Origin of the sequence: Synechocystis sp. LKSZ1 (genome assembly GCF_040436315.1) — a bacterium.
Lineage (GTDB): Bacteria > Cyanobacteriota > Cyanobacteriia > Cyanobacteriales > Microcystaceae > Synechocystis.
Genome location: NZ_AP031572.1, coordinates 3,277,879 through 3,505,110 on the forward strand (window position 1 = coordinate 3,277,879; position 227,232 = coordinate 3,505,110).

At 51.4% G+C, this 227,232-nt stretch carries 216 protein-coding genes, 4 tRNA genes, 3 rRNA genes, 1 pseudogene and 1 other annotated feature (2 of these 225 cut by a window edge); of the genes and pseudogenes, 117 read left to right on the top strand and 107 right to left on the bottom strand.

Going from position 1 to position 227,232, the window contains the following annotated elements:
• Positions 1-1,586: the 5' portion of an ABC transporter ATP-binding protein gene (locus tag ABXS88_RS14805; protein ID WP_353674831.1), read on the bottom strand. 76 nt of this gene lie to the left of the window's left edge; the window shows 1,586 of its 1,662 coding nt (coding positions 1-1,586); it begins with the start codon at positions 1,584-1,586; its stop codon lies off the left edge, out of view.
• 146 nt (positions 1,587-1,732) lie between these two features.
• The gene (locus ABXS88_RS14810; protein WP_353672817.1) at positions 1,733-2,995 is read right to left on the bottom strand and encodes a lipid-A-disaccharide synthase; all 1,263 of its coding nucleotides are present in this window, start codon (positions 2,993-2,995) and stop codon (positions 1,733-1,735) included.
• Between the two features lie 66 nt (positions 2,996-3,061).
• On the opposite strand from ABXS88_RS14810, the gene ABXS88_RS14815 reads away from it, so the two are divergent.
• Complete coding sequence (locus tag ABXS88_RS14815) at positions 3,062-3,628, top strand: photosystem I assembly protein Ycf4 (RefSeq protein WP_353672818.1); 567 nt, start codon at positions 3,062-3,064, stop codon at positions 3,626-3,628.
• A gap of 44 nt (positions 3,629-3,672) precedes the next feature.
• On the top strand, positions 3,673-4,416 hold the full coding sequence (locus ABXS88_RS14820; protein ID WP_353672819.1) for a peptidylprolyl isomerase: 744 nt from the start codon (positions 3,673-3,675) through the stop codon (positions 4,414-4,416).
• Between the two features lie 63 nt (positions 4,417-4,479).
• Here ABXS88_RS14820 and rpmF read toward each other — a convergent pair whose 3' ends face one another.
• Positions 4,480-4,653 carry a 50S ribosomal protein L32 gene (gene rpmF, locus ABXS88_RS14825; RefSeq protein ID WP_353672820.1) on the bottom strand — a complete coding sequence of 58 codons (174 nt, stop codon included), beginning with the start codon at positions 4,651-4,653 and terminating at the stop codon, positions 4,480-4,482.
• A gap of 142 nt (positions 4,654-4,795) precedes the next feature.
• Between rpmF and ABXS88_RS14830 the strand changes: the two genes are divergently transcribed.
• The 7 genes from ABXS88_RS14830 (at position 4,796) to ABXS88_RS14860 (ending at position 10,123) form a co-directional block, all read left to right on the top strand.
• Positions 4,796-5,755 carry a glycosyltransferase family 2 protein gene (locus ABXS88_RS14830; protein WP_353672821.1) on the top strand — a complete coding sequence of 320 codons (960 nt, stop codon included), beginning with the start codon at positions 4,796-4,798 and terminating at the stop codon, positions 5,753-5,755.
• 16 nt (positions 5,756-5,771) lie between these two features.
• The gene (locus ABXS88_RS14835; protein WP_353672822.1) at positions 5,772-7,061 is read left to right on the top strand and encodes an MFS transporter; all 1,290 of its coding nucleotides are present in this window, start codon (positions 5,772-5,774) and stop codon (positions 7,059-7,061) included.
• 111 nt (positions 7,062-7,172) lie between these two features.
• The gene (ndhC, locus tag ABXS88_RS14840) at positions 7,173-7,535 is read left to right on the top strand and encodes a photosynthetic/respiratory NAD(P)H-quinone oxidoreductase subunit C (RefSeq protein ID WP_353672823.1); all 363 of its coding nucleotides are present in this window, start codon (positions 7,173-7,175) and stop codon (positions 7,533-7,535) included.
• 53 nt (positions 7,536-7,588) lie between these two features.
• Positions 7,589-8,341 carry a photosynthetic/respiratory NAD(P)H-quinone oxidoreductase subunit K gene (ndhK, locus tag ABXS88_RS14845; RefSeq protein ID WP_353672824.1) on the top strand — a complete coding sequence of 251 codons (753 nt, stop codon included), beginning with the start codon at positions 7,589-7,591 and terminating at the stop codon, positions 8,339-8,341.
• A complete protein-coding gene (locus ABXS88_RS14850) occupies positions 8,334-8,864 on the top strand; it encodes an NAD(P)H-quinone oxidoreductase subunit J (RefSeq protein WP_353672825.1) in 531 nt (176 codons plus the stop codon). The genes ndhK and ABXS88_RS14850 overlap by 8 nt, the downstream gene beginning before the upstream one ends.
• Before the next feature lie 140 nt (positions 8,865-9,004).
• Positions 9,005-9,733, top strand: coding sequence for a pyridoxine 5'-phosphate synthase (locus ABXS88_RS14855; RefSeq protein ID WP_353672826.1), 729 nt, complete (start codon positions 9,005-9,007; stop codon positions 9,731-9,733).
• Between the two features lie 60 nt (positions 9,734-9,793).
• Entirely contained in the window at positions 9,794-10,123 is a 330-nt protein-coding gene (locus ABXS88_RS14860) for an MgPME-cyclase complex family protein (RefSeq protein ID WP_353672827.1), read from the top strand.
• A 38-nt stretch (positions 10,124-10,161) separates the two neighbouring features.
• Here the strand turns inward: ABXS88_RS14860 and ABXS88_RS14865 are convergent, their stop codons facing one another.
• The 3 genes from ABXS88_RS14865 to ABXS88_RS14875 are packed head-to-tail and all read right to left on the bottom strand — an operon-like array spanning position 10,162 to position 12,292.
• Positions 10,162-10,401 (bottom strand): 2Fe-2S iron-sulfur cluster-binding protein, encoded by a 240-nt coding sequence (locus ABXS88_RS14865; protein WP_353672828.1) that lies wholly within the window; start codon positions 10,399-10,401, stop codon positions 10,162-10,164.
• Complete coding sequence (cobQ, locus tag ABXS88_RS14870; RefSeq protein WP_353672829.1) at positions 10,398-11,891, bottom strand: cobyric acid synthase CobQ; 1,494 nt, start codon at positions 11,889-11,891, stop codon at positions 10,398-10,400. Before cobQ ends, ABXS88_RS14865 begins: the two co-directional genes overlap by 4 nt.
• A complete protein-coding gene (locus tag ABXS88_RS14875) occupies positions 11,888-12,292 on the bottom strand; it encodes an Npun_F0494 family protein (RefSeq protein ID WP_353672830.1) in 405 nt (134 codons plus the stop codon). Before ABXS88_RS14875 ends, cobQ begins: the two co-directional genes overlap by 4 nt.
• Before the next feature lie 437 nt (positions 12,293-12,729).
• Between ABXS88_RS14875 and ABXS88_RS14880 the strand changes: the two genes are divergently transcribed.
• The 7 genes from ABXS88_RS14880 to ABXS88_RS14910 all read left to right on the top strand — a co-directional run bounded on the left by ABXS88_RS14880 (position 12,730) and on the right by ABXS88_RS14910 (position 17,465).
• A complete protein-coding gene (locus tag ABXS88_RS14880) occupies positions 12,730-13,248 on the top strand; it encodes a phycocyanin subunit beta (protein ID WP_353672831.1) in 519 nt (172 codons plus the stop codon).
• Positions 13,249-13,351: 103 nt separating this feature from the next.
• The gene (gene cpcA, locus ABXS88_RS14885; protein ID WP_353672832.1) at positions 13,352-13,840 is read left to right on the top strand and encodes a phycocyanin subunit alpha; all 489 of its coding nucleotides are present in this window, start codon (positions 13,352-13,354) and stop codon (positions 13,838-13,840) included.
• A 120-nt stretch (positions 13,841-13,960) separates the two neighbouring features.
• Positions 13,961-14,779, top strand: a complete 819-nt coding sequence (locus ABXS88_RS14890; protein WP_353672833.1) for a phycobilisome linker polypeptide — start codon at positions 13,961-13,963, stop codon at positions 14,777-14,779.
• A gap of 30 nt (positions 14,780-14,809) precedes the next feature.
• Complete coding sequence (locus ABXS88_RS14895; protein WP_353672834.1) at positions 14,810-15,685, top strand: phycobilisome linker polypeptide; 876 nt, start codon at positions 14,810-14,812, stop codon at positions 15,683-15,685.
• 128 nt (positions 15,686-15,813) lie between these two features.
• A complete protein-coding gene (locus ABXS88_RS14900; RefSeq protein ID WP_353672835.1) occupies positions 15,814-16,071 on the top strand; it encodes a phycobilisome linker polypeptide in 258 nt (85 codons plus the stop codon).
• Positions 16,072-16,217: 146 nt separating this feature from the next.
• A complete protein-coding gene (locus ABXS88_RS14905) occupies positions 16,218-16,880 on the top strand; it encodes a sigma-70 family RNA polymerase sigma factor (protein WP_353672836.1) in 663 nt (220 codons plus the stop codon).
• A gap of 105 nt (positions 16,881-16,985) precedes the next feature.
• Positions 16,986-17,465 carry a hypothetical protein gene (locus ABXS88_RS14910; protein ID WP_353672837.1) on the top strand — a complete coding sequence of 160 codons (480 nt, stop codon included), beginning with the start codon at positions 16,986-16,988 and terminating at the stop codon, positions 17,463-17,465.
• On the opposite strand, the gene ABXS88_RS14915 is transcribed toward ABXS88_RS14910, so the two are convergent.
• The 4 genes from ABXS88_RS14915 to ABXS88_RS14930 form a co-directional block, all read right to left on the bottom strand.
• A complete protein-coding gene (locus ABXS88_RS14915) occupies positions 17,413-17,856 on the bottom strand; it encodes a gamma-glutamylcyclotransferase (protein ID WP_353672838.1) in 444 nt (147 codons plus the stop codon). The genes ABXS88_RS14910 and ABXS88_RS14915 overlap by 53 nt on opposite strands.
• Positions 17,857-17,874: 18 nt before the next feature.
• Complete coding sequence (locus ABXS88_RS14920) at positions 17,875-18,696, bottom strand: TIGR03943 family protein (RefSeq protein ID WP_353672839.1); 822 nt, start codon at positions 18,694-18,696, stop codon at positions 17,875-17,877.
• A gap of 18 nt (positions 18,697-18,714) precedes the next feature.
• Positions 18,715-19,716, bottom strand: a complete 1,002-nt coding sequence (locus ABXS88_RS14925; RefSeq protein ID WP_353672840.1) for a permease — start codon at positions 19,714-19,716, stop codon at positions 18,715-18,717.
• A 66-nt stretch (positions 19,717-19,782) separates the two neighbouring features.
• The gene (locus tag ABXS88_RS14930; protein ID WP_353672841.1) at positions 19,783-20,205 is read right to left on the bottom strand and encodes a tetratricopeptide repeat protein; all 423 of its coding nucleotides are present in this window, start codon (positions 20,203-20,205) and stop codon (positions 19,783-19,785) included.
• A 1,127-nt stretch (positions 20,206-21,332) separates the two neighbouring features.
• Between ABXS88_RS14930 and ABXS88_RS14935 the strand changes: the two genes are divergently transcribed.
• The 3 genes from ABXS88_RS14935 (at position 21,333) to ABXS88_RS14945 (ending at position 26,651) form a co-directional block, all read left to right on the top strand.
• Positions 21,333-24,716 carry a GAF domain-containing protein gene (locus ABXS88_RS14935; RefSeq protein ID WP_353672842.1) on the top strand — a complete coding sequence of 1,128 codons (3,384 nt, stop codon included), beginning with the start codon at positions 21,333-21,335 and terminating at the stop codon, positions 24,714-24,716.
• A gap of 69 nt (positions 24,717-24,785) precedes the next feature.
• Positions 24,786-25,202, top strand: a complete 417-nt coding sequence (locus ABXS88_RS14940) for a response regulator (protein ID WP_353672843.1) — start codon at positions 24,786-24,788, stop codon at positions 25,200-25,202.
• 60 nt (positions 25,203-25,262) lie between these two features.
• Positions 25,263-26,651 carry a diguanylate cyclase gene (locus tag ABXS88_RS14945; RefSeq protein ID WP_353672844.1) on the top strand — a complete coding sequence of 463 codons (1,389 nt, stop codon included), beginning with the start codon at positions 25,263-25,265 and terminating at the stop codon, positions 26,649-26,651.
• Here ABXS88_RS14945 and ABXS88_RS14950 read toward each other — a convergent pair.
• A complete protein-coding gene (locus tag ABXS88_RS14950) occupies positions 26,648-26,905 on the bottom strand; it encodes a hypothetical protein (protein ID WP_353672845.1) in 258 nt (85 codons plus the stop codon). The genes ABXS88_RS14945 and ABXS88_RS14950 overlap by 4 nt on opposite strands.
• Positions 26,902-27,369: a hypothetical protein gene (locus ABXS88_RS14955; protein ID WP_353672846.1), complete on the bottom strand. Its 468-nt coding sequence runs from the start codon at positions 27,367-27,369 to the stop codon at positions 26,902-26,904. The genes ABXS88_RS14950 and ABXS88_RS14955 overlap by 4 nt, the downstream gene beginning before the upstream one ends.
• 148 nt (positions 27,370-27,517) lie before the next feature.
• Here ABXS88_RS14955 and prfB point away from each other — a divergent pair.
• Both prfB and ABXS88_RS14965 read left to right on the top strand, forming a co-directional pair.
• Positions 27,518-28,634 (top strand): annotated as a pseudogene (gene prfB, locus ABXS88_RS14960) (peptide chain release factor 2).
• A 50-nt stretch (positions 28,635-28,684) separates the two neighbouring features.
• Complete coding sequence (locus ABXS88_RS14965; RefSeq protein WP_353672847.1) at positions 28,685-28,864, top strand: PCP reductase family protein; 180 nt, start codon at positions 28,685-28,687, stop codon at positions 28,862-28,864.
• 130 nt (positions 28,865-28,994) lie between these two features.
• Here ABXS88_RS14965 and ABXS88_RS14970 read toward each other — a convergent pair whose 3' ends face one another.
• Entirely contained in the window at positions 28,995-30,332 is a 1,338-nt protein-coding gene (locus ABXS88_RS14970) for a four-carbon acid sugar kinase family protein (protein ID WP_353672848.1), read from the bottom strand.
• Between the two features lie 53 nt (positions 30,333-30,385).
• Here ABXS88_RS14970 and ABXS88_RS14975 point away from each other — a divergent pair, with 53 nt between their 5' ends.
• Complete coding sequence (locus ABXS88_RS14975) at positions 30,386-31,597, top strand: homocysteine biosynthesis protein (protein ID WP_353672849.1); 1,212 nt, start codon at positions 30,386-30,388, stop codon at positions 31,595-31,597.
• Between the two features lie 17 nt (positions 31,598-31,614).
• Here the strand turns inward: ABXS88_RS14975 and ABXS88_RS14980 are convergent, their stop codons facing one another.
• The 3 genes from ABXS88_RS14980 to ABXS88_RS14990 form a co-directional block, all read right to left on the bottom strand.
• Positions 31,615-33,369 carry a diflavin flavoprotein gene (locus tag ABXS88_RS14980; RefSeq protein WP_353672850.1) on the bottom strand — a complete coding sequence of 585 codons (1,755 nt, stop codon included), beginning with the start codon at positions 33,367-33,369 and terminating at the stop codon, positions 31,615-31,617.
• A gap of 37 nt (positions 33,370-33,406) precedes the next feature.
• Complete coding sequence (locus ABXS88_RS14985; RefSeq protein ID WP_353672851.1) at positions 33,407-33,928, bottom strand: phosphate-starvation-inducible PsiE family protein; 522 nt, start codon at positions 33,926-33,928, stop codon at positions 33,407-33,409.
• A gap of 71 nt (positions 33,929-33,999) precedes the next feature.
• Positions 34,000-35,730, bottom strand: coding sequence for a diflavin flavoprotein (locus ABXS88_RS14990; RefSeq protein WP_353672852.1), 1,731 nt, complete (start codon positions 35,728-35,730; stop codon positions 34,000-34,002).
• A 288-nt stretch (positions 35,731-36,018) separates the two neighbouring features.
• Here ABXS88_RS14990 and egtC point away from each other — a divergent pair, with 288 nt between their 5' ends.
• On the top strand, positions 36,019-36,834 hold the full coding sequence (gene egtC, locus ABXS88_RS14995) for an ergothioneine biosynthesis protein EgtC (RefSeq protein WP_353672853.1): 816 nt from the start codon (positions 36,019-36,021) through the stop codon (positions 36,832-36,834).
• Between the two features lie 28 nt (positions 36,835-36,862).
• Here the strand turns inward: egtC and ABXS88_RS15000 are convergent, their stop codons facing one another.
• Positions 36,863-37,294, bottom strand: a complete 432-nt coding sequence (locus ABXS88_RS15000; protein ID WP_353672854.1) for a hypothetical protein — start codon at positions 37,292-37,294, stop codon at positions 36,863-36,865.
• A 599-nt stretch (positions 37,295-37,893) separates the two neighbouring features.
• On the opposite strand from ABXS88_RS15000, the gene ABXS88_RS15005 reads away from it, so the two are divergent.
• Positions 37,894-41,577, top strand: coding sequence for a hydantoinase B/oxoprolinase family protein (locus ABXS88_RS15005; protein ID WP_353672855.1), 3,684 nt, complete (start codon positions 37,894-37,896; stop codon positions 41,575-41,577).
• A 194-nt stretch (positions 41,578-41,771) separates the two neighbouring features.
• Here the strand turns inward: ABXS88_RS15005 and moeB are convergent, their stop codons facing one another.
• Entirely contained in the window at positions 41,772-42,950 is a 1,179-nt protein-coding gene (gene moeB / locus ABXS88_RS15010; protein WP_353672856.1) for a molybdopterin-synthase adenylyltransferase MoeB, read from the bottom strand.
• Between the two features lie 112 nt (positions 42,951-43,062).
• Here moeB and ABXS88_RS15015 point away from each other — a divergent pair, with 112 nt between their 5' ends.
• Positions 43,063-43,446 (top strand): DUF2237 domain-containing protein, encoded by a 384-nt coding sequence (locus tag ABXS88_RS15015; protein WP_353672857.1) that lies wholly within the window; start codon positions 43,063-43,065, stop codon positions 43,444-43,446.
• 87 nt (positions 43,447-43,533) lie between these two features.
• On the opposite strand, the gene rpsJ is transcribed toward ABXS88_RS15015, so the two are convergent.
• From rpsJ to ABXS88_RS15050, 7 genes are all read right to left on the bottom strand, one after another.
• Complete coding sequence (rpsJ, locus tag ABXS88_RS15020; protein WP_353672858.1) at positions 43,534-43,851, bottom strand: 30S ribosomal protein S10; 318 nt, start codon at positions 43,849-43,851, stop codon at positions 43,534-43,536.
• A 132-nt stretch (positions 43,852-43,983) separates the two neighbouring features.
• Positions 43,984-45,213 carry an elongation factor Tu gene (tuf, locus tag ABXS88_RS15025; RefSeq protein WP_353672859.1) on the bottom strand — a complete coding sequence of 410 codons (1,230 nt, stop codon included), beginning with the start codon at positions 45,211-45,213 and terminating at the stop codon, positions 43,984-43,986.
• Positions 45,214-45,271: 58 nt separating this feature from the next.
• A complete protein-coding gene (gene fusA, locus ABXS88_RS15030; RefSeq protein ID WP_353672860.1) occupies positions 45,272-47,347 on the bottom strand; it encodes an elongation factor G in 2,076 nt (691 codons plus the stop codon).
• Positions 47,348-47,507: 160 nt separating this feature from the next.
• Entirely contained in the window at positions 47,508-47,978 is a 471-nt protein-coding gene (rpsG, locus tag ABXS88_RS15035) for a 30S ribosomal protein S7 (protein ID WP_353672861.1), read from the bottom strand.
• A 157-nt stretch (positions 47,979-48,135) separates the two neighbouring features.
• Positions 48,136-48,516, bottom strand: a complete 381-nt coding sequence (gene rpsL, locus ABXS88_RS15040) for a 30S ribosomal protein S12 (RefSeq protein WP_010872944.1) — start codon at positions 48,514-48,516, stop codon at positions 48,136-48,138.
• 90 nt (positions 48,517-48,606) lie between these two features.
• Positions 48,607-49,266, bottom strand: a complete 660-nt coding sequence (locus tag ABXS88_RS15045) for a TIGR04282 family arsenosugar biosynthesis glycosyltransferase (RefSeq protein WP_353672862.1) — start codon at positions 49,264-49,266, stop codon at positions 48,607-48,609.
• Positions 49,263-49,871, bottom strand: coding sequence for a class I SAM-dependent methyltransferase (locus tag ABXS88_RS15050; protein ID WP_353672863.1), 609 nt, complete (start codon positions 49,869-49,871; stop codon positions 49,263-49,265). Before ABXS88_RS15050 ends, ABXS88_RS15045 begins: the two co-directional genes overlap by 4 nt.
• Before the next feature lie 59 nt (positions 49,872-49,930).
• On the opposite strand from ABXS88_RS15050, the gene ABXS88_RS15055 reads away from it, so the two are divergent.
• Positions 49,931-51,118: a class I SAM-dependent methyltransferase gene (locus ABXS88_RS15055; RefSeq protein ID WP_353672864.1), complete on the top strand. Its 1,188-nt coding sequence runs from the start codon at positions 49,931-49,933 to the stop codon at positions 51,116-51,118.
• On the opposite strand, the gene ABXS88_RS15060 is transcribed toward ABXS88_RS15055, so the two are convergent.
• Positions 51,111-54,500 carry an EAL domain-containing protein gene (locus ABXS88_RS15060; RefSeq protein ID WP_353672865.1) on the bottom strand — a complete coding sequence of 1,130 codons (3,390 nt, stop codon included), beginning with the start codon at positions 54,498-54,500 and terminating at the stop codon, positions 51,111-51,113. The two genes, ABXS88_RS15055 and ABXS88_RS15060, sit on opposite strands and share 8 nt — an antisense overlap.
• Positions 54,501-54,596: 96 nt before the next feature.
• Between ABXS88_RS15060 and lipA the strand changes: the two genes are divergently transcribed.
• Entirely contained in the window at positions 54,597-55,469 is an 873-nt protein-coding gene (gene lipA, locus ABXS88_RS15065) for a lipoyl synthase (RefSeq protein ID WP_353672866.1), read from the top strand.
• A 64-nt stretch (positions 55,470-55,533) separates the two neighbouring features.
• On the opposite strand, the gene minE is transcribed toward lipA, so the two are convergent.
• The 3 genes from minE to minC are packed head-to-tail and all read right to left on the bottom strand — an operon-like array spanning position 55,534 to position 57,441.
• Positions 55,534-55,818, bottom strand: a complete 285-nt coding sequence (gene minE / locus ABXS88_RS15070; protein WP_353672867.1) for a cell division topological specificity factor MinE — start codon at positions 55,816-55,818, stop codon at positions 55,534-55,536.
• A 41-nt stretch (positions 55,819-55,859) separates the two neighbouring features.
• Positions 55,860-56,660 carry a septum site-determining protein MinD gene (minD, locus tag ABXS88_RS15075; RefSeq protein WP_353672868.1) on the bottom strand — a complete coding sequence of 267 codons (801 nt, stop codon included), beginning with the start codon at positions 56,658-56,660 and terminating at the stop codon, positions 55,860-55,862.
• A gap of 55 nt (positions 56,661-56,715) precedes the next feature.
• Positions 56,716-57,441 (bottom strand): septum site-determining protein MinC, encoded by a 726-nt coding sequence (gene minC, locus ABXS88_RS15080; RefSeq protein ID WP_353672869.1) that lies wholly within the window; start codon positions 57,439-57,441, stop codon positions 56,716-56,718.
• A gap of 207 nt (positions 57,442-57,648) precedes the next feature.
• Here minC and ABXS88_RS15085 point away from each other — a divergent pair, with 207 nt between their 5' ends.
• Positions 57,649-58,056, top strand: a complete 408-nt coding sequence (locus tag ABXS88_RS15085; RefSeq protein ID WP_353672870.1) for a metalloregulator ArsR/SmtB family transcription factor — start codon at positions 57,649-57,651, stop codon at positions 58,054-58,056.
• Between the two features lie 12 nt (positions 58,057-58,068).
• Here the strand turns inward: ABXS88_RS15085 and ilvD are convergent, their stop codons facing one another.
• The 3 genes from ilvD to ABXS88_RS15100 all read right to left on the bottom strand — a co-directional run bounded on the left by ilvD (position 58,069) and on the right by ABXS88_RS15100 (position 60,353).
• The gene (ilvD, locus tag ABXS88_RS15090) at positions 58,069-59,754 is read right to left on the bottom strand and encodes a dihydroxy-acid dehydratase (RefSeq protein ID WP_353672871.1); all 1,686 of its coding nucleotides are present in this window, start codon (positions 59,752-59,754) and stop codon (positions 58,069-58,071) included.
• A gap of 193 nt (positions 59,755-59,947) precedes the next feature.
• Positions 59,948-60,100, bottom strand: a complete 153-nt coding sequence (locus tag ABXS88_RS15095) for a type II toxin-antitoxin system HicA family toxin (RefSeq protein ID WP_353674832.1) — start codon at positions 60,098-60,100, stop codon at positions 59,948-59,950.
• Positions 60,101-60,149: 49 nt separating this feature from the next.
• Positions 60,150-60,353, bottom strand: a complete 204-nt coding sequence (locus ABXS88_RS15100) for a type II toxin-antitoxin system HicB family antitoxin (RefSeq protein WP_353672872.1) — start codon at positions 60,351-60,353, stop codon at positions 60,150-60,152.
• 365 nt (positions 60,354-60,718) lie between these two features.
• On the opposite strand from ABXS88_RS15100, the gene ispG reads away from it, so the two are divergent.
• Complete coding sequence (gene ispG / locus ABXS88_RS15105; RefSeq protein ID WP_353672873.1) at positions 60,719-61,933, top strand: (E)-4-hydroxy-3-methylbut-2-enyl-diphosphate synthase; 1,215 nt, start codon at positions 60,719-60,721, stop codon at positions 61,931-61,933.
• A gap of 27 nt (positions 61,934-61,960) precedes the next feature.
• The gene (gene coaE, locus ABXS88_RS15110) at positions 61,961-62,569 is read left to right on the top strand and encodes a dephospho-CoA kinase (RefSeq protein ID WP_353672874.1); all 609 of its coding nucleotides are present in this window, start codon (positions 61,961-61,963) and stop codon (positions 62,567-62,569) included.
• A 22-nt stretch (positions 62,570-62,591) separates the two neighbouring features.
• Here coaE and trxA (ABXS88_RS15115) read toward each other — a convergent pair whose 3' ends face one another.
• Entirely contained in the window at positions 62,592-62,909 is a 318-nt protein-coding gene (gene trxA / locus ABXS88_RS15115) for a thioredoxin (protein ID WP_353672875.1), read from the bottom strand.
• A 34-nt stretch (positions 62,910-62,943) separates the two neighbouring features.
• Positions 62,944-63,663: a M15 family metallopeptidase gene (locus ABXS88_RS15120; protein WP_353672876.1), complete on the bottom strand. Its 720-nt coding sequence runs from the start codon at positions 63,661-63,663 to the stop codon at positions 62,944-62,946.
• Positions 63,664-63,761: 98 nt separating this feature from the next.
• Between ABXS88_RS15120 and ABXS88_RS15125 the strand changes: the two genes are divergently transcribed.
• The gene (locus ABXS88_RS15125) at positions 63,762-64,559 is read left to right on the top strand and encodes an META domain-containing protein (protein WP_353672877.1); all 798 of its coding nucleotides are present in this window, start codon (positions 63,762-63,764) and stop codon (positions 64,557-64,559) included.
• A 14-nt stretch (positions 64,560-64,573) separates the two neighbouring features.
• On the opposite strand, the gene ABXS88_RS15130 is transcribed toward ABXS88_RS15125, so the two are convergent.
• The 3 genes from ABXS88_RS15130 to ABXS88_RS15140 are packed head-to-tail and all read right to left on the bottom strand — an operon-like array spanning position 64,574 to position 67,136.
• Positions 64,574-64,831, bottom strand: a complete 258-nt coding sequence (locus ABXS88_RS15130; RefSeq protein WP_353672878.1) for a chlororespiratory reduction protein 7 — start codon at positions 64,829-64,831, stop codon at positions 64,574-64,576.
• Positions 64,832-64,850: 19 nt separating this feature from the next.
• Positions 64,851-65,831, bottom strand: a complete 981-nt coding sequence (locus ABXS88_RS15135) for an ABC transporter ATP-binding protein (protein WP_353672879.1) — start codon at positions 65,829-65,831, stop codon at positions 64,851-64,853.
• 48 nt (positions 65,832-65,879) lie between these two features.
• The gene (locus ABXS88_RS15140; protein ID WP_353672880.1) at positions 65,880-67,136 is read right to left on the bottom strand and encodes an FIST N-terminal domain-containing protein; all 1,257 of its coding nucleotides are present in this window, start codon (positions 67,134-67,136) and stop codon (positions 65,880-65,882) included.
• A gap of 201 nt (positions 67,137-67,337) precedes the next feature.
• Here ABXS88_RS15140 and murD point away from each other — a divergent pair, with 201 nt between their 5' ends.
• Both murD and ABXS88_RS15150 read left to right on the top strand, forming a co-directional pair.
• Positions 67,338-68,690 (top strand): UDP-N-acetylmuramoyl-L-alanine--D-glutamate ligase, encoded by a 1,353-nt coding sequence (gene murD, locus ABXS88_RS15145; RefSeq protein WP_353672881.1) that lies wholly within the window; start codon positions 67,338-67,340, stop codon positions 68,688-68,690.
• Between the two features lie 233 nt (positions 68,691-68,923).
• Entirely contained in the window at positions 68,924-70,069 is a 1,146-nt protein-coding gene (locus ABXS88_RS15150; protein WP_353672882.1) for a hypothetical protein, read from the top strand.
• Positions 70,070-70,097: 28 nt separating this feature from the next.
• Here ABXS88_RS15150 and ABXS88_RS15155 read toward each other — a convergent pair whose 3' ends face one another.
• Both ABXS88_RS15155 and ABXS88_RS15160 read right to left on the bottom strand, forming a co-directional pair.
• Positions 70,098-71,705, bottom strand: coding sequence for a 2-isopropylmalate synthase (locus ABXS88_RS15155; RefSeq protein WP_353672883.1), 1,608 nt, complete (start codon positions 71,703-71,705; stop codon positions 70,098-70,100).
• A 619-nt stretch (positions 71,706-72,324) separates the two neighbouring features.
• Positions 72,325-72,936 (bottom strand): DUF4365 domain-containing protein, encoded by a 612-nt coding sequence (locus ABXS88_RS15160; RefSeq protein WP_353672884.1) that lies wholly within the window; start codon positions 72,934-72,936, stop codon positions 72,325-72,327.
• A 445-nt stretch (positions 72,937-73,381) separates the two neighbouring features.
• Here ABXS88_RS15160 and ABXS88_RS15165 point away from each other — a divergent pair, with 445 nt between their 5' ends.
• Positions 73,382-73,945: a RimK/LysX family protein gene (locus ABXS88_RS15165; RefSeq protein WP_353672885.1), complete on the top strand. Its 564-nt coding sequence runs from the start codon at positions 73,382-73,384 to the stop codon at positions 73,943-73,945.
• Positions 73,863-74,762 carry a 30S ribosomal protein S6--L-glutamate ligase gene (gene rimK, locus ABXS88_RS15170; RefSeq protein ID WP_353672886.1) on the top strand — a complete coding sequence of 300 codons (900 nt, stop codon included), beginning with the start codon at positions 73,863-73,865 and terminating at the stop codon, positions 74,760-74,762. The genes ABXS88_RS15165 and rimK overlap by 83 nt, the downstream gene beginning before the upstream one ends.
• Positions 74,763-74,785: 23 nt before the next feature.
• On the opposite strand, the gene ABXS88_RS15175 is transcribed toward rimK, so the two are convergent.
• A complete protein-coding gene (locus ABXS88_RS15175; protein ID WP_353672887.1) occupies positions 74,786-75,418 on the bottom strand; it encodes a class I SAM-dependent methyltransferase in 633 nt (210 codons plus the stop codon).
• Positions 75,419-75,440: 22 nt separating this feature from the next.
• Entirely contained in the window at positions 75,441-75,908 is a 468-nt protein-coding gene (locus tag ABXS88_RS15180; RefSeq protein ID WP_353672888.1) for a CYTH domain-containing protein, read from the bottom strand.
• Positions 75,909-76,049: 141 nt separating this feature from the next.
• On the opposite strand from ABXS88_RS15180, the gene gntT reads away from it, so the two are divergent.
• From gntT to ABXS88_RS15230, 10 genes are all read left to right on the top strand, one after another.
• Entirely contained in the window at positions 76,050-77,480 is a 1,431-nt protein-coding gene (gntT, locus tag ABXS88_RS15185) for a guanitoxin biosynthesis MATE family efflux transporter GntT (protein ID WP_353672889.1), read from the top strand.
• 268 nt (positions 77,481-77,748) lie between these two features.
• Entirely contained in the window at positions 77,749-79,347 is a 1,599-nt protein-coding gene (locus ABXS88_RS15190; RefSeq protein ID WP_353672890.1) for an Hsp70 family protein, read from the top strand.
• Positions 79,348-79,789: 442 nt separating this feature from the next.
• A complete protein-coding gene (locus ABXS88_RS15195) occupies positions 79,790-80,683 on the top strand; it encodes a bacteriohemerythrin (protein WP_353672891.1) in 894 nt (297 codons plus the stop codon).
• Positions 80,684-81,041: 358 nt separating this feature from the next.
• Positions 81,042-82,100 (top strand): response regulator, encoded by a 1,059-nt coding sequence (locus ABXS88_RS15200; RefSeq protein WP_353672892.1) that lies wholly within the window; start codon positions 81,042-81,044, stop codon positions 82,098-82,100.
• Between the two features lie 21 nt (positions 82,101-82,121).
• Positions 82,122-86,654 (top strand): PAS domain-containing protein, encoded by a 4,533-nt coding sequence (locus tag ABXS88_RS15205; RefSeq protein ID WP_353672893.1) that lies wholly within the window; start codon positions 82,122-82,124, stop codon positions 86,652-86,654.
• Between the two features lie 31 nt (positions 86,655-86,685).
• A complete protein-coding gene (locus tag ABXS88_RS15210; RefSeq protein ID WP_353672894.1) occupies positions 86,686-88,986 on the top strand; it encodes an ATP-binding protein in 2,301 nt (766 codons plus the stop codon).
• Complete coding sequence (locus ABXS88_RS15215; protein ID WP_353672895.1) at positions 88,983-90,668, top strand: response regulator; 1,686 nt, start codon at positions 88,983-88,985, stop codon at positions 90,666-90,668. The genes ABXS88_RS15210 and ABXS88_RS15215 overlap by 4 nt, the downstream gene beginning before the upstream one ends.
• Positions 90,669-90,718: 50 nt before the next feature.
• Positions 90,719-91,453 (top strand): response regulator, encoded by a 735-nt coding sequence (locus tag ABXS88_RS15220; RefSeq protein ID WP_353672896.1) that lies wholly within the window; start codon positions 90,719-90,721, stop codon positions 91,451-91,453.
• A gap of 65 nt (positions 91,454-91,518) precedes the next feature.
• Entirely contained in the window at positions 91,519-92,508 is a 990-nt protein-coding gene (locus tag ABXS88_RS15225; protein WP_353672897.1) for a DMT family transporter, read from the top strand.
• Positions 92,509-92,599: 91 nt separating this feature from the next.
• Positions 92,600-94,234, top strand: a complete 1,635-nt coding sequence (locus ABXS88_RS15230) for a cbb3-type cytochrome c oxidase subunit I (RefSeq protein ID WP_353672898.1) — start codon at positions 92,600-92,602, stop codon at positions 94,232-94,234.
• Positions 94,235-94,250: 16 nt separating this feature from the next.
• Here ABXS88_RS15230 and ABXS88_RS15235 read toward each other — a convergent pair whose 3' ends face one another.
• The 5 genes from ABXS88_RS15235 to ABXS88_RS15255 are packed head-to-tail and all read right to left on the bottom strand — an operon-like array spanning position 94,251 to position 97,788.
• Complete coding sequence (locus tag ABXS88_RS15235) at positions 94,251-95,021, bottom strand: energy-coupling factor ABC transporter ATP-binding protein (RefSeq protein ID WP_353672899.1); 771 nt, start codon at positions 95,019-95,021, stop codon at positions 94,251-94,253.
• Entirely contained in the window at positions 95,021-95,818 is a 798-nt protein-coding gene (gene cbiQ / locus ABXS88_RS15240; RefSeq protein WP_353672900.1) for a cobalt ECF transporter T component CbiQ, read from the bottom strand. Before cbiQ ends, ABXS88_RS15235 begins: the two co-directional genes overlap by 1 nt.
• A 2-nt stretch (positions 95,819-95,820) precedes the next feature.
• Positions 95,821-96,471 carry a cobalt transporter CbiM gene (gene cbiM / locus ABXS88_RS15245; protein WP_353672901.1) on the bottom strand — a complete coding sequence of 217 codons (651 nt, stop codon included), beginning with the start codon at positions 96,469-96,471 and terminating at the stop codon, positions 95,821-95,823.
• The gene (locus ABXS88_RS15250) at positions 96,458-96,970 is read right to left on the bottom strand and encodes a carboxypeptidase-like regulatory domain-containing protein (RefSeq protein ID WP_353672902.1); all 513 of its coding nucleotides are present in this window, start codon (positions 96,968-96,970) and stop codon (positions 96,458-96,460) included. The genes cbiM and ABXS88_RS15250 overlap by 14 nt, the downstream gene beginning before the upstream one ends.
• Complete coding sequence (locus tag ABXS88_RS15255; RefSeq protein ID WP_353672903.1) at positions 96,967-97,788, bottom strand: DUF4382 domain-containing protein; 822 nt, start codon at positions 97,786-97,788, stop codon at positions 96,967-96,969. The genes ABXS88_RS15250 and ABXS88_RS15255 overlap by 4 nt, the downstream gene beginning before the upstream one ends.
• 259 nt (positions 97,789-98,047) lie before the next feature.
• Here ABXS88_RS15255 and ABXS88_RS15260 point away from each other — a divergent pair, with 259 nt between their 5' ends.
• The 5 genes from ABXS88_RS15260 to rrf all read left to right on the top strand — a co-directional run bounded on the left by ABXS88_RS15260 (position 98,048) and on the right by rrf (position 103,869).
• The gene (locus ABXS88_RS15260; RefSeq protein WP_353672904.1) at positions 98,048-98,602 is read left to right on the top strand and encodes a cyclic nucleotide-binding domain-containing protein; all 555 of its coding nucleotides are present in this window, start codon (positions 98,048-98,050) and stop codon (positions 98,600-98,602) included.
• A 327-nt stretch (positions 98,603-98,929) separates the two neighbouring features.
• Positions 98,930-100,417 (top strand): 16S ribosomal RNA (locus tag ABXS88_RS15265).
• 149 nt (positions 100,418-100,566) lie between these two features.
• Positions 100,567-100,640, top strand: a tRNA-Ile gene (locus ABXS88_RS15270).
• 170 nt (positions 100,641-100,810) lie between these two features.
• Positions 100,811-103,689, top strand: a 23S ribosomal RNA gene (locus tag ABXS88_RS15275).
• Between the two features lie 62 nt (positions 103,690-103,751).
• Positions 103,752-103,869 (top strand): 5S ribosomal RNA (rrf, locus tag ABXS88_RS15280).
• The 16S, 23S and 5S rRNA genes sit together here with 1 tRNA gene alongside, the layout of an rRNA operon.
• A 409-nt stretch (positions 103,870-104,278) precedes the next feature.
• Here the strand turns inward: rrf and ABXS88_RS15285 are convergent.
• Together ABXS88_RS15285 and ABXS88_RS15290 are read right to left on the bottom strand one after the other, a co-directional pair.
• Complete coding sequence (locus tag ABXS88_RS15285) at positions 104,279-105,178, bottom strand: cation diffusion facilitator family transporter (RefSeq protein ID WP_353672905.1); 900 nt, start codon at positions 105,176-105,178, stop codon at positions 104,279-104,281.
• A 127-nt stretch (positions 105,179-105,305) separates the two neighbouring features.
• Positions 105,306-105,377, bottom strand: a tRNA-Cys gene (locus ABXS88_RS15290).
• A 71-nt stretch (positions 105,378-105,448) separates the two neighbouring features.
• Here ABXS88_RS15290 and ABXS88_RS15295 point away from each other — a divergent pair.
• Positions 105,449-106,324 carry a CbiQ family ECF transporter T component gene (locus tag ABXS88_RS15295; RefSeq protein WP_353672906.1) on the top strand — a complete coding sequence of 292 codons (876 nt, stop codon included), beginning with the start codon at positions 105,449-105,451 and terminating at the stop codon, positions 106,322-106,324.
• The gene (locus tag ABXS88_RS15300; protein ID WP_353672907.1) at positions 106,325-107,701 is read left to right on the top strand and encodes an anthranilate synthase component I; all 1,377 of its coding nucleotides are present in this window, start codon (positions 106,325-106,327) and stop codon (positions 107,699-107,701) included.
• Here ABXS88_RS15300 and ABXS88_RS15305 read toward each other — a convergent pair.
• Positions 107,690-107,959 (bottom strand): hypothetical protein, encoded by a 270-nt coding sequence (locus ABXS88_RS15305; RefSeq protein ID WP_353672908.1) that lies wholly within the window; start codon positions 107,957-107,959, stop codon positions 107,690-107,692. The genes ABXS88_RS15300 and ABXS88_RS15305 overlap by 12 nt on opposite strands.
• A gap of 203 nt (positions 107,960-108,162) precedes the next feature.
• Here ABXS88_RS15305 and petB point away from each other — a divergent pair, with 203 nt between their 5' ends.
• Positions 108,163-108,831 carry a cytochrome b6 gene (gene petB / locus ABXS88_RS15310; protein ID WP_353672909.1) on the top strand — a complete coding sequence of 223 codons (669 nt, stop codon included), beginning with the start codon at positions 108,163-108,165 and terminating at the stop codon, positions 108,829-108,831.
• 130 nt (positions 108,832-108,961) lie between these two features.
• Positions 108,962-109,444, top strand: a complete 483-nt coding sequence (gene petD, locus ABXS88_RS15315; protein ID WP_353672910.1) for a cytochrome b6-f complex subunit IV — start codon at positions 108,962-108,964, stop codon at positions 109,442-109,444.
• A 28-nt stretch (positions 109,445-109,472) separates the two neighbouring features.
• Here petD and ABXS88_RS15320 read toward each other — a convergent pair whose 3' ends face one another.
• From ABXS88_RS15320 to ABXS88_RS15360, 9 genes are all read right to left on the bottom strand, one after another.
• Positions 109,473-110,747 (bottom strand): folylpolyglutamate synthase/dihydrofolate synthase family protein, encoded by a 1,275-nt coding sequence (locus ABXS88_RS15320; protein ID WP_353672911.1) that lies wholly within the window; start codon positions 110,745-110,747, stop codon positions 109,473-109,475.
• Between the two features lie 96 nt (positions 110,748-110,843).
• Positions 110,844-111,128, bottom strand: coding sequence for a DUF427 domain-containing protein (locus ABXS88_RS15325; protein WP_353672912.1), 285 nt, complete (start codon positions 111,126-111,128; stop codon positions 110,844-110,846).
• Positions 111,129-111,189: 61 nt separating this feature from the next.
• Positions 111,190-111,735 carry a DUF922 domain-containing Zn-dependent protease gene (locus tag ABXS88_RS15330; protein WP_353672913.1) on the bottom strand — a complete coding sequence of 182 codons (546 nt, stop codon included), beginning with the start codon at positions 111,733-111,735 and terminating at the stop codon, positions 111,190-111,192.
• On the bottom strand, positions 111,716-114,379 hold the full coding sequence (locus tag ABXS88_RS15335; RefSeq protein WP_353672914.1) for a DNA polymerase III subunit alpha: 2,664 nt from the start codon (positions 114,377-114,379) through the stop codon (positions 111,716-111,718). The genes ABXS88_RS15330 and ABXS88_RS15335 overlap by 20 nt, the downstream gene beginning before the upstream one ends.
• Positions 114,380-114,474: 95 nt before the next feature.
• Positions 114,475-114,690, bottom strand: coding sequence for a hypothetical protein (locus tag ABXS88_RS15340; protein ID WP_353672915.1), 216 nt, complete (start codon positions 114,688-114,690; stop codon positions 114,475-114,477).
• A gap of 55 nt (positions 114,691-114,745) precedes the next feature.
• Positions 114,746-115,198, bottom strand: coding sequence for a thioesterase family protein (locus ABXS88_RS15345; protein ID WP_353674833.1), 453 nt, complete (start codon positions 115,196-115,198; stop codon positions 114,746-114,748).
• 223 nt (positions 115,199-115,421) lie between these two features.
• Complete coding sequence (locus tag ABXS88_RS15350) at positions 115,422-116,669, bottom strand: mannosyltransferase family protein (RefSeq protein WP_353672916.1); 1,248 nt, start codon at positions 116,667-116,669, stop codon at positions 115,422-115,424.
• A gap of 142 nt (positions 116,670-116,811) precedes the next feature.
• Positions 116,812-117,291, bottom strand: coding sequence for a Dps family protein (locus ABXS88_RS15355; RefSeq protein WP_353672917.1), 480 nt, complete (start codon positions 117,289-117,291; stop codon positions 116,812-116,814).
• A 72-nt stretch (positions 117,292-117,363) separates the two neighbouring features.
• A complete protein-coding gene (locus ABXS88_RS15360; protein ID WP_353672918.1) occupies positions 117,364-118,737 on the bottom strand; it encodes an LCP family protein in 1,374 nt (457 codons plus the stop codon).
• Positions 118,738-118,919: 182 nt separating this feature from the next.
• Here ABXS88_RS15360 and wecB point away from each other — a divergent pair, with 182 nt between their 5' ends.
• Both wecB and ABXS88_RS15370 read left to right on the top strand, forming a co-directional pair.
• Positions 118,920-120,041: a UDP-N-acetylglucosamine 2-epimerase (non-hydrolyzing) gene (wecB, locus tag ABXS88_RS15365; RefSeq protein WP_353672919.1), complete on the top strand. Its 1,122-nt coding sequence runs from the start codon at positions 118,920-118,922 to the stop codon at positions 120,039-120,041.
• A gap of 19 nt (positions 120,042-120,060) precedes the next feature.
• Positions 120,061-121,437, top strand: coding sequence for an MlaD family protein (locus ABXS88_RS15370; RefSeq protein ID WP_353672920.1), 1,377 nt, complete (start codon positions 120,061-120,063; stop codon positions 121,435-121,437).
• On the opposite strand, the gene ABXS88_RS15375 is transcribed toward ABXS88_RS15370, so the two are convergent.
• On the bottom strand, positions 121,427-122,053 hold the full coding sequence (locus tag ABXS88_RS15375; RefSeq protein ID WP_353672921.1) for a HEAT repeat domain-containing protein: 627 nt from the start codon (positions 122,051-122,053) through the stop codon (positions 121,427-121,429). The two genes, ABXS88_RS15370 and ABXS88_RS15375, sit on opposite strands and share 11 nt — an antisense overlap.
• Before the next feature lie 259 nt (positions 122,054-122,312).
• Between ABXS88_RS15375 and ABXS88_RS15380 the strand changes: the two genes are divergently transcribed.
• Positions 122,313-123,170: a universal stress protein gene (locus ABXS88_RS15380; RefSeq protein ID WP_353672922.1), complete on the top strand. Its 858-nt coding sequence runs from the start codon at positions 122,313-122,315 to the stop codon at positions 123,168-123,170.
• Between the two features lie 79 nt (positions 123,171-123,249).
• On the opposite strand, the gene psbM is transcribed toward ABXS88_RS15380, so the two are convergent.
• Complete coding sequence (gene psbM, locus ABXS88_RS15385) at positions 123,250-123,357, bottom strand: photosystem II reaction center protein PsbM (RefSeq protein ID WP_353672923.1); 108 nt, start codon at positions 123,355-123,357, stop codon at positions 123,250-123,252.
• A 262-nt stretch (positions 123,358-123,619) separates the two neighbouring features.
• Positions 123,620-124,207: a ribosome-associated translation inhibitor RaiA gene (raiA, locus tag ABXS88_RS15390; RefSeq protein ID WP_353672924.1), complete on the bottom strand. Its 588-nt coding sequence runs from the start codon at positions 124,205-124,207 to the stop codon at positions 123,620-123,622.
• Between the two features lie 405 nt (positions 124,208-124,612).
• On the opposite strand from raiA, the gene lipB reads away from it, so the two are divergent.
• On the top strand, positions 124,613-125,329 hold the full coding sequence (gene lipB, locus ABXS88_RS15395) for a lipoyl(octanoyl) transferase LipB (RefSeq protein ID WP_353672925.1): 717 nt from the start codon (positions 124,613-124,615) through the stop codon (positions 125,327-125,329).
• Here the strand turns inward: lipB and ABXS88_RS15400 are convergent.
• The 4 genes from ABXS88_RS15400 to ABXS88_RS15415 all read right to left on the bottom strand — a co-directional run bounded on the left by ABXS88_RS15400 (position 125,280) and on the right by ABXS88_RS15415 (position 129,537).
• Positions 125,280-125,567, bottom strand: coding sequence for a hypothetical protein (locus tag ABXS88_RS15400; protein ID WP_353672926.1), 288 nt, complete (start codon positions 125,565-125,567; stop codon positions 125,280-125,282). The genes lipB and ABXS88_RS15400 overlap by 50 nt on opposite strands.
• A gap of 106 nt (positions 125,568-125,673) precedes the next feature.
• Positions 125,674-126,834, bottom strand: coding sequence for a glycosyltransferase (locus tag ABXS88_RS15405; RefSeq protein ID WP_353672927.1), 1,161 nt, complete (start codon positions 126,832-126,834; stop codon positions 125,674-125,676).
• Between the two features lie 52 nt (positions 126,835-126,886).
• A complete protein-coding gene (locus ABXS88_RS15410; RefSeq protein WP_353672928.1) occupies positions 126,887-127,633 on the bottom strand; it encodes a tetratricopeptide repeat protein in 747 nt (248 codons plus the stop codon).
• Entirely contained in the window at positions 127,630-129,537 is a 1,908-nt protein-coding gene (locus tag ABXS88_RS15415; protein WP_353672929.1) for a polysaccharide deacetylase family protein, read from the bottom strand. The genes ABXS88_RS15410 and ABXS88_RS15415 overlap by 4 nt, the downstream gene beginning before the upstream one ends.
• A 281-nt stretch (positions 129,538-129,818) precedes the next feature.
• Between ABXS88_RS15415 and trpD the strand changes: the two genes are divergently transcribed.
• The 3 genes from trpD to nblB all read left to right on the top strand — a co-directional run bounded on the left by trpD (position 129,819) and on the right by nblB (position 134,057).
• Complete coding sequence (trpD, locus tag ABXS88_RS15420; protein ID WP_353672930.1) at positions 129,819-130,853, top strand: anthranilate phosphoribosyltransferase; 1,035 nt, start codon at positions 129,819-129,821, stop codon at positions 130,851-130,853.
• A gap of 215 nt (positions 130,854-131,068) precedes the next feature.
• Positions 131,069-133,228 carry a DUF6311 domain-containing protein gene (locus ABXS88_RS15425; RefSeq protein ID WP_353672931.1) on the top strand — a complete coding sequence of 720 codons (2,160 nt, stop codon included), beginning with the start codon at positions 131,069-131,071 and terminating at the stop codon, positions 133,226-133,228.
• Between the two features lie 160 nt (positions 133,229-133,388).
• The gene (gene nblB / locus ABXS88_RS15430) at positions 133,389-134,057 is read left to right on the top strand and encodes a phycobilisome degradation protein NblB (RefSeq protein WP_353672932.1); all 669 of its coding nucleotides are present in this window, start codon (positions 133,389-133,391) and stop codon (positions 134,055-134,057) included.
• Here nblB and glmM read toward each other — a convergent pair.
• From glmM to ABXS88_RS15450, 4 genes are all read right to left on the bottom strand, one after another.
• Entirely contained in the window at positions 134,049-135,491 is a 1,443-nt protein-coding gene (gene glmM / locus ABXS88_RS15435) for a phosphoglucosamine mutase (protein WP_353672933.1), read from the bottom strand. The genes nblB and glmM overlap by 9 nt on opposite strands.
• A gap of 78 nt (positions 135,492-135,569) precedes the next feature.
• Complete coding sequence (locus ABXS88_RS15440) at positions 135,570-135,866, bottom strand: hypothetical protein (protein ID WP_353672934.1); 297 nt, start codon at positions 135,864-135,866, stop codon at positions 135,570-135,572.
• Between the two features lie 2 nt (positions 135,867-135,868).
• The gene (locus ABXS88_RS15445; RefSeq protein WP_353672935.1) at positions 135,869-136,462 is read right to left on the bottom strand and encodes a DUF3177 family protein; all 594 of its coding nucleotides are present in this window, start codon (positions 136,460-136,462) and stop codon (positions 135,869-135,871) included.
• Between the two features lie 132 nt (positions 136,463-136,594).
• Positions 136,595-136,819, bottom strand: a complete 225-nt coding sequence (locus ABXS88_RS15450) for a Calvin cycle protein CP12 (RefSeq protein WP_353672936.1) — start codon at positions 136,817-136,819, stop codon at positions 136,595-136,597.
• 185 nt (positions 136,820-137,004) lie between these two features.
• Here ABXS88_RS15450 and trpS point away from each other — a divergent pair, with 185 nt between their 5' ends.
• The 10 genes from trpS to rplL all read left to right on the top strand — a co-directional run bounded on the left by trpS (position 137,005) and on the right by rplL (position 142,958).
• Complete coding sequence (trpS, locus tag ABXS88_RS15455) at positions 137,005-138,015, top strand: tryptophan--tRNA ligase (RefSeq protein ID WP_353672937.1); 1,011 nt, start codon at positions 137,005-137,007, stop codon at positions 138,013-138,015.
• Positions 138,016-138,050: 35 nt separating this feature from the next.
• Entirely contained in the window at positions 138,051-138,971 is a 921-nt protein-coding gene (locus ABXS88_RS15460; protein WP_353672938.1) for a methylenetetrahydrofolate reductase, read from the top strand.
• A gap of 48 nt (positions 138,972-139,019) precedes the next feature.
• On the top strand, positions 139,020-139,382 hold the full coding sequence (rplS, locus tag ABXS88_RS15465) for a 50S ribosomal protein L19 (protein WP_353672939.1): 363 nt from the start codon (positions 139,020-139,022) through the stop codon (positions 139,380-139,382).
• A gap of 95 nt (positions 139,383-139,477) precedes the next feature.
• A tRNA-Trp gene (locus ABXS88_RS15470) sits at positions 139,478-139,550 on the top strand.
• Between the two features lie 100 nt (positions 139,551-139,650).
• On the top strand, positions 139,651-139,896 hold the full coding sequence (gene secE / locus ABXS88_RS15475) for a preprotein translocase subunit SecE (RefSeq protein WP_353672940.1): 246 nt from the start codon (positions 139,651-139,653) through the stop codon (positions 139,894-139,896).
• Positions 139,897-139,932: 36 nt separating this feature from the next.
• Complete coding sequence (gene nusG, locus ABXS88_RS15480; RefSeq protein ID WP_353672941.1) at positions 139,933-140,556, top strand: transcription termination/antitermination protein NusG; 624 nt, start codon at positions 139,933-139,935, stop codon at positions 140,554-140,556.
• Between the two features lie 15 nt (positions 140,557-140,571).
• Complete coding sequence (rplK, locus tag ABXS88_RS15485; RefSeq protein WP_353672942.1) at positions 140,572-140,997, top strand: 50S ribosomal protein L11; 426 nt, start codon at positions 140,572-140,574, stop codon at positions 140,995-140,997.
• A gap of 65 nt (positions 140,998-141,062) precedes the next feature.
• Positions 141,063-141,779: a 50S ribosomal protein L1 gene (gene rplA / locus ABXS88_RS15490; protein WP_353672943.1), complete on the top strand. Its 717-nt coding sequence runs from the start codon at positions 141,063-141,065 to the stop codon at positions 141,777-141,779.
• A 12-nt stretch (positions 141,780-141,791) separates the two neighbouring features.
• Positions 141,792-141,960: a sequence feature (ribosomal protein L10 leader region), on the top strand.
• Between the two features lie 38 nt (positions 141,961-141,998).
• On the top strand, positions 141,999-142,526 hold the full coding sequence (rplJ, locus tag ABXS88_RS15495; protein ID WP_353672944.1) for a 50S ribosomal protein L10: 528 nt from the start codon (positions 141,999-142,001) through the stop codon (positions 142,524-142,526).
• 42 nt (positions 142,527-142,568) lie between these two features.
• Positions 142,569-142,958 carry a 50S ribosomal protein L7/L12 gene (gene rplL / locus ABXS88_RS15500; RefSeq protein ID WP_353672945.1) on the top strand — a complete coding sequence of 130 codons (390 nt, stop codon included), beginning with the start codon at positions 142,569-142,571 and terminating at the stop codon, positions 142,956-142,958.
• Positions 142,959-142,996: 38 nt separating this feature from the next.
• On the opposite strand, the gene ABXS88_RS15505 is transcribed toward rplL, so the two are convergent.
• Positions 142,997-143,401 (bottom strand): DUF2358 domain-containing protein, encoded by a 405-nt coding sequence (locus tag ABXS88_RS15505; RefSeq protein ID WP_353672946.1) that lies wholly within the window; start codon positions 143,399-143,401, stop codon positions 142,997-142,999.
• 473 nt (positions 143,402-143,874) lie between these two features.
• Between ABXS88_RS15505 and ABXS88_RS15510 the strand changes: the two genes are divergently transcribed.
• From ABXS88_RS15510 to ABXS88_RS15540, 7 genes are all read left to right on the top strand, one after another.
• On the top strand, positions 143,875-144,222 hold the full coding sequence (locus tag ABXS88_RS15510) for an SH3-like domain-containing protein (protein WP_353672947.1): 348 nt from the start codon (positions 143,875-143,877) through the stop codon (positions 144,220-144,222).
• 3 nt (positions 144,223-144,225) lie between these two features.
• Positions 144,226-144,843: a nitrile hydratase subunit alpha gene (gene nthA, locus ABXS88_RS15515; protein ID WP_353672948.1), complete on the top strand. Its 618-nt coding sequence runs from the start codon at positions 144,226-144,228 to the stop codon at positions 144,841-144,843.
• A gap of 14 nt (positions 144,844-144,857) precedes the next feature.
• Positions 144,858-145,202 carry a hypothetical protein gene (locus ABXS88_RS15520; protein WP_353672949.1) on the top strand — a complete coding sequence of 115 codons (345 nt, stop codon included), beginning with the start codon at positions 144,858-144,860 and terminating at the stop codon, positions 145,200-145,202.
• Positions 145,203-145,268: 66 nt separating this feature from the next.
• A complete protein-coding gene (locus ABXS88_RS15525; RefSeq protein ID WP_353672950.1) occupies positions 145,269-145,598 on the top strand; it encodes a hypothetical protein in 330 nt (109 codons plus the stop codon).
• Between the two features lie 16 nt (positions 145,599-145,614).
• Positions 145,615-146,556, top strand: a complete 942-nt coding sequence (locus ABXS88_RS15530) for an FTR1 family protein (RefSeq protein ID WP_353672951.1) — start codon at positions 145,615-145,617, stop codon at positions 146,554-146,556.
• Between the two features lie 157 nt (positions 146,557-146,713).
• Complete coding sequence (locus ABXS88_RS15535; RefSeq protein ID WP_353672952.1) at positions 146,714-147,103, top strand: DUF4253 domain-containing protein; 390 nt, start codon at positions 146,714-146,716, stop codon at positions 147,101-147,103.
• A gap of 4 nt (positions 147,104-147,107) precedes the next feature.
• A complete protein-coding gene (locus tag ABXS88_RS15540) occupies positions 147,108-147,785 on the top strand; it encodes a thermonuclease family protein (protein WP_353672953.1) in 678 nt (225 codons plus the stop codon).
• Here the strand turns inward: ABXS88_RS15540 and ABXS88_RS15545 are convergent.
• The 3 genes from ABXS88_RS15545 to trxA (ABXS88_RS15555) form a co-directional block, all read right to left on the bottom strand.
• Positions 147,785-147,855 (bottom strand) — tRNA-Gly (locus ABXS88_RS15545). The genes ABXS88_RS15540 and ABXS88_RS15545 overlap by 1 nt on opposite strands.
• Positions 147,856-147,897: 42 nt before the next feature.
• The gene (gene hisIE, locus ABXS88_RS15550; RefSeq protein ID WP_353672954.1) at positions 147,898-148,530 is read right to left on the bottom strand and encodes a bifunctional phosphoribosyl-AMP cyclohydrolase/phosphoribosyl-ATP diphosphatase HisIE; all 633 of its coding nucleotides are present in this window, start codon (positions 148,528-148,530) and stop codon (positions 147,898-147,900) included.
• A gap of 151 nt (positions 148,531-148,681) precedes the next feature.
• Positions 148,682-149,005: a thioredoxin gene (trxA, locus tag ABXS88_RS15555; RefSeq protein WP_353672955.1), complete on the bottom strand. Its 324-nt coding sequence runs from the start codon at positions 149,003-149,005 to the stop codon at positions 148,682-148,684.
• Positions 149,006-149,413: 408 nt separating this feature from the next.
• Between trxA (ABXS88_RS15555) and pcrA the strand changes: the two genes are divergently transcribed.
• The 8 genes from pcrA (at position 149,414) to ABXS88_RS15595 (ending at position 156,503) form a co-directional block, all read left to right on the top strand.
• A complete protein-coding gene (gene pcrA, locus ABXS88_RS15560; RefSeq protein WP_353672956.1) occupies positions 149,414-151,756 on the top strand; it encodes a DNA helicase PcrA in 2,343 nt (780 codons plus the stop codon).
• 155 nt (positions 151,757-151,911) lie between these two features.
• A complete protein-coding gene (locus ABXS88_RS15565) occupies positions 151,912-152,676 on the top strand; it encodes a DUF1190 domain-containing protein (RefSeq protein WP_353672957.1) in 765 nt (254 codons plus the stop codon).
• Complete coding sequence (locus ABXS88_RS15570; RefSeq protein ID WP_353672958.1) at positions 152,676-154,016, top strand: glutathionylspermidine synthase family protein; 1,341 nt, start codon at positions 152,676-152,678, stop codon at positions 154,014-154,016. Before ABXS88_RS15565 ends, ABXS88_RS15570 begins: the two co-directional genes overlap by 1 nt.
• Before the next feature lie 78 nt (positions 154,017-154,094).
• Entirely contained in the window at positions 154,095-154,904 is an 810-nt protein-coding gene (locus ABXS88_RS15575; RefSeq protein WP_353672959.1) for a hypothetical protein, read from the top strand.
• Between the two features lie 9 nt (positions 154,905-154,913).
• Complete coding sequence (locus ABXS88_RS15580; protein WP_353672960.1) at positions 154,914-155,291, top strand: DUF1823 family protein; 378 nt, start codon at positions 154,914-154,916, stop codon at positions 155,289-155,291.
• Complete coding sequence (locus ABXS88_RS15585; protein WP_353672961.1) at positions 155,278-155,733, top strand: hydrogenase maturation protease; 456 nt, start codon at positions 155,278-155,280, stop codon at positions 155,731-155,733. Before ABXS88_RS15580 ends, ABXS88_RS15585 begins: the two co-directional genes overlap by 14 nt.
• A gap of 139 nt (positions 155,734-155,872) precedes the next feature.
• Positions 155,873-156,100: a hypothetical protein gene (locus ABXS88_RS15590; RefSeq protein WP_353672962.1), complete on the top strand. Its 228-nt coding sequence runs from the start codon at positions 155,873-155,875 to the stop codon at positions 156,098-156,100.
• Position 156,101: 1 nt separating this feature from the next.
• A complete protein-coding gene (locus tag ABXS88_RS15595) occupies positions 156,102-156,503 on the top strand; it encodes a putative toxin-antitoxin system toxin component, PIN family (protein WP_353672963.1) in 402 nt (133 codons plus the stop codon).
• A gap of 82 nt (positions 156,504-156,585) precedes the next feature.
• On the opposite strand, the gene ABXS88_RS15600 is transcribed toward ABXS88_RS15595, so the two are convergent.
• Both ABXS88_RS15600 and glyQ read right to left on the bottom strand, forming a co-directional pair.
• A complete protein-coding gene (locus tag ABXS88_RS15600) occupies positions 156,586-157,941 on the bottom strand; it encodes a transglutaminase domain-containing protein (RefSeq protein WP_353672964.1) in 1,356 nt (451 codons plus the stop codon).
• A gap of 135 nt (positions 157,942-158,076) precedes the next feature.
• The gene (gene glyQ / locus ABXS88_RS15605; protein ID WP_353672965.1) at positions 158,077-158,967 is read right to left on the bottom strand and encodes a glycine--tRNA ligase subunit alpha; all 891 of its coding nucleotides are present in this window, start codon (positions 158,965-158,967) and stop codon (positions 158,077-158,079) included.
• 252 nt (positions 158,968-159,219) lie between these two features.
• Here glyQ and ABXS88_RS15610 point away from each other — a divergent pair, with 252 nt between their 5' ends.
• Entirely contained in the window at positions 159,220-159,957 is a 738-nt protein-coding gene (locus ABXS88_RS15610; RefSeq protein ID WP_353672966.1) for an amino acid ABC transporter ATP-binding protein, read from the top strand.
• Here ABXS88_RS15610 and ABXS88_RS15615 read toward each other — a convergent pair.
• Entirely contained in the window at positions 159,954-160,793 is an 840-nt protein-coding gene (locus ABXS88_RS15615) for a DUF2092 domain-containing protein (protein WP_353672967.1), read from the bottom strand. The genes ABXS88_RS15610 and ABXS88_RS15615 overlap by 4 nt on opposite strands.
• Positions 160,794-160,849: 56 nt before the next feature.
• Here ABXS88_RS15615 and ABXS88_RS15620 point away from each other — a divergent pair, with 56 nt between their 5' ends.
• Both ABXS88_RS15620 and ABXS88_RS15625 read left to right on the top strand, forming a co-directional pair.
• Positions 160,850-161,194 carry a translation initiation factor gene (locus ABXS88_RS15620; protein ID WP_353672968.1) on the top strand — a complete coding sequence of 115 codons (345 nt, stop codon included), beginning with the start codon at positions 160,850-160,852 and terminating at the stop codon, positions 161,192-161,194.
• Between the two features lie 111 nt (positions 161,195-161,305).
• A complete protein-coding gene (locus ABXS88_RS15625) occupies positions 161,306-161,629 on the top strand; it encodes a hypothetical protein (protein ID WP_353672969.1) in 324 nt (107 codons plus the stop codon).
• 203 nt (positions 161,630-161,832) lie between these two features.
• On the opposite strand, the gene ABXS88_RS15630 is transcribed toward ABXS88_RS15625, so the two are convergent.
• The 3 genes from ABXS88_RS15630 to ABXS88_RS15640 form a co-directional block, all read right to left on the bottom strand.
• Positions 161,833-162,714 carry a hypothetical protein gene (locus ABXS88_RS15630; RefSeq protein ID WP_353672970.1) on the bottom strand — a complete coding sequence of 294 codons (882 nt, stop codon included), beginning with the start codon at positions 162,712-162,714 and terminating at the stop codon, positions 161,833-161,835.
• Between the two features lie 126 nt (positions 162,715-162,840).
• Complete coding sequence (locus tag ABXS88_RS15635) at positions 162,841-163,365, bottom strand: FKBP-type peptidyl-prolyl cis-trans isomerase (protein WP_353672971.1); 525 nt, start codon at positions 163,363-163,365, stop codon at positions 162,841-162,843.
• Positions 163,366-163,398: 33 nt separating this feature from the next.
• The gene (locus tag ABXS88_RS15640; RefSeq protein ID WP_353672972.1) at positions 163,399-163,722 is read right to left on the bottom strand and encodes a phasin family protein; all 324 of its coding nucleotides are present in this window, start codon (positions 163,720-163,722) and stop codon (positions 163,399-163,401) included.
• An 83-nt stretch (positions 163,723-163,805) separates the two neighbouring features.
• On the opposite strand from ABXS88_RS15640, the gene ABXS88_RS15645 reads away from it, so the two are divergent.
• Positions 163,806-164,381, top strand: a complete 576-nt coding sequence (locus ABXS88_RS15645; RefSeq protein ID WP_353672973.1) for a shikimate kinase — start codon at positions 163,806-163,808, stop codon at positions 164,379-164,381.
• On the opposite strand, the gene ABXS88_RS15650 is transcribed toward ABXS88_RS15645, so the two are convergent.
• Together ABXS88_RS15650 and ABXS88_RS15655 are read right to left on the bottom strand one after the other, a co-directional pair.
• Positions 164,370-165,065, bottom strand: coding sequence for a TIGR04283 family arsenosugar biosynthesis glycosyltransferase (locus tag ABXS88_RS15650; RefSeq protein WP_353672974.1), 696 nt, complete (start codon positions 165,063-165,065; stop codon positions 164,370-164,372). The genes ABXS88_RS15645 and ABXS88_RS15650 overlap by 12 nt on opposite strands.
• 201 nt (positions 165,066-165,266) lie before the next feature.
• Positions 165,267-166,703 carry an isochorismate synthase gene (locus tag ABXS88_RS15655; RefSeq protein WP_353672975.1) on the bottom strand — a complete coding sequence of 479 codons (1,437 nt, stop codon included), beginning with the start codon at positions 166,701-166,703 and terminating at the stop codon, positions 165,267-165,269.
• Between the two features lie 247 nt (positions 166,704-166,950).
• Between ABXS88_RS15655 and menA the strand changes: the two genes are divergently transcribed.
• The gene (menA, locus tag ABXS88_RS15660; protein ID WP_353672976.1) at positions 166,951-167,868 is read left to right on the top strand and encodes a 2-carboxy-1,4-naphthoquinone phytyltransferase; all 918 of its coding nucleotides are present in this window, start codon (positions 166,951-166,953) and stop codon (positions 167,866-167,868) included.
• 186 nt (positions 167,869-168,054) lie between these two features.
• Positions 168,055-168,801, top strand: coding sequence for a class I SAM-dependent methyltransferase (locus ABXS88_RS15665; protein ID WP_353672977.1), 747 nt, complete (start codon positions 168,055-168,057; stop codon positions 168,799-168,801).
• Here the strand turns inward: ABXS88_RS15665 and ABXS88_RS15670 are convergent.
• Complete coding sequence (locus ABXS88_RS15670; RefSeq protein WP_353672978.1) at positions 168,798-169,739, bottom strand: hypothetical protein; 942 nt, start codon at positions 169,737-169,739, stop codon at positions 168,798-168,800. The genes ABXS88_RS15665 and ABXS88_RS15670 overlap by 4 nt on opposite strands.
• Before the next feature lie 193 nt (positions 169,740-169,932).
• Between ABXS88_RS15670 and ABXS88_RS15675 the strand changes: the two genes are divergently transcribed.
• Both ABXS88_RS15675 and ABXS88_RS15680 read left to right on the top strand, forming a co-directional pair.
• Positions 169,933-171,147, top strand: a complete 1,215-nt coding sequence (locus ABXS88_RS15675) for an ATP-grasp domain-containing protein (protein ID WP_353672979.1) — start codon at positions 169,933-169,935, stop codon at positions 171,145-171,147.
• A gap of 5 nt (positions 171,148-171,152) precedes the next feature.
• Positions 171,153-172,055 carry a CoA-binding protein gene (locus ABXS88_RS15680; protein WP_353672980.1) on the top strand — a complete coding sequence of 301 codons (903 nt, stop codon included), beginning with the start codon at positions 171,153-171,155 and terminating at the stop codon, positions 172,053-172,055.
• A gap of 91 nt (positions 172,056-172,146) precedes the next feature.
• On the opposite strand, the gene ABXS88_RS15685 is transcribed toward ABXS88_RS15680, so the two are convergent.
• The 3 genes from ABXS88_RS15685 to ABXS88_RS15695 form a co-directional block, all read right to left on the bottom strand.
• Complete coding sequence (locus ABXS88_RS15685; RefSeq protein WP_353672981.1) at positions 172,147-172,710, bottom strand: response regulator; 564 nt, start codon at positions 172,708-172,710, stop codon at positions 172,147-172,149.
• A 143-nt stretch (positions 172,711-172,853) separates the two neighbouring features.
• Positions 172,854-173,669 carry a carbon dioxide-concentrating mechanism protein gene (locus tag ABXS88_RS15690; protein WP_353672982.1) on the bottom strand — a complete coding sequence of 272 codons (816 nt, stop codon included), beginning with the start codon at positions 173,667-173,669 and terminating at the stop codon, positions 172,854-172,856.
• A 67-nt stretch (positions 173,670-173,736) separates the two neighbouring features.
• Positions 173,737-175,305 carry an FAD-binding oxidoreductase gene (locus tag ABXS88_RS15695; RefSeq protein ID WP_353672983.1) on the bottom strand — a complete coding sequence of 523 codons (1,569 nt, stop codon included), beginning with the start codon at positions 175,303-175,305 and terminating at the stop codon, positions 173,737-173,739.
• An 82-nt stretch (positions 175,306-175,387) separates the two neighbouring features.
• On the opposite strand from ABXS88_RS15695, the gene pyrR reads away from it, so the two are divergent.
• Positions 175,388-175,927: a bifunctional pyr operon transcriptional regulator/uracil phosphoribosyltransferase PyrR gene (pyrR, locus tag ABXS88_RS15700; protein WP_353672984.1), complete on the top strand. Its 540-nt coding sequence runs from the start codon at positions 175,388-175,390 to the stop codon at positions 175,925-175,927.
• A gap of 42 nt (positions 175,928-175,969) precedes the next feature.
• Here the strand turns inward: pyrR and ABXS88_RS15705 are convergent, their stop codons facing one another.
• The 3 genes from ABXS88_RS15705 to ABXS88_RS15715 all read right to left on the bottom strand — a co-directional run bounded on the left by ABXS88_RS15705 (position 175,970) and on the right by ABXS88_RS15715 (position 180,123).
• Complete coding sequence (locus ABXS88_RS15705) at positions 175,970-177,934, bottom strand: penicillin-binding protein 1A (RefSeq protein WP_353672985.1); 1,965 nt, start codon at positions 177,932-177,934, stop codon at positions 175,970-175,972.
• A 184-nt stretch (positions 177,935-178,118) separates the two neighbouring features.
• Positions 178,119-179,366: an MFS transporter gene (locus tag ABXS88_RS15710; protein WP_353672986.1), complete on the bottom strand. Its 1,248-nt coding sequence runs from the start codon at positions 179,364-179,366 to the stop codon at positions 178,119-178,121.
• A gap of 64 nt (positions 179,367-179,430) precedes the next feature.
• Positions 179,431-180,123: an NUDIX domain-containing protein gene (locus tag ABXS88_RS15715; protein WP_353672987.1), complete on the bottom strand. Its 693-nt coding sequence runs from the start codon at positions 180,121-180,123 to the stop codon at positions 179,431-179,433.
• 107 nt (positions 180,124-180,230) lie between these two features.
• Here ABXS88_RS15715 and ABXS88_RS15720 point away from each other — a divergent pair, with 107 nt between their 5' ends.
• Genes ABXS88_RS15720 through ABXS88_RS15730 form a run of 3 tightly spaced genes read left to right on the top strand, consistent with a single transcriptional unit; the run spans position 180,231 to position 183,982 of the window.
• Positions 180,231-182,126 carry a hypothetical protein gene (locus ABXS88_RS15720; protein WP_353672988.1) on the top strand — a complete coding sequence of 632 codons (1,896 nt, stop codon included), beginning with the start codon at positions 180,231-180,233 and terminating at the stop codon, positions 182,124-182,126.
• A 15-nt stretch (positions 182,127-182,141) separates the two neighbouring features.
• Complete coding sequence (locus tag ABXS88_RS15725) at positions 182,142-183,161, top strand: isochorismatase (RefSeq protein WP_353672989.1); 1,020 nt, start codon at positions 182,142-182,144, stop codon at positions 183,159-183,161.
• Between the two features lie 26 nt (positions 183,162-183,187).
• Positions 183,188-183,982: a hypothetical protein gene (locus ABXS88_RS15730; protein WP_353672990.1), complete on the top strand. Its 795-nt coding sequence runs from the start codon at positions 183,188-183,190 to the stop codon at positions 183,980-183,982.
• Between the two features lie 51 nt (positions 183,983-184,033).
• Here ABXS88_RS15730 and tilS read toward each other — a convergent pair whose 3' ends face one another.
• Together tilS and ABXS88_RS15740 are read right to left on the bottom strand one after the other, a co-directional pair.
• Positions 184,034-185,005 (bottom strand): tRNA lysidine(34) synthetase TilS, encoded by a 972-nt coding sequence (tilS, locus tag ABXS88_RS15735; RefSeq protein WP_353672991.1) that lies wholly within the window; start codon positions 185,003-185,005, stop codon positions 184,034-184,036.
• Between the two features lie 5 nt (positions 185,006-185,010).
• Complete coding sequence (locus tag ABXS88_RS15740; RefSeq protein ID WP_353672992.1) at positions 185,011-185,451, bottom strand: DUF3750 domain-containing protein; 441 nt, start codon at positions 185,449-185,451, stop codon at positions 185,011-185,013.
• A gap of 165 nt (positions 185,452-185,616) precedes the next feature.
• On the opposite strand from ABXS88_RS15740, the gene ABXS88_RS15745 reads away from it, so the two are divergent.
• On the top strand, positions 185,617-185,979 hold the full coding sequence (locus ABXS88_RS15745) for a hypothetical protein (RefSeq protein ID WP_353672993.1): 363 nt from the start codon (positions 185,617-185,619) through the stop codon (positions 185,977-185,979).
• Between the two features lie 547 nt (positions 185,980-186,526).
• Here the strand turns inward: ABXS88_RS15745 and ABXS88_RS15750 are convergent.
• Positions 186,527-187,279 (bottom strand): response regulator transcription factor, encoded by a 753-nt coding sequence (locus ABXS88_RS15750; protein WP_353672994.1) that lies wholly within the window; start codon positions 187,277-187,279, stop codon positions 186,527-186,529.
• Positions 187,280-187,399: 120 nt separating this feature from the next.
• Between ABXS88_RS15750 and ABXS88_RS15755 the strand changes: the two genes are divergently transcribed.
• Entirely contained in the window at positions 187,400-188,146 is a 747-nt protein-coding gene (locus ABXS88_RS15755) for a creatininase family protein (RefSeq protein WP_353672995.1), read from the top strand.
• Positions 188,147-188,198: 52 nt separating this feature from the next.
• Here ABXS88_RS15755 and guaA read toward each other — a convergent pair whose 3' ends face one another.
• Positions 188,199-189,821 (bottom strand): glutamine-hydrolyzing GMP synthase, encoded by a 1,623-nt coding sequence (gene guaA / locus ABXS88_RS15760; RefSeq protein ID WP_353672996.1) that lies wholly within the window; start codon positions 189,819-189,821, stop codon positions 188,199-188,201.
• Positions 189,822-189,965: 144 nt separating this feature from the next.
• Between guaA and ABXS88_RS15765 the strand changes: the two genes are divergently transcribed.
• Positions 189,966-191,150 carry an NAD(P)H-quinone oxidoreductase subunit H gene (locus tag ABXS88_RS15765; RefSeq protein WP_353672997.1) on the top strand — a complete coding sequence of 395 codons (1,185 nt, stop codon included), beginning with the start codon at positions 189,966-189,968 and terminating at the stop codon, positions 191,148-191,150.
• 22 nt (positions 191,151-191,172) lie between these two features.
• Here the strand turns inward: ABXS88_RS15765 and ABXS88_RS15770 are convergent, their stop codons facing one another.
• Positions 191,173-191,670 carry a nucleoside deaminase gene (locus tag ABXS88_RS15770; RefSeq protein ID WP_353672998.1) on the bottom strand — a complete coding sequence of 166 codons (498 nt, stop codon included), beginning with the start codon at positions 191,668-191,670 and terminating at the stop codon, positions 191,173-191,175.
• Positions 191,671-192,597: an ornithine carbamoyltransferase gene (gene argF, locus ABXS88_RS15775; RefSeq protein ID WP_353672999.1), complete on the bottom strand. Its 927-nt coding sequence runs from the start codon at positions 192,595-192,597 to the stop codon at positions 191,671-191,673.
• A 290-nt stretch (positions 192,598-192,887) separates the two neighbouring features.
• On the opposite strand from argF, the gene ABXS88_RS15780 reads away from it, so the two are divergent.
• Complete coding sequence (locus ABXS88_RS15780; RefSeq protein ID WP_353673000.1) at positions 192,888-195,194, top strand: ribonucleoside-diphosphate reductase subunit alpha; 2,307 nt, start codon at positions 192,888-192,890, stop codon at positions 195,192-195,194.
• A gap of 4 nt (positions 195,195-195,198) precedes the next feature.
• Positions 195,199-195,738: a DOMON-like domain-containing protein gene (locus tag ABXS88_RS15785; RefSeq protein ID WP_353673001.1), complete on the top strand. Its 540-nt coding sequence runs from the start codon at positions 195,199-195,201 to the stop codon at positions 195,736-195,738.
• On the opposite strand, the gene ABXS88_RS15790 is transcribed toward ABXS88_RS15785, so the two are convergent.
• Entirely contained in the window at positions 195,735-196,922 is a 1,188-nt protein-coding gene (locus ABXS88_RS15790; protein WP_353673002.1) for a GNAT family N-acetyltransferase, read from the bottom strand. The genes ABXS88_RS15785 and ABXS88_RS15790 overlap by 4 nt on opposite strands.
• A 175-nt stretch (positions 196,923-197,097) precedes the next feature.
• Here ABXS88_RS15790 and ABXS88_RS15795 point away from each other — a divergent pair, with 175 nt between their 5' ends.
• The 4 genes from ABXS88_RS15795 to ABXS88_RS15810 all read left to right on the top strand — a co-directional run bounded on the left by ABXS88_RS15795 (position 197,098) and on the right by ABXS88_RS15810 (position 201,929).
• Entirely contained in the window at positions 197,098-197,613 is a 516-nt protein-coding gene (locus ABXS88_RS15795) for a hypothetical protein (protein ID WP_353673003.1), read from the top strand.
• 76 nt (positions 197,614-197,689) lie between these two features.
• Positions 197,690-198,679, top strand: coding sequence for a hypothetical protein (locus ABXS88_RS15800; RefSeq protein WP_353673004.1), 990 nt, complete (start codon positions 197,690-197,692; stop codon positions 198,677-198,679).
• A 488-nt stretch (positions 198,680-199,167) separates the two neighbouring features.
• Positions 199,168-200,832, top strand: coding sequence for a hypothetical protein (locus tag ABXS88_RS15805; protein WP_353673005.1), 1,665 nt, complete (start codon positions 199,168-199,170; stop codon positions 200,830-200,832).
• 77 nt (positions 200,833-200,909) lie between these two features.
• Complete coding sequence (locus tag ABXS88_RS15810) at positions 200,910-201,929, top strand: IS4 family transposase (RefSeq protein ID WP_353674761.1); 1,020 nt, start codon at positions 200,910-200,912, stop codon at positions 201,927-201,929.
• A 325-nt stretch (positions 201,930-202,254) separates the two neighbouring features.
• On the opposite strand, the gene ABXS88_RS15815 is transcribed toward ABXS88_RS15810, so the two are convergent.
• Positions 202,255-202,416, bottom strand: coding sequence for a hypothetical protein (locus ABXS88_RS15815; protein WP_353673006.1), 162 nt, complete (start codon positions 202,414-202,416; stop codon positions 202,255-202,257).
• A gap of 53 nt (positions 202,417-202,469) precedes the next feature.
• Here ABXS88_RS15815 and ABXS88_RS15820 point away from each other — a divergent pair, with 53 nt between their 5' ends.
• Both ABXS88_RS15820 and ABXS88_RS15825 read left to right on the top strand, forming a co-directional pair.
• On the top strand, positions 202,470-202,757 hold the full coding sequence (locus ABXS88_RS15820) for a DUF1778 domain-containing protein (protein WP_353673007.1): 288 nt from the start codon (positions 202,470-202,472) through the stop codon (positions 202,755-202,757).
• Positions 202,757-203,287 carry a GNAT family N-acetyltransferase gene (locus tag ABXS88_RS15825; RefSeq protein WP_353673008.1) on the top strand — a complete coding sequence of 177 codons (531 nt, stop codon included), beginning with the start codon at positions 202,757-202,759 and terminating at the stop codon, positions 203,285-203,287. Before ABXS88_RS15820 ends, ABXS88_RS15825 begins: the two co-directional genes overlap by 1 nt.
• 16 nt (positions 203,288-203,303) lie before the next feature.
• On the opposite strand, the gene ABXS88_RS15830 is transcribed toward ABXS88_RS15825, so the two are convergent.
• The gene (locus ABXS88_RS15830) at positions 203,304-203,462 is read right to left on the bottom strand and encodes a hypothetical protein (RefSeq protein WP_353673009.1); all 159 of its coding nucleotides are present in this window, start codon (positions 203,460-203,462) and stop codon (positions 203,304-203,306) included.
• Positions 203,463-203,477: 15 nt separating this feature from the next.
• Positions 203,478-205,778, bottom strand: coding sequence for a 1,4-alpha-glucan branching enzyme (glgB, locus tag ABXS88_RS15835; protein ID WP_353673010.1), 2,301 nt, complete (start codon positions 205,776-205,778; stop codon positions 203,478-203,480).
• A gap of 306 nt (positions 205,779-206,084) precedes the next feature.
• Between glgB and ABXS88_RS15840 the strand changes: the two genes are divergently transcribed.
• Together ABXS88_RS15840 and cobN are read left to right on the top strand one after the other, a co-directional pair.
• The gene (locus ABXS88_RS15840; RefSeq protein WP_353673011.1) at positions 206,085-206,909 is read left to right on the top strand and encodes a DUF2993 domain-containing protein; all 825 of its coding nucleotides are present in this window, start codon (positions 206,085-206,087) and stop codon (positions 206,907-206,909) included.
• 13 nt (positions 206,910-206,922) lie between these two features.
• Entirely contained in the window at positions 206,923-210,687 is a 3,765-nt protein-coding gene (cobN, locus tag ABXS88_RS15845) for a cobaltochelatase subunit CobN (protein WP_353673012.1), read from the top strand.
• Here cobN and ABXS88_RS15850 read toward each other — a convergent pair.
• The 4 genes from ABXS88_RS15850 to tatC all read right to left on the bottom strand — a co-directional run bounded on the left by ABXS88_RS15850 (position 210,684) and on the right by tatC (position 213,463).
• Positions 210,684-211,457 carry an alpha/beta hydrolase gene (locus ABXS88_RS15850; protein ID WP_353674834.1) on the bottom strand — a complete coding sequence of 258 codons (774 nt, stop codon included), beginning with the start codon at positions 211,455-211,457 and terminating at the stop codon, positions 210,684-210,686. The two genes, cobN and ABXS88_RS15850, sit on opposite strands and share 4 nt — an antisense overlap.
• On the bottom strand, positions 211,457-211,933 hold the full coding sequence (locus tag ABXS88_RS15855) for a hypothetical protein (RefSeq protein ID WP_353673013.1): 477 nt from the start codon (positions 211,931-211,933) through the stop codon (positions 211,457-211,459). Before ABXS88_RS15855 ends, ABXS88_RS15850 begins: the two co-directional genes overlap by 1 nt.
• A 64-nt stretch (positions 211,934-211,997) precedes the next feature.
• On the bottom strand, positions 211,998-212,633 hold the full coding sequence (locus tag ABXS88_RS15860) for an LON peptidase substrate-binding domain-containing protein (protein ID WP_353673014.1): 636 nt from the start codon (positions 212,631-212,633) through the stop codon (positions 211,998-212,000).
• 65 nt (positions 212,634-212,698) lie between these two features.
• On the bottom strand, positions 212,699-213,463 hold the full coding sequence (gene tatC / locus ABXS88_RS15865) for a twin-arginine translocase subunit TatC (protein ID WP_353673015.1): 765 nt from the start codon (positions 213,461-213,463) through the stop codon (positions 212,699-212,701).
• A 91-nt stretch (positions 213,464-213,554) separates the two neighbouring features.
• On the opposite strand from tatC, the gene dprA reads away from it, so the two are divergent.
• Positions 213,555-214,676, top strand: a complete 1,122-nt coding sequence (dprA, locus tag ABXS88_RS15870; protein WP_353673016.1) for a DNA-processing protein DprA — start codon at positions 213,555-213,557, stop codon at positions 214,674-214,676.
• Here the strand turns inward: dprA and cobA are convergent.
• From cobA to rsmH, 3 genes are read right to left on the bottom strand one after another with little or no spacing between them, the layout of a single operon-like run.
• Positions 214,564-216,213 (bottom strand): uroporphyrinogen-III C-methyltransferase, encoded by a 1,650-nt coding sequence (gene cobA / locus ABXS88_RS15875; RefSeq protein ID WP_353673017.1) that lies wholly within the window; start codon positions 216,211-216,213, stop codon positions 214,564-214,566. The genes dprA and cobA overlap by 113 nt on opposite strands.
• Before the next feature lie 49 nt (positions 216,214-216,262).
• Positions 216,263-221,152 carry a hypothetical protein gene (locus tag ABXS88_RS15880; RefSeq protein WP_353673018.1) on the bottom strand — a complete coding sequence of 1,630 codons (4,890 nt, stop codon included), beginning with the start codon at positions 221,150-221,152 and terminating at the stop codon, positions 216,263-216,265.
• A gap of 59 nt (positions 221,153-221,211) precedes the next feature.
• Positions 221,212-222,126, bottom strand: a complete 915-nt coding sequence (rsmH, locus tag ABXS88_RS15885; protein WP_353673019.1) for a 16S rRNA (cytosine(1402)-N(4))-methyltransferase RsmH — start codon at positions 222,124-222,126, stop codon at positions 221,212-221,214.
• 153 nt (positions 222,127-222,279) lie between these two features.
• Between rsmH and ABXS88_RS15890 the strand changes: the two genes are divergently transcribed.
• The 4 genes from ABXS88_RS15890 to ABXS88_RS15905 all read left to right on the top strand — a co-directional run bounded on the left by ABXS88_RS15890 (position 222,280) and on the right by ABXS88_RS15905 (position 225,029).
• The gene (locus tag ABXS88_RS15890; protein ID WP_353673020.1) at positions 222,280-222,762 is read left to right on the top strand and encodes a DUF4168 domain-containing protein; all 483 of its coding nucleotides are present in this window, start codon (positions 222,280-222,282) and stop codon (positions 222,760-222,762) included.
• A gap of 27 nt (positions 222,763-222,789) precedes the next feature.
• Positions 222,790-223,119 carry an urease accessory protein UreE gene (locus tag ABXS88_RS15895; RefSeq protein WP_353673021.1) on the top strand — a complete coding sequence of 110 codons (330 nt, stop codon included), beginning with the start codon at positions 222,790-222,792 and terminating at the stop codon, positions 223,117-223,119.
• A 125-nt stretch (positions 223,120-223,244) separates the two neighbouring features.
• Entirely contained in the window at positions 223,245-223,622 is a 378-nt protein-coding gene (locus ABXS88_RS15900; RefSeq protein WP_353673022.1) for a hypothetical protein, read from the top strand.
• 459 nt (positions 223,623-224,081) lie between these two features.
• Complete coding sequence (locus ABXS88_RS15905; RefSeq protein WP_353673023.1) at positions 224,082-225,029, top strand: PRC-barrel domain-containing protein; 948 nt, start codon at positions 224,082-224,084, stop codon at positions 225,027-225,029.
• Positions 225,030-225,046: 17 nt separating this feature from the next.
• On the opposite strand, the gene sfsA is transcribed toward ABXS88_RS15905, so the two are convergent.
• On the bottom strand, positions 225,047-225,766 hold the full coding sequence (sfsA, locus tag ABXS88_RS15910; RefSeq protein WP_353673024.1) for a DNA/RNA nuclease SfsA: 720 nt from the start codon (positions 225,764-225,766) through the stop codon (positions 225,047-225,049).
• Between the two features lie 5 nt (positions 225,767-225,771).
• A complete protein-coding gene (locus ABXS88_RS15915) occupies positions 225,772-226,362 on the bottom strand; it encodes a DUF1997 domain-containing protein (protein WP_353673025.1) in 591 nt (196 codons plus the stop codon).
• Between the two features lie 206 nt (positions 226,363-226,568).
• Here ABXS88_RS15915 and pheA point away from each other — a divergent pair, with 206 nt between their 5' ends.
• A protein-coding gene (gene pheA / locus ABXS88_RS15920) for a prephenate dehydratase (protein ID WP_353673026.1) crosses the window boundary here: on the top strand, positions 226,569-227,232 show its 5' portion. It continues 224 nt past the right edge of the window; only the first 664 of its 888 coding nucleotides appear in the window; the start codon lies at positions 226,569-226,571; the stop codon falls past the right edge of the window.

The window sequence follows — 227,232 nt, forward strand, 5'->3', positions numbered from 1 at the left end:
TCGATGATTTTGCCCTGCTCTAGGACAATAATGCGGTGGGCTCGGCGCACGGTGGCCAGGCGATGGGCAATCACAAAGACCGTTCGTTCCTGGGTAATGCGGTCGAGGGCCTCCTGCACCAGGGCCTCGGATTCAGAGTCTAGGGCCGAAGTCGCTTCATCCAGAATGAGAATGGCTGGATTACGGAGAATGGCCCGCGCAATGGCAATGCGTTGACGTTGGCCCCCGGAGAGGTTAACCCCCCGCTCCCCGACGTAAGTATGGTAGCCCTGGGAGAGTTCCATAATAAAGTCGTGGGCGTTGGCCACCTTCGCCGCCGCTTCAATGGCCGCAAGATCTAAGTCAGTTTGACCAAAGGCAATATTTTCCGCAATCGTCCCCGAAAAAAGAATATTTTCCTGGGGCACCATGGCAATCTGGTTCCGCAGGCTTTTGAGGGTGATAGCTTGGACATCCTGTCCATCGATCAGAACTTTGCCACTGCTGGCGTTGTAGAGACGCATCAATAAATTGACCAGGGTACTCTTGCCGGCACCGGAGGCCCCGACGAGGGCAATCATTTCCCCGGGTTGGGCCGACAGATTAATCTCCTGCAAGACGAGCCGACCCGGTAGGTATTCAAACCCCACATTGTCATAAACGACGGCCCCCCTCATTTGGGGCAGATCGACAGCTTGAGGATGGTTTTGCACCGCAGGTTCTAGGGCCAGGAGTTCAAAAATCCGGTCAATGGAAGCTTCCCCTTGCTTAAAGAGATTGTAATCACTGGTGATATGGCTAATCGGGTCAATCAGCATGGCCACGGCGGTCACGTAGCTAATAAAGCCAATGCCTGTTAAGTTCCCCAAAGAAATTTGCCAGGCCGCTAAGCAGAACAAAAAAACCACAGCCATGGCTTCAAGGAAACCCACTACAACAAACTGCAGCGCCTTGACTTGCTCCGCAGAATATTGCGCCCGACGATGCTGGATCGCTTCTTCGCTAAACCGGCCCAATTGATAGTCCTCGGCAGCAAAGGCCTTGACCAGCCGTATCCCCGCAAAACTTTCAGTCAAGAGGGACGATAGGTTAGAAATGCGATTCTGACTACGACGGCTCAACTTCAGTAACTGCTCCCCAAAAAAGCCAATCAAGACCGCCATCAAGGGGGCCACCACCAACACCGCACAGGTCAAGGCCCAATTCAGCCAAAACATATAGCCAAAGACCACCACCAACTGCAACACCGAGGGCACAAAATCGTGGAAAAGTTTATTGATCACCTCACCAATGCGGTCAATATCCTCCGTCAGACGATAGGTCAAATCCCCCGTTTTAGCCTGTTCAAAATAACTCAAACTCAGCCGTTGCACATGGCTATAGACTCGACGGCGTAGGTCAAAGGCAATGGTCAGGGCCGCCTTGGCCATCAAAGAATCCTGGCCATACTGCGCGGCCCCCCGTATCAGAAAAATAGCCGCCGCCACTCCTGCTAGGGCCAAAATTGCTTGGACATTACCCTCACCAATGGACTTGGCCATGCGGCCCACCAGCCAAGCCAGGATCGGCCAAAAGACGGTAAAAACTAAAGTACAGAGAAAGGCCAGGCCAATGGTCTGGAGATGGGGGCGTAGGTAGGGGACGAGCCGCCAGTAGTGGGAACGCTGTTTCAAGGATCTGATCGGGGTTTAGAGCCTCCCGATCCTATCAGGTTTTATCAACGGCCCAAGGCGGTTAGCCCCGTAAAACGGCTTTAACGCAAACTATCCTGTGGCGTCCAACCCATTGATTGCATTTGTTCCAGAATCAGATCGACCAGGCCCTGGGTGGCGCCGGGCTGGCCCCGCACGGCCCTTAAATCCGCTCGAATGGCCTGTAATTTTTCAGGATGGGCCAACCAATCCACGACCAACCCAGCTACCTGCTGGGGCGTTAACTGGCCCACTAATTCCGGCACAATCTCCCGTTTTGCCCAGATATTGGGCCAGGCAAACCGTCGATTTTGACGGAGAATCAGAGCATTAATTCCCCGTGCCAAGAGTGACCCCAGGCCTGGCAATCGGGCCAACAGGCCCGGTAAACCATCCCAACTGCGCATAGCATCTAATTGTTGGGTCGGCAGGAGGACAACCATAGGAATGCCCAGGGCCCCCAACTGGGCGGTATTGGCACCGACGGTTGTGATGGCACAGGTCAGCTTGCCAAGTTCAGCATCGGCCGGAAATTGGGTCACGAGTTCAATCTCAAGGCCCCCAGTAGTTGTCAGGAAGGCACCGTGAATTTGACCCCCGACTTGCCCAAAATAAGCTGCGAGGGGATTGCGTTGGAGATCGGCGTAATTGGCCAGGGCCGGTAGATCGACTGTTGGCGCGACAAACAATTGAAAATAGCTATCTGGCCAGGCCTTTTTAATCTGTTCTGCGGTGGCTAAACATAGGGGAACCCCCTGGGCCAATTTACTGGCCTTGGAACCAGGTAACAGGCCAATCCGAACGTCTGATCCAGACTCCTGGGGAGGAGATTGATCCGGCCCGACATCAGCCATGAGATCGCCAATTACCTTTAACTTGTCTCGATACTTAGCGGGAACAGACTGACGAACCGATTCATTCATCACGCCAAAGGCATCGAGCCAACGATACCACCGAGCCTCCCATTCACCGTAAACAACAGTGCGATAGTCTAAACGACGGCCCGCCAGCAGAGTGTAAAACTGATCGCCGCCCAGAAAGACGACTACGCCTTGGGAATGCCAATCCCAATGGTCTCGGGTTTTGCCCCAGAGCAAAAAATCAAAAAAATACTGACTTTCCTGAACCCGGTCAATCTCGGGGTACCGACGGGCCACCTCCGCTTCTTTACCCATGGCGTGGGGACAGGGAGACAGCATCAGGGAGATGCGAACCCACGGCCGCTCTGCTCCCAGGATTTGGTGGAGGCGCTCCACCACGGGACGAACCCAGGTCATGACTTCACCAGGGCCATTGGACAAGATCAAAATATCAACGGGCGACATGGGTAGATTCGGGTACAATGCAGAGTGTTAATATTCTTCAGCTTTGCTTAAAAAAACAGGATTTCAATGAGTGGATCGACCGCAACTCAGTCTAACCGAGTTCTCCGCCAGACGGTTTTGGGGTCTCGCCGGTTGAGTAACTATTTTTGGGCTGTCATCTCCTCCATTGGGGGAATTGGCTTTCTTTTAGCCGGGCTTTCCAGTTATTTGGGCACCAACTTGTTACTGGTCAGCGACACCTCTAGCCTGCAATTTATTCCCCAGGGGGTTGCCCTCTCCTTCTATGGTGTGGCCGGCTCCCTCGTAGCTCTCTACCTCTGGCTAACGATGGCATTGAATGTGGGCGGGGGCTTCAATGAGTTTAACCACGAAACCGGAACGGTCACTATTTTCCGCTGGGGCTTTCCGGGAAAAAATCGCCGCATTGAACTCACTAGCCCCATTACAGATGTCCAAGCCGTTAGGGCCGAGATTAAAGAAGGCGTTAATCCCAAGCGGGCCCTGTATCTAAAGGTCAAACAGAAGCGGGATATTCCCCTCACCCGTGTGGGTCAGCCGATTTCCCTCTCCCAACTGGAAAATCAAGGGGCCGAACTGGCCCGTTTTCTAGGGGTTCCCCTCGAAGGGCTATAAGACAAAACCGATAGTCTGCACTCCGATCAAGTCATAACTAAGCAATGGTCAAATTTAAGCAAGGCTGGTGGCCCCTGGGCCTAGCAGTATTTTTGATACTAAATCTTGTCCTCGGGGCCTGCGAACAACCCCAGGCTACCTCTTCTCCAAACCCTACCCCCCTAACAACGGCTTCGGCCGATACCATCAATATGGATACCTACAAGCCTCGTTTAGATGGCAATGCCACGGTGGAAATGATCGTTAACGGCACACCAATTCTGATTGCAATTGATGGCAAAAATGCCCCCGTCACCGCTGGCAATTTTGTGGATCTGGTGGAAAGGGGTTTCTACAATGGCCTTAGCTTTCACCGGGTTGTTCGCGAACCCCAACCCTTTGTCGTTCAAGGGGGAGACCCCCTCGGCAATGGGACAGGCGGCTTCACCGACCCCGCCACGAAAAAGCCCCGCAATATTCCCCTGGAAATTAAACTGATTGATAAAGACCCGGAAAAACCGACCCCGCCAGTCTATGGCCAGGGCCTGGGGCAGCAATCCGGTTACCAAAATCCGCCGGTGGCTCTTCCCCACAAGCGGGGGGCGATTGCCATGGCCCGTTCCCAATCCCCCAATTCCGCCTCTTCCCAGTTCTACTTTGCCCTCTCCGATGACATTGGCTTTTTGGATGGCGACTACGCCGTTTTTGGCTATGTCACTAAAGGCATGGAGGCCATCGACAAAATTAAGCAAGGGGATAAGATTCAATCGGCAAAAGTCATTGCCGGTGCCGAAAATCTCAAAAAATAGCCTAAAAAACGAAGCCCCAACATCACGCAGTTGGGGTTTTGACTAACGGGGCCTGGAGCCAATCTACTCCTCGTCTTCGTCTTCATCCTCAGGAAAGACAAAGCTTTTGGAACGGCCGGTGAGAATGGATTTGCCGAGGGAAAGGGCCCGCTGGGCCTGCTTAGCGGCCTGCCGTCTCCAATGGGCGCGGCGCTGGTCTCTTTTGGCTTTAGAGGTTTTCTTCTTAGGGACTGCCATGGTACTGGACAAAAAGTTGACAACCTTTCTATTCTAGAGCGTTAGCCGAAAGATTGCACAGACGAATGCCCAGAAAGGGGAAAGTTGGCCCCCAGGCCCTACACTAGGGATGTTCTTCGCCCCACCGCCCGTTTACGAATTCATGACCAGCCCTTCTGCTATTGAGCTTTCTGTGGTGATTCCCATGTATAACGAAGGGTCAAGTCTGGAAAAGCTCTTTGAGCGATTACTCAAGGTTCTCGATGGCCTGGCCCTGGCCTATGAAGTGCTGTGCGTTAACGATGGTAGTCGAGACAATACACTAATGGAGTTGGTACGATACCACCAGCAAAATCCTGCCATTAAGGTCATTAACCTTTCCCGTAACTTTGGCAAGGAAATTGCCCTCTCTGCTGGGATTGATTTTGCCCAGGGCCAGGCCGTGATTCCCATTGATGCCGACCTCCAAGACCCTCCGGAACTGATTCCCGTCTTGATCCAGAAATGGCGCGAAGGCTTTGATGTCGTCTATGCCACCCGCCGCACCCGCCAGGGAGAAACCTGGTTTAAACGCAGAACCGCAGAGGCTTTTTACCAGACTATCGGTCGAATGACCCCCATCGGTATCCCGGCTAACACGGGGGATTTTCGCCTGATGAATCGTCCCGTGGTGGAGGCCCTGAAGCAGCTCCCCGAACGCACCCGCTTCATGAAGGGCCTGTTTGCCTGGGTGGGGTATCGTCAGACTTCCGTTTTATTTGACCGGGAGCCTCGATTTACAGGAAAAAGTAAGTGGAATTATTGGAAACTTTGGAATTTTGCCCTAGACGGTATTATTTCCTTTAGTTTAGTCCCCCTCAAAGTATGGAGCTACCTTGGTCTCTTAATTTCTTTGCTATCGCTCTTCTACGCCAGCTATCTCGTGTTGAGAACCATTGTTTTGGGGATTGATGTCCCCGGTTACGCCTCCTTGATGGTGGCGATTTTATTTCTGGGAGGCGTGCAGTTAATCAGTCTGGGGGTGATTGGAGAATACCTGGGCCGAGTTTACGAAGAAGTGAAGGCCCGTCCCCTCTACCTGGTTCGGGATACCTGGGGCCTTGATACAATAACGAAATCTTAATCAGAATTTTTGTTCTATGCTAGTCCGTCTATTCAAGGTGTTTGAAAGTCCGAAAATGGCGGCCTTAATTTTTTTAGGTTTTGCGTCCGGTCTTCCCCTCTTTCTCACGAGTCAAACCCTCCAGGCCTGGATGACGACGGAAAAGGTTGATCTAGCGGCCATTGGCCTCTTTAGTTTGGTAGCAACGCCTTATTCTTTTAAGTTTTTGTGGTCTCCCTTGTTGGACCGCTATGTTCCCCCCTTCTTGGGTCGGCGGCGGGGTTGGCTCCTCATTACCCAGTTGGGACTCATCCTGGCCATTGCTGCCATGGGGTTTCAAAATCCAAGGGACTCCCTGAATCTTTTGGCGGTGACGGCACTTTTTATCGCCTTTTTTAGCGCCACCCAGGATATTGCGGCCGATGCCTACCGCACGGATATTCTTGATCCACCGGAAATGGGAGCAGGAGTAGCGGTTTTTGTGTTGGGCTACCGGATAGCTCTATTGACGACGGGTTCTCTGGCCTTAATTTTGGCGGATCGGATGCCCTGGCCCCAGGTCTATTGGCTGATGGCGGGCCTGATGGTCATCGGCATGGTGGCGGCCTGGTTGGCTCCAGATCCGGAGGAGACTTTTCAGCCACCGGAGACCCTCTTTGCGGCTATAGTGGAACCCTTCCAGGATTTCTTCCAGCGCAAGGGCCTGGTCTCTGGGGCCATGATTCTCGTTTTCATCGTGCTATACAAACTCGGCGATGCCCTGGCGAATAATATGTCCACCCCGTTTTTGTTACAAACGGGTTTTAGCCAAACAGATATCGGGGCGATCAAGGGGGGCATGGGTCTAGTGGCGACGATTGTGGGAACCCTGGCCGGCGGGGCCTTCCTCAGCCGTCTAGGCATTAACCGCTCCCTCTGGCTTTTTGGCGGTTTTCAGGCGATTAGTAACTTGGCTTATCTTGTCCTGGCGAATCTGGGCAAAAACTACCCCTGGATGGTGTTGACTATTAATATTGAAAATTTTTGTGCGGGCCTAGGGACAGCGGCCTTTCTGGCTTTTTTTATGAGCCTTTGTAATCGACAATTTTCTGCAACCCAGTACGCTTTGCTCTCTAGTCTCTATGCCTTTAGCCAAAATATTTTAATTGCACCTGCTGGATTACTTGCGAAGTTGACGGGTTGGCCTTTATTTTTTGTGATCAGTTTTCTGGCCGCCCTTCCCGGTCTGGCCCTATTACCCGTCTTCGCTCCCTGGCAGGATAGATTAGAGCCAGAGGTTATCATTGAGCCGCGTCCCGGCTCTACAGATCCGGACTGTAACCCTTAACAAAATTCACCCAATAAGTTAGCAAAACGCCCTATAATATAAGCCAAATTTCATTGCCCTTTGAGTCCAAAAGACCTAAACTCAGAGGGATTGAATCTAGGGGGCATTGCTGTGTTTGTTTTAAATGGTTACGAATATTTTTTAGGGTTTCTTTTTATCTGCGGTTTAGTCCCCGTTCTGGCCCTGACGGCTTCCAAGCTTCTCCGCCCCAGTGGGGGAGGCCCTGAGCGACAAACGACCTATGAATCCGGCATGGAACCCATTGGCGGCGCTTGGATTCAATTCAACATCCGTTACTATATGTTTGCCCTGGTTTTCGTTGTCTTTGATGTAGAAACGGTGTTCTTGTATCCCTGGGCCGTTGCCTTCAATCAACTCGGCCTGTTAGCCTTTGTGGAGGCGCTGATCTTCATGGCCATCTTGGTGGTTGCCCTGGTCTACGCCTGGCGCAAAGGGGCCTTGGAATGGTCTTAAGTTTGCGGAATTTCACCTCTATTACTCCCCTCTACTGAACCCTTGATCGTCCTATGAGTCCCAGTCCTGTCAATCTCTCTACACCCGACTCTGCCTCGGCGGCCAAAATTCTCAATCCCATTAGTCGGGCCCAGGTTACCCAAGACCTCTCGGAAAACGTCATCCTGACCACTGTTGATGACCTCTACAATTGGGCCAAACTATCTAGCCTCTGGCCCCTGCTCTACGGGACTGCCTGTTGCTTTATTGAATTTGCGGCTCTGATTGGTTCTCGCTTTGACTTTGACCGCTTTGGCCTGGTACCCCGCTCTAGCCCCCGCCAAGCGGATTTGATCATTACCGCTGGCACCATCACCATGAAAATGGCCCCGGCTCTCGTGCGTTTGTACGAAGAAATGCCAGAACCGAAATACGTCATTGCCATGGGAGCCTGTACGATCACGGGAGGGATGTTTAGTAGCGACTCCACTACCGCCGTCCGGGGGGTTGACAAGTTAATTCCCGTGGATGTCTATATCCCTGGCTGCCCTCCCCGCCCCGAGGCTATTTTTGATGCCATTATCAAACTCCGTAAGAAAGTCGCCAACGAATCGATCCAGGAGCGGGCAACGGTGACGCAACAAACCCACCGCTACTACAGTACGCCCCACTCCCTCAAGTCGGTAGAGCCTATCCTGACCGGTAAGTATTTGCAGGAGCCAACCCGGCAAGCACCACCGCTTGAATTAACCGAGGCCATGGGCCTGCCCGTTCCCCCCGCCTTAGCAACCTCATTCCCCGCAAAGGAGCAAGTCAACCGTGGCTGAAGAACAATCTCTCCCTAATTCTCCGGAGGCAACCACTACCATCGTCCAGGCCGGCCCCGTATCCACTTGGTTAAGCGAGAACGGCTTTGCCCACGATAGCCTGGCGGTGGATCATTTAGGCGTCGAAATCCTGCGGGTCGAACCGGAACTCCTGCTGCCCCTGGCAACGGCCCTCTACGCCTACGGTTTCAACTACCTCCAATGCCAAGGGGCCTACGATGAAGGGCCCGGCCAAGCACTCGTCAGCTTTTACCATCTGATCAAGGTGGGAGATGATAGTCGTCACCCCGAGGAAGTGCGCCTCAAGGTTTTCTTGCCCCGCAACAATCCCCGACTCCCCTCGGTCTACTGGATCTGGCGAGGTGCCGATTGGCAGGAACGGGAATGCTACGACATGTTCGGCATTGTCTATGAGGGCCATCCCGGTCTGAAGCGCATTCTCATGCCTGAAGATTGGATTGGCTGGCCCCTGCGGAAGGACTATATTTCCCCCGATTTTTACGAACTCCAGGATGCCTATTAGGGCTTTTCTTCGTCGGTTCAACAAAAATTAAGATCATTTTGCTCCCCTCGCCCAGTAATTGGGAGAGGGGTTGGGGGTGAGGGCCAGAAAAGTTGCTTTCTTGAATGCCCCCTGTTTGTTGTGTTTAGGAGTTTTCTGCCGTGTTAACCTTGGGCGTCAATATCGATCATGTGGCCACCCTGCGTCAGGCCCGTCGCACCGTCGAACCCGATCCGGTCACAGCGGCCCTCCTGGCAGAATTAGCCGGGGCCGATGGCATTACGGCCCATCTACGGGAAGACCGTCGCCATATTCAAGAACGGGATATTCACCTGCTCCGGCAAACCGTGCGGACTCACCTCAATCTGGAAATGGCTGCAACCCCGGAAATGTTAGCTATTGCCCTGGCGGTCAAACCAGATTATGTCACCCTCGTCCCCGAAAAACGTGAGGAAGTGACCACCGAAGGGGGCCTAGATGTTGCAGGAAATCTAGAGCGTTTGCAACGAATGGTGTATGATCTCCAGTCGGCCAAAATTCCTGTTAGTCTCTTCATTGACCCCGAACCCCAACAGATTGAAGCGGCGGCGAAAGTCGAGGCCAAGTTCATTGAACTACACACGGGGCGTTATGCCGATGCCCCCACAGCAGAAGACCAGGCCCAGGAATTGGGCGCACTTCAGCAAAGTTGTGACCAGGCCCTGAGCTTAGGACTGCGCATTAATGCCGGTCATGGCCTCACCTACTGGAATGTCTATGATGTCGCCTGTTTACCAGGGGTCGAGGAACTCAATATTGGTCATAGCATTATTAGCCGGGCTGTCTTAGTGGGCCTAGAACGAGCGGTAAGGGAAATGAAACTCGCCATGCTGGGTCAAGTCGCTCCCTGAGGCATGGTAGCCTGTATAGTTGGGGTTTCCCTGATTACAAATACTGATACTCAATGCGTTATGGCAACTTACTACTACGTCCTGGCGAGTCAACGATTTTTGCTTGAAGAAGAACCCTTTGAGGAAGTCCTGAAGGAACGGACGCGGGACTATCAAGAAAAAAATAAAGAAATTGATTTTTGGCTTGTTAAACAACCGGCTTTTCTAGCAGCTCCGGAAATGCAGGCCCTCAAGGCCCAAGTTCCCCCCCAGAACGTGGCGGTGATCTCCACCAATAAATCCTTTATTGTCTGGCTAAAATTACGCCTAGAGTATGTACTCACTGGCGAATTCCAGGCCCCTTCGGCCAGTATTCCCGACCCTCTGGCGTCCCTAGAAGCCGTTGCCTAAGGGCCTGGGTTAGAAAAAATCCCCTTACCCCGACCTGTTTACCAAACGGGGTCGCTGTAGAGCGTAATTTCCAGGGTTTTGACTCCGATAGGGACAGCGCTAAGGCAAGCACAAACAGGGGTGCCATCCCCCAACTCTACTTCACAGGCATGGCACGACCCCATTAAACAACCAGTGGGGATAAATACGCCGGCCCGTTCCGCCACGGTTAGCAGGGGTTCTCCCACTTCTGCTTCGATCTGGATGTCATCAGGTAAAAAATGAACCGTCACGGTCATGGGGTCTTCGTCTCCAAATAGCTCAAAATAGGGTCGAGGTTTAGGTACTGGGCCAGCAATTCTGCCACTTGGTCAAGAATTTTCTCCCGCTGTTGGGCATAGTTGTCTACTACCAGGGGAAGAAGGCCTAGGCCCCGCCGTTGTCGGAGTTGATTCAGCCAGGCCCGTCGCCAGGGGCCATGATCAAACAGCCCGTGGAGATAGCTTCCCCAGCAGGTCTGCTCAGCATTGACCAGGCCAAGGTCTTGATCTTGAAATAAGGGAAAGAAGTCTGGAACTGACGAATCTACTTCCGTCAGGCCTTGGTGAATTTCGTAGCCCGTAACCCTAAACCCTGGAACAGGATAGTGGGCCAGAGCCTGGCGCTGTTGGGTGAGTTTTGTCCCTTGCAGTTGGGTTCGGAGCGGCAATAGCTTTAACCCGGCAACTGCTCGTAGCTCGCCCTCCTGGCCGCTGGGGTCGGTCACGACCTCCCCTAGCATTTGGTAGCCACCGCAGAGGCCTAGAACCGTGCCGCCCTGGGCTGCATAGGCCTGAATTTCTTGGGCCATGCCGCTGTGGTGCAGGGCCTGAAGATCCGCCAGGGTGGTTTTAGAACCGGGTAGAATCACCGCATCCAGGTTGCCGAGGGATTGCTCCAGTCCAATAAACTCAGTACAGACGTTAATTTCTGAGGTGAGAGGATCAAAATCGGTAAAATTGGCGATGCGAGGTAAGCGAATAATGCCGATCCTTAGGTCATCAGGGCCCGGCCGGGAGGGCCGTTCTAATAGGGACAAGGAATCCTCCGCCGGAAAGGCAATGTCACTGTAGGGCAAGACGCCCAAAACGGGGATTCCCGTGTAGCTTTCTAGCCATTCAATCCCCGAATCCAACAAAGAGCGCTGGCCCCGAAATTTGTTGATCACAATGCCCTTAATCAAGGCCCGCTCCTCTGGCTCTAGCAGGGCCAAGGTTCCCACCACATGGGCAAAGGCTCCGCCTCGGTCAATATCCACCACCAGTAGAGTCCAGGCCTGGAGATGGCTGGCCACCCGCATATTGGTCAGGTCGCGGTGCTTGAGATTAATTTCTGCGGGACTGCCGGCCCCTTCACAGACAATGACTTCAAAGGTTTTCTGCAAAAGCGCTAGGGATTCGGTAATCGCTTGCCAACCCCGCTGAAAATATTGCTGGTAGTAGTCACTGGCCCGAGTGACGCCAACGGCTTCCCCCCGCAAAATTACTTGGGAAGTCATGTCTCCCTGGGGTTTGAGCAAAATCGGATTCATGGCTCCCAGCGGTTCGGTTTTGGCTGCCCAAGCTTGCACTGCCTGGGCATGGCCCATTTCCTTGCCTTCGGCGGTGACGTAGGCATTCAGGGCCATATTTTGGCCTTTAAAGGGAGCAACCCGGTAACCCTGCTGAGCCAAAAGACGGCAAAGAGCCGTGGTTACCAGGGATTTTCCGGCATGGGAGGTCGTTCCCACCACCATTACGGCTTTGCTCATAGCGAGAAGGAAAACCAACGACGGAGCTGGTTTTGCAGTCGTTCCCACCAAATCGGCTGGGGCCAGCTCTGGCCTTGGCCCTGCCATTGGGACTGGATTTGTTTCCCCAGCGGGGTGAGGCGAAACTGGTCGGTAATGCCTTGCCCATCTACCTCCCGGCGCAGTAGGCCCACTTGGATCAACCACATAAATTCCCGTTCAACCCGCCCCTCTCCCAAGGCCTGGGCAACATATCCCTGTTGCAGTCCCGCTTTCCCTGCAATGGCACTGAGGGGAATACTTTGGCTATCCATGGCGACTAGCAGGGGTAAACGAAACGGAGAACAACGCAGGGCCCGTTCTGCTCGTTGTCGAGCCGCTGCTGAATAGACCAAGGAAAAGTCAGCACGAGTTGAGGTCATAGGAGCCCAAAGGTGAAAGAATAGCTAACAATCCTTTATTGTAAACACTTCCCCTAGTTACAGAAATTTAAACGACTAGAGCGGGAACTGAGAGGACTGTTTTCTCAGATTGTTCGCAACATTTCGTTACAAAAAAACAGGAAAAATTTTAACAAGACGTAACAGACAGAAGTCCCACTGGCGTTGTATAAAATATTACTGAGGGAAGTCAAGGTTGCCTAAAGCTTACAAAGAGCTAGCTCCATCACCCCTTAGGGTAAATGAAATCGCTCTAGTGCTTTTTCTCAGATTTCTCGGTGATTATGCCTGAAAACTCAGAAAAGCAGTCAAGCTAGTACCGCGTTCTTCCCTAGGTTGTTTCATCAACCTGTCCCTAGGTTTTAGGGAATCGCAAATCTGAAATCCCAACTCAACTCAGTCAAGTAGGAGATTAATCAATGTTTGACGTATTCACTCGGGTTGTATCCCAAGCTGATGCTCGTGGCGAGTATCTTTCCAATTCTCAACTGGACGCCCTCACTTCTACCGTTGGTGAAGGTTTAAAACGTATTGATTGCGTTAACCGCATGACCGGTAGTGCCTCTGCCATTGTTTCCAACGCTGCTCGCGCCCTGTTTGCTGAACAGCCCCAACTCATCCAACCCGGTGGAAACGCTTACACCCATCGCCGTATGGCTGCTTGCTTACGTGACATGGACATCATCCTCCGCTATGTTACCTACGCAACCTTTACCGGTGATGCTTCCGTTCTCGAAGACCGTTGCTTAAATGGTCTCCGTGAAACCTATGTTGCTCTGGGTGTTCCCGGTGCTTCCGTTGCTGCTGGCGTTCAAAAAATGAAAGAAGCTGCCCTGGATATCGTTAACGATCCCAATGGCATTACCCGCGGTGATTGCAGTGCGCTAGTTGCTGAAATCGCTGGTTACTTCGACCGCGCCGCTGCTGCTGTTGCCTAGTCTTGGCCTTTATATCTGCCAATTAGGTTAAGAGTCTTTAACTTAAATACTCACCATTCCATATCTAGGAAACTTTTCAAATTAAACGGGAGATACCAGAACTATGAAAACCCCCTTGACCGAAGCCGTCGCTACCGCTGATTCCCAAGGCCGCTACTTGAGCGCCACCGAACTGCAAGTTGCTTTTGGTCGTCTGCGCCAAGCCAACTCCGGTATTCAAGCTGCTAAAGCGTTAAGTGCTAATGCTCAAAGCTTGGTTAACGGTGCTGCCCAAGCTGTTTACAACAAGTTCCCCTACACCACCCAAATGCAAGGTGCTAACTTTGCCGCTGACCAACGTGGCAAAGACAAATGTGCTCGTGACATCGGTTACTACCTCCGCATTATCACCTACTGCTTGGTTGCTGGTGGAACTGGCCCCCTCGATGAGTACCTCATCGCTGGTCTTGATGAAATCAACCGCACCTTCGACCTCTCTCCCAGCTGGTACGTTGAAGCTTTGAAATATATCAAAGCCAACCATGGTCTGAGCGGAGATGCTCGTGATGAAGCCAATTCCTACATTGACTATGCTATCAATGCCCTAAGCTAGTCATCTTGAGTTAACAATGACCTGGAAAGGCGGAGGGCTGTTGACAACTTGTTAGCAATCTTCCGACTCTCCAGGTCTTGCTGTATCTATGTTGATCTATAACAAAGGAGACTTAATCTAGTGGGAATTACAATTGCAGCGTCCCGACTGGGGGTCGAACCCTACGCCAATGCCAGTCCAATCGAACTCCGTCCTGATTTCAGCCAAGATGATGCCACTGCGGTAATTCGCGCAGTTTATCGTCAAGTGTTAGGCCATGATTATGTCATGGAATCTGAGCGACTCAAAGGTGCAGAATCTTTGCTCCGTAACGGCTCTATCAGTGTACGGGATTTTGTTCGTACGGTTGCGCAATCTGAACTCTACAAAGGAAAGTTTTTTTATAACAATTTCCAAACCAGAGTGATTGAACTGAATTATAAGCATCTGCTGGGTCGTCCTCCCTACGATGAGTCGGAAGTAATCTTTCATTTAGACCTTTACGAAAATGAAGGATTTGAGGCTGATATCGATTCCTATATTGATTCGGTAGAATATCAAGAAAATTTTGGGGAAAACATTGTTCCCTACTACCGTTTTAATAATCAAATTGGTGATCGTACCGTCGGTTTTACCCGTATGTTCCGCCTATATCGCGGTTATGCCAATAGCGATCGCGCCCAAAGCAATGGTGGGAAAGCCAAGTTAACACGGGAATTAGCCCAGAATAGTGTTTCTCCTGTTTATATTGGTTCGACAGGGGATTGCTTGCACGGCACTTCGGCGGGGAGCCGCAATCAGTTCTATCGCTTACGGGTGATCCAAGGTGCCGTAGCTGGTCGAACCACTCGTGTTCGCCGTAGTAGTACGGAAGTGATTGTCTCCTACGAGCAATTATCCAACCAGTTGCAGCAAATTAATCGGCAGGGTGGTACTATTGTTAGTATCACCCCGGCATAATGAAATTTAAACGGCAAGGAGAATTTATCAGTGGCTATTACAGTTGCAGCTTCCAGACTGGGAATTGAACCCTATAACAACGCGAGCCCAACCGAACTACGTCCTGATTTTACCCAGGATGATGCCAAGGCGGTAATCCGTGCGGTCTATCGCCAGGTATTGGGTAATGATTATGTGATGGAATCAGAGCGGCTTAAAGGTGCAGAATCGTTACTTTGTAATGGTTCTATTAGCGTCCGCGAGTTTGTTCGTACTGTTGCCAAGTCCGAATTGTATAAAAAGAAATTTTTCTACAACAATTTTCAGACGCGGGTTATCGAACTCAATTACAAGCATCTGTTGGGCCGAGCTCCCTACGATGAGTCGGAAGTAATCTTTCATTTAGACCTTTACGAAAATAAAGGTTTTGATGCTGAAATTGATTCCTACATTGATTCGGTAGAATATCAAGACAATTTTGGGGAAAATATCGTTCCCTACTACCGTTTCAACAATCAAGTTGGAGACCGGACGGTGGGCTTTACCCGGATCTTCCGCCTGTACCGGGGCTATGCCAATAGTGACCGGGCCCAGCTAGAGCGGAACGATACTCGTTTGGCGACGGAACTGGCCCAAAATAGTGTCTCCGCCATTGTTGGCCCCAGTGGTAGCAATGTGGGTTGGGCTTATCGTCCTTCCAAAGCGGGGGTTACTCCCGCCAAGGCTCTGGGCGGTACCGTTCCCTACGGGAATGTCCGGAAACTCTTCCGCGTGGAAATTGCGGCCATTAGCGCCCCTGGCTATCCGAAGGTTCGCCGGAGCAATAAAGCCGTTATTGTTCCCCTAGAACAATTGAATAATACTCTCCAGCAAATTCATCGTCTGGGGGGCAAGGTAGCCAGCATTACCCCGGCTAGCTTGAATTAAACGGAAGTCCAGTCTCGGAGCTTCTTCCCTAATCTCGGAAAATTAACCGAGACTAGTGGAGGAAGTCTCCTTTTCAGGGGCTTTCAGAGGTATCTGCTTTCGCTTTAGTTAGGAGACAGTTAATCAATATGTTAGGTCAATCTGCACTGGTCGGTTATTCCAATGCGGCATCCGCCAATCGCGTTTTTGTTTACGAAGTGAGTGGCCTGCGTCAAACGGAAGCCAGCGAGAATAATTCCTACGATATTCGCCGGAGTGGTAGTGTCTTTATCAAGGTTCCCTACGCTCGTATGAATGAGGAAATGCGTCGGATTACCCGTCTTGGGGGAACGATTGTAAGCATCAAACCTTATTCATCTCAAGCTGAGAATGCTGACAATAACTAGGGTTTAGGCCGCGAGAGAAGTCATGGTAAGGGTAGAGAAAGATTCTCTACCTTTTTTGCGTGAATTTTTGTGCTAACAAGCGGCCGTTTCAGGAACTTTTTGCGCTATCCTGACCTCAAATGACCTGAGTGAGGAGCTATAGTCTGATGGATAAATCAATTCGCCCTGCTGACCTCGGGGCCTTGCTTCGAGACGACAAGGGTTCTCAGTTTTCCTGTGGCCTAGACCGCCTATCCAACTACGACTTAATTCTGCGCTGTCAAGCCCAAGCTTATCCAGATAATTCCGCCTTTGATGAATTATTACGACGTTATCAATCCCACGTGGATAAGATTTTGTATCATTTAGCACCAGATTGGCAAGACCGGGCTGACCTGGCCCAGGAGGTTTGGATTCGAGTATATCGAAACATCAAACGTCTCCAGGAGCCGGTAAAGTTTAAGGGCTGGTTGAGCCGTATTGCCACCAATTTGTTCTACGACGAATTGCGTAAACGCAAGCGAGTCAGTCATCCTATTTCCTTAGATGCACCCCGGCGCGTAGAGGATGGTGAAGTAGATTGGGATATTGTCTCTGACTACCCCAGCCCAGATGACACTTTGACGACGGCAGAGTTCTACGAAAGTCTGCAAGCAGCGATTGCAGATCTGCCCACAGCCTTTCGGACAACCATTATTTTGCGAGAAATTGATGGCCTACCCTATGAGGAAATTGCAGAAATGACGGGAGTTTCCCTCGGAACTGTTAAATCACGCATTGCCCGAGCCCGAGCTAAACTCCAATCTGTTTTGCAATCCTACCTGAGTTAGGTACCGGCTGACCGATTTCCTCTGTGAGGAGTCCCCTGATCTGATATTGAGTGCCATTCACAGCCGAAATTGTTATGGTTACGGCTCAGTCTTTCATAGAGGTCAATGATGACACAACCGTTTCCCGATTTACCCGACTCCTCCAACGAGGTTTCTTCTGTTCATTTCCATCCCGCTGACCGGTTTCAATTACTCAGTGCTTATCTTGATAGAGAAGTGACGGCCCAGGAACATCGTCAGGTACAGATGTGGATTGATACAGATCCCCAGTTTAAACAGGCCTATCTCAATCTATTACGCCTGCAACAGGCCATGCCGCAACTCCCAGGGCCTCCTCCGTCTATTTCAGCGGCGGAACTATCGCAACGGGTCTTCACCCAGATTGCCCAGGAAAATCGTTATCAACAGTGCTGGCGTTGGGGAAGCATTGCCGTAGCAGTGGGTTTGGGAGTGGTAACCTCTCTCTGCTGGGGGCCAGTTAGAAGCTTCCTGCCAGGCCCTCAACAGGCCCAGAGAGAGACACCAGAGTCCCTCATGATTGCCCTGAATCAACCTTTGTTTGATGTTCCAACGGAAACTCATTAGGAGACCATTGGCCTCCCGGAAGATAGTCTCCTTGGTAAGCCTGAATACGCGCCATCTCCATTTGGTACAGCCAAACTAATCCGAGGGAATCCCCCTGCATGTCGTAGACGACTTGCCGAATGCGATTATACTCATTGTCCTGGGGGCCGCGTCGGGACTGGTAGTCCTCTAGCTGGTCGAGGGCCACCAAAATATGATCATCGGTAAAGCTAAGGCAATAGCCATAAACGCGATCATTGCCAACGGCCAAGGCGGGATAGCCTAGATTTAAGTGATACAGTCGGCCCTGAGTATAAGCCGGAATAGCCGCTGTCACATGCCCAGTGCAGTAGCGTTGATAGTTGATTTCCCCTGGCTTTAGGGTTCCGTAGACAAATACCCGGAGGCTCATCGCTTTTTACTTTTCTAATTAGTAACTATAGGGGTCGGCCGGTGTGGGAATCGGTTTAACGGCATCGGCGACTAAAACTAATTGGCGCTTTTTTTCTTGAGTAGTTTCCCCCGTTTGATGATGGAGTGGCAGGGTTTCCGTGGCCATCGTCCCCTCAATCTCTAGCCAACTATCTTGGGGATACTGCTGACGGTCTCCCGGTAATTTAACCGGCAATCCCACCGGATAAGCATCCACTGCGCAACAGGTGAGGATAAAACGACTAATGAGCAAGTAATTATTCGGTAAATCGGGAGAATAAACCACAAACCCCTGGACTTTGGCCTTTTGACCTTGATAAGCATCCGGTTCAGGATAGCTATTCAGCGTGCGAATCCAATCCACTAAGCTCCGCTCTTCTGGCTTAACTTGACTGACAAAGCTGGCCGCTTCTAGTTGAGTTGCTGGCAAGGTATTACTGATACCCCGTTGTAGGGCCATTTGACTGGTAAAAACGGTGGGAGGAATGGCCAACCCCAAAAGTGCCGTCAGCAGAAGCAGACCACTTCCAACGCCGAGGGGAAGGAGAGTCAGGTGGGTAACGCTGTCATTGGCTTCAGTACCCGGGGAACGACGTAACCCGCGCTTGAGACTGAGAGCCAGGCGACTCCCCCCCAGCAAGACCAGAATGAGACCCGTGATCGTAACCAAGCCAAAGTAGTTGGGGTGGATGAGGAGTTGTAATTCTCCACGGAAGGAGTATGTCAGTAGCAGAATACCCCAGGCCAGAATACCCAGGCCGTCCAAGCCAGAAAACCAGAGGGCACGGGGAATACGGTGAAAAAAGGAGGAAGCGGTCATTGCACACCAGGAATGCTTCTAGAACAAATAACTATAGGCCAGACTCAGCAAAAAAGTGAGTTGGGCGGCCAGCACTAAAAGATAGACTAAAATACGGCCCTGAAAGATAGACAGCATTAGACTAATACTTTTAATATCAATCATCGGCCCAAAAACCAGAAAGGCCAGCAGGGAACTGCTCGTAAACGTGGTTGCAAAGGAAAGCGCAAAAAACGAATCCACTGTTGAACAGACGGAGACAATCGCGGCCAACATCATCATGGCCAGAATCGAGGTCAGCGTACCCTGGCCGAGTAGTAAAACGTACTCCCGAGGGACAAAGCCTTGGATACCAGCGGCAATCAAACTACCAATAATTAACATACCGCCGAGTTCGCGGAGTTCCTGCACCACATTGTCACAAAATAACTGCCAGCGTTGGGGGGCCTGGGGAGGCAGAAGCAGAGATTCGTCCAAACGAAGGGGTTGGCCCGGTTGGCCTAGTAGAAAAGTACCGGACTGGAGCAAGGGCGAGGCGGCTGCAGAAGAAGCCAAAGGAGCCGACAGGGCTTGGCGAGGAACAGCAACCCGTTTAAGCAGGAGAGGATTTAGAAGCGGTTGGGGGTCTTTTTGCAGACTGAACAGGCAACTGATCACTAAGGTAATCAGTAACGAGCACACCACTCGGGCCACCACCAGACTGGGTTGGTCTCGGAAGGCAACCCAAGTTGACCAGATGACGATGGGATTGAGGGTCGGGGCGGATAATAAAAACGCAACGGCGACAGAAGTCGGCAGGCCCTGGATCAGAAAACGTCGGGCCACCGGTACATTGCCACATTCACAGACCGGAAAGAGGAAACCCATTAAGCTCCCTGCCAAGGCCCCCAGGAAAGGATGACGCGGCAGGGCCTGAATCAGTTTTTTATCATCACTGAAGACGAGCAACACACTGGAGAGAATGACCCCAAGAGTCAGAAAGGGCAAGGCCTCAACGAATAAGCTCAGGAAGATGGTAAAAGCTTGGTGCAGTTGTGTCATGGCAAAGAGGGCAATTAACCGAGACTAAAGCCAGACCTAGCGCTAAACGCAGGCCACTATAGCCTATTACTTCGGTTTTGTATTGGCTGGGGAAGCGGGAATGGTGGACGCCTTCTCTTGGAGGGCAACCTGTTGTTTGATAGCGGTTAGTAATTGTTTTAACTGGGTTTGTTCGGGGTAGAGTTTCACCAGTTTTTCCATGGGAGCAATGGCCCCTTTGAGGTCATTCATCTGGAGACGGGTCTCCACCAGGCCCTGGAGAGCGCTAGGATTGTTGGGCTCCCGAGCCAAGACTTTTTCGTAGCCTTCGGCTAACTTTTTTAGTTGCTCCGGATTGGCCTTGGATGAGGCTTGCTCACTCGTCGGCGGCGCTGCTCGGAAGAGGGGCATAAGGGGAATCACCATCATGCCCAAGAAGGCTAACCCAGAGCCAATGATAAAAATCTTTTGTAAAACCTTAAGTGTTTTTTTTGAGCTGGAATCTGCCATGGGGAAATTGAAAAACAGAGCAAGGCCTTGTTCAAATTAGGCCATCGCAAGGGCTACCCCACCATAGCATTTCCCGGTTCGGTCAGAGGGTTCCTGGAAGCAGTGCGCAAGAACTAAATAGAGCGATTGATTTAGCGAATACCTTCTCTAATTTAAATTGCCAATAATTTTATACTCTGAAGTTTTTGCAGGGATACTGCTTTAGGATGCTCACGCTGCATACAAAGACACGAGTTTGCAAAAGAGGTTAGGATAAACTAGAGGTTGCATTGAGAAAAGGAGAAAAATGCAATGTCCAGGGTATGGAAATCCAAAAATCTGTCAAAACGGCAGACGTAGTCTTAAAGACAGAACACGAGTCTACAATGATAGTTCTTATGGATGCTATCGCAATTTTATTGAAGTAGTGACGAAAATCAGGAGTTCACAAGGACGAGCCTGAAGGGAATCATTCCTAGTAGTTGATCAACAGCATTGTAGTAGCGTTTAGCTGGCTTTTAGAGAATTTGACTGGTGAATCTTGGCGGCTCATGGGAGATGTTAAGGGGTTAGCGAGTGCCCGAGCGTGTCAATCGGGTCTTTTAAGCTAGATTTCTTGTGCTTGTCGTCAACTAACCTGTTGTTTTATGAAGTACTTTTACCCCAAAAAGAGTGAGATGCTCTCATCTTTGTGAAGTTAGTTAAAGAATCCTTGTCATTTATGCTTAGAATTTGTAGATTAAATATATGGAGCAAACGGGCTCCAGTGGCAGATAAAACAGCCAATCTCCAGTAAAACCCAGTTAGTTTAAAGAAAGAGGTAAAATCGAGCTGTTTCATTTCACATCTGTCTCTCTGACCGCGAACAACACCCAATCCGAAAACTATTATTCCCCAAACTAGATGACATGGGAGAAATGCAATCTTAAGCCTTTAGGATTGATAGCTCCAAGGATGATCGAGATGACAAGGGGGAGAAAAGGAGAGTAGGTTTTGGGTGTTGTTATTGTTGGGTTATGGTATTTTCTGGAATCTTTGCGACGAAAATACCACAATGGTGGGGTTAGCGACAGCAGACCCAAAGGCATCTTTCCATCAACCATTGACCTGTGACACCTCCCAGCCCCGAGATTTCCCAAAACGCCCCAATGATCTCCCCCCCTCGGCACCAGGCCCTGTTGACGGTGGTCAGTAAGATTCGTGAATCCCTTTCCCTCGAAAAGATTTTCCAAACCACGGCCCTAGAAGTGCGTCAACTATTAGAAGCTGACCGGGTAGGCATCTATCGCTTTATCCCCGATTCCCAGGGCCGTACCGGGGAGTTTGTGGCGGAGGATGTGCGAATTCCCTTTGCGCCCCTGGGGGGTCGTCAAATTACAGACCATTGCTTCGCCAATGAATATGGTGACGCCTACCGTGCCGGCAAGCGCTGGGTGGTGACGGATCTAGAAGCCATGGAGTTACCCGTTTGCCATCAGCAACTACTGGCTAGCCTGGGTTTTCGGGCCAATGTTGTTGTGGCCCTAGTGGCTGGGGGAGAGCTCTGGGGCCTGCTGACCCTCCATCAATGCGCCCAACCCCGACAATGGCAGGCGGAGGAATTGGACTTTATCGATCAGGTGGCCCTGCATCTGGGGGTTGCTATCCAACAAGCAGAACTCTTGGCCCAACAGCAACAGCAGGCCCAGGCCTTGGCCCAAATGCTGGAACGGAGTCAGGTGACAGAAAAAATTGTGGATAAGATCCGGCGTTCTCTAGAACTTAATCCTATTTTTCAGACGGTTACCCAGGATGTGCTGTCAGTACTCCAGGCTGACCGAGTTTTGATTGTTCAGTTTACACCAGAGACATCGGGGGTCAAGGGGCGCCTGGTGGCAGAGGCCATGGCCGTTGGGGTTGAGCCCCTAGCCCTGGCTAAAATCTTGCCTAAAACCTGGCCCTATGTTTTTCCCAAAGGCAGTCGGGGCAATACTCACTATGCTTGCGAAGATAGTCAACGGGACGAGATTGATGACTATCAACGCTATCTCTTTCAGGAACTTGGCATCCGGGCCTTCTTGGCCGTGACGCTGTTTACTAATGACCAAGCCTGGGGCCTCCTCTGCATCCAGCAATGTCACCAGCCCCGGCCATGGCAGGCGGGAGACCTGGAATTTGTCACGAAAATTGCCTCCCATCTCGGCATTGCTCTCCAGCAGGTGGAGTTATTGCGTCAGGCCCGTAATCAGGCGGCTTCCCTAGAGGTGGTTCTTGTCCAGGCCCAGCAACAACGGGCGGAACAAATTAAGGCTCTCCAGCGGGAGCGAGCCGTTTCCGAGGTGATTGATAAAATTCGTCGTACCCTAGACCTCGATACGATTTTTCAAACCACAGTGACGGAGGTTGGTCAACTCCTCCAGACCGATCAAGTGCTAATTCTCCATTTGACGGATGAAGATAATCCCTGTCCCCAGGGCCAGTTCATTTCCGAGGCCCTGCATCCCAACGATTGTCACTGCCATTCAGCCCTGGGAACCTCCCCCCATCTCAGTTCCCATTGGTTCCAGCATTTTTCCCAGGGCCTGATGTTGGCCATTGATGATACTCAGGAACCCTTATCTTTTCCTCATCTGCCGGAGTTTCTGGCGGGCCTAGCCGTCAGAGCCGTCCTAGTTGTACCCCTGTGGAGGGGGAACGACCTCTGGGGCTTGCTTTGTATTAACGACTGCCATGCCCCCCGACGCTGGCAAAGTTCCGAGATTGAATTTGTCCTCAAGATTGCCTTGAATTTAGGCGTGGCCCTCCAGCAAGCTGAACTCTTAGCCGAAACCCAAAAACGCTATCTTGAGCTTCAGCAGGCCTTGGCCAAGGTACAAGTCCAGAAAGAACACCTAGCCCGAATTGCGGAAGAAGAACGAACCCTGGCTCGGGTGGTGGATCGCATCCGCCAAACCCTTGATCTCACTACTATTTTCCAAACCACCACGGAGGAAGTCCGCCACCTGCTAAGCTGTGACCGAGTTTTAGTGTATCGTTTTGAGGCCGATTGGAGTGGTCACTTCCTCTACGAATCCGTGGCCAGTTTATGGCGCCCCCTCATTACGGCAGTAGGAGCGATGCCGACTTGGCAAGATACCTATCTCCAGGAGCATCAGGGAGGACGCTACCGCCATCAAGACATTTTTGTGATTGATGACATTGAGCAGGCGAGTTTGTCCGATTGCCACCTCGCTATCCTGCGGGATTTTCAAGTGCGAGCGTTTATTATCGTCCCCGTCTTTGTTCGGGAAAAACTTTGGGGCCTGCTAGGCGTGTACCAGAACGAAGCCCCGCGCCATTGGCAGGAACGAGAAACAAGTTTACTCCGGCAGATCGCGAATCAACTGGGGGTGGCAGTCTACCAGGCCCAACTATTGCACCAAGTGCGAGAACAATCCCAGGATTTGGAGAATACCCTGATTGATTTAAACGCCATTGTGGATAACTTGGTCGATGGCCTCTTGGTTACAGATGTTGCGGGACGGGTGACGCGCTTTAACCCGGCCCTACAGGCCATGTTTAACTTAATTGGAACCGATCTCAAGGGTCTACAACTCGAGGCCTGTTTCCCGCTGGCATTGGCGGCCTTAGCTGAACCCCATAACCTTGATAGTCCTCCCGTGCGCACCGCAGAAGTGGCCCTGGGCCAGGGCCGGATTGGCCAGGCCATTGCCTCCCAACTCCTAAAACCATCGTCCAACGGCAAAGAAGAATGTTTAGGGTCGGTAATCATGATCCGGGATGTCACCCGTGAGCGGGAAGTAGACCGCATGAAAACGGATTTTTTGGCGACAGTGTCCCACGAACTCCGCACCCCCCTGACCTCGGTACTGGGTTTTGCCTCAGTTATCCAAACTAAGCTCCAGACCGTTATCTTTCCGGCCCTCGATCCCCATCACCCCAAGCTCCAGAAAACCGTCCAGAAAATTGATCAAAATTTACAGATTATCGTGGCCGAAGCGGAGCGATTAACGGATCTGATTAATGATGTCCTGGATATCGCCAAGATGGAATCAGGGAATTTGGAATGGTGCCTAGGGCCGCGTCCTCTTTTGCCTATCCTCGAGCGGGCCATGACCACCGTCGAGCCGCTCTTTAGTCAAAAATCCCTCCGACTCCAGGCAGACTTTTCCCCTGACCTCCCCCTGGTCCTAGTGGATGAAAATCGCATTTTGCAGGTCTTGCTCAATTTATTATCTAATGCCATAAAATTTACGGAACAGGGTATCGTCCGTTGTTGTGCCGAACAGCAGGGAGATGTCCTCCAGGTTACTGTTGCCGACAGTGGCCGGGGCATTCCCAAGACAGAACAAGCCAAAATTTTTGATCCCTTTTACCAAGGAGGGAATGTCCTCACCAATAAACCCCAGGGAACAGGGCTCGGCCTCCCCATTTGTCGGCAAATTATAGAACACCACGGCGGGCAGATCTGGGTGGAAAGTGAGCCGGGCCAAGGCAGTCAATTTCACTTCACCCTGCCCCTCTATTCGCCAGAATCACCTCCCGGCGTCTAGGCCAAGATCCGTTTTCCAAGATGCTATGCTAGGAATACCCGTAGGCTTCTCTTTATTATTGTTCCTTCGATGACCCAATCTGAATGCTTGGCTAGACTGCAAAGAAGCATTTTAATTGCTGATGATGAGCCAAATATTCTGATTTTAATGGAGCAGGTATTGGAGGAATTGGAGGAAGAGGGGGTAAAACTGTTTCTGGTCAACAATGGTACAGATGCCTTGTCCACCCTAGTGGCTCAGCGTCCTGCCCTTGTATTTCTAGATGTTATGATGCCCGAGCTGAGCGGCTTTGAGGTATGCCGCCTCGTCAAGGACAATCCTGACCTCCAGTCTATTTATATTGTATTATTGACCGCCAAAGGCCAGGCCTTTGATCACGAACAAGGGATGGCGGTTGGCGCAGATTGCTATATGACCAAACCCTTTCGTCCCAAGGAGATTTTAACCAAGGCACGACGGATTTTACAACGACAGGCCGGGAACTAGAGCAGTCCAAGAAAAATTGTCCCACCATTGACGGCAACATTTCAGCTTAGAGCGCGTACTATGGTTAGCCTGAAATTACGGAAAATTTTGCAAAAACCCGAGGTTCTTAACCTGCTGGAAACGTTTGAGCAGGTTTTTCAGCTACCCATTGCGGTCTACGATCTCCAAGGCGAATGCCTATGGGGAACCGAATCTACTGACTTTGACTATCGTTTCAGTATTCACACCCCTGAGGCTTGTCTCGGCCAGGTGCGAGGAGATCAACGTTTGGCGGTTTTAGCCCAGTGGTTAAGTTGTCTCTGCCGAGAAGAATGGGAAAAAAAATGCCTGGCAGTAGAAACCTTGCAGAAATACGAAGAGGTTAATTTTCTCTCGGATTTCTCCGTCAAAATCTCTAACTGTACTAGTCTGGCAGAAATGACTGCCATGATTTATCCGGAGATTCAGCAACTTTTCCAAGCGACTCAGGCCTTTATTGTCCTTTCTCACTCGTCAGATTCTAGCCTGGAGGCCCTGTCCCCCCCGGCGCCGGATCCTTTGGCTGCTTATGCCGAGCTTGACGCCATTTTTCAGCGTATTCTGGCCCGCCAGGAAACAGAAATTATTAACGACCTCTCCCGGAGTCAAGAGAATGCTAGAGGGCCTGGCTCCCTTCGTTCTTGGATGCTAGCGCCGCTGAAAACTCAAAATCAAACCATCGGCATTCTTGGCGTTGCCCACACCGAGCCCATGCAATATTCCTCGGAGGATTTGAATTTATTTATTACCCTTTCCTCCCAGGTGGCGGCGGCCATTCAAACCGCCCAGTACTATGAAAAATTAAAGGAATATTCCCAAACCCTAGAACAACGGGTAATGGAAAGAACCCAAGAACTGGAGGCCGCTAAGCAACAATTAGAAAAAGCGAACCAGGAATTAAAACGTTTGGCCATCTACGATGATTTAACCGCTATTCCTAATCGTCGTTACTTCAATCAGTACATTCAGCAGGAATGGCGGCGCTGTCTCCGCGACCAGCAAAGCCTATCCCTGATTCTTTGTGATGTGGATTATTTCAAAAACTACAACGACTACTACGGTCACCAAGCCGGGGATGAATGCCTGCGGCGCGTGGCAGAAGTCATTACCCAAAGTCTAAAGCGCTCTCCAGATCTCGTGGCCCGCTACGGTGGCGAAGAATTTGCCATTATTTTGCCCAATACGGATTCCTACGGTGCCTATTTCCTCGCCGAACGCATTCAGGCTAATTTATTTGCCCAGGCCATTCCCCATTGTCATTCCTACAGTAGTTCCTACCTGACCCTCAGCCTGGGGATTGCCACAGCGATTCCCTCTGGTAACTCTTCCCTCGAGACCCTCATTAAGCTAGCGGACCAGGCCCTCTACGATGCTAAAGAGCAAGGTCGTAATCAAATCCGGGCTAGGGTACTGTCCTTTAAGTTAGTTTAGTTGCGGTACGGCTCAATCCGGAGGGGATGGTTGGGTTTCGTCGTCAGGCCAAAATCCTGCAAGAGTTTTACTACGCCAAAGGCCAGGAGTACGCCTAAAATGAGGCCACATCCTAACAAAATCAGAAACCATTTATTGGCTTGTTGTTTCGCTCGTTGTTGTCGTGCTAAGGAAAGTCGGTTTTCTGGGGCGTCTGGAGAAGAGAAAGCCTGGCGGTTGCTATTATTGCCGTCGGAAGGTGGAGGAAAAATCATAGTTGGTTTAGGGCTGTTTGTAGTTTCTGGAAAAGGTCTGATTCCGTGACAGTAGGCGTAAAGTGATCGATAGACCGTGGACGGGGGGGAGATGACAATACCTCAACCCGAGGGAGGGCCGAACGAGGTGGGGTTGCGGCCGGGGCCTCAGGGGCCGATGGGGACAGGGCCAGCGGGCCTCGGTGGGGGAGTTTTTGAGAGACAAGACGCTCGAAATCGTGGTTAAAGTGAAAATTCGGTTGACCACGCTGGCCCCAAAAATTTAGCAAATGCTCGACAGAAACTGCTTTATAACGTCCTTGATAGAGAGCCTCTAACACCGCTAGGCGAATCCACTGGGGAGAAAATTGTTGGAGCCAGTGTTCGAGGAGGAAGCGCGGCGTCAGGCCCTTGAGGTCAAAGCCATAGCAGGTTAGAAGCGTAGCCGTTTGCAAAATCTGCAGGTCTGGAGTCCTGGGAGCCATAAAAACATCAAGGTCGAAAAATCGCTGAGTTTAAGTCAAGTTGGTTTAAATATTAACGCAGAGAGGGAACCCTAAAACAGCTAGAATAGTCACTCCTGGGCTTGGCTATAGAAGCCAAGAGTACAGTTTTTGTTTGTATTCGTGAACCATGCTAGAGATTAGTGACCTAAAACGAGACCTGGAAACCCTCCACACGCGCCTGGGGCAAACCCAGGACTATCTTTGACCTTCCTGCTCTCCAGGCCAAAATTAACGACCTAGAACAAACTGCTGCCCAACCCAACTTTTGGGACAGTACAGACCAAGCACAAGCAACCCTACAAAAACTTAACGACCTGAAATCCCAAGTCGAGCAGTACCAGGCCTGGCGACGTCAATGGGACGATAGTCAAGCGATTGTGGAATTGCTAGACCTAGAGCCAGATGACAGCCTATTCCAAGAGGCCCGAGACACCTTGAAATACCTCCGCCAGGCCCTGGATCGTTGGGAATTGCAACAACTGCTGAGGGGCCCCTACGATGCTAAGGGTGCTGTTTTAAGCATCAATGCTGGGGCAGGCGGTACCGATGCCCAGGATTGGGCAGAGATGTTGTTACGGATGTACAGTCGTTGGGGAGAGCAACAGGGCTATAAAGTCCACTTGGCAGAAATTTCCGAAGGGGATGAAGCGGGTATTAAATCGGCCACCCTAGAAATTGAAGGACGCTATGCCTACGGCTATCTGAAGGGAGAAAAGGGAACCCACCGTCTCGTTCGTATTTCTCCGTTCAACGCCAACGGTAAACGGCAAACCAGTTTTGCGGGCGTGGAGGTGATGCCGGCCCTGGGGGATGAGGCCATTAACCTAGATATTCCCGACAAGGATCTGGAAATTACCACTTCCCGGGCCGGGGGTAAAGGCGGCCAAAACGTCAACAAAGTAGAAACTGCTGTTCGCATTGTGCACCTCCCCACGGGCCTAGCCGTTCGCTGTACTCAAGAGCGTTCCCAACTCCAAAATAAGGAAAAGGCCCTATTGATCCTCAAGGCCAAACTGCTAGTAGTTCTCCAAGAGCAACGGGCCCAGGCCATTGCAGAAATTCGGGGGGACATGGTGGAGGCGGCCTGGGGCAACCAAATTCGTAACTACGTTTTTCATCCCTACCAACTGGTCAAGGATCTCCGCACCAACGTGGAGACCACCGATGTGACGGGGGTGATGAATGGAGACCTCAATGCAATGATCGAAGCCTATCTGCGCCATCTCCCTCGAGAAGAAACCTAACTCCGATTCCCCTCCCCCAATCCCTGACCCCTTACCTGAAACGTTCGACTATGGCCACTCCCATCTCTTGGACGGCGGAAGCCGAAGCCAAACTCAAGGAAATTCCCTTCTTTGTCCGTCCCTTTGCCCGCAAGAAAATCGAAGCCTATGCCCAGGAAAATAATTTGCTCCCCATTACCCTGGCAGTCTACGGGGAAGCCAAGGCCAAGTTTAACCAGAAATACAATTAGCCGTTATCTGGCCCTGGTCTGCAAGCCATCTCTAGTCCAGTCAGCATAACTTGGCATGGCTGATGGGCCGTCTGTTTTCGTCAGATCCCTCTGCGATGGTGAGACAGCGGCTCAACCACAATCTAGTGCTTTATGCTGGGAGGGCCGCTTGACTCAGGCGCTGATAAACCGTCACCAGGCCCTGGGCATCGCCGACATTGCCGGGAAATAGCACCACCGGCAGGTTGGGAAAGCGGGGATGGTCGGCATCGGTTCTGACTAGAGAACAACCGGGTAAAATCTGGCCCAGTAAACGAGCCGAGCGCAGGGCCAGGCCCGTACTGAGGACATCATTAGATGTAATGCCCCCCTTACTAATTAAAAAACTAATGTCGGTTGGCAGATGACGCACAATCTCCATCAAAAAGCGAGAGACTTCCGTGCCAAAGGCTAGGCGACTTTCCACATCGGGAAAGGTGAGTTCTTGGCGACTGGTATAAAAAACGGGCGTTTTACCCGCATTATATTGGGCTGTCATTAAACAATCGCTGAGCAGGGTATTCCAAGCGGTTTCATCCGTTAAGCAATCGTCCCTTAGATATTCCACATTGATTTCAATCCCAACGATGTCGGGGAGTTTTAAGAGTTCCGCCAACTGGGCTGAGGATTTTTTGACGTGGGAACCGACAATAATGGCACCGGTATTTTGATTGGGCCGGTACTGGGCCATTTTTTCTGCAGAAACTGGCTGGGGGCCGAGATTGGCCAGAGAGGTCAAAATACTCGCGGCACTGCGAAAGAGGAAATGCTTGCCTTCCGCCGCCACCGTTAAGAGATCCTGGGCAAAGCGGTCTAGATCGGCTTGGCTTTCGGCATCCACGACGACGCACTGATTATGGGTTAACTGCCGTAGTCGGGCCTGGGTACCCTGCCTAATATCCTCCAGTAGGAAGCGCGTCACCTGCTCGGCTGGAATCTGGTGCCGAGTTTTTTCAGCCACGTAGTCTGGCAGATAGCTGTGACGATAGCCAAAAACAGAATCCTGGGCAAATTCGGTTTCATGGACGGGGGTTGGCATGCCATCCACCATCAGGTAATGGATACTATCTTGGGTGAAGCGGCCCCCTTCAAAAAAGGCAGGAATCAGAAAATGGGCATCAAAGTCTCCTAATTCCTGGGCAATAATGTCGGTTTCGAGGGGATAGTGGCCCCGCAGGGTGGAATCCGAACGACTAACGACCAAAAAATCTTCAATGCCTTCGGCGGTTAGGGCACTCTTTAGGTTATGGCACACCTCCCGAGTGACGCGCTGAGCTTCCTGGGGACTCAGAGCCCGAGTATTGGTCAAAATGAAAAAAATGGGAACCGCATCCCTCAGGCCTAGACGGAGAGTTTCCACATCCCATTGCATCAGCAACAAGCAACTATGAACAGTCTGGGAACCCGTGGGGTCGTCATCAAGGACAATAATTTTGGTCGGAGCAGTCATGGCGAAAAAAGGGCGCTAGGCTAGAGGACGGTTCTGTTTCACATCCTATCGTCATGCGTACCATTGCTGAGATCAATGAAAAAATTCGTCGCCAACAGGCAGTGGTCTGGACAGTGGAGGAAGTGAAGGCCCGGGTGGACGAACTGGGCATTAAAAAGATTGCCCAACAGGTTGATGTGGTCTGCACCGGTACCTTTGAACCCATGGAATCCTCCGGGGCCATGATTAATCTGGGCCATACCGATCCCCCAATTAAAATCCGCCAATGTTGGCTAGATGGGGTTCCCGCCTATGCCGGTCTAGGGGCCGTTGATCTATACATTGGGGCCACAGCGATGGGAGATTACCCCACCAACCTCGACCCCCTGGAGATGGAGGGCCGGAGCGGTAATCTAGGGCTAGAACGGGGCGGGGGCCATGTGATTGAGGATTTAATCGCCGGTAAAACAGTCACCCTGCGGGCTACGGGCCAGGGAACCGACTGCTACCCCCGCACCTCTCTGGAGACGATGATTAGCAAAGCTAGTATCAACCAGTTTTATCTCTACAATCCCCGCAACCTCTACCAAAACTTTATTGTGGGCGTCAACGGTGGCGACCGGCCCCTCTACACCTATCTTGGCCCTCTGCAACCCCGCCTGGGCAATGCAGTTTATTCCAATCCAGGGGCCATGGCACCGTTATTTAACGATCCCGACCTGAATTTGATTGGCGTAGGGACACGGATTTTTCTCGGCGGCGGTATTGGTTACGTGGCCTGGGAGGGAACTCAGCATTTTCCCTTGCAAAAGCGCTTGGCCAACCATACCCCCATTGGCCCGGCTGCAACTCTGGCCCTGATCGGCGATGCTAAACAGATGGATCGTCATTGGGTGCGGGGTTGCTACTTTAAGAACTACGGGACGTCCCTGATGTTGGGGGTCGGTGTGCCTCTGCCGGTGCTAGATGAAGCCGTGATTACGGCCTGTGCGGTGCAGGACCATGAAGTAGTGGCCCCGGTGGTCGATTTTTCCATTCCCCGTCGGGTGCGGCCCACCTTTGGCCTGGTCTCCTACGCCCAACTCAAAAGTGGCCGGATGACGATCGAGGGTAAAACCGTCAGGGTGGCCCCCCTGGCTAGCATTGCCCGCTCCCGCGCCGTTGCCGAAGAACTCAAGGCCTGGATTAGCCAAGGCCAATTTGAATTGACGGAACCTGTGGCCACCATTGCCCCAGACCGGGCCTTTTTACCCCAAGACCAATTGGGGAACCGGGCCTTGGATTGACGGCCCCATCATCCCCATTAGTATTGGCTACCGGATTTGCGGTGTTGAATGGCCGTTACGCCATCCTTAGTTAGTAGGTGACCATTGTGAACTTGGGCGTAAATGAGCTGATGATCGCCCGCAGGGAATTGGTCTTGAATGGTGCATTCCAGAGCGGCGAGGGCATCGGTAAGAATCAAACAACCATTTTCAGCTTCGCGGGTTTCCAGATGAGTAAACCCCTGCTGGGTTGATTCTTGGAAGGAGAAATGGCGTCGCACTGTCCGCCCCTCTTTTAAAATGCTCAAAACCAGGGGGGTTCCCGGAGGAAGCTGGCTGAAAAATGGGTCTTCCGATGGTAGGGCCAGCATCAAGCCAGGTGGATTAAAGGTCGCCTGAGCTACCCACGAAGTCAAAATTCCGTAATGAAGATCTCCCTGACGAATCGTCGCGACACAGAGAGAGCCAATGATCCGACCCAGGGCCTGAGCTGTACGGTCAGCCTGGGCATCATTCACTGCCTGACGGGGGACTTGCTGTTTTGAGCGACGGCGGAGTTGCTGAGCAAACTGAGTACCGGCCTCTTTACAGGCCCCTAGGGTGACGCCATCGGGGCTAAAGCGCACTCGAATCGGATCAAAGCCAAATTGATAACCAGCATCCCGGAGCTTTTGTTCTAGCAAGTCAATGGCTTCGCCACTCCAACCAAAGGAGCCAAAGATACCGGCCAGTTTCGTTTTGGGAACATTCGCCAGAATGGCCCCCAGGGCCGTTTGAATTTGTACGGGAGCGTGGCCCCCTAGGGTCGGAGTACCAATAATAAATCCATCGCAGGCTGTCACGGCCTCTGCAATCGTATCCGCTGGCGTCACCTCGCAGTTGAAGGATTGCACCGTAACATCGGCTGCCATTAGGCCCCTAGCAATGGCATCGGCCACTTTGGCAGTATTGCCGTAGGCCGACGTATACAGCAAAGCGACTCGCAAACTACGCTGGGTCTGTTGCTGACACCAATAGCGGTAGTCTTGACGAAATCTACTCAAGCTAAAGCGGACTAAGGGGCCATGGCCAGGGGCAAGGCCGGTTAGGGCTAGCGACTCAAACTGGTCGAGAATCGGCTCCACTTGCTTGGCCTGGGGGGCCTGGAGACAGTCAAAATAGTAGCGGCGGTCATCTTCTAACTGCCGCCAGTTTTCATCCCAAAGGACGTCATCGCAAATATGGGCTCCAAAAAGCTTGTCACTGAAAAGAATTTGAGTGGCTGGGTCGTAGGTACAAAGTCCATCGGGCCACCGGGGTGTTGGCGCTTGAAAAAACTGTAGACAGTGCCCCTGCCCTAAATCTAAGCTGTCCCCAGGACGCACTGGAAAGAGGGTATCCTGATCGGCGATCAGGGCATTTCTCAAGGCATTGGCCGCCGGACGAGAACAGATGATAGTCGCCTGGGGGGCCTGTTGTCGGAGTTGCTCCAGGGTTGCCATGCGGTTGGAGTTGACGTGACTGGTAATGATGTAGTCGATTTCTGAGAAGGCCACCTGGCGCTGTAATTCGTCTAAATAAATCCTGGTGAAGGAGGCTCCGGGGGGGTCGATCACCACCGTTTTGTCGGCCCGGATCAGGTAGGAGTTGGCAGTGGTGCCCCGACGACGGCCGTATTCCACTTCAAACTTGAGGCGTTCCCACGTACGAGACCGTAGCACCTGGGTATTTTTCCCGATGTCTGCCACCTGGACGTCACGAGGCCGGGGAACAATGGAAAAATCAATGGAGGGAGACGTTAGGAAGGAAGTCATAGTATTACAAAGGCTGTTGTTGGCGGAATAAAAACCGTTAGAGATCTTTACCATTGGTTTCGATGAGTTCATTGGCAAAGCGCATTCTGTGGCGACGAGACACCTGTTGCTCTGGATCAATGCCATCGAAGGTGGGCGGAATCCAGACCCGAATCACCAGCAGGGCCCCTAATACTAAAAGAAAGGAGCAGGTGGCTAGTACCTGAATCCAGGGGGTTTCCAAGACTCCCCGCACAATAATTTCCCGCAACACCGATACAATCGAAACCTCCACGGCTACGCCGATGGAAATGCGATGTTCCTTCAGGTAAATGATTAGCAAACGGAACAACTCGACCAGAATTAGCAGAAACAAGATATCGGCGGTCACATGGGGAAAGTCAAGGGGCGGCAGTAGGGATAAAAACATTTCCCGGAGCTGCATCACCATGAAGCTAAACAGTCCGATGCACAGGGAAATTACAATCAGATCCTGCACGAGTTCGAGAATAGAGACAATTTGGCTACCCTTAACCTGAGTAATCCAGCGGGGAGAGGGGGAAGAGGAGAGGTGTTGCATGGGTCAATCACTTAGGGATAGGTGGATGGGAGGATAAAGTGCAGGCTGTCCTGTGGGCCTTGGGGAGAATGCTAGTAGTGACTGCCGGTTTTGCGATGGTGAACGGCGGTCAAGCTATCCGTATTGGCAACCCGTCCAGTACTGGCAGTACAGTAGACAATCCAGTGGTCGCTGGTCTCTAAGCGATGGGTCACGGTGCACTCTAGGTAAGCCAAGGCCTCGGCCAAAATAGGAGAGCCGTTCTCGGCATCATAGGTGGCAATTCCGGCGAAACGGTCGGCTCCAGGGGGAAACCGCTTGAGAAAATGCTTCATCAGTCGGTGATAGTTGCCTTCCTGGAGGACGTTAAGAACAAAACTATCACCTACCTGCAGTAGGGATTCGATGGCTCGGTCTTTGGCCACGGCCACGGCCACGCCCAAGGGCTGAAAACTCGCCTGAATCACCCAGGAGGCTAGCATGGCCCCGGTCACCTCCGCTTTGCGGGCCGTTAAGAGATAAAGGCCACTGCTAATACGGCCCAGGGCCTGGTCTAATTCAGCATCCAGATGGGCTTTTTGGGCACTACGGTCCCGATTTAACCACTGGCCGAGGTCAGTACCTGCTTCTTCGCAGAGTTTATCGGTGGCAGGGGAAGGGGCTTCTTTCACTAGAATGGGCGCAAAGGCCTCCGTCAGTCCCAATTCCTGGAAACGATTCCGCAGGGGGTAGATCGGTTCATCGTGGCCGCCCCCGGTTTCAAACAGGCCAATTGCTTGCTTACGATTAGCCGCCGCAAGAATCGTACTGAGTACTGGATGTAATCGGCTATTGTCTTCCTGGGGAGGCATGCCGACCACCAAACCCGCTGCATCGTGGACGAATTCCCGTACCTCATGGGAATCCACTGCAGCAAGATTGACCAGCTCTATGGCCGTACCGGTTTTATGGAGACCCTGGGCAATGGCGTGGGCCATGCGGTCGCTGAACCCGTAGTCTTCTAGATAAAAAACGGCCACAAAGGGTTCAGCTTGGGCCTGGGTTTCACTCCAGGTTCGGTAGCGCTCCAGCCACATTTCCTTGTGGTGTCGTAACAAGGGGCCATGGCCCGTTGCTACCAGGTTAATATCCAGAGGGTCTATCCGCTTTAGGGCCCCCAGCACCGACCGGGCATTGGGCCCCATCAGGCAGTCGTAATAGTACTGAAAGTCGGCCTCCAAAAGCCTGGGAACCTCGTCGTAGAGCGCATCATCGCAGTAGTGCATCCCAAAAACATCACAGGTATACAGCACTTCGGTTCCCCGGTCGTAGGTCAAAATAGTATCGGGCCAGTGGAGATTGGGGGCCGAAATAAACTCCAAACAATGGCCCTGGCCTAAATCCAGGCTGTCACCGCTCTTCACAGTCCAAGCATTGAAGGAACAATGTATCTGGCTCTGCAAAAACTGCATTGCGACCTTCGAGCCCACCACTGTTATCTGAGGCGCTATGGCCAATAGCTGTTGGATGAGGCCGCTGTGGTCAGGTTCGGTATGGTTAACGATCAGGTAGTCAATTTGGGCCGGGTCAATTAACTTCTGTAGAGAATCCAGGTAGAGAGCCTCAAATTTTTGATGAGACGTATCAACGAGGGCTATCTTGTCACCCCGAATTAAAAATGAATTATAGGTAGTTCCATTTTGCAGTTCAAATTCTATATCGAAGCGGTCGCGATCCCAATCGAGGCAACGAATCGCCGTAGAATCCTGGGCAATGCTGGCCGTTTGCAACGTTAAGCGACTGGATCGGTTGGCTGTGCGGATCGAATCAGTCAAGACAACCATAGAGAGTTTCTATCCTCAATGATTAATTGATTTGCTTAGCTCTATGATTTCTTTCTCGACAGGATTTGTAAAATACCAATATCAAAAGCCAAAAATAAGTAAATCTAATCCAAAAAAACTTATTGTATTTATTGATTAAATATCATTGAGGATCTCAACGATAAGGAAAGGTGCTCAGAAAACCACCATTGGACTTCTCCGGTGAAAATGGGTCAATTGCGCTAGGATGCAGTAGGCGCTGATTCATCAGGTCTGCCATGCTAGCTTTGCCAATCTTCAATTCTGTCTATGTGCCGTTTGCTCGGGTATTTGGGAGCGCCGATTTCCTTAGAAAAACTTCTCTACCAACCAAAACATTCCCTCATTGTGCAGAGCTATCAACCGAAGGAAATGACCGCCGGTCTCCTCAATGCCGATGGTTTTGGAGTGGGTTGGTACGATGACCGCCGGGCGATGGAACCCTTTCTCTACAAAAATATTCTGCCCATCTGGAGCGATATTAATCTCCCCCACCTGAGTCGTTACGTCGAATCTGGCTGCTTCTTGGGCTATGTCCGCAGCGCCACTCCTCCCCTCGCGGTGGATTTAACCAATTGCCAACCCTTTAGCCACCAACAGCTACTTTTTATCCACAACGGCTTTATTAATCACTTTCGCACAAGCCTATATCGTCCCATTCGGAATTTACTGAGTGATGAAAGCTACCAGTTTATCCATGGCACCACAGACTCAGAACATATTTTTGCGCTGTTCCTCAATTTTTTACAGCAGTCTCCCCATTTATCTCTGGCAGAAGCTTTGCAGGAGACCCTATTGACCCTCACCCATCTAGCCAAGGCCCGGCACACCTATTTCTCCGCTAACATCATCATTAGTGATGGCCAACAATTGGTGGCGAGTCGTTACGCCAACCGCAGCCCGATCCCTAGTCTCTATTGGTTAGCAGCAACGGAGGAATTGGCCCCAGGGGTGATTGTGGCCTCAGAGCCGCTATTTGACGGGCCTTGGCAGGCTTGTTTACCCCATAGCTTGCTTCAAGTGGATCCTTCTGGCCAAGTAAAAACCACAACCCTGGACTTTGGGGCCACCGTCCCTTTGCGGTGAAAATCAGACTCATGGCCCTTAATCGTAGTTAAGCCGTAACAGCCATCAGGCTGTTGTCTTGCTTAAACATATCCGAGGGCATAATTTTCTCAATAACGCAGTGGTGCATCCAGTTGATTTCGTAGGCACCAAAGTAAGAATGAACTAAAAGATGCAGCCCATTGCTATACATCCGCTTGATAATCGTTTCTCTAAACCAGTCTTCCTTGCTGGCGTAACCGTCTAACTCTACGGAAAACACAAGATTAACGTAGCGGTCACAGAGGGCCTCCCCCGTCGGCAGTTTTTCGACATAACCGAGCTTCCGAGCCACTTGAATATTGAATAGCACCGTCTCAAAGGTTTCCTGGGGGTCAGTGGTGCCACAAATATGGGTGGCCCGACTGGCGAGTAGGAGGGGAATAGCAGACTCTTGGGTTCTCTGAAAATCCTGCGTAATGCGGGCGATTAAGCTATCCATAGTCAAACCCTTCGTTAAATAAATTAATCATGAGTTTAGCGGCTTACGGCTGATAGTCTACAGAGTCTTTTCGCATGGTTTTGTAGCCAATTACTCACAAGCAGGAAAGAAATTATAAAGGAAACATAAAAAAGTAGTATTTTTCTGGTTGGCGGCTCGGTTTTTCCTGAAAAATAAGCAATGCATGGTTTAACTCTATCGTTAAATCGTCAAGCAAAGATTCTATAATTTGACCTTATGAATTTGATTAGTCGGTTTTTGTATCTGTACTCAAAAGAGGCTTATCTGATGCCACAAGGGGTCAGACTAAATCGCGGGGGCAGAAGGATCGCAATCTGAATTCATTGTCATGAACCGGTTTTCACACCCGAAGAAAAAAGACGACTCAAATCCTTGTCCAGGAGGAGTCTTCGCCCCAGATCGGTCACTAAAAGACTAGTCCCGATGGTGCTGGACTCCGATTAGCGGCGGCCTTGAGTTGACGAAAAAAGATATGGAGTTTGCCTCAAACCAGCTTGTTTAGATTGCAGTGATTGAAGAAGGAATCGATATCCCTCCCATGGCACAGTAGAAGAAGCAAAGACTGTAGCCCCTTAGCCATGACCAAATTCTACGTTGACCGAGGCGGAACCTTTACCGATATTGTCGCGATTACCCAGAACTTAGTAGTGGCTAAGCGTTGTCGAGAAGACCGTCGCTTTAGTTGCTTTCCGCTACCCCAGGGCCAGACGGTAATTCTCTATAAACTGTTGTCGGAGAACCCAGAACGGTATCCAGATGCGGTGATTCAAGGAATTCGAGATATTTTAGGCCTTTCTGCTGACGAACCGATTTCTCCGTCTCTGGTCAAAGCCGTCAAAATGGGAACGACGGTGGCCACCAATGCTCTGCTAGAACGTAAGGGAGAGCCAGTCCTGTTGGTGATAACCCAGGGCCTGGGGGATGCCCTCCAGATTGGTTATCAAGACCGTCCCGACCTCTTTGCCCTCCAGATTCACAAGCCCAGTCCGCTCTACGCCCAGGTGGTGGAAGTTGAGGAACGTCTGGATGCGGCGGGCCACGTACTGGTTCCCCTCAATCTAGCCCAGGCCGAGCAAGCCTTACGAACGGCCTATGTCCAGGGCCTACGAAGTTGTGCCATCGTCTTGATGCACGCCTATCGTTATCCGGCCCATGAGTTGGCCTTGGCAGAACTGGCCCGTCAGATCGGTTTTGAGCAAATTTCCCTCTCTTCAGAAGTAAGTCCCCTGATTAAACTGGTCTATCGGGGGGATACCACGGCGGTGGATGCCTATCTGTCGCCGATCCTGAAACGTTATGTCCAGCAAGTACAGGGCCAACTCCCTGGCGTATCTTTACAGTTTATGCAATCCCACGGGGGCCTCATTGACGCCCCCCATTTTCGCGGCAAGGATAGTATCCTGTCCGGGCCAGCTGGGGGCCTGGTGGGGGCCGTGAAAACGGCCCAGCGAGCAGGCTTTGAGAAGATGATTAGCTTTGATATGGGCGGAACTTCGACGGACGTGGCCCATTTCAGCGGCGAGTACGAACGGCTCTGGGAAACGGAAATTGCTGGGGTACGGATGCGGGTTCCGAGTTTGGCTATTCATACCGTGGCGGCAGGCGGGGGTTCCATTCTGCATTTTGACGGCCAGCGCTATCAAGTCGGCCCCGATTCCGCTGGTGCTAATCCCGGCCCGGCTAGTTATCGTCGGGGTGGGCCGTTAACGGTCACTGATGCTAATGTTCTACTGGGGCGGCTCCAGACAGATTATTTTCCTGCGCTTTTTGGCCCTCAGGCCAATTTACCGTTAGATGCCGCCATCGTGCGGACTCAGTTCGAGCAATTGGCCCAAACCATTCAACAGGCAACGGGCCTTGCCACCTCCCCAGAAAGCGTGGCGGAAGGCTTTTTGGCCATTGCCATTGAAAACATGGCCAACGCCATCAAAAAAATTAGTCTCCAGCGGGGCTATGATGTCAGCGACTACGTTCTCTGCTGTTTTGGCGGAGCCGGGGGCCAGGTCGTTTGTCGCCTAGCAGATAGTTTGGGGATGGCTCGTATTTTGATTCATCCCTACGCCGGGGTCTTGTCGGCCTATGGCATGGGCCTAGCAGAACAGCGGGTATTAACGGCCATGACCATTGAGGCGCCCCTAACGGCAACTCTGTTAACGAGCCTCCAGTCGGCCTATCAGCAACTGGAGCAGAGGACTCTTCCCGACGGCCTTCCCCCCCAGGCCAACGGGGAGCAGATGATTCAGCAAATTGAACTCAAGTACGAAGGCACCGACACCAGCCTCGGCCTGGATTTTGTCCCGGATCTGGCCCACCTCCAGCAAAAATTTAGCCAACTCCACCAGCAACGCTACGGCTTTCTCCAGGCCGATAAGGCCCTGTGGGTTGCGGCCATCACCGTCGAGCGTATTGAACGTCTCGATTGTCCCCCGGAACCCATCTGGCAAGATTTAGGAAAAAGCGCGGAACCGATTGAGCAGGTCCCGTTCTATGACCAAGGCCGATGGCAGACAGCCCCGGTTTATCAGCGCGATCAACTCCAGTCGGAACAGACTATTATCGGCCCGGCCTTGATTGTGGAGGGAACCAGTACTATCGTGATTGAAGTTGGTTGGCAGGCCCGGTTGGGATCTCCTTTAGAGAATCAGCCGCAACCCTGTTATCTGCTCCTAGAAAAATGCTCCCCCGTCCCCCCAGCGATTTCCCCAGCATCTTCAGCGACTCAGGCTGGCCACTGTGACCCAGTTCGATTGGAAATTTTTAGTAATCTCTATCAATTTATTGCTGAGCAGATGGGGATTATACTCCAACAAACAGCGGCTTCAGTGAATATCAAAGAGCGCCTCGATTTCTCCTGTGCGATTTTTGACCAAAAGGGAGATTTAGTCGCCAATGCGCCCCATATCCCGGTTCATCTTGGTTCCATGAGTGAAAGCGTTAAAGCTCTCCTTACTGACCCCAAAGTCACGCTTCAACCGGGGAATGTCTATCTTTCTAATAATCCCTACAACGGCGGAACCCATCTCCCCGATGTGACGGTGATTACCCCCATGTTCGATGCCCAAGGAGAAACGATTCTCTTTTATCTGGCTTCCCGGGGCCATCAAGCCGATATTGGCGGCATCAGTCCTGGCTCCATGCCGGCCCATAGTCAGGATATTCGCGAAGAAGGGATCCTCTTTGACAATGTTCTGCTGGTGCAACAAGGGGAATTTCAAGAAATAGCGATTCGGCAATTACTGAACACCGGGCCCTATCCGGCGCGTAATCCTGAACAAAATATCGCCGATTTTAAGGCCCAAATTGCAGCCAATAACCGGGGCCAGTTGGCCCTAAGGCAAATGGTCGAACAGTATGGACTTTCTCTCGTCCAGGCCTATATGGGCCATGGGCAAGATTATGCCGAGACCTGTGTCCGCCAGGCCCTTGGCCGACTCCGTTCTGGGGCCTTTCGCGTTGAGTTGGACAATGGCCTACAGATTCAAGTGAGGATTACGGTCGATTCCCAACGACGAGAAGCGGTGATTGATTTTACTGGCACCTCTCCCCAGGGGGCCCATAATTTCAATACTCCGCGGGCCGTTGTCCAGGCCGTGGTGCTTTACGTTATTCGGACATTGGTGGCGGAAAATATTCCCCTTAATGCCGGTTGTCTCAAGCCGTTGCATCTGATTATTCCAGAGGGTTCCCTACTAAATCCCCAGTTTCCGGCGGCCGTCGTGGCCGGTAACGTGGAAACGTCCCAAGCCCTTGCCAATGCTCTTTACGGGGCCCTGGGCCGTTTAGCGGCTAGCCAAGGCACGATGAATAATCTTAGTTTTGGCAATGAAAACTATCAATATTATGAAACTATTGCGGGAGGAAGTGGGGCAGGGCCAGATTTTGCCGGTACGGATGCCGTGCAGACCCACATGACCAATTCTCGAATTACCGACCCGGAAATTCTCGAAGCCCGCTTCCCTGTGATTTTAGAGCAGTTTGCAATTCGGCCCCAGAGTGGCGGAACCGGCCAGTATCCAGGGGGCAATGGCGTGATTCGGCAACTCCGCTTTCGAGAAGCCATGCAGGTTTCTCTATTATCCAACAATCGTCGGGTGGTCCCTTTTGGCCTAGCCGGGGGCCAGCCAGGCCAGGTTGGCCAGAATCAGGTGATACGGGCGAATGGAGAAATCCAAGCATTAGAGGGGTGTAGCCAAGTGGCCCTGCAAGCGGGGGATCGCCTCAGAATTAGCACCCCTGGCGGTGGTGGCTATGGGGCCAGGTAATACCAAATCTTCAAGTTGAAGCTACAGATTTTTACCCCTCCGCCTCCGGCACCTCCCCTTGCTAAGGGGACAGTGGGGTCATTTGTGTAGTTAGATTTCAGAGATTTGGTATAATTTCGTCTGAAGTATTTGCATTAAAAAACGCCTTCTCTGGGAAGGCGAATCCTGTCGTTGGTGGAAATCAGAGTTTAGATTTAGTACTGCGTAACACTGGAATCGACCTCTTTACTCCAGGCCGTTATGCCGCCTTTGACGTTGATCCCTTCGATGCCAGCTTCCTTGAGGAGAGTTAACGCCTTGGCCGAGCGCCCTCCCATTTTGCAATGGGCAATTAAAATTCCCTCGTGGCCATCCAGCAGTTCCTTCACCTTTTCAATGCCGTGGCCAGCCTCAATATCTGGTAGAGGAACCAAGACCGAGCCAGGAATCCGGGCAATATCATATTCATTGGGGTTGCGGACATCCAACAAAATAAAGTCTTTGTCTTGACGCTCCATCAGGGCCTTCAATTCCAGCACCGTCATCTCAGATAGTGCAGAAGATTCCGCTACTTCTGCCGCCTTAGCCTGGGGAATGCCACAGAACTGCTCGTAATCAATCAGCTTTTCAATGACAGGGCGTTCGGGATTGGGACGCAACCGCAGTTCCCGGAATTTCATCTCCCAAGCATTAAATAACAACAGACGGCCGCTGAGGGTATTCGGAGCTCCGAGGATAATTTTTAAGGCTTCTGTCGCCTGAATTGTACCGATAATCCCTGGTAAAACGCCGAGAACCCCCCCTTCGGCACAGGAGGGCACCATTCCTGGTGGGGGCGGTTCGGGGTAGAGGTCACGGTAGTTGGGGCCATCCTGATAGTTAAAGACCGTTGCCTGGCCCTCAAAGCGGAAGATAGAGCCGTAGACATTGGGCTTGTTCAAGAGCACACAGGCATCGTTGGTTAGATAACGGGTGGGAAAGTTATCCGTACCATCAATCACAATATCGTAGGGCCGAATAATATCTAGGGCATTACTGGCGGTGAGTTGAGTTTCGTAGAGGTCAACCTGACAGTAGGGATTAATTTCCAGAATGCGGTGTTTCGCCGACTCGATCTTTGGTTTCCCGACCCAGGAAGTGCCGTGGATGATCTGGCGTTGTAGGTTGGAATGATCGACAATGTCAAAATCAATAATGCCAATCCGGCCAATCCCAGCGGCGGCGAGGTAGAGAAGAAGAGGAGAGCCAAGGCCCCCTGTTCCGATACAGAGGATGCTAGCGGCCTTGATTCGTTTTTGTCCGTCTAGCCCTACTTCCGGCAAAATAATGTGGCGAGAATAACGTTGATAGTCGTCGGGAGAGAGTTCAATCTCTGCTAAGTTTGGATTAAGCATAGGCGTTACCTACGGGAATTAATCGAGCCTTACAACCGTAGGAAAATAACCATTCTACTGTTTTTTGTCTGCTCTTGACTTTTTCTGTCCTTCTACTTTTCTCAAAATTCCGATGGCTGATCCCAAAAACGTCCTAGGAAAATCTTTGCAATGTTGTTGCCAATCCCCTCGTACCGGTTTTTATCGTGATGGGTATTGCCAAACAGGGCCCGATGATTTTGGGCGGCATGTGGTGTGCGCCCAGATGACGGCAGAGTTTTTGGCCTTTACCCAGGCCCGAGGCAATGATCTGTCCACGCCGATTCCTGCCTATCAATTTCCTGGCCTGAAACCGGGAGATAAATGGTGTCTCTGTGCCAGTCGGTGGCAAGAAGCAAGGGAAGCGGGTATTGCCCCTCCCGTCGATCTCCACGCAACCCATGAAAAGGCCCTGGAGATCATTGCTCTAGAAGACTTGATTACCCATGCCTTGCCGAGCAATGGTGCAAATGCCTAGAAACTTGGCCCAGTTGGCCCTGTAACAGAAAACCCCACTAATGATTGAGTGGGGCTAGATCAAAGATATTTGATTTTCTTATAATTTTTAGAGCTTGACTTCGATGTCAACCCCAGCCGGTAAGTCGAGTTTCATCAAGGCATCAATGGTCTTGGAGGACGGTTGGTAAATATCAATAATGCGGCGGTGGGTGCGGGTTTCAAAGTGCTCCCGTGAATCCTTATCAACGTGGGGAGAACGCAGGACGCAATAAATTTTACGCTTGGTGGGCAGGGGAATTGGTCCAATCGCTGTAGCGTTGGTGCGATTAGCCGTATCGACAATCTTGTCGCAGGAGGTATCTAGAAGACGACGGTCAAAGGCCTTGAGGCGGATGCGGATTTTTTGTTGTTGGATAGTAGCCATGGGTAAATTACGATAATTTCTTAAGTTTTCAAGGTGCAGAATGACAGAACCGGAGAATAACTAGGGATCAGGAAATCAAAGAGTAGCAGTGATTTCCTGAGAACCCTAATTATCTCAAGCATGGTCTAGGGCCTACTTCAAGATTTTAGAGACAACGCCAGCACCAATAGTACGGCCACCCTCACGAATCGCGAAGCGCATCCCTTGCTCAATAGCAATGGGGCAGATCAGTTCAACGGTCATTTTGATCCGGTCGCCGGGCATGACCATTTCTACGGCACCGCCATCATCAGAGGTATAGCTCTTGATGGTTCCCGTTACGTCGGTTGTCCGCACGTAGAACTGGGGACGGTAGTTGGCAAAGAAAGGCGTGTGGCGGCCCCCTTCTTCTTTTTTGAGGACGTAAACTTCCCCTTCAAATTCGGTGTGGGGCGTAATGGACTTGGGCTTAGCCAGTACCATACCGCGCTCGATTTCTTCCTTTTGCACACCCCGGAGCAGAAGACCGACGTTATCACCCGCCATCCCTTCTTCTAGGGTTTTTTGGAACATTTCTACGCCAGTGACGGTTGTGCTCTTGGTGTCTTTGATACCCACGATCTCAACGGTTTCACCGACTTTGATTTTGCCCCGTTCAATCCGACCGGTGGCAACGGTGCCCCGACCGGTGATGGAGAACACGTCTTCGACGGCCATCAGGAAGGGCTTATCAACTTCCCGCTCGGGGGTATCAATGTAGTCGTCAACGGCATCCATCAGGTCATAGATTTTATCGACCCACTCATTTTCCCCTTTGACAATTTTGGGGTTGGCGACCATTGCATCCAAGGCTTCTTTGGCCGAGCCAGCAATAATGGGAATGTCATCACCAGGGAAATCGTAGTCGCTGAGGAGTTCACGCACCTCTAGCTCTACCAGTTCCAGCAATTCGTCGTCATCCACCATGTCTTTTTTGTTGAGGAAGACCACCAGCTTGGGCACCCCGACCTGTTTGGCGAGCAGGATGTGCTCACGGGTTTGAGGCATAGGGCCATCCGCGGCGGAAACCACCAGAATACCCCCGTCCATTTGGGCAGCTCCGGTAATCATGTTTTTAACGTAGTCAGCGTGACCAGGGCAGTCCACGTGGGCATAGTGACGGTTTTCCGTTTCGTATTCTACGTGAGCCGTGTTGATGGTAATCCCCCGCGCTTTTTCTTCGGGAGCGGCATCAATATCATCGTATTTACGAGCCTTTGCTTGACCCAGGGCCGACAGGGTCATGGTGATAGCGGCTGTTAGGGTCGTTTTACCGTGGTCAACGTGGCCAATAGTGCCGATGTTAACGTGGTCTTTCGTCCGTTCAAATTTTGCGCGTGCCATGGGTAAATGTTTCCTTTGTTAGATTCTGCGTACAGTTTGGCCTAATCCCTAGACTAAACTAGGCGTTCCCTTTGTTTTTTGCAATGATCGCTTCCGCGACATTCCGGGGGACTTCTGCATAGTGACTAAACTCCATGGAGAAAATCCCCCGACCTTGGGTTTTGGACCGGATATCGGTCGCGTAACCAAACATTTCTGCCAATGGAACTTTAGCAGAAACCTTGGCCACGCCCTGCTCCGTCTCTTGCCCCTCAATTTGCCCACGACGGGAATTGAGGTCACCGATAATGTTGCCGATGAAGTCTTCAGGAACCTCGACTTCAACCTTCATCATGGGTTCTAGGAGCACAGGAGCAGCGTTGAGGACAGCTTCTTTGATTGCCATCGAACCAGCAATCTTGAAAGCCATTTCTGAGGAATCCACGTCATGGTAAGAGCCATCCACAAGAGTGGCCCTGAGATCAATAACGGGATAGCCCGCCAGAATTCCCGAGGCACAAGCCTCCTTCATTCCCTGTTCTGAGGGAGCAATGTACTCTTTGGGTACGGTGCCGCCCACAATTTTGGAAACAAATTCAAAACCTGACCCCGGCTCCGCCGGTTCTAGGTCGATCACGACGTGACCATATTGACCCTTTCCTCCACTTTGACGGATAAATTTCCCCTCGGCCCGCACCGCCTTCCGAATGGTTTCTCGGTAGGCCACCTGGGGAGCGCCAACATTGGCCTCCACTTTAAATTCCCGTAGCATGCGATCTACTAGAATTTCTAAGTGGAGTTCTCCCATGCCAGCAATGACGGTCTGATTCGTTTCCGGATCTACTGTCACCCGAAACGTGGGGTCTTCTTCCGATAACGACTGCAAGGCCTTGGATAATTTTTCCATATCCTGCTTCGTTTTGGGTTCTACCGCCACCGAAATCACGGGTTCGGGGATGTACAGGGACTCTAGAACAATCGCCGCTCCTTCTTCACAGAGGGTATCGCCGGTGAGGGTATCCTTTAGGCCAAGGACGGCTCCAAGGTCTCCCGCCCGGAGTTCATCCACCTCAATTCGGTCATCGGCCTTGAGAACAATGAGACGAGAAATCCGCTCTTTCTTGTTTTTTGTAGAGTTGAGGACATAGCTTCCCTTCTGCAAAACCCCCGAATAAACCCGCACAAAGGTTAGACGACCATAGGGGTCTGCCATGACCTTAAAGGCAAGGGCCGAAAGCGGTGCCTCGTCATCAGCGGGACGTTGGGCTATTTCACCGTTGGGTAATTCTCCTTCGATGGCGGGAACTTCCAGGGGCGAGGGTAAATAGTCGATGACCGCATCCAGCAGTAACTGCACACCCTTATTCTTGAAGGCTGAACCACAGAGCACCGGCACAATGGAGCCATTGATCGTGCCCTGCCGCAGCCCTTGACGCAGTTCATCTGCTGTTAAGTCTTCCCCTTCCAGGTATTTTTCCATCAGGGCATCGTCGGCTTCCGCCACGGCCTCTACCAGTTGCAAACGATGGGCCTGGGCCTGCTCCTGCATGGACTCAGGAATGGGAATCTCAGCAATATCCGTACCAAGGTCGTTGGTGTAAAGATAGGCCGTCATCTTGACCAAATCAACGATGCCCTTAAAGTCTCCTTCACTGCCAATGGGTATCTGCACGGGGACGGCATTGGCCCGGAGACGGTCTCGCATCTGTTCGTACACCCGGAAGAAATTGGCCCCGGTACGATCCATTTTGTTGATGAACGCAATTCGTGGTACCCGGTAGCGGTCAGCCTGCCGCCAAACCGTTTCGGATTGGGGCTGAACGCCGCCGACGGAACAAAATACAGCGATCACTCCGTCCAGGACGCGCATGGAACGTTCCACCTCGATGGTGAAATCGACGTGGCCAGGGGTATCAATGATATTGATGCGATGGTCTTGCCAACTGGTGCTAATCGCCGCCGCCGTAATCGTAATGCCCCGTTCCCGCTCCTGGGCCATCCAGTCGGTTACAGCTGTTCCCTCGTGGACTTCTCCCAATTTGTGGACAACGCCAGAGTAGAACAGGATTCGTTCGGTTGTCGTTGTTTTACCCGCATCAATGTGGGCCGCGATGCCAATATTCCGCACTCGCTCTAGGGGGATAGACCGTCCCACTGCTACCTCCTCATCGCTGGTTTTACCAGGGTTGCAATAGTATTTCTGGGGTTGATGGTGTTGGTGAAAGTAACCGCCTTTACAATTCTATACGTTTCTTTGCCTGTCTTTAATATGGAGAGCCCAGGGAAAGGCGGCGGATTACCGCCCCTCTGATGGCTTAATAACGGTAGTGGGCAAAGGCCTTATTCGCTTCAGCCATCCGGTGGGTTTCTTCCCGTTTCTTGATAGCGGCTCCGGTTTCGTTGGCTGCATCCATAATTTCATTGGCCAGTTTGCTCGCCATGGTTCTGCCACCACGGGAGCGGGCATATTGCACCAGCCAACGCAGGGCCAGGGCTGTCCCCCGAGATGAACGGACTTCCATGGGCACTTGGTAGGTGGCACCACCGACCCGACGGGCTTTGACTTCCACAAGGGGGGTCAAGTTTTTAACCGCTTTTTCAAAGACTTCCAACGGCTCATTCCCTGTTTTCTCGCCGACGCTTTTCAGGGCATCGTAAACAATGTTCGAGGCTAAGGATTTTTTGCCGCTCCGCATGACCCGACGAATGGTCATATTAACGAGACAGCTATTATAGACGGGATCAGGGGGGACAGGGCGCTTTTTAACGTTTCCGCGACGAGACATAGTGCTTTATTTTCTGAACTGAACAAACAATTAAATAGCTTTCCGTATATCTCAAAGGAGCTCTAGGAAATAGGGCAATCCTCTCAGGGGTGGATTACACGGCGATTAAGATATAGATAAAAGGACTGGGGTGGCGTAAAGCCAATGATTTAGAAGCTTACTTCTTGGCTTTTTCTCGTTTAGTACCGTATTTAGAACGTCCTTGCTTACGGTCTTTAACCCCGGTGGCATCTAGAGTTCCGCGGACGATATGGTATCTGACCCCCGGTAGATCCTTAACCCGGCCACCCCGAATCAAAACAACGGAGTGTTCTTGTAGGTTGTGGCCAATGCCCGGAATGTAGGCGGTCACTTCAAAGCCAGAGGTCAACCGAACCCGAGCAACTTTACGCAGGGCTGAGTTGGGCTTTTTGGGTGTGGTGGTATAGACCCGAGTGCAGACCCCACGACGTTGAGGGCATTGCTTCAGGGCAGGGGATTTGGTCTTTTTCTGGACTTTCGAGCGTTCGCTACGAATTAACTGCTGAATAGTGGGCATGGGTTATGAAGGAAGAATATTAGCTAGACTCCCAGGGTTCAGATAGAATCGTTGACAAATTCCCATCTTACCGACTTAAGTAGGAGGGTGTCAACCCTGTTCAGGGCCCCCCATCATATCATGTTGCGTTCCCCAGACCCCAGGCGGTACATGAATCAGATCCTCAGGGCGGTCAATATCCACCAGACAGGGCAGAGTCGTATAGCCCCACGCCTTTTGAACTATTTTTTCGCATGTTTGCTGATACACCAGATGACTCCCCCAGGCAATATCCCGGAAAAGTTCGGGAATAAGCTGTCCCAGTCCCAGGAGGTAGTAGCCACCATCTTCCGCCGGGCCCAAAACAACATCGCAGTCGCTTAAGTATTGAAAAGCCTGTTGTAGTAACTCTGTAGTTAGCCCAGGACAATCCGTCCCAATGATGACAACGTGATGAGCCCCCGCCTCAAAGGCCGCTTGAAAAGCTTGACCCATTCGTTCCCCGAGATCACCAGGGCCTTGGGGATAGTAGGAAATGTCAGGCCCTAACCAATCTTGCATCGAGGACAGGGAAGGGCCATCAAAGTAAACATTTAGAGTAATGGGGGTCGTTTGCTGGAGGGCCTGGACTTGCCGCAGAGTATGTTCTGTCAGGAAACGATGTAGATCAGCAGCCCCTTGGGGCCCTAGGGCCGGAATCAGTCGAGTTTTTGCTTGACCAGGTGTCGGGTAACGTGTGAAAAGAATTAACTGCTGGAGCATCGTGCTCATGGGGCCTGGAAAATACTGAGTACAACCGGGCCAAGCAACGCATAATGCCCGAGACACTGTAAACCACTCTGATGGGCAAAAGCCTCACGTTGATGGGGAGAATAAAATCGGAGACCGCCGGGAGTGAACGCCAGGCTGGTGCTTCCCCACAGAGAACTGTAGTCAGCCAGATAAAAACGGCCCTGGATCTTAAGGACCCGTGCCACCTCATCAAAGACCCGTTGGGGCTCGGGGTAATGCAAAAAGCTAATGGTGTTGAAAACGGCATCAAATTGGCCCTGGGCCGCCGGTAGTGCCTCCGCATTACCAGGATAAAACAGAAGACGGGGATGGTGTTGATTTTGCCGCCGGGCCTGAAATAGCATTTCGGGCGATAGATCCAGGCCTAGGCCCTGGAGCTGAGGATACTGCTCTGCAAGGCGATGGAGTAATTTTCCGGTGCCACAACCGAGATCCAGCACTTGGGCTGAGTCCGGCAGGGTGACGTAGGACAGCAAGCGCCGATGAATGGCCTGGTAAAAAATAGTCGTCAGCAGACAGTCGTAGGCAGGGGCCCAGCGGTCAAAAAGGCGGGTTTTTTGCTCAAAAAACGAAGCATTGGCCATAGGTCGTGAACACAGACGGGTTATTTTAAGCCTAGACGAATTTTTAGGACTCTTGGGTTATGTCTTCTCCTCCAATTCCAGCCTCGGCCCATAAGGCCTTACTCCAGGCTTTAGACCAAGCCCCAGCCCAACGATTCACCTTTGCCGAGTTTATGGACTGGGTTCTGTACCATCCCGTTTATGGTTATTACAGTCGCGGCAGGGTCGCCATTGGTGTTCAGGGTGACTTTGTGACATCAGCGAGTCTCGGGCCTGATTTTGGTGAATTGCTGGCGGTTCAATTCCAAGAAATGTGGCAAATACTGGGGTGTCCCTCTTCTTTTAATCTTTTGGAAATGGGAGCCGGAACAGGCAATTTAGCCTATAGCATTCTAAATTTTATCAAAGAAAACTATCCAGCGTTTTGGTTGGCTTTAGATTATCAAATTATTGAGATTTCTCCCGGCTTAAAGATTCAGCAACGCCAGACCTTACAGGCCTTTTTAGATAACGTTCGTTGGGCTCATTGCTCTGAAATAGCCGACCAATCCCTCGTAGGATGTTGTTTTAGTAATGAATTAGTCGATGCCTTTCCTGTCCATCGTGTGATTCGTCACCAGGGCCAGTTAAAAGAAATTTATGTCACAGCCCAGGCGGGACAATTAATAGAAATCATCGATAACTTATCAACACCTCAGTTATCACTTTACTTCCAAGAATTAGGTATCGACTTAACGGCCCCGGAATATCCTGAGGATTATTGTACAGAGGTTAACCTCCAGGCCAGATCTTGGTTACAACAAGTAGCCCCAAAGCTAGACCGGGGCTATATTCTCACTATCGACTATGGTTATTCTGCCCAGAAATATTATCATCCCCAACGCTATCAAGGCACCCTCCAATGCTATTACCAACAGCGTTACCACGCCGATCCCTACCTTAATCTGGGAGAGCAAGATATTACCAGCCATGTCAATTTCACGGCCCTGGAGCAATGGGGAAAACAATGCAGTCTAGAATCATTGGGTGGGTTACCCCAGAGCTTATTTTTAATGAATTTAGGTCTCGGAGAACGATTGGCAAACTTATCAAACAGTGATTATTCCTTGCCAGAACTTTTACAGCGACGAGAACAACTTCATCAACTAATAGATCCCGTCGGTCTGGGTAAATTTTGGGTGCTTCTACAGGGTAAAAATCTAGAAGCTAGCTCATACTCAGCTTCGCTCCGAGGCTTGCAGAATTTTGATATTTTACCGACTATCTAGACCCACTAATAGGAGCAGATTTCTCGGCTAAAATGCGGTGTAAAAAATCCGTGGCTTGGTCGGGGAGCAGGGCCTTGGCAAATAAATAGCCCTGAGCAAACTCGCAACCTAGTTGATGCAATTGGGCGAGGTGGCTGGGGGTCTCAATCCCTTCAGCAATGGATTGAATACCGAGCTGATGGCTCAGGGTAATGATGGTTTCTACTATTTTGTGGCTACGGGAACTGTCCAGCATGGCCTGAATAAAAGATTGATCAATTTTGAGACTATGGACTGGAAATTGGTAGAGATAGTTCAAGGAGGAATAGCCCGTACCAAAATCATCAATACTAATCTGAATCCCCTGATGCTGGAGTTGTTGTAGGAGAATGATGGTTTTTTCCACATTTTCCACCAGCATACTTTCGGTAATTTCTAAGGTGATCGCCTGAGTCGGTAATTGCCATTGTTGTTGCAGGGCCGTAATTTCAGGTAATAAATCCCCTAGCCAGAGGTCGAGGGCCGACAGATTAATACTTATTTTTAGGGTCTGGAATTGGGGAAATTGTTGATGCCATTGGGCCAATTGGGCACAGGCAGTCTGGAGCACCCAGCGGTCAATAGGGACAATCAGACCGGTTTCTTCGGCAATGGGAATGAAGTCCTTAGGAGTTAGCAAGCCCTTTTCTGGGTGTTGCCAGCGTACCAGGGCCTCAAACCCATAAACTTGTCCACTTTCAATCGCCATAATCGGTTGGTAATAAACCTGAAATTGATGGTGCTTAAGGGCCTGACGAAGATCCTGTTCTAGGTAAAGACGCTGGAGGGCCTCACGGTGCATCTCCGCATCAAAAATTTCGTAGCGGGCCTTGCCCTTAGCCTTCGCCTGGTACATGGCAATATCCCCATCCCGCAAAATTTCAGCGGCTTCGCTATAGTGCGAAGAATTTAGGACAATCCCAATACTGCTACTCAGGAAAATATCCCGTTCCTGGATCTGAATCGGTTGGCAAAGTTTAGCTAGAATTCGCTCTGTAATCAACACCACTTCCGCCAGGCCCTTGACATCTTCTAAGAGGACGATAAACTCGTCTCCCCCTAAGCGTGCCGCTAGATCCGTTGCCCGTAAATGGTTTTGCAAACTGTGGCCCACCTCGATCAGCACCTGATCGCCCACGAGATGCCCCAGGCTATCATTAATCACCTTAAAACGATCGAGGTCAAAGAATAGCACTGCAAATTGGTACTGGGGATTCCGCTGGGCCCGGTGCAGGGCCAACTCCAGACGTTCAACCAAGAGATTCCGATTAGGCAGGCCCGTTAAGCCATCGTGCATGGCTTCGTGTTTCAATTGGTCTTGAATTCGCACTCGCTCGGAAATATCCCGAGAGGTCGTTTGGATTTGGAGGACTTGGCCCTGATCATCAAGAATCGGTTTCGCCAGGGTTTCCAGCCATACATAATGGCCGTCTTGATGACGTATGCGGTAACGAGCCGGACTGGCTAAGCCAGAGCGAATCTGAGGCAGAACCTCGGCCTCTAGCCACTCTCGATCCTCAGGATGATAGAGTGCGTAGGGATAGGTACCGACCAAGTCTTCTGGCCGATAGCCCAATAAGTTCTCACAGGAAGGGCTAACGTATACATAGCAACAATCCGGGGCGTGCAAGCAGACTAAATCATGGCTATTTTCAGCCAGTAGCTGATAGAGTTCTTTACTTTCTTGCAGGGCCATCTCCGAGTATTTTCGTTCAGTGATATCGGTGATAGTGCCGACGTAGCCCTGGAGACAACCAGCGGAATCGTACTCCGGGCTAGCCTGGCCATAAACCCAGATAATATGACCGTTGGGATGCTGGAAACGATGTTCTAGGCGAAAGGTGCTCTGGGTCTGTAGGGCCTGTTGCCAGGCCTGGGCCACTAAGGCTTTGTCTTCGTCATAGAGTACCTGACTCCACCCCATGCCCAAGGCTTCTTCGAGGGTCAGCCCGGTAATCTGACACCAGGGAGGGTTGACGTAGAGACAATTCCCCAGAGCATCCGTGCGAAAGATACCGACGGGGAGTTGACTAATCAGGGACTGATAGCTGTGCTGACTTTCCCGCAGGGCATCTTCTGCTTGCTTCCGCTCCGTAATATCGATCACCAGGGAATCCCAGATCACGTCGCCGTTGTCCTGGCCCTGGGGTTGACCGGCTCCCTGCAAACACTTCTGCTGGCCCGAAGGCGTGATGATACGCCATTGCCAAGACCAGGGCTGGAGGGTTTGGGCCGAGGTCAAGACTGACTGCCGCAGGGCCACAATGTCCTCCGGATGACTCCGTTGCCAGAGAAGATGGACATCCTGTTCCGCATCTATCGCTTCCACTCCCCATAACTGGTAGCACCCAGGACTCATATACAGTACAGCATCAGTGCCATCGGGGTGGAGAATATAGCGAAAGATTGCCCCTGGAATATTAGCTGCTAAATTTCTGAGACGAGTTTCTCGCTCCTGCAGAGCCTGTTCAATGACCTTGCGGTCACTAATATCAAAAACAACCCCTAAAACTCGGAGGATTTGATGACCGCTATAAATGCCCTGAGCCTGGGCTTGGAGCCAGCGAATTTCTCCATCCGGCAAGATCACTCGAAATTGATGCTGATAGTAAGTCTGATTGGTCAGGGCCTTGTCTAGGGCAAATTCCAAGGGCGCGACATCTTCCGGATGAACAACTTGTAAAAAGGCTGGATAACTGGGGGTCGTCTCGGGGTTAATCCCTAGCAGGGAGAAAGTTTGGGCGTTCCACTGCAGTAAATCCTGCTGGAAATCCCAATCCCAGGTGCCAACGCCGTTGAAATCTAGAATCAGGCGTTGGCGTTCCTCTGTCTCCCGTAGTTTTCGTTCTGTTTCTCGCAGGGAGGTAATATCTCGGCCAACGGATTGCAGGCCCATCAACTGGCCCTGGGCGTTGAAAATCCCTTGGTTAAGCCATTGCGTCCAACCCGTTCTATCTCCGGCACGATGGTCACGATTTTCAGCGGTGAAAGAAGGATTTTCAGGCGTGAGTTGGGTAATCTGCTGGAGAATGGATTCCAGGTCATTAGGGTCAGCAAAATCAATCCAGCGACGACCGATGATTTCCTCGAGAGGACAACCGAGGGCCTGGCAGAGAGCCGGATTGGCGTAGGTAATGGTGGTATCCGGTTGGGAATGAAGAATAAAGTCCTGTTGGCTATCCAGGAGGTAATAGGCCTGGGAGAGAGACGCAGAGCGGTGCCCCAGGGGAGTAGCCTGGAACTCCATCACCCATTGCTTGATACTGTCGGGCAACTGTTGCCAATCTTCCCTAGAAATACCCTTGGATAGGCAAAATGTATTAGGATGCTCGGCTTCCATACGAGTGTTAATGTCCCAGAGCATAAACCGCCCACGCCCTAGATTCTAGCTTACTGGAATGACCCTTGATAGAATGTAGAGATCTAAATCAATCTTGATTTTTCCAAGGAGTAAAGGGGCGTGACCGTAAAACCAGAATGGCTTAGGGTAAAAGCTCCCCAGTGGCAACGGGTCGGCAGTGTTAAGGAAATTTTGCGGGATCTATCTCTCAATACGGTGTGTGAAGAGGCTTCCTGTCCCAATATTGGTGAATGTTTCCAGGCCGGCACGGCTACTTTTCTGATTATGGGGCCGGCTTGTACTCGGGCCTGTCCCTACTGCGACATTGACTTTGAGAAAAAGCCCCAACCCCTCGATCCGACGGAACCTTTGCGGCTAGCGGAAGCCGTGCAACGCCTCAAGCTAAATCACGTAGTCATCACCTCCGTTAATCGAGACGACCTGGCCGATGGCGGTGCTTCCCAGTTTGTTCGTTGTATTGAAGCTATTCGCGGCCGTTCTCCCCAGACAACGATTGAAGTTCTCATCCCCGATCTGTGCGGTAATTGGCAGGCCTTAGAACTCATTTTGCAGGCCCAGCCGGAGGTTTTGAATCACAATACCGAAACCGTGCCCCGTCTCTACCGGCGTGTGCGGCCCCAGGGAGATTATCAACGATCCCTGACCTTGTTGCAAAAAGCTAGAGAACTCCTGCCCAAGGTCTATAGCAAATCGGGAATTATGGTCGGTCTGGGAGAAACCGATGCGGAAGTTCGTCAAGTCATGCAAGATCTGCGACAAGTGGATTGCGATATTTTGACCCTCGGCCAGTACCTACAACCAACAGCCAAACACCTAGGGGTTCAAGACTTTATCCCCCCGGTTCAATTTGAGGCTTGGCAAAACTTTGGCGAATCCTTGGGATTTTTGCAAGTGGTGGCCTCGCCCCTGACCCGCAGTTCCTACCATGCTGAACAGGTACGGGCTCTGATGGAGCAGTATCCTCGTTCTTAGGCACAATTCACTACGACCCAAATAACACTACCCGGTATTTTTTGGAGGAATATCGCCTTAGCCCCTAGGACTCGGAGGTAAGGGGGCGGGCTCGAACCCGCCGCACCGGCAAATTGGCAATCAGGGCTGTCATACGTTGGTCACTTTCTAGGGATAACTCCATATCATCCGAATCGATTTCGACGTAGCGGCCCACCACTTCCAAAATATCGCGGCGCATGGCCTCCATCATCTCTGGACTCAGGCCCGAGCGGTCGTTAGCAATCACTAATTTGAGCCGGCGTTTGGCATCTTCCCCACTCCGGTTATTACCACGGCCAAATAGACGTTCCAACATATCCATAATCATACTGCTATCGGTTAATGAGGTGATTCCAGGGGCTCAAGGGCCTAACTGCCAAATAGACGGCGACGAATGCGGGCCAACAGGCCCTCGTGGGCAGCCATGAAATCCAAGAAGGGAATATCTTGGCCATCTAGGCGGCGGGCAATGTTTTGAAAGGCCAAACCGGGAACCGATAGCTTTTCCTCTAGCACCAGGGGTTCACCTTTATTGGTGGAAATAATAATTTTTTGGTCATCGGGCACAACGCCCAGCAGGGGAATAGCCAGAAGATCCAGAATATCGTCCACACTGATCATTTGATTCAACTGAATCATTTCTGGCCGTAGACGGTTGACGATCAGGCGAATTTTGCCAATACTTTCGGCCTCCAGTAAGCCAATCACCCGGTCAGCATCCCGCACCGCCGACATTTCTGGGGTGGTCACGATCAAGGCTTCCTGGGCCGGGGCGACGGCATTGCGAAAGCCCATTTCAATTCCTGCCGGACAGTCAATCAAAATGTAGTCAAATTTCGGCAGGAGTTGGTCCACTAAGGATTGCATTTGCTCGGCATTGATGGCATCCTTTGAACGATTTTGGGCCGCTGGCAACAACACTAAGTTGGAAAGTCGTTTGTCTTTTACCAGGGCCTTATCAATACTACAATCCCCAGCCAAAACATCAATGGCCGTGTAAACAATGCGCTGCTCTAATCCCAGGAGCAAGTCCAAATTTCTCAGGCCAAAATCAGCATCCACCAGGGCCACTTTTTTGCCGAGGCGAGCCAGAGCAGCTCCTAGATTGGCGGTGGTCGTCGTTTTTCCGACACCACCTTTGCCAGACGTCACAACAATAATCCGATTCATAACAAACGACTAGGGTGAAGGGAATAGAGAAGAAGGACTGGTTGAAGATTGTAGGCTATTTCCGACGTTTAAACTGACGGACGGTTGTTAAACGAATCCCTTCCGGCGTTATATGGGCAATCTCAGGATGACCTGGGTCAGGGTTTGCCGCTGGAACCCGAGCAACTCGATCCGCAATGCGAATTTGACTTGCGCCCAAGCGTAGAATCATAATAACAGCCTCCTGATCTCCCGCCGCCCCTGCATGGGCGGTTCCCCGTAGCGTGCCCCAGATTAATATATCGCCGTCGGCAATAATTTCACTACCAGGATTAACATCCCCTAGCAAAATGACATCACCAGGATGGCGAATTTCGGTGCCGGAGCGCAGGGTCTGTTTAAGGACGAGGGGCGGTTGCTGGGCCGGTGGGGTATCACTAAAGAGTTGAGGTTTGGGAGGCGTCTGGTCTACGGAATAGCCGGCGCTGGCCGCGGCCACGGCGGTTTGACGACGCTGGGTGACTACCCATTGGAGTTCCAGGCTAAACTCCCGTAGGATATCGGCCAGGCCCTGTAACTGGCGGCCATCCAAAAGCCGGTCTTGGGCCACTAAATGAACCGGATAGCGGGGCGGCCAACGTTTCTCCTGCAAACGGAGGGTATTGCTTAAACTTTGTTCAAGTTCCAGCCAACTTTGCTGGGCATCCTTTGTTTCAGTGGGGTCAATGGCCGGCAAAATCAGGTGAAGACAATTATCGTGGGATTGTAAGCGCACTGAGGCCAAGGGCATTTCCGCGGTCATGAGCTAGCAGGGGGGAAAGAGAAACGATCGATTTTCACCATACCATTCAGCCTAAGGACACAATACTCCATATCACTATCATGAATGACTCAACATATTAAAGTCTTCTCGACAGTAGTCTTTCCTTAAAGGCTCCTCCCAAAACAGGTTTTAGGCTCCTAGAATAGATCAAAGTCTATTCAAATAGAGCCTTATATTCATATAATTATGGCAAACCGTTCTCTCCAAACCACTCTTATGGCTGTTATGGCTCCCTCCCAGAATCCGGGTCATGGCGAAAGTTTATCGCCCGCGGCCCTAGCAATGATCGCCGATTTTTTTAAAATGCTAGCAGAGGTCAGTCGTCTTGAGATTGTCTGTGCCTTGAAGCAAGGGCCCCTAACCGTCAGTCAGATTATTGAACAGACAGGCTTGGGCCAGGCCAATGTCTCGAAACACCTGAAGCTCTTGACCAATGCGGGAATTTTAAGTCGAACCCAGCAGGGAGTCAATGTGGTCTATGAAATTGCGAACCCCGTGATTTTTCCCCTCTGTGACCTGGTGTGTAATTCCCTCGTTAGTCAACTCCATCAACAAAATCAGGCCCTAGAAAGTCTGCAACTTTTTCGTTCCTAGGGCCAAACCGGATTAGAACAGATTAGAATCTGTAACGGCCCCTAGACTACTAGAGGAAACCAACTTGGCGTACTTGCCTAAAATGCCACGGGTATAGCGGGGAGTCGGAGCCTGCCAACGGGCCCGCCGCTGGGTGAGTTCTTCTTCGCTGACATTGAGCTGAAGGAGACGCGCATCGGCATCGATCGTGATACTATCTCCTTCTTCCACCAGGGCAATAGTACCGCCGACGTAGGCCTCCGGGGCCACATGACCGACAACCATACCGTAGGTGCCGCCGGAAAAACGCCCATCGGTGATTAGACCCACCGTATCGCCCAGGCCAGCTCCAATAATGGCCGAGGTGGGGGCCAGCATTTCTCGCATTCCTGGGCCACCTTTCGGGCCTTCGTAACGAACCACCACCACATCACCGGCTTGAATTTTCCCGTCCAGAATCGCCGCTAAACAGTCTTCCTCCGATTCAAAGACCCGAGCCGGGCCAGTAATTTTGGGATTTTTAACGCCACTGATCTTGGCAACTGAGCCTTCCTGGGCCAGATTTCCCTTGAGAACAGCCAAGTGCCCCTCGGCATAGACCGGATTCTGCCAGGGCCGGATCACATCCTGGCCGGCTGGGGGTTCCGCCGGAATATCCTTTAAGACTTCTGCAATGGTTTGGCCCGAAATCGTCAGGGCCTCACCGTGCAGGAGGCCGTGGACAAGTAACATCTTCATTACCTGGGGAATCCCACCGGCCTGGTGCAGGTTTGTGGTGACGTACTTGCCGGAGGGTTTAAGGTCGCAGAGGACAGGAACTTTATGGCGGATGGCTTCAAAGTCATCCAAGCTGAGGGGAACGCCAATGGTATTGGCAATGGCTAGTAGATGTAATACTGCGTTGGTAGAACCGCCGACGGCCATAATCACTGCAATGGCATTTTCAAAAGCCTGGCGAGTCAGAATTTGGCTGGGCAGGATTTGGCGACGAATGGCCTCCACTAAAACCTTGGCCGATGCTTCGGTACTATCGGCTTTTTCGGCATCCTCAGCGGCCATGGTAGAAGAATAGGGCAGGCTCATACCCATCGCTTCAAAGGCGGAGGACATGGTGTTGGCAGTAAACATCCCCCCACAGGAACCGGCCCCAGGGCAGGCATTGCGCTCAATGCCGTAGAGGGTTTTTTCGTCAATTTTGCCCGCACTGAATTGGCCCACCGCCTCAAAGGAACTGACCACCGTGAGATCTTGTCCTTCGTAGTGACCCGGCTTGATTGTGCCACCGTAAACAAAAATAGCGGGAATGTTCATCCGGGCCATGGCGATCATGGCCCCCGGCATATTTTTATCGCAACCACCAATGGCCAGCACCCCGTCCATACTCTGGCCGTTGCAGGCCGTTTCGATGGAATCAGCAATCACTTCCCGAGACACCAAGGAATACTTCATGCCCTCCGTTCCCATGGAAATGCCATCGCTGATGGTGATCGTGCCGAACATTTGGGGCATGGCTCCGGCCTGTCGGAGGCCAACTTCGGCCCGCTTCGCCAGGTCATTAATTCCCATATTGCAGGGGGTAATGGTGCTATAGCCGTTGGCAATCCCCACAATCGGTTTATTAAAGTCCTCATCCTGGAAACCCACCGCCCGCAACATGGCCCGGTTCGGACTCCGTTGGGTTCCCTGGGTAACGACGCGGCTTCTGAAATTCTCTGACATCGTATTCTCCTGTCTGGTAGCGCTTTTTGGCCTTGTTTCCATTCTCAATCTTAGACGGCTCTTTACTCAAGGCCTTGACTTTAGTTAAATAGTTCTTATAACTAGACGAACATTGCTTAGGCACAAGCTCAAATACCCTAATAAGTATAAAGCTACTGCCCTAGTGGAAGCCTGCAAAGTTCACGTTGTCCGCCTACAAATCATCTTCTGATAATTGAGCTATCTTCATTATTGACTTTAACGTTCCCAGCTTTAGGTCTTGATTTTGATGCACTGGAATAGAGATGATTTTATCCTGATCAGGATTTTCATAAATATGATGACTACCTGTAATTTTTTTGAGAATCCAGCTTTTTTTTCAACAATTTTGCACGGCCTTTTCCCTGAAATCGATTTCATACTGCTATTTCAATAACACTTGAAAAACGATCTGGTTTTTGGCTTTCATTAGCAACGTCTAGCCGCCCTTGTATAGCATCCTGAAGATTATTGATAACCTCATCCATGCTATCTCCTTCTGTGATACACCCAGGCAACGCAGGCACTTCTGCCCAGTAACCACCTTCTTCTGCAGGATGAATAATCGCTTTAATTTTCATGGCTTTGTTGATTTATTGTTTGTTGAATTTAAAATATTGACCTTTAAAAGTAGAAATCAAGACGGCAAAAATAAGTTCTATTGAAATTTGGGTGAGGCTTCGGTCTAGTCGCCAGACTAGAGATGTTAAGTTGAGCTGAGACGGCATAGGAGTTTTATTTAAAGCCTTGGCTCTCATCTGACTTAATTCCCACCATAGGTAAATAACCATGCTGCTAATGATAGTGACAACCTTGACGCGGAGGTCATCACGGGCCACGATGACTATTGATTAGGCTTTCCCTGGGGGCCAGTTCTCATAAGCTACCCTAGACAGCAAGTCCTCTTTTCAATCTTTTTGTCCTAGCGTTCCCTTCCTGAGTCACTATGCAAACGCTTACCCAACCCCCGACGACTGCCACCCCAGAATTTGATACCACGATTCATCGCCGCAAAACACGGCCGGTTCCCGTCGGTGCCGTCACCATTGGTGGGGGCCATCCCGTGGTCGTCCAATCCATGATCAATGAGGATACGCTGGACATTGATGGATCCGTGGCCGGTATTCGTCGGCTCCATGAAATTGGCTGTGAAATTGTTCGCGTCACCGTACCGAGTATGGCCCATGCCAAGGCCCTAGCGGAGATCAAGGCCAAGTTGCTGTCCACCTACCAAGCCGTACCCCTGGTGGCGGATGTGCATCATAACGGCATGAAAATTGCCCTAGAGGTGGCTAAACACGTCGATAAGGTGCGGATTAATCCCGGCCTCTACGTCTTTGAAAAGCCCAATGCCAACCGCGAGGCCTTTAGCGCCGAAGAATTTGGCGAAATTGGTGACAAAATTCGAGAAACCCTAGAACCCTTGGTGGTTTCTCTGCGAGACCAGGGTAAATCGATGCGGATTGGGGTCAATCACGGTTCCCTCTCGGAGCGGATGCTCTTTACCTATGGTGATACCCCGGAAGGCATGGTGCAGTCGGCCCTGGAATTTATCAAAATCTGTGAATCCCTTGATTTCTGTAACCTTGTCATTTCCATGAAGGCTTCGCGGGTGCCGGTGATGCTGGCGGCCTATCGTTTGATGGTGAAGCGCATGGATGAGTTGGGTATGGATTATCCCCTACACTTGGGAGTCACGGAAGCCGGGGACGGAGAATACGGCCGGATTAAATCCACCGCGGGTATTGCAACGCTTTTGGCCGATGGCATTGGCGATACGATTCGGGTTTCCCTCACGGAAGCGCCGGAGAAGGAAATTCCCGTCTGCTATAGCATTCTCCAGGCCCTGGGCTTACGGAAAACCATGGTGGAATACGTGGCTTGTCCTTCCTGCGGTCGTACTCTCTTTAATCTAGAGGACGTGCTCCACGAAGTCCGCGAAGCCACCAAACACCTCACCGGCCTGGATATTGCCGTTATGGGTTGTATTGTGAATGGGCCAGGGGAAATGGCCGATGCAGATTACGGTTACGTCGGTAAACAAGCGGGTTACATTGCCCTCTACCGGGGCCGGGAAGAAATTAAACGAGTTCCCGAAGACCAAGGAGTGGCGGAATTGATTAATCTGATTAAGGCTGATGGCCGTTGGGTTGATCCTTAACCCTTTGAAGATCCTTGAGGCCTGGCCATGGCATTAGGGCAAGGTGATTCTCCAAAGCGCTTAATTGGCTTAACCGGCGGTATCGCTACGGGCAAATCCACTGTGGCCGATTATCTCCAGCAACGTTACCAATTAACCCTTCTGGATGCGGATCACTATGCACGGGAGGCTGTGAGTCCCTTGTCACCAATTTTGCAGGCCCTGGCCCAACGCTATGGCCTAGTGATTTTATTAGCCGATGGTAATTTAGACCGGCCGAAGTTGGGGGAAATTATTTTTAACGACCCCCAGGAAAGGGCCTGGGTAGAAAGTCAAATCCATCCCTACGTGCGGGCCTGTTTCGAGCAGGCCCTGCACCAACTTTCCGACCCCACCCTCGTCTTGGTGATTCCTCTGCTCTTTGAGGCGGGCCTAACGGATTGGGTCACGGAGATCTGGGTCGTTACCTGTCGGCCAGAGCAACAATTACAGCGTCTTATCCAGCGCAATTCTTTGAGCGAAGACCAAGCCCAGCAACGTATTCTCAGTCAATTGCCCTTGGCTAAAAAGGTGGAGCGGGCTGATGTGGTTTTAGATAATTCTGGGGATCTGGCCCATCTTTATGGCCAGATTGATCAGGCCCTGGGTCGTCGGTAGAAGGACTCAGGCCGGAACTAGCTTAAAGCAGGCCGCTTAATTGTTGGATCAGTTGGGTCGCCGGTTGAACTCCTTCAATGCGATGAACAGGCTGGCCCTGTTTAAACAGAACGAGGGTAGGCAGGCCTTGGACTTGGTAGAGGGAGGCAAGCTGGGGATAGCGATCCGTATCTATCTTAACCACCTGGAGGCGTTCACCCAGAGCCCCACTGACTTGATCCAGAATCGTAGCCATCATCTGACAAGGGCCACACCAAGTTGCATAAAAATCCACCAGCACCGGACGAGGGCTACTCTGGAGCATATCTTGGAAACTCGTAAATTGCTTTTTCACGGCCATGACAACGGATCTCCCTAAAGGCTCAATACGCCGATCATAGCAATTCCGCCACGCGGCCATAGCGAGCAATAACGGAGCTTTGGGGATGACGCTGATTATAGAGCCAGGCCCAGAGTTGGTCACCCAAGGAAAAATGCCACCATTCCTCGGGATGACGCAAAAACCCTGCGGCCTCCATGGCCTGATTTAACAGGTTTCGGTGTTGCTGGTAGGCCAGGGCCTGGGGGTCAGGAGAGTTGGCATAGTAGTCCGGTAGCGAGCGGGGAGACAGTTCATCAATGTCCCCGCCCATATCAACGATCTGGCCCTGGGCATCCATCAGAGTCAGGTCGATGGCGGCCCCGGTACTGTGGGGTGGCGGCGTTGCTGAATCGGGACTGGGCATAGCCCAGACTTGATAGACCTCTTGCAAAAGTTGTTGGCGTTCCTGGGGACTCAAGGCCCGACTCCCTAATCCCTTGGCCTGTTGGAGTTGAGCCAGAGTATAGTCCACCATAAATTGCTGAACGGCCAAGGGCCGGTAGGCATCAAAAATGAGTAATTTCCAGCCTGGGGCCTGTTGGCTTAAATGGGTCTGGGCCCGAGCTAAGGCCTGGAGAACGCCTTGGCGGAGAACGTAGGGGGATTGGCCCTGATAGTCGGCTCCCAGTTGGAGGTAAGGCGGAGGGTCAGTTAGAGCAATGGTAGATAAGTCAATGGGGAGCAGGGGTTCACCACAATCCTGAATCGGCACGGTTCGATAGGGCTTGAGCATCTGGCACAGAGGGAATAATGGCCCCAAAAATTCGATGATACCATCAGAAAATAGCTGGAACAGTCCGGCCCCTTTATCTCGGTTGTTAACTTACTACCATGGTCCAACGTGCTCTCGTCGGTTTCTCTCTCGGCCTAGCTGGCCTGGGACTATTCTCCCCCTCGGTGACAGCCACTACACCAATGAAGCAATCCCCAGCGGCCCTGATGGGAAAAACCTGGCAGTTAACCCAGTGGGATGGGGAAGCGCTCCTCCCAAACACCGAAATAGTCCTAACTTTCGCAGAACAAAATCTAGTAGGCTCAGGAGGCTGTAATCGTTTTCGTGGTACCTACCAAGTCCAACCGCCAATGCTTAAAGTGAATGAGGCCATCGCTACCACCCGCAAGGCCTGTCCCCGAGGCATTATGGCCCAGGAGAATCGTTTTCTTCAAGGCTTGGCTCAGGTCAATCGGTTTAGCCTCACGCCTGAGGGCGATCTGAATTTGTACTACAATCACCAGGGCCAGACTAAACGGCTGTTCTTTCAGGCCCAGGGAAGCACTGCTTCTCTTGAAAAACAGACTTGGCAACTCACCCAACTAGGGGAACAGGCGATTAAGACGACTAAGCCACCGACCCTAACCTTCCAAGGGAAATCCTTCTCGGGTAGCGGGGGCTGTAACCGCTTGGTGGGCCAATTTGAAACTAGCGGTGAGCGACTGTTGATTAAGGAACCTATTGCTTCGACGATGATGGCCTGTGCGGAACCGTTGATGCAACAGGAACAGCAATTTATCCAGGCCCTACAGCAGGCCAAACGCTATCAGATAAACGAAAACAGAGAACTCATTATTTACTTTGGCCAGGGAAATAGCACGGCCTCGTTGGTCTTTAAGCCCGTCGGGATGCCGTAGTCGGTCGTGGAAAGCTATTTTTCTAAGCGCACGGCATACCATTGCAAATAGGCCTCAGGGCCTAGATCTAAATCACAATAATTGTCCCGTAGGTAATCTGCCTGTTGGACGGGATCTAGCTGTTTAGTCACGCCAGCGGGGAGATCCCCAGCATAGGTCTGGAGGATTCCCTGGAGTTTTTGGCTCAACTCCTCCGGGGTTAAAAATTGTTCCGCTTGGTCTGTTTCCAAGACCACAAACATGTCGGATTGATACATTAATGAATTGGACATTGCAATCTCCGCAAAAGGATCATTGGCTGAAAGTAATTCCCCGTTCCCGTAGTTGACGGATAAAGTACTCCTCCAGAGAGGCCCGGGCCAGATTCATGCTGATCAGTTGGGCCTCAAGTTTAGGGAGGGCATCGATGAAGGCTTGGGGGTTGCCGTGGAGTTGACCGTGCCATAAACCGTCCTCTAGGCGGAGTTCCTTCAGCCAAGGCTCTAGGTGTTCCTGGCTACTACCCTTGAGAATGACTTGATAAATATCAGCTCGGCCTAAAATTTCCTCCAATGACCCAATACAGAGCAGTTCCCCTCGGGCCAAGATAGCAATGCGGTCGCAGATTTGTTCCACATCTGCCAAAATATGGGAGTTAAAAAAGATGGTTTTGCCCTGGGCCTTTAGGGACAGAATAATTTCCCGGACTTGATAGCGCCCCAGAGGATCTAGGCCCGACATGGGTTCATCCAGAAAAACCACTTCCGGGTCATTGATCAAGGCCTGGGCCATGCCAACCCGTTGCAACATCCCCTTAGAGTACTGCCGCATTTGTTTTTTCTTGGCTGTCTTTTGGGCTAGTCCGACAAGGTCACACATTTCGCCAATACGACCTTGGAGAATCGTGCGGGGTACCTGAAATAGGCCGCCAACAAACTCTAGAAATTCCCAAGCCGTCAAAAAATCGTAGAAATAGGCATTTTCTGGTAAGTAACCGACCCGTTGTTTGGTTTGACGGTCTCCGATGGGCTTGCCCAGCAGAACCGCCCGGCCCGTACTGGGACGAATCACCCCCAGCAGGATTTTGAGGAGGGTGGTTTTCCCGGCCCCGTTTGGCCCTAGTAGGCCAAAGGTTTCTCCCTGGTGAACCGTGAGGGAAAAGTCCTTGAGGGATTGTACTTTTTGGTTAAGCCAGAACCCGGTGCGGTAGGTCTTGCTGAGATTCCAGGTTTCGACCACATGGGCGACGGGTTGGCTAGGGGTGACAAGGGTAGAGTCGGAGGTCATCGTCATAGCAGAGTCAGCCAAGGGTTAACACTTTCTTGATGGCCATTCTACATTTTAAGGATTGGCCGGTCGCAGGATAGCAAAGGCGGACGTGTAGCCGTGGAGAAAGGTTTGTTGGCCAACGGGGCCAATCTCGCCGTTGCAGAAGAAACCCCCCAGAGGAACCCCCGGTAAAAATCGCTGAAAGACTTGCGAGTCAAAGTTGGCATCGGGGTAGAGATTGGTGCCCCGGCCCAGACAGGAAAACATCAAGGCCCCCAGGGCCTGAGAAGTCGGATGGGCCTGGAGATAGTCACTGAGGAGGAATTGCAGATCTTCGGCGGAGGTTTGGGCATCCCGAAGATGAAACTGGAGACGCTGTCCCCGTCTAACCCGGTCGCCGATGGCAATGGCCCCCTGACGGGGATCCACCCCCAGCAGATTGCGAATCAGAAAATCTCCCGGCTGGAGACTGAGTTTAAAACTATCCATGGCCACCCCCACAAACAGGGCCGTCTGGGCCAGTTCCCGGTCTGAGTCATTAAGGGTTTGTACCAACTCCCGTAGGACTTCCAGGGGAGGCGCGGTAATTAACTCGCCGGTGCTGGGAGAGATGGCCTGAATTTCTGTGATGATATTGCGTTCTCCATCCGTCACTTGGAAGGGTTTCCCGATGGGACGACAGCCCTGGGCCACAATGCTATCGACCTGAATCGCGCCACTCAAAGCCACACCCACGGTTCCCTGACCGTAGAGTCGGGGGGCCGAACGGCCAGCCTGGGCATAGAATAACGGGCCCGGTGCCATGCTGTCGCCACCACTGGCCAAGCCGCCAATTTTGTTCCCCCGGGGATAGGCAAAGTCAAGGCCGGCTAGGAGGTCGGTAATGCCCCCAGCCATAGGGTCGACGAGCAAAATGAAGTGGGGATTATCTGCTGGATCAACGCCAATTAGATCAATCCAAGCCTGGGGCGGCCCATCCAGATCCGGTAGTTGATTGCCATCAATCTGAAAGGGATGGATCGTCACGCCCGGCAAATGGCCCACACTGAGACTCAGGGCCGGGCCCTGCTCAATTTCCTCAATATCATTGGAGGTCGTGCCAACAATCCCTCCGCCTAGGCAACCAATCACGGTTGGTATGGGTAACTTTTCCAACAATAAGGGCATCAAACGCAGTGCATCGCTGGCAAAGGCCGAGGACAAAAAAACAATGCCCAGGTCGGGCTTCCCCGTGAGTTGATGCTGGATTGTAGCAGTAACTTCGTTTAAAGCCGCTTCTAGGGAAGGACGAGTGGAAAGTGCATTAGCCCATTGCATGGCGGTGGTCATAGCGGTGACGGAGGCGTCGGTAACGACGAAGACACAGGTCTTCTAACCAGAATACTCCCTATCTATCGACCCAGGAAATGAATCGCTTGGGCCAACTATTTTTGAGGCGCTGGCTTCCCTCCCGAGAGAAGCGCTTTTTTGCGCCCCCAGGCCAGTACAATACTTTATTGTGTCCACTAACACCAAAAACAACCCCATCGCATGGCCAAGGCTTACATTATCGGATTAGGGCGGTCAGGAATTGCCGCTGCACGGGTTTTACGGCGAGATGGCTGGGATGTCATCCTGAGTGACCGTTCCGTGAGCCCGAGTTTGCAGGCCATGGGGGCTCCTCTGATCGCAGAAGGTATCACACTTAAGTTAGGCCATCAATTAGAGCCCGACTCCGAGCACTGGCCCGATCGAATTGTGGTCAGCCCTGGAGTGCCCTGGGATTTGCCCGCCTTGGTACAGGCCAGGGAAAAGGGAGTGGAAGTCCTAGGAGAAATTGAACTTGCCTGGCAGTACTTGGGCCAAACTCCTTGGGTAGGCGTCACCGGAACTAACGGTAAAACGACGACGACTTCGCTGATTCAAGTTATTTTTCAAGCTGCGGGTCTCCAGGCTCCAGCCTGCGGCAACATCGGCTATGCGGCCTGTGAGTTAGTCCTCCAGGGCCAGAAATTTGATTGGATTATTGCCGAAATTAGTAGTTACCAGATAGAAGCTGCCGCCACCCTAGCCCCTAAAATTGGCCTATGGACGACCTTTACCCCCGATCATCTCCAGCGCCATAAAACCCTAGAAAACTACTACGCGATTAAAGCTTCTCTATTACAGCGCTCCGAACAACAGATTTTCAACGGTGACGATGCCTACCTATATCAGCAAGGCCCTAATCAATGGCCCGAGGCCTACTGGACGAGTGTGCAGGGAAAAGAAAAACTCCGCTGCGACCCGAAACGCGGGGTTTATCTAGAGGATCATTGGGTATCGGCCTTTGGAGAACTGATTCTGCCCATGAACCTCTTTAAAATGCCGGGCTTGCATAACCAGCAAAACCTACTCATGGCTGTGGCAACAGCTCGCCTAGCCGGCATTGATAAGAAAGCAATTACTGAAGCCTTGGTCGCTTTTCGGGGAGTACCCCACCGCCTAGAACGGATTGCCAATTTACGGGGGATTGAATTTATTAATGACAGTAAAGCCACGAACTACGATGCCGCTGAAGTGGGATTAGCCTCGGTACCGGCTCCGGCCATCCTGATTGCAGGCGGAGAAGCCAAGGAAGGCGACGACCGCCGCTGGATCGGGGAAATCAAGGCCCGAGCCGCCGCTGTTTTGCTGATTGGAGAAGCGGCCCCTCAATTTGCCCAGCGCCTAGAGGACTGTGGCTATCATGACTACGAAATTGTTGAGACCATGGCCAAAGCGGTGGAACGCTCCCTTACTCTGGCGCCGCTGAAGGGGGTCAAGGTGGTGCTTCTGTCACCCGCCTGTGCGAGTTTTGACCAGTATCAGAGCTTTGAGCAACGGGGAGATGATTTCCGTCAATGCTGTTTGGCCTGGATTTGACCAACTCCCGCCAACGACCCGGCACTCCGCATTGTACTCAAACAGTATTTTGACTAGGTTTTGTCTATGTTTAAAGCCTGACTAGATAGGGACTTAATCAAAGCTTAAAAAAGTCTTAGCTAAATATTAAAAAAGATTGTAAGAACAAAATCTATAATCATTTGATTACTGCATGAATCATTCAGTCCTGGCCCGAGGGCCAAGCTCACGCCATTGTACGCAAGGTTGAAGTTATGCTAAGCAGTCCGGTAGCCGTGGAAAAAGCAGACAACTTGGAACATCTGCCCTTGGATGATTATCGGGTGCCTGCTAGTATTACCACAGAAAGTGTTAAAAATCATTTATTAGAATATCCTAGCTTGCCCGGTTTTTTAGTAGTCAACAATAACCAAGTCCTGGGGTCGATTACCCGCCGCGCCTTTTTTGAAAAATTAAGTAGTGATATTAGTATTGCGTTGTACGCCCGCCGTCCCATCAGCGTTTTGCTCGACAATATGGATGAGGATGTCTTGAAAATTTCTGCCCATACCTCAATTACCGACGCCGTCAGGCTGTCCTTTTGTCGCCCGACGAAATCGGTGTACGATCCTATTGTGGTAGTTAAACAGGGCCAGGAAGTCGGCATGCTGGATTTTAGTAAGTTAATTCTGGCCCAATCAGAAATGTTTTCCACCATGAACCACCGCTTAGTGGCCCAGGAACAGGAATTACGGGAGTACGCAGAGCAAGCAGCAGAACAGGGCCGACGAGTGCAGAAATACGCCGAACAACTCGAAGAACAGCAGGAAGCCCTCCAGGAACGCAATGACCTACTGGAAGCCCAAAAGTCCCAGCTTGAAGAACAAAAGTCCCAACTACAGCTTAAAACCCAAGAACTCTCCCTCAAAACGGAAGAAATCATTAGCCTGAATCGACGCTTTGAAGAAGTCGGAAGCTTGCTTTCTCGGGAAGGTCAAAAAACCTTTGCTTCCTTAAGTAAAGGCGTTGAATCGGTTATTCAATTTACCCAAAATATTAACAAAATCACCCAGGATTTCCGAGAAAAATTAGCCAATATTGATCAGGGTAACGACTTGATCAATAAAATCAGCAAGCGGGTGGAAAACCTCTCCTTCCAGGCCTCAATTATCAGCACCAGCTTACCGGTCAGTGATGATAACCGTCTCCCCTTTAACATGATCATTGAGGAAATTGAAAAACTCAGTATTCAAATTGCCGAGGCTAATACCACCATCAACGATATTTCCAAAGAACTCAGGGATCAAATTCGTGCCTTGGTGAAAACTGCCGAGGATAACCAAGAAGTGGTTACCAACTTATCCCGTAATTCCCAAAAAACGGAAGCGGCCCTGGCTAGTCTATCCCAGTTATTAGTCTAGGGGCTAGCCAGAGTCATTATCTTGAGGGTTACAGAGACGCCGTTACAGGTTGTTTCCCTGTGGCATTCTGGCTTTCGAGGGCCGCGTAGAGACGATTAAGGGCGTTCAGGTAGGCCCGCGCTGAAGCCACAATAATATCGGTGTTGGCCGCATAGCCAGTGTAAATCACATCATTGTGACGTAGGCGAATGGTCACTTTGCCCAGGGCATCAATGCCTTCTGTGACAGACTTGACCGAAAATTCGATCAGGTCGTTGGGCAAATTCACCACGCGGTTAATGGCCTTGTAAACAGCATCCACCGGGCCAGTCCCAATGGCCGCATCCGTCAGTTCCTGTCCATCAGGGGTGCGGACGGATACCGTGGCCGTCGGACGGGAATAGTCGCCACAGGAAACCTGCACCAGTTCTAGGCGGAAAAGTTCCGGGGCCTGGCGAATTTCGTCGTTGACAATGGCTTCAAGATCCCAATCGGTAATTTCCTTGCGCTTATCCGCCACTTCTTTAAAGCGCAGGAAGGCGTTATTGAGTTCATTTTCACTAAGTTCAAACCCCAGTTCCTTCAGGCGAGTACGAAAGGCGTTGCGTCCCGACAGCTTACCCAAAACAATTTGGTTGTTGGTCAAGCCAATGGATTCCGCATCCATGATCTCGTAGGTCAGCTTATTTTTGAGCACGCCATCCTGGTGAATACCTGACTCGTGGGCAAAGGCGTTGGCCCCGACAATGGCTTTATTGGGCTGTACCATCATGCCCGTTAGCTCAGAAACGAGACGAGAAGTAGAGTAAATTTGTTTGGTATCAATGCGGGTCAGGGGTTCGCTCGATTCGACCGGCCGACCAAGGAAGGGATTAAAGTAGGCCCGGCGCACATGCAGGGCCATGACCAATTCTTCCAGGGCCGCATTACCGGCTCGTTCCCCAATACCATTGATCGTACATTCCAGTTGGCGGGCCCCATTTTTAACGGCTTCTAGAAAGTTGGCCACCGCCAGACCCAGATCATTATGGCCATGGACGGAAATAATGGCCTGGTCGATATTGGGCACATTTTCTTTAATACCCTTAATCAAGGCCCCGAACTCCGAAGGTGTAGTATAGCCCACCGTATCGGGAATATTAATCGTCGTGGCCCCGGCGGCAATGGCCTGCTCTAGGACTTGATAGAGAAATTCCGGGTCACTCCGGCCTGCATCTTCGGGGGAAAATTCCACATCATCCACGAGGGAGCGGGCATAGGCCACCATCTCGGGCACGATTTGCAGAACTTCTGCCCGTGTTTTTTTGAGTTTATACTCTAGGTGGATATCGGAGGTCGCCAAAAAAGTATGGATACGATGTTTGGCCGCTGGTTTCAGGGCCTCAGCCGCTGTTTTAATATCATTGCGTGTGGCGCGGGCTAGGCCACAAATCATCGGGCCGGTTTCGGTGCCCACAGTTTCGGCAATTTTTTGCACCGCTTCAAAGTCCCCAGGACTGGCAAAGGGAAAACCCGCTTCGATGACATCAACTCCCAGGCGGGCCAGGGCGCGGGCGATGGTCAGTTTCTCATCAACGGTCAGGGTAGCACCGGGGGACTGTTCCCCATCACGGAGGGTGGTATCAAAGATAATGATGCGGTCGGGATGAGTTGTCATACGCGCTGGCACTTCACGCAGGAAGGAAAAAGGAAATTATTTCAGAATTATATCCCAAGGCTTCGGGGGCTTGGGGCAAACGGCTGGCTGATCCCAGACTGATCGGCCTCAATGACCAGAAATGGCATCGATCGGAGGTTTGGCCCTGTCTCCCCATGATGAGCTCAATTTTGTGTTTGCGTTTATTGCGTTTATTCTTCATTTGATGAATTTGGCTCATTCTGTAGTCTGTGAGGCATTCAAGCAACAGCGAATAAGTTTAAAAAATCTACCGCAAAGCGTTGAAGCGTTACTAACCGTTTATGAAAGGCAAGGTCTAGTCCAGACGGTAGCAGAACTCAGGATATACAATGGCTTACTTTAAAATTCTCAAAATGTTGTCTGTCTAACAGCTCAAATTAGCGGTGGCAGATATTTTCCGCATATTATATCAGACTCGGATCTTTCGTCCATCCGTTGCAATGACCTAGCTAAGCATACGCTAACATTTCCACACTTCTATGCCATGTAAATAAATTAAAGATTACTGACCTCCTGGTCAAGGATGCAATAAACTCGGTAGGCAATGGTGAACCATTGATTGCATAAATAGTTATACTGAACCGCTTCTCTCTATTTTTCATTCATCTAGCTCAAGTTCAGCCCAATATTCCTTATAAGCTCCTTGAGTTTGATAATCGAGCTCGGCTTCATACTGTTGCCGTATGTCATGCATATATTCTTGTAAGTTATCAAGTTTTCGACGCAGATCCTCTGATTGTATAATTTCCAGAAGATCAGAAGGTATTTGAACAATATCACGACTGAACCTGTTTGAAGAAGGCATTGGAAGCGAGATGGAATCATTAAAACGCCACTCTTTACTCAAGGAAAGTAAGTGAATTAATGGAAAGCACCAAAGAAAATCTTTATTTTGGTAGTCATATACAAAGAGAAATGTTGGATTGCGTTGACTTAACCAATAATTTATTGTTTTTATTTTAATCTGAATAGACAGCGATCGATTCATCTCACACGCCTGTTCTTTGTTCTTACACTGCGCATTAAACATGAGACCTGTAGGATAGTCACCTTCCATAACTTCGCAGAAAAAATCAATTCCAAGATCTCTAGATTGGGGGACGGGAACTACATTACAAAAGTGGATAAATGTAGAGCTGAATATATCTTGTGCACTTTCGCCAAGCTTCTGATTATTCGTCCGTCTGGGAAGTCTACTATTATCTGTCACCGCTTATCTCTACTCATTTCAAGATGATGAAAAATCTACCTTGCAATATTACTATCTAAGGAGAACGCTTAACTAGGGATTATACGGAAAGTTTTCATGTATTATGCTAGACACATGTTTTTTTAAGAATATTTCTGTATATTACTCTAAACAGAGAAAGTACACAAGAAGTTTTTTGTATAATACACCTAAAAACATGTTGTGCAGATTGGCGTACTTTTTTGAGAACTCTATACTACCTCAACAACGTCTGGGTGCAGGGCCTCTTTTTTAGCCGCATCCCTCTAATGCTGTGATTGACATCACTTTTTAATCATTCAATCAAAACATTTGAGCTTAAATACATGGACTCTGTAGTCATATAAATCTTACTTATACTCTATGCTAAGAACGACTTGCATTCTCCATTTTCGATAAGCTGGAAAGGACTTTTCGGCATGGTGGCATGATTTCTTCCCTTCCTTCCCCTCTACCCCTGATTGGTTGGCGAGAATGGGTGGCCTTTCCTCAGCTCGGGGTTCCCTGGATCAAAGCCAAAATCGATACTGGGGCCCGGTCATCGGCCCTCCATGCTGTTGATCTCCATACTTGGGAGCACCACGGACAGGCCTACATTTGTTTCAAGGTTTATGCCCAACAGCGTTCCCGGCGGGAAATGGTCGAGGCAGTCGCAACACTTCAGGGGTATCGTCGGGTGCGCAGTTCCAATGGCCACCAAGAGCGGCGGCCCGTGATTACCACCCTTGTCACCCTAGGAGACATTAGTTGGCCAATTGAAGTGACCTTGACTAATCGAGAGGCCATGGGTTTTCGGTTATTGTTGGGGCGTCAGGCCATTAGCCAGCGGTTTTGGACAGACCCCAGCCGCTCCTTTCTCTACGGGCAACATCCGCCCTCTCATCTGTCTCAACCGTCGGTCTTTATTCATGAAAATAGCGATTCTCTCTCGCCGTCCCAACCTCTACTCTACCCGTCGCCTCAAGGAGGCCGGAGAAAAACGCGGCCATGACATTCGCATCATTGATTACCTACGGTGCTACATGAATATTACTTCCCACAATCCCCAGGTGATTTACCAGGGCCAGGTCGTGTGGAATCTAGATGCCGTAATTCCCCGTATTGGGGCCTCGAAGACTTTTTACGGTACGGCGGTGGTGCGGCAGTTTGAAATGATGAATGTGTTTACCCCCAATTCCTCCCAGGCCATTTCCCGTTCTCGTGATAAGCTTCGTTGCCTGCAACTCTTGGCCCGAGAAGGGATTGGCTTGCCGGTGACGGGCTTTGCTCATTCCACAAAGGATATCGAGGGCCTGATTAATATTGTCGGGGGAGCACCACTGGTGATTAAGCTCTTAGAGGGAACCCAGGGCCTTGGGGTGGTTTTGGCAGAAACGCCCCAGGCGGCTACGTCCGTGATTGAGGCCTTTCGGGGCCTGGATGCCAATATTTTGGTGCAGGAATTTATTAAGGAGGCGGGGGGTATGGATATCCGCTGTCTGGTGATCGGGGAAAAAGTAGTGGCTTCGATGAAACGGCAGGGGGCCCCCGGTGAATTTCGTTCCAATCTGCATCGGGGCGGCACCGCGGAGAAGATTAAACTCACCCCCGAAGAACGCAGTACGGCTGTCCGTGCCGCGAAAATCATGGGCCTGCGCTTTGCTGGGGTGGATATCCTCCGCTCTAACCACGGGCCGGTCGTCCTGGAGGTCAATTCCTCTCCTGGCCTAGAAGGGATTGAGGAAGCAACGGGGATTGATGTGGCCAGCAAACTGATTGATTTTATTGAAAAACACGCGGGCCAGGATAAACTGCGGGAAAAAGGCTAGGGGCCGGTTCGAGCCAATTGGGTCTAGGGTTTAACGCCAATCAGCAGGGCCATTTCTAGCCATTTCCAGTAGCAGTCCACATCGATAAAGCCCAGGTTTCGTAACCATTGCAGTTGGGTTTCGACATCCACTAATTGATTGGAAGGGTCTTCATGATTCGGATCAAAACCAATGGCCTGCATAAAGCGTCGATGCAAACGCTCCGTTGGTGAGGCCACATGTTCAAGGTTACAGAAAATCCCCCCTGGGGCCAGACGGTCGTAAATTTCTCCGTAGAGGGCCTGTTTGCGGTCATCGGCTAGGTGATGGATGGCAAAGCTAGAAACAATGGCCTCGAAGGGGCCCAAATCCGGTAAAGGGTCTTCGAGGTTGTGGGCCATCACTTCAACGCGGGGGTTGGGGGCAAAGCGTTCTCGGGCCGCCGTCAGCATCGTCTCGGAAAAGTCTAGGGCAATGCCGTTGGCCTCCGGGCGGTCAATTTTGAGCAGGGCCAGGAGACGGCCATCCCCGGTACCCAGATCCAAGATGCGGCGGACGGTGAGGGGAACTTGGCTCAGTAAAACGGCCTCGCCTTCGGTGCGGTGGGGAATGGCATCGGCCCGGCTCAAGTAGGCCAGGGCATGGTCAGCGGATTGCCAAGCAGTGGGAGTGGTCATCGGTTGAGTGGGGTGAAATGGTTTAAACCCAGGCCCGGAAGGGATGCTGGGCCAGATTACTGTTGTAGTAGCGGGAGTCGTGGGTAACTTCAGGGCCAAGCCAATCCGGTAAGGGCGGTTGTTGGTCTTCCGATTCTAGCTCCACCTCCGCCAAAATCAGGCCGGCATTTTCCCCCAGAAATTCGTCTACTTCCCAGAGAAACCCCTGCCAAGGAATGCGGTAACGATACTTTTCAATCAGGGGAGAGCGACAGAGGTTTTCCAATAGGGCCTGGGCATCGGCGAGGGGAATAGCATATTCAAACTCTAAACGGGACATTCCCGTGTTCTGGCCCTTGATGGTCAAGTAGGCCTGCTGATCAACAATACGGACGCGAACGGTGGTGTGGTCTTGACTGGGGAGATAGCCCTGACGGTAGAGGGTCTTGGGCCCTAGAGAACGCCAACCCTCTCCGGTCACTAAAAATTTCCGTTCAATTTCAATTCCCATCGAAAAAAAGTCCTCCGGTGTGGAGGAGCACAAAGAGAATGGAGGATTTCAAAAAGAAGGTGCAGAATGTTTTTTATCTTAGCGAAGCTTGACGCCCGTGATGGCTAACCGGCGTAGAAGCACCCCATTGGAGCGGGGAATATGTCAAAAATTGTTTATAGAACGGCCGCCGTCGTTCCTTGTTTTTTACCCCTGTTTGCCATGGCTGTTTCGCGGGTTCTCCCAGACCAATACCAGTTTTTACCACGCTTTTCGCGGCTCTCTGCCATTAGCATCTTTTCTAACATGATGGTTCCCTTGGCTGGCTTGGTCGATACGGCCTTTCTGGGGCACCTCGCGGATATTCGCCACCTGGCCGGGGTGATCCTGGCCTCGATCCTGTTTGACTACCTCTATCGGGTGCTAAAGTTCCTCCGCACTAGCACCACAGCCTTGACAGCCCAGGCCGCTGGCTTGGGAGATACGGTGGCGGTACTAGCGGCGGGCCTCCGCAGTGGGGCCGTGGCCTTGGGCATTGGCTTGCTTATTCTGGCCCTGCAATATCCCATCCAGAAATTGGGTTTTGCCCTGCTGAGTGGTTCCCCCACGGTGGAGCTATCAGGGGTGGATTACTTCTATGGCCGCATCTGGGGTGCCCCTGCCGTCTTGCTCAACTTTGTGATCATTGGTTGGTTTCTGGGCCAGGAACGCAATGGACTGGTATTGCTGATGTCTCTGGTGGGCAATCTGTCCAACGTTGGCCTGGACTACCTCACCATCAATCGTTGGGGCTGGGCCAGTAGTGGGGCTGGCCTAGCGACGGCCTGGAGCCAATATCTCGCCTTACTGGTAGGCCTGATCGGCCTGGTGGCGATTACGCCCCGCGCCACCTTTTCCCAGGCCTGGGCAGAACTCTTACACCGGAGTTCTCTGCGGGAAACTGTGATTCTCAAGAGCAATATTCTGATTCGTTTCCTGGTACTGATCACTTCCTATGCTTTGTTTACCAACGTCAGTTCGACCTTGGGCACCACGGTCTTGGCTCAGAATGGCCTTCTACTCCAGATCGCCCTCCTGAGTCAATTCACCATCCAAGGAGTAGGCATGACCACCCAAACCCTGACGGGAAATTTTAAAAGCAAGGGCCAGACCGATCAGTTGGGGCCACTGCTGTTGGTTTCCATCTTGACCACCCTGCTGATTGCCCTCGGTTTTGCCCTAGGGGCCGTCCTCTTTCCTGACGTCGTTTTTGGCCTGTTAACCAACCACGAAGAAGTGAATCAGACCCTTGGGCAATACAGTTTTTGGCTCCTGCCCCTGCTGGAACTGACTGCCCTGGCCTTTATGTTGGAGGGTTACTTTATCGGCCTGAAACAGGGCACTATTCTCCGCAATGCGGTTCTCTGGGCCTTTGGCGCGGCCTACCTGCCCTGCCTCGCCCTGGCTATCTACGAGCAAAGTAACCACCTCCTCTGGTTGGCCCTGGTGGCCTATATGCTGGCCCTGGCCCTGTATTTGGGCTGGCAGTTCTTCACTAAGTTTGCCCCCCATACCCTGGCCGAACTGGAACAAAACCCCTCTTCTGTGCCCTGATCTAACTGCAATAAAAGGAACCCCAGTCAAGCCTCGTTGACAAAAATTAACAAAATACTTACGATATAAGAAGTGTAAGGCTACGCCAAAACCTCAGATTTATTTTCGCCACTTAATACTCTTAGGGCGGGTGCGTTAGGGGTTGCGGTACCTTCCATTGACATTGAGTTCTCCTAGATATGCCCTGGTGATTTAACCGGGGTTTTTTGTTTTGGCAAGGGATCGGGGCATAATGAGCAACAGTAAGATTTGGGTTTGAAACTTGGCTGTGTCCTACGCCATCGATTTTGGAACAACAAATACCGTTATTACTCGCTGGAATGCCGTGACCCAACAGGCTGAAATGGTGGCCTTGCCGGGTCTCTCCCAGGGTTGGGGGCCAAATCCGGCCCTGATTCCTAGTCTGGTGTTTGTAGAAGATGCGGCCCAGGGAAAAGTTTGGGCCGGGCAAGCGGTTCTCGACCGGGGGGGGGATCGTCGGCCCAATCCTCGCTTTTTTCGCAACTTTAAGCGGGGCATTGGGGCCTCAATTCAGGGATTTTTGCCGGAATTAGAGGGCCAGACCATTAGTTTTGAAAAGGTCGGGCAATGGTTCCTCGGGCAATTATTAAGTACGCTCCAGGCCAACGAGGGCCAGGCCCTGGAGGAATTGATTGTTACGGTGCCGGTGGATAGTTTTGAGGCCTATCGCCATTGGCTAGGGAGTCTTTGCCAGGATTGGGGGATTGCCCAAATCCGTCTGTTAGATGAACCCACTGCTGCTGCTCTCGGCTACGACCAAGGCCAGGCCAACGTTATTTTAGTCATTGATTTTGGTGGGGGAACCGTCGATTTCTCCTTAGTACAACTGCGAAAGCCCGCGCGTCCGGCCCCTCGTCAAGGATTTATTCTGAAGTGGGGCAGTCGTTCGACGGAGTCGGCTGTCAAGGGCCAAAAAGAATTGGCCAAGATCCTAGCGAAGGCCGGTGCTAACTTGGGCGGGAGTGATATTGATAACTGGCTCATTGCTGATTTTGCCCAAAAATTGGGGATTCCTAGCTCCGTCGTGACCCAGCGCCTGGCCGAACGTCTAAAAATTAGTTTGTCCCAGGCCCCAACGGCTACAGAGGTTTATTTTGATGACCGTAGCCTAGAGAGCTACGAATTGACCCTGACCCGCTCCGGCCTAGAAGAAATCCTCCAGCGTCATCAATTTTTTGAGCGCCTGGATACCCTGCTGACCCAAGTCCTGCAACAGGGCCAAAGTCAAGACATTAGCCCCGAAGCCATTGAAGCGGTTCTCCTTGTGGGGGGCACGAGCCAAATTCCTGCTATTCAGGCCTGGCTCCAAGACTATTTTCCTGCCAACAAAATTGCCAGTGACCGGCCCTTTGAGGCCATTGCCCTGGGGGCCCTGAAACTTGTCCAAGGCCAGGAAATTCAAGACTTGCTCTACCACAGCTACGGTGTGCGCTACTGGAATCGTCGCCAAAACTGCCATAGCTGGCATCCCATTATTGAAGCGGGCCAGGCCTACCCCATGGCCCAACCGGTAGAACTCACCCTGGGGGCCTCTCTAGACAACCAACCCAGCATTGAACTGATTATTGGTGAACTCGGCGCTACGGTGGGGGGCACGGAAATCTATCTGGAGGGAGACCGCCTGGTAACACGGCCCCTCACCACGGAGCAATTTGTCGTCCAGGCCCTCAACGACCGCCCGGGGGCCAGGGCCATTGCTCAACTTTCTCCCCCTGGCTATCCGGGCAGTGACCGTATCAAAGTTCTCTTTTGGGTCGATGCCCAACGCTATCTCCGCATTACAGTGGAAGACCTCCTTTTGCAAAAGACCCTGATGAGCAACCAAAGCGTGGCCCAGTTGAGTTAGGAAAATGCCGCCAAAAGACGGGAATCTTCCCCCTGAAAATACGGAGGGTATCACCGAAAAAATACGTAGGGGCCTGGCTAGGGAAGCCATAACCCGGTTGTTGGCCCTCTGGTAGTAGTGAGAGATCGTCAGACTCAATAACCCAGAGAGCCCGTGGGGTTCAGCCGAGGCAGGGCCATTGAGGGGATTTTTACTATGCGACGGAGCCGTAAAATGGACTGGGAAGGGTGGCCCCGCTACGGAGCACTCTCCTTGTATTTTCGACATTTCCCGGCTTCTTAACCCGTAATTCTAGAATCAAATACGGACTGATTAGCTAAGTACTATTTACAATTGACCGCCTCTAGGGGCCGATATAGAGTGGAATTATCAAAGATTTAAGAATAGATTAATTCCAGATATTACGGGTCAGTTCTCATCTATCTAGCAATAGGTACATTTTATGCATCTTGACATCGCGAAATGGCAATCGGAGTACGAATCGGGTAACAGTCTAGTAGACGAACAACACAAAGGACTCTTTAGCCTGATTAATGCCCTGAATAACGCCATGCTAGAGGGCCAGGGCAAAACTTTACTCAAGCAGACTATCCAGAGTCTGTACGACTATACTAATGTGCATTTCTCGACAGAAGAAGAGTACATGCGGAGTCATGATTACCCAGGCTATCAGGAGCATCGACAAAAACACGAGGACTTGAAAAAAAGAGTTCTCGAATTTCAGGAAGAGTTTAGCCATCAGACATCTCAGCTAACCATTCATCTCTCCCATTTTCTGACAAACTGGCTGATTGAGCATATTCAAAAAGAAGACTTAAAAATGATTCAATATTGTCGGCAAAAAGAGGTAGCTAAGGTGGCTGCTCCACGCCTAGAAATTGCCCAATGGCTACCTCGCTACGTCACCGGTTTTGCCCTGATTGATAATCAACATAAAAGCCTTTTCCATGCCATCAATGCTCTGCACTATGCTATGTTGAGTGGCCAGGGAACCCAATTACTGCAAGCGACCCTCAGGGCATTGAGTGACTATGTCAATATTCACTTTGCGACGGAAGAGGAGTATATGCGTCGTTACCAATATCCTGATTTACAGGATCACCATCGTAAACACCAAGCCCTGAAGGCCCAGGTGGAAGACTTTAATCAACGGGCGGAGCAGATGGAACGACAAGGGGAGCAGAGGGAAAAACTGCAGTTGGTCATTGAAATCTCTTATTTCCTCAGTCAGTGGTTGATTGATCACATTGACCAAGAAGATCAGAAAATGATTGATTTTCTCAAGCAAAAACAGTCAGAGGATGAGGCTTTGGCTTCTCTTGGTCAAGTCGTCTAGCAATAAGCCCTTGGTGTTATTAAATCATCTTGGATTGTCTATTCCAAGTCATGCTGAAATGTTCCGTCATGAGAATGAGAAGACTATTTCTATTTCTTTACGAAATGGAGAATCATTGAAGTCTGGACGATATAATGAAATTATTCAGGATTCCCATCGTCATCGCACATCCCTGACGCTAATCCACCTGAAACTAAAAACTGCTTAGAATCCGATTAATGCCCTAAGGCCCTATTTTCTTCCATCCATTACGCAGAATAATCTGGTTCCTGGAGGGCGGGGGATTGCTTTTGATTTTCAGAACCTGTCTGTCTTAGGTGGGTTTACTGTTGATTCATTTTCTCTTCATTAATTGACCATGGCTACTATTCTAATTGTGGATGATAATCCCAGTAATTTTGATGTTATTGACAGTATTTTCAGCCACGAAAATGATGAGCTTTACTATGCCTCTTCGGGGAAACAGGCCCTGGATTTGATGACAACCCTCTCCGTTGACTTAGTGTTATTGGACGTGATGATGCCAGAGATGGACGGGGTGGAAGTTTGCCAACGGATCAAAAGTAATCCCCAGTGGCCATTTATTCCCGTAGTGATGGTCACGGCCCTAACGGATAAGGAGGAACTGGCCTTTTGTTTGCAGGCCGGGGCGGATGATTTTATTTCTAAACCGGTGAATGCCCTGGAACTGAGGGCCAGGGTACGCTCGATGTTGAGGCTCAAGCAGCAGTTTGATCGGCTCCAGGATAACTTGCAGATGCGTCAAGACCTGACCCATATGGCGATCCATGACCTCCGCAATCCCCTCAGTACCATTTTGCTGGCCAGTGAAATTCTGGAAATGACCCCCCTCGATGAGAAGCAAAAACATAAGGTAGAGCAAATCCATCGCAATGGTAAGCAATTGATGGGCCTGGTGGATAGTTTATTAATCGTGGCGAAATCCGAAGCGGGAGCCCTTTGCTTGAACCCGACGCCAGTGGATATCAATAGCATGGCGGAATTGGTGATTCAAGAAAACACCTTGCTGGCTAACCATCGGGGAGTCACGCTGGAGTTGGTGCTTCCTCCAGAAAGTAAAGTTGTTGAGGTGGATCAGGGCCTCTTCCAACGAGTCCTCGATAATCTGATTGGCAATGCCATCAAATTCTCCCTAGGGGGGCCTGTGGTGACCCTGAGCGTGGAATACCCCACCGATAAGCACCTCAGAATTCGGGTGAGTGACCAAGGCCCTGGTATCACCGCCGAGGGTAAGGAGCAGATTTTCCACAAGTTTGAAACCGGCCAATTTTTAAAACAGGTTCAGCAAACGGGGATTGGTCTGGCCCTGTGTCGTCTGGTGGTAGAGGCCCATGGAGGACAGATTTGGGTAGAAGATAATCAACCCCAGGGGTCGGTCTTTGTGGTGGAACTTTGAGGCCAGCAGGGGGAGAAAAGGATGACGATTTCCTTGGATCTTTATCAGGCCATCGCTCGGGAACCGCTGTTGCTGGTGGAATCCTCGGCGCTGATCTCGGATGTTCTGGCGCGACTTGCCCAAGTGGAAACGGCGGCTTGTCATCTGATGCCTAGCTCTCCCTCCCCCGCTCCAGTTTTGCAAATTCGGCCCTACTGCGTACTGGTGATGGAGCAGGGCCAGTTAGCGGGGATTGTCACCGAGCGGGATATTGTCCGATTTATTGCCCAGGGCCATACCTTAACAGAAGCGATCATGGTGGCTCAGATCATGAGTCGGCCAGTAATCAGTCGCTCCCTCGAGCAATTACGGGATGTCTTCGGGGTGCTGTCTTTGTTACAGAGCCATCGTATTCGTCATCTTCCTGTCCTGGATGAGCAAGGACAACCTATCGGCTGTATTACCCCCACGACCCTCCGTCAGGTTCTGCGCTCTACGGATTTGTTACGAGTGCGTTTAGTGGAAGAGGTGATGCAGTCCCCGGTGATCCAGGCCCCTGCCCAGGCATCCATCCTGGCGATCGCCCAATTGATGTTAGAACACCGGATTAGCTCTGTCGTGCTCACCGAGCCGGGAGACGAGTCCTGGCTGCGCCCCGTCGGTATCCTAACGGAACGGGATATTGTCCAAATGCAGGCGCTAGGGATCGATTTCTCCACCACACCGGCTCAAATCGTGATGAGCTATCCCCTCGCAACCGTGACACCGGATACCAGTTTGGCCGTGGCCTACAATTTAATGCAACGCCACTATATCCATCGGGTAGTGGTGGTGGGGCCCATGGGAGACCTCCGGGGCATCGTTACCCAGAGCAGTGTGTTGAAGATTTTAGATCCGACGGATCTGAGTGAGACCTTGGCCGTTCTGCGGTCACGCATTAGCCAACTGGAAGCAGAAAAAATTGCCCTCCTAGAGCAACAGAACCAGGCGCTGAGTCTCAATCTGGATGTGGCAACCCAAAAGTTGACCATCCAAACCCAGCGAGAGCAATTTGTTAATCAGCTGATTCAGCAACTCCAGGGCAATCTCAATCTCGACGACATTTTGCAAACCACGGTAATGGCCCTGCGGGAGTTTATCCAAGCCGACCGGGTTTTAGTCTATCAGTTCTATGATGACCTCAGTAGCCAAGTGGTGGCGGAATCCGTGGGAGAGGGCTGGCTCCGGGCAAGGGACTACGATATCTATGATCAATGCTTTCGCAATGGCCTGAATGAGCGCTACCTCCAGGGATGGCATTGGGCAGTCAATGATATTAACCAAGTGGATCTCACCCCTTGTCACCGTCGCTTGCTGGAGAGTTTTCAGGTACGGGCTAACTTGGTGGTGCCGCTCCTCAGCAGTGATCTGGCGGCCCAAGCGGAAGAATTTACCCCCGTTCCCTACGTTTGGGGATTGCTGATCGTCCATCAATGTTCGGGGCCGCGTCTTTGGCAGAGCGAGGAAATCGAACTGCTCAAATACCTGGCGAATCAGTTGACGGTCTATATGCAACGGGGACGGCTCCTCGACCGCGCCCGCTGGGAAAAAGAACAACGGCAGAAAGCCCAAAGTTTTTTGACCGAAAGTGAAGCCCGCTTTCGACAGTTAGCGGACAATATCGAGCAGGTGTTTTACCTCAATGACCTGGCCACGGGACAGGTGCTCTACGTCAGTCCCAGTTACGAAACAATTTGGGGCCGTTCCTGCCAAAGTCTCTACGACCATCCCCAATCCTTCCTTGAGCAAGTCCATCCCGAGGATTGTCCCCGCGTGCTTCAGGCCTATCAAGAACAACGCCAGGGCCAAGGTACTGAAACCCAGTATCGTATTCTCTGTCCCGATGGCCAACTGCGTTGGATTCTTGACCGATGTTTTCCCGTCCGCAATGGGGAAGGTCAAGTTTATCGGGTTTGTGGCATTGCCGAGGATATTACGACTCGAAAAACCATTGAAATCCAGCTCCAGCAATTAAATGAAAGCCTAGAAACCCTGGTTCAGGAACGGACTCAGGCCCTGGAAGACAGTGAAAAGCGCCTAGAGTTGGCCCTGCGTTCGGCTAGTTTAGGGATCTGGGAATGGGATGTGGCGACGGGGATCCTCCATTGGGATAAACAAATGTATGAGGTGTATGGGGTCAAGGCCCAATCCTTCCAGCCCAACTACGAAAATTGGTTGCATTGTATTCATATTGAAGACCGAGCGGCAATAGAGCAGGCCCTTCATTGGGCCTTGGCGGGAGAGCAACCCTACGACACAAGTTTTCGGGCCTGTTGGCCCAATGGCCAGATCCGATATATCCAGGCAAATGGCCTAGTCCTGCGGGATAGCCACGGTGGGCCCGTCCGCATGATTGGGGTGAACAGTGATATTACGGACAAAAAACGGGCGGAACAAGTCCTCAAGCAACGGTTAATTGCCATTGAAGCTGCCACCGACGGGATTGCGGTGGTCAATGAAAACGGGCGATATATTTCCATTAATCGGGCCCACTTGGAACTCTTTGGCTACCAACAAGCGGAGGAATTGTTGGGGAAAAGCTGGGACGAACTATACTATCAAGCTGAAGTACAACGCTTTAAACAGTTTATTTTTCCCCTGTTGGCTCGGCAGGGCCATTGGCAGGGAGAGGCCCTGGCCAAACGCAAGGATGGCAGTACCTTTATCGAAGAACTGTCCTTGACCCACGTTCAAGACATTGGCTTGATCTGTGTCTGCCGTGATATTACCTTCCGAAAAGAACAGGAACAGCGGCTTCTGCAAAAGGCCCAGGAAGAATCCCTGTTACGGAAAATTACGGAGCGGATTCGTCAATCCTTGCAGTTGGAAGATATCTTTGCCACGGCGACCCAGGACCTTCAGCAGTTTATTCAAGTGGATCGGGCCTGCATTTTTAAATTTGATACCGCTAGTCACTACCACCAAGGAACTTTTGTGGCAGAAGCCTTAGAGCCAGGATTGTCATCGGTCTTACATACCTCCCTCCAGGATTGTTACTTCAGTGAACATTTTGCCGCGCTCTATCAAGTGGGTCGTTATCAGGTGATCAATGATCTAGAGACTGCCGAGCTAGAAGCTTGTCATCGACAAATGTTGGGGCAATTGCAGATTCGGGCCCATCTGGTGTTTCCCTTGCTCTGTGGTGAGCAACTCTGGGGCCTCCTCTGTCTACATCAATGTACTGACGTCCGCACTTGGCAAACATCGGAAATTGCCTTTGTCCAAGAAATTGCCACCCAATTGGCCATCGCCCTACAACAGGCCACCCTATTCCAGCGACTCCAGGCGGAACTCCAAGAACGGCAACGGGCAGAAGGGCAACTGCGGGAAGCCAACCAAAAACTAGCCGACAGCAACGCCGAATTGGCCCGGGCCACCCGCCTCAAGGATGAGTTTTTGGCCAATATGAGCCACGAACTGCGAACCCCCCTCAACGCCATTCTGGGATTATCTCAATCCCTACTGGAAAAAGTCCTAGGCGATCTCAGCGAGCGACAACAGCGTTCCATTGAGACCATCGAGCGGAGTGGTGAACACCTTCTATCTTTGATTAATGACATTCTGGACTTATCCAAAATTGAAGCCAACAAACTGGATCTAGAGCCGGGGGTCGTCAATTTAGCCCGAGTCTGCCAAGACAGTCTGCAATTGGTGCGGCAGTTGGCCCTAAAAAAACAGATCCGCCTCCAGCAAGAGATTCCCCCTGGAGAGATTAACTTTATGGCCAATGAACGTCGTCTCCAGCAAATTCTGCTGAATTTACTCAACAATGCTGTTAAATTTACCCCCCAGGGAGGGCAGGTCAGTTTGCGGGTGACTCAAGAAATCTTAGAGCACCAAGCCTGGCTGATTTTTGCGGTAAAAGATACGGGCATCGGCATTAGCCCGGAAGACCAGGGCAAACTGTTTCAGTCTTTTGTGCAGGTCGATAGCAGTCTCAATCGTCAGTATGAAGGCACGGGCTTGGGGTTGGCCCTGGTCAGACGTTTGGCAGAACTCCACGGAGGCCGGGTCAGCGTCGAGAGTGCCATAGGGGCAGGGAGTTGTTTCCGGGTTTATCTCCCCTATCGTCCTGCTCGGTTGGAGTGCCCCTTGATGACGGATCATGTTTCTAGTACAAACTCCGGCGGAGAAACGGTTACTGGCTCTAAAGTCTCTTCTCCTCAGGAGTCTGCTTTGGTTCTCATTGCCGAGGACAATCCGGACAATATCGAAAGTCTCAAGAGTTATTTGGAATACAAAGGTTATCGTCTTATGTTTGCCAAAGATGGTCGTCAGGCCATCACCATGGCCCAGCAGAAAAAACCGGATCTGATTTTAATGGATATTCAAATGCCAGGGATGGATGGCATCGTTGCCACCCAGGAGATTCGAGCATTGCCAGGGATGGCAGATATTCCGATTGTGGCTTTGACGGCCCTGGCCATGCCGGGGGATAAGGAACGCTGTCTGGCGGCGGGTATGAATGATTACGTCAGTAAACCTATCCGTCTCAAGGCCTTATTAACCACCATGGAAAAGCTCCTCTGTGCCTAATCCTGCCGCTTTAATTTTCTTCCGGTCTACCATGTCCATTCGTACCCAAATTATCTACGGTTATCTGCTCACCCTCGGTTTGGCCCTGGGGGGGTCAGGGGTGGGCCTGGTTCTGGGCAATATCTACCAACGACAGGCCCTGCAAATCCGTCAACAGGCCTCCTTAGAGCGGCAATTGCTGACCACATTGCAGATCAATATTCTCTACAATCGGCCAGCCAAGCAGTTAACCCCCCATGTGAAAAATCCAGCCCGGTTTCGCCAAGAGAGTCAGGCCCTCCAGGAGCGAGTGGCCAAGATCCAGGCCCTGTTGCAATCCCCCGCTGCCACCGAGATTAAACTCCAGCCCGAACTTGAACCCAAACTCGTGGCCTATCGTCAATCCCTGGCCCAATTTACTGTCAAGCTCAATCAATTTGTTGAGCAGGCCTTGCCCCTTACCCAGCAGGCTCAGGGGGCCGAAAAGGCTCAGGAATTGGTGGTGGATTTGGTCAAAAGTCCTGAATTTGTCGCCTTTATTGAATTTCCTGACCAACTAACGGCCTTTAGTCAACGGGCGGAAGAACAGGAACAGAAAAGTGAACAGGCCCTGCAACAGGCCGAGCGACTCCGTACCCAAATCATTGTGGCTAGTCTATTGGCGGCGCTCGCCGTGGCCCTGCTCGTGGCCTTTTATACCAGTGACCGCATTGCCCGTCCCATCCAAACGCTGACGGCAACCACCCAGCGGATAACAGCGGAGGGAAATTTTGATTTAGAAGTCCCGGTGGGGAATCGGGATGAAGTGGGACTACTGGCCCAGTCCTTCAACCAACTAATCCAGCAGGTGAAAAGTCTGTTGGCGACTCAACAGCATTACCTAGCGGAAATGGAACAGGCCAAGACCGCCGCCGAGGTGGCTAACCAGGCCAAGAGTCAGTTTTTGGCTAATATGAGCCACGAACTCCGCACCCCCTTGAACGGCATTTTGGGCTATACGCAAATTTTGTTCCGCAGTGGCCTGTCGGCAACCCAGGAACGGGGCCTGATCATCATCGAGCAATGTGGCCAGCATCTCCTGGCCCTGATTAACGATGTCCTGGATCTGGCCAAGGTAGAAGCGGGCAAACTGACGGTCAATGCCAAAGCCTTTCATTTGCCGTCCCTACTAGAGGGCGTGGCGGAAATTACCCGCATCCGAGCCGAACAAAAACACATCGGTTTTGACTACCTGGCCCGGTCTACCCTCCCCCAGGGCATTGTCGGGGATGAAAAACAACTCCGACAGATCTTGCTTAACCTCCTCAGTAATGCGGTCAAATTTACCGACCAGGGAAAAGTCTGTTTAACGGTAGAGGCTGAACCCGTCGCAGGGAATGGGCAAGCTTCCTCAGTCCGCCTGAGTTTCACCATACAAGATACCGGTCTGGGCCTCTCCCCGGAGCAAATAGAGCACATCTTTAAACCTTTTGAGCAGGTTGGGGATCGTCAACGTCAGGCCGAAGGGGCCGGTCTGGGGTTGGCCATTAGTCAGGCCATGGTTCAGCTCATGGGGGGCGAAATCACCGTGGAGAGTCAACCGGGCCAGGGCAGTTGTTTTCGCTTTAGTATCGTCTGTCCGGTGGAAGCCGACTGGGCCCAGGCCCAAGCCCAAACCCATCAGGGCAAAATTATCGGCTACGAAGGGGAGCCTCGGCAGATTCTGGTGGTGGATGACCGCTGGGAAAACCGTGCTGTCTTAGTCACCTTCCTGACCATGCTGGGCTTTGAGGTCAGGGAAGCCGACAATGGCCAAACGGCCCTGGCCCAACTGCAACAGCACCGCCCCGATTTGATCATTAGCGATCTGAAAATGCCGGTGATGTCGGGGATTGAATTTCTGCAACAACTCCGGGCCGATCCAGGTCTCGATGCTATTTCAGTAATTATTTCTTCCGCCAGTGCCTTTGAAAGCGACCGTCAACGAAGTCTCAAGCTCGGTGCCAAAGCCTTCTTACCCAAACCCATCCAAGCCAACGAACTATATCAAACCCTAGCGGAGGTACTCAATCTAACTTGGCGTTATGAAACGTCGCCCCCTGGCGACAACCTCCCGACCGCTGAGACCGCCATTTCTCCTGTTTTACCACCTGTGGAGAAACTCCAAGCCTGGTTAACCTATGCCATGACGGGTCAACTCCACGACCTTGGGGATGCTTTAGCGCAACAGGCTAGCCAAAATCCGCCCTACCACCGCTTTATTCACCAACTGCAAAGCCAGGTCAATACCTTTCAACTGCTGGAAATCCGTCGATCTCTCCAAGTGGCCCTGGCCAGTTTGACGGTGACTAGCGAGGAGGAAACCCAGCCATGAGCCTCTCTCCCCCTCCCGTTACCATTTTGGTGGTGGATGACATTCCCAGTAATCTAGAGGTTTTGTCCCAAATCCTGCGCCAAGCGGGCTATCAAATTCGGGTTGAAGTGGATGGTAGTCAAGTGTTGACCCAAGTCAAAATGGCCCGGCCCGATTTAATTTTGCTGGATGTGATGCTACCGGGCCTTGATGGCTTTACGGTTTGTCAACAACTCCAAGCCCAAGCCGAGACCCAGGATATTCCCATTATTTTTATGACGGCCCTCGACCAGCCGGAGGATAAGGTGCGGGGCTTTCGGCTTGGCGCAGTGGACTATATCACCAAGCCCTTTCAGGAGGAAGAAGTCCTGGCTCGGGTGAAACTGCATCTGCAATTGGCCCAATTAACGGCGAAACTAACTCAACAGAACCAGGCCTTGGAGAAAGAAGTCGCGATGCGGACAGCGGAGCTATTCCAGGCCCTCCAGGAATTGAAGGAAACCCAAGCCGACCTGCAACAGGCCCATGAAGAGCTAGGGGAATACACCGCCAGCTTGGCCCGCACAAATCGCCTCAAGGATGAATTTCTTGCCAATATGAGCCACGAACTCCGCACGCCCCTGAACAGTATTCTTGGCCTGGCAGATGCCCTGGGAGACCGGTGCTTTGGGCCGATTACCGATCAACAACAGGAGGTTTTGACCACCATTACCCAAAATGGTCATCGTTTACTGGCCTTAATCGAGAGCATTTTAGACCTTTCTGGCCTGAGTACGGGGACGCTTTGTCTTCGCTGTGATCGGGTTTCCCTGCGGCAATTATGTCTTGGGGCCTTGGAATTGGTCGAGACCTTGGCTCAAAAAAAGGGATTGGTGTTGACTCTCGAACTTCCCCCAGCCCTAACGGCGTTATACATCCAGGGAGACGAGGCTCGTCTTCGCCAGGCCCTGTACCACCTATTGCATAATGCCGTTAAATTTACGCCTGAAGGAGGGCGGGTCTGCCTGCGGCTCCGTCTGGAGGCCAGGGAAAATAGTCCGGATCCGGAACATCCCAATTGGCTCAGCCTGAGTGTGGAGGATACCGGCATCGGTATTTCGGAAGTAGAGCAAGACTCCCTATTCCAAAACTTCATACAATTATCAGGTGGTCTCAACCGGAGTCATTCTGGGTTGGGACTAGGACTGGCCCTGACGAAACAAATTGTCCGTCTCCATGGGGGGAAAGTGCGAGTACACAGTGTAACCGGCAAGGGAAGTTGCTTTACCATCTGTCTGCCCTACGGAGCCGTGGCGGCTGTTGAGACCCGCGTAGCCAAAACCCATAACCTATTGCACTCGACGCTATCGCCCTCTCTGGTGCTAGCGGATAGTCAGGAAGCGGATTTAATTAGCCTGAGTAGTTATCTCAGCGCAAAAGGTCACCCCCTCCAGACAGCTACCAGCTTGCCGGAGGTCATGGCCCTGCTTCAGAAACAGTCGGCCCAACTCCTGATCATCAGCAGTTCTTTCCTCCAGCAAGTCTCTCCAGCCCTACTTTCTTTATTGGCGGCTCAACCCGTTATTGTACTCCTCGCCTCTCCTGATGATTTAGATAACGTTGCCCACTTGCCCGTCCAGCAAATTTTACCTAAACCTATCAAACTTCGTTCCCTAGAAACCGTGGTATCTGGTCTACTCTCGCCTAACTCATCGACTGCCTAAGTCGTGGGTTCAGACTTCTTCCCTTATTTCTTTATTGTGGGTTCCAATTCATGCATTCTCCTGATACCGCCATAGAAAAAATTCTGATTATCGAAGATGAACCGGATATTCGAGCGAATCTCCAGGAAATTCTAGAAATTTCTCAGTACAAAGTCACCACCGCCAGTAACGGTGCAGAAGGCGTGACCCTAGCGAAGGAAATCCAGCCTGACCTCATTATTTGTGATATTAATATGCCGGTGATGGACGGCTACGAAGTCCTAGAAAGTTTGCAGAATATGCCGGAAACCAGCCTAATTCCCTTTATTTTCCTCACCGCCAGATCCGATCTCCAAGAATTGCGCCAGGGGATGGAACTGGGGGCCGATGACTACCTCATCAAACCCTTGAATATTCAAGACCTTCTGGTGTCTGTTCGTACACGCCTACTTAAGCACCAACGATTTGTGGAGCAAATTCAGCAAGTGGAAGAATTGTCCCAAGCCATTCAATCCCAAGTTAAAGAAACGGAATCTCATGTCCAAGAACAGGAACACTTACTCCAAGTCAAGGATAAATTGCTTAGCAAAATTCTTGAAAATTTGAGCGACTCGGTGAGTAATATTCATTTAATTGCAACCATGCTCAAAAAGGATACGGCTTCAGTGAATCAGTCCAAATATATTAGCATCCTGGAAAGTGAGGCTAATCGGCAGTTAAAACTCCTCAATGACGTGATTAAACTCCAGGGCCTCCTCAAACCAGAAAATGTGGATATCCTCAAGCGCTACGATCTCTTGAACTAATATTCCTGTTTGCTTAACAAAACTATACAATGGGAGCCATTGCCATCCTTGTCCCTAATCCCTCCATGACCTTTTATTCCCAACCCAGCAAACCCCTCTGGTCGTCCTTGATCTTGATTGCTCCCTTTTTCCTGTGGGGAACGGCCATGGTGGCCATGAAAGGAGTCATGCCCGATACGAATCCTCTCTTTGTGGCTAGTATTCGCCTCATTCCGGCCGGATTGTTGGTCTTACTGGTGGCCCAGGCCCTGGGACGGCCTCAACCCCAAACTTGGCAGGGATGGGCCTGGATTGGCCTATTTGCGCTAGTGGATGCTAGTCTGTTTCAAGGCTTTTTGGCCGAGGGCCTGGCTCGGACGGGGGCCGGTTTAGGCTCGGTGATCATTGACTCCCAACCCATTGCCGTGGCCCTGCTCTCCCGTTGGTTGTTTCACGAAGTTATCGGCTTCTGGGGTTGGCTGGGCTTAGGCGTCGGGATTATGGGGATTAGTTTGATCGGTCTCCCTGATGAATGGTTTTATCAGCTTTGGCAACTCCAGGCCCTGCAGATTAGCTGGAGTTGGCAGGGCCTGTTCCAGAGTGGCGAGGCCCTAATGCTCTTGGCCTCCCTTTCCATGGCGGTGGGCACAGTACTGATCCCCTTCATTAGTCGTCGGGTTGATCCGGTAGTGGCGACGGGCTGGCATATGATCCTGGGGGGCCTTCCCCTCCTGGGTTTATCGTTACTTACAGAAAGTCAATCCTGGCAAGGCATTCATATCGCGGGTTGGTTCAATTTGGCCTATGCCACGGTCTTTGGCAGTGCCCTGGCCTACGGTATTTTCTTTTGGTTGGCGGCCAAGGGCAATCTCACCAGTCTGAGTGCCCTCACCTTTCTAACACCCGTCTTTGCCTTGGGTTTTGGTAATCTGGTTCTGGCAGAGGTCTTGAGTTCTTTGCAGTGGCTAGGGGTGGGTCTCACTCTCGTTAGTATTTACTTAATCAATCAACGGGAATTTTTGAAAACTCGGTTCTCTGCTTGGCAGAATGTCGGCCATCCCGTTACAAAGCCCTAAGGCTCTCTGAGTTGTGACTGGTAAGCAAGGGGAGATTTGACCAAGCAACGGTCAGCAAGGACAATAGGGGCAACCCGATTCTTTTTCCCCCATGACGAATCTGCCCCTCGATAATTCAGGCCCTTGGGAAACGCCCCCACCGAGTTGGAAACAATACTTTAGCTTCAGCACTGACCATAAAGTGATTGGCATTCAGTATCTACTGATGGCCTTTTGCTTTTTCTTGGTTGGCGGCCTGTTGGCCATGATTGTGCGGGCGGAGTTGTTAACCCCTCAATTGGATGTGGTAGACCGCAGTCTTTACAATGGCCTGTTCACGATGCACGGTACGGTGATGATTTTCCTCTGGATTTTGCCGGCTAACGTGGGCCTGGCTAATTATTTAGTGCCGTTGATGATCGGGGCGAAGGACATGGCCTTTCCGGTGCTCAACGCCATTGCCTTTTGGCTGATGCCCGTGGCTGGAACCCTGCTGATGCTTAGCTTTTTTCTACCCAGTGGTACAGCCCAGGCCGGTTGGTGGTCCTATCCGCCGGTGAGTATCCAGAATCCCTCGGGCCATTTGATTAACGGTGAATTTATCTGGCTGGTGGCGGTGGCCATTTCTGGAGCCTCTTCGATCATGGGGGGCGTTAATTTTGTGACCACCATCTTCCAACTGCGGGCCCCCGGCATGGGTTGGCTCAAGATGCCGGTCTATGTTTGGACAATTCTCAGCGCCCAACTCCTACAATTATTTTGCCTACCGGCCCTGACGGGAGCGGCGATTATGCTACTCTTTGACCTTTCCTTTGGGACGGATTTCTTTTCTCCCTTCAATAATGGCGATCCGATCATCTATCAGCATCTCTTTTGGTTCTATTCCCATCCGGCGGTTTATGTGATGGCCCTGCCGGCCTTTGGGGTATTTTCAGAAATTCTGCCGGCCTTTGCCCGAAAACCGCTGTTTGGCTACAAAACCGTCGCGATTTCTTCAATTCTCATTGCTGGCCAAGGCACTTTCGTCTGGGTACACCATATGTTTACCAGTGCCACCCCCAGTTGGATGCGGATGTTCTTTATGGCCAGTACCATGCTGATCGCCGTGCCAACGGGGATTAAGGTATTAGCCTGGACGGCAACGGTGTGGCGAGGGAGTCTGCGGCTAACAACCCCCATGCTGTTTTGTCTCGGGGCCATTGCCATGTTTCTGTTTGCGGGGATTACGGGCATTATGCTGGCTTCAGCCCCTTTTGATCTCCACGTCAACAATACCTATTTTGTCGTCGGTCATTTCCACTACGTTGTTTTTGGCACCGTCACCATGGCCCTCTACGCCGGCATTTATTTTTGGTTTCCCAAGATGACCGGCCGCACCTACAGCGAAGCCTGGGGCAAGCTCCATTTTGTCTTAACCTTTATCGGCGCAAATTTAAACTTTTTCCCCATGCACCCCATTGGCCTCCAAGGAATGCTACGTCGTGTGGCCTCCTACGACCCCCAATACACCACCTGGAACGTGATTGCCAGCTTAGGGGCCTTCTTGTTGGGCATGTCCGTTCTGCCTTTTATAGCCAATATGATTACCTCGGCCTATCTGGGTAAGAAAATCGGTGAGAACCCCTGGCAAGCGACGGGCCTGGAGTGGACGACCAGTTCTCCACCCCCAGTGGAAAATTTTGAGACCATTCCGACGGTTACGGAAGAACCCTACGGCTATGGCCAACGAACCATGGCGGCAAATTAGGGGTTGAGCCCACAGTCTAGGCAAGGGCCAGCCTCAGGGAATGGGGGACTTCCAAATCATAATCGGCCATTAGTTGCGGATTGCCTAAAATTTCCCTTGGGCTTCCTGTAGCCACGATGTGGCCCGCATCCATCAATACCAAACGACTACAGACTTCTAACAAAAATTCGAGGTCATGGGAGGCGATCAGGCGGGTTTCCGTCGAGGTCTGTAAAAACTGGATCAAGCGTCGCCGGGCCCGTTGATCCAAATTGGCCGTCGGTTCATCGTAGAGAATAATCTGGGGGGCCATGGCCAAAATTCCTGCAATGGCCGTCATCCGCTTCTGTCCCCCGGAAAGATGATGGGGTGGACAATGGGCCAGGGCCGTTAACCCTGTGAGAGCCAGGGCCTGTTGTACCCGCTGGTTAACCAAATCCACTGGTAAGCCTAGATTCTGAGGGCCAAAGGCCACATCCTCCCAAACCGAAGCCGAGAATAGTTGGTCATCAGGGTTTTGAAAGACCAGGCCAATATCCGGGGAAAAACCACCGGGTTTGACGAGCCGAGCCAAGCATTGAATTTGGCCTTGCTGGGGTGCCAATAGGCCACAGAGTAAAAGAAACAAGGTGGTTTTACCGCATCCGTTATGGCCAACGATCCCTAGATGTTCCCCCTGGGCAACGGTTAAGTTAATTCCAGGCAAAACGGGAACTGTTGGGGTATAGCCAAACCAGAGATTTTGAATGTCTAGGGCCGGGTTAAGCCGCTGGTGCTTTGGAGAGGACGAAACAATCTGGACTTGCATTAGTAGATGACCTCTATCAAAACAAAAATACTGGCTATCAGAAGCATGAAAACTAGGCCAACTTTGTGGTACCCATCGGGGCCTAGGGCAGTCGTTATGCCCGACAAAGCCTTGACTTCATTAACCGCCCTTGGGGTGCCGTAGCCCCGGAGTCGCATTGCCTGATAGATGCGCTCAGCCCGTTCATAGCTCCGGATCAGTAAGGTGGCGGTGACAGCGGCGAGTTGGCCGATTTGGCGATATTTAGCGGGAGGCCTAGCGAGAGACGTTGCCCCAAATCCCCGCAGGGCCATGGCCCGATGCATCTGTTGCCAATCCTGGCCAATTTCAAACAAGTAACGGTAGGACAACAGCAACAAATCAATCAGCAGAGCCGGTAGGCCTAGAGACCGGAGAGTACGGGCCGTTGTTAAAAAAGACATGGTTCCTAAAAGAATTAGGCTCAGGGTCATAATGGCCCAAAAACGAGTCGTAGTGAGCAGTAGGGCCTCCAACCCCTCCTGGCGGAGGCTCAGCCATCCCCAGTGACCTAGAATCGTCTGGCCCGAGTAGAAAGGCAGTAGACCCACCATACCGAGGAGAAATAAACTGGGGTAGCGCAATCGTTGGGCCAAAAAGTGCCAGGGTAGTTTTGACACACTGTAGAGGGTAAGGGTGACTGCAACCATGGCAGGCAAGAGAGCCAAGCTTTCCACCTGGGCAAAGGCAACGATCAAGGCCAGTAAACCGATCAGCTTATAACGAGGGTGCCAGCGGTGTAGCCAAGAGTCTAGATGAGCGTACTGATCCAGTGCCATTGCTACAGGCCTCCCTCGATTAGTTTGGGCTTAACCCGTTGCAAAAACAAGACAAGCAGGGCCGTGAAAAACCCTTCAAGACCCACGATGGGAAGATGAGCTATCACCAGACCATAGACAGCCAAGCGTTCCGCTCCCTGGTCTAAATCATTGGGCAAAGTCAGCAAAATCAGACCCCAAAATATCAATAATGCTAGGCTCAGACCCAGACAACCGCTGATAAAGGCAAATATCGCCGTCAGCCAAGGAGTAGGCTCCCGTTGACCCAAATGATAGCGGAGTTGAAAAAGGAAGTAAGCTAGCAAGGCCGGTACGCCCATGATCACGGTATTGAGGCCCAAGGTTGTTAATCCTCCGTGGCCTAGGAGAACGGCCTGGAGAAAAAGACCGACCAAGATTGCGGGGATGGCGTAATAGCCCAACACCACGCCCAAGAGGCCATTCAAGACTAGATGAACACTGGCCGGGGGGAGAGGAATTCGCAAAGAGGAGGCCACAAAAAAAGCGGCGGTTAGTAAAGCGGCCTTGGGAATGCCTTGGCTGGGGTCAGCTTGACGGTTAATCTGACGTAGGGAAAACCAGGTTAACAGGCCCGTTAAGCCATACCCCGTGCCGCAAGCCCAGGCAGGCAGGAGACCATCAGGTAGATGCATGATCGGCCGACTCCCGACGACTGCGACTAAAGAATAAAGCAGTGCCAATGCAACCCCAAACCACCGACCCGAGGATTAAACCCCGTTGGCTCCAATGGAGCGGCTGCGGGCCCGATTGATTAACTGATTTCGCTAGAACATCCTGACCAGGTTTTGGGTTTATTTGTCCCATGGTCACGGGGATCACTAAAAATTGGCCATGGCCGGCCTGGCGGATACGAACTGCCCAGTCTCCCCCTTGGGAAGGTATAAAGGTAAATTGCCCCTGAGCATTGGTTTTTCCCTGTAACCAGGGTTGAGCGGGTTGGTTGGGGGCAAAGATCGAAACCTGAGCCTCGGCCATCGGCTGACCCCCATCATAGGTTGCGGTAATGTGATAAGACGGTACCACCTGGTATTGAATATCAACCCCATGGGCCCACGTGGCCGGCATTGTTCCCAGACCCCAAGCCATGGCCCCCCATCCCAACCACTGCTGCATCATAAATTTCCGCATCATAAGTACTTCGCTTGACAATGTCCTTCACCAACGTGACCTAGGGATAACCAAAGGGTTTCTAGTTTTTGGGCTTCCTCAGGCGGTAATTGACGGGCCAGTTCTGAAGCCGTGATCTCCAGTCGGTTCTGGGTTGCTAATTGAGCCAAGGGCCCAAAACCCAGGGCACCACGATTGAGTTCATCCTCTGAGGATAGGCTTCCATCGCCAAAGAGATGATCAAAATGAAAAGTAGCTTCTAGGTCGGCCTGGCCGGCAGAGGTGAGTAGTCCCTTGCGTTCCTCGCCCACGTAGTCTCCACAGACAAAGGCAACGTTTCGATCCAGTTTGAGGGTAAAGGGAATTTGTTGTGCTCCTTTTTGAGCCAGGCCCTGTAGAACTAGTGAATAACCAGCAGCATCTTTTAATAATTGCCAAGAAAGCGCATTGTAGTGGCCAGGTGGAGCCGGAATGGTTCCAACAAGAATAGTTTTAGTTTCAGCGGTTCTATCACCTGCGGCGAGGTCAACGGGCTGGGTGTCCTCTAAACTGACTTGCTGTTTTGCCCGCAAAGGCTGGGAGCCCTCGGGGTCAAAGCTGGGAGCGGTCTGATAGGCCGTCACAGCCCCTAAATTAACTGCAACTCGCTTAAAGTCTAAATGCCAACCATCTTTGCTGGTAAAACCCTGACGAATAAAATCCTCTCCATTGGCTCGGATAGTTAAGATTCCCTGGCTTGTTTTGGAGCTGACCTTTTCAGGACTGCTTTGACAGCTGGCTAGAAGAACCCCACATATGATTGGGCCCAGCAGACAGTTAATCAAAAAACGACGACTCAGCATTGATCCAAGGCTCGGTTGTGTAACCCTCAGTAAAGCAAGCTTTCCCAGCGACTTCAATGCGGTTAGGGGGGATACTTTCCGAGTCGTTGGTGTTATTCGTGGAGCGGGGAAAACACCGGGTGGAGGCACCGTCTCAACCCAGTGGCATCGTCAAGATATCCTAAGAACCAGGCATGGGATCTCAGGGTCATCAGTCTCACCCCGCCAAATCGAGTAAAGCCACCTATAATTTTGGAAAAATCCCGCTTAGCTGACCACAATGCAAAAAGTTCTGTACCTGTTTGGAGAACTCAACGACGATGACCTCGATTGGCTCATTGCCGCTGGCTCCATCGAGAAAATTCCTCCCACCGCGACACTAATTAAAGAAGGCGAGATTAGTGATGCTGTCTATATCCTGCTAGAGGGAACCGTGGTTGTTTCCGTTGCTGTTCTCGGCAGTTCCAAAGAAATTGCAACCCTCTCCAGTGGCGAAATTTTCGGCGAAATGTCCTTTATCGACCAACAACCCCCCTCCGCTACCGTCGAAACCCTAACCGAATCGTTGGTTTTGTCGGTTCCTTCTGCCCAACTCAAGGCCCGCTTGGCCCAAGACCTGAGTTTTGCCAGTCGTTTTTATCGAGCGATGGCCGTATTCTTGTCCGGTCGTCTGCGGATTGCCCTCACAGAACTCGATTTTGGGAAAGACTTTCTCTCTCCAGAACTGGCCCTGTCCCCTGCGTTGCTCGAATCCTTGCCCCTGGCCCAGGCGAGATTTGATTGGTTATTGAGACGAGTCAAAAATTCTCTGATGCCGAACTCTCCTGAATACTGAGGTTAGAAGAGGTAGTTAGAGGATGCTGAATAGCCAAAGCCCCTATGCTGCAGAGATTGTAGGGGAGGAAGAAAATTTTTTTGATGAAGGGGGTTGACTTTTTGGGAGGGTGTTAGTTATGATAGCTAAGCGCGGTTGAGAGCGAAAGCGAAACGCGCCCCGAACCTAGAAAAATCAATAGTTTGAAAGAAGTAAACCAGACCCTTGTTATTCAAGTAACTAAACAAAGAAGTCTAGTTGCTTGGCAAAGAGTATAACTCAGAGTCAAGGAATTAGCAAGCAAAAGAAGCCAAGAGAACTCACAAGTTGGTTTTTTTGAAGAAAAAAACAATGGAGAGTTTGATCCTGGCTCAGGATGAACGCTGGCGGTATGCCTAACACATGCAAGTCGAACGGTCACTTCGGTGATAGTGGCGGACGGGTGAGTAACGCGTGAGAACCTACCTTCTGGATGGGGATAACAGTTGGAAACGACTGCTAATACCCAATGTGCCGAGAGGTGAAAGATTTATTGCCAGAAGATGGGCTCGCGTCTGATTAGCTAGTTGGTGGTGTAAGGGACTACCAAGGCGACGATCAGTAGCTGGTCTGAGAGGATGAGCAGCCACACTGGGACTGAGACACGGCCCAGACTCCTACGGGAGGCAGCAGTGGGGAATTTTCCGCAATGGGCGAAAGCCTGACGGAGCAATACCGCGTGAGGGAGGAAGGTCTTTGGATTGTAAACCTCTTTTCTAGGGGAAGAAGTTCTGACGGTACCCTAGGAATAAGCATCGGCTAACTCCGTGCCAGCAGCCGCGGTAATACGGAGGATGCAAGCGTTATCCGGAATTATTGGGCGTAAAGCGTCCGTAGGTGGTGATACAAGTCTGCCGTCAAAGAGTGGGGCTTAACCCCATAAAGGCGGTGGAAACTGTGTGACTAGAGTTCGGTAGGGGTAGCGGGAATTCCCAGTGTAGCGGTGAAATGCGTAGATATTGGGAAGAACATCGGTGGCGAAAGCGCGCTACTGGGCCGAAACTGACACTGAGGGACGAAAGCTAGGGTAGCGAAAGGGATTAGATACCCCTGTAGTCCTAGCCGTAAACGATGGATACTAGGCGTGGCTTGTATCGACCCGAGCCGTGCCGAAGCTAACGCGTTAAGTATCCCGCCTGGGGAGTACGCACGCAAGTGTGAAACTCAAAGGAATTGACGGGGGCCCGCACAAGCGGTGGAGTATGTGGTTTAATTCGATGCAACGCGAAGAACCTTACCAAGACTTGACATCCCTGGAACCCCAGCGAAAGTTGGGGGTGCCTTCGGGAACCAGGAGACAGGTGGTGCATGGCTGTCGTCAGCTCGTGTCGTGAGATGTTGGGTTAAGTCCCGCAACGAGCGCAACCCACGTTTTTAGTTGCCAGCATTAAGTTGGGCACTCTAGAGAGACTGCCGGTGACAAACCGGAGGAAGGTGTGGACGACGTCAAGTCATCATGCCCCTTACGTCTTGGGCTACACACGTACTACAATGGTCGGGACAACGGGCAGCAAAACCGCGAGGTCAAGCGAATCCCAGCAAACCCGGCCTCAGTTCAGATTGCAGGCTGCAACTCGCCTGCATGAAGGAGGAATCGCTAGTAATCGCAGGTCAGCATACTGCGGTGAATTCGTTCCCGGGCCTTGTACACACCGCCCGTCACACCATGGGAGCTGGTCACGCCCGAAGTCGTTACTCCAACCTTTTAGGAGGAGGACGCCTAAGGCAGGGCTAGTGACTGGGGTGAAGTCGTAACAAGGTAGCCGTACCGGAAGGTGTGGCTGGATCACCTCCTTTAAGGGAGACCTTACCCACTTCATCTCGAAAGCAATCAGTAAATAGAGAGAAGATTGGTCAACCGAAAGGTCGAGCAAGGGGTTAGCCGAAGGGCTAACAGAAAAGGTAAAAATTCTTTCAAACTATAGCTAGGTGCTGGGAAAGGGCGAGGGCTATTAGCTCAGCTGGTTAGAGCGCACCCCTGATAAGGGTGAGGTCTCTGGTTCAAGTCCAGAATGGCCCACCTAACTAGCGTAAAGCCTAGAAAGTGGAAAAGATTCGGCATCCTATCTAAGGAATCGAGAGAGGAATTAGAGGGAATGCTGGATGAAAATCCAGTGAGAACCTTGAAAACTGCATATCGAAAAGAGAAAGCAGGGAAAGTTATTCGCAAGAATAGCAATCCTAAGAAATGGTCAAGCTACAAAGGGCTAACGGTGGATACCTTGGCACACAGAGGCGATGAAGGACGTAGCAACCGACGAAACGCTTCGGGGAGCTGGAAGCAAGCACTGATCCGGAGGTGTCCGAATGGGGAAACCCAGCATACTGCCCGCTGAATAAAATAGGCGGGAAAGAGCGAACCTGGTGAACTGAAACATCTTAGTAGCCAGAGGAAAAGAAAACAAAAAGTGATTCTCTAAGTAGCGGCGAGCGAAAGGGGAAAAGCCTAAACCAATCTTTACGAAGATTGGGGTAGTGGGACAGCAACGTGGACTGTAGAGATTAGACGAAGCAGCTGAAAACTGCACCAAAGGAGGTGAAAGTCCTGTAGTCGAAAGTCAAAACAGCCTAGCTGAATCCCGAGTAGGTTGGAACTCGTGGAATTCCGATTGAATCAGCCAGGACCACCTGGTAAGGCTAAATACTACTGTGTGACCGATAGCGAAAAGTACCGCGAGGGAAAGGTGAAAAGAACCCCGGCGAGGGGAGTGAAATAGAACATGAAACCGTTAGCCTACAAGCAATGGAAGGCTGATTAAACGGCTGACCGTGTGCCTGTTGAAGAATGAGCCGGCGACTTACAGGTTGTGGCAGGTTAAGGTGTTATGCACTGAAGCCAAAGTGAAAGCGAGCCTGAAGAGGGCGATAGTCACAATTTGTAGACCCGAACCCGGGTGATCTAACCATGGCCAGGATGAAGCTTGGGTAATACCAAGTGGAGGTCCGAACCGACTAATGTTGAAAAATTAGCGGATGAGCTGTGGTTAGGGGTGAAATGCCAATCGAACCCGGAGCTAGCTGGTTCTCCCCGAAATGTGTTTAGGCGCAGCGGTTGTAAAGTCAACCTGGGGGGTAAAGCACTGTTTCGCTGCGGGCGGCGAGAGCTGTACCAAAGTGAGGCAAACTAAGAATACCCAGGAAGAAACAACCAGTAAGACGGTGGGGGATAAGCTTCATCGTCAAGAGGGAAACAGCCCAGACCACCAGCTAAGGTCCCCAAATCATCACTAAGTGAGAAAGGAGGTGGGAGTGCATAGACAACCAGGAGGTTTGCCTAGAAGCAGCAATCCTTAAAAGAGTGCGTAATAGCTCACTGGTCAAGCGCTCCTGCGCCGAAAATGAACGGGGCTAAGTGATGTACCGAAGCTGTGGACTCAGATGTGAGTGGTAGGGGAGCGTTCTGTGTAGGGTGAAGCACTAGCGGCAAGCAGGTGTGGACAGCACAGAAGTGAGAATGTCGGCTTGAGTAGCGAAAATATGTGTGAGAATCACATACCCCGAAATCCTAAGGGTTCCTCCGGAAGGCTCGTCCGCGGAGGGTTAGTCAGGACCTAAGGCGAGGCCGAGAGGCGTAGTCGATGGACAACGGTTCAATATTACCGTACTGATTGTAAATTGTAGCGGGGGACGGAGAAGGCTAATGCAGCTAGATGATGGTTACTAGTCCAAGCATTCGAGGCGATGAGGAGCGGTGGAAACGCTCTGAGCGGAGGTGTGATGGGGAGTCTCTACGGAGACGAAGTGCATGATGTCAAGCTTCCAAGAAAAGCCCGGACTACGTTAATTTGCAGTTACCTGTACCCGAAACCGACACAGGTAGGAAGGTAGAGAATACCGAGGGGCGCGAGATAACTCTCTCTAAGGAACTCGGCAAAATGACCCCGTAACTTCGGGAGAAGGGGTGCCTGCGAAAGCAGGTCGCAGTGAATAGGCCCAGGCGACTGTTTACCAAAAACACAGGTCTCCGCAAAGTCGTAAGACGCAGTATGGGGGCTGACGCCTGCCCAGTGCCGGAAGGTTAAGGAAGTTGGTTAGTCTTCGGATGAAGCTAGCGACCGAAGCCCCGGTGAACGGCGGCCGTAACTATAACGGTCCTAAGGTAGCGAAATTCCTTGTCGGGTAAGTTCCGACCCGCACGAAAGGCGTAACGATCTGGGCACTGTCTCGGAGAGAGACTCGGCGAAATAGGATTGTCTGTGAAGATACGGACTCCCTGCACCTGGACAGAAAGACCCTATGAAGCTTTACTGTAGCTTGGAATTGGGTTCGGGCTTTGCTTGCGCAGGATAGGTGGGAGACTAAGAAGTCATCCTTGTGGGGATGATGGAGTCAACGGTGAGATACCACTCTGGTGAGGCTAGAATTCTAACTCATTCCCGTGATCCGGGAAGAGGACAATTTCAGGTGGGCAGTTTGACTGGGGCGGTCGCCTCCTAAAAGGTAACGGAGGCGCGCAAAGGTTCCTTCAGGCTGGTTGGAAATCAGCCGTAGAGTGTAAAAGCAGAAGGGAGCTTGACTGTGAGACTGACAAGTCAAACAGGGACGAAAGTCGGCTTTAGTGATCCGACGGCACTGAGTGGAAGGGCCGTCGCTCAACGGATAAAAGTTACTCTAGGGATAACAGGCTGATCTCCGCCAAGAGTTCACATCGACGCGGAGGTTTGGCACCTCGATGTCGGCTCATCGCAACCTGGGGCGGTAGTACGTCCCAAGGGTTGGGCTGTTCGCCCATTAAAGCGGTACGTGAGCTGGGTTCAGAACGTCGTGAGACAGTTCGGTCCATATCCGGTGTAGGCGTAAGAGTATTGAGAGGAGCCTTCCTTAGTACGAGAGGACCGGGAAGGACGCACCGCTGGTGTACCAGTTATCGTGCCAACGGTAAACGCTGGGTAGCCAAGTGCGGAGTGGATAACCGCTGAAAGCATCTAAGTGGGAAGCCCACCTCAAGATGAGTACTCTCATGGCATAAGCCAGTAAGGTCACGGGAAGACCACCCGTTAATAGGCTCTAGATGGAAGTGTGGTAACATGCGAAGTCGAGGAGTACTAACAGACCGAGGGCTTGACCTCAACATTCTTTCTCTTTTCTATGCAGTCTTGAGGGTCTCTCTTTGTTAGACCCAACCGTCTTTCTTGGTGTATTTAGCGTCATGGCACCACTCCGACCCCATCCCGAACTCGGTTGTGAAACGTGACAGCGGCGACGATACTCTGGGGGTTGCCCCACGGCACAATAGCTCTATGCCAAGATTCCTTATTCCACAACTTAATATCTTCTCAAAAAAGCCTAGTTTTTACATCTAGGCTTTTTACTTTAGATAGTTCTTCGGCGCTATAGGTATTTTTGGAGTAGCAATGCCAATCGCTTCTTGGTCGCGGCAGGCGCCTGGGCCAGCGGGGTTAGAATAGCATTCCGTAGGGCTTGATGCGCCGAGGAACTGGGCGGATTCGCCGCTAAACGTTTCACAGCCTCTTGGATAATTTTTTTCACAAGGATTTTCAAGACTAAAGATCTCTAACCCTGAAAGCCTACGACTATTTCCTCAGGCTAGCGTCTTTTTCTCTATTATCTATAGATGGGGACTCCGCCGCGGCTGCCCCTTATTAAGGAAAGAATAGATGGAGTTTCTTGTGTAGTTGAATGTTAGGAGCTTGGTATTTAACGGTAATCCATAGGGTGTTCCCAGGAGCGGGGATCTTCTAGCGGTTCTAGGTGAGTTGTGATCTGGGAGCCTGGAATAATTTCGATAATAGCGTTTTCGATAGTTTCACAAAGATCATGGCCCTGGTGAACTGTCCAATGGCCAGGAACAAGTACATGGAAAGAAATAAAAGATGTTGTCCCGGCCATGCGTGTTTTTAGGGAATGGAAATAAAGGCCTTGGTTTTGATAGTCCTCGAGGAGGGTATTAATTTCCTGAATTTGTTCCTTGGGAATGGCCTTGTCCAGCAGGCCGGATAGGGTTTCTTGCATCAACTTGCCCCCAGTCCAAAGAATATTTAAGGCAACGGCAATAGCAATCAGAGGATCGAGGCTAGTCCACCCGGTAAAGGCAATCAACAAGACAGCGACCACGACCCCCAAAGAAGTCCACACATCCGTTAAGAGATGATGGGCATCTGCTCTCAGTGTAATGGAATTGAATCGACGACCTGCCTTGAGGAGTATCCAGGCCACTCCACCATTGATAACTGTGGCTGCAATAGCAAGGACTAACCCTCCCTCCAGTTCCATAATAGGTTGGGGGTGTAATAAACGATTCGCCGCCGTCCAGATAATTCCAATGGCTGCGACCACAATCAGGGCACTCTCTAGGCCACTGGAAAAATATTCTGCTTTACTATGACCAAAGGGATGTTCTGCATCAGGGGGCTTACCGGCTAAGGATAAAGCCCAAAAAGCGACAAGGGCCGCCAATAAATTGACCCCAGACTCCATGGCATCGGAGAGAAGACCGACAGAGCCAGTCAGTCGATAGGCCCCGAATTTCAAGATCATGGTTAAGACTGCTGCCCCAATAGATAGAAGGATGTAGGGCCTGGCCGCGTGGGTACTCATGGACTAAATCTCTAGTGAGAAGCTCTGCTCAAGCATCTTAGCCGATCTTACGGCTCGCGGTTTTATCGGCAACAACAGTCTTTACACGGTTCAGCTCAAACTGCACTTGTCACTGTACCGAATTAAAAGGCGGCACCCAGATTCGAACTGGGGGATAAAGGTTTTGCAGACCTCTGCCTTACCACTTGGCTATGCCGCCATTTCCAGAGGTTTATTATAGCATCGTGGCGGTTTCAGTTCTATAATTTGACTGGTCTTTTCTTACTCGCCATGGATTTACTGCGGTCACTGCCTATCGGACTTTATCTCGAGAAACCGCTAACTTGGCTCCATCGTCTCGATCCTCGAGTAAAATTAGCTTGGTTGATGACCTTTTTAGTAGCCCCACTGCTGGCAAATTCTCTGTGGCGGCTTATCCTCAGTGCGATTCTGGTTGTCTTGACTCTGACCACCCGTATTCCCTGGCGAGTCTGGAAACAACAATTGGGCTGGCTATCTTTTTTTTGTTTTTTAATCCTTGTTTTGACGGCCCTCAGTCCCGATGGGTTTTCGGTACTCAATCAGCCTCGATGGCCTGAATCTTCGTTACTACCTCCTCCTACCGACTATCAATACGTTATTTTTGAGCGAGGAAAACTACTGATTACCCGGCGTTCCCTAGAACTAGGTATTCGCATCAGCACATTAGTGTTTACGCTGGTTTATAGTACTAATCTTTATCTTTTAACAACAGCCCCGGAAGAAATTACAGCAGCTCTAGAGGAACTGATGGCGCCATTGCGTCGCTTTAACCTGCCGATTACCGAAATATCCCTGACCCTAACCCTCTCCCTACGGTTTATTCCCCTAGTTTTGGAGGAGGTGCAAAATCTAGCCCGCTCGATTCGGACCCGGGCCATTAATTGGAAACGTCTGGGCCTCAAAGGTAGTTTTCAGGTTTGGCTATTGGTGGTTGAACGGTTGCTGGCTAACCTCCTGCTCCGGGCCGAGCAAATGGCCATCGCCATGGAAACCCGAGGTTTTACTAGCCCGAATGAACACCGCGTCCAGTGGCACCAACTCCGACTCATCCGCTGGGATTGGCTGGCGTTATTGGCCTTATTTCCTTTCTGGGGCCTTCGTTTTTGGTTGGGAGGAGCTCCCTAGGTGAACGATGTAAGGCCTTTGGCTCCATGGTATTGGCGGTCTATTCCTCTCCAGGAACGAACGGGAGCCGAAATATTCCAGGCCCTGTTTGGTCAAGCTAAAATAGCCACCCTACTGGAAAGTCCCTACCCAACGCCTGTGGATTATCCCCACCTGGCCCGTTATTCTCTCTGTGCGGGGAAAGTTCGGAATCCCCATGGCCAAGCTTCATACTTAACACCTGCTATCGGCCATATTTTTACAACCCTCCGCCAGTTGCTCCAACGTCCCTATGCTCCAGCGGATGTCCCAGAGCACCTTCCGTTCCAGGGAGGCTGGCTGGGATGGTTCGGTTACGACGCGGCCTGGGAAATTGAGTCCTTACCCTATCTCAAACAAGACCAACTGCCTTTTCCCGTAGCCTATTGGTACGAGCCAGAGAATTTCGCGATCCTCGATCACCAAGACCAAAGACTCTGGTTGGCAACGTCAGAACCCCAGGCCGGGGAGATGCTCTTAGCCAAACTAACAGCGGCGGATGATCAGGCTCCAGGGCCAGAGAAAATCCAACCAATTTCTCTGAGCTACGGCATCTCTCAAACACAATACGAGGCTATGGTTAACCAAGCCAAGGTGTATATCCAGCAGGGAGATATTTTTCAGGCCAATCTTTCCCTGCGTTTTCAAGGGCCGACCGCCCAACCCGCCTGGCCCATTTATCGCCGCTTGCAAGCCATCAATCCTTCCCCCTTTGCTAGCTATTGGCGTACTCCCTGGGGGGAGGTGGTGAGTTGTTCTCCAGAACGCTTAGTACAACTAACGGGCCAACAGGCCCAAACCCGTCCCATTGCCGGAACAAGGCCCCGGGGCCAATCCTTAACCGAAGAAAAACAATTCCAGCAGGATCTACGGCAGAACCTTAAGGAACGGGCCGAACACATCATGCTGGTGGATCTCGAACGCAATGACCTGGGGCGTGTTTGCCAGTGGGGCAGTGTGGAAGTCGATGAATTTTTGGCCCTGGAGCGCTACAGTCATGTTTTGCATTTGGTTAGTAATGTGCGCGGCACTCTGCGGGCCGATCAAGATGCCATTGATTTACTCCAGGCGATGTTTCCCGGGGGAACGATTACGGGCTGTCCCAAGGTGCGTTGTATGGAAATTATTGAAGAACTCGAACCCGTGCGGCGTAGTCTTTTCTACGGTTCCTGTGGCTACCTCGACCAACGGGGACATCTTGACCTCAACATTTTAATTCGGACGCTTCTGTTTACCCAGGGCCAAGTGATTGGTCAAGTTGGGGCCGGAATCGTGGCCGATAGTGACCCCCAGCGGGAGTGGTGGGAATCCTTACAGAAGGCCAAGGCCCAACTTTCGGCCCTGGGATTACGGGTTTAAGCTCGCGTGGTGTTCCCGCACCCGACTGCGCCAGGCCCGTTCCGCTTCGATCTCATCTAGGCGAGCTTGGGCTAAAAAATGATAGAGATCCCCTTTTTCTACCCAAGGAAAGGTTGGACTATGGTCAACTTCCTGATAAGCATCGTTGTTCAGGCAAAAAATGCGCCGGAGGATTTGCTGGTAGGCCGACCAGCTTAACCCAGAAAACACGATGCGCTTTTCTCCAATGAGGGCCAGTTGGGGGGTCGCTGTGACCATGGCAGAAGACCTCCTGTTGAGTTTACCTTTGCGCTGCCTGGAAGCTGTGTTACATTTTTTAATGAGTTATTTTAAGCTTACCAAAAGAAATAGCCCAGTCTATGTCTCTTGGTGGGCCTGCCATAGTACGCTGATTATAGGCAATTCCGACTCCTGGGAGTCACCCCCAATCCTCCGTCAATCCTTAGAGAAGTTTAGCTTCAATGTTTTCTAAAGAAGTCACCGAATCAAAAGTCTTTCAGTGGTTCAATGATCGCCTGGAAGTGCAAGCCATTTCCGACGACATCGCCAGTAAATACGTTCCTCCCCACGTCAATATCTTTTATTGTCTTGGCGGAATTACTCTCACCTGTTTCTTGATCCAGTTTGCCACTGGTTTCGCCATGACCTTCTACTACAAGCCCACCGTAGCGGAAGCCTTCACCTCTGTCCAGTACATTATGAATGAAGTCAACTTTGGCTGGTTGATTCGTTCTATCCATCGCTGGTCTGCCAGTATGATGGTACTGATGATGATTCTGCACGTTTTCCGTGTTTATCTGACCGGCGGTTTCAAAAAGCCTCGGGAATTAACCTGGGTTGTCGGTGTGATGCTGGCGGTGACCACGGTTTCCTTTGGGGTTACGGGATACTCTCTCCCTTGGGATCAGGTCGGCTACTGGGCTGTCAAAATTGTATCTGGGGTTCCCGCCGCGATTCCGGTTGTGGGCGACCAACTTGTCACCTTAATGCGCGGTAGTGAGAGTGTTGGCCAAGCCACCCTGACCCGCTTCTACAGCCTTCATACCTTCGTTCTACCTTGGGTGATTGCAGTCCTACTCCTGCTCCACTTCTTGATGATTCGTAAACAAGGTATTTCCGGCCCCTTGTAAATTCCCTAGGATGGGAGGATGGTTAGTTTAGAGCCATGATTATGGCCTAATTTGCCCTTACTGACTCCCGGCCAGGATACCCTGTTAAAGCCTTTTTATACTGCCTCCATTGCTTTAGGAGAACCCGATCATGACCATTATTAAAAAACCAGACCTGAGCGACCCCGAACTCCGGGCGAAGCTAGCCAAGGGAATGGGTCACAATTACTACGGCGAACCCGCTTGGCCCAACGACATTCTCTATATGTTCCCTATTTGTATTATGGGAGCTTTAGGCTTGGTTGCTGGCCTGGCGATTCTGGATCCTGCCCTGGTAGGAGAACCCGCCGATCCCTTTGCCACTCCCCTAGAAATTTTACCCGAGTGGTACCTGTATCCCACCTTCCAAATTCTACGCATCCTGCCCAATAAACTGCTGGGGATTGCTTGCATGGCCGCTATTCCCCTTGGCCTGATGTCCGTTCCTTTCATTGAAAGTGTGAACAAATTTCAAAATCCCTTCCGCCGTCCCATTGCCATGGCGGTTTTCCTGTTCGGTACCGCAGCCGCCATTTGGCTCGGTGCTGGGGCCACTTTCCCCATTGATAAATCTCTGACTCTTGGCTTGTTCTAGAGCAAGGTTGATCCTTTCAGTGAACTATTTAATGTTCCCCCAGTATCTCGGGGGATTTTTTTTGGCCGGCTAAAAAAGTACCCACTAGGTATAGAGAACCACACAGTACTCTAAGGAAAGCATTAGGATCCGAATCTAGACCGTCCAAGGCCTGCCAACAATCTGCAAAGATTTGAACCTTAGCTAATTGGGGACAAAGATCCCAGGCCAATTGGGCCAAAGCGTCTGGATCCGCACTGCTATGGCCGGGGACGGGCACTAATAATAGTTGGTCGCCGGGTTGTAGCAGGGCCTGAAAAATGTCGGCGTGGTCTTTGGTGGCTAGCATTCCTATCACCCAGGCCACGGGGCGGTTAAACTGACGAACGTATTGACCGAGAGCAACAGCAGCGGCGGGATTATGGGCTCCGTCCAGTAATAGTTGTTGGCCCTGATAAGTCAGCCATTGTAATCGTCCTGGCCATTTGGCCTGGGCCATGCCCCGCTGAATCGCGTCTAGACTGATGGCCCAACCCTGGGCCTGTAAGACTTGGATGGTGGTTATCGCCAGGGCCGAATTGAGTCGTTGAAAATCCCCCGCAAAGGGTAGGGGATAGGTGACGTCTCCCGAACGGGCCCAGGGGCCGGAGGGGGTTGAAAAAATTTCAGCCGGCTGTACCCAATAAGCCGCACAAGCCACCTGAGCGATCTGGGCCTGAATCACCGCTTGAGCCTCGGGGGGAAATTGTCCCAGAATGGCCGGACAATCGGGCTTTAAGATACCCGCCTTTTCTCCGGCAATATCAGCTAAGGTTGGCCCGAGTACTTGCCAATGTTCCCGACTCAAGGACGTAATCACACTGGCCAGGGGCGCATCACAGACATTCGTGGCATCCAAGCGGCCGCCCAGGCCCACTTCCATCACGGCTATATCCACTTTCGCCTGGGCAAAATAGAGCCAAGCCGCCGCCGTCATAATTTCAAAAAGGGTTGGGCTATTCACCTGGGAAGCCGGGGCCTTGGCCGTGACCCTTTGCAGAACGGAGGATAGAGCTTCGGGGCTAATGGGTTGTTCGTTGAGGCAAATCCGCTCCGTCCAATCAACGAGGTGAGGAGAGGTATAGCGACCGACCCGATAGCCGGCTTGGGTCAAGATCGAGGACAAAAAGGCACAGACGGAGCCTTTGCCATTGGTGCCACCCACATGGATGATAGGTACTTGATCCTGCGGATTCCCTAGATCTGCCAATAACTGCCGGATGCGTTCCAGGCCAAGATTGACCCCAAAACGTTGGTAGGGTTGGAGGAGGTCGTTAATATTCATTGACACAGACAGACCAACTGATTACAAATCAGCTTGCCATTAATTACAAAATCCCACTGGAGTAACTTTTTAGTCTTGATCAAAACAAACTAGTCCCTATTTCTCGACGGTGACACCCCGCCAAAAGGCAACATAATTCTGGATTTGCTTGGCTCGCTCCTTAGGTTCGGGATAGTACCAGGCGGCATCCTTATTTTGCTGGCCCTCTACCACGAGGGTATAGTAGCTGGCCTGGCCCTTCCAGGAACAGATGGTGTGGGTATCGCTGGCTTGAAAATAGTCCCAGTTCACACTATCGGGAGGAAAGTAGTAGTTGCCTTCCACAATTTCGCAGGCCTCACTGTCTGCGAGGGTGGCCCCGTTCCAGATTGCTTTTGCCATGGTGCTTAAAACCTTAGAAAAATACGTTTCCCAGCATATCAAGCTTTTCCCAATTCCAGACCTAGGGCAAGACAACTCCCTCCAGGCGACCGTGGTCTGTCTCCCGGTCGTAGTCCCGGTCTCGCTGGGCATAGCGCTCGATCAGGCGATAACCCAGTTGATTAGCGGCGGTTTCTAGGGCCGGACAGGTATTAAACGCCGGTAAGCCAGTAATTGCTGTTTCAATTTCCCGAGCGGCGTATAGGCCTGAATTTTTATGATTCTGCTCGTGGCGAAAGAGGGCCTGATAGTAGCGGTCAAACACGGCGCGGGTAGCAGGGGATAGACGGTGTTGGGCCGGAATGCGGGGCAGGGTGTAGTTAACGGTCAGAAAAGTTTGTACACGGGTAATGTAACAACGGCCCGGTTGTTCTTGCCAGTTGAATTGCCAACGAACATACCATTTGGTGTAGCCGCGAAATTTTCGGCCCTGAACCCGGATCGGGGTATGGCGGTCTAGTTCCGGGCCAATGTCTTTGATCTGTTGTGGATAGATGTCGTAGAACTGAAAAGTCGTGGTAATAGTGGGTTCTGCCTGGACGGGTTGACTAACCAGCAGTCCCAGCACCAACCCCCAGAGGCATCTTAGTCGGGGTAGGGAGATAGTAGAGATCAAGGCCTTGCTCAAAAATTTCATCAATCGTCCTCATAGAGCCATCCTGAGTCATAAAGCGATGCTCCGGGGTAGCCCGCAGATAGGTGCCATCGGTTAATTCATACTCAAATACTTCCTGGAGACCCCGCTGATGCCATTGGAGAATGGGCTGAGTATAAACCAGGCCTTGGGAATTAACGCTATAGACGTGACACTGGATGTCTTGCTCCACAATTTTACCGATGGGCAAAGGGCCATACTCGACAGTTAAGACGGGAGTCTCGTAGGCTAGGCAATATTCGGCAAACTTAACCATCTGGTCAAAGAGATTTTCCGCCACCCGAGCCGGTACGCCATTGCGGGTCGAACCATCGATGAAAATTTCCCGGTGTTTCTGCATTTCCGAGGCCTTTTTCTTACCCATGGCCCGGCGGAGAAGATCTGCTTCCCCCAGGGAATAGCCCGCCAAGTCCTGGGCCATTTTCATGATTTGCTCTTGATAAACCAGTACCCCATAAGTTTCATTCAAAATACTTTCTAGCAAGGGATGCTGATAGGAAATGGCTTCACGGCCATGTTTACGATTAATGAAAATCGGAATCAGACCCGCATCCAAAGGCCCTGGACGGTACAGGGCCAGAATCGAAGAAATATCTTCAATCCCCGACGGTTTGAGGTCTTTAACAATTTGCTTCATCCCCTGGGATTCCAATTGAAAAATCCCTTCTAGATCACCATTTTCTAACAGTTTTTGGGTTTTCTGGATATCCTCCGGCAGCTTTTTGCTGTTGCGTTTTAGGGCAATCTGCCGGGCCTTGCGTTCCTCTAAGGGTAGTTGGTCTAGATCCAACTCAACGCCCCGATTTTGTCGGACTAATTCCGTGGCTCGTTGTAACGTTGTGAGGTTTTTCAGACCCAGAAAGTCCATTTTTAAGAGGCCCAGGGCCTCCAAATCTTCCATGTAGTACTGGGTAATCACTGCTCCATCATTGTTACGTTGAAGGGGAACAATTTCATCCAAGGGTTCCGAGGAAATGACCACTCCCGCCGCATGGACACCAAAGGTTTTGTTGGTGCCTTCAATGCGTATCGCCATATCGATCCAATGTTTAACCCAAAGTTCATTATCGTAGCGGGCCTTAAAGGCCGGTTCTGGGGTTTGATCGGAGATCATGATCTTTAACTTGGTTGGTTTCCCCCGCGACACCGGAATCAACTTTGCCATTTTGTCCGATTCGGCGTAGGCAATATCCAAGACTCGGGCCACATCCTTCAGAACTGCCTTGGAGGTCATGCGATTAAAGGTAATAATTTGAGCCACGTTGGCCTCGCCATACTTTTCCGTCACGTACTGGATCATTTCATCCCGGCGGTCAATGCAAAAATCTGTATCAACGTCAGGCATTGACTTCCGTTCTGGATTAAGAAAGCGCTCAAACAATAGACCATGGTGAACTGGATCAATATTGGTAATGCGCATGCAATAGGCCACCAAGGAACCGGCGGCAGAGCCCCGGCCTGGCCCCACGGGAATACCATGATCTCGGGCGTATTTAATGTAGTCCCAAACCACTAGAAAATAGGTACAAAATCCCATTGTTTGGAGCATTTTTAATTCATACTCCAAGCGGTCTTTATAAACCTGGCTGACCTCTTCGCGGGAACGGCACTTCAATCGCTCTAATAAACCGGCCCAAGCAATTTCTTCCACGTAGGTATCGGGGGTCTGGCCAGGGGGAACAGGATAGTTGGGAATGCGGGGTTCCCCCAGGATTTTATACTCCTTGACCTTATCAGCTACTTCTAACGTGTTGCTGATAGCCGCTTCAATAACCTCCTCTGTTAAATGATCTCGAAACAGGCGCCGCATTTCCTCAGCAGATTTAAGATATTCCGTGCCACTGTAGCGGAGGCGTTTTTCTTCCGTAATTAATTTTCCCGTCTGGATACAAAGGAGGGCATCGTGGGCCTCGACATCGTTACAGGAAATGAAGTGGGAATCATTGGTAGCAATAATTTTAATGTCCAGCTCCTGGGCAATTTTGACCAAACTCACGTTCACGAGGCGGTCTTCCACGGAGCCATGGTCTTGGATCTCTAGGTAGTAATCCTCACCAAATAAATCTTTATACCATTTAGCTACTTCTCGGGCCCGGGCCAAATCACCGGCCAGAATCGCCTGGGGCACTTCTCCTCCAAGACAGGCACTGGTGACGATCAGACCCTCGTGGTATTGGGTCAAGAGTTCTTTGTTAATGCAGGGCCGAGCGAAAATGCCTTTGCCTTGAATTCCCCGAAGATTGGAAATGGTGGTAAGTTTGACCAGATTTTTGTAACCCTGGGTATTTTTGGCTAAAACCACCTGATGGAAACGACGGTGACGCTTGTTGACCTCAATATCACCGTTGATCACATACATTTCGTTGCCAATAATTGGCTTTATCCCTTTATTACGGCAGACTTTGATTAGCTCAATGGCCCCGTACATCACGCCGTGGTCAGTCAGAGCAATGGCGGGCATCCCCAGTTCAACCGCCCGATCCACCAGAGCCGGTAGCTGGGAGGCCCCATCGAGGAGGCTATAGTCACTGTGAATGTGTAAACCAACAAAGGACATAGTACGGTACGCTCGGGGCCTAGAATACTAGAACTATAAGGGTCAGGGCAAGGAGCACCCTGGGTCGATGATCCGGATGGATACTACAGTGTAGTCTACGAACAAGCTAGCCTGGGAGACTCTATTAATAGAAAAGGAAGAGGCGATGGCTCTCTTCCTTCCTGGGGTTTGGTTTGATTTTGGTCTTTGAGTTTTTGACGGAGGTGTTGCTGTCTTTTCTTGAGTTGTCGTTGCCGGGCCTGGCCCCCGCGACCTTTATCATTGCGGCCCTGACGGCGGGGGGATTCCCAGCGCTTGAGTCGTTCTGCCATGGCTAGGATTATTGGTTAATTAACTTCTCAAGCATAGCAAAATTACAGCTTTTATCTACAGGGCCAACTTAGCTAAAATATCCTGTACCACTGGGGGAAGACGACGGAGAATCTTGCCTTTTTCGGGATCAACGGCCACTAGGGTCACTTTTCCCGATAAACAAAGTTCCTCCGTTTCCAGACATTCAATGCGATAGTCCCAATCTAAGCGTACCCCTTGAATTTCCTGCATCATGGTCTTCACAATCGCTGTCTGTCCCAGACGTACCGGGCGATGGTAACGCAGGGCCAGATCCACCACGGGTAAATCACAGCCGAGTTTCACCAATTCTGCGAAATCAACCCCCAGGGTACGGAGACATTCCACGCGGGCCGTTTCCATCCAGGTCAGATAGTTCCCATGCCAAACGATACCAGCGTAGTCTGTATGGTGGGGTTGGACGCGGACTAAAAATTCAAACCATTTTTCCGAGGTAGCCTTTAATTCTGGCTGTCGAGCCAGGGCCATGGTCGGTGGAAGTTGAGGAGATTCTGGCGTACTCAAAGTTGTGTGTGGGCGCTTGCCGTAGGAGACATCGTCAAAAATTGTATCCTCTGGCCGTGATGGTCTTCAAGCCGCGTTGTTTTAGATGCAGATTTACCATTAAAACTTTCTTGACGGAGAGGAGGAACATCAAGTGAGTGACATACAAAGTAGACAATAAAACTTGGTTATTGCTTGACTGCCACAGCTAGGCAACCCAATACCAATGAGAAAACATAATAGAGAATAATGATAGCAAAAGGATATTAAAATAAAGATAAGAGTAGTAAATAGATTTATTTTTTAGTAAGAATGCTGTGGCAACAAACAGGGGAAAAGCAACAAGCAAGTAGCGCCCCATTCCCTGAAATCTAGACACAGATATTAGGACCGTCAATATCGAAAAAACAATATAAGGGATTCCTATTTTTTTGATAGAAAAAGCGATCAAAAAAAATGCCCAAAACAAACAAAACAAATGAATTAAGTTCATCCCCCAGAGACTATACATATGAATTGGAGTTGCGCTTTGTTCCCCATAATTACCCGACAAAATCAAGTCAGGTGATAATGATTGAAATATACCAACTATTTGTGGTAGCGAGTTTATTTGTCCTGACCATTGTTTTTGGCTGTCTATGAACTGCAGGGGATTCCCAAATCTTGTCGCCAAAAAAGTCATATAGAAAATTGTTCCTAAAGTGCTAATGAAAAGAGCTAAAAAGCTAGGCTTTATTTTGCGCCAATCATAATCAATCTGTTCAAGGTATAAAACAATTAGCGGTATCAAGAGTATAGAGCCAACAAATTTTGTAGCACCTGCTAAAGCAGCCCAAAAAGCTCCAAGAAAATATTGTTTTTGTTCACAAAAATAGAAGGCACAAGCTGTAGTCAGTAAAAATATTGATTCTGTATATACGGCACTAAAGTAGAAAGAAAAAGGATTAACACAAATCAAAACCAAAGATTGCTGAGCAATCTTACTCCCATATTTTTTGGACAGAAGATGAAATAGAGCTATTAATGCCAATAAAAATGAAATATTAGTAACCAAAAGTCCCGCAACATGAACATCATTAATAAAAAAATTAAATAAATAAATTAACAGAGGATACAGAGGAAACATAGCTGTATCTTGTCCTACCTGAGTAGTAGTATTATTATAGCCTTGAGTGCCAATATCCCGATAGTAGCCAGAATCCCAGCGTGACCAACCATCTAAAAGTAGATTATCTGGATGACTTCTCCATAATCCAGGTAAGTCAGCAATGGGGATCATTACTAAAGACAAGTAAACAAGAATAAACAATCCTATTCGGCTAATAAAAAATAACTTTAAAGGAAAATGGTTGCTGGCAATCCAATATTTGATATTGTTATGCGTTTCGTCTAGAAAATTCATATTTTTTTGTTTTTTTATATCTGATTTAACAAGTGATATTAAAAAATCAAGCAATGTTAAAAGTTAGAATGTTAAAAAAATAATGATAGATAGCAAAAAAATGCTCAGGCAACCAGACTTTTCGTTCTCCTCCCCAACTTAATCCCCCCCAAGAAAGCAAGCCTGAAGTTCTTCCCTGGGGGGGACTCATGCTTGGTTATTCCGAGAGTAGACTCCGGAGCATCCAGGCCGTTTTTTCGTGGACTTGCATCCGTTGGGTCAACAGGTCAGCCGTGGGTTCATCCTGGGCCTTTTCCACCAAGGGAAAGATAGAACGAGCAGTACGGACAACTGCCTCTTGCCCCTCCACCAGAATGCGAATCATCTCCTTAGCGCTGGGAATGCTTTCTTCTTCCTTGATGGAGGAGAGTTCGCTAAAGGCCTTATAGGTGCCGGGGGCCACGACCCCAAGGGAACGAATCCGCTCAGCAATGGCATCAACGGCCAGGGCCAACTCATTGTACTGGCCCTCAAACATCAGATGGAGGGTCTGGAACATTGGCCCAGTGACGTTCCAGTGGAAGTTATGGGTTTTGAGGTAGAGGGTATAGGTATCAGCGAGCAGTTTGGAGAGGCCAGCGGCGATGGCCTGACGGTCAGCTTCATTAATGCCAATATTAATGGGAATTGCTTGCATGATAGGATCTTCTTAGTACTTAGGCGCTCCTATCTTAACGTAGGGTGGCCCTGGCCGCATCAGCAATATTTCTTAAGGCTGGACAGTCGCTGGCTGGGCCAAGAGACGGGGGGCATCCAGACCTAAGCGGAGGGTAATATCTGAACCCAGAATCCCCGTGGAGGACGCTTCTACTTTGCCGCCGCCGAGGTATTGTTGAATTAATTTAGCGCTTTGTAGATCCCCCTGTTGGGCAATGATTTCGGTTTCTGCCAGTAGTTGCGGGGCATCAGTGCTGATATAAACATTGCGGAAATGTTGTTGGCGCAGATGGGTTTGCAGGGCCTCGGCCAGGGCTGGATCATCGGTGGCATTCTGGATGGCAATACTTAAACGCTGGGGAGAAGCCTGCGTTGGAGAAGTAGCAGTCTGGGAACTAAGACCAAAGTATTGTTCCATCACGCGGTCGCGGCCAGATTCGGAAAACAACCAATAGCTGAGGCCATCAAACTCCGTGGGTTGGCTAAAGCGGCCCGGTAGCATCACCATCTGTACCTGTTCTCGTTTGAGTTGATAGGCAAAGTTGACTAGGGCTAGCACTTCTTCTGGCGTGAGGTTGGTATCGACGGATTGTTGTAAGACTTGGATGGCCTGAGGAATACGGGGAATCACTAGTGGACTAGTAAACCGTTGCTGTAGGGCCTTAAGCAGAACTTCCTGGCGTTGAACCCGGCCAATATCACCCTTGCCATCCTTGCGAAAGCGGGCAAACTGCTCAGCTTGATCGCCATTGAGAACTTGTTCACCGGCCTCGAGGTTAATCGTTAATTTTTGAGTTACATCCTGATAGACCATAGGAGTCGGCACATAGACTTCTACGCCGCCCACCAAATCTACCAATTCTCGAAAGGCGTTAGTGGTAACGCGCACATAGCGGTCGATGGGCACCTCCTGCAGGTTTTGGCTGATCACCTGGGCGGCTAACTCGGCCCCGCCGTAGATATTGGCGTTATTAATTTTGCTATACCCCACGCGAGGGATGGAGACCCGTGTATCCCGAGGAATGGAGAGCACCTTGAGGGAGGATTGCTGGGGGTCGAAACGGAGTAGGAGGATAGTATCACTGCGTCCGGCGAAGGCTTCGGGACTCTGGGGCGGTGCATCTTCTACCCGGTCAATCCCCATCACGAGGATATTCACGGGCCGGGTCAATTGATAGGGCAGGGGGCCAGCTTGGCCAACAGTTGTTGCGCTGGGGGCCGATGACCCAGTCTGGGGAACCCAGGGAATAAACCAGGCGGCACCGATTCCGGCTAGGGTTGTCGTCACCGCCGTTGTGCTGAGGGCCAGGCCCCAAAGCAGGGATTGCCAAGGACGAGGAATTTGAGAAAAAATTTTAGGCTGGGATGCTTCGGGGGGAAGAGACGCTGGGGACAGCGTTGAGAGGGGCTCAATTTGACGTGTCATTAAAACCTCAGCACCACGGGGCAGACAGTGGCATCTAGCATCGTTGCTTTTCAGATAGCAGACTACCGCAGTTTGTTCCTTCCTCCAAGGCCTCATCGAAGCGGGTAAAAATTCCCTCGGTGATCCGGCAGGACGTCCCATACAATAAAGGCTGATTCTTTGAGCATGACCGCCGTTGTCTAATGTCTAGCCCCGCTCTTCCCATTACTGTCAGTATTATTTTGGGGACACGCCCCGAGGCCATTAAACTGGCCCCCGTCATTCAGGCCTTTAAACGGCACCCGGCCTTCAAGACCCAAGTCGTCCTCACTGGCCAACATCGCGAAATGGTGGAACAGGTGATGGCCCTGTTTCAGCTAGAAGCCGATGCCGACCTCAAAATTATGCAACCCCGCCAGACCCTGACGGCCATCACCCAACGCAGTTTACAGGGCCTAGAAACTTGGTTGGAGCAGGAAAAACCGCAACTGGTTATCGTCCAGGGCGATACCACCACGGCCTTTGCGGCGGCCCTGGGGGCCTTTTATCAGCAAATTCCCGTGGCCCACGTTGAAGCGGGCCTGCGGACGGATAACCTCTACAATCCCTTTCCCGAAGAGGCCAACCGCCGCCTGATTTCCCAATTGGCCCAACTCCACTTTGCCCCGACGCCCCTAGCGGTGGAAAATTTAAAGCGTTCTAGTGTCACCGGGGCCATTCATCTAACGGGAAATACCGTCATTGATGCCCTGCTGGCCGTAGCGGCCCAGATGCCGGCCTGTCCGATTCCTGGCCTGGACTGGAGCCAATACCGCGTGCTCTTGGCCACGGTGCATCGTCGCGAAAATTGGGGAGCGCCCCTCCAGGATATTTTGACCAGTTTTGGGCAGATTTTAGAACAGTTTCCCGATGTGGCCCTGCTCTTACCCCTGCACCGCAATCCCACGGTGCGCGAACCGATCCAGCAGGCCCTGGGTAATCATCCCCGTGTCTTTTTAACGGAACCCCTCGACTATGCCCAGTTGGTGGGGGCTATCCAGCGCTGTTATTTATTGCTCACCGATTCCGGTGGCCTCCAGGAAGAGGCTCCTAGCTTGGGTAAACCTGTCTTGGTGTTGCGGGAAACCACGGAACGGCCTGAGGCCGTCACGGCCGGTACAGCGCGTCTCGTCGGCACCGATCCCCAAACCGTCGTACCGGCAACGGCCCAACTACTGCGTGACCCGTTGGCCTACGACCAGATGGCCAACGCTATCAATCCCTTTGGCGACGGAACGGCCAGCGAACAAATTGTTAATTTAGTGAAACAATACTTCCAGGTATAATCCCCCTTGAGACGCTGTTATGACCCAGTCCCGCCAACGTTTATCGCCAGTTTTACTCCAGAGTAGTGTTGGTCTCTTGCTCCTGGTTAGCCTGGGCGTTTTATTTGTGATGATTGCCTGGCTCAAGAATTTATCCTGGGGCCAACAATCCTACCAAGTTACCTTTCTTTTTAGTGATGCGGCCAGAATGCTGGTGGGAACACGGGTGGATTATCGGGGGGTTCGGGTCGGCCAAGTGACGGACATTCGGCCTGGCCCCCAGGGCGTTGCGGTCAAGGTCAGTATTACCCCCGCCACCCAAGTCATTCCCCGCAATCTTTCCATTGAGGCTAAACAATCGGGACTGATCGGTGAAACCAACATTAATCTTGTCCCCTATCCGCCTTACTTGCCGGAGAATATTGGCTACCTTCCCCTAGACAAAAATTGCAACCCCAAGGTCATTCTCTGCAATGGGGCCGTTTTACGCGGTGAAGACGCAATTGATACCAATGCTCTAATTCGCTCGATGATGCGGATTGCAAACTTCCTGAGTCAGCCGGAATTTGCCAAGGCGGCCCAGGAACTAGCCAAGAAGGCCCCCGTGGCTTTAGCCGACATTAGCCAATTTAGCAAGGAAGCCGCCGCCCTGCTGGGGTCGGTCAATAAACAGGGGGCGGTAGGCAACCTCAACGACACCCTGCGGGCCGTCAATCGCTCCGCCAATGACATTAGCGGCCTGAGCCAAACCGCTAGCCAAACCCTCCAAGACCTCCGCCAAGGTGGAACGATTCAGGAGCTGAATACCACCGTCACCAACCTCGGCCAGGCAGCTAAGCAAATCCAATCCTTTCTGGCGGTCAATGAGAGTCGATTGGGAACAACCCTCACCAGTATTCAAGGCGCGAGCGACCAACTGCGGGCCAGTCTCCAACGCTTAGAGCCGCCCTTGAGCCAACTCTTGACCCAGGCAGAAAAAAGTCAAGTGATTAATAACCTTGACCAAGTCTTAAAAGACCTCACTATTGTCTCGGCTAATGCCACGACTTTGACCAAAAATCTGAATGAGTTTTCCACCCGTCTTAATGACCCGCAAACCATTCTATTACTACAGCAATTGCTCGACTCGGCCCGCTCCGCCGTGCAGAACCTGGAAAAAATCACCTCCGATGTCGATCAAGTTACGGGAGATCCAGCGGTACGTCAGCAACTCATGCGTTTAATTCAAGGTCTGAGTAATCTGCTTTCTTCCACCGAGCACCTGGATAAACAGATCCGCTACGCTCAACAACTTAATCAATTGTCGGCGGATCTGGCCCTGGTGGCCCAGGCCAAGCAATCCCGAACTATTTCCCCATCTCCCCTGGACACTCCCCGGCCTTTAGCTAAACCCCAACTGAAAGCTCTCAAGCCTTGAGCTGACGCAGGGCCAGGGCCAGACGACTTTGGACAATCAACTCAGTTTCCAAGGGCCGATGCTGAGTCAACACTTTTTCAATGACGGGACTTAATTCAGACTGGCTTAGGGCTAACTGTTCCAAAGCCGCAATGGCCGCGTAGCGAACCACCCATTCTGGATCCTGAAGTACCTGGGTCAGGGCCTGTAAGACCTGCTGTTGGGTATTAGCTAGGTCTTCTGGAGCCACCTTGTCCCAGCGGAGATTGCCCAAGCCCTTGGCGGCGGCCCGTCGGACACTCAGCGCAAAATCCTGTTGAGCTGCTTCTAGCAAAACCGCCAAGGCCCTCGGATCGCCAATCCCGGCAAACACTCGCGTTGCCCAGGCCCTGGCCCCGTAGTTATAACCATCAATATTGTCTAGGAGGTAGGGAATGACCCGCTCTCCCTGGGCAATCAGACCATCAACGGCCGCCACGGCCGCCCCAGGGTTGTTGTAACGAAGCACGGTAATCAGGGGGGGAATCGCGCCCTCGGCCTGGCTAGCGGCCAAACGTCGAACGGCTGAAACCAGTTTTTCTGCAGAATCGGCCTGTTCCACCGCTTGCATCAGGGACTGTACATTCAACTCCGTCATGGTTTCTGTCAAGGTCACACGCTGTCTCTTCAATTTTTCCATAAGTCGCCTTTGGCATTATCTCTTTCCGGTGATCTCCCCGCAATCTCCGACTGGGGTCAGCTTACAAAGCCTAGCTGCATCCGTAATAAGTTGTTAAATTTCCTCGCCGAAATTGGCCGTATTCTGAAGGGGTGAAGCGGTTTCCCGCCTCTACGCAGATACCTTCGCTTTGCCATTTAAGCAATATTCTGTTCAAATCATTAAGGAACTCAGTGCAATGCTCAATAAAATTTTATATGCCGACGCTGGCACCTCCCAAACCCAGGAAATGTTAAAAGTCCTGATGGATTTACCCGCAATCCAAAAGGCCGCCATCACTATCCTCCACGTGGTTCCGCCCCAAATTACCACCGAGGCCTTTACCGAAAAATGGGCTGAAGGCGGCAAAATTTTAGCGGATATTTTAACCAAAGTCCCCATCGAGCCGAGTAAGGTGGCAACGGTGTTACGCCAGGGTGATCCCAAGGATGCAGTCTGCGAAGTTGCCGATGAAATTGGGGCAGATTTGATCATTATGGGCTCCCGCGGCCTAAAACGCTTGGAGGCCATCCTTGAAAATTCCGTTAGCCAATACGTTTTCCAGTTGACCAACCACGCCATGCTCCTGGTCAAGGACGATATTTACATCAAGCGGATCAAACGGGTGATGGTGGCCCTAGACAAATCTGCTGCTGCTGAGTATGCCTTGGATCTGGCCCTGCATCTGCTGCGTGACTACTCCGAAGGAGAGCTAATTTTAGCGAGGGTCAATCCTGATCTCAAACCCGAACTCCTGCCCCTTTCCCGCCAAGAAATGGAAAATAATCCTGTCCTGGCCCCTGCCGTTGCCAAGGCCAAACGCCTGGGGGTTAACTATCGTTGCATTGTTACGGGCGGTAAACCCGGTGAGCAACTGTGCCAATTGGCCGATGAATACAATGTGGATCTGTTAATGCTGGGCTCCCCTGACCGTCGGCCCTCCGTTGCCAAAAGCTTACCTGACTTGGATCGGCTCTTGGGAACCTCCCTTTCGGACTATATTCGGGTCAATGCCAGTTGTCCGGTCTTGCTGGCCCGCCGCGAAGGTACTGTCTAGACTAGTTTTAGTACTCAAAAAGATGGAGCCATAAAGGGCGGCTCCATCTTCACTCGTAACTAGACGTTAGGCGAATGGCTTAGTTCTGGCTCTGCTTACCAGTCTGAATATACAGAATTAACAGAAACACGGTGGGAACTAATACAAATAAAATGCTCGCTACAAAGCCTAGATTATTAACTTGCATGGCCGGTTTGCCCCTAAAGTCATAATTTTGATTAATATCCTAACAGAATAGCATTAGTCTGCCACTGCAACATAGTTCGTCTCCCACTCTGCCATACCAACAGAAAACATTTGATTTGCCTGGATTGTGCTTACCAGGAGGAGACCCGCCCACAAGCCCCGGTCTGAGGGCGCTTTCACCAGGTTAGGAAGCATCCCTAGGGGCCGGGGAGAGCGATTTAGGCAGTCGCTAGGAGAGCCTTTTTGCTTGTTTTCCTGAGCATCTAGGCTTTGTCTTCGCCGTTAGCACGAGGCTGGATTACCCCAAAGCCACCATGGTTGCGGATGTAGATGACATTAATTTCGTTGGTTTCTTTGTTACGAAACATATAGAAATCGTGGTCTACCAGTTGCAGTTGTTCCAGGGCCTCGTCCATGGTCATAGGCGGCATCGAAAAATATTTCATCCGCACGACTTCCGAGGGGAGTTCCGGTTGACGGTCGCCGATTAGGTCGCCTTCTACGGGTTTTTCCTCGATAATGGCACTGGTTTTGGGCGTTTCTTGGTGCTTATCCAGGAGCCGTTCTTTGTATTTGCGCAATTGGCGGGAAATTTTATCGGAAACTAAGTCAATACTGGCATACAGATTTTCGCTACCTTCTTGGGCTCGAATAACAGTACCATTAGCATAAACCGTTACCTCCGCTTTATGCTTGTTAGTAATGCGTGCATTACGAGCAACCGATAGATGCACATCTACTTTAGTGGTGATATTGTGGAAGTGTTTAACTGCTTTTTCTACCTTTTCTTCCACATAATCATGAATAGCTTCGGTAACGGTAATATTATTACCTTGAATTAACAGTTTCATACTGAATTCTCCCTACGCGAATATAACGAAGTGTAAATACAAGTCACCAAGCAATGCAAAATTGTCTCTTCTGTCCACCTAGCTTGATCTAAGCTAGCTACTACACCATCCAATGAAATAATGATTTAACAAGGTTGGGGTGGTTCCATGGCTGAGTACGGTCTATCCGAAGAGAGTAGTGCATTATTGTTGGGGTGGAATATCACAGGCCAGAAGCCCAAGCACGAACAAGCAATGGTTTTAACCAGCAAATGTTCTTCAATGAAGCGTGTTTCCTCAACTTTGTCTTGGTTGTCTGACTACTTTTAGATTAGCACTATGTATTTCTCAAAACATCATCCCAGATAGCATTTTTATTTTCCTTTGCATCTCTTTACATTTCTTCGTTTTTGGGGGCAGGCTTTTGTGGTAGTCAATCTTACGGTTTTTCCCCGGCTTTGTTGCTGGCAGTCTCTGGGCCAAATGCCCTACCGTCAAGCTTGGGCCTATCAACAGGCCCTCCTCCACCAGAAGTTGACGGAGCCGAACCAGCCAGACCACTTCTTATTGGTGGAACACCCACCGGTCTATACTCTGGGAACCGGCTCCAAGTTGGAATTTCTTAAATTTGACCCGGAGTCTACGGAGTATGAAGTCTACCGAACGGAGCGGGGAGGGGAAGTAACCTACCATTGCCCAGGCCAATTGGTCGGCTACCCTATCCTCGACCTACGGGCCTATCGCCAGGATTTGCATTGGTACCTACGACAACTTGAGGCCGTTATCCTGCAAGTGGTGCATTCCTATGGCCTGCCTGGAGAACGTATTTCCGGCCTGACAGGAGTCTGGGTGGAGGGCCATAAAGTAGCAGCCATTGGCATTAAGGTCAGCCGTTGGATCACTTGGCATGGTTTTGCCCTGAATGTCCGTCCTGATTTAGCAGGATTCCAAAAGATCGTTCCCTGTGGCATTGCCCATCGTCCGGTGGGGAGTTTAGCTCAATTCCTGCCGGATATTAGTCCAGCGGAGGTGCAAGTTCGCCTCCTAGCAGCCTTTGTCGATATCTTTGGCGTGACCCTCGACCCGCCCCTTGCTAAGAGCGGCGACGTTCCTGAGTCAGCATCGGTAGGGGCTGACGACTAGTGCTTGGGGGGAGATAGCGTCGGGGTTTAGTTTCAATAACCATCTCTTGGCTTTTTTGCCCCTGCCACCAACGCAGGGCCACAGCCAATAGCGTTACCACCAGGCCCAGGGAGAATAAGCTCCAGCGTTCTCCAACTCCCCCCATCACCATATCTACCGCACCGACGAGGACAATAAAACTAGAAATCGGCTCTTTGCGATAAAGGGCACGCAGAAAACGGGGGACAGGCAGGTTCATAAATAAATTGCGTATTCGCTCACACAAACAAGGTTAATCATAGACGACTGGGGAGCCAGGGCCTTTCTGTTCCCATTGTAGCGAGGGGCCTCGGCGGCTGGGCCCCCTAGGGATAGACGCGACCTTTCCAGGCTCCCCCCTGGCCCTGCCAATGGCGACGGGCGGAATCCAAGGTCATTAACGTATAGAGTAGAGCCGTGAAGGGTAGAGTCAGGCCCCAGTAAAAGGGAAGGTGGTAGAGCCGTAGGGTGGGAAAGTAGGCCAGGGCCATTAGTCCCCAGGTAAGGCCCCCTAGAATCGCCAATAGTTGATATGAAGTCCCCATGCCCATGCCCAGGGCCAAGGGAGGTATTAAATACACCAGGCCCATGCCCAGGATGGTGCCTCCAAGGAGAAAGGGATTGTAGTGGAGTTGAGTATAGGCAGTGCGGGCTACCATTGACCAGATGCTGGCTAGGCTATCGTAGGGGCGCAGGCTATGGGTCGCCGTCGTTAGGCCCAGCCAGATGGGTTGGCCCTGGGCCTTCACCTTTTGGCCGAGGGTACAATCATCAATTAGGGCATCCCGTAGGCTTTGTATTCCTCCAATAGTCTCCAAGGCCTGGCGACGAATCAAGATACAGCCCCCAGCAGCGGCGGCGGTGGAACGTTGGGGGTTATTAACCCAGGGAAAAGGGTAGAGTTTTTGGAAAAAGAAAATAAAGGCGGGAATCAGTAATTTTTCCCAGAAGCTCTGACACCGCAGTTGAACCATCAAGGAGGTCAGGGCCAGCTTTTCCGTCTCCGCTTTTTGCACTAAGTCCCGCAGGCTATGGGGAGAATGGTCAATATCAGCATCGGTCAAGAGGAAGTAATCGGGCGGGTCAGAGCTTTGTAGGGCCGATTGAATTCCCTGTTCTAGGGCCCAGAGTTTCCCAGACCAGCCTGGGGGGAGGGGTTGGCCGGTTAGCACAGTCAAGGTCTTAGCTTTTCCAAGACTGCTGGCGGTCTGCGTGGCCATGGTGCCAGTGCCATCATCGCTTTGGTCGTCCACCAGAACGAGGTGAAAAGGGCCAGGATAGTCCTGGTTAAGCAGGGACGTAAGGCTTTGGCTAATCACTGGGGCCTCATTGCGGGCGGGAATGATAGCCCAAACCCTGGGATAGGCACTGAGGGGCGGTGCATCGTCGCCTAGGGTTTGGTTACAGCGCCAGAATTGGCCCCAAAACAAGAGTAAAAACAACCAAATCAGCAATGACAAGAGGGCGATTCCCAACACCAGGGCCATAGTTTTTTCCTTTTTTTAGACAGGTAGGGCCGAGCACCATAACCCCATTATTTTAAAGATTGGCTAGCAAATGACGTACCGTAGCGATTTGTTCTGGACTAAAACCGGCATCTTTTAGATGGCCCAGATACGCCGCCGAGCGGTAGCGGCTATCTAGTTGCAGGGCACGGTGGTAGGCCTGTTGGGCCTGCGCCCTTTGGCCTTGTTGGTAATAGGCTAGGGCCATGGCCACCCAGGGATGGGGATTCTGGGGTTCTAGGCGGCTGGCCTTGTCGGCGTGCTGAACACTAAGGGGGTAATCTTGAAGACGCTCGTAGGCCAGAGAAAGATTATAGTGGGCAATTTCGTTATCAGGTTTGAGCGCCAGGGCCTGCTGATGGGTTTTTACCGCTAGAGACAGTTGGCCGTTTACCAGATAAACAATACCCAGGGCATTCAGGGCCTGAACAGATTTGGGGTCTAAGGCAAGGGCCTGTTGTAGGGCCTGAGTGGCGGGGGGAGCCTGGCCAGCCAGGTGATAGGTCCAGCCCAAAAGCACAAAGCCCGATGGATTTTGAGGATCGAGGTCACTAGCCTGCTGGAGAGCGGTTAACGCTTGGGGAAATTGACCGGCCTGGCGAGATTGTAGGCCCTGGGAACGCAGTTGGCTGGCCCGTTGGCGGTCTTCAGGGGAAGCCGGGGTTAGGATTGGACTAACGGCCACAGTCGGCAGGGGAGAAGGGGTGACGGCCGGCCCTTGGCTCTGACAGGCCGTGCTTAACACAGCAGTGATTAGACCCAGAATTAACTCAGCCCTCATTTTGTTTTCTCAGTTTGGGCTAGAACATTAGCCGGGGATTGGGGCGGAAAAAGGGCCACCACATGGGGAACAGGGCGCGGTGTATAGGCCACTAGGGATTCTCCCTGGTAGGCCAGGGAGGTACTGGCCCCGGAGTCCAACATCACGGCATCTCGAAAGCCCAGTTTGTAAAGAATCTGGCCCAGGCGAACCGAGCCTACGGGATCTTGGGTTACACCAATTACGGGCTGGCCCGCTTGGTTGAGGCCCCAAAAGGCCCGGTGACGAGCGGCATTAAAATCAAACAGATCGCCAAAGCTCCGATCCGCTTGAGGTTGATTATCCCGTACCAGCCAAGCGGCCCCCACAAAGGCATCGGTGACGGTTCCCCCCAGGGCCGGCGCGGCCTGTTGAATACCGAGCAGGGTATTGTGGGCTTCTGCCTGAAAGGGGACAAAGGCGACACCTTGGGGACTGATCAAAACTAAGGGCCGATTTTTAAGCTTGCCAATTTCCCCGTTATAGCCTGGAATAAAGCCCTGTTGTTCACTCAGAATGGGGCCAATCATGGTGTTCGAGTCGAGATATTTAAGGGAGAAAAAACCCCCATCTACGGCCGCTACGGCTGGGGTGTCTTTGATAATCTCCGGCACTTGGTAGCGACTATCAGCATGGATCGAGCGGGGCTGACCGCCACTGATCAAAAGGATTCCAATGCCATCCACGGTATAGTTCCGTTTTTCGATGGCTGAGCTGAAGTTAAATTGGTTCGTCGCTATCGGTGCTGGATAGCCGCCCCAGGCTGTCGGGGCAATCTCTCGCAGACGGGATTGGCCAAAACGGCCGAGGGTCAAAAGATCCGGCGATTCTCCAGCGTAATGTTCATCGTTATCATTCATCGAAAAGGCCAGTTGGTAACCAGCAGCTAAGACCCATTGCTTAACGCGGGCATCCATTTTCCCCTCGGGATAGGTAAAGTATTTAATCGGAATGCCTAACTGTTGCTCTAGGATTCGCTTGGACTGCACCACTTCTTGGAAGAGTTGGTCGTCGGATAATGGCCGCAGGTCTTTATGGCTGACAGTATGGGAGGCAATGGTCACAAGGGGGTCAGCCGCCAGGATTTTTAACTGCTCCCAGGTCAGGCTGGAGCGAGCGGTTTTACCCTTCATTTTGTCGATATAAACGGAAAAAACTGCAGGGTAACCATACTTTTTGAGGAGAGGATAAACGTAGTCGTAATGGCCACCGTAGCCGTCGTCGAAACTCAATAAAACCGGCTGTTTAGGAAGGGGAACCCCCAATCGCAAATGAGCCAAAAGTGCATCGGGACTAATGGGGGTCGCCCCAATGTTTTTGAGGTATTGAAAATGGGCCTCTAATTCCTGGGGCGTGACATCAAAAAAGACCTGCTTGCGAGGCAGGATGTCGTGATACATAAAAATGGGAACCTTGGCCAAGCGGGCCTGGCGATGAAGCTGGGGAAAGGGAGCCGGGTCGGTTGGGTCTGGGGCCAGGGCTTGGGGGGTTGGGGTTGGAGACGGCGTTGGCTCAGAGCGTTTAAACCAGGCTAAAAGCGCCATGGGAGACGCCTGGGCCTGGGGGGCTAGTGTTGATTTTGCTTCGGGTTGAATGAGCGTCCAGTTGGGGCAATTGGGATTAAGGGTCGCCGAGGGTGTTGCTTCTGGCTGGCCCTGGGGCGTTTCTGGTGTTTTAACAACGGGTTGGCAATATTGCTTGAGTTTTTCTAGGCCATTGTCCAAGGCCTGTTGATAGGACTGAGCTAGGGAAAGACTGACTTTGCCTTGGGGCTGAGAGGACTCTAAACGACTGGAAGAAAAGAGCCACAGGCCGAGGGCCGACCCTAGGGAGATCAGGCTACCCCCTAAACCAAATAGGATTGCTAACCGCAGCCGGGAAGACATAATTTTTAAACGGATTGAGTAATGCCAAGAACGTTGATAATTTTCGCTTTAGCCAGTCCCAATAAGCTGTAAGGTCAGGCTCAAATCCTCGCTTTAGTTTTGAGTCAATCGCCTCTCACCAATAACGTTGGATTGCTACTGAAGAGCATAATCCCACAACCTTAACAAAATTTTAAGATCAACCCGAATTTATTCTCGCCAAGCGGTCAACGGAGGTTTTGGCAAGACCGCAATGGCGTTATGCTGAGACAAGCATTAACCCTTTTCTTTTCTGAGTAATTGTGACGCTTCCCCACTGGCCCACCTTTCTACAGCAACTTCTCGACCGCCAATCCCTCAGTCAGACCCAAGCCACTCAACTTATGCAGGGCTGGTTAGAGGATGATATTTCCCCCGTTCTATCGGGGGCCATCCTAGCAGCTCTCCAGGCCAAGGGGGTTTCAGCGGCTGAACTAGCGGGAATGGCCCAGGTGCTCCAGAGTCAATCCCTCAGCTCTTCGGCCAGCCGGCCAGGAGAGGCGCTGGTAGATACCTGCGGGACGGGGGGAGACGGCGCTTCCACCTTTAATATTTCGACGGCCGTGGCCTTTGTGGCGGCGGCGGCGGGGGTAAAGGTGGCCAAACATGGCAATCGTTCCGCCTCTAGTAAAGTGGGGTCAGCAGATGTTTTGGAGGCCCTGGGGATTAATCTTCAGGCCGACCCCCAGAAGGTACGGGAGGCAGTGGAAGCGGTAGGCATTACTTTTCTTTTTGCTCCTGGTTGGCACCCTGCTCTGAAAAGTGTGGCCAATTTACGCAAAACCCTCCAGGTTCGCACGGTTTTTAACCTGCTAGGGCCGCTGGTCAATCCCCTCCGGCCCACGGGACAAGTGATTGGGGTCTATCGCTCAGACTTTTTGACTGTGATGGCAGAGGCCCTCCAAAAACTAGGCATACAAAGGGCGTTAATTGTTCACGGCCGGGAAGGCTTGGACGAAGCCGGTTTAGGAGATGTGACGGATCTAGCCGGGTTCAATGGTACGGTCTTAGAAACCTTTAATCTAAATCCCCAAGACCTAGGGTTAACGCTGGCTCCCCTCAGTGCCCTCAAGGGGGGAGAGGTGGCCGACAATGTAGAAATTTTGACCCAAGTACTCCAGGGCCGAGGTAACCAAGCTCAACAAGATGTGGTGGCCCTCAATGCTTCCCTCGTTTTTCAGGTCGCTAATCGGGTTCCCTGGGGCGCGCACCCGCAAGGCATTACTCTGGCCAAGGACTTGCTATCAGCGGGAGAACCCTGGCGTATCCTAGAAGACCTGGTGAAGTTCCTGGCGTAGGGGCCGGGGACATTTTTGAAAAGAGTCAGTTTGCCTCATGAATTTCCTCACATGAAGATCATTGAATCTATTTCAAGAATTATAGGCTTGGCCCACCATTTTCCAGAGGATAGGTAAGTATGTTGATTCAGAATCTACGGGGCTTGGGGAATAAAATCAATGCAGATAAATACAGGCATCTTGTTTTATTTCTGATTTCTGTTGTGATAGGAACTTTGTTTGCTATCTACTTATTGAGAGGGAATTTAAATCTCTACAATATCGATTGGCTTTTCAGTAAGGGAGACCCAGCTAGTCATTTTATTGGCTGGCTTTATTACAGTCAAGATAGCTGGCGTTGGCCCATTACTTTTACTCAAAATTTAAGTTACCCAACCGGCAATACCATCGCCTATTCTGATTCCGTTCCCCTTTTAGCCATTTTTTTTAAAGTTTTAGCCCATTTTCCTATTTTTTCTCCTCCAATCCAATATTTTGGCATTCTTATCACTCTGAACTTAATTTTGCAGTTTTTCTTGGGGGCAGAGTTGATCCTTCTATTTAAAGTCCGTAGCTGGGCAATTATTTTATTATCTGGCTTGTTATTTATGTTGTCTCCTATCCTAGTCTGGAGACTTCAAGGTCATTTTGCCCTCAGCAGTCATTGGCCGATTCTCGCGGCCCTCTGGAGTTTTTTTAAGCTACGTCTTGTTGGTAAAATCCAGACATTTTCTGTTGTTCGACCGGTCTACCTTCTACAGATTTTACTTTTGATCCTGGTAGCTGGTATCCATCCCTATATCGCTGTGATGGTACTTGCTATTGTTCTCGGTAGCTATCTCCAAGGTTGGTTAGACCACAATATCAACCTGGGTTTAGCTATTTTTGGAGCCCTGACAATGCTAAGCATTATGCTCGGAGCTTGGTATTTTTGGGGCTATTTTTACATTCCTGGCGGTGGTACCAGCGGCGGTTATGATGTTCATTCCATGAATTTATTAAGTCCCTTAACCAAAAATGCAGACCGATCATTTTACTTTCTGGCCGCCAGGCCTAGTCAGTGGGAAGGCTATGGTTACCTCGGCCTGGGTCTTATCGCTCTATTCCTGGCCAATTTATTGAGAGCTTGTCTTGGTCTTTTCAAGGGAGCTTCTTTTTATCCCCCTTTGGTCACTTTTCTAAAGCGCCACGGAGTATTGTTGGTTATTTGTCTGGGATTTACGGTTTACGCTATTAGTAATCGGGTAACTTGGGGCCATTCTATCCTTTTTGAATATCCTCTATTGCCAGGTATTCGCGAGTTTGCTTCTCGGTTTAGGGCCAGCGGTCGCTTTTTTTGGCCAACTTACTACGTCCTAATGTTTAGCCTGATCATAGCCAGTTTAAAGCTTTGGCATCAGCGCCAGGTCGTTGTTCTACTCCTGGTTACCGTGCTAATTCAGTGGCTTGATTTAGGGCCAGTTTACAGCTTCAGTACCCAGTGGATGTATCCAGGTTACCATCAAAATACTCACGCTTTTATATCTAAGGATTGGCAGGCTTTAAAACAAAATCACCAAAATTTGTTTATTGTACCCAGCTACCAATGTGGCAATCCGCCGGTTTCTTTTCCAGTACTGGAAAGTATTGCGGCTCTGCTGCAATTGAAAACCAATAGTGCCTACTTGGCCCGATATTCTGATCAATCCCTTAAGTGGCATTGTGAGACTCTTCCTCAGGCCGTTGCCCAAGGCAAATTAGAGAAAAATACAGCTTATGTCCTCGATAAGTCTCTGTTCGCCATTGCTAATCAAATTAATCAGACTCCTGGTCATTCTCATCGCTGTACATTGCTGGATGGACTCATTCTTTGTCAGCAATATCCCCACGGTTCCGAGACCCTCCGACAAAAATTTTGGATAAATGATCCCATTCTATTCACTACAAAGGCCCCCAATTCCGCGCAGTATTTATTAGAGCATTGGTCTGCACCAGAGGAATGGGGAACCTGGACAGAGGGAAAGACAGCTCGTTTACAGTTGCCACTTCATTCCATTCAACCGGTTTTAAAAAGTATTAAACCCACCTCACATAACACTCAAGACTTTTACCTAGAAGTAGTGGCAGATCCCTTTGTCAACGAGAATCATTTCCGTCTTGTCGTCGATGTTTTGGCCAATCAGCAACCCATCGCTAAATGGCAATACTTTTTTATGGATCGACGGAATTCAGTGCAACGACTCCGCATTCCTAGAAAATTAGTTGCTTCCGGTCAGCCTTTAACCCTTACCTTTCAGATCCATGAACCCGCGTCGCCGGCCCGGCTAGGCATGGGTGATGACCAGCGACTATTAGGCCTGCAAGTGAAGGGTATTCAGGCCTATGGCACAGAAGCCCTGCCGGTTTCGTCAGACTAATCCTGTGCCCAGGAGAACTAATCCAAGGGGGAGTCAAGGGTTTTTGCCTAACCTGTTTGAGGCATTGGTCTTAGGATGGCCATTGAATAGGAAGGGCCTTTCCCTTGGTATAGTGCAGAAGAAAGCATAAAAACGCATTATTCAACTTTTTTAATTTCCTATGGCAATACCCCTTAGTGACCTCCAGGCTTTGTTAGAATCTGAGAATTTTAGTGAACAAATCCGCGGTCTTAATCAGCTTCGTACCCTAGACTCGATCACGGCCTTTCCCCTACTTAAGCCGTTAATTAATCATGCCAATGCTCGTATTCGCTATGCGGCCGTAAGCCAATTAGATCCCGTTGGCCAGGCCAATTTAGCAGAGGCCCTGGTGCTCCTGCGCGACCGGTTGTTTAATGACCCAGAAATTGATGTACAGTCCGCCGCCGCAGATGTGATTGGTGGTCTTAAACTGACAGAGGCCTATCCTGACCTTCAGCAGGCCTACGAACAGACCTCCGAGTGGCTTTTGCAGATGAGTATTGTGGCTACCTTGGGGGAAATGGGGGATGCGAGGGGTTTTGATCTGCTCCAGGTGGCCCTGCGTTCCGACAATAGCTTGATCCGCACCGCCGCTATTAGTGCCCTCGGCGAGTTAGGACAACCCGAGGCCCTGCCCCTACTCACGCCCTTGGTGACGGATGAAGATTGGCAAGTGCGTTACCGTTTGGCCCTGGCTCTGGGACAGTTAGGAGGAGCCGAAGCCCGGCCTGTCTTGGAACAACTGGCCCAGGATGCGACGGAACAGGTAGCCAGCACGGCCCAGCAGGCCCTGAGTCAGTTAGGCTAAATTCGCCTGCACCACCGTTAGTAATTGCTCAGTCCAATGGGCTGCCATTTGGGGACAAGCGGCTTCCACCATGACGCGAATCACTGGTTCTGTCCCGGAGGCCCGGACGAGGATGCGGCCCTCTTGGCCCATGGCCTGTTCTGCACGGGCAATGGCTCCTTGAATCGTGGCATTCGTATGCCATTGCAGGCGACGTTCCCGATGCTCGACCCGGACATTGCGCAGAATTTGGGGATAAGGCTGGAAGCTTTCTGCTAATAATTCTGTTAGGGAGAGGCCCGATTGTTTGACTAGGGCCGTTAGGTGCAGGGCCGCCTGGACGCCATCGCCGGAAACACTGTGGTGATGGCAGAGAATATGGCCGGATTGTTCTCCCCCCAGCATGGCCCCGGTGTCCCACATCTGGGCCTGGACGTGCTGATCGCCGACGGCAGTGCGAAGCAATTTACCGCCAAGTTTTTCCCAGGCTCGTTCAAAGGCCAGGTTAGCCATCACCGTTCCCACAATTAAATCATTGGGCAGGGCCTGGCGGGCTTTAAGGGTTTTGCCCCAAAGGTAAAGGATGTAGTCGCCATCGACGGTTTTCCCCTGGGCATCGACGGCCATCACCCGATCCGCATCGCCATCAAAGGCAAAACCCAGGTCAGCCTCATAATCACAGACGGCCTGACGTAAACGCTCTAGGTGCGTGGAACCACAGTTTACATTAATTTGATCGCCATCGGCCTGGTCATGGAGACAAATAACCTCGCCCCCCAGGGCCTTAAAGACCGCAGGGCCGACCTGAACCGAAGCGCCCCAGGCTAAATCCAGGACAATTTTTAGTCCTCGGAAATCCAACGGCTGGGGTAAACTTTCTAGTAAAAATTGCTGATACGCTTGGGTTAGCTGGGGATTGTGCTGATGTTTCCCCCACTGGGCCGCCGTGGTATTGACCCGTTTTTCCCCCCGCAGTAGGGCCTCAATTTCCTGGGTGTCACTTTTATTGAGCTTCAGGCCCTCTTGATTGAAAAATTTAATGCCATTGTCCTCTGGGGGATTATGGCTTGCTGAAATCATGATGCCACCGATAGCCGGGGTGGTTCGGGTCAAATAGGCCACACAGGGTGTGGGACAGAGGCCCAATTGCCAAACTTCTAGCCCTGCCGCCGTTAAGCCTGCGGTGATGGCCATGGCGAGCATGTCGCTGGAATTGCGAGAGTCTTGGCCAATAATGACCGGCCCTGTCTGAGCACAGCGGGCTTTGAAAACCTGAGCGGCCCAAAAACCGAGATTGAGCACAAAGGGAGCCGTTAATAATTCACCAGCCTTACCCCGAATGCCATCCGTTCCGAACAAAGGCGATTTCGGTAACGCCAACCCCGTCGGGCCCAAGGCCCTGAATTCAGACGCTAGAGAACGTTCATCTTGACTCAACCGCACCGAGGCAACCATAGCCTATCCTCACACGACACCCAAAAACTATAACTTAACTAAGGCCTAGATTCATTTCTACCCCAAAAAGTTGCCGGCTTATAAACCCAAGACCTCTAAACGCTGGGCCATCACTGCCCAGGGAATACCTTGTTCTAGATATTGGGGGGCCTGGGGTTGGTAGGGGGCCTGGAGCCGGTCAAGGCTCAAAATGGGTTCCTCTGCCGTCAGCAGAGGCAGGTCAGGGTCGGGAACTGTCCCTTGGGTGAGGGAACTGGAAAATCCCTTAAATACCAACAAACAGTCCTCGCTGCTGGCTCGCTGGGCCCATACCTGCAAAATTTCCTGGGGATAACGGAGGCTATAGGCCTCCAATCGTTGTAGGGGAAGAACCATCACTATTGCTCTAGGGCCGAACGTCCCTGACGGGCCAAACGAATAATTAGGAAATAGAGGAAGTAGAGACTATAAATAATCAGACCGACTATTCCCAAAAAGCCCAAAAATCCCGGCGTAGCATTAGCGTGGAATAGTTCCTTGTAGCGCCAGGCTGGGGGTAACCAGACCTGACAAAACTCAGAGGCCATGGTTTCGGTGCTAAAGGTACAGGACAGGAAGGGAATAAAGGCAATCACTCCAAAGCTGCAGTAAATCGTAATTGCCCAGCGCCAGGAAGTTGTGAGCAATTTCAGGCCAGAAGCCGGTAGATCCTTAATCTCATCGTTGAGATCAACCCAAAACCATAGGGAAATCGGGATTAGTAAACGAGCTAGAAAGCTGGTCACATAGCCAGCAGTCCACCCTGGAATGAAGAGATAGAGAGAAATCATCAACAAACTGGCCACGCGCCAATAGATTAGTAGGAGGCGATGGATTGCTTCCGACTGTTTAACCAGCGACCAGACCAATAGGACTAAAGGAATAATTACCGTAAAAATAAACGCCAGACGGTAATCAAGCCAGACTAACGGCTGGAACCAAAGATTTTCCATAGCATTGATTGCAGGATGAGTAGGCAATTGCCCAGGGCCAAGCACCAAAAAGCAGTGATGAGCCCGGGCCAGACTGTCACTGCTTTCACCAAGGCCTAAAGCCGTTGGTCAAGAAATTGTAGGGAAAGGACATTAGTCATCGTAAAGACGACATTCAGCGGCATCGGGATTATCCGCGCAATACTTTTCAAAGGAGGTCTGTTCAGGATGGCTCTGTTGTTGGTGTGAGGCTTCTGCTTGCAACTCTTCAACGGCATCCCAAGCCGCTGCACATTCTGCACTGGTGGCACCATCGGTTCCACAGACTTGTCTAGCATTGGCTAGCTCTTGCTCAATTTTTTCTTGGATATTGCTCATAGACCTATTAATTGTCTCAAGTTTATAAACAGCACGAAGCTTACTCATCCTAGCGAATTTACTTCCCTTTGGGTAGAAAATAGCTCCATCCGCCGAGAGCATAGCCATTGGGCCCAAAGCTGGGCATAATTTGACATAGTAACGCCGTTTTGTTCCAAACTATTTTATTCGTCAAGCATCAAGGCATGGCTAAGCAACGCATCCTATCGGGGGTTCAGCCCACCGGTAATCTCCACCTCGGCAACTACCTGGGGGCAATTTGTAATTGGGTCGCCCATCAGCAAGACTACGATAACTTTTTTTGTGTGGTGGATCTCCATGCCATTACCGTGCCCCACAATCCCCAGAGTCTGGCCCAGGATACGGAAACCATTGCTGCTCTTTACTTGGCCTGTGGCATTGACCTAGCCTACGCCACTATTTTTGTTCAATCCCATGTTGCGGCCCATAGCGAATTAGCCTGGCTCCTCAACTGCGTTACCCCCCTCAATTGGCTCGAACGCATGATCCAGTTTAAAGAAAAAGCGATTAAACAGGGGGAAAATGTCAGCGTGGGCCTGTTAGATTACCCGGTTTTAATGGCAGCGGATATTTTGCTCTACGATGCCGATAAAGTGCCGGTGGGAGAAGACCAGAAACAACACCTGGAATTAACCCGAGATATTGTGATTCGGATTAACGACAAATTTGGGCAGCCGGATCGTCCTGTGCTTAAACTGCCTGACCCATTAATTCGCAAGGAAGGGGCCCGAGTGATGAGTCTCACGGATGGGACAAAGAAAATGTCTAAATCCGATGAATCAGAACTTAGTCGGATCAACCTACTCGATCCACCCGAGGTAATCCAGAAAAAAATCAAAAAGTGCAAAACCGATCCCATCAAGGGCCTGTGGTTTGATGATCCCGAACGGCCGGAATGTCATAATTTACTGACGCTGTATACCTTGCTGTCGGGCCAAACCAAAGAAGCCGTGGCCCAGGAGTGCCAGACCATGGGCTGGGGCCAATTCAAACCCTTGCTCACAGAAGCTACTATTGCAGCCCTGGCCCCGATTCAGAATAAATACCAGCACCTGATGGCCGATAAGACCTATTTAGAAACTGTTCTGCGGCAGGGTAACCAGAAGGCCGCTGGGGTAGCCAACCAAACCCTGGAGCGAGTCCGCGCCGCCTTAGGCTATCTCCCCAAACTCTAAGCCTTGTCGCTTCTCTGCGCCTTTTTTCTTCACCTATGCCCACTCGACTCCAGCAAGCTGCCCAGAACCAAGATTTTCTGATTACGGCGGAGGTTACGCCTCCCAAGGGAGGAGACCCCCAACGTATGCTCTCTGTGGCCCAGACCCTCCGGGGTCGAGTCCATGCTATTAATGTCACCGATGGCAGTCGGGCCGTTCTCAGAATGTCGTCCCTAGCCGCCTGTTTAATTCTGCAAAATCAGGGCCTAGAAACTGTTTGCCAAATGACCTGCCGGGATCGTAACCTCATTGCGCTCCAGGCCGATCTGATGGGGGCCCAAGCCCTTGGTCTCCACAATATCTTGGCCCTGACGGGCGACCCGATTAAAGCAGGCGATCATCCCCAGGCCAGGGCCGTTTATAATCTTGAATCCGTCCGGCTCCTGCAGCTGATTCAATCCCTCAACCAAGGTGTTGATGCCAACCAGGCCCCTCTAACGGACGGGGCCTTAACCCTATTTGCTGGGGCCGCCGTTGACCCCCAATCCAAAAGCTGGTCTGGCCTGCAGCGACGCTTTGAGCAAAAACTCCAAGCCGGGGCCCAGTTCTTCCAAAGCCAGTTGATTACGGATTTTGAGCGTCTAGATAAATTTATGACCCAGGTAGTCGGTGGCAGTCATAAACCGATTTTGGCGGGGATTTTTCTGCTGAAATCAGCCAAAAACGCTCATTTTATCAACCGAAATGTACCTGGGGTCGAGATTCCCGAACACTTGATTCAACGCTTGGCCAAGGCCGCTGACCCGCTCCAGGAAGGGGTTCAGATCGCGGCAGAACAGGTACAACTGGCCCGGCAACTCTGCCAAGGGGTTCATTTGATGGCGGTGAAACGGGAAGATTTAATTCCGCAAATCCTCGATTTGGCGGGCATCGCCCCCCTGGATTTTCCGTCAGATCTCGGCGAGGGCCTTCCCTAAATCCGTTTGTGTGGGCTATGATGATGAATTGTGAGTTTTTATACTGTGATGAACGCCCAAGCAATCATTAACTCCATTGAAGCAGAGTTCTTGAAAACAGACCTGCCCACCATTCACGTCGGCGATACCGTTAAAGTCGGTGTCAAAATCGTGGAAGGTGGAAAAGAGCGAATCCAGCCCTACGAAGGCACCGTTATTGCCATGCGTAACGGCGGCATCAACGAAACCATTACTGTTAGACGAGTTTTTCAAGGCGTCGGCGTTGAGCGGGTCTTCTTGCTCCACTCTCCCCGCATTGCCAACATCAAAATTCTACGTCGGGGTAAGGTACGTCGGGCTAAGCTTTACTATCTTCGTGACCGGGTTGGTAAAGCGACTCGCATTCAACAGCGTTTCGACCGTGCTCTCTAGGAAAAAACGCCTAGATCTGTGGGTAAATTGGTGTCAAACTACAGTATGATGGTTCAGAGAAAGAAAGCTCTTCTTAATCTTTCCGTCTAGACTATGCGTCCTTAGTTCAGTTGGTAGAACGCAGGTCTCCAAAACCTGATGTCGGGGGTTCAAGTCCTCCAGGGCGCGTTGACAAACCAAACCCTACGGTTAGGCACTTACCAAGCAAATTGCTACCCGGTAAGTAATCGGTTTTCCTCGATGACTTTATTGGTAAAAGGGTAATACAGTGGCCAAACAAGAAGCAACCAAACCAGATAGCTTAGAAGCAAACCTTGCCAGAGCAGATAATGCTCGTCGTAACTTTGTCACTGAGACAAAGGAAGAATTGGCGAAGGTTGTATGGCCCTCTCGTCAACAGCTCATTAGTGAATCTGTCGCGGTGATTCTAATGGTAACCCTCGTCGCAACGACTATCTACCTGGTAGATAACTTTTTTGGCTGGGTAACCCGACAACCATTTCTGTTTGGTTGAGCATAGCTTCCGTTTGAAGCCCTTAAACATATCGCAATGAGTTTTGCTGACGAATCCTCTCCCACCCTCACCCCTGAAGTCCAGGTCGGAACCTCCCGTTCCGCTCGCTGGTATGCCGTGCAAGTGGCTTCAGGATGTGAAAAACGAGTTAAAGCCAGTTTGGAACAGCGCATCCACACCCTCGATGTGGCTGACCGAATTTTGCAGATTGAAATTCCGAAAACCCCGACGATCAAAATCCGCAAGGATGGTTCTCGCCAGCATGGAGAGGAAAAAGTCTTTCCAGGCTATATTCTGATTCGGATGGTCATGGATGACAATGCTTGGCAGGTGGTTAAAAACACCCCCCACGTCATCAACTTTGTCGGTTCGGAACAAAAGCGTCGCTACGGCCGGGGTCGGGGCCACGTCAATCCGGTTCCCTTGAACCTGGGTGAAGTAGAACGCATCTTTAAGCAATCGGAAGACCAAGAGCCGTTAATTAAGGTCGAGATGCAAATCGGCGATCAGATTACGGTACTCTCCGGGCCTTTCAAGGATTTTCAAGGGGAAGTCATCGAAGTCAGCCCCGAGAGAAGCAAGCTTAAAGCTCTCCTCTCCATTTTTGGCCGGGATACGCCGGTGGAATTGGAGTTTAATCAAGTGGAAAAACAAAACTAAGTTTATTTTTAAGCAATGGCAAAGAAAGTCGTCGCTCTGATTAAGTTGGCCCTGCCCGCGGGCAAGGCGAACCCAGCCCCTCCGGTTGGGCCTGCCCTAGGTCAACACGGGGTCAACATCATGGCCTTTTGTAAGGAATATAATGCCAAAACCGCCGACCAAGCGGGCATGATTATTCCGGTAGAAATTTCTGTCTTTGAAGACCGGAGTTTCACCTTTGTTCTCAAAACACCGCCCGCATCGGTACTCATTCGCAAGGCGGCTGGCATTGAGAAAGGGTCGAATACCCCCAATAAAACCAAGGTTGCGGCCATTTCCCGAGACCAATTACGGGACATTGCCCAAACCAAAATGCCCGACCTCAATGCCAACGACATTGAAGCGGCCATGAGAATTGTGGAAGGCACCGCTCGCAATATGGGCGTGACTATCAAGGATTAAGATCCCTACCTATTTAACCGGGGAGAAGAGCATTCTTCGTTTGCACCCAAGGAGTTTACAACACCATGTCCAAGAAAACCTCTAAGCGCCTAAGCGCCGTCCTAGAGAAGGTCGATAAAAATACGGCCTACGAACCCCTCACGGCGATGCAGCTCCTCAAGGAAACCGCCACCGCCAAGTTTGATGAATCCGTCGAGGCCCATATTCGCCTAGGAATTGATCCCAAATACACCGACCAACAAATCCGGACAACCGTCTCTCTGCCTAAGGGAACTGGATTGACGGTGCGAGTCGCCGTCATTGCCCGTGGAGAAAAGGTCAAAGAAGCCAACGATGCCGGGGCCGACCTCTGCGGTTCAGAAGAATTAATTGACGAAATTCAGGGCGGCATGATGGACTTTGATGTACTGATTGCCACCCCCGATATGATGCCGAAAATCGCCAAGTTAGGGAAACTGCTAGGCCCTCGGGGCCTAATGCCGTCACCCAAGGGCGGTACGGTAACCACCAACCTGGTCGAGGCTATTGCGGAATTTAAGGCCGGGAAATTGGAATTCCGGGCCGACCGAACGGGGATTGTTCATGTTATGTTTGGTAAGGCATCTTTTTCTGCCGAAGATTTGTTGACCAATCTCAAAGCGTTACAAGAAACCATTGACCGCAACCGTCCCTCTGGGGCCAAGGGTCGATTCTGGCGGACAGTATTTGTCGCTGCCTCCATGGGCCCTTCTATTCAAGTCGATATCAATGCCTTGCGTGATCTTAAACTAGCAGAAAACTAGTCAGACCATTCAAACCCATATTGGCTATTACCGATGACAGCAGGGGCTACTGCTTAATTAGCCTGCCGAGGTTGGAGCCTGAAGGGGTATCAGGAACGAGCAGAGAACTTTACCGGTTTTTTTCTCGGCCTTACCCTCTCTTCAGCCCCGGCGATCGCCCAGGGGCTTTGTTGTGTGTCAACGTCTGTTCAACCCTAACCCTAAGGAGGTGCAACCCGGATGGGACGAATCAGAACTAAAGAAAATAAGGCAACGGTGGTGGCCGAAGTAAAGGAACTCTTCCAAGACGTCCAGATGGCCATGGTGATTGATTACCAAGGCCTGACGGTGGCTGAAATCACCGACCTCCGCAATCGTCTCCGCCCCCTCGGTGGAACGTGCAAAATTACCAAAAACACCTTGGTAAAAATTGCCCTAGAGGGCCAACCCCAGTGGCAACCCATGGAGGATTACCTCAAGGGAACCTCAGCCCTACTCCTGCTCAAGGATGACTTGGGGGGAGCCATCAAGGCCTATAAAAAATTCCAAAAAGACACCAAAAAAACCGAACTCCGCGGCGGTGTCCTGGAAGGCCGGGCCCTATCCCAGGCGGATGTTGAGGCCATTGGTGATCTACCGTCCAAGGAACAACTCATGGGCCAAATTGCGGGTGCCATCAACGCCCTTGCCACCAAACTGGCCTTTGGCATCAAGGAAGTCCCTGCGTCCTTGGCTCGGGGTATCCAAGCTTATTCCGAAAAGGAATAATTCTTTGTTCACTATTCTCTAATCGACTCAAGGAGTTTACAAATGTCTACAGCAACCGATCAAATTCTCGAACAGTTGAAATCTTTAACCCTGTTAGAAGCCGCTGAGCTAGTCAAACAGATTGAAGAGGCCTTTGGCGTTAGCGCCGCCGCTCCCGTTGGTGGGATGGTGATGGCGGCCCCCGGTGCGGCGGCCCCCGTAGAAGCTGTGGAAGAAAAAACCGAGTTTGATGTCATTCTCGAAGAAGTTCCCGCTGACAAGAAAATCGCCATTCTCAAGGTTGTTCGTACCATCACGGGTCTGGGTCTGAAGGAAGCCAAAGACTTGGTGGAATCTACGCCTAAACCGATCAAAGAAGGCACCAACAAAGACGATGCCGAAGCCATCAAGAAGCAACTAGAAGAAGCCGGTGCCAAAGTTGCCGTCAAATAAATTTCAGCTTGTCTGAATCTTGTCGTAAAGCAGGTGTTTCAGCCTGCTTTTTTTTGGGGCCAGGGAAAATGTTGTTGTAGGACGTTGACCGTGGAGCAATCCCAGTAGTCGATGTGGGAAGTGATCAGGCCCGCTTCGTTGAGTAATAATTCACTCCGACCAGAAATATGAATCCGCGGCCGCCAGGGGAGAGGCGTCACCCAACTCAACGTCCAACGGGTGATGATCAGAGGAAACTCCGCCGTTAAGTCGTGAAGTTCTAGCTCTACGGCTTGAAACCAACGTTGCATAAAGCCAATCATTTTTTGGTATTGCTTAAGGCCATGAAATTCCGTCAGAGGGTCTTTGAAATAGACATCCTCGGCGTAGATGGAAAAGGTGGGATTATCTGGAAAGCGTTGGTAATCGGCCCGGAGCGTAGTGATCAGTGCAGTAATATCCATTGGGTATGCTAAAACAATACCCCTCTAGCCTAGTAGACGGCCCAAGAGATTGTGCCTAGTCGAGGGTAATTGAGTAGACTGACTCAAAAATCGGAGAGAACAAGGGTCTGAGGGCTAAATATGACCGCTTGATGAAGGCGAAACTTGTAGGGAACCCATCAATCCCTATGGTAGCTCCCGCGCTTTGATTGCAGTAGTCCTAGTTTTTTGCTAGCATCAGCGAAAAGTAATGGGCCCAAGTGACATAAACATTTTTAAATATTTTTGTTGGCACTTGGCTTGTGAGTTAGACTTCGCAGGGGTTTTGGAATCAGAAAAAGTCGTCTTTGTTTAATCCATAAAGCCTGGTTACGACAAGACGCTTACGATTTTCTGACTACTAGTGGGGTAATATACGATTCCGACGTCATCCATCCAATTTCAGAGAGGAGGAGTAGCCGTCTGCCAGCTAACCTGTACCAGGAACACAAAAAATGTCTGTAGCAGATTCAGCCCATGCGTCATCGGGTTTGCGAGCGGTAAAAGCTCTTTGTGAGGAGTCTGACTTTAAGGTCGGGGATCGAGTCCGGATTGCGATGCGTTTTCCCATTGGCCACTACCGGGTGCCAACTTACGTCCGTGGCAAGCAAGGCGTGGTGAAAATGATCCTGAATCCAATGGCTATCAACAACGAGGAAGAAGGTTATGGTCGCAATGCTGGAATAAAAGGACGTTACTATCGGGTGGGCATTCTGCTTTCAGAGTTGTGGCCTGGATATACAGGGCCGCCGCAGGATCAGTTGGTCATTGAAGTTTTTGAAACCTGGCTGGAGAGGATTTAAGGTATGGAAGCACACGACCACGATCATCATCCGATGCTTACGGATGAAGTGATGCCGGGCTACTACGAAATCATGGAAATCGCGGTTCGAGAATTACTCATTGAGAAGACATTGATCAACCCCAGTGAAATTCGCCGCCAAATTGAAGTGCTTGATTCCCGCACACCAGCTTTGGGTGCAAAGGTTGTTGCTCGCGCATGGGTCGATCCAGGGTTTCGGGCGCGTTTGCTGGCTAATGGCCGCACCGCTTGCGAAGAATTGGGGATCAGCTTTTACGATGATACGCAACTCATCGTGCTAGAAAACACCGACAAAGTTCACAACCTCATTGTCTGTACACTGTGTTCCTGTTATCCGCGTTCGGTGCTGGGATTGCCGCCTGATTGGTACAAAGCTAAACCGTATCGAGCTCGGGTGGTGAAAGAGCCAAGGGCAGTCCTGGAGGAATTTGGCACACACATTCCTGATGATGTAGAGATCTGCGTTAGCGATTCGACTGCGATGATCCGTTATCTTGTATTGCCGCAACGACCAGCGGGCACAGATGACTTGAGTGAGGAACAGCTAGCCGCCCTGGTTACGCGCGATGCGATGATTGGCGTTGTCCGAGTAGAAATCTAAAGACAGGACTCAGTATGAACCACAGTGAAGACTTATTAAAACGCCTGCCTAACGACATCGGAGGGCTACCATCAGACCGAGTCCAGCAAACGGATCATGAACTGTTGCCATGGGAGAAGCGTTGCCATGCCCTGGCTGACGTGCTGGATTTCCATAAAATCATCAACACCGAGGAAAAGCGTCGTGGGGTGGAGTCTCTTGGATCCGAAATGATGAGCAATCTCACCTACTATGAGCGCTGGATTGCCGCTTTTTCCCTTATTTTGTTCGAAAAACAGATACTTACTCCCGATGAACTAGCCCAAAAAATGGCTGAGGTGGAAGCCCGGTATGCCCATGACTCGCATAAAGATTCCTGAGGTAATAACGACCATTTTCCGTCTAAGCTCAAAGTAATCTCAATTTTTTTAGATTTTTAGAACTCAATGGCAATGCTTACTTTAATGGCTGAATGGTCTCGTCTTCACTGCGTTGGCCTTTGTGCTGTCCTGGTACCGACGATTCTTCTGCTCACGTTACAGTCTTTGTTATTAGTTTACTTCCAACATCGAGACTGGCGTTTTCAGGCTTCGGCCAGTGGGGCTTTCGTGGCGATTGTCTTGCTCATTGGCCATGTTGCAACTTGGTTTAGCATCGGTGTCATTACTCCGGTTACTTTTATTTTGCTGACTCTCTCTCTAACCTGCTTGGCCATTAATACTGGATTATGGGCCTGGGTCATGTACCAAGGCCGTCGTTCATCTTTGGCTCTTTAGCGGTAGCGGTAAAACCATGGATCTATCAACAGCACTACCGACCTTTGTCATTACGTTACGGGAGGGCTTTGAAGCGGCCCTAGTGGTTGGCATTGTATTGGCTTGTTTGGCCAAAGCAGATAAGGACTATCTCAACCGCTGGGTTTATCAAGGCCTGGGCGGTGGACTGGTAGCCAGTGTGATGGTGGCGGGTTTGCTGGGGGGCCTTTTCCAGGGCATCAATACAGTGCAAAGTCCCTTTACCCCTGTACTGAAATCGTTGCTGGCCAGCCTGTTTGGCCTGATGGCCCTGACTCTTCTCAGTTGGATGTTACTCTGGATGACTCAACAGGCCAAGGGACTCAAGGCCACCGTGACCAGCGACATTCAAGCGGCCCTCAGCCAGCAAGAGGCGGGCCAGAGCATCGCCCTGGTGGTTTTTATTGCTGTTTTACGGGAAGGATTCGAGGCCGTGCTCTTCATTTTGGCCCAGGGCCCAGACAATTGGCTGGGTTCTAGCCTGGGGGCCGTCTTAGGTCTAGGCTTTGCTACGGTGCTGGGTTATGCGCTTTTCCAGATTGGGCTTCAGATTAATATCAAGGGCTTTTTCCAGGCCACCGGGGCCTTTCTGGTGCTGATTGTGGCTGGCTTGGTGATTGGTATTCTCAAAAATCTAGACCTTGCTATCCATCTATTGGGACAATGGGATGCCCGTTATCTCTCCCTCTGTTTTGCCCAGGATTCCTGTCTGTTAGGGCCCCTCATTTGGAATGGCAGTCAGATCCTGCCCGATGGTCAATTTCCCGGCCTCCTGCTGAAGGCCCTCTTTGGCTATCGCCAACAGCTCTATCTGGTGCAAATTCTTGCCTATAGCCTAGTACTCGGGGGCCTGGGCAGTCTCTATTTTTGGCAACTCCAGCGAGTTCGTCTCTCCTCGGCTCCGGCCAAATCCGGCCCACCCAAAATCCAGTCTTCCTAATAAACTTTAGTTAGGCAATGCTCTGGGAAGCAGAGGTCTTTTTGCATCAAAACTTGGCGTTGTTCGGCCTTCCTCGGTCAGTTTTATGATGGAGACAGGCTAGATGCTGCCTATCAACCGCTCAAGGGCCAATAATTGGCAAATAATCCCAATAATCATGGATAAATACCAAATTTTGCGTGAGAAACAAACCAATGGAGACAACTACGACCTCGATACGGCCGACATCATTGAGCGATTGCAAAAATGGGACCGGGACTACGGCATTGTCCTATCCGGGGTGGAGAGTGACCGCCTAGTCGTTGTTTTTCAGCAGTTACCGGCAGATTTAGATAGTCTTGCCCAGGAAATTTATCAGTTTTGCCCGGATATTATTGATCAGCATTTTGGCTGTTTTGATGATTTGTTTTCCGGCCCCTCCGCAACCTGGCCGCCCGAACTCCAGGAATTTCTGGCTGGCATTGATTTTGAGGACGAAAATTTTGGTCTCGAACTCTTGAAGCGTTCCCTCGCTCAATCCTCAACGGTTGGACTTTGGTGGGATTAGGGCCATGCTGATAGGCCTAGTTGGGATTCTCTGGTTGTGTAGTTCGTTGTTTCTAGTAGCGGCTGAACCCCTGGCGTCTGCTACCGTTGTCAGTATTGCCGATGGGGATACCCTGACAGTTCGTCAACAGGGCCAGTCACAAAAAATTCGTTTAGCTTGCATTGATGCCCCAGAATTAACCGTCCAACCCGATGGCCTGCAGGCTAAGCAATACCTGCAACGTCTCTTACCCATTGGCGCCGCCATTACCCTTCGTCCCGTAGATCAAGACCGCTATGGTCGTCTGGTGGCAGAGGTTTATTATGGCTCGCAATCCGCCAATTTAGCCATGGTACAGAGTGGTCAGGCTGTCATTTACCCCCAATATTTTGCCAATTGTCGGGCTACACAGACCCAATACCGTCAGGCTCAAGCCCAGGCCCAACAGAAAAAACTTGGCCTGTGGGCCCAAGCCAATCCCATCATGCCGTGGGAGACGCGACAGACTGGCCCAGGAAGACAACCAACTTCCCCGGCTAAACCCCCGAGTTCAGCTTGTCACCCCGCCTATCCAGACCTCTGTCTTCCAGTTAATGGCCCTGATTTGGACTGTCGGGATATTCCCCAGCGCGGTTTTCGGGTATTGCCTCCCGACCCCCATCGCCTGGATCGAGACCGGGACGGTATTGGTTGTGAGCGCTAAGCGGATAGCGGGAATCGAACCCGCAACTAAAGCTTGGGAAGCTTTCGTTTTACCACTAAACTATATCCGCAGGTCTTTTGATTTTACCAGGTTTTGCTTCTAGAATAAGCAGTTAACCCCGGCGCTCCGCCAATTTTTGGTAAACATCCCGTAGGGAAACCTGATGATGGGCCAAGGCCACCAGGGTATGGTAGAACAAATCGGCGACTTCTCCCGCAATGGCCTGGGGGTCGTTATCTTTGCAGGCCATGACCACCTCCGCACTTTCTTCTCCAATTTTTTTGAGAATTTTATTATCTCCGCCTGCCAATAATTTACAGGTGTAGGATTCAGGGCTCGGATGATCGCGGCGCTCACAGATCACGGCAAATAATTCCGAGAGCATATCGGCAGAGGGGGCCTGTTTACGGTGAGCCACCTGATGGAAACAACTACGTTCGCCCGTATGGCAGGCAATGTCCCCCACCTGTTCAATGGTCAAGAGCAGAGCATCGCTGTCGCAGTCATAACGAATGGCCTTAACCCGTTGAAAGTGCCCGGAAGTGGCCCCCTTGTGCCAAAGTTCCTGGCGGGAACGACTCCAGTACCAGGCCTCTCCCGTTTCTAGGGTTTTTTCAAGGGCCTGCCGATTCATCCAGGCCATCATCAAGACGGTGCCATCGAGATAATCCTGAGCAATGGCAGGCACCAGGCCTTGGTCGTTGTAGCAAAGCTCGTCTAGCGGAATGGCATTCGATAAAGACATGGTGTAGCAACGTCCCTCAAGGGAAAAAGAAGACCCATAAAATCAAGGACAAAGTTGAGGGGTTGACTTTGTCCTGATAACAAACCTTAGTGGCATTATTCTGGGGAGTTTTATGGCGCCCCAAGCGCATCTCACCGTTTGGGAGCCAAGGCTAAATGTATTTTTCTAGCGTACTGGCTAGGGTCGTTTTGGGGACAGCCCCCACCACCATATCGACTCTCTGGCCGCCTTTGAAAATCATCAGGGTCGGGATACTCCGAATTCCATACTGACTAGCGGTATTGGGGTTATCGTCAGTGTTGAGCTTGACTACTTTGACCTTACCGGCGTATTGTTGAGCGATTTCATCCACAACGGGTGCAACCATCCGACAGGGGCCACACCAGGGGGCCCAAAAGTCAACGAGCACAGGTAGTTCGCTATCCAATACATCATCTTTAAAGCTTGCATCTGTTACTTGAGGTGTGGCACTCATATTGGAAATCCTTAATCCTTATGATCGCAATGTTTAGAATTCTACCATAACGAAACAAGGCCCCATTCCGTTCAAAAACATCGAGAAACTTAGGAATTATTTATGATTTGTCACAGTTGCAGCCAATAGTCAATGGAGTCCAACAAGAAACCGCCCGAACATCGTCCAGGCGGAGTGTGGTGTGAGGAGTGAACGGAAACTTATGTCTCCGCCATCTATATTGTAAAGGAGAAAACTGTTTTCGACGCAATTTTTTGGCTGGGGTTCCGGCTAGAGCCTCCATTCGATTCTGGCTCGTCCTGGAGCATCACCATTGAGTATCATAAAAAAGGTCTTCTTTATGAATATTAGGCCTGGGTTTTTCTCTATCATTCCCTCTTCACAACTTTTCCCCTTGAGTGTTCTGTCATGACTGTCCCCCTCGATTTTCTGGCCCAATTGAACCCCTCTCAACGCACGGCGGTACAACATTTTTGCGGGCCATTGTTGGTGGTGGCTGGGGCCGGTTCGGGGAAGACTCGGGCCCTGACCTATCGCATTGCCTACTTAATTCGTCACCATCGTGTTGACCCTGAAAATATTTTAGCGGTAACTTTTACTAACAAGGCCGCTAAGGAAATGAAAGAACGAATTGAGAGCATTTTCGTGCAAGAAATGGCACAGCAACAATTTGGCCAGCGATTTGAACTCTTAGGAGAATACGAACAGCGAAAACTGACATCTCAAGTTTATAAGACAGTTACTAAAAAGCTATGGATTGGCACTTTTCATAGTTTGTTTGCACGTATCTTAAGGTTTGATATCAATAAATATCAAGATGAGCGAGGCCGAACCTGGACGCGTAATTTCTCGATTTTTGATGAAAATGATGTCCAAAGCTTAATCAAAAATATTGTCACCAAGAAAATGAACTTGGATGATAAAAAGTTTGACCCTCGTTCTATTCGCTATCAAATCAGTAACGCCAAAAATTTAGGGGTATTACCAGAGCAATATTTACAAGAAAATCCTGGCTATAAGGGACGAGTTATCGCTGAAGTCTATCAAGATTACCAATCAGAATTAGCAGCCAATAATGCGCTAGATTTTGATGATCTTATTTTAGTTCCGGTTCGCTTGTTTCAGCAAAATGAAAGTGTTCTGGGCTATTGGCATCAACAGTTCTGTCACATTTTAGTAGATGAGTATCAAGACACTAATCGGATTCAGTATAATCTCATCCGTCTGTTAGTAACCAACGGTGAAAACCGTCGCGAGTCTTGGGATTGGCGCAATCGCTCTATTTTTGTAGTGGGGGATGCCGATCAATCGATCTATAGCTTTCGTATGGCTGATTTTACTATTCTGCTCAATTTCCAAACGGATTTTGGCGATGGCCTACCCGATGAAGATACCCGCACCATGGTGAAGCTAGAGGAAAATTATCGCTCTCGGGAAAATATTCTCCAGGCCGCTAACCAACTGATTGAAAACAACAGTCAACGTATCGAGAAAACCCTGAAGGCAACCCGTGGCTTAGGGGAAGCTATTTATTGCTACCAGGCCGATGATGAACGGGATGAGGCCCGCTTTGTCTTGACAAAAATTCGACAACTGCGTCAGGATAACCCAGAACTTAACTGGGGGGACTTTGCCATTCTTTATCGCACCAATGCCCAATCTCGCTCCTTTGAAGATGAATTGATCAAATGTAATATTCCTTACAATATTGTGGGCGGTTTTAAGTTCTATGACCGACAGGAAATTAAAGATGCCCTAGCCTACCTGCGGGTTTTGGCTAATCCGGCCGATACAGTCAGTTTGCTCCGGGTGATTAATACTCCCCGCCGGGGCATTGGCAAATCGACCCTCGATAGTTTGCTTCAGGCTGCCCAGGGGCTCCAAGTCCCCCTCTGGGAAATCCTCCAGGACGAGACCTCGGTGAATACCCTGGGGGGCCGAGCCGTTAAACCCCTGCGCCGCTTTGTAGAGATGATGCAAACACTCCAGGGCCAATTGGCAACCCAATCAGCCGTGGAAATCCTGGAAGCCGTTCTAGAGCAATCGGGCTACGTCTTTGACCTTGAACAAAAAGGTACGGAGGAAGCCGACAATCGCTTGGCCAACTTGGGCGAATTGAAAAATGCTATCCAGCAGTACCAAGAGGAAAACGAAGACAATAGTCTGCTAGGTTTTCTGGGCAATGCTTCCTTGGCTTCGGATTTAGATGACCTCCAGGAAGATTCAGAGAAAGTCTCTTTACTCACCCTCCATTCTGCTAAGGGCCTGGAATTTCCTGTGGTTTTTCTGGTGGGGATGGAACAGGGCACCTGTCCTCACCTGCGTAGCCTCAATGACCCCCTAGCCTTGGAAGAAGAACGCCGCCTCTGCTATGTGGGGGTGACTCGGGCCCAGGAACAGTTGTTTATTTCCCATGCCCAACAACGCTACGTCTGGGGTTCCCAGGAAACCAAGATTCCTTCCCAATTTATTAAGGAACTGCCACCAGAATTATTGGAGAGTAACCGGCAAACCCGTCGTCACACCGGGGGAAGAGAACAGATGAAAACCCGTTCTTCCTCTGCATCCCCCCGCTTAGTTGTCGTGCCCTGGCGAGTTGGAGACCGCCTAGTCCATCGAAATTTTGGGGAAGGTACCGTGACCCATCTGCTGGGCCAGGATCGCAAACTCAACCTGGGGGTCAAGTTCCCTGGCCTAGGGACGAAGATTATTAACCCGAGTTTAGAACCGATCCAGCGCCTGGATTCCTAGGGCCAGAACTGAAGCAACTTGACCGATGGCAAGTTTGATCAATGGTTGATCGTCTTAAAATTTTCCGAAAAAAATAGGAGAGACGGACGTGAGACCTGCTAGGATACCGGCAAATTCTCTCCAAACCTGAATCACTACTTTCCTGGGTAACGGTCATGCAACCCCGTGGTGTCATTCCCATTCGTCGTCAGCAGACGTTGCGTTATTTGGTGCTGGTGGCCTTTGTGGCGGCCCTGAACACCAGTTGTTCGGATAGCAACGATGATATCTCCGCTGTGCGGGAGGTGCGGCCCGATGATGCTGTGGCCAATCAACCCGTCGATGCGGTTTTCTACGAAACGGTAGCGCAATGCCAGCAGGACTTGACCCAAAAGCAACAGGCCTATCAAACCCAACTCCGGGATTTTTCGGCTGGCCGCCGATCAACCGCTCCCATGGAACCAGCTCTCAAACCGGAAGACTGTGAAGCTCAGATGGCCCTGGCCCTGCGGGAACACGAAGGCCATGCTCCTGTGTACGAAAGTCTGGAGCAATGTCAGGCTGAAGGAACACAATGCACTCCGGCCACCCGTAATGGCGGGCAAGCGAGTTCCGGTTACTATCCTCGCTTTGGAGGAACCTTTGTCTATCCTTACGATCCCAGTCCCGATTTTGTCTATTTCTACTACGGGGGCGTTAATCATCGCGTCTATCGTCCGACCACCGTTTATCAAGGCAGTACCGGTAATTTAATTACGCCCTATGGCCGCACCCTCCCCCACTATCAACCCGGTAGTCGCATTTCGGTTCCCCAACATACCCGCTTTACCGCGCCCGCTCGGCCCAAGGGAACCAGTGGCTCAGGCGTTATTCGGGGGCGCTCGAGTCATGGTTTTGGCTCGACCTACAAGGCCACGGGCCGGGGAGGCGTGGGTAAATAATGCGTGCCATTCCCTTTAAGCGTCGTCCCCACTGGCAACAACATATCCGCGACAATGCTTATCAAGCAGAGGTTTTGAGTGATGCCCGTCAGCAGTACTGGGTCGAGGCCCTCAAGCAACCGTTTTATATTCAATTTTCCACCGAAGAAGAAGATTGCTTAGCCCAGGCCACGGAAACCCTAGGGCAGATGTGTCAGGATTACCTGGATTGGTTTTTTACGGAAGAAACCGAGGGGGCCGTCGATCAGCGCTTGGCCCGGCTACAAATCTCCTCGGCTTATTGGGAAGCCATTAAATACTCTTGGGATCGCACTGAGCCGGAAGATCTGTCCCTTTATCTCCGTTTCGACTTGGTTATGGCTGAGGCGGCCAGTCTGCCCAAAATGATCGAAATTAACGCTGAAACGCCGCTACTAGGCTGTGAGCAGGTTTATCAGTGGAATTGGCTCCAGGATCTGATAGCCCATCGTGATCCCTCTTTACCCAAGGGTGTGAGTCAATTTAATGACTTTTGGGATCGGGTTTGTGGGCAGTGGCGAGAGGTGATGGAAACCTATGGCACCTTAGGAAAAGTGATTTCCTTTCTGGTGGATGAAACCCTGGAGGAAGACATCGAAATGGCGGCCCAATTGATCCAGATGATTCACGACGAGGTCGCGCCCGAGCAGTATTGTCAGATCGTTTACCTGCGGGATTGTTGGAATGGACAGGAACTGGTGCAACGAGGGCTCGGCATCGATGACCAGGGTTATCTGGTGGATCACTGCAACGAGCGCATGGAATTTATCTGGAAAATCTACGATTGGTCTGATCTGCAAAATGATGTAGAAAATTTTGGCATGACGGAGGTTTTTGCTCGCCACCTCAGCACAGGGAAAACCAAGTTCCTGGAACCGCTCTGGAAACAGGTGTTGTCGAATAAAGGTTCCTTGGTTTATCTTTGGCAGCTATTTAAAGACCATCCCGACTATGGCCCTTATCTGTTGGCGACCTATTTTGAGGATGACCTGGGCCCGGAAGCCACGCGCTTAGTGCTCGATACCCATATCCGTAAACCGCTGTTGGGCTTAGAAGGGGTCGCGACCACCTTACAAACGGGCTTAGGGTCGGCCCTGGAGGAACGGGAATCCTTTGGCTATGGCAAGGAGGGTTTTATCGTACAGGAGTATGTGCCTCTGCCTTCTGCCTACGATTACCATTACGTCATTGGCAGTTGGCTGGTGGGCGGACTGGAGGATGGCGAAGCGGCGGGAATTATTTTACGGGGGGATCACAACCGGATTACCACTCGCTATTGCTTGATCATTCCCCACATCGTGGCGGATCAGAAGATCATTTAGATTTTGTGGGTAATGGCCCTCTAGATTCCTGATGATTGTCCCGACCCTGTTGCCTCACCCATTCTCCTAACTCTGGTGATGACTGTTCCTAAAACGCTTTCTCTGCAACAACGTTCCTGGCAAGTGGAAGATTTTTTGCCGGTGGATTATGGCTTGCCCTCCGGTCTTTTGACTCAGTTGGATCAGGATTTACACCGCAATTGTGTCCGGTTATTGGGGCGGGATGTCTATAGCGAAGGGGATAGCCAACCGTTATTTGATTATCTGCAACCCCGTTGGGCCGAGTTTACCCCTGGTTTTCGTCAATTAATGACCCTCTGGTTAGCCGATGAGCAAAAACACTATCAGGCGCTACGGCGGGTTTACCAGTTACTCACGAGGATTCCGGAAGAAGAGATGAACCAGTGCTTTGCCCGTCGTCACCACGAAATTGAACCGATCCAAGCCCTGTTAGCTGATGAGTTTACAATTCTGGTGGCCCTGCTGTTTGATGAACTGGGTTCGACTATTTCCTATCGGCGAGATCTGCGGGAATATTACCGTCACTATGGCCCTGCGGTGACAAATATTGCAAAACAGTTAGTGATGGATGAGGGGATTCATTTCCAGAATGCGGCCCAAATACTCCAGACGTATCACGATAAGCGCCTGGGAGAATTACCCGCTTTACTGCACCATATTTCTCGCCTGGAAAAATCCCTGGGGCGGTATTGCAAAACCTTTTTTCTGGATCATGCCCAGGAACAGGAGCGCTTTCCCCCAGATTTTAATGAGGTGATTATTGCTATGATCTTGGCCCATTTTGATTTAGGGCCCTCTCCCCGGCGGGGCCAGTATCTCTGGGCCTGGAAACCAGCAGGCCAGGCCTTTACTCCCCTTGTTGCATGAATGTTACCTATGTCTGAGTCTGAACTCCCACCCCTGACCCCGGAAACCTTTTGGGCCATTTTGCGGGAAGAAGTTAGTGATCAAACCGTGAATCAATTGCTGGCTTACTACCTCGGTTATCGCTACGATCCGGTAGAGCAAGCCTGGGATACCCGCTTAGTAGAGGAATCCTGGCGCAGTGAGTATCCAGAACCACCGGATTTTATTGCGAATCGTCCCCCGGTAGTGAAATTAACGCGCTCGATTCCTACGGCGAATAAACAATTACTCAAGGAAAAACTGGGTTTTCCGGGTTACAAAATTGGTGAATTTACGCCACGCCACACTCGACGCGCTACGGCCGTCAACTGGTTGCTGAGCTACCTGGTAGAGCATGGTGAAGCCTAATTTGATTATCGGCTACGGTAATACTCTACGACGGGATGATGGGGTGGGTTACGCTCTAGCTGAAGAGATTGTCGAGAAAGCCTGGCCCGAGGTGCAGGCCCTGGCTGTTCATCAACTCACCCCGGAATTAGCGGCGATGATGGCCGAAGTGGAGCAGGTGATTTTTATCGATGCCCAGGGCCATTGGCAAGCGGGAGATCCCTTAATCACGCTCAGTTCTTTACAAATTTCAGGCCAAGGCCGCAGTCTAGAACACCATTGTAGCCCCGGCTATCTGTTGGCCCTGACCCAGGCCCTCTATGGCCCTAGTCCCCAGGCCTGGCTTTTAGCCATCGCCGCTGAGGATTTTAGCTTTGGTGAAGGTTTATCGGAGGTTACCCAGCAAGCAAAGGGCCTAGCGAAAGAACAGTTGAGGGAACTGCTGGGCCTCCCAGATTGCTGAGGTTCTATCACCTCGAGGTTAGCGGCGATACAATAGAAGTCAGCACCCTCCAAAATAGTACTTTTTGCCTTTTATTCGATTTGCCATGGATCAATGGCAGGATTTTCAATAAAAATCGTTTATAGACTCAATAATTGTGATGGAAACCAAAACGATTACAATCCGCGTTAATGCTGAGGTCGCCCGTATTTTTGAAGCCGCTTCGGAAGAACAGCGTCATAAACTGGAAGCACTACTCAGTCTCAAACTAGGGGATGCAACTCAACGAAAAAGACCGTTAGAGACAGTGATGAGTGATATTAGTCGGAATGCTCAAGCACGAGGACTAACCCCAGAAATTTTGAACTCGATTTTGAATGAGGCGTGAAGTGCGCTACGTTTTTGATACCAATGTGATTATCAGTGCACTTCTATTTGAGAAAAGCAAACCGGCTCAAGCCCTCCGATACGCCTTGGTCAAAGGAGAAGTATTGCTGTCACTTGACCTTTTGGAAGAGTTGAACGAAGTGCTTGGGCGCGAAAGATTTAATCGGTATTTAACCAGTGAAGAACGAGAGGAATTTTTAGAAGCTTTAGTAGAACGAGCAGTGCTGGTTGAAATAACCGAGAATGTGAAGGCCTGTCGTGATCCCAAGGATGACAAGGTGTTGGAGTTGGCCTTGAATGGAAATGCGCAATATATCATTAGTGGCGACCGGGATTTACTGGTTCTGAATTCATTCCGAAATACATTAGTGATTACTGTAGATGAGTTTTTAAAGATCATTTAGCTCAGGTAGTGGCGACGGTACAATCAGTCGTTTGAGCCGAAGATCTATTAGTCATCTATAAGGATAAAATATTTGGGATTAGTTAATTGTACTCCAATAAACTCCAGAACTTTTCACTACCGGGAAACTGAGCCACGACTACAACGGGGTTATTGCCAATAAAAACAGGCCCGCTAAAGACATCACCACTGCGACCAAGTTCGACCCATTTCTTTGATTGGCTATCAATCACCAGTACTTTTTGGGCCTGGGGGACGCGCAATTGGAACTGAGCCGCCTGATTGGCTGGCAGGGAGGTGGCTAGGGGCATTTGTAGATAAACTTGTTTGTCCGAAAAGGTGCCATAGGTCTTAGGAAAGGGCTGGCCTGCTGCCAGGGCCTGAATTTCGACCGCTATGGCCTGGGCATAGATCGTCTCTTGACTATTTTTGCTGAGGATGAGGAGTTGATAATTACCGGGATTGGGAAAAGCGACTTGCACCGTGGCCTGATTGCCAATACGCTGTACTAATGTCTGGTTAGTGGCCAACTCCTGGCCCTGGTCGGTTTGGAGACGAGCTACCACTTGAATGTCGTCGGGAACTCCTAGGGAGAGGGCCAGATTGCCATTGGCCTGCAATTTGCCTTGATTCGGTTGGGCCAGGGTCAGCCGGTCTCGATAGAAACGAGGACTCAACACAGGTAATTGGTCAAATTCGGTCCGAGTCATGAGGGGCTGGAACAGTTGCCACTGGGTTTCTGCGGGAAAGTGGGTATTAATCAGCCGAGTAGGAGGCGTCGCAAAGTAGAAGGGACTAAACTGGGCCTGAAATTCCTGATTATTGACGTTACCGGCCCCCCAAGTTGTATCGATCAGATACCAGGCTCCTTCAATGTCAACCGCGTTCCAGGCATGATTCAGTTGGCTATCATCCCCTACAATGCCGCCAACGCCCTTAGCGTAACCCTCTATAATTACAGCCTGGAGGCCCATTTCCTTGGCCAGGGCCTGATAAAGATTCGCATACCCCCCACAAATGGTTTTGCGTCGCTGAAGAACCCCCTCGGGACTGAGGTCATCTCGATTGAGGGTGACATCGTAGCCAATGTGTTGGGTAATCCAGCTATAGGCCAGGCGGGCTTTTTCCGCATCAGTCCGGGCCTGGGGTGACAAGAGAGCAGCCAGTTCTGAGACGGACGTTCCTGAGTAGGTTAGGTTCTGAGCAAACTGGTCTAATTGTTCCGCATTACTCAGATTAAGGCTCTGGGGATTACCGGGAATGGGTTTCTTAACCCGCTGGGTCAAGACTTGGGCTTTGGGCTGGAGTTGTTCCAGGCCGGGAATCGTTAGTGGCCCTCCTCCGCCCTGAGTTTGACAGGCCAATCCTGTGGTGCTGATCAAGCAGACAAGGGCCAGGAGATAGCGAGAGGAAGAGCGAAAGTAAGGGGAGTTAACCATGGAAGAAGCCTAGGAAAGGAGCAGACGTCTCTAAAATAGCCAGATCGAACCAGGACTGAGGCCGAAATTGGCTAGCATTCCCAATCCCCCTATCCTTCTCGAATGAAGTCAACCCTCCTCCTCCCAGCCCGGCCGTCAGACCGTCTGCATTGTGAGGGGGCCTAGGGGAAAACCAAGAGATTCCCTTTGTTGCAGATAAAGATGGGCAACTTCCCGGGCCATATTCCGAATGCGGCCAATGTAACGAGTCCGTTCCGTAACCGCAATCACTCCCCGTGCATCGAGCAGATTGAAGGAATGGGAGCACTTCAGCACGTATTCCAGGCTGGGCAGAACCAGGCTACGTTCGATCAGTTGTTGGGCCTCTTGTTCATAGAGGTTGAATAAATTCAGGAGTAATTCTGGGTTAGAGGCCTCAAAGTTGTAGGTACATTGTTCAATTTCCCCCTGGAGAAAAATATCACCGTAGGCAATTTGTTCATTCCAGCGGATTTTGTTGATAGCTTCTACGTTTTGCAGGTACATGGCCAACCGTTCCAAGCCATAGGTAATTTCAATCGAAACCGGGCGACAATCGATGCCGCCACACTGCTGAAAATAGGTAAATTGGGTAATTTCCATGCCATCCAGCCAAACTTCCCAGCCGACGCCCCAGGCCCCCAGGGTCGGCGATTCCCAGTTATCCTCCACAAAGCGAATATCGTGGTCTTCGGGATGAATACCCAGCACTCGCAAGGAATCTAGGTAAACCTCTTGGATATTATCGGGGGACGGCTTAATTAAAACTTGGTATTGGTAATAGTGCTGGACGCGGTTGGGATTTTCGCCATAGCGGCCATCGGTGGGACGACGACAGGGTTCCACGTAGGCCACCGACCATGGCTCTGGCCCAATGGCCCGCAGGAAGGTATGGGGACTCATGGTTCCGGCCCCTTTTTCCGTATCAAAGGGTTGGGCAATTAGACAGCCCTGCTCCGCCCAAAATTGGTGCAATTGACTGATAACGGCCTGGAAAGTCAAGGTCATGGCGCTCGATGTCTGCGTAAATACCGGCTTCCATTCTCCCATACTTGCGTGGAACTGCTCGGCGGTCGGCGGCAGAATTGAAGGCTCAATATAGCTAAAGCCCAACGACACAATAAACCCCACCCTTCCTACCCTTCACAAGGGGAGGTGCCGGAAGCGGAGGGGTAAAACTTTAAACGGCGGACTCCAGACCCGATTTCTCGGTAATCTTAGAAGGGCATTTGCCAATAGTTAAGAGGGCCAGTTGACCAGATGACCAGTCTAATTGCCATTGAACAGGTCTCAAAATGGTACGGTAATTTCCAGGTGCTCCAGAACTGTACCACTCACATCGAAGAAGGGGAAGTGGTGGTCATTTGTGGCCCTTCTGGTTCTGGTAAATCCACGCTGATTAAATGTATTAATGGCCTAGAGACCTTTCAGCAGGGCAGTATTCGCGTCGATCAATACGCTGTCGGTCAGGCCCAAAAACACTTACCGAAACTGCGGGCGAAGGTGGGTATGGTTTTCCAGCATTTTGAATTATTTCCCCATCTCTCGGTACTCGAAAATTTAACCCTCGGCCCGACCAAGGTGCTGAAGCGGCCCCTCGCCAATGTCACTACCCAGGCCCAGCAATTATTAGAGCGGGTTGGTCTAGCCTCTCAGGCCAACAAATATCCGGCCCAACTCTCCGGGGGCCAAAAGCAACGGGTGGCCATTGTCCGGGCCTTGGCCATGAATCCCCTGGTCATGCTCTTTGATGAACCCACCTCGGCCCTGGATCCAGAGATGGTAAGTGAGGTATTGGATGTGATTGTCGAACTGGCCCAGGAGGGGATGACGATGGTCGTTGTTACCCACGAAATGGGCTTTGCTAAACAGGTGGCCCATCGGGTTATTTTTATGGATCAGGGCCAGATCCTGGAAGACCGGCCCAAAGTAGATTTTTTTGCGGCGCCCCATTCGCCCCGAGCCCAACAGTTTCTTTCTAAAATCCTACGGGCCTAGAAGGGGTCTAGGGGGAGTTCCTCCACCTGAGTAAACTGAGCCGGTGGCCGAAACTGAAAGGCATCGCGGGGAATCACCGGATTGACCTGTTGGCGATGGATGGTTTCTTCGATATTGATGGCCATGCCCTCTTCCTGGCCTAGAATTTGCAGTTTAGCCAGGGTTTGGCTTTGCTCATCAATCCAGAGCACTAACGTCAGGTTTTCCTGGGGCAGTTGATATTGGTAGAGGCTATAGGTAAGACCCTGTTGAGATACCTGGGATTGGGATAGGGTCAGGCCCTCTTGAACGTAATTTACGGTGAAAAAATCAATCACCGATGAGAGCCAGTCTTGGGGATTGGTTCCCCTATCGGTGATATTGGAATCGGCCATTTCCAATAAAAAAGAGGTGCCCAAGCCAATCAGAAAGCTATCATCCGAATCTTGAAATTGCTGAAAGCTGAGAATGGCATACTCTTTTTTGGCTAAATCCAGCACCCAGACCTGTTGGCCGTTGGAGATAATTTCGTAGTTTTTATTGCCCAGTTCTAGCCGGGAATGGAAATTGCGCGGGAGAACCGTTAAGGTTTCAGTCTGACTTTGTAGATTGACATTGACCTGAGCTGTTGTTGCTGTAATTGAAATCGTAGATTCGGTGCGAAAAGCGGTGGTCTGAAAAAATTTGGCCAGGGCCGTTCTGAGCAGGGCCTGGTTAAAACTAGCGGTTCGGGTGTTGAGCGTTGTAGCCGATAGATAAGATGAAACTGGTTCGGCCATCCCAGGACTTGGCCCCAGCAGTAGGATGACCAGCAGGCCCCACCGCCCAATCATTGGTAGAAAAGTTGCAAGTTCCATGGCCCAAATCCCGGAAAATAAGACTAGTGTCCTTTGTCCTTTTATCTTACTAAGCAATGTCTGCCCAAGATTCTGCCCCCAAGGCCCGTATTGTCTATCAGGAATTTGGCACCGCTTCCTCCGATTCCCCTCAAGAAGACGCCTCGGCACTACCGCCCCAGCAACAGAATATTCGGGTTCAGGCTTCGAGAGCTGGACGCAAGGGTAAAACGGTGACCATTCTGACTGGTTTTCAGACTTCTCCGGCGGTGCTCCAACAATTACTGAAACAACTTAAAAATCAGTGCGGCAGCGGCGGAACCCTCAAGGATAATAGTATTGAAATTCAGGGGGATCACCGCCCAAAAATTTTGCAAGTCCTGCTGGGTCTCGGTTACAAGGCCAAAATCAGCGGTGGTTAAAGACTAGGCAGGGGAGGAAACTGGCCCGATGCTACCCATCAATAGTCCAGGCCCTTGTTACAGTAAAAACTTAAGAGAAACCATCAAGCTGATCAACCCATGATAGCTGTCATGAAAATAATGCCTGCTTGGCCCCTACTGGTAACAACATTGTTCGGCCTCGTGCTTCTATCTCCCTACGCCTTGGCAGTTCCGATCAAAGGTGATAATTCCTTTGAAGATTACCGTCGAGAATGTCTACAGCGAGTAAAACAGCAGAAATTAAGTGATGACATCGGCCAGGAAGTTTGTGGTTGTACGATTAGTCAATTCCAGAAACAATATTCCCTGGCAGATTTTAAGAAAATCGTTCAAAAATCTAAAACAGATAAATCCTCGGCCCGCAAGCTAGCGGAAGTCGGCGAGGCCTGTTTTGAAAAAGTCTTGTACGAATAGCGGCTAGTGGCCAATCGATTATTTGTTTACGTGTTAAGCTAGGATGCAATCTATTGGGCACTGATCTCAAAAAGAAAGATCGCCATTGGAGTCCTTGACTAAGATCAGGTTTTTAATTAAAGAAAAGTCGGGGGCTTTGATCCTTTCTCAGCAAGCATTTCAGCGCTACATGCATCATTAAAAGACTAGCGTCCTTGTGTTTTTCAGTGAGGAGATCCCCCTTTGGAAAGCTGAATTTTTTTATCTATTTTATTCAAGTAGTGACTTCCCCAGTGCATAACTTCAAATAAATTGGGTTGACTGTCAATCGTCTTATAAACCTTGAATGTTTTCATGATTCCCAAGGTTGCAGCACTTTCTAGAGGACCAACAAATCTCGTATCTCGATCAAGGAAGTAGTCCTTTGATGACCAGTATTCTAACTGAGTTTTATTTAAAAAGAAACATCCTGAATGAGGATTTAGCGGGCGGACAAAGGTCACAGGGATAGTCAATAAATCTCCTTCTAAATACCGATCATCTTCAATATTTTGAAAATTCTGGGTTGCAGAAATAGATAGATCTCCATCGATATATGTCTTTAATGGAATGCGTTCACGGGAAATTTCATAACGATTTGGTTGCAGAAGGCATTCATCTCCAGCCCCAAAATTAAACCAATTAAGTTTATTAAAAAACAAAGGGTCTTGAATGATAATATCATCTTCCAAGTAACAATAATAATCGTATTGTCCAATATTTTTATACAATAACTCATGGCATTCAAACCCTAAAAGTAAGGGTTCAGCATTAGTCAAATGATGATGAAATAAATTTTCTGGGATTGTCATTTCGTTTAAGAGATGACAATCACCTGATGTACATACTACTATATCGATAGAATACTCTTTATTTTGGTTTACTAGGGAGACAGTCCCATTTCCCCAATTGATAACAGTCTGAGCTGAGCCGAAATTGTAATGTAGGTATAGTATACAATTGAGAATCGCATCTAATTTTGCTTTTTTGTCGCCGCGAAGTGATGCGTATAAAGCGTTTTCTTTTTCATATTTATAATAGTGTGCAATGACAAATAGAATTTTCATAAAGTCTATCAGGCGACAAGAGATTTAACCGTGAGGGACAGGCTGATCGTTAAACCAGTCCGAATCCCTCAAAACAGCAGATGGCCGAAGTAGACGGCTTTCCAGCAATCATGCTAGGCCCGGACTTTACTTCACTTCTAAAAGTTCAACGTCAAAAATCAAGGTGGCATTGGGAGGAATAACCCCACCGGCCCCACGGCTACCGTAGCCCAGATCTGGGGGAATAATCAGTTGGCGTTTTCCACCGACTTTCATGGAACCAACCCCTTCATCCCAACCTTTGATCACCTGGCCCACGCCAATTTTGAAGGAAAAGGGCTTACCCCGCTCTACGGAGCTATCAAAAACCTGGCCATTGGTGAGAGTGCCAGTATAGTGAACGACTACAGTTTGGCCCTGGCTTGGACTCGGCCCATCACCTTCGACTTTGTCAATGTATTGCAAACCAGAGGCAGTGGTAACGGTATTGGGGTTCATGGGTAATAAATCCTGGGAATTGGTAGATACGGCGGGGGCATTGGCCTGGGAAGCACTGGCATTAGCGGCAGCTAGGGCTTCGCCTCGTTCATTACTTCCTTGAAAAACGCTAGAAAAAATTAGGAGTAGACCAAAAAAGAGAACAACACTGAGGCTGATAAGGACATCTTTCATAACAATTGAAAAAGTAGGCAAAGAACGGATCTTTTAACGCCAGCGCTGATTTTCCAGATCGCGGAGTTGCCGCTCGAGGCGGTCAATCCGGCCCCGTAGCTCGTCCACTTCCGACTGACGAGGAACACCCAAATCTTGGAGGATATTCCGCAGTTGGCGTTCAAAATTGCTTTCGAGCTGACTTTGCTCTGTTTTAATTTGGTTTAGCAGGTCATCAACAAAAGCCGTCGCTTGGTCGGGGTTGATCTTACCATCTTTAACCCATTGGTCGCTGACTTCCCCAAGCTTTTCGGCCATCAGCGAAGTCGTGCCAATGCCAACCATCAGCAGTTGTTTAAGCCAATCATTGCTATCCATGGTGTTATCCCCTAGATTGTTTTAACACTCGTTATGACCAGCGTAGCTCAAAGAGCCATTCCACAAGCCAAAAGACTATTACCATGCTAAATCAACTCCAAGGACTTAATGTTTTTCTGATCGGGATGATGGGAAGCGGCAAAACCACGGTGGGCCAGGCCCTGGCAGCGGTCTTAGGTTATCGTTTTTTTGATGCCGATGTGTTGTTGGAGCGCGTTGCCCAACGCTCTATCAGTGAAATTTTTGCCACCGAGGGGGAAGCGGCCTTTCGGGATTGGGAAAGCCAGATTCTTGGAGAATTGTCAGCCTGTACTCGCAGTGTCATTGCTACCGGCGGGGGGGTCGTGTTGCGGCCGGCCAATTGGGGCTTGCTACGCCATGGGGTGATTGTTTGGTTAGAGGCTCCCCTCGGCCTACTAGTGGAACGGCTCCAGGCGGATCAAACCCGTCCTCTACTCCAAGCCACTGAGTTGTCTGGGCGTTTGAGCCAGCTACTACAGGAACGTCAGCATCTCTACGCCGAGGCCGACCTCCGTATTCCGATTTCCGCAGAGGAGAGTCCCCAGGCCATTGCCCTGAAGATTGTGGATCAATTGCCTACCGTTTTGAAAAATCCTGGCCCGTTGACCCCAGCCGACAATGGCCATTCAGCCCCTTAGGCCCTGTCGATACCACTGAGCCAAACGAGTCGGATCGATGCCCGCATGGTAACCCAGAATCATGACCTGATTGATCAGAGTGGTTCGCAGTAAGCCAAGTTTTTGCCAACGACGGCCAGAGGTGAGAATGGCCCTTTGGGCCAGGCCAATTCGGCCCCGGGCCTTGGCCCGTTGCACCCATTCGTAGTCCTCCATAATCGGCAGGGCCGCAAAGCCTCCCAAGGCCCGAAAGGTGCGGGCCCGGACAAAAAGGCCCTGGTCGCCGTAGGGTAGGTTCCAGGCCTGGGAACGCCAGTTGACCAACTGCTCCAGGCAACGATAGGTCAACCCTGGCAAATCCACTCGGAAACGAAAGGCCCCAGCAATCACTCCTGGTCGACCTAGGGTTTCTACGATCTGGTCTTGAAAATCGATGGGTAGGACAGTATCTAAGTGCAAAAAGAGCAGGATCTCGGCCTGGGCCAGACTGGCCCCGTAGTTGAGTTGATGGCCACGGCCGGGCTGGGGAGACGGGACAACGTTTATGGGAAAGGCCTGGGCAAGCGCAAGGGTTTGATCCTGACTGCCCCCATCCACCAAGATAACTTCCCGGTCGTCACGGAAGGGGAAACGGGCCAGGAAGTGATGGAGGATGGCCGCTTCATTCAAAACAGGAATAATAATACTAATTTTGAAATACGCCAAGGCCAGTTAACCCAATTCAAGTTATAAATTATAGGTCTGATACCAAGTCTCTGAAGCCTGACTACACAACTGACCCCACTGTCCCCTTGCCAAGGGGAGGTGCCGCAGGCGGAGGGGTAAAAATCTGTAGCTCTCTTTTGGAGGATTGGTATGAGGCATTCTTGTCTTGCCTAAATGGAAGGTTGAGAGTCTGACGCCAACTTAAGCCTCCGTCAGGGCCCGCCAGAGGACTTGCAATTTTAGCTCAATTTCGGCCATTTCTCGGTCTGGGTCTGACCCGGCGACAATGCCAGCCCCAGCAAACAAACGGGCCTGATATTTCCCCAGTAGAGCAGAACGAATCCCCACAATAAATTCACTATTGCCATCACTGTCAATCCAACCCAGGGGAGCGGCGTAGAGGGAACGGTCAAAATTTTCGTGGTGACGAATGGCCGCACAGGCTTGGGCTGAGGGAACCCCGGCAACGGCAGGGGTGGGATGGAGCTTGGCCAACAGGTCAAGGGGATGGAGATGGGCCGGCCAGGGGGCCTGAATCGGTGTCCAGAGATGTTGAATATTAGATAGCTTGAGCAGTTGTAGCGGCGCACAGCAGGGGGATAAACCGGCTTCTGTCAGTCGCTGGAGGATAAATTCCAGTACCGCTTGATGCTCCCGACGTTCCTTCGGGTTATGTAGAAGATGCTGGGTTAAGGATTCCTCCTCTGCGGGGGTTCGGCCTCTGGCAGCGGAACCCGCCAGGGCATCGGTGACCAGTTGGTGTTGACGAATGCTGAACAAACGTTCTGGACTGGCTCCGACGAAGGATTGGCCTTGGCCATTACCGAGGGAAAAGAGATGACAATCCCCGTAATTTTTTCGTAGATTTTGCAGACAGCGACTCACCTGAAACGGTTGCTCTGTCTCTACATCAAGGGCCTGGGCTAGAACGACTTTGTGCAGTTGTTGACGCCGAATATCCTGCAGGACAGCCTCCATAGCGGAGCGCAGATGTTGGGGCGAATTGACCGATGTTGCCTGTAGGCTAGGGGCCAGGGGCCGGGGAGGCATAAAGGGGGTAACGTGGCGGCTCCAATTTTTTAATTGTTTTAATTGCTGAACAACCTGCTTAATAATAAATTTCAAATTAGTATTTTTATGAACGATGATATTGCACAATAAAACACAGCTATCAATTCGGCGGACAATCTGCCATTGGGGTAAAACCACTAAGCCAACAGGAAAGGGAGAGGGCTCTGGAACCGTTGCCAAAAAACTAAAGCCACAAAAAACCAAGGGCGCAAAGTTATCACTAACAGGGCTGGGTATCCTAACAATATTATGGAAACAGGCCTGACTAAACTGACGAGCTATTTCAAAGCGATTGGCTTCTGTAATACTTAAAAAATCTGCGACTCCGTAGGCAAAAATAATTTCCTGACGATGGGGATTCTCACTATAAAAATGAATCCTTTCTTGGGCATTGGCTAGAGCCAATATTTGCAGTGGATCAAGAAGAGAAATCTCCTGAGAGAAGCTTAAGATTTTTGTTTGATCCGCCGTTAATTTTGCTTGGACAGATAACAAAAACCGATATAGCTGTTGCTCATCACTAAGCAAGCTACGGTAGGGGGGAAGAACTGGAACGGCAACCGACATCGTAAAGTTTTTTAAAGTTATTTATACGTTTATTAAGAGAGCCGTGACAGGGGTGAGCAGGATCTAGGATACTGTCCAAACGGGAGGTCAGGGCCAGTCCCCGTAGGGGCAAAATTGAGCGCATGACTCCACTTTTTCCTTATCCTAATCGAAGAATGGTGTTCTCGTCTCACTATCCTTGGGGGTCATGGGTAAAGGAAAAATCGAGTTCCGAGTCTACCGTTGCCGTTGCATGTGACGTAAATCAATGACAACAATTCAGTCTTTAAATTCTAGTTCCTCTAAGCTATGGCTAGCGGCAATCAAGCCTCCAATGTACAGTGTGGCCATTGTTCCGATCTGTGTTGGAACGGCTGTTGCCTATGCCCAGACGCAACAGTTTAAAGGGAATATTTTTGCGCTTTTTCTCACGGCGGCCATTGCCATTATTGCCTGGCTAAATCTCAGTAATGATGTCTTTGATGCCGATACGGGAATTGATGTTAATAAGCCCCATTCTGTGGTCAATTTGACCGGCAATAAAACCCTAATTTTTTGGTTGAGTAATGGTTTTCTGGCTCTGGGACTGGGGGGCATTGTCTTGATCAGTTGGTTACAGCAGGATAGTACAGTACTCGGCGTCATTTTTCTGACTTGCTGTCTAGGCTACAGTTATCAAGGGCCCCCCTTTCGCTTGGGGTATCAGGGCCTGGGAGAACCGATTTGCTTTGTCACCTTTGGCCCCCTAGCCCTGGCCGCAGTGGTCTATTCCCAAAGTCAGGCCCTGGCCCTGCCAGCTTTAGTTGTCCCAGCAATTTTTGTTGGCCTTAGCACTAGCATTATCCTGTTTTGTTCCCATTTCCATCAAGTCACCGATGATTTAGCCGCGGGGAAACGTTCCCCCATTGTGCGTCTCGGAACCCAACGAGGAGCCCAGGTGTTAGTCCTGGTGATTGCCATTCTTTACCTGTTGCCCATCGGCGGCCCGCTCCTGGGTCTGGCCCCCTGGCCAACATTATTGGTCTATCTCAGTTTGCCCTGGGGTTGGCAATTGGCCCGCCACGTCGGCCGTTACCATGGCCAACCCGCCCAGGTCAGCAACAGTAAATTTATTGCGGTCAATCTTCATTTTCTGAGTGGAATGCTCTTAGCCGGTGGCTATTGGCTCGCAGGACGGGGATTTTGAGCAGAGGTATGGGAAGATTGCCCTAGGTTCCCAGAGTGGCCCTTATCTCTCTCTGGGGGTTCTCCAGGCCCTTAGGGCTAGTCGGTAATGCTAGCGAGGAAATGTATTAATTCACATTCACCCTCTGCGGGGGCCCGCCGACGATTTCCATTGTTTCCCCGACTCCTGGTTGAGTCCCACTACGCCATGACCTTTCCCGATAATATTCCCCTCCTCCAGGCCTTTTGGCAGGATGCCTTTAACCTCAAGCAGCATCTCCAGGATTTTTTAGGGCTAGATCCTGCGGCCCTAGAGCAACGCCTCCAGCAAAGCAAGCAAGAGCTGGCAGCCATGGGCCATCGAGATTTTGATTGGAACGCCACTGACCAGTTCTATAGCCATCAGGTAGGGGACATTTACCTCTTTGAATTGGGGGCCTGGCACCTGGCCAGTCAAGACCACATTGGCGATACTCTGCGTCTGATCCATGACCATCTCCAGGGCCGCGTTTTAGATTTTGGCGGTGGGATTGGCACCCACACGATTGCCGCTGGTCTGTGTCCAGGTGTTACGGAGGTAGTTTATTGTGACATCAACCCCGTCCACCAACGGTTTGTGCAATACCGAGTCGAGCAGTTGGGATTAGCCGATAAGATCCACTGTTGCCTGGGAGAGGTGGAAGGAGAATTCGATGCGATTATTTGCTTTGATGTCCTCGAACATTTGGCCGACCCCACCCAGCAATTGATGCAGTTCCACAAACAACTCTCTCCCCAGGGACGCATCATTTTGAACTGGTACTTTTTTAAGGGTTTTACCCAGGAGTTTCCTTTTCACCTCGATGATCCCAAACTGGTAGAACAATTTTTCTTGGCCCTGCAGACCCATTTTCTAGAAATTTTTCACCCCTACTTCACCACAGCCCGCTGTTATCGTAAACGACTATATCCCTAAGGTTGGGGTTGATACTGGGTCAGGGCCTGGCCCTGGGCATGATAGAGCACCAGGGGTCGATGGGCCTGGTTACTTATACTCTGCAAGATCTTTTCCAGATAGGCAATATGGTTCAAGATCTGGGCTTGGTCTTGGGGATTATTTTCCACCTTAGCCCGCAGGGCCGCATCCCAGAGACGCTGGAGATAGACTGCCGTTAACTGGACTTGGATCTGCTGATCTTTGAGCTGGTACTGGCAATATTGGGTTTTCGGGTTGCAGAGTTGTTCGAGGTTTTGTTTGGCCTGCTGGGCCTGGAGGGCGTTGTGTAGCTGTAACTGGGCCTGGCGTAACAGGGGAATATAAGCCGCTAAAAGAGCCTGGCGCTGACTGGCCCAGAAGCTCTGGTCGGGAATTTGCTGAAGGGCCTGGAGGGCCGCCTGCCAATGGTTAACCGCCTGGATCCATTGTTGCGCCGACGCCTTTTGCTGGGCCACTTGGGCATGGCTTTGGGCTGTTTGGTAATGGCGCTGAGCCTGAGTATCCCGTTGGCGCTGTTGTTGGAGGGTTTGTAATTCTTGGCGATAGGCCTGGAGGCGAGCCGGGGTGGCACCAGTGCCCTTAGGGCCAACAGCAATTTGCTCCGGCGAGGTTAAGGTTGGGCCGACATTGCTGCTGAAGGGTGGAGATACCGGGTCAGGGGGTAGGGTAGCCGGTTGAGGAGAGCTAGCTGGCGGACAGGATTGTAATAAACAGGCCCTATTCAATTTTCCCGTTTGGCTCAAGGCCAGTAGCCCGAGCAGTAGGCTCAAACTCAGGCCCCCAACTCCCCAACGCAGGACAGGGTTCTGGAAGGACAACCCCTTCAACCGTTCTGGTCGCAAAGCCAGGACGGAAGGCGGATGCGGAGAGCGGTCTGGGGTAGATGGTAGCGGCGTAGGGGGATCAAGACGGGCCATGGGCGGAAAGAAGCCGGCGACTCCCGACAAAGCAAGTTTTGTTTGAATTTATCATTTCTACTCACTCTTTGAGATAACAATTGCGCCGGACAAGTTTCTAAACCGGATTGAAATCGAGATTACAGGGCATCGGCTACAATTGCTGGGATGGTGATTTGTCCGAAATCCCGTTTGCCTTTATCCCGTCAAGCCGATGGATTTATTAGAGTACCAAGCGAAAGAATTATTTAAACAGGTCGGGATTCCCATTCTACCGTCCCAGACGATTCACCATATCAGTGACCTTAAACGTCTTCAAATTCCCTATCCCTTGGTGCTCAAGTCCCAGGTCAGAGCCGGGGGCCGGGGTAAGGCTGGGGGAGTACGCTTTGTGGAAAATACCATCGATGCCATTGCGGCGGCCGCTGCGATTTTTCACCTGGCCATTGCGGAGGAATATCCAGAGGTCATTTTGGCCGAGGCCCGCTACGATAGCCAGCAGGAATTTTTTCTGGCGATTGTTTTAGACTATCAGCGCCAATGCCCGGTGTTGCTGGGGTCTAGCCAGGGAGGGATTGATGTCGAGACACTCCTCCAGCATATGCAGAGCATTAATTTAACGGAACCCTTTTCCCCCTTCCATGCCCGACGCCTAGCGATTCAAATGGGCCTTAAGGGGGCTCTCGTCCCGGCCGTGAGTGGCATTATCGAGAAAATGTACGTCCTGTTTCAGCGCTACGACCTTGATTTAATTGAAATCAATCCCCTGGGTGTTCGTCAGGGAGAGGTCATGGCCCTGGATGGTAAGATTGCCGCTAACGACCAGGCCATGGCCCGTCACCCCGATCTTTGCTCTCTGGTGGAAACCCAGCCAAGGGAGCCCCGCCTGCTCTGGTTGAAGGGTGACCTCCAGCAGGGCCAGGTTGGTCTTATTTGCAACAGTTATGGCCTGGCAGTCAGTAGCTGGGACTTGCTCCAAGAAGAAGATTTAGGAGTTTTGGGGGCCTATTTACTGGATGAAACCCGAGAGGCTTATCCCTTAGCTACTCAACTCCAGCAGGCCCTGGCCGGCCTAGGTCAGTATTCCCAACTGCAACTGATTTTGATCAATCTGATCACCCAGACGGCAACCTATCAAGACATTGCTGAGGCCTTAGTCTCATTGCTTCCCGATGTTACTACCGTAGCCAGTGATGACCGCCTGATTCGAGCCACGGGAACCAAGAGTTCTTCCGGGAATAAGGGGGCATCTCCTACACTCCCTTGGCAAGCCTGTCCCCTGATTATTCGCTTCAGTCAAGGCGATCTCAGTGCCTACCAAACCCCATTTCCGCAGACCGCCGTGTACTGGTTCCACGACCTGGGGGCGGCCATCGCCAAGGCCCAAACCCTTCTTGCTTCTTCTTCCGCCGAATCCTTTATTGAGTAGTTCCCATGAAATGGCAAGCCGATAGCAAAGTCCTGATCCAGGGCGTCCATCATCCCCAGGGGGCCGTTTATGTCCAGCAGATGCAGGCCTGTGGCACTCATCTCATTGCTGGGGTGAGTGCGGGTCATGGGGGGGAAACCTTGGTGGATATTCCTATTTTTGACCTGGTGGAAGAGGCCATTAAGGCCGTGGGCCCTATGGATTTGTCCTTAATCTTGAATCCCCCCTACCGGGTTCTGGATGCAGCCCTCGAAGCCATTGCGGCGGGTATTCGCCAACTGGTTATCGTTTCAGGAGGAGTACCGCCCCTGGACATGGTTCAGCTCCTTCGTCGGGCCCAAGCCACCCAAACCTTTATTCTTGGTTCGGGGAGTCAAGGCATCATGGTGCCGGGGGAGTTTGCGGTAGGCACCTTTGATCCCCATTGTTATACCCCTGGCCCCGTGGGTATTATCAGTCGCTGTGACCGGCTAACAGACGATATTGCGGGACAATTAACCCAGGCCGGCCTGGGACAATCTTTAGTCGTCAGCCTGGGAACGGATGGTCTGACGGGTTCCGACTTTGAACAATGGCTCCAGGTGCTAGAGGAAGACGAGAAAACCCAGGCCATTGTCCTGCTCGGCCAACCGAATAGCCACGAAGAAACCGAGGCCGCCAACTACATCGCCTCCACCATCGAAAAGCCCGTTGTTGCCTACCTGGCCGGGCGCTATGCCAAGCTCGACAAACATTTTGGCAATTCCCTAACGATTATTGCCAATCAACTCTCCCACCATTTACCCACAGGGCCAAGCGTAGCCCAAACCATTGCAGCGTTTGAGACCGCAACGATTACCGTGGCCCAACATCCCTGGGATATTGCCGGCCACCTAGAAACCCTATTAACTCAGCCCGACTTGGCTTAGGCGATGGCTCACACAGTTTACATCCGTAAGTTCTCCAGTATTGGGGGATTTAGGGGGCTTGAAGAAGGGACTTTTTTTCTTGGAAAACGCCTTAGAGTTTGGACTTGATAAACGTTACCAACTGACCCAGTTGCTTTTTGAGTGTTTCGATTTCGCCCGACATCTGGGCTACCTGGCGCTTTAAGGCCGCTAATTCTGCTGCCATGGCACTGCCATCCCCGGGCGAAGTCGTTTGATAGCCGGGTTCGGTGCTCATCACTCCCGCCGGTTTGGGGTGTTTCTTGGCCTTGAGCATGGCCTCTTTGATAGCCGCGACTAAGTCTTTTTGCTCAAAGGGCTTCTCGACGAAGGCAAAATACTCAAAGGGTTCGGAGAGTTTTTCCAGCACCTCTTCCTTGCGTCCAGACATCAAAACCAAGGGAATACACTTCAGGTCGTACTCTTTTTGCACTTCCTGATACACTTCCCAGCCACTCATTTTTGGTAACAGAAAATCCAGCATGATCAAATTGGGGCGTTCGTTGCGAATCATGTTGAAACCTTCTAGGCCATCCCGTGCTTCCAACACTTCAAAATTTCCCTGGGGAAGCATGTCTCGCACCCGCATCCGAATTACTTTGCTGTCGTCAATGACTAAAATTTTGTGAGCTGACACGATGCATTCTCCTTACCAATCTCAGAGATGTCCAGTAGCCAAGGGCTTGGAGTTGATTTTAGCGAACAACGCTTCCGCCAGATTGACCACTCTCCATTTTTCCTGAAAATCGCAACAAAGGATCGCTGGAATTCAGCCTTTTTCTAGTCGTCGAGGACTTCTACCGTCGGTTCTACTTGTTTTTGCGGTAGGGTTAGGGGCGCTTTTTCCAGTTCCGGTAGGGCAATCAGCTCCCGTTGTTTATCGGTCACTGCATTGGGCAAGAGCATTGGTAGGGGTTCATTTTCGTCTAACCAGTAGCGGGCGACAGGGAGTGTATGTTCTAAATCTTCTAACAGACGAGGAATAATCATCACCGCATGGAGTTCGCCAATCCGTTCCGCTTCCTGCATCCCCACTTCAATGGCCACGGCCACATTGGCCACGGTGCCACGGATAATCGCCGTACAGAGGCCATCACCAATAATTTCGTAGGAGGCCAATTGCACGTCAGCGGACTTCAGCATGGCATCGGCGGCCCCGACCATGGCCGGAAAGCCCCGAGTTTCCAACAGACCAATGGAACGATTACTTAGACGGCTGTAGCCCCGTTGTTGTTGGGCAATTTCCACCAAATGACTGCCGATAGGAAACACCGCTTCCAGGTTAGGCATGGGCCGGGGAATGACCAGTTTGGAGAGCAATTGGCCACACTGTTCCGCCATACGGGCTCCTTCTTCCACTGCGAGACGCACATCGGCCACCTTACCCCGCACTACAGCCGTGCAATGGCCACTGCCAATTTTTTCGTAGCCCACCAGTGTCACCTGGGCCGATTTGAGCATCATGTCCGCTGTCCCGACAATGGCCGGAAAACTGCGAGTGGAGACCAGGCCCAGGGCACTGTCGCTGAAGGAATGGATCGATGGCTGGGAGCGGTTTTGGGGAGAAGCAGGACGGGACAGGTGGGATCTGGGCATGGATGGGTTCCTAACGGCGGCATCGAGGGAGCAGGCAGGGATTTTTCCTCGATTCTGTAGATAGTTTCTAGTCTATCTTAGGGGCCTGGGTAGCCGAGGCTAAATGGTCTTGGCCAGAGCCGTAGTGCCAAGCCGCTAGCCACTGTTCCACTTGGTAGGGATGGCCCCACTGAGCCAGGGGAAGGTGGGAGCCCCAGCCGGCCAGGGCCGTGTAAAGGCCAAGATAACCATAATGCTTTAACCAATCCGCCAGGGCTGGTAAACCAATTTGGGGTAGGAGCGGCAGAACTAAACGCGGATCAACACGGGGCAGGGTCTGGGCCAGGCCAGAAAATTGCACCACATCCTGGAGAAAGGGCCGGAGTACCGGTTCCCCTAGACGATCCATGGCCTGGAAGACCCCACTCATCAGGTCATTAATCTGATTCGGCCGGGCCGATTGCTGAAGACCGACACTCATGGTTTTTTGAAACAGCCAGGTGACGGCTAAATTGGGCTGATAGGGTTGGAGCAGAGCCAGATCCTCCGTCTTGAGGCAATCTTCCTTGAGGGCCTGGTCAATCCCCTGAACCAGGCGGGGTAAATGGCGAACCATGGCCCCAAAACCACCAAAGCTTACCGGTGATTGGGCCCCCGCGCTATCCCCAACAGCAAGCATCCGGGGCCAGGGCATTTGTAGGGGGCTATGGCGATAGGCCGGGAAAAAGCCGAAGAGTAACCGTTGGAAAGTCAACTGGGCCAGGTCACAGTTTTGGTACTGGGGCAGGAGGCGCAGGTATTCCTCCAGCAAAAAGGTCAAGCTAAACCGCTCGGGTTCGGCATCTAGGTAGGTAAAGAGATAGGTCGTGCGGCCATCCCTAGCAGGAAATGCTTCCCAGAAGTATTGGCACTGGTGCAAAATCGGCGTAAAGGAAGCAATGATGTCCCCGGTATCGTTGCGGTCATAGCCCTGGGCACAGGTTCCCACCACAAGACAAATCGCATCAGGCCGGGTTCCTTGACGGAGCTGTTGCACAATCGGAGAAAAATGGCCCATGGCATCCACCAGGAGGCGCGTCGTACAGTGACCCTTCCCCGTCAGGCCTTGGTAATGAAGGGTAACGCCATTTTCTTGAATGAGGGCCTGCTCAAAGGCACAATATTCCAGCAGTTGGCCCCCAGCCTGGAGAAACTTTTGCTTCATTTGCTCCAGCAGATAGACCGGATCAACCCCCACATTCAGTACATCCCGCACCCAGAGTTCGTAGCCTTGGTGAAAGCTCAAGCGGCCAGGATTATATTCCGAGGCAATGGCCGTTTCCAGTTCCGTCTCCGTGAGCAATTCCAACTCTAATAGGGCCCGTAATTCCTGGCGAGAAATATTCCACTCCTGGGCCCGGCCTCTTAATGGCCCTCGTTCCAATACCAGTACGCGCCAGCCCCGCTGTTGTAGGGCCGTGGCCAGTAGAATGCCGAGGGTTCCCCCCATCACCGCCAGATCAAAATCCGGGGTCATGGACTCTGCAAGGCCAGGTTGAACCACCGTCACCGGGGCTAGTTGTCCATGCCGTAGGGCCCACCAGCGCTGATCCGTGGCTTGAAGGGCGGCTAAGGGTTGACCGGGCAGGTCGGCAAAATAGGTTTCCAAAAGGGTCATGGGTCAAGGGCCTGGGGAACTGGCGATTCCGCGCGTTTGGTTTTAGACTAAATGGATTCATTGTGGCGGTTTATCCTGTGCCATGGCAACGCAAGTGATTGAAATCCTCTCGGCGGACGAAATTCGACGTACCTTGACCCGTCTGGCTTCCCAGTTGATCGAAAAAAATAGCAACTTGGCCGAGGTGGTTTTGCTGGGAATTTATACACGCGGCGTGCCCTTGGCGGAGTTGATTGCCCAACAGATCGAGGCCCTGGAAAATGTCACGGTTCCCGTCGGGGCCATTGATGTCACTTTCTACCGCGATGATTTGGATCGCATTAAAACCCGTACTCCAGCTAAGACCAAAATCCCCTTTGACCTGAATGGAAAACGAGTGATCTTAGTGGATGATGTCATTTATAAAGGCCGAACCATTCGTGCCGCCCTCAACGCCGTCACCGAGTACGGCCGGCCCCAGGTGATTCGGTTGTTAACCCTGGTGGATCGGGGCCATCGAGAATTGCCGATTCATCCGGATTTTATCGGCAAAAAATTACCCACGGCTTCGGAGGAGCAGGTCAAGGTTTATCTCAGCAGTATTGATGGCCGCGATGCGGTGGAACTAATCAAAGGCTCGTAAGTCAGCGAAGAACTCAGCCGTCTTGGCTAGGCCCAAAACCCCTTAGGAGGCCCGAGCGGTCTTGGCTTTATCCGGTTGATCCGGTTTGGGCCGAGGAAATTTCGAGGCGGACGGGAAATATTCTACAGGAAGTTTATTGATGGCCCCGCTCATAAAAGAGCGCCATACCGGGGCCGCATACTGACCACCGGTAATACCTGTGCCGAGGGAACGGTTGGCATCATCCCCAATCCAGACGGCAGTGGCCAACTGAGGCACATAGCCCACAAACCAGACATTGCGTTCGTTATCGGTGGTACCGGTTTTCCCGGCAGTCGGACGCCCCAAGGCTGCGGCTCGTCCCGTACCACTACTAACCACAGAACTCAGCACGGATGAAGTACTGGCGGCCGCCCAGGGATCCAACACTAATTTAGGTTTGGGGGTATTATCCAGTAGTACATTACCCTGGTTATCCGTAATTCGTAAAATAATCGTCGGCTCCGAATACCAACCATTGCTGGCTAGGGTGGCGTAGGCCGTGGCCATATCGAGGGGCGTGACATCCACAGAACCTAAGGGTAGGGACGGTACCGCCTGTAGAGGACTCTTAATGCCCATCCGACGGGCAACCTCAATCACTTTATTAATGCCGACTTTACTCCCTAACCATACTGCTGGAATATTCTGGGAAGAGGCGACTGCACTACGAATGGACATGGCACCAGAATAGCCTCCGCCATAGTTTTTAGGAGAGTAGAAAATGCTCCCGTCTCGAATCCGAATAGGCGTATCCACTACCACAGAATCTGGTGTGTATTTACCGCTGGCAAAGGCCGTGTAATAGACAAAGGGTTTAAAAGATGAGCCAGGTTGACGACGGGATTGGAAGACGCGATTCAATTGGCTTTTTTTATAATCAACGCCGCCCACAATGGCCTTAATGAAATGGGTTTCCGGTTCGATCGCAACAAGGGCCAATTGTAGGTCTTTAGCACGATACAAGCTGTAGCGGAGACGATTATAGGCCGCCTTTACCGTATTCTCTGCTAGCTTTTGGGTGTCGCTGTCCACCGTGGTTTGGATGCGTAATCCGCCTTTGGCCAAGGCCTCTTCGCCAAAGCGGTCTTTGAGTTCTTGGATGACGGTATCTGTAACGTAGGGCAACTTACTTGAGGTCCAAGCCGTAGGCTTAGCCAGGGTTAAAGGGGCTGTTTTTGCCTGGGCGGCCTCCTGGGCAGAAATCCAACCGAGGTCAGCCATCCGGTCGAGGACGACTGCTTGACGGGCCTTAGCAGTTTGATAATGGTTAAAGGGGCTATAGCTTTCCGGGGCCTGGATCATGCCAGCCAAGAGGGCCGATTCCGCCAGGTTCAGCTGAGCCGCAGACTTACCAAAGTAACTTTCGGCGGCGGTTTGTACACCGTAATTATTGTGGCCCCAATAGATATAGTTGAGGTACATATCTAAGATCTGGTCTTTGGTAAAGACCTGCTCAATCCGCATGGCTAATACCGCCTCGGCCAGTTTCCGCGTCACGATGCGTTTATGGGAGAGGTAAATATTTTTCACCAACTGCATACTGAGGGTTGAGGCCCCTTCCGAAACACCGCCTTGTTTCAGATTAGCCAAGACGGCCCGACCGATACTTGTCGGGTTAATCCCCTGGTGCGTAAAGAAATTACTATCCTCAATGGCTAGAACGGCCCGCTTGAGATTGGGAGAAATTTGGTCTAGGGCAACCATCTTGCGGTTGGCTTCTCCGTGGAGGCTGAGGAGCTCTTTCCCTTTAGCATCGTAGATATAGCTAGTTTGGGCGGGAATGTAGGATTTGAGGCCCCGGACATCTGGAAGATTACGGAAACTTACCGCCAGGCCAAAGAGGGCCCCCGCTGTGATGGCGCTCGATAACAAGCCGAGACTCAGCAAGGTTGCACTGGTGGTTTGCACAACTCCCCGTAAAAAGCTGGGGTGTGGAGTGGTCGGTGTGCCAGCCAGGGAGGAAGAAACGGTGCTAGAAGATGACACGGTGATAAAATGCCCTCAAAGCAGAAGTTTTAAAATAAAGACTCAGAATTAAGTTTTGTAAAAATCTAGGAACAAATCGGGTTTTAAATTTCCTCTAGTGTAGCTTACAGGACTTTGGACAAAAAACCATAGACTTGTCGCCTGCCCTTGATCCCAGTGGCGGTGATGCCGTTGTTAGGGCCCCCTAGCGTGCAGACAAGCTGGGGCGAGAGATCCCTCGCTGGGTCAGGGCCACCCAGACCGCCGCACTGACAAAGGCCCCACTGCTTAACCCGATGCCCACAACCGGCAGTAGGGCTTCTAGCTGACGAGCATTGGCCCCAAACAGACTTGCCGCCAGAGCGGCTCCCCCAAAATAGATACCCGTTCCCAGTCCACCCCGTTCCGCTGGCACCATCGACAGGGCCAAGGGAATGACGCCATTAGACACCAAGCTAAAGGACAGTCCTAAGAGAATCGCCAGGCCAAGGGCCACCATTACAGACGTATTCAGGGCCATGATGCCAATCCAGAGGGCCATGGAAAGTAATCCCAGGACCATCGCCAAGGCATTACCTAACCTTGTGGCTAGGGCTCCACAGGGAATCGCTGTCAGGGCCAGGGCAATAAAAATACTGCCTAAAATCAAAGCCGGTGAGCTATTGGGGATGTTGAGTTTGAGGAGTGGGGGGAGGCCCTGCATCAACAGTCGAAAACCCAGGGTAATACTGAATCCTGTCCCGAAAACAAGAGCCAGTGAGGAATAGCGGAGGGATTGATGGGGTTGTTTCGGTACTTCTGGGTCAGGGTCCGCCGATGGCGGGGCCAGGCATCGGTCGGGATTCATCCGCCCCAGGCAGGCCGCCGCTCCTAACAAGACCAAGGAGCCGGTGGTAAAGGTGATCAGTGGCCCAAGACTGAGTAACCATTGGTTTGCCAACGGCCCCAAGGCCCCGGCCAGGCCGCCCACCAGGGTAAGGATACTAGCGGCTTGGGGCAGTTTACTGGCCAGGGCATAGCGTCCCAGCAGGGAGAGGGCCGGACTGCGAAACAAGGCCATGGCCAAGGCCCAGGCCACCATCAGCGTGGGCAGGAGCCAATGCCAACCCGGATGCTCGAAACCGAAAATAACCACCGTGGGAATCCCGATAAAGGTTAGAGATGCTAGCACCATCCCAGCGGCAATTAAGGGAAAGCGACTACTCATCCAATGCTGTTGCTGATCGGCCAAACTGCCCATCAACGGCTCGATGCCCACTGCCAAAATATTTTCAACCACTAAAATTAGGGTCGCTAGGGCCGGAGGAAAACCAAAATCGACTAATAGGGATTTGAGATACAGGCCATAGATGACCCAGGTCAGGGCAATGGCCCCCTGGACAGCGGCAAGGCCCCAAACCTGCGGCCAAAGAATCGACGGCGGAGTCGGCAAGGGAGGATGGTGATTGGCCATAGTTGGAATTCAGGTAAGCAAAGAATGTAAAAAGAACGCTCCCTGGAGCCGCTTTAAGGGCGAACTAAAGTTCAAAATTAAAGCCCTGCTGTTTCAAGGCCTGATAGCGCTCCGGATCAAAACGGTACAGACGGGCCGCCCGATGAGCCACCCCCTGCTGGGTTTCGGACAAGGGAGTTAACACCTCCATTTTGAGCAATTTATTGCGAAAATTACGTTTATCTAAAGAATGGCCCAGGATCGCTTCATAGAGTCTTTGCAGTTGGGTCAGGGTAAATTTTTCCGGCAAAAGTTCAAAACCAATGGGCTCATAGCGCACTTTGGAACGGAGACGGCTAATGGCCAGGGCCAAAATTTGGTCATGGTCAAAGGCCAAGGGCGGCAGGGCCGTTAGAGAAAACCAAGCGGTGGCCTTCGCATCCGTGCTGGCCTGGAGGGGATGTTCACTTAAATTAATTAGGGCGTAGTAGGCCACGGACACCACCCGCTCCCGGGGGTCACGGTTGACGCTCCCAAAAGTATATAACTGCTCCAAAAAAATATTTTCGACCCCCGTTTCTTCCTGTAACTCTCGGCGGGCCGCTTCTTCCAGAGATTCGTCGAGATGGACAAATCCCCCCGGCAGGGCCCACTGGCCCTGAAACGGCGGCAAGGCCCGTTCGATCAATAGCACCTGCAATTCCGCCGGGTCAGCGAAACCAAAAACAACGCAATCAACGGTCAGGGCCGGACGGGGATAGGTATAGGTAAACGACATGGGCTTTGCGTGGCGGTCTCAATGGTTATCCTTGACATAGTGTAAAAACAACACTATATTGGAGGGGTAGCGATAGTGTGTTTTGCACACTATCTGGAGATACTACCATGAACAGTCTTCTGGAAAATACCGACGTTTACCTTGGACGGCAAAAAATCCAACTCAAGCCCCAAGACCGTCTTGGCCAGGGGGGAGAGGCGGAGGTCTATCGGTTGTCATCCACGCTGGCCCTGAAGCTTTTTAAGCAGCCGAGTCATCCTGACTATCAAGGAGATCTGGCCCTGCAAACCGCCGTGGAACAGCGTTTGGCCCTGTACCAGGAGAAGCTGAAACAATTTCCCCAGGGCCTGCCGGAGCGAGTGGTGGTTCCCCAATCCCTCGTCCATGACCGCCAGGGCCAGGTTATTCGGGGCTACACCATGCCTTTGGTGGCCAATGCCGATCTCCTGTTTCGCTATGGCGACCGTCGTTTTCGTCAGGGAATCCGCTCTCAGGTCGTCGTGGCCATTTTTCAGGACTTACATCAAACCCTCCATCAGCTCCACCAACACCAGGTCGTGATCGGCGATTTTAATGACCTCAATGTTTTGGTCAAAGATCAGCAGGCCTATCTGATCGATGCGGACTCCTTTCAATTTGGTCGCTTTCCCTGTTGCCTCTTTACGCCCCGGTTTCTCGACCCTCTCTGTTGGGATACCCAGGGCCAACTAGGGGTTTTGGGCAAAGCCTATTCCCCCGATTCCGACTGGTATGCCTTTACGATCATGCTCATGCAATGCCTTCTGTTTGTTGACCCCTACGGCGGCATTCATGCTCCCTCCGCTCCCCGCCGCCGACTCTCCCCGATAGCCAGGATTCAGCAGAGGCTGACGGTCTTTCATCCCGAAGTGCGCTATCCCAAGCCGGCCCTGCCCCCCCAGACCTTAACCGATGAGCTTTTACACCATTTTCATCAGGTATTTGAACAAGACCGGCGGGGCCCCTTTCCCAAAACCCTTTTGGATCATTTGCTGTGGCAAACCTGTTCTAGCTGTGGCCAAGACTACGCCCGCTCCACCTGTCCCCACTGTGGCCAGGGCCAACTGACCCCAACCCCGGTCGGTTCCCTGAGCGCCACCCTTGTCTTTCAGACCCAGGGCCAGATCCTGGCGGCCAGTTATTCCCAGGGCAAATTAGGGTGGTTAGAGTGGCAGGAAGAACAGTTCACCCGGGAAGATGGCACTCCCGTTCTGGCAGGCCCGCTATTACCCCAGATGCATTGTTCTCTTCAAGGCCCTAAAACCTGGATAGCCCAGGGGGAAAAAGTGCTCTGTCTTGAGCAGGGCCAAGTGAGCCAATGCCTCAGTGTCAGTCCCTACCGGGGTAAACCCCAATTTGCCGTCAATGACCAACATACCTACTGGCTAGAACAGGGATTGCTCTGGCAGGACGGTCGTTGGGGACCGGTCGTCCGGGGAGAGCTTCTCGATGGCCAGACGCAGGTTTGGATTGGCCCCAGCTTTGGCTTTGGCTGTTATCGGGTGGGCCATCTGCAAAGGGCCTTTGTCTTTGAGGCCAGTACAGGGCGCTTAAATGATCAAATTCCCTTATCTCCTAGCTTGGGGCAAATTCTGCAAACGGCCTGTGTCTTGAGCCCCCGTCTCTGCTGGCTTTTTATCACTACCCAGATCCACGGCCGCCGACATTACACCTGCCAGGTAATTACGGCCCAGGGCCAAAGCATTGCTCAAGCTGACTGTGCTGAGGGAGAGAGCCATTGGTTAACGCAACTGGCCCCAGCCCTGGTGATGGACAACCTGCCCTTTGCCGCAGTAGGGGAGGTTCTACTGGCCCCCACCGATGAAGGAATTATCCGCATTGAACACCAGGGCCAACAGTTAGTCCAAACGAAAACCTTTACCGAGACAGAACCCTGGGTCAATGGCCACTGCAGCCTGATTCCTGGCCCTCAGGGCCTATGGGTGGTGCACCCCCAACAAATTCTCTGGTTACAACTTTCCTAAACGAGGCTCCTTACCATGCCAACTCAAACCTTACTCCCTATCCCCAGCCATTTCGACCCCCAACGGGTGGGCGAGGTCTGGCGCGTTGCCTACCAAGAACGGGCCCAGCAGGCCCAGGTCTGGGCCAAGCAACACCAACTCTTACCCGCCGCAAAGGATAAGCAACGGGTCTGCCTGATGGTGATTGATGTGCAAAATACCTTTTGTATTCCGGGCTTTGAATTGTTTGTCGGGGGCCGTTCGGGCCTGGGGGCCGTGGAAGACAATATCCGCCTGTGTCAGTTTATCTACCGCCATCTGGGCCAGATCACGGAAATTGCCCCCACTATGGATACCCATACCGCCATGCAAATTTTCCATGCGGACTTTTGGGTGAATGATGCAGGGGAAAATCCGGCCCCCATGACCATGATCTCCCTGGCCGAGGTGGAAAACGGTGTCTGGAAAGTGAATCCAGCCGTCGCCCATAGCATTGCCCACGGCAACTACGTTGGCCTCCAGACCTTTGCTCTGCACTACGTCCGTCGCCTCAGCCAAGCGGGAAAATATCCCCTCACCATTTGGCCCTATCACGCCATGCTGGGGGGCATCGGCCATGCTTTGGTTTCGGCGGTGGAAGAGGCCTGTTTTTTCCATAACCTGGCTCGCCATAGCCAAACCAACTTTGAAATTAAAGGGGGCAATCCCTTGACGGAGAATTATTCCGTGCTCCGGCCGGAGGTATTGGATCAGCATGATGGTCGCCCCATCGCCCAGAAAAACAGTCGTTTTTTGCAGAAATTACTGGAATTTGACAAGGTGATTATCGCGGGCCAGGCCAAGAGCCATTGTGTGGCCTGGACGATTGATGACCTGCTGACGGAAATCCAAAGCCAAGACCCGCAACTGGCCCAGAAAGTCTATCTCCTAGAAGACTGTTCCTCACCCGTGGTTGTCCCCGGCATTGTGGATTTTACCGAACAAGCCGATCAGGCCTATCAACGCTTTGCCGATGCCGGTATGCACCTGGTGAAGTCCACTGATTCATTTTTATAAACCCGAAGTACCTCAGGAGAACGCTCATGACCTCTCTACCCAACGTTCAGCAATTATTTCAGTCGGCCCAACAAGAAGGTCTATTATCCCAGGCCTCGATGCAGGCCCTGAATGTCCAAGATCTCGGGGCCCAGATTCAAGCCGGCCTGGGAACTCCCCTCGATGACTATGGGGCCAGTGAAGTGGTTCTAGTCACGATCATGCCCGACGATTCCGGTTCAATTCGTTTTGCCGGGAATAGTGCCACGGTGCGGGCGGGCCATAACACTGTTGTCGATACCTTGATGACTTGCCCCCAACGGGAGCAAATTCTGATTCACAATCGCTATCTCAATGGCACGGTTCTCTATCCCTACTGCCCAGTCGCCCAGGCAATTCGCATGGATCAGCATAACTACGACCCCAACCGGGGAACGCCACTCTACGAGCAAACAATTGTCTTATTAGGAACGGTGTTGGCTAAAACCCAGGAATTTGCCGACAATGGCATCCCCGTGCGGAGTGTCACTCTAATTATTTCCGACGGAGCCGACGAACATTCCTACCGCAAAACCGCCGAGGACGTGAAAGCGGTGGTGCAGGATATGCTTCGTACTGAGAACCATATCATTGCGGCCATGGGTATTGATGACGGGGGCCAAACGAACTTTCGCCAGGTCTTTCGAGATATGGGCATCCGAGAGGAATGGATTTTAACCCCTGGCAATGGCCAGCAGGAAATTACCCAGGCCTTTGCGCTCTTTTCTCGCTGTGCAATGCGGGTAAGCCAAAGCGTAGGCAACTTTAACCAAATGTTCCTGGGGGGTTTTAGCCAGCCCTAGGCCATGGGGAATCAGACTAGCGAACTAGGCTAATGGTTGCTTCTTAGGGATTCAGCCAGGCCTCTGGGCCAAAAGCCAAGGGCCTGACACAACAATGATCCATTTGCCCGGAAGGGTGGGGGAAGCACTACGATTCGGGGCCAAGATCAGAGCCGTTACCGCTTCAATCTGATCAAAACTTGGTTGGTGGGGTAGCAGGGCCTGGAGAAAACGCCGAATTACGCGCCGTTGCAGGGCCTGGGGCAGGGCCTGGAGGTGACGACGCTCCAAACGGGGAGGGTCTGGCTGGTAAGCCTGGCCATAGTGCTGGTCGGCCAAGGCTTCGAGGTAGGCCACTTCTGCTTGAAGCACTTCTACGGTTTGGGCCAAGGCCTTTTCTACCTGGGGATTGAAGTGGTCTTGCAGGTAGGGAATCAGTTCTTGACGGATGCGGTTGCGGGCGTAGCGCAGGGATTGATTATAGGCATCTTCCCAGACAGGCAGTCCGAGATGCTGACAAAATTCTCCAGTTTGGCGGCGGCTAATCCCCAACAGGGGGCGCAGAAGTTGCAGGGCGGGAGTCAGGGCCCGTTGCCAGGTCAAGGCCTGGAGCCCATCGCTACCACTCCCCCGCACCAGGTTATAGAGCAGGGTTTCGGCCCGGTCACTCTGGGTATGACCCGTAACGAGGTGATTGTAATCATGTTCCTCTGCGATTTCGATCAGGGTCTGATAGCGCCATTGTCGGGCGGCGGCCTCTGTTTCTGGTAAATCCTGGGCGACCTTGACATAGCAGGGTAGGTCAAACCGCACCGCCAGGCCTTGAACATGCTCCCGAATACCCTGATCCAAGGCCCAGCCATGGTCACAATGGCCAATGGCTAAGGGCCAGTCCCAATGTTTCCGCAGGTCAACGAGAAGTTGCAACAGACAAACCGAATCCTGACCCCCGGAAACGGCTATCAGCACGGGACTCTGGCGGGGAAGGATAGCGCGTTGCCGCAGGGTTTTGTGGAGTTGGCTATGGAGAGCAGTCCAGACCATGGCCATTATCGAAAGGAATAACCTTGGCCCAGGGCCCGCCAGTTAAGGGAGTGATCCACCGCCGCTTGCTGTAGCACCCAACGAGCATAAGTATTGCTATTGGGCCCGGGCAGGTAGCGATAGCGATGACAGTGGGGATAGGCCTGGGGACTCTGGTACAAGACCACGATTAAAGCCTTGGCCTGGGGGCCCTCCCAAGTTGCTTCGAGCCAACTAGGGCCGTTACCGACACCGCCTTCGGCCGACATCAGGTTTTGGTGGAGATGGCCCCAACTGCTGGGGATTAAACTGGCCCGTTGCCACACTTCCCAACGTTCTTGTTGGCCCTCTTGGTCGATGACGTACCAGTAATGCCAGGCCAGGAAACCAACCCAGGGAATCCGTGCGGCCCTGAGATGCACAGTTTCTGGGGACAAAGAATACTGTTTAATGCTAGTTTTTTCCATATTTTTATTACACTTTATATAAATCCATAACGTAGCCGATTAATTACAATTTATGAAGTCTGAGAGTAACTTATTTGAATACATCCTAGATAAATGAATTATTGAACTTAGTGCCATCAATCTTTCCAGCATCTCTTTTTTAGCAAGGGTAGCCTGGAAAAGACTATGTTCAAGCAAAACAATGCATATGCTCTTTTTGGTGGTTATAAAAATAAAATCAAGCTTATGAGTTACCTGAATTCCTCTTTCAACAATGTCTGTTTTACTTTCGGTGTTATATCCAGCACTGACGAGGGATTTTTAGGAAGCGATCCCTACTTTAGTCTAAACAACGACGTTCATTTTAAATGTACTCCTGAAATGTCATCTTATCTTAGAAGTTCGTTCATTCCCATGGGCATACCAGCCAAAATAACCTTTTTCTTACCCGTAGGTGGAGATCCTCACGCAATAGCAGTAGAACCCGTCGAAATGGAAACATTAGCCCAATATGTTTTATGGTGTCGCTCCATAAAAAGGCAGTACTGAAGCCTCATCTTTTTATGACACCATATGTAAGAAAAAGGCTGTTAATTACTAATAATCCTACACCCATAGAAAAGGATGTAAACATTAAATACCAAAGAGTCGTTTCACTCTCTTGATCTTTATAACTAAACGCCGCTCTAAAGAGCAAGACAGCGCCGCATAGTCCTCCAAATAGAAAGAAAGCCTGATAAATAAAATCTACTGTCTTATTCATAATGTGTAAAAATCTATGGTTTTCTGTACATTTTCTTCAGAACTAAGATCCAGAAAATCTTCTACATCATCAAATTGCCACCTAGGGACTTCCAAGCACGGCAACTTATCCCAGTTCATAGGCCATCGTCTATGGATTGTCTGCTTGCAATTGAAATTGCACCGTTGTTACCACCAGATAGTTTAGCAACCTCGACCAGAACTTCGTTGTTACCGTCTCCTATTTCCATGCCAAACGCTACTTGGAGAAGTTTAATCCTTTGTACAGAATACCTATATCGGCTTTAATCCGGCAGACACTAAGACACATCCTGCCGGAAAAAACACTGGTAGCCTAGCCAAAACGATAGCCAAAGCCGCGCACCGTCACAATATATTCCGGTTGACTGGGGTCATCCTCTAGTTTTTCCCGCAACCAGCGAATATGCACATCAACGGTTTTAGTATCACCAAGGAAGTCGCCGCCCCAGACCTGTTCAATCAGTTGCTCCCGCGACCAAACCCGGCGGGGATAGCTCATAAATAGCTCTAAAAGACGGTATTCCTTCGGGGCCAGGGCCACCTCTTCTCCCCGGAGTAGCACCCGACATTCCTTGGGATAGAGGGTTAGATCCCGATATTTGCGAAAGGAAACTGGCGCACTGGCGCTAAAGCCCTGGCGACGAATCAAGGCCCGACAGCGAGCAATTAATTCCCGCATACTGAAAGGCTTGGTGAGGTAATCATCCGCCCCCACTTCTAGCCCTAAGACTCGGTCAGTCTCGCTAGCCTTGGCACTCAAAATTAGAATGGGAATCGTGTTGCCGTGGTAACGCAGGAGTCGGCAAATATCCAGGCCATTCACCTGGGGTAACATAACGTCCAGTAGTACTAAATCGACCGATGGCTGGCCCGTGGCCCCATCAAATTCCTGGAGGAAAGCCAAGGCACTGCGGCCATCACTAACGGCCACCACTTCGTAGCCTTCTTCCTCTAGGGCCAGAACAATCATCTGGCGGATTACATCCTCATCTTCAACAACCAAAATTCGATATTTCTGCACAAGTTCACTGGAAGAAGAATATTGAGGAAGGTCGAGGGATAACATAAAAACCTGCTACTGTTTGCTCCTAGGCCTAGATATATCATAGTTAGGAGAGCAAGGAAATTATTGCCCCTAGCAAATATCTGCGTATTTTTACGTATTTTTTCAAAAAACATTTCATCTATGCGTCTTCAGCTCTGCACTTGGCCCGAAGTTGAAAATTACCTTAAATTTTCTGGGGGCATTATTCTGCCCATTGGCTCTACCGAACAGCACGGGCCCACGGGGTTAATTGGAACAGATGCCCTTTGTGCCCAGGCCATTGCTGAAGGAGTTGGTGACCAACTCCAGGCCCTGGTGGCTCCCCCGATTAACGTTGGCATGGCCCTGCATCACCTGGCCTTTCCCGGTAGTATCAGCCTGCGGCCCAGTACGTTAATTCAAGTCATTTTAGATACGGTGACCAGTCTGGCCCGAGCCGGTTTTACTCACTTTTACTTTATCAATGGCCACGGCGGCAATATTGCTACTCTCAAGGCGGCTTTTTCTGAAACCTACTATCACCTAGAATCTTTGGGTTTATCCAACGCGAGTGCGGTGCGCTGTCAAGTGGGCAATTGGTTTATGTGCCGCTCGGTTTATCAATTGGCTAAGGAACTCTACGGCGATCAAGAGGGTTCCCACGCTACTCCCAGTGAAGTGGCCGTTACCCAATACCTCTATCCCGACCAGATTAAAACAGCGTCTTTGTCCAGTCCCGTGGCCAGTGGTTATCCCATTTACGGGCCCCAGGACTTTGCCAAGCATTACCCCGATGGCCGCATGGGTTCAAATCCGGCCCTGGCCACCCCAGAGCATGGCCAACGTTTTTGGGAAGCGGCAGTTAAGGAATTGGCTGAAAGCTACCAAAAATTTCTAGAGGCGGATTGATGCTAATCCCCTAAGTGAAGGCTACAGATTTTGCCATCTCTACAATCAATCTCTACTCCCACTCGATGGTGCCGGGGGGCTTGGAGGTAATGTCATAGACGACACGATTCACCCCTTTCACCTCATTGACAATGCGATTGGCAATGGCTTCGAGGACATCGTAGGGGACGCGGGCCCAGTCGGCGGTCATGCCATCTTCACTGGTGATAAAGCGCAGAACAACAGGATGGGCATAGGTGCGTTGGTCGCCCATTACTCCTACACTGCGGACGGGTAACAGCACGGCAAAGGCCTGCCAGTAGTCGTGGTAGATGCCCCGTTTAGAGATTTCATCCCGGACAATAAAGTCTGCATCTCGCAGAATATTAAGACGTTCGGCTGTGACTTCCCCGATAATGCGAATAGCCAGGCCAGGGCCAGGGAAGGGGTGGCGGCGCACAATTTCCTCCGGTAGGCCAATGGCCCGGCCCAATTTTCGGACTTCATCCTTAAAGAGTTTGCGCAGGGGTTCGACTAATTTAAAACGTAAATTTTTGGGCAGGCCCCCGACATTGTGATGGCTTTTAATTTTAACGGCGACCCGTTCCCCAGTTTTCGGATCGACATTACTATCGGCGGATTCGATCACATCGGGATAAAGCGTCCCCTGGGCCAGGTAATCAAAGGGGCCAAGACGATTCGACTCTTCTTCAAAAACCCGAATAAACTCATGGCCAATGCGACGGCGTTTTTCCTCTGGATCGGTGATGCCCACCAACTGGGCCAAAAAGCGTTCCCGCGCATTGACGTACTGCACTGGAATATGGAATTGCTGATCAAAGAGTTCCACTAGGCGTTCCGGCTCTCCCTTACGCATAAAACCCTGGTCGATAAACATACAGGTCAACTGGTCGCCAATGGCCCGGTGCAATAGAAAGGCCAAGGTAGATGAATCGACTCCCCCCGACAGGGCCAAAAGAACCCGCTTATCCCCGACACGCTGACGAATATCCCGCACCGACTCTTCCACAAAGGCCTCCGTGGTCCAGGTCGGCTCACAGTGACAGATGTGGTAAACAAAATTACGAATCAGGGCAATGCCCCCCACGGAATGAACCACTTCCGGGTGAAACTGGACACCAAAGAGTCGTTTGTCGTGGTCGGCAATGGCGGCACAGGGCGTATTTTCGGTGTGGGCCAGGATCTCGAAGCCGGTGGGTAGGGTCACGCAGGAATCGCCGTGGCTCATCCACATGGTCGCGCCATCCTCCACGTTGGTGAGGAGATCGATGGGGTCATCAATGCAGAGGGAAGCTTTGCCGTATTCTCCCCGTTTGGCCCGTTCGACGGTACCCCCCAATTGTTTCACCATCAACTGCATCCCGTAGCAAACCCCCAGCACCGGAATCCCTAACTGCCAAATTGCCGGATCACACTGGGGCGCTTCGGGGTCATAGACCGAATTAGGCCCCCCCGATAAAATAATGCCTTTGGGGTTGATAGCCTGGAGTTGTTCCGCCGTCGTGCGGTAGGACAAGACCTCAGAATAGACCTGGGTTTCCCGAATGCGGCGGGCGATCAACTCTGAATACTGGGAACCGAAATCAAGAATGACAATGATTTGTTGTTTGAGGGATTGCAGGGGGGAGAGCGGCAGAGCAGAATCCGCCTGGGGAGCAACGGTGGAAGCAGTCATTGTCAGAGGGCAAGGAAAGGGTTGATATTCCTACAAATATATCAGAGTTACCGCAGACCCCGGCGTTGTCTTGCATCTGCTGGAAGCATCCCTTATGATCTTCAAAAAGTTCTCCAAATGTCCAAAGGCGGCAAGGCTTAGGGTATGTCAAAAATTGAAACTAGAACCGAACCGATGGTTCTCAACATGGGCCCCCACCATCCGTCCATGCACGGGGTTCTGCGGCTGATCGTCACCCTAGACGGGGAGGATGTCGTAGATTGTGAACCGGTCATTGGCTACTTACACCGGGGCATGGAAAAAATCGCTGAGAATCGTACTAATATTATGTACGTCCCCTACGTCAGTCGCTGGGACTACGCCGCCGGGATGTTTAACGAGGCCATCACGGTTAACGCCCCAGAAAAATTGGCCGATATTGAAGTCCCCAAACGGGCCCAATATATCCGGGTGATCATGCTGGAACTGAACCGGATCGCCAATCACCTCCTCTGGCTTGGCCCCTTCATGGCAGACGTCGGTGCCCAAACCCCCTTCTTTTACATTTTCCGAGAACGGGAAATGATCTACGACCTCTGGGAAGCGGCTTCCGGCATGCGTCTGATCAACAATAACTATTTCCGCATTGGCGGGGTGGCGGTTGATCTCCCCTACGGCTGGAATGATAAGTGTGCCGATTTCTGCGATTACTTCTTGCCTAAGGTCGATGAGTACGAAAAACTGATCACCGATAACCCGATCTTCCGCCGTCGTGTGGAAGGGGTCGGCACGATTACCCGAGAAGAAGCCATTAACTGGAGTCTTTCTGGCCCGATGCTCCGGGCTTCAGGAGTAAAGTGGGATCTGCGTAAGGTAGATCACTACGAGTGTTATGACGAACTCGATTGGGACGTCCAATATGAGACGGCAGGGGACTGTTTTGCCCGTTATCTGGTGCGGATTCGGGAAATGCGGGAATCGGTCAAAATTATTCGCCAGGGCCTGGCGGGAATGCCCGGTGGCCCCTACGAAAATCTTGAGGCCAAACGCCTACAGGAAGGCAAAAAATCCGAATGGAATGATTTCCAATATCAGTACATTGCCAAGAAAGTGGCCCCGACCTTCAAAATTCCCAAGGGAGAACACTACGTCCGCCTCGAAAGTGGTAAAGGAGAACTTGGTATTTTTATTCAGGGCAACGATGACGTCTTCCCCTGGCGCTGGAAGATTCGGGCCCCGGACTTCAATAACCTCCAAATTCTGCCCCATCTACTCAAGGGAGTAAAAGTGGCCGACATTATGGCCATCTTGGGCAGTATTGATGTGATTATGGGATCCGTTGACCGCTAAATTCTGGAGGGGATTGGCTTGTCTAGCGACGGCGCTGGGCGAACCAATCCTGTAGGAGTTGGCGGCATTCCCGTTCTCGAATGCCGGTAATGCTTGGTAGGCAATGGTTGGAAGCCGGGCTATCGGGTAAATTCAAGACGGTATGAATAGTGCCAGTCTTGGGGTCGGCGGCCCCGTAAACCAATAACCCTAAACGGGCCTGAAGAATGGCCCCGGTACACATGGGGCAAGGTTCCAGGGTGACGTAGAGAATGCAGTCTTCTAGGCGCCAATGCTGACGGTGTTGACTGGCTAGGCGCAGGGCCAGCAATTCCGCATGGGCCGTCGGGTCTTGGTCTCGTTCTTTGCGGTTGGCCGCTCGGGCCAGACAATGACCCTGCTGATCCACGATGACTGCTCCCACAGGGATTTCCCCCTCCTCCCCAGCCGTTCGGGCCAGGGCCAGGGCCTGGCCCATCCAGTCATAATGTTGGTCATAGGCCGCCGCCGTCAGTTGGGGGCGCAATTTCGACCAGTTCACCTAGAGGAGGCCCAATAGACTAACCAGCAGGGCCTTTTGGGCATGGAGGCGGTTTTCTGCTTGATCCCAAACCCGAGATTGAGGGCCTTCTAAAACCGCTTCTGTAATTTCCTCGCCCCGGTGGGCCGGTAAACAATGGAGCACAATGGCCTGGGGATCGGCTTGCTGGAGCAGCGCTTGATTGACCTGATAGGGTTGAAAGAGCGGAATACGGGCATCGGCCAAATCCTCTTGCCCCATACTGGCCCAGACATCGGTATAGAGAATATGGGCCCCTTCTGCAGCGGCCTGGGGATCGTCTGTTAGCGTAATTTTCGTGCCAGGGGCCGCCAATTTTCGGGCCAGGGCCACGATCTCTGGAGCGGGTTGAAAGCCATCGGGTGTCGCCATGCGGACATTCATGCCCATCATGGCCCCCGCCAGTAGAAGGGAATGGGCCACATTATTACCATCGCCGAGGTAGGTGATGGTCAAACCCGTAATCTGGCCAAAACAGGCCTGAATCGTTTGTAAATCCGCCAAAATCTGACAGGGATGCTCCAGGTCAGTCAAGGCATTAATCACGGGAATTTGGACGTAATCGGCAAAGGTTTGCAAATCTTCCTGGCGATAGGTACGAATGGCCACGATATCTAGATAGCGGTCTAGCACCCTGGCCGTATCCTGGAGCGGTTCCCCCCGGCCCACCTGGGTCTGGCTCGGATTCAAATCCAGCACTTGACCCCCCAGTTGGTACATAGCAACGCTAAAGGACACGCGAGTGCGGGTAGAGGCCTTGGAAAACAGCAACCCCAGTACCTTGTCACAGCGGGGGGCCAGTTTCCCCGCCTTGAGGTCGGCCGCTAGTTGTAAAAGGTCGGTCATTTCCTCGGGAGTGAGGTCGCTAATGGCCAAGAGGTCTCGTCCTTTTAAGCTTGCAATGCCCATAGCCGTTGAATTTTTCCTATCGTCGGGATTTTGAATAAGCCTTTATTGTATCCCGGCGATTTCCCTTTCCCCTGCCGCCCCATCTGAGAACGCTAACATCGTTGTGACCGAACAAAATTATCGGCTAGCTAAATTTGGAATTTGAGCTTAGGATTTGTAGAGTGATAACTACATCTGGCGCAACAGCCCTGCCCTGGACACCACATATATAGCCTCGATTCCCTTGGCTCGATGATCTTTCCCCCCGCGGCTGTGCTAAGATATCCTCCCCTCTTCTCCCAGCGTTCTTCATGCAACCGACCCTTTCCGCCCCGACTGCTCCCCTGGCCAGCCCCCGCTCTGCAACCGTTGCTAGTCCTGGCCTGACGAGCACCAGCCATCGCATCAAGGTTATTCGTCGGGATGGTTCGAGTACAACACTCAACATTGGTAAGATCCGGGCCGTCGTGGATTGGGCCTGTACGGGGTTAGAGGTCAACGCCATTGCCCTGGAGGCTGGCCTGACGACTCGCCTACGGGATGGCATTAGTACCCGCGAGATTCAAGACAACCTGATCAGTTGTGCCTTGGAAATGTGTAGTCCCGATGAACCGGATTGGCGCTACGTTGCCGGGCGTTTACAGATCTGGAGTCTCTGGAAAGATACCCTGGTCAGCCGGGGTTACCAGTACGGGCAATACCTAAAAACAGTACAAGCCAAGGTTGCGGCGCATCAGTACGACGAACGCATCCTCATCTACAGCGAAGAGGAACTCAAGGAAGCGGGTTATTGGATTAACGCGGACTGGGATACCGACTACGACTACGCTGGAGCCGTTCTACTTACCAGCCGCTATCTTTTGCCCGATGAACTTCCCCAGGAGGCCCTGTTAACCTGCGCCCTGCTCCTGGCTAGTGTCGAGGCCCCCGAGAATCGATTGAAGTGGGCTCGCCGTTTCTACGAGGCCATTGCCGCCCGCAAGATTTCCCTGGCGACTCCCATCCTGGCCAATCTGCGGGTACCGGGGGGGTCCCTCACCTCCTGCTTCATTATTGCCATGGAGGATAACCTCGAAAGTATCTTTGGGGAAGTGACCAATACGGCTCGGATTTCTAAAAATGGCGGTGGGGTCGGGGTAAATGTCTCGCGCATCCGGGCCACCGGCAGTTGGGTGATGCAAAAAGCCAATGCCTCCGGGGGAGTGATTCCCTGGATTAAGCTCCTCAACGATACGGCCATTGCGGTGAACCAAGGGGGCCGTCGGGCTGGGGCCGTCACCGTTGGACTGGATGTCTGGCATATGGATGTGCCCGAATTTCTAGAAATGCAAGCCGAGAATGGCGACCAGCGTCGCAAGGCCTACGATATTTTTCCCCAGCTTATTCTTCCCGATGAGTTTATGCGCCGGGTGATTGCGAAGGAAGATTGGACTCTGGTGGATCCCTACGAAGTCCAGGCCAACCTGGGCATTGACCTGGCCACCCTCTGGGGCCAAGATTTTGATCAGGCCTATCAACGCATTGAGGCGGAACTGGACCAAAAAATTACCCTCTACAAGCGCATTAATGCCCGCGAACTGTTTAAGCACATCATGCGGGCCCAGGTGGAAACGGGGATGCCCTACCTGGCCTTTAAGGACACCCTGAACCGAGCCAATCCCAACAAGCACGATGGCTATATTCCAGGGGTTAATCTTTGTACTGAATCCTTTAGTAACGTTACCCCAGGACAAACAGCTCACTGCTGTAATCTGGTCAGCCTCAACTTGGCCAACCTGGATGATAAAGACCTACCCCAGATGAGTCAGATCGCGGTGCGTCTGCTGGATAACACCATTGACCTCACCCATCCCCCCTTTGCCGAGGCCCAGGAGCATAATCGCCGTTACCGCACCATTGGTGTGGGTTGCATGGGCCTGGCGGATTGGCTGGCCAAACGTCGTCTCAGCTACGACAGTTTGACGGAAATTAACCGTCTCTTTGAAGAAATGGGCTACTGGTGTACCCAGGCCTCCATGGAGTTAGCCAAGGAACGGGGCTTTTATCCAGCCTTCCCCGGTAGTGATTGGAGCCAGGGCCTGCTGATCGGTTCTAAGCCTGTGGCGTGGTTTAGCCAAAACGCCGCCAAGCCAGAGCGCTGGGCCAAATTAGCGGACGATATCCAGACCTACGGCATCCGTAATTCCCACATTACCGCCATTGCCCCCAATACCTCTTCGTCCCTGGTACAGGGCTGTACCGCCAGTATTTTGCCGGTTTATAGCCGCTTTTTCTACGACAAATGGGCCAAGGGCACCGTCCCCATCGCGCCCCCCTTCATCAATAACTGTTTCTGGTTTTATCCCGAAAACAAGACCCTGAATCAAGTCAAGGTCGTCAAGGCCGTAGCGGCTATGCAACAGTGGATTGATACCGGGATTTCCATGGAGTTGCTGTTTAACCTCAATCAAGGGGTCTATTTCCCTGACGATCCGGAGCGGAGCCTCAACGCCAAGGATATTTTTGAGACGCTAGTACTGGCCTGGGAATCGGGTTGCAAGGCCATTTACTATATCCGCACCGTCCAAAAAGACAACTTTAAAGAAGCAGACGCCGATTGTGTCGCCTGTGCCAACTAGGGCCATGGAGAACTTTGTCCTTACGCCCTTTACCCCCCTCGCTGCTTTGGACGGGATTACCCTAGCGGGCCAGGTACAACACCAGGGCCTCCAACTAGACCTCTGCTACCGCTTGGGGGGAGACCTGGGTCGGCTCCAACTTCCCCCAGCGGCCCAGCAGCCCGAACGTCAAGATTATCTCTGGCAACAGACTTGCTTGGAGTTTTTTCTGGCCCCCCAGGGCCAAGCCCATTATTGGGAATTTAATCTATCTCCCGCGGGCCATTGGAACTGTTATCGCTTTGAGCAGTATCGCCAGGGTATGGCCCCCGAAGTGGCCTATGGGGCCCTGCCCTTCCAGGTCGAGTATCAGCCCGAGCAGTTGACCCTGCACCTCCGCTTAGACTTGAGTCCGATGCTGACAGGGCCAGAAATTTTAGAGATGGGGATTACCGCAGTGCTGGCAGCCAAGGCCGGAGACCTGAGCTATTGGGCCCTGACCCACCCCGGCCCCGTTGCCGATTTTCACCGTCGAGAGAGTTTTTGTCTGGCCCTGGCCCCCTAAAGATGAAGTTGGATTTCTCGCTTACTGAAGGGTAAATCTTGGTTAATCGCCTCAATTTCCGCCTGCTCCATCTGGTTAATTTCATCAATGTAGTAGTTGAGGATTTGGCTCATTTTGGGATGGTAGAAGCGATGGAGGCTGTAGTTGGGGGTGGCGGGAAAACCCCGACGCCGTTTGTGGCGGCCGCCGGCCCCCGGATCAAATAGCGTAATGCCCTGGGCAATGGCCCATTCGATGGGACGGTAGTAGCAAGCCTCGAAATGCAGACAGTCGTAGTCTTGGTAACTGCCCCAATAGCGGCCGTAGAGGCGGTCATTTTTATAGAGACAAAACGATAGGCCAACGGGATGCTCAGGGTCGCCGGTATGGGCGGTAACTAATAGAACCCGATGGCGATACTGGGGGTACAACTGGGCAAAAAATTTACGAGTCAGGTATTTACTACCCCAATAAAATTTATCGCAGGTATGGCTATAGAAACGGTAGATCAGAGGAAAAAGATGGTGGGGAATCTCGTCTCCTGTCAGAACTTGCAGATTTAATCCCGCTTGACCCACTGCTTTGCGTTCCCGTTTAATATTGCGTCGTTGGTTGGCATTAAAGGCCCCTAAATAATCCTCAAACTGTTGGTAGTTGTGATTTTGCCAAATGTAACTATGGTGGAGCCAACTTCTAAATTCCAGTTTTTCTAGCAAGGGCCGCCACTGGGGATCGACAAACAGAAAATTACAGCTTGATAATTGATTACGCTGGCAGAATTGGTCGATGGCCCGCACCATTTGCTGGGTGATTTGTTCCTCATCGACTTCTGGGGCCACTAAAAAACGATAGCCCTCCGCGGGGGTAAAGGGAGTCATTCCCAGCAGTTTGGGATAGTAGGCAAGGCCGAGACGATGGGCCAAGTCCGCCCATTGGTGATCGAAAACAAATTCACCATAGCTATGGCCCTTGAGGTAGAGGGGCGCGGCCCCGACCAAACGAGACCCCTGCCAGAGCGTGAGATGACAAGGTTGCCAGCCCGTATTACTGCCCACACTGCCGGAGGTTTCGAGGTTATGCAACCATTCCCATTCCAAAAAGGGCGTGGCCAAGGGAAGGGCCAGGGCATCCCACTGGTCTTGGGGAATTTCCGCGATTTTTTGATGCCAGGCCACGCGATAGGCAGAGATAAAGGGATTCGCCATAGCAGGAGGGAGATTGACAGTATTCAGACTTATTATTGAATATCCGGCTCAGAAAAGCTGCTGTTTCAGAGGAGGCAGACCTCAGTGGTCAGGGCGGAGTTTTGTCGTTAGAACAGGCCATCGGCCCTGTAATCTTAACTACATCCCTTTTTTTTGATCCCATTCCCTGGAGACTATGGTTAGACGACGACGCATATCGGATCTCTTACGTGAAGGACTCCAATCGGATGACCGGCCAGCGGCCCCACCTACCAATCCCGAGCCGGCCCCAGTTGTCGAGGCCACGACGGATCTCAACCCAAACCCCACCGAACTAGAGCGCCTCCAGGGCCAACTGCATCAAGAACGGCAACGTTCGGAACAACTCCAGGGCCAACTCCAAAGCCAACAGCAAGAGATCCAAGCCCTGACCCAGGCCCTCCAAGACGCAGAAAAGACCCAAGCTAACCTGGCCCAGAGTCAGACCGCGGTGCAGAAGCTCCAGGCCCAGATCCAGCACCTGGAGGGCAACCTAGCCCAACAGCAACACTTGATTGGCCAACTGGAAAGCCAAGTCGAAACCCTGCAGGCCCTCGCCGATACCCCCTCTACTGTTACCACCCTGGTTTCAAAGGCTTTAATCAAACGCTACATAGGCCCTGCTCAACAATTTGCGGTTCTATCTAATGATGATATCGGCTGGTTTGATTAAGGGAGATTGCTAACCGCATCGAGAGATCCAGCGCCGCCCTATAATAGGCCAAGGAGTTTTATCGATAGGCGCTATTGTGAAAATCCCCCCATTTTCCCTTCCTCAGCCCAGTTCTGATGGTTCCAACAAACGTCTACGACGCGACCGACTCTGGGGAGCTTTGGGGGCCGGCTGTTTTGTCGCTCTCTTAACTGGAACCGTTACCAGCAAACTAGAATCAGCACTTGTTTCTGGCCTGGCCACGATTCCGGCCTGCTGGGGCAACCACTGGTGGCAGGAAAGACGGCGCCATCAGGATCAATGCTATCGCTACTCACAGCTTGTTTACGATATCCAGGCCTTGGAACTCCGCCTGCTGGAGCTGGAACATTATGAAGAACAAATCAACCAAGTCATTGCCGTTGCTGATACCTTTAGTCAACGGATTAGCGACGAAAATCAAAAACTGAAAGCGGAGCATTCCCACCTCAGTCGTCAAATTTCGGCCCTGCAAAATAAGCGCCAGGAATTGGGCCAGCGCTTTGCAGAACTCCAACCCCAAAAAGAACAACTGGAAGCGGAATTACAGGAACTCTGTCAGCAAATTGAGATTACAGGTAACCATAAGCAGGAAATCGAAAAAAATCTGATTGAGAGTACCTATAACCTCAAAATTATTGAAAATACTTGTTACTTTATTCGGGAAGAGCTTGAGCAACTCCATCAAGAAGTCCTCGACCGTGTGCAATATCGCGAAGAACTGACCCAATCCATCACCTCCCTAGAGCAACAATCCCAAAAGACGAACCAGCAACTGCAATCGATGTTGCAACAGGAAGACCAGTTACAGACTATGCTGGCCCAGTTAGAAGCCCAAAGGGCCTCGTTGGAAGTAACCTGCGGTGAATTGGCCCACAATATCAGTACCTTGCAACGGGAAGAGAAAATTCTGTCGGAATCTATCACCGAAAAACAAGAAGAGGTGCAATCCATGGAGAGTTGTTTAACTTACCTGCGCCAGGAATACAACAACCTGCCCTCAGAGTCCTTGGCCCTGCCCTTTCTCCGCACGATCCCCCCCGCCTAGAGTTTTCCTTCTTCCAATCCATTAGAATAAATCCCTGAGGCTCAGTGACATCACTAACCTCACCCGTCGGATGTATCCCACTTGGCGTCGTGCAATTCAAAATAAGTTTGCTCAATTCGGTGGAAATCATGCTTGAGGCAGATAGTCCCACGCACTACATCCGGACATTTTCGGGGTAGCGAATAGTTCAGAAAAAATACACTAATCGGTGTACAAGCTTTGGGGTATACATATTCAGTCCAACTTCTTGCCGTCTCTCTATTTGGAGTAATATGTAGAAAAATTCTTAAAAAAATGCGTATGTTTCATGATATTTGAAAACTTTCTGTATAATCTCTAGCTATATAAAAGTTTCCACCGCGTTCTATTTTTTTGATATCAGAATTGTAGCCAAAGTTACAAGAGATGGTTGATAGCATAAGCCTTTGTCTTAGATACTAGATAATATAATTATGTTTTATAAATCTCTATTTTGAGAAATAAGAGTTATGTCATTCGACTATATTGGAGCCTTTCCAATTCCTGTAGCAATCCTTCCTGAAAAACTGCGTAACCTTCTAGAATCTATCAGCTTCGATCCCCAGCAGAGGGTCGAAGTTGCCTGCTTTTTCGAGTCAGATCCACATGGACCTAATGTCGAGCATGTATATTTACAAACTGCTGTGGTTGTAGACAATAGAGATGAGCCAATTGAAGTTTTGGATGAAGCTGGACAGGGCGTAGTCAAATTTTGCGTTCCTATAGATACGAAGGGGGGGGCTTCCAAATTCATCCCATCAATTTCAGGGCAAGATTATGTTATTGCTAGTTGGGGCAATAATTATTTTTATTCCTTTCATTTGGCTGAGAAAGTTTGGATGACGTTAGGATTGACGCCTCGATGTGTGGGGAATGAGCACCAACGCCTTATCTATGATGATCTTGGCCTTCCTGAATTTGGAGTCGTAGAAGGTGAAGTTTCCAGCGAGTACTACGGGGAATTAAAGCGCAATGTCAGCTGGAAAATGTCCAATGAGTATTTACGAAAGTATCTTTGGTTACGCGGGGCCAGAGCAATAAGGGTGTTCTATTACAGGAAGTTGTTCCCTGATCAAGCTGAGCTTCGTGAGCTTATGAAGGGTAACACGCACATTGAACTGAAGCCTTGTACTGGGCCTGCTTGGTATCTTCTCGATATTCGCCAGCACAACGGTGGCTTATTACTTCAGGTATGGGCATCTGTAGAATCAGTTTCCTGTAAGCTGTGCCCTGAACAAAGTGCAGATGGTCTTGTGTGGCCAGGAAGTACAGAGCCGATGACTCATAGTCACGCCAATGCTCTGGTTGGGATGAACTCAGTTTATTTGGACGACAAGTTTCTTCAGCGTTATGAACAGAACACTTTTTATGACACGGTACCATTTCGGCTTTATGGTGTTTGGCACTGTAGCCCATCATACAAAGGACAATGGAACTTTACTGATTGTGTCAGGGTGGGGCGGAATCTCATTCAAGTTCCCCTGCGAGAGTTGTACAAGCCAAAGCCAGATCGAGAGATTATCCATGCGCATAAATTCGCACTAAGTTCAGCGGAGATCGCACATCTTGACATGGATGCAGAACATATAGTTGCGAAAACACAGCGACTTCTTGACCAACTTTTATGGTTAGGGGATAACCTGTCGAGACTTGGTGCGTTGTTCGGGTTGGCAAAGACTGGAGCAGATCTGGTTGGATTTTCGCGCGAGGAGTTGCAGTCGAACAGTTGGGCGCAGTATCCAAACCTATGCAAGTTGGCTCAGGTTGCCCCCTTGGACATGTCCCAGCAAGACTTTCTTGCAAGGTGCAAAAGCCTACATGAAATCTGGCAGAAATTTCCCAACGGATATCTGAAGAGACTACTTGAAAAAGCAGGTTGTCCGCGTGTTGCCATTAAAGAGCTAGGGTCAATCAAGTTGCTCCAAGCACTGACAAATATTATTCAACAGTTAAATAGGCACGAGGAACCGATCGATACCTTCAGCTCGACTTCTGAACATGAAGGATGGTCCGACAGAAATGACGCTATGGCATTTTTATTCCTGAACAATGATTTACGAATTGCCGACGCGCACGAGTCCTTTAGCAAATGCCTTCAAACTCTTCAAAATATGGGTTTTGACCAGAAGTGTTGAATGTTAGAAGAAAATCAAAAAGGTAAAGCCCCTAAACTTGTATAATTAGGGGCACAAAATCAAAATAACTGAATATGATTATATCAAACTTTCCTCAAGTTGTGCAAAAGCATCTGGGTCACTTGCCCAAAAAGGATTATCCAGAACTGGACACCTTTAAGTTTGTCTCAATTTGGCTAAGTTTCGTGCTAGACCAAAGCCAAACAAGCATGAGAAGTCAATTCAAGAGATTAAACGCGAGAGGAGAGTCAGTAGATATATCGACCTTCTCAAAAGCAAGTAAAAAGCGAAACCCAAAGGTTTTTAAAGAAATATTAAAAAAGCTAAAAAAAGAAGTAGAAGTCTCTCGAGAACCAGAAAAAAGGGAACTGGTTTTGTTTCCACTGGACTCAACAGTGATATCGTTAACGAGCAAATTATTATGGAGACAAGGACATCATCAGGTAAAACTATTTAGTGGGATTAATTTAGACACAGGAGCCCCAGGAGGAATAGTAATTAATTTTGGTCAAGGGCATGATAGTAAATATGGGAATGAAACGATAGAAGCAACGCCAGAGAATGGAGTTGGGATAATGGATAGAGGATTTTGTAGTCTAGCAAGAATAGCAAAACTGCAAGAAGAGAAAGAGCGTTACTTTGTGTTAAGAACAAAGAACAATATAAGCTTAAATATGCTGGAAAATGGAAAGTATGAAATAGGAAGTGGGAAGGAAAAGCTAGAAGGAAGAGTAGTAGTATTTAGTGATAGAGAAGAAAGAACAGAGTTTAGGTTGGCAACAAATTTACCAGAAGAGGGAGAGGGAGGAATAAGTAATGAAGAGATAGCTGAGTTTTATCGATTGCGTTGGCAAATAGAACTATTATGGAAGTTCTTAAAAATGCACTTAAAGTTGGACAGGCTAATCACTAAAAATACAAACGGAATAGAGATTCAGATTTATAGTTGCCTGATTGGATATTTAATGTTGAGATTGGTAAGAATTCCGAAAGAGTTTGGGGAATCTTTATTAGATAAGCTACGGTATTTACAGGCATTTATGTGTGAAAAAATAAGTTATGTACACTGGCTAAGAGAGTTAGTGGTAAATTGTTGAATCTGGGCTTTTACAGAATCGTTGTGTCTATTCCTTGGTGGTTCAAATAAACCATTCAATATTTCTGGGTTTTGACATTGCTCATATAAATGATGGATATGGATTAGCACTAGATTTTGTAATGGACGGAGTAATTGACTCTCTACAGATCTTTAACTCCGCTACTGCATGCTTGCTCAATCGCTCATAGGAAAGCTAAAAAAGCCTGAAGTAGATGTCAAATAGAAGTGCAACATTATAAACAAGGCCAAACCTCCAATTGATGCCATTGAGCTTATTTAGTTTGCGCAGTAGTGGCTAACAATTGACTACCAGCACGATAACGCTATAACGACTTATCCATAACCCCCGATGAAACATTCTCCCCATCACCGATGATAGCCTGGGGAAGCAAGCATTTATCCCGCCGATACTGACCCGTTGCACAGTCCTCACGGCCGGACTGGCGCAGGGCCAACAGGATAGATTCAATGTTGACATACGGCAATATGCCGGATATGCTTGATTCATAGGTTTATCTCATTGTATGGGTCTAACGCCATGACGACTCCCCCTCATCCACCAACGCCAGCGCGATTAGAAGCTCGTATCAGCCAAGAAACTAAGGCTCTAGTGCAAAAGGCTGCTGACCTAGAAGGGCGAACCCTTACAGATTTTGTGGTTGCCAGTGTTCAAGCCGCCGCCTACAAAGTTATTGAGCGTCATCAAACGCTAAAACTTAGTTTTGAAGACAGCGAAGCTTTTGTTGATGCGATCCTTAATCCTCCTAAGCCGAATGATGCATTAAAACTGGCTGCTTTACGATACAAGCAAACAATGTCGGTTTAATGGTTTTCAAAATCATCCCTCTTGATAGCCGAAGTCATATCCGTTCCAGCTTTTGCTGTGGAAAAGAGAGTTTAGATACTTACATCCGTAAGCAAGCATCTCAAGATCTCAAAAAACGAGTTTCCACTGTGTTTGTTTTAATTGACGATCCTGAGGTCAATGTTTTGGCTTACTATACCCTATCTTCCTATACTGTTAATATTGCAGCTTTGGAGGAAAATTTTGCTAAGCAATTACCACGTTACCCAGTATTGCCAGCAACATTATTAGGTCGTCTTGCTGTTGATAATGCTCAGAAAGGTAAGCGGTTCGGTGAACTATTATTGATAGATGCCCTTAAAAAGTCTTTAGATGCGGCTATGCAAGTGGCATCTTTAGCTGTAATTGCAGAAGCTTTGGATGAGAGAGCCTTGAGTTTCTATATAAAGTACGGTTTTAAACAATTTAATCAAGAGCCGATGAAGCTGTATTTGCCGATGAAGTCTATTGAAGAACTAATGGTCGGTAGTGCCAAAGAAGCAATGGACTAAAACTATTACCAGGGCTTTATTGAGAACAACAGACCTCACGGTCGGTCAGGGCCAGTCTTCTATCGGCCCAAAGACCGTAGAGCCAATCTACCCAGGGACGGAGCAGGGGCCGAAATGTCCACCAAGACAACCCGGCTCTGGCCCAAGGAGAGGGGCCAAGAGCTAACGCACCCAATGGGGAAAATGGGTATTAATCCGCTTGGACTTCAGTTGAGGCCAAGGTATTACTGCGGTCTAATTTCAAGAGCAAGACCGCTAGGGGCGGCAGGCAGAGGTCGAGGGAGTAGGGCATACCATGGAAAGACCATTCCTCCGTCCATTTGCCACCGAGGTTCCCCAGGTTACTGCCACCGTACTGGCGAGCATCACTATTAAACAGTTCGGTATAAAAACCGGCCTCGGGAACCCCAACGCGATAGTGACTATGGGGCTGGGGGGTGAAATTGCAGATAGCCACGATAAGCTCGCGGGAATCACTACCCCGACGAATAAAGGAAACGACACTGTGGCGATTATCACTGCAATCAATCCATTGGAAGCCTTCTTCTTGGAAGTCGCGGCTGTAGAGGGCTGGCTCTTGGCGATAGAGATGATTGAGGTCAGTAAAGAAACGCTTTAGGTTTTGGTGGGGTTCGTACTGTAACAAGGGCCATTCCAAGTCGCTCCAGACGTTCCACTCACTCCACTGGCCAAACTCCATGCTCATAAACATGGTTTTCTTGCCAGGATGGGCAAACATATAGGTAAACAGGGCCCGCACATTGGCAAACTTTTGCCACTCGTCCCCGGGCATTTTGCCTAACATATTGCTCTTGCCGTGAACCACTTCATCGTGGGAGAGGGCCAGCATGTAGTTTTCGCTGTGGTGGTACCACATACTAAACGTAATATTGTTCTGGTGGAACTGGCGGAACCAGGGGTCCATGCTGAAGTAGTCGAGCATGTCGTGCATCCAGCCCATATTCCACTTCAAGTTAAAGCCCAGGCCCCCGACGTAGGTGGGCCAGGAGACCATGGGCCAAGAGGTAGATTCTTCGGCAATGGACAGGACACCGGGGAAATAGCTAAATAGAACGCTGTTAACCTGGCGGAGGAAGTCGGCGGCCTCTAGGTTTTCCCGACCACCGTACTGGTTTGCTACCCATTCTCCCTCCTTGCGGCAATAGTCCAGGTAGAGCATCGAGGCCACGGCATCCACCCGCATCCCATCAATGTGGTACTTATCAAACCAGAACAGAGCATTGGCCACCAGGAAGTTCCGTACCTCATTACGACCATAGTTGAAAATTAGCGTCCCCCATTCCTTATGTTCTCCCTTGCGGGGGTCTGCGTGTTCGTAGAGGTGGGTGCCATCAAAAAAGGCCAGGCCATGACCATCCTTGGGAAAATGGCCCGGTACCCAGTCAATAATCACCCCCAGCCCATGACGGTGACATTGATCCACAAAATACATAAAGTCTTCCGGGGTTCCGAACCGAGAGGTGGGCGCGTAGTAGCCCGTCACTTGATAGCCCCAGGAACCATCAAAGGGATGCTCGGCAATGGGCAATAGCTCAATGTGGGTGTAGCCCAGTTCCTTGACGTAGGGGATCAGTTTATCCGCCAGTTCGTAGTAGGTCAAAAAGCGGGCTCCCGTATTCCATTCCGAGACCGCCACCGATTCCCCTTCCCCGTGTAATTGCTGGGGTTTCTCCGCCGCTGAGGTGTGTAACCAGGAACCGAGGTGCAGTTCATAGACCGAGATCGGTTTGCTGAGGGGGTCGCTATTGCGGCGCTGTTCGAGCCAGTCTTGGTCATGCCATTCGTACTGATCTAGATCAACCACGATGGAGGCAGTTTTGGGCCGGACTTCTTGATAAAAGCCGTAGGGGTCAGATTTTTCGTAGATATGGCCCTCCCAATTCTTGACTTCGTATTTGTAGCAGGTGCCTACCCCTAGGTCGGGAATGAAGAGTTCCCAAACCATATTGTTGTTCTTACGCATCTGGTGGAGACGGCCATCCCAGTTATTAAAATCTCCCAGAATGGAGACATTGCGAGCATTGGGGGCCCAAACGGCAAAATAGACGCCCTGGATACCATCGACTTCCATCAGGTGAGCGCCGAGTTTTTCGTAGATGCGGTGGTGATTGCCTTCCCCAAAGACATGGAGGTCAAAGTCCGTGAGCTTGGGCGACCGAAAGGCATAGGGGTCATGGATGACGCGCTGGTGTTCCCCTTCCTGGAGTCGGAATTGGTAGTTGGGAAGGGTGGCCCCATCGAGGGTACATTCAAAAAAATGGGGATGGTGAACGGACTGCATCGGATATTCTTGGCGTTCCGTTGGCAGTAGCACCGTGGCCGATTGTGCAGTGGGAAGATAGGCCCGAATAATCCACTGTTTAATCGTTCCGTTGATTGCAATCGGATGGCCCCCTAAAATTTCAAAGGGGTCGTGGTGGAGATTATAGACAATTTGATTAACTTGGTCTGGGGTTATAGTGCTAGTCATTCGGCTAAGAGAATTTCTAAAGAAAAATTTGATGAAAGGATGCCAGGGCGCAACCGGGCCAAAAGTTATATCTACTTTACACAGTTTTTCCGTTTTTCTACCCCGCGTGCTGAACTTCCCAACTCGACCTAGAGGATTACTGTGGGCATGATGAAAGTTTAGACTGTATTAGCCTCGTTTCTCGACTTCTAATGGGTCAGGGGAAACTATTTAAGGGCCAAGTCGATCTTCTAGTCAGCGATTCTGAGGTTTAATAGGCCAGTCCGAAAAGCCCAATTGTTCTAAACACGTTTATTTTGATTGGTTATGGAATGGTTACTTATTGCCCTATCGAGCCTGCTCACGGCCCTGACCCCCCTGGGCTTGGTAGTCGATCAAACCGTGGCGGACAATATTCGCAGTAGGGTGAGTGGGGTAGAGGACTTAGCCGTTCGAGTTGATAACACCCCCAGTTGGCAGTTAATCAAGGGCCAAGTCCAGCGAGTCCGTCTGGCCAGCCGGGGTCTAGAACCGATTCCCTCCCTGCGAATTGAGCGCTTCGACCTGGAAACGGATCCCATTGCCCTGAAGCTCGACCAACTCAATACCCGCAACCTACGGGATTTCCGGGCCAGCCTGGGCAAACCTCTCCAAGGGGCCATCCAAGTCGTAATGACCGAAAAGGATATTAACCAGGCCCTGGCCGACCCCAAATTTAAAACCCAACTCCAGGCCTGGCTGAAAAAAGTATTACCCGCCGAGGCCCCGCCCCTAGAATTAAAGACCGCCACGCTCCAGTTTGGCCAAAACAATACCCTCAGCGTCCAAGTCGAACTCCTCCAGGCCGGTGAAGCTGGTCAGCCGCCGGAATCCTTGGCCATTGCGGTTAATACAGGCTTCCAAGTTGAACAAGGCCATACCCTGAAACTGATCGAGCCCAGCGCCAGTCTCAATGGCCGTAAAATTTCCAACCGCATTGTCAGTAGTGTGGTCGGCAGTTTTAGTGAGCGTCTCAGCCTAAAGTCTCTAGAAAAACAGGGCGTTATTGCTCGACTGTTGACGTTGCAAACCGAGCCGGGCCAGCTATCCCTAGCAGCCTTTCTGCGGCTCAATCCCCTCGGCTCAGACCTCCAACCAGACGCTAAAAACTAAATTAGGAGAATTCATGCACCGATTAGCCGCAACCCCCGGAGGATGGTCCCCGGATCTCGAAGGGGTGATTATCCTAGAGCAAACGCCTGGGGCCCTGGTATTGCTGACGGCGGCGGATACGGATATTCAAAGTGTGGCGGCGGCCCTGCCAGCAACCTTTCCGGCCCTGCGGGCGGCCAACCTGCTGAATTTGCAACAACCCTTGAGTATTGACGACTATGCTGAACGGGTGCTCCGTCAGGCAAAGGTGATTATTCTACGCCTATTGGGGGGCCAGAGTTATTGGCCCTACGGCCTAGAGGTGGTCAGGGCCTTGGCCGAAGAGCAACAAATTGCCCTCCTGGTTTTGCCGGGGGATGACCGGCCCGATCCGGCCCTGTTTAGTCAATCCACAGTTCCCCTGAGGGACGTCCATCAGTTTTGGCAGTACCTTCAGGAAGGCGGGCCAACCAATTGGGAGCAGGGCCTGCAATGGTTAACGAATCAATACCTAGGAACGAACTATCCTTGCTTACCGCCGCAACCTATTCCCAAAGTGGGCCAATATCACCCGTCCCAGGCGGGAGATTTAAGTTATTCCCTGGCGACAGTAGCGATTCTGTTTTATCGCTCCCACTATTTGGCGGGCAATACCCAACCCATTGATGCCCTTTGCCAGGCCCTCCAGGCTCGCAATTTACAGCCCCTGGCCCTATACGTTTCCTCTCTGCGGGAAGCCGATGTCCAAGAAGCTATTCTAGAAATCTTGGCCCTGGAACCCTTGGGCCTGATCCTCAATACCACCAGTTTTTCCCTGGCCCAACTCCAACGGGAGGCGGGAGAGCCGGATTGTATTCCCCTCTGGCAGGCCCTGAATGTGCCAGTTTTTCAGGTTGTTTTCAGCGGCAGTACCCAGGAACAATGGCAAGGGGGCCTGCGGGGCCTCAGTCCCAGGGATCTAGCCATGAATGTTGCTTTGCCGGAGGTAGATGGCCGCATTATTACCCGCGCAATTTCCTTTAAATCGGCCCAAACCTGGCAAGAAAGGTTAGAAACGAATATCGTCCGCTACGAGGCCGAGGCTAGTCGGGTGGAATGGCTGGCAGATTTTGCCTGGCATACGATCCACTGTCAGCAAACGCCGGTTGCTCAGCGTAAAATTGCCCTGATCTTGGCCAATTACCCCAACCGGGATGGTCGTCTGGCTAATGGTGTGGGTCTCGATACCCCTGCCAGTTGCCTCGAAATTTTGCGAGCCTTACAGCAAGCCGGCTATGGGGTCACGGATCTACCGGGCAATGTTGATGACTTGATGGCCCGGCTCACCCGTAGTGTCACCAACGACCCCGATCCTTACCACAGCAAACAGGTAAACCAATCTTTGGCCCGAAGCGATCTCTGGGCCTATTTTCAAAGTCTACCAACGGCGGTGCAAGACCAACTCCAGGCCCGCTGGGCCGAACGGGAGGCCTGGAACAAGTTACCGGACGAGATACCCATTGCTGGGATTCAGTTGGGTAATATTTTTGTCGGTATTCAGCCCTCGCGGGGTTACGACCTAGACCCCAGTTTGAATTACCACGCCCCGGATCTGGAGCCAACCCTAGCCTACCTGGGCTTTTACCATTGGCTCAGAACTCAATTTCAGGCCCAGGCCCTAGTGCATGTCGGCAAACACGGCAATTTAGAATGGTTGCCCGGTAAGAGTGTCGCCCTTGCCGATACCTGCTATCCTGAGCTGGCCCTCGGGCCGCTTCCCCATTTTTATCCCTTTATTGTCAATGACCCTGGTGAAGGCACCCAGGCCAAACGCCGCGCCCAGGCCGTAATTATCGACCACCTCACGCCGCCCCTGACACGAGCCGAACTCTACGGCGATCTACTCAAGCTCGAGGCCCTGATTGATGAATATTACGAGGCCCAGGCCCTGGATCCCAGTCGTTTAGTTACCCTGCGTGACCGCATCCAGGCCCTTTTACAAGAGACTCACCTCGACCGGGACTTAGGCCTGGCGACTAGTTCAGAGTTAACCGACCTGTTAAGCGGGGCCGATAATTATTTGTGTGAACTGAAGGAAGCGCAAATTCGAGATGGCCTGCATATCTTGGGCCAATGTCCCCAGGGCAAAGCGCTGCGGGATTTAATGCTCAGTATCGGCCGGATGCCGGGGGGCCATCGTCTCGGTCTGACCCAGGCCCTAGCGGTAGATTATCAGTTGGACTTTGACCCCGTATTAGATGATTGGGGCCAACCCTTTACCTTCCCCGCCAACGCTCAACAGCTTTTGCAGGACAAAGGGGAGAAAGACCTTCTACAAGCGCTCCAGGCCTGTCGTCATGGTGGAGACGTGGTCGCAGTCCTGGAAACCCAGGCCCAGCAGTTACTGACAACAGGGGAACAACTTTCCTTGCTTGGCCCTCAAACGACCATCAGTTTAGCCTGGTTGACCCAGACGCTCCTACCGCTTCTGCAACAAACCCCCCAGGAAATTACCAATCTTCTGCGGGGCCTGGCAGGAGAATACATTGTCAGCGGGGCTTCTGGCGCTCCGACCCGAGGCCGGCCGGAAGTCTTACCCACTGGCCGTAATTTCTATGGCGTCGATATCCGGGCCATTCCCACGGAAACCGCTTGGGATGTCGGGCGACGGGCCGCCGAGGCCTTAATTGAACGCTACTGCCAGGATCATGGGGACTATCCCAAAACCTTGGCCCTCTCCATTTGGGGCACCTCCACCCTCCGCACCGGGGGCGACGACGTGGCCCAAGTACTGGCCCTGTTAGGGGTACAACCCCGCTGGGATGGCCCTTCTCGCCGGTTGGTGGATTTTGAAATTTTACCCGTGGCGGCCCTGGGACGGCCCCGTGTTGATGTGACGGTGCGGATTTCTGGCTTTTTCCGGGATAGTTTTCCCAATTTAATTCAACTGCTCCATCAGGCCATAACGGCTGTGGCCCAGTTGGAGGAGGCCCCAGAAGATAATCCCTTAGCCTACCAAGCCCGCCAGGAACAGGCCCTGTGGCAAACCCAGGGCCTAGAATCAGACCAAGCCTTAGAACGTGCTACCTACCGCATCTTTGGTTCCAAACCGGGGGCCTACGGGGCCGGCTTGCAGGGCCTGATCGAAGCCCAGAACTGGCAGGATGACCAGGATTTAGCGCGAGCCTATTTGAACTGGAGTTGTTACGCCTACGATGGTCAGGGCCTTGGCCATAGTCAACCGGAGGTCTTTGCCCAACGGCTTAAACAGTTGGAAATTGTTCTCCATAACCAGGACAATCGGGAACATGACCTGTTGGATTCCGATGATTACTACCAATTCCAAGGCGGCCTAACGGTGGCGGTGCGGGCCCTGACAGGTCAGAATCCGGCAGTTTATTTTGGCGACCATGCCATTCCCAGTCGGCCTAAAATCAAGCGTCTGGAGGAAGAGATTGCCAAGGTCTATCGTTCTCGGGTAATTAACCCCAAATGGATTGCCGGGGTGATGCGCCACGGTTACAAAGGAGCATTTGAAATGGCGGCGACGGTGGACTATCTCTTTGCCTACTCCGCTACCACCCAGACCGTTGCGGATTATATGTATCAAGGAGTCGCCGAGGCCTATCTCTTTGACCCGGAAGTTCAGGCCTTTGTCCAGGCCAAAAACCCCTGGGCCCTGCGGGATATGGCGGAACGATTATTAGAAGCCCATCAGCGGGGTCTCTGGTGGGATGTTGAGCCGCAAACCCTAGACCAACTAAGGGCCCTGGCCCACCAGGCCGAAGGGGTTCTCGAAAACCAACCCTTTCCGGCCTAGCCGACGCCGGACAATACCTTCGGCAACAGATCGTAGCGTCGCAAAATAGCCCCCAAGTCTAGGCTGGTTTCCAGCAGACAGGCATGGCCACTGTCGGGTAGCGGATGGATCACGGCCTGGGGGAGGTGTTTTTGTAAAAAGGCGGCCTCCTGGACAGACGGAAGCAAGCGGTCGCCCTCACTGGCCAGGATCAGGGTGGGCTGGGTAATTTGGCTGAGCTGAAATGCTGACAGGGCAAAGGTTTGCAACAGGGCCAGCCGTTGACTCACCATTGCAGGAGAAAGCGTGGCCATGGCCTGACGCAGTCTTTGTTGGTCGTAGGCAGTGAGCCGCTCTAATTGGGCCAGCCAGGGCAGAAAGGCCCAAGTCCCCAGGCTATAAAGTAGATCGGGCAACCATGGGGCTAAAGGAATCCCCCAGCTCAACCAAGGGGCCAACCGAAAGGAGGAGGCAGGATTCACCAAAATCAACTGTTCCACCTGAGAAACGGCTTGACTGGCCAGGGACAAAGCGAGACAGCCGCCAAAGGATTCCCCACAGAGTACCAGGGGCGCTCCTGACTGTTCCTCGTACCAGAGGTCTAACACCTGTTGACTCAGAAGCGGCCAATCCGTGAGCGGGTGAGGGGGTAAGGACAAATAGCGGAGATTAAAGCAGGTACTCAGAGAAGCGGCCTGGCGATAAAACAGTTGGCCTGTACCGTCCAAACCCGGCAGGTAGAGAAGGAAGGGGAAATGGGGCCGGTCGGGAAAGGGTTGCAGGAGTTTCATCAACGGGAGCGGGGATAACAATGGTAAATAAACAAGGCCCCGTCGCGCTTCAGCCGTAGTTTTTCGGCCTGGACTAGGCTCAGGTTTTCCTTGTCGGGGAAGGGGGCCACCTGGGCTGGGCAATCGTAGCGCAAATCCAAGTTAACCACGGGTCGCTGGTCTTGGCATTGGTCGTAGAGACGTTTTTGGCCCAGGGCTAGATAGGCCGTGTTGCCGTTCAGAACCAACGTCCATTGTTCGTTGCGGTAGGCTGTCTCCATCGCCTCGGGTTGTAATCGAAGACGTTGCGGGGGCTGCCCCCGGATGAATAGTTCCACCGCATTGGCCTGAAAGCGGGCACTAAAGGTTTTACCCTGATAGCAGTAGTAAACCCGCGACTGTTCCACGGGCGGTGGGACTTGTTGGGCTAAGGCCGGGGAGCTAAAAACCAGTAGAAGCAGGAAAAGTACCATCAAAAGGGGGCGCTGTCTAACCAATACGCCAACAGGGCCTAGGCCTATGCTAAAGCGGTTTTAGCGCAATTGGAGGACTGGTATTCGGCTATTTCAGGGCATCCTTCAGGGCCACTCGGGCGGCTAGATGATTGCGGGTCGAGAGTAGGATTTCCGCTTCCCGTTGCAGACGCTGGGCCGTATCTTGCAGTTCTAGCAGGCTCTGCTGTTCACTGGCCACACCGTAGAGATTACCAGCTACCCAGTAGGAGAGTTCGACGGGTAAAACAGGCAAATCATCGGGCAGTTCTAGGGGTTGGTCGGTTAGCTTAGCCGAGAGACGTACCACATCTTGTAAAAGGCGGTCAACTTCTTTTGCCAGCAGGTGGAGATCTTGGCCGGTATAGGTATCATCAATCCATTCCACCAGGCCGACTCGATAGGGCTTTTCCCGGACGTATTCTAGGACGCGAAAGCGTTGTTGGCCAAGGGTTAGGATCTTCATGCGGTCATCCGGCAAACGTTGACAACGTACCACCTCCGCACAACAACCCACATTGGCAATCTGACCGGAACTCGGGTCGATCATCAATACGCCAAAACGACGGTCATCTTCCAAAATGGTATTCATCATCATGCGATAACGAAACTCGAAAATATGGAGAGGGAGGGGCCGCCCTGGAAAAAGCACCACTTCAGGCAGGGGAAAGAGGGGGAGTTCCCGAATCGCAAGGGAAGAAGCCATTGTGTATCGTTATATTAAGCGTTTTTTTAAACTATAGCGAAGTTCTGGAGCCGATGGGGGCCCGCCTAACGTCCCGTTAGTTTGACGACCCAAATCCCGCCAAAGTAGAGGATCAGCACGGCCCCAGCCAGCAGCGATTGAGTTAAAGGATCCGTCGAGGGGGTTAAGACCGCGCCCAAAATCACGGCCCCCAGCACGATGTAGCGCCAATTTCGGAGCATCATCTGGGAATTAGTAATACCGAGATAGCCCAAAATGATTTGAATGACGGGAATCTGAAAGGCCAGGCCGGTGCAGAACATCAGCAGTAGGACAAACTCAAAATAGCGCTCGATCGACCAGAGTTGTTCCACCACATCGGCTCCATAGCTAATGAAAAAGCGCAGGGCCGCTGGAATCAGGGCATAGTAGGCAAACAATAGACCCGCAAAGAAAAGGACACTGGAACCGAGGACGACGGGGGCCAGCAATCGCCGCTCCCGACGGGTTAGTCCCGGTAAAACGAACTGGATAATTTGGTAGAGAATGAAGGGACTCGCTACGAGAATACCGCTGTATCCTGCCACCTTGAGGGAAGTAAAGAAAAACTCCCCTGGGGCCAACTGGAGAAACTTGACCCCTTGAGCCGGCACCTCCAGCCACTGGACTAAGGGCTTCACTTCTACAAAGCAAAGGACAACCCCCACTACAATGACCCCGAGGGAATAAAAAATCCGTCGGCGTAATTCCTCTAGATGATCGAAGAAGGACATTTCCACTTCATCGGGAAGTTCATCGAGAAAAGCTTGGGAATCGGGGGTGGCGGTGGAATCTAGCTCGGTGGGCGGCATTCTGGCTCAATCTTTCGGTCTCAAAATCTAGACCCCACGATAACATAAACTCGAAGACAGCCTATCCCGAGGGGATGGGAAAGGAGTTGGGGTGAGTCAAGAACGTGCCTACTGGTTTGCTTGGTCGCAATTAAACGGCGTTGGCCCGGTCTTGCTCAAGCGCATTTATCAACATTTTGAAACCCTAGAAAATGCGTGGAAGGCAACACCTCGAGCCCTAGGAGAAGTCCAGGGCCTAGGGGCCAAGTTAATCCAGGGTATTGTTGAGCAACGGGGAGCCATCGATCCAGAGTCGGCCCTGGCGGCCCATACACAAAAAAATCCCCGTTTTTGGACACCGGCCGATCCTGAGTATCCCCAACTACTCTGGGAAATCCCCAGCCCACCGCCTCTGCTCTACTACCAGGGCCAGGTGAACACCTTAGAAAATCAGGGCCAAGTTCCGGGCATTGGCATTGTCGGCACCCGTTACCCTACGGAGCATGGCCAACGCTGGACGCACAATCTGAGTCGCACCTTAGCCCAGCATGGCTTTACGATTATTTCTGGCCTGGCGGCGGGCATTGATGGCATTGCTCATCAGAGTTGTCTCGCGGCCCAGGGCCGCACCATTGCCGTGTTGGGGACGGGCTTGGATCTGGTCTATCCACCCCAGCATCGTCAACTGTTTGAGCAGATCGTGGCTGAGGGCCTGGTGGTAACGGAATATCCCGTGGGGACGAAACCGGACCGGGGTAACTTTCCGGCCCGGAACCGAATTATTGCCGGCTTAAGTCGCGCGGTGTTGGTGCTAGAGGCCCCGGAAAAATCGGGTTCTCTGATTACGGCCCGCTACGCCAGCGACTTTAATCGCGATGTCTATACCCTGCCCAATTCCCCGGAAGTTGAGGAAGCGAGGGGTTGTCTGAAGCTGATCCACAACGGCGCTGAAGTGATTTTCTCGGAGCAGGAATTACTGGCCAGCTTGGGGGCCATTCCGGCTCTGGATCAACCCCAGCAGTTGACCCTATTACCCACCTCGGAGATGTCTCCTCCCGATTTAGAACCAGCCCTGGCCCAACTCTTGCAGGCGGTTCCGCAGCAACCGGCCCTCTTTGATGTCATTGTGGCCCAGGCCGGCCAGAGTGCTGGCGACGTTTCCGGGGGGCTCTTGCAGTTGGAACTTCTAGGCTTGGTGACTCAATTGCCGGGGATGCGCTACCAACGCCGCTAGGAGTTGACCAATTTTCCCCTTTGGCCCAGGTCACCAGGGTCTGGGTCAATCCCTCTAGGGTATATTCCTGGGCTTCTAGGTCAACCCGCCCCAATAGCTCTCGACAACGCTGGGAGGTTTGCGGGCCAATGGAGGCCAGGCAGACGGGGGCCAGGTAATCGGCGAGGCGTTGGTTGTCCCCATCCAGGGCCTGGAGTAAAAGCGTATGGAAATTTTGCACCGTTTTGGCGCTGGCAAAGGTCACGACATCGACTTGGCCCTGCTGGAGGGCTTCTAGAATGGTCGGGGCCAGGCTTTCTGGGCAAGCAGATTGATAGGCCGGCACCTCTACCACCGTTCCCCCTTGCTGCGTGAGGGCCTGGACAAGCACTTCGCGGCCGCCACTTTCCACTCGCGGGAAAAGAAACCGCTGGTCGGCAATCGGTTCAGGAAAATGGCTCACCAGGTCATCGGCAATAAATTGGGGGGGAATAAAGTCCGGGCGGAGGCCGTAGGCTTTTAGGGCCTGGGCCGTTTTTTGGCCCACGACGGCAATTTTCAGGCCCTGGAGAGCGCGGCTATCTTGACCATGATCTTCCAGGCGTTGGAAAAAGAAGTTGACCCCATTGGCAGAGGTCAGAATCAACCAGTCAAAGGTCGTCAAATGAGCCAAGGCTTGGTCTAGGCCCTGCCAACTGGAAGGGGGTTGGATCACGAGGGCCGGCAATTCTAAAACCTGAGCCCCTTGGGCTTGTAAAAGCTGGCTAAATTGGCTTGATTGTTCCGCAGAGCGCGTGACGACAATAGTTTTATTTGATAAAGGGCGTTGGGGGGGCATGAAACGCTGGTTGACCACTGGGCCAAGGACAATGACAGCGGGGGATAGAGACTGGCCACGGGTCTTTTCCACCATATCCGCTAAGGTTCCCCACCAGGTTTGCTGGCTGGGACGACCACCGTGGCGAATGATCACCATTGGGTCTTCGGGAGAACGCCCCGACTGAAGTAGATGGGTCACAAGGGGGGCAAGGGTCTGGCCGCCCATCAGGATCACGAGGGTATCGATCCCGGCCAGGGCCGACCAATCCAAGCTTGCAGGGTCATGGCCCGTCAGAACCGCAAAACTACGACTGAGGTTCTTCTCGGTGAGGGGAATCCCCGCTAGGCCCGGAACCGCTAGGGCCGAGGAGAGGCCCGGAATCACCTGAAAAGGACAATCGGCCTCGCTAAGGGCCTGAATTTCCGCATTGGCCCGGCCAAATACCAGGGGGTCACCACTTTTGAGGCGTACCACCCGCTTACCTTGCTGACAGTGATGAATTAGAAGTTGGTTGATGCGGGCCTGGGGCGTACTGGGTCGGCCGCCTCGTTTTCCCACCCAGATCTGTTCACAATCGGGCGGTAGGTATTGGAGCAAACTCGGTTCCACCAGGTCATCGTAGACGAGTACCTCGGCCTGCTCTAGGCAGTGGAGGGCCTGTAGGGTCAAATAATCTAGGGGGCCAATTCCTGCACCGACAAGATAGACACAACCGGACGGGATAGTTTGCTGATCCATAAACAACCTCGAGGGGGTTCCTCATTCTGACGGATGCGATGGCCTGGCATCAAGCACCTGTGGATAACGACGGATTTTCCTGCAACGTCTTGGGAATTTCCATATTAATGGTCAATTTAACGACACAGAGTTGTTTATCCTTTTCCGGAACCGAGGGATTGTGGTTGAGGTAATCCTCTAGCCACTGACAACCCCGGTCTAGGAGTTGGTCTAGGTTATCAACAGGCCAGAGGCGTGCCGTGCCATCGGTGGAAGCGGTGACGACCCAACGACCATCGGGACTAAATTCCGCACTCCTCACCCAACCACTGTGGCCGCGAAAGATAGCCAATTCTCGTCCTAGGAGATCCCACAGACGAGCCGTGCCATCCGTAGAGGCCGTCACAATGATCTGTCCATCCGGGCTAAATTGGGCCGTATTGACAAAGGCTTGATGGCCATAGAGAGCCACCAACTCCTGGCCCTGGCGATTCCAAATCCGGGCGGTGCGGTCAGCGGAAGCGGTGACAATGTTTTGGCCATCGGGGCTAAATTGCGCTTGGTAAACAATATTTTGATGGCCCGTCAGCACGGCGATTTCCTGGCCCGCCAAGTCCCATAATCGAGCAGTATGGTCGGCGGAAGCCGTGAGCAAGTAATGGCCCTGGGGATCAAATTGAATGGTATGAACGGCCCCTCGGTGTCCCCGACAGACGGCTAATTCTTTGCCAACAATGTCCCACAGCGTGGCGCTTTTATCGGCAGAAGCGGTCGTAATAAACTGGCCATCGGGGCTAAATTCCGCGCTAAATAATGCTTGCCCCTGTTGTCGTAATACCGTCAAACACTGGCCTGTCGTGTTCCAAAGGCGGGCGGTGCCGTCCTTGGACGCCGTCAGCACAAACTGGCTATCTGGGCTGAAGCGGACACTTAAAACCGCATCCTGATGGCCGCGGAGGGTCGCTAATCGCTTGCCGGCAGAGTTCCACAGTTGAGTATTTTTATCAGCGGAGGCGGTGGCAATAAAATGGCCATCGGGACTAAATTGGCCCTCTCGAATCCAGTCATGGTGACTTTCAAGGGTTGCTAAACAGCGACCTTGATCACTCCAGAGACGGGCAGTATGGTCACGGGATACCGTTAAAATTCGATCCCCTTGGCTATTGAAGTGAGCATTGCGAACCCAATTGCTGTGGCCCTTGAGAACCGTAGCGCTTTTTTCCGACAGATCCCAAACGCGGGCGGAATGATCGGCGGAAATAGTGAAAAGACGACGACTATCCTGGCTGAATTGGGCTTCATAGACTTCTTTTTGGTGGCCCCGCATCACAGCTAGTAGTTGACCGGAACGTTGCCAGAGCCGAACAGTGCCGTCGTTGGCGAGGGTGACAATCGATTGGCCATCGGGGCTAAAACTGGCATCATAGACCGCTTGCTGTTGGGCCGAGAGAATTGCCACTGTCTTACCTTCTTGGTTCCACAGGCGAGCTGTACCATCACTAGAGGCCGTTAGCACCAGTTCCCCGTCGGGACTCCACTGGGCATTGCGCACCCAATTGTAGTGGCCCTTCAGAATGGCCAGACAATGGCCAGACAAATCCCAAATCCGGGCGGTGGTATCCGTCGAAGCGGTGAGAATCCGCTGGCCATCCGGACTAAACTGGGCATTGCGTACCCAATTTTGATGGCCCCTAAAGACTTGTAATTCCTGGCCCTGCAAATCCCAGAGCCGTGCCGTACCATCCCGAGAGGCGGAGAGAATCTGTTGGCCATCGGCGCTAAATTCTGCGTTTCTCACCCAGTGTTGGTGGCCCTGACATTGGGCCTGTTCTTCTCCTGCAAAATTCCACAGCCGCACGGTGCCATCCCGGCTACTGGTGAGCAGTAGCGCAGCAACCGGGCTAAACCGGACGCTGCGCACGGCTTTTTGATGCCCTTGCAAGGTGGTCTGGAGTTGGCCCTGCCGGTTCCACAGACGAGCCGTGTGGTCGCTAGAGCCACTGAGGAGATAATCCCCCTGGGGACTCCAGTGGAGGCTAGTAATATCCCCCTGATGGCCCCGCAGGACATGGTACAGTTCCCCCGTTGTGGCCCAGATCCGCACAACGCCTTCGGTGCTTCCCGTGGCGAGGGTATGGCCCTCGGGATGCAAACAGAGGGAAGATACGGCCACCGGATGTTCTAAACGATTCCGCTCATGGATTTGTCCCAAAATTTGTTGCAATGCCAGTAGCGGCCCGAGACTGGGGTAGTGACTCACCCCCGGCTCCGCAGGGAGGAGGGAACGCAGTTCTTGGCCCAGACTTAAGGCGGCTAACAGGGCCTCAATGGGCTGAAATTCCGCTTGTCGGAGGATAATCTGGGACTGACGTTCGAGGCGTAGGCCCACTAAGAGTTTCTGATAGGCCTGCTCAGTGTGGGTCAACTGACGACGTAGGCGTTGAATGCCATCAATGGCCTCGGAGCCCTCAGGAAAATACAAGGGCCAGTCCGGTTCCGGAGTCGCGGGACTGGTGAGGGATTCGGGGGGCTCAGGGGAGGGGAGTTGGGCCAGTACCTGGGTCAGCAATGGGGTACTGAGCCGGTAATAGGTGGTATCTCCCAGGGGAACAGCCACCACTAACCGTAATTGTTCAAGGCACTGGAGCATCAGGTGGCCCTGGGAAGACTCTGGAGCCAGGAGTTCCGTAGCCGTTCGCAGGCTCGGTAACGGCGAAGATTCTGCTAAGCGCTGTAATATTTCCTTGGCCAGGGTTTGGAGGGCCATGGGCAGGGGAGTCAGTAGACGCTCAATACGATACCAATACAGTTTGTCTCTCCCCAGGGCCTGGTAAGCTTCCAGACTCGTGATCTGCCGTTCTTCCAGCTCACTGCCGAGGCGTTGCCAATCGAGGGGCACAATGCACTGATGGCTATCACTCAAATCCTCAAGGACTTGGGCCTGGAGGTCAGCATCCCAGCCCAGATCCGCTTTAACTTGCTGGAGATAGGCTTGAAAGTAGGACTTGGGAATCGGTGGAAAACGAAGATGTTGAAAGGCCGGGAGGGGAATCCCGGTGCCCAGACGGTCAATCACCGTTGTCAGGGCCAGCGGGGGTAGGGCAATGAGAATCTTTAGACTTTTTTGGGCCAACCCCCGGCAAAGAAAAGAAACCAATGATGGGGGGCAGGCCTCTGGGTCGCCATCCAGCAGGAGAACCGTAGACTCCAGAGAGGCTAGACTTTGGTTCAAGGTTTCGACCTGAAAGTGTTCTAAAAGCTTGCTCTCCCACTCAGGATCTATTGGCAAGAGCAAGGGGCATTGGTGGGAGTAGTGTTCCTGGAGTTCTGGGAACAAATGGCAGGTCAGCCAAGAGCTTTTACCCATCCCGACTTCCCCAGACAGTAGAAGCAAGGGCGTATCCGTTGCCAGCCAATCCGCCAGGGATAGGGCCGGGAATAGGGGGAGGGGGGGAGGGAGCTCCGGTTGGGAGTCGGCGAGGGGAACACCGAGGGGATGACGTTTCATCCGGGCCAACGGCTCTGGCCCTAGTGGATAGCTACCGATAAAGGCCCGCTTGCCAATCTGGTATTCCAGGGCCTGGTATTCCTGGTCAATGGCAAGAACCTGTTGCCACTGCTGAGCTTGGTAGTAGCATTCCCGCAGTTCGATTAAAATGCCTGAAAAGAAATGGGGATTATCTTCTAGACAAGCCAATTGCTTAGCCAATTCCAGACTTTCCTGGGCCGCTTCCAGTTGCTCTTCTCCCAGAAGACAGCGCCCCGCCAGATAATGGAGCCAACTCTGCCAAACTGGGGTAATGCTAGGTTCCGGGGGTAAACTTTCCCAGGCCCGCTGGAGAGATTCCTTCGCTTCCGTAAAGCGCCACTGTTCAATTAAGGCTTCCGTTAACAGGCCATAGGCCATCGCCGTTTGCAGGGCCAGTTGGGAACGAGACCAGGGACAGTCCCCGTGCTTCGGTTCGGCCCCTGTGATCAGGGGAGAGAGTTGATAAAAAAAGACTAAAAAATGTTCTGCACACTGTTGGAGATATTGCCAACTTTCCAGACCCCGTAGAATTGTTGCCAGTAGGATTAAGGTATCGTTGCGACAATCCCGCCAATCTCGCTCTTGGAGAGCCGCCATGGCGATAGAAACCGCCTCTTGGGTCGCTTGCCAGAGAAAATGTCCCCGGTCTTTTTCCGACCAGGCCTGGAGCAGGTAGACGTAGGCCAAGCGGAGGCTCACCCAGGTGACTTCAGCCCGGTCTTCCAGTTGCTGAAAACAGACCAGGCTTTGGTGGTAATAGTAAACCGCACTGGGCAGACTGGGATCTAATCCTCCCCACTGCTGTATTTTTTCATAGTACAGGCCCTGGAGCAAACTGAAATGGGCCTGCTGGGCCGGGGTGAGTTCCGCCAGCGGTACCATTGTCCCCTGGAGTTGATAAATCCTATCAGCGAGCTCGTCATCCCAATGGCAGTGGGGCCGCCAATAATCAGCAATGGCTGCCGCCAGGGCCTGGTCTAGACTCTCTCCCCCGAGGCAACTATCCACCCAGGAACTGGTTCCCCCCAAAAAAGAGAGTAGGCCCCGAAATTCCGCTTCAATGCCAGGGGTTAGACCGATCACCCAGTGAAACGCCTGCTCAGGATAGGTTTTTTCTTTGGCTTGGGCTATTCGCGCCAAGGCTTCCTGGGGTTGAGCACAGTCTTCTAGGCCGACGAGTAACAACACCCGAGGGGGAGCCTCCAGGGTCAGCGCCAACCCGCCATCGGTTTCCGTTCCCTGACTCAGATCAAGCATCTGAGCCTCTTGAGTCAACATCCCCTGAAATTCCGTCAGAATAGCCCGAGGGCGGGGAGTCCGCACAAAATAGGCATGGTCTAGGGCCGGTGATTCCTGGAGACGAGTTTGCAGGGTTGCCCATTCTTGCTGGGGCTGGGGCCAACGTAACAAAAAGGTGAGGAGGGGGGTCATGCCATTGCTCCCATCGAAAAACAATCATCCAGCATGGGATAGACCAAATCACTTCTAGCCTAGCGGCAAGTTGCTCCATCTAGGATAATTCTTTCGGCCCAACGCAGTTTAGCAGAGCGAGAACGAGGATTGCGGGCCTGTTCCGCTTCATCGGACATCACGGGCTTTTTGGTCAGTACCTTGAGCAGGGGAGATTCCCGAAAGCGGTGTTTTACCAGCCGGTCTTCAAGGCTATGAAAGCTGATAATACCAAGGCGGCCAGCCGGCTTTAGCCATTGGGGGGCCAGGGCCAGAAAACGTTCCAAGGAGCCTAATTCATCGTTGACTACAATCCGCAGAGCCTGAAAAACCCGTGTCGCCGGATGAATGCGGCCGTAGCGGTACTGACCCGGAACAGAACGGGCAATGGTTTCGGCCAGTTCGGTGGTGGTTGTGAAGGGCCGCTGTTGGGCGATCTGACGGGCAATGCGCCGCGATAGGCGTTCTTCACCGTACTCGAAGAAAATACGGACGAGATCGGCTTCCGACCAATGGTTAATGATCTCCGCCGCTGTCAAGGTCTGGCTCTGATCCATCCGCATATCTAAGGGAGCCATTTGCCGAAAACTAAAGCCCCGCTCCGCCTGGTCGAGTTGGGGTGAGCTTACCCCCAGATCAGCAATAATACCGTCAAAAAATTGATCTTGACCTGGAAAATCTGCAAAATTCCCCTGCCAAAAACTAAGGTGATTAGCCGGAAAAGCAGACAAGCGCCGCTGAGCCGCGGTGATTGCCTGAGCATCCCGGTCAATAAGGGTCAAATGAATCGTCGGGTCAGTGCAGAGGAGTTGATAGCTATGCCCCCCCCCGCCGGCCGTTGCATCGAGGTAATAACCACTGGGTCGGAGAGCTAGACCTTGCTGAATAGCCTCACTTAAGACCGACAAATGAACAAAGTCAGCGGAGTGAGCAGGGTCAGAGACGGAAGCATCCATAGAAAATAGCACCGGAGGAGCAGGGGTAAGCCGACAAGAGATGACCCAGAGAGAGTCCCCTCCAGGAACTTATGGCGCGGAAAGTGCTTCAAACAGGGGAGAGAACCTTATCGGGATTTCGATATCATACTCATTCAGAGCGACTAAACGCGCATGATCATTAGCTCCCGTTCTATTACCGACTTGAACAAAGTTCTGAGTCGATTTTTTATTGCTAATTCTCTCGCTCTCCTCGGACTCCTTGGTGGGGTTATTCCCGACTGGAGTGGGCGCTTTCCCGTGCCAGTGACCTTTAGCCAGTTAGCCTATAGCCAAGAATTTAGCCCAACCCAAATTAATCGCTATGCTAAGGCTGTATTGGACATTGAAGCAGAACGCAAGGTAGCCTACCGCAAAATCCAAGACTTGATCGGTCGGGTGCCCCCTAACATCGTTTGTAACCAAAAAGAGAGTATTCGGCAACTCCCCAAGGAAGCCCAAAGTATTGCCGTCAATTTTTGCAATCGTTCCAAAAAAATTGCCCAGGCCAGTGGTTTGTCCCCCACCGAATTCAACACCATTACCGATGCGGCTCGTAAAAATGCCCCCCTGAAAAAACGGATTCAACAGGCGATCGTTAAAATTCGTCAGCCCTAGGGGGAAAGGCGTCCGTATGCTGATTTTTTGCCCACGGTTAATCCCCCCGCTTTTCTTGGCCTATCGCGCAGCACCATTGTGCAATCGGGCAATTACCTCCAAGCCGATGCCAGCGAAATTTTCCAAATTTTGGCCAAGCCCGAACCCATCTTAACCGTTACCGTGAACGATGCTGTAGCACTGCTGAGGGTCGCCTGCCATCTCGGTAATCCTCACGTGCCGGTAGAAATTTGTGCCGAATACCTGCAACTGTCCCCCGACTCGGTGCTAGCCGATCTGCTCCGACAGTTTGCGATTCTTGTCACCGATCGTCGCGTTCCCTTCTATCCAGAATCGGGGGCTTATAAGCCTCACTGATTAAAATTATTGTTAAGTTTAAAGGATATTATTTAGTATAGTGCATCACATTCCCGTACACTGGCTAGAATCGCCTCCGGCTAATCGACGTCGTAATCACCTCAAACTCAAACCATTATCCAAATATGAGCAATATAAATGAATTACTAGAAGAAACCCTCAACCTAGACGGCGCATTGCTCGCCGCTTTAGGTGACTGGAAAACGGGAATGTGCTTGGCGTCAGTTGGTACCGATAATCCCCGCTTTCCGCTCAAAAATGCTGAACTAGCAGTGGCCGGTAACACGCAGGTTATCCGCACAAAATTGAAGGTAGCTGCGTCCTTGGGGATGAAAGAAAAAATTGATGATATTTTAATTACCCTCGAAACGCAGTATCACTTAATGAGCATCACTCACTCCTTCGAGGGTCTCTTTTTCTATCTTGCCCTCGATCGGGATAAGGGAAATCTGGCCCTGGCCCGCATGAAGCTGAGAACCCTTGAACCCAAATTGGTGATCTAAAGCCCTAAGTTGTTACCGATCGTCGGCGATCGGAATCGCAACAAGACTAGCCGCAACGGTGAGGGTAGAAAGGTAGCGAGCATCTCAATACCTGTCGTACTGCGGCAAACCTCCGGCATTTTTCTTGGTTTCGGCTCCCCTTATCCGAAAAGGGATTGTAAACTGGATTTGACGCCCTGCTCCACAATTTTTAGACGGCGTTCGATACCATTTCAGGTTTAGTGCCCCCATCGCCCGGTAAAAGACGCGCTGCAAAATTCCCTTCGACTGATGGGCCGCCCCCAGCCCCGATCTTAGGAGAACGTCAAGGGATTCGCTACAATGTCTCATATAAATCGTGTAAGATAATGCCTCAATCGACTCCAAACCAGCGAAGTCGATCGCAACTTAACCTGAGAAAAGTAGTTTTAAACGACTAGCTTTTTGACCATCTGCCCGAGCAGTGAATGCCAAAACACAATGACCATTGATAACATCCGCCTAAGAAACGAGTTCATTAACACCCAAGTCATTACCCGCAACACCGGTAAGAAACTAGGCGTTGTCAAAGATGTGTTAGTCGATATTGACCAGCGCGAAATTGTGGCTCTCGGCCTACGGGATAATGCCCTCTCCCTGTCTGGTATGCCCCAATACATGTACCTGAACCGTATCTGTCAAACGGGGGATGTGGTGTTGGTGGAAGATGAAGATATTTTTGAAGCTGTTGATATTGATGCCTATACGCCCCTGATCAACAGCGAAGTGATTACCGAAACCGGGGAACCCCTGGGGCGCGTCCGCGATTTTCAATTTAATCTTGAAAGCGGCAAAGTTTCCTCGATTATTATTGCCTCCCTGGGTATTCCTCAAATTCCTGAACAACTAATCAGCACCTACGAGTTATCCATGGAAGAGGTGGTCAGCAGTGGCCCGAATCGCCTGATTGTCTTTGAAGGTGCCGAAGAACGCCTCAGTCAATTAAGCGTGGGTCTCCTAGAGCGATTGGGCATTGGCCGCCCCTCTTGGGAACAGGCACAAGAGGATATGTACTATCCCCCCACTACCCGCCCCGAAAATCAATTGGGGAGCGGTATTCCGCTACAAACCCCTGTCCAGGTACGCCAGCCCGAACCCGTCGTAGAAGAACGCTGGCACGAAGATGATTGGCAAGAAACCCGTCCAGTGCCGCCTCTGCGCCGCCAGGCCGAAGTCAATCGTTACCCTGAACCCGACTACGAAACTGACAACTGGGGAGAAGCCGAGCTAGAGGCCCCTAGTCCAGCCCCCAGCTACGAGTATCAGTACGAAGAAGAGGACTACGCCGGGGATATGTGGGACGATAGCGAACCCGAACCCTACAATCCCCCCCGCGTCAATATTCCTGAAAAACGCCGGGAAAAAATGCCGGAATACTACGAAGATTAGCCGCGGTATTGAGTTGTCTAAAGGACACAATGGGCCAGGCCTCGGTAGGAGAGGCCGTGGGGACTAACCTCAAAACGACAGGGGAGTATCTGTAAACCCTGGGCCTGCCCTTGCTGTAATAATTCAGCGTAGCGGGGGTCGTAGGCCTGGCCCGGAGCAAATTCCGTACAATCACCTCGATTAATGAAGTAAAGCATGACCGCTTTGGCCTGGGGCATCACGCCCATCAAGTCGAGGAGATGCTTTTGCCCACGGGTGGTCACTGTATCGGGAAAAAGGGCCAGGGAGCCTTCAGCCAGGGTGGTGTTTTTAACTTCAACGTAGATGGCAGGTTGGTCAGGGTGGCTCAGGAGAAAATCAATACGGCTTTTTTGGTCTTGGCCGTAGGCCACTTCCGGGCGGATGGCCTCGTAGCAGTCAGCAAGTTCGGGAAAAATCTGTTCTTCCAGGGCCTGTTTAATCACCCGATTCGGCAGACTGGTATTAACGCCGACCCAGGTTTCTCCTATTTGAATCATTTCCCAGGTATAGGCCAGCTTGCGTTTAGGACTCGGATGATAGGAAACCTGCACCGGTGCTCCGACCTGGCAGACACCGGTCATCGGCCCGGTATTGGGGCAGTGGGCCGTGATTATTTCCCCTGAATTTAGTTGGATATCAGCAAAAAAGCGTTTATACCGCTTGAGCAATGTTCCCGACTGGAGGGGCGGATAGGCATAGAAAAAATCCGTGGCCATGGCACCTAGGCCTCTAGCAGGGGATTCAAGGCTGAGCGGAGAGGGGTTTCCGCCAATGGTGTCTCGGCTTGGGCTAACCAATACCGATAATCCTCCAGAAGCTGGCCCAGGAGACGGTGTTTGATGCGGCCGAGGACTCCCTTGAGTAGGCTATTAGCCGTCATTTCCAGCAGGGGGGCCGGGGTTAACCAGAGGGGGGGGGGTAGATCCACACTCACCCGCAGGTCGGCTTTACCCTGGAGTAGGGTTTGGCCCTGGTGCTGGTAGGGGGCCAACCGACCTTTGAGATCCAACGAAAAGCGGTGGTTAATGTAGTCAATACCGCGAATTTCACAGCTCTCGGATTCGAGGTAGACGGTACCCGTCGCCGTTGACCAGACCTTCAACACCACGGTTGGTTGAAAATGGTACAAGTCCATGAAGTTGAGGGGGCGCATGGTCAGACGAAAGTGATTCTCGGAAAGCACGGCCGTTCGCTTCGGGTCAGCAATGGCCTGCACCAGACGCTGGGGTTGACGAAGATAGTGTTGTAGGGAAGCCAAGGGCTCCGTCAGGGTCAGACTGAGAGACTCCGTTGCGCTAAAGCAAACATTCATGGATTCGTCAAGGATAAAAGGCGTTGTTCTTAATTTTAGTTTACATTTCTTAAACTGTTGAGCCAGATTATACGGTTTTATTGACCTGGCTAGGGGCCTTTCGGTCAGTTCCCTTACAAAACTTAGCCATTTTGATGATATTTCTTTACGGATAAGCTGGTCAGAGCCGATAGCTTTGATGGAGAATAGGTTGTGAATCCTGAGGAATGCGACCCATGTCCCTTGTCATTGCCCACCTTGGCCCCAGGGGAACCAACACGGAAACTGTAGCCCTGGCCTACGCCGATTGGCTCCAGCAGACGCAAGGCCAGACTGCCCAATTGTTGCCCTATCCCAGCATTGGCCAAACCCTCCACAGTGCCGCCGACCCGTCTATTGATGTGGCCATTGTGCCAGTGGAAAATTCGACAGAGGGCAGTATTGGCGTCACCCTCGATACCCTCTGGGAACGGGGGAATTTACAAATTCAGCAGGAACTAGTGCTCCCAATTATCCACGTTCTCCTGTCCCACGGAAGGGCCCTTGAAGGACTGGCAAAGGTTTATTCCCATCCCCAGGCCCTGGGACAATGCCAGAAGTGGTTGGCCCAACACCTCCCCCAGGCCGAGTTGATCGCCACCAATTCCACCTCCGAAGCGGTACAGCTGATCCAGCAAGACCCGACGGCCGCGGCCATTGCTGCTCCCCGAGCCGCCCAACTGTTTGAGGTTCCAGTCCTGCGGGCCGGGATTAATGACTATGCCGATAATTGCACTCGTTTTTGGGTCGTGGGGCGACAACCCAGTCACCACGGCAGTCATACGGCCCTAGCCTTTACGGTTCCCACCAATGTGCCCGGAGCCTTGGTGCATCCCCTCCAGGCCCTGGCCA

Excerpts from the sequence above, each read along its gene's own strand:
- ABXS88_RS14905 (WP_353672836.1), top strand. The coding sequence starts at position 16,218 with ATGGATAAATCAATTCGCCCTGCTGACCTCGGGGCCTTGCTTCGAGAC.
- ABXS88_RS15915 (WP_353673025.1), bottom strand. The coding sequence starts at position 226,362 with ATGAATGTTTGCTTTAGCGCAACGGAGTCTCTCAGTCTGACCCTGACG.
- ABXS88_RS15135 (WP_353672879.1), bottom strand. The coding sequence starts at position 65,831 with ATGACGATGACCTCCGACTCTACCCTTGTCACCCCTAGCCAACCCGTC.
- ABXS88_RS14955 (WP_353672846.1), bottom strand. The coding sequence starts at position 27,369 with ATGGCTCCCAGGACTCCAGACCTGCAGATTTTGCAAACGGCTACGCTT.
- ABXS88_RS14925 (WP_353672840.1), bottom strand. The coding sequence starts at position 19,716 with ATGACACAACTGCACCAAGCTTTTACCATCTTCCTGAGCTTATTCGTT.
- ABXS88_RS15295 (WP_353672906.1), top strand. The coding sequence starts at position 105,449 with ATGGATTTACTGCGGTCACTGCCTATCGGACTTTATCTCGAGAAACCG.
- ABXS88_RS14950 (WP_353672845.1), bottom strand. The coding sequence starts at position 26,905 with ATGATTTTTCCTCCACCTTCCGACGGCAATAATAGCAACCGCCAGGCT.
- ABXS88_RS15725 (WP_353672989.1), top strand. The coding sequence starts at position 182,142 with ATGCCAACTCAAACCTTACTCCCTATCCCCAGCCATTTCGACCCCCAA.
- ABXS88_RS15600 (WP_353672964.1), bottom strand. The coding sequence starts at position 157,941 with ATGGTTAACTCCCCTTACTTTCGCTCTTCCTCTCGCTATCTCCTGGCC.
- nusG (WP_353672941.1), top strand. The coding sequence starts at position 139,933 with ATGAGTTTTGCTGACGAATCCTCTCCCACCCTCACCCCTGAAGTCCAG.
- ABXS88_RS15850 (WP_353674834.1), bottom strand. The coding sequence starts at position 211,457 with ATGAAACTCCTGCAACCCTTTCCCGACCGGCCCCATTTCCCCTTCCTT.
- ABXS88_RS15055 (WP_353672864.1), top strand. The coding sequence starts at position 49,931 with ATGTCTTCTCCTCCAATTCCAGCCTCGGCCCATAAGGCCTTACTCCAG.
- ABXS88_RS15575 (WP_353672959.1), top strand. The coding sequence starts at position 154,095 with ATGACTGTTCCTAAAACGCTTTCTCTGCAACAACGTTCCTGGCAAGTG.
- ABXS88_RS15670 (WP_353672978.1), bottom strand. The coding sequence starts at position 169,739 with ATGGCCCGTCTTGATCCCCCTACGCCGCTACCATCTACCCCAGACCGC.
- ABXS88_RS14880 (WP_353672831.1), top strand. The coding sequence starts at position 12,730 with ATGTTTGACGTATTCACTCGGGTTGTATCCCAAGCTGATGCTCGTGGC.
- ABXS88_RS15510 (WP_353672947.1), top strand. The coding sequence starts at position 143,875 with ATGTCTGTAGCAGATTCAGCCCATGCGTCATCGGGTTTGCGAGCGGTA.
- ABXS88_RS15085 (WP_353672870.1), top strand. The coding sequence starts at position 57,649 with ATGGCAAACCGTTCTCTCCAAACCACTCTTATGGCTGTTATGGCTCCC.
- ABXS88_RS15120 (WP_353672876.1), bottom strand. The coding sequence starts at position 63,663 with ATGCTCAAGCCCTATCGAACCGTGCCGATTCAGGATTGTGGTGAACCC.
- ABXS88_RS15355 (WP_353672917.1), bottom strand. The coding sequence starts at position 117,291 with ATGCAAGCAATTCCCATTAATATTGGCATTAATGAAGCTGACCGTCAG.
- ABXS88_RS15410 (WP_353672928.1), bottom strand. The coding sequence starts at position 127,633 with ATGAGGGCTGAGTTAATTCTGGGTCTAATCACTGCTGTGTTAAGCACG.
- ABXS88_RS15580 (WP_353672960.1), top strand. The coding sequence starts at position 154,914 with ATGTCTGAGTCTGAACTCCCACCCCTGACCCCGGAAACCTTTTGGGCC.
- ABXS88_RS15345 (WP_353674833.1), bottom strand. The coding sequence starts at position 115,198 with ATGGCCCTGGCTCGACAGCCAGAATTAAAGGCTACCTCGGAAAAATGG.
- minC (WP_353672869.1), bottom strand. The coding sequence starts at position 57,441 with ATGACCGCGGAAATGCCCTTGGCCTCAGTGCGCTTACAATCCCACGAT.
- ABXS88_RS15570 (WP_353672958.1), top strand. The coding sequence starts at position 152,676 with ATGCGTGCCATTCCCTTTAAGCGTCGTCCCCACTGGCAACAACATATC.
- ABXS88_RS15840 (WP_353673011.1), top strand. The coding sequence starts at position 206,085 with ATGGAATGGTTACTTATTGCCCTATCGAGCCTGCTCACGGCCCTGACC.
- ABXS88_RS15230 (WP_353672898.1), top strand. The coding sequence starts at position 92,600 with ATGACGAATCTGCCCCTCGATAATTCAGGCCCTTGGGAAACGCCCCCA.
- ABXS88_RS15250 (WP_353672902.1), bottom strand. The coding sequence starts at position 96,970 with ATGATGCGGAAATTTATGATGCAGCAGTGGTTGGGATGGGGGGCCATG.
- ABXS88_RS15665 (WP_353672977.1), top strand. The coding sequence starts at position 168,055 with ATGACCTTTCCCGATAATATTCCCCTCCTCCAGGCCTTTTGGCAGGAT.
- ABXS88_RS15820 (WP_353673007.1), top strand. The coding sequence starts at position 202,470 with ATGACGACTCCCCCTCATCCACCAACGCCAGCGCGATTAGAAGCTCGT.
- ABXS88_RS15745 (WP_353672993.1), top strand. The coding sequence starts at position 185,617 with ATGTTCAAGCAAAACAATGCATATGCTCTTTTTGGTGGTTATAAAAAT.
- ABXS88_RS14975 (WP_353672849.1), top strand. The coding sequence starts at position 30,386 with ATGCGTACCATTGCTGAGATCAATGAAAAAATTCGTCGCCAACAGGCA.
- ABXS88_RS15460 (WP_353672938.1), top strand. The coding sequence starts at position 138,051 with ATGCCCACTCGACTCCAGCAAGCTGCCCAGAACCAAGATTTTCTGATT.
- ABXS88_RS15520 (WP_353672949.1), top strand. The coding sequence starts at position 144,858 with ATGAACCACAGTGAAGACTTATTAAAACGCCTGCCTAACGACATCGGA.
- menA (WP_353672976.1), top strand. The coding sequence starts at position 166,951 with ATGACAACAATTCAGTCTTTAAATTCTAGTTCCTCTAAGCTATGGCTA.
- ABXS88_RS15530 (WP_353672951.1), top strand. The coding sequence starts at position 145,615 with ATGGATCTATCAACAGCACTACCGACCTTTGTCATTACGTTACGGGAG.
- ABXS88_RS15445 (WP_353672935.1), bottom strand. The coding sequence starts at position 136,462 with ATGGAAAATCTTTGGTTCCAGCCGTTAGTCTGGCTTGATTACCGTCTG.
- ABXS88_RS15260 (WP_353672904.1), top strand. The coding sequence starts at position 98,048 with ATGCAAAAAGTTCTGTACCTGTTTGGAGAACTCAACGACGATGACCTC.
- rpsL (WP_010872944.1), bottom strand. The coding sequence starts at position 48,516 with ATGCCCACTATTCAGCAGTTAATTCGTAGCGAACGCTCGAAAGTCCAG.
- ABXS88_RS15155 (WP_353672883.1), bottom strand. The coding sequence starts at position 71,705 with ATGACAACTCATCCCGACCGCATCATTATCTTTGATACCACCCTCCGT.
- hisIE (WP_353672954.1), bottom strand. The coding sequence starts at position 148,530 with ATGTCTTTATCGAATGCCATTCCGCTAGACGAGCTTTGCTACAACGAC.
- rplS (WP_353672939.1), top strand. The coding sequence starts at position 139,020 with ATGAACGCCCAAGCAATCATTAACTCCATTGAAGCAGAGTTCTTGAAA.
- petD (WP_353672910.1), top strand. The coding sequence starts at position 108,962 with ATGACCATTATTAAAAAACCAGACCTGAGCGACCCCGAACTCCGGGCG.
- glyQ (WP_353672965.1), bottom strand. The coding sequence starts at position 158,967 with ATGACCTTGACTTTCCAGGCCGTTATCAGTCAATTGCACCAATTTTGG.
- ABXS88_RS15000 (WP_353672854.1), bottom strand. The coding sequence starts at position 37,294 with ATGGATAGCTTAATCGCCCGCATTACGCAGGATTTTCAGAGAACCCAA.
- ABXS88_RS15880 (WP_353673018.1), bottom strand. The coding sequence starts at position 221,152 with ATGACCCCCCTCCTCACCTTTTTGTTACGTTGGCCCCAGCCCCAGCAA.
- ABXS88_RS14830 (WP_353672821.1), top strand. The coding sequence starts at position 4,796 with ATGACCAGCCCTTCTGCTATTGAGCTTTCTGTGGTGATTCCCATGTAT.
- trpS (WP_353672937.1), top strand. The coding sequence starts at position 137,005 with ATGGCTAAGCAACGCATCCTATCGGGGGTTCAGCCCACCGGTAATCTC.
- rsmH (WP_353673019.1), bottom strand. The coding sequence starts at position 222,126 with ATGGATGCTTCCGTCTCTGACCCTGCTCACTCCGCTGACTTTGTTCAT.
- gntT (WP_353672889.1), top strand. The coding sequence starts at position 76,050 with ATGTCAAAAATTGTTTATAGAACGGCCGCCGTCGTTCCTTGTTTTTTA.
- ABXS88_RS15645 (WP_353672973.1), top strand. The coding sequence starts at position 163,806 with ATGCTAAATCAACTCCAAGGACTTAATGTTTTTCTGATCGGGATGATG.
- trxA (WP_353672875.1), bottom strand. The coding sequence starts at position 62,909 with ATGGCCGTGAAAAAGCAATTTACGAGTTTCCAAGATATGCTCCAGAGT.
- ABXS88_RS15540 (WP_353672953.1), top strand. The coding sequence starts at position 147,108 with ATGCTGATAGGCCTAGTTGGGATTCTCTGGTTGTGTAGTTCGTTGTTT.
- egtC (WP_353672853.1), top strand. The coding sequence starts at position 36,019 with ATGTGCCGTTTGCTCGGGTATTTGGGAGCGCCGATTTCCTTAGAAAAA.
- ABXS88_RS15285 (WP_353672905.1), bottom strand. The coding sequence starts at position 105,178 with ATGAGTACCCACGCGGCCAGGCCCTACATCCTTCTATCTATTGGGGCA.
- ABXS88_RS15740 (WP_353672992.1), bottom strand. The coding sequence starts at position 185,451 with ATGGAAAAAACTAGCATTAAACAGTATTCTTTGTCCCCAGAAACTGTG.
- ABXS88_RS15165 (WP_353672885.1), top strand. The coding sequence starts at position 73,382 with ATGATTTCTTCCCTTCCTTCCCCTCTACCCCTGATTGGTTGGCGAGAA.
- ABXS88_RS14965 (WP_353672847.1), top strand. The coding sequence starts at position 28,685 with ATGGCCACTCCCATCTCTTGGACGGCGGAAGCCGAAGCCAAACTCAAG.
- ABXS88_RS15415 (WP_353672929.1), bottom strand. The coding sequence starts at position 129,537 with ATGTCTTCCCGGCTGCGGTTAGCAATCCTATTTGGTTTAGGGGGTAGC.
- ABXS88_RS15805 (WP_353673005.1), top strand. The coding sequence starts at position 199,168 with ATGTCATTCGACTATATTGGAGCCTTTCCAATTCCTGTAGCAATCCTT.
- ABXS88_RS15695 (WP_353672983.1), bottom strand. The coding sequence starts at position 175,305 with ATGACCCTTTTGGAAACCTATTTTGCCGACCTGCCCGGTCAACCCTTA.
- ABXS88_RS15210 (WP_353672894.1), top strand. The coding sequence starts at position 86,686 with ATGTCCATTCGTACCCAAATTATCTACGGTTATCTGCTCACCCTCGGT.
- ABXS88_RS14990 (WP_353672852.1), bottom strand. The coding sequence starts at position 35,730 with ATGGTTGTCTTGACTGATTCGATCCGCACAGCCAACCGATCCAGTCGC.
- ndhK (WP_353672824.1), top strand. The coding sequence starts at position 7,589 with ATGAGTCCCAGTCCTGTCAATCTCTCTACACCCGACTCTGCCTCGGCG.
- ABXS88_RS15215 (WP_353672895.1), top strand. The coding sequence starts at position 88,983 with ATGAGCCTCTCTCCCCCTCCCGTTACCATTTTGGTGGTGGATGACATT.
- ABXS88_RS15790 (WP_353673002.1), bottom strand. The coding sequence starts at position 196,922 with ATGGCGAATCCCTTTATCTCTGCCTATCGCGTGGCCTGGCATCAAAAA.
- ABXS88_RS14915 (WP_353672838.1), bottom strand. The coding sequence starts at position 17,856 with ATGAGCCTCCGGGTATTTGTCTACGGAACCCTAAAGCCAGGGGAAATC.
- ABXS88_RS14910 (WP_353672837.1), top strand. The coding sequence starts at position 16,986 with ATGATGACACAACCGTTTCCCGATTTACCCGACTCCTCCAACGAGGTT.
- ABXS88_RS15015 (WP_353672857.1), top strand. The coding sequence starts at position 43,063 with ATGGCTGATCCCAAAAACGTCCTAGGAAAATCTTTGCAATGTTGTTGC.
- ABXS88_RS15305 (WP_353672908.1), bottom strand. The coding sequence starts at position 107,959 with ATGGTCACAGCGACCCCCCAACTGGCCCTCATTGGAGAAAAGCGCATC.
- guaA (WP_353672996.1), bottom strand. The coding sequence starts at position 189,821 with ATGACTGCTTCCACCGTTGCTCCCCAGGCGGATTCTGCTCTGCCGCTC.
- ABXS88_RS15630 (WP_353672970.1), bottom strand. The coding sequence starts at position 162,714 with ATGAAAATTCTATTTGTCATTGCACACTATTATAAATATGAAAAAGAA.
- ABXS88_RS14940 (WP_353672843.1), top strand. The coding sequence starts at position 24,786 with ATGACCCAATCTGAATGCTTGGCTAGACTGCAAAGAAGCATTTTAATT.
- pyrR (WP_353672984.1), top strand. The coding sequence starts at position 175,388 with ATGGCAACGCAAGTGATTGAAATCCTCTCGGCGGACGAAATTCGACGT.
- glmM (WP_353672933.1), bottom strand. The coding sequence starts at position 135,491 with ATGGTTGCCTCGGTGCGGTTGAGTCAAGATGAACGTTCTCTAGCGTCT.
- ABXS88_RS15620 (WP_353672968.1), top strand. The coding sequence starts at position 160,850 with ATGTCTGCCCAAGATTCTGCCCCCAAGGCCCGTATTGTCTATCAGGAA.
- ABXS88_RS15205 (WP_353672893.1), top strand. The coding sequence starts at position 82,122 with ATGACGATTTCCTTGGATCTTTATCAGGCCATCGCTCGGGAACCGCTG.
- petB (WP_353672909.1), top strand. The coding sequence starts at position 108,163 with ATGTTTTCTAAAGAAGTCACCGAATCAAAAGTCTTTCAGTGGTTCAAT.
- ABXS88_RS15225 (WP_353672897.1), top strand. The coding sequence starts at position 91,519 with ATGACCTTTTATTCCCAACCCAGCAAACCCCTCTGGTCGTCCTTGATC.
- nthA (WP_353672948.1), top strand. The coding sequence starts at position 144,226 with ATGGAAGCACACGACCACGATCATCATCCGATGCTTACGGATGAAGTG.
- nblB (WP_353672932.1), top strand. The coding sequence starts at position 133,389 with ATGGCAATACCCCTTAGTGACCTCCAGGCTTTGTTAGAATCTGAGAAT.
- ABXS88_RS14935 (WP_353672842.1), top strand. The coding sequence starts at position 21,333 with ATGATCTCCCCCCCTCGGCACCAGGCCCTGTTGACGGTGGTCAGTAAG.
- coaE (WP_353672874.1), top strand. The coding sequence starts at position 61,961 with ATGGCATTAGGGCAAGGTGATTCTCCAAAGCGCTTAATTGGCTTAACC.
- ABXS88_RS15635 (WP_353672971.1), bottom strand. The coding sequence starts at position 163,365 with ATGAAAGATGTCCTTATCAGCCTCAGTGTTGTTCTCTTTTTTGGTCTA.
- ABXS88_RS14860 (WP_353672827.1), top strand. The coding sequence starts at position 9,794 with ATGGCAACTTACTACTACGTCCTGGCGAGTCAACGATTTTTGCTTGAA.
- ABXS88_RS15780 (WP_353673000.1), top strand. The coding sequence starts at position 192,888 with ATGCAACCGACCCTTTCCGCCCCGACTGCTCCCCTGGCCAGCCCCCGC.
- ABXS88_RS14815 (WP_353672818.1), top strand. The coding sequence starts at position 3,062 with ATGAGTGGATCGACCGCAACTCAGTCTAACCGAGTTCTCCGCCAGACG.
- ABXS88_RS15825 (WP_353673008.1), top strand. The coding sequence starts at position 202,757 with ATGGTTTTCAAAATCATCCCTCTTGATAGCCGAAGTCATATCCGTTCC.
- rplL (WP_353672945.1), top strand. The coding sequence starts at position 142,569 with ATGTCTACAGCAACCGATCAAATTCTCGAACAGTTGAAATCTTTAACC.
- ABXS88_RS15255 (WP_353672903.1), bottom strand. The coding sequence starts at position 97,788 with ATGCTGAGTCGTCGTTTTTTGATTAACTGTCTGCTGGGCCCAATCATA.
- cobA (WP_353673017.1), bottom strand. The coding sequence starts at position 216,213 with ATGGATCAGCAAACTATCCCGTCCGGTTGTGTCTATCTTGTCGGTGCA.
- rpsJ (WP_353672858.1), bottom strand. The coding sequence starts at position 43,851 with ATGGCTACTATCCAACAACAAAAAATCCGCATCCGCCTCAAGGCCTTT.
- ABXS88_RS15765 (WP_353672997.1), top strand. The coding sequence starts at position 189,966 with ATGTCAAAAATTGAAACTAGAACCGAACCGATGGTTCTCAACATGGGC.
- ABXS88_RS15100 (WP_353672872.1), bottom strand. The coding sequence starts at position 60,353 with ATGAAAATTAAAGCGATTATTCATCCTGCAGAAGAAGGTGGTTACTGG.
- ABXS88_RS15565 (WP_353672957.1), top strand. The coding sequence starts at position 151,912 with ATGCAACCCCGTGGTGTCATTCCCATTCGTCGTCAGCAGACGTTGCGT.
- ABXS88_RS15130 (WP_353672878.1), bottom strand. The coding sequence starts at position 64,831 with ATGTCCAATTCATTAATGTATCAATCCGACATGTTTGTGGTCTTGGAA.
- ABXS88_RS15905 (WP_353673023.1), top strand. The coding sequence starts at position 224,082 with ATGACCATTGATAACATCCGCCTAAGAAACGAGTTCATTAACACCCAA.
- ABXS88_RS15655 (WP_353672975.1), bottom strand. The coding sequence starts at position 166,703 with ATGTCGGTTGCCGTTCCAGTTCTTCCCCCCTACCGTAGCTTGCTTAGT.
- ABXS88_RS14930 (WP_353672841.1), bottom strand. The coding sequence starts at position 20,205 with ATGGCAGATTCCAGCTCAAAAAAAACACTTAAGGTTTTACAAAAGATT.
- rpsG (WP_353672861.1), bottom strand. The coding sequence starts at position 47,978 with ATGTCTCGTCGCGGAAACGTTAAAAAGCGCCCTGTCCCCCCTGATCCC.
- ABXS88_RS15795 (WP_353673003.1), top strand. The coding sequence starts at position 197,098 with ATGGTTAGACGACGACGCATATCGGATCTCTTACGTGAAGGACTCCAA.
- ABXS88_RS15785 (WP_353673001.1), top strand. The coding sequence starts at position 195,199 with ATGGAGAACTTTGTCCTTACGCCCTTTACCCCCCTCGCTGCTTTGGAC.
- ABXS88_RS15335 (WP_353672914.1), bottom strand. The coding sequence starts at position 114,379 with ATGTCCTTTGTTGGTTTACACATTCACAGTGACTATAGCCTCCTCGAT.
- ABXS88_RS15525 (WP_353672950.1), top strand. The coding sequence starts at position 145,269 with ATGGCAATGCTTACTTTAATGGCTGAATGGTCTCGTCTTCACTGCGTT.
- ispG (WP_353672873.1), top strand. The coding sequence starts at position 60,719 with ATGCAAACGCTTACCCAACCCCCGACGACTGCCACCCCAGAATTTGAT.
- ABXS88_RS15050 (WP_353672863.1), bottom strand. The coding sequence starts at position 49,871 with ATGGCCAATGCTTCGTTTTTTGAGCAAAAAACCCGCCTTTTTGACCGC.
- ABXS88_RS15680 (WP_353672980.1), top strand. The coding sequence starts at position 171,153 with ATGAAATGGCAAGCCGATAGCAAAGTCCTGATCCAGGGCGTCCATCAT.
- ABXS88_RS15220 (WP_353672896.1), top strand. The coding sequence starts at position 90,719 with ATGCATTCTCCTGATACCGCCATAGAAAAAATTCTGATTATCGAAGAT.
- ABXS88_RS15440 (WP_353672934.1), bottom strand. The coding sequence starts at position 135,866 with ATGGTTCTTCCCCTACAACGATTGGAGGCCTATAGCCTCCGTTATCCC.
- ABXS88_RS15400 (WP_353672926.1), bottom strand. The coding sequence starts at position 125,567 with ATGAACCTGCCTGTCCCCCGTTTTCTGCGTGCCCTTTATCGCAAAGAG.
- sfsA (WP_353673024.1), bottom strand. The coding sequence starts at position 225,766 with ATGGCCACGGATTTTTTCTATGCCTATCCGCCCCTCCAGTCGGGAACA.
- rplJ (WP_353672944.1), top strand. The coding sequence starts at position 141,999 with ATGGGACGAATCAGAACTAAAGAAAATAAGGCAACGGTGGTGGCCGAA.
- ABXS88_RS15890 (WP_353673020.1), top strand. The coding sequence starts at position 222,280 with ATGATCATTAGCTCCCGTTCTATTACCGACTTGAACAAAGTTCTGAGT.
- ABXS88_RS15615 (WP_353672967.1), bottom strand. The coding sequence starts at position 160,793 with ATGGAACTTGCAACTTTTCTACCAATGATTGGGCGGTGGGGCCTGCTG.
- ABXS88_RS14820 (WP_353672819.1), top strand. The coding sequence starts at position 3,673 with ATGGTCAAATTTAAGCAAGGCTGGTGGCCCCTGGGCCTAGCAGTATTT.
- cpcA (WP_353672832.1), top strand. The coding sequence starts at position 13,352 with ATGAAAACCCCCTTGACCGAAGCCGTCGCTACCGCTGATTCCCAAGGC.
- ABXS88_RS15175 (WP_353672887.1), bottom strand. The coding sequence starts at position 75,418 with ATGACCACTCCCACTGCTTGGCAATCCGCTGACCATGCCCTGGCCTAC.
- psbM (WP_353672923.1), bottom strand. The coding sequence starts at position 123,357 with ATGCAAGTTAATAATCTAGGCTTTGTAGCGAGCATTTTATTTGTATTA.
- ABXS88_RS15325 (WP_353672912.1), bottom strand. The coding sequence starts at position 111,128 with ATGGCAAAAGCAATCTGGAACGGGGCCACCCTCGCAGACAGTGAGGCC.
- ABXS88_RS15690 (WP_353672982.1), bottom strand. The coding sequence starts at position 173,669 with ATGCCCAGATCCCACCTGTCCCGTCCTGCTTCTCCCCAAAACCGCTCC.
- ABXS88_RS15140 (WP_353672880.1), bottom strand. The coding sequence starts at position 67,136 with ATGACCACCGCCATGCAATGGGCTAATGCACTTTCCACTCGTCCTTCC.
- cbiQ (WP_353672900.1), bottom strand. The coding sequence starts at position 95,818 with ATGGCACTGGATCAGTACGCTCATCTAGACTCTTGGCTACACCGCTGG.
- rimK (WP_353672886.1), top strand. The coding sequence starts at position 73,863 with ATGAAAATAGCGATTCTCTCTCGCCGTCCCAACCTCTACTCTACCCGT.
- ABXS88_RS15360 (WP_353672918.1), bottom strand. The coding sequence starts at position 118,737 with ATGACACGTCAAATTGAGCCCCTCTCAACGCTGTCCCCAGCGTCTCTT.
- ABXS88_RS14920 (WP_353672839.1), bottom strand. The coding sequence starts at position 18,696 with ATGACCGCTTCCTCCTTTTTTCACCGTATTCCCCGTGCCCTCTGGTTT.
- minE (WP_353672867.1), bottom strand. The coding sequence starts at position 55,818 with ATGATTATGGATATGTTGGAACGTCTATTTGGCCGTGGTAATAACCGG.
- ABXS88_RS15535 (WP_353672952.1), top strand. The coding sequence starts at position 146,714 with ATGGATAAATACCAAATTTTGCGTGAGAAACAAACCAATGGAGACAAC.
- ABXS88_RS15640 (WP_353672972.1), bottom strand. The coding sequence starts at position 163,722 with ATGGATAGCAATGATTGGCTTAAACAACTGCTGATGGTTGGCATTGGC.
- ABXS88_RS15590 (WP_353672962.1), top strand. The coding sequence starts at position 155,873 with ATGGAAACCAAAACGATTACAATCCGCGTTAATGCTGAGGTCGCCCGT.
- ABXS88_RS15720 (WP_353672988.1), top strand. The coding sequence starts at position 180,231 with ATGAACAGTCTTCTGGAAAATACCGACGTTTACCTTGGACGGCAAAAA.
- cobN (WP_353673012.1), top strand. The coding sequence starts at position 206,923 with ATGCACCGATTAGCCGCAACCCCCGGAGGATGGTCCCCGGATCTCGAA.
- ABXS88_RS14810 (WP_353672817.1), bottom strand. The coding sequence starts at position 2,995 with ATGTCGCCCGTTGATATTTTGATCTTGTCCAATGGCCCTGGTGAAGTC.
- ABXS88_RS15060 (WP_353672865.1), bottom strand. The coding sequence starts at position 54,500 with ATGCTCTGGGACATTAACACTCGTATGGAAGCCGAGCATCCTAATACA.
- ABXS88_RS15715 (WP_353672987.1), bottom strand. The coding sequence starts at position 180,123 with ATGTCGTTTACCTATACCTATCCCCGTCCGGCCCTGACCGTTGATTGC.
- ABXS88_RS14900 (WP_353672835.1), top strand. The coding sequence starts at position 15,814 with ATGTTAGGTCAATCTGCACTGGTCGGTTATTCCAATGCGGCATCCGCC.
- moeB (WP_353672856.1), bottom strand. The coding sequence starts at position 42,950 with ATGCTTAATCCAAACTTAGCAGAGATTGAACTCTCTCCCGACGACTAT.
- ABXS88_RS15180 (WP_353672888.1), bottom strand. The coding sequence starts at position 75,908 with ATGGGAATTGAAATTGAACGGAAATTTTTAGTGACCGGAGAGGGTTGG.
- ABXS88_RS14865 (WP_353672828.1), bottom strand. The coding sequence starts at position 10,401 with ATGACCGTGACGGTTCATTTTTTACCTGATGACATCCAGATCGAAGCA.
- ABXS88_RS15380 (WP_353672922.1), top strand. The coding sequence starts at position 122,313 with ATGCTCAATAAAATTTTATATGCCGACGCTGGCACCTCCCAAACCCAG.
- ABXS88_RS14875 (WP_353672830.1), bottom strand. The coding sequence starts at position 12,292 with ATGACCTCAACTCGTGCTGACTTTTCCTTGGTCTATTCAGCAGCGGCT.
- tuf (WP_353672859.1), bottom strand. The coding sequence starts at position 45,213 with ATGGCACGCGCAAAATTTGAACGGACGAAAGACCACGTTAACATCGGC.
- cobQ (WP_353672829.1), bottom strand. The coding sequence starts at position 11,891 with ATGAGCAAAGCCGTAATGGTGGTGGGAACGACCTCCCATGCCGGAAAA.
- cbiM (WP_353672901.1), bottom strand. The coding sequence starts at position 96,471 with ATGCATCTACCTGATGGTCTCCTGCCTGCCTGGGCTTGCGGCACGGGG.
- ABXS88_RS15710 (WP_353672986.1), bottom strand. The coding sequence starts at position 179,366 with ATGGCCAATCACCATCCTCCCTTGCCGACTCCGCCGTCGATTCTTTGG.
- ABXS88_RS14835 (WP_353672822.1), top strand. The coding sequence starts at position 5,772 with ATGCTAGTCCGTCTATTCAAGGTGTTTGAAAGTCCGAAAATGGCGGCC.
- ABXS88_RS14980 (WP_353672850.1), bottom strand. The coding sequence starts at position 33,369 with ATGACTTCCTTCCTAACGTCTCCCTCCATTGATTTTTCCATTGTTCCC.
- ilvD (WP_353672871.1), bottom strand. The coding sequence starts at position 59,754 with ATGTCAGAGAATTTCAGAAGCCGCGTCGTTACCCAGGGAACCCAACGG.
- ABXS88_RS14985 (WP_353672851.1), bottom strand. The coding sequence starts at position 33,928 with ATGCAACACCTCTCCTCTTCCCCCTCTCCCCGCTGGATTACTCAGGTT.
- ABXS88_RS15320 (WP_353672911.1), bottom strand. The coding sequence starts at position 110,747 with ATGAATATTAACGACCTCCTCCAACCCTACCAACGTTTTGGGGTCAAT.
- ABXS88_RS15150 (WP_353672882.1), top strand. The coding sequence starts at position 68,924 with ATGCTAAGCAGTCCGGTAGCCGTGGAAAAAGCAGACAACTTGGAACAT.
- trxA (WP_353672955.1), bottom strand. The coding sequence starts at position 149,005 with ATGAGTGCCACACCTCAAGTAACAGATGCAAGCTTTAAAGATGATGTA.
- rplK (WP_353672942.1), top strand. The coding sequence starts at position 140,572 with ATGGCAAAGAAAGTCGTCGCTCTGATTAAGTTGGCCCTGCCCGCGGGC.
- ABXS88_RS15005 (WP_353672855.1), top strand. The coding sequence starts at position 37,894 with ATGACCAAATTCTACGTTGACCGAGGCGGAACCTTTACCGATATTGTC.
- ABXS88_RS15505 (WP_353672946.1), bottom strand. The coding sequence starts at position 143,401 with ATGGATATTACTGCACTGATCACTACGCTCCGGGCCGATTACCAACGC.
- argF (WP_353672999.1), bottom strand. The coding sequence starts at position 192,597 with ATGGGCATTGCAAGCTTAAAAGGACGAGACCTCTTGGCCATTAGCGAC.
- tatC (WP_353673015.1), bottom strand. The coding sequence starts at position 213,463 with ATGCCGCCCACCGAGCTAGATTCCACCGCCACCCCCGATTCCCAAGCT.
- ABXS88_RS15610 (WP_353672966.1), top strand. The coding sequence starts at position 159,220 with ATGACCAGTCTAATTGCCATTGAACAGGTCTCAAAATGGTACGGTAAT.
- glgB (WP_353673010.1), bottom strand. The coding sequence starts at position 205,778 with ATGACTAGCACTATAACCCCAGACCAAGTTAATCAAATTGTCTATAAT.
- ABXS88_RS15755 (WP_353672995.1), top strand. The coding sequence starts at position 187,400 with ATGCGTCTTCAGCTCTGCACTTGGCCCGAAGTTGAAAATTACCTTAAA.
- rpmF (WP_353672820.1), bottom strand. The coding sequence starts at position 4,653 with ATGGCAGTCCCTAAGAAGAAAACCTCTAAAGCCAAAAGAGACCAGCGC.
- tilS (WP_353672991.1), bottom strand. The coding sequence starts at position 185,005 with ATGGTCTGGACTGCTCTCCATAGCCAACTCCACAAAACCCTGCGGCAA.
- ABXS88_RS15200 (WP_353672892.1), top strand. The coding sequence starts at position 81,042 with ATGGCTACTATTCTAATTGTGGATGATAATCCCAGTAATTTTGATGTT.
- ABXS88_RS15860 (WP_353673014.1), bottom strand. The coding sequence starts at position 212,633 with ATGGCTTCTTCCCTTGCGATTCGGGAACTCCCCCTCTTTCCCCTGCCT.
- ABXS88_RS15730 (WP_353672990.1), top strand. The coding sequence starts at position 183,188 with ATGACCTCTCTACCCAACGTTCAGCAATTATTTCAGTCGGCCCAACAA.
- ABXS88_RS15675 (WP_353672979.1), top strand. The coding sequence starts at position 169,933 with ATGGATTTATTAGAGTACCAAGCGAAAGAATTATTTAAACAGGTCGGG.
- ABXS88_RS15195 (WP_353672891.1), top strand. The coding sequence starts at position 79,790 with ATGCATCTTGACATCGCGAAATGGCAATCGGAGTACGAATCGGGTAAC.
- murD (WP_353672881.1), top strand. The coding sequence starts at position 67,338 with ATGGCCAAGGCTTACATTATCGGATTAGGGCGGTCAGGAATTGCCGCT.
- ABXS88_RS14970 (WP_353672848.1), bottom strand. The coding sequence starts at position 30,332 with ATGACTGCTCCGACCAAAATTATTGTCCTTGATGACGACCCCACGGGT.
- ABXS88_RS15125 (WP_353672877.1), top strand. The coding sequence starts at position 63,762 with ATGGTCCAACGTGCTCTCGTCGGTTTCTCTCTCGGCCTAGCTGGCCTG.
- ABXS88_RS15900 (WP_353673022.1), top strand. The coding sequence starts at position 223,245 with ATGAGCAATATAAATGAATTACTAGAAGAAACCCTCAACCTAGACGGC.
- ABXS88_RS15375 (WP_353672921.1), bottom strand. The coding sequence starts at position 122,053 with ATGACGGAGTTGAATGTACAGTCCCTGATGCAAGCGGTGGAACAGGCC.
- ABXS88_RS15625 (WP_353672969.1), top strand. The coding sequence starts at position 161,306 with ATGAAAATAATGCCTGCTTGGCCCCTACTGGTAACAACATTGTTCGGC.
- ABXS88_RS15340 (WP_353672915.1), bottom strand. The coding sequence starts at position 114,690 with ATGGCAGAACGACTCAAGCGCTGGGAATCCCCCCGCCGTCAGGGCCGC.
- ABXS88_RS15450 (WP_353672936.1), bottom strand. The coding sequence starts at position 136,819 with ATGAGCAATATCCAAGAAAAAATTGAGCAAGAGCTAGCCAATGCTAGA.
- ABXS88_RS15370 (WP_353672920.1), top strand. The coding sequence starts at position 120,061 with ATGACCCAGTCCCGCCAACGTTTATCGCCAGTTTTACTCCAGAGTAGT.
- ABXS88_RS14945 (WP_353672844.1), top strand. The coding sequence starts at position 25,263 with ATGGTTAGCCTGAAATTACGGAAAATTTTGCAAAAACCCGAGGTTCTT.
- pcrA (WP_353672956.1), top strand. The coding sequence starts at position 149,414 with ATGACTGTCCCCCTCGATTTTCTGGCCCAATTGAACCCCTCTCAACGC.
- ABXS88_RS15405 (WP_353672927.1), bottom strand. The coding sequence starts at position 126,834 with ATGGCCCTGGTGTTGGGAATCGCCCTCTTGTCATTGCTGATTTGGTTG.
- wecB (WP_353672919.1), top strand. The coding sequence starts at position 118,920 with ATGTCTAGCCCCGCTCTTCCCATTACTGTCAGTATTATTTTGGGGACA.
- raiA (WP_353672924.1), bottom strand. The coding sequence starts at position 124,207 with ATGAAACTGTTAATTCAAGGTAATAATATTACCGTTACCGAAGCTATT.
- ABXS88_RS15750 (WP_353672994.1), bottom strand. The coding sequence starts at position 187,279 with ATGTTATCCCTCGACCTTCCTCAATATTCTTCTTCCAGTGAACTTGTG.
- ABXS88_RS15235 (WP_353672899.1), bottom strand. The coding sequence starts at position 95,021 with ATGCAAGTCCAGATTGTTTCGTCCTCTCCAAAGCACCAGCGGCTTAAC.
- ABXS88_RS15585 (WP_353672961.1), top strand. The coding sequence starts at position 155,278 with ATGGTGAAGCCTAATTTGATTATCGGCTACGGTAATACTCTACGACGG.
- rplA (WP_353672943.1), top strand. The coding sequence starts at position 141,063 with ATGTCCAAGAAAACCTCTAAGCGCCTAAGCGCCGTCCTAGAGAAGGTC.
- ABXS88_RS15045 (WP_353672862.1), bottom strand. The coding sequence starts at position 49,266 with ATGAGCACGATGCTCCAGCAGTTAATTCTTTTCACACGTTACCCGACA.
- minD (WP_353672868.1), bottom strand. The coding sequence starts at position 56,660 with ATGAATCGGATTATTGTTGTGACGTCTGGCAAAGGTGGTGTCGGAAAA.